This window comes from Nocardia sp. GP40, assembly GCF_050434125.1.
GTDB classification, from domain to species: Bacteria; Actinomycetota; Actinomycetes; order Mycobacteriales; family Mycobacteriaceae; genus Nocardia; species Nocardia albiluteola.
This window is the reverse complement of the sequence record NZ_JBNPVW010000014.1, coordinates 57,672-278,654: the sequence shown is the minus strand read 5'-3', so window position 1 is coordinate 278,654 and position 220,983 is coordinate 57,672. Positions and strand designations below refer to the sequence as shown.

General features: G+C 68.2%; 210 protein-coding genes, 5 tRNA genes, 1 rRNA gene, 6 pseudogenes and 1 riboswitch (1 of these 223 cut by a window edge). Of the genes and pseudogenes, 121 read left to right on the top strand and 101 right to left on the bottom strand.

All coding sequences use genetic code 11. From position 1 onward, the window contains the following. A 5S ribosomal RNA gene (gene rrf, locus ABH933_RS35215) occupies positions 1 to 85 on the top strand; the annotation flags it as partial. A gap of 64 nt (positions 86 to 149) precedes the next feature. Here rrf and ABH933_RS35210 read toward each other — a convergent pair. Beyond that, positions 150 to 860, bottom strand: a complete 711-nt coding sequence (locus tag ABH933_RS35210) for a DUF4253 domain-containing protein (protein ID WP_429424041.1) — start codon at positions 858 to 860, stop codon at positions 150 to 152. 305 nt (positions 861 to 1,165) lie between these two features. Here ABH933_RS35210 and ABH933_RS35205 point away from each other — a divergent pair. After that, positions 1,166 to 1,504, top strand: a pseudogene (locus tag ABH933_RS35205) (SRPBCC family protein); the annotation flags it as partial. Beyond that, the gene (locus tag ABH933_RS35200) at positions 1,497 to 1,973 is read left to right on the top strand and encodes a MarR family winged helix-turn-helix transcriptional regulator (protein ID WP_429424039.1); all 477 of its coding nucleotides are present in this window, start codon (positions 1,497 to 1,499) and stop codon (positions 1,971 to 1,973) included. The pseudogene ABH933_RS35205 and the gene ABH933_RS35200, both read left to right, overlap by 8 nt. A 262-nt stretch (positions 1,974 to 2,235) precedes the next feature. Here ABH933_RS35200 and hsaB read toward each other — a convergent pair whose 3' ends face one another. The 4 genes from hsaB to hsaA are packed head-to-tail and all read right to left on the bottom strand — an operon-like array spanning position 2,236 to position 5,780. Continuing rightward, a complete protein-coding gene (gene hsaB, locus ABH933_RS35195; RefSeq protein ID WP_215915998.1) occupies positions 2,236 to 2,811 on the bottom strand; it encodes a 3-hydroxy-9,10-secoandrosta-1,3,5(10)-triene-9,17-dione monooxygenase reductase subunit in 576 nt (191 codons plus the stop codon). Between the two features lie 17 nt (positions 2,812 to 2,828). Continuing rightward, positions 2,829 to 3,728: an iron-dependent extradiol dioxygenase HsaC gene (gene hsaC / locus ABH933_RS35190; RefSeq protein WP_429424037.1), complete on the bottom strand. Its 900-nt coding sequence runs from the start codon at positions 3,726 to 3,728 to the stop codon at positions 2,829 to 2,831. A gap of 1 nt (position 3,729) precedes the next feature. Then, the gene (hsaD, locus tag ABH933_RS35185; protein WP_429424035.1) at positions 3,730 to 4,611 is read right to left on the bottom strand and encodes a 4,5:9,10-diseco-3-hydroxy-5,9,17-trioxoandrosta-1(10),2-diene-4-oate hydrolase; all 882 of its coding nucleotides are present in this window, start codon (positions 4,609 to 4,611) and stop codon (positions 3,730 to 3,732) included. Continuing rightward, positions 4,611 to 5,780: a 3-hydroxy-9,10-secoandrosta-1,3,5(10)-triene-9,17-dione monooxygenase oxygenase subunit gene (gene hsaA, locus ABH933_RS35180; protein WP_429424033.1), complete on the bottom strand. Its 1,170-nt coding sequence runs from the start codon at positions 5,778 to 5,780 to the stop codon at positions 4,611 to 4,613. The genes hsaD and hsaA overlap by 1 nt, the downstream gene beginning before the upstream one ends. 209 nt (positions 5,781 to 5,989) lie before the next feature. Here hsaA and ABH933_RS35175 point away from each other — a divergent pair, with 209 nt between their 5' ends. Beyond that, positions 5,990 to 7,198, top strand: coding sequence for a Rieske 2Fe-2S domain-containing protein (locus tag ABH933_RS35175; RefSeq protein WP_429424031.1), 1,209 nt, complete (start codon positions 5,990 to 5,992; stop codon positions 7,196 to 7,198). After that, on the top strand, positions 7,198 to 7,518 hold the full coding sequence (locus tag ABH933_RS35170; RefSeq protein WP_429424029.1) for a hypothetical protein: 321 nt from the start codon (positions 7,198 to 7,200) through the stop codon (positions 7,516 to 7,518). The genes ABH933_RS35175 and ABH933_RS35170 overlap by 1 nt, the downstream gene beginning before the upstream one ends. Before the next feature lie 338 nt (positions 7,519 to 7,856). Here the strand turns inward: ABH933_RS35170 and ABH933_RS35165 are convergent, their stop codons facing one another. The 4 genes from ABH933_RS35165 to ABH933_RS35150 all read right to left on the bottom strand — a co-directional run bounded on the left by ABH933_RS35165 (position 7,857) and on the right by ABH933_RS35150 (position 10,739). Further along, positions 7,857 to 8,138 carry a hypothetical protein gene (locus tag ABH933_RS35165; protein ID WP_429424027.1) on the bottom strand — a complete coding sequence of 94 codons (282 nt, stop codon included), beginning with the start codon at positions 8,136 to 8,138 and terminating at the stop codon, positions 7,857 to 7,859. Positions 8,139 to 8,608: 470 nt separating this feature from the next. Further along, positions 8,609 to 9,016, bottom strand: coding sequence for a cupin domain-containing protein (locus tag ABH933_RS35160; protein WP_215916007.1), 408 nt, complete (start codon positions 9,014 to 9,016; stop codon positions 8,609 to 8,611). 102 nt (positions 9,017 to 9,118) lie between these two features. Then, the gene (locus ABH933_RS35155; protein ID WP_429424025.1) at positions 9,119 to 9,757 is read right to left on the bottom strand and encodes a TetR/AcrR family transcriptional regulator; all 639 of its coding nucleotides are present in this window, start codon (positions 9,755 to 9,757) and stop codon (positions 9,119 to 9,121) included. Positions 9,758 to 9,986: 229 nt separating this feature from the next. After that, positions 9,987 to 10,739, bottom strand: a complete 753-nt coding sequence (locus ABH933_RS35150; RefSeq protein ID WP_429424023.1) for a DUF427 domain-containing protein — start codon at positions 10,737 to 10,739, stop codon at positions 9,987 to 9,989. Between the two features lie 163 nt (positions 10,740 to 10,902). On the opposite strand from ABH933_RS35150, the gene ABH933_RS35145 reads away from it, so the two are divergent. Further along, the gene (locus ABH933_RS35145; RefSeq protein ID WP_429424021.1) at positions 10,903 to 12,318 is read left to right on the top strand and encodes an amino acid permease; all 1,416 of its coding nucleotides are present in this window, start codon (positions 10,903 to 10,905) and stop codon (positions 12,316 to 12,318) included. 111 nt (positions 12,319 to 12,429) lie between these two features. On the opposite strand, the gene ABH933_RS35140 is transcribed toward ABH933_RS35145, so the two are convergent. The 3 genes and pseudogenes from ABH933_RS35140 to ABH933_RS35130 all read right to left on the bottom strand — a co-directional run bounded on the left by ABH933_RS35140 (position 12,430) and on the right by ABH933_RS35130 (position 14,845). Beyond that, positions 12,430 to 12,963: a hypothetical protein gene (locus tag ABH933_RS35140; protein ID WP_429424019.1), complete on the bottom strand. Its 534-nt coding sequence runs from the start codon at positions 12,961 to 12,963 to the stop codon at positions 12,430 to 12,432. A 153-nt stretch (positions 12,964 to 13,116) separates the two neighbouring features. Further along, positions 13,117 to 14,371, bottom strand: a pseudogene (locus tag ABH933_RS35135) (MFS transporter). Between the two features lie 21 nt (positions 14,372 to 14,392). After that, positions 14,393 to 14,845, bottom strand: coding sequence for a MarR family winged helix-turn-helix transcriptional regulator (locus ABH933_RS35130; RefSeq protein WP_429424017.1), 453 nt, complete (start codon positions 14,843 to 14,845; stop codon positions 14,393 to 14,395). A gap of 364 nt (positions 14,846 to 15,209) precedes the next feature. On the opposite strand from ABH933_RS35130, the gene ABH933_RS35125 reads away from it, so the two are divergent. Genes ABH933_RS35125 through ABH933_RS35115 form a run of 3 tightly spaced genes read left to right on the top strand, consistent with a single transcriptional unit; the run spans position 15,210 to position 17,463 of the window. Then, positions 15,210 to 15,782: a hypothetical protein gene (locus ABH933_RS35125; RefSeq protein WP_429424015.1), complete on the top strand. Its 573-nt coding sequence runs from the start codon at positions 15,210 to 15,212 to the stop codon at positions 15,780 to 15,782. Continuing rightward, positions 15,779 to 17,032 (top strand): hypothetical protein, encoded by a 1,254-nt coding sequence (locus ABH933_RS35120; RefSeq protein ID WP_429424013.1) that lies wholly within the window; start codon positions 15,779 to 15,781, stop codon positions 17,030 to 17,032. Before ABH933_RS35125 ends, ABH933_RS35120 begins: the two co-directional genes overlap by 4 nt. Continuing rightward, the gene (locus tag ABH933_RS35115) at positions 17,032 to 17,463 is read left to right on the top strand and encodes a hypothetical protein (RefSeq protein ID WP_429424011.1); all 432 of its coding nucleotides are present in this window, start codon (positions 17,032 to 17,034) and stop codon (positions 17,461 to 17,463) included. Before ABH933_RS35120 ends, ABH933_RS35115 begins: the two co-directional genes overlap by 1 nt. A 159-nt stretch (positions 17,464 to 17,622) precedes the next feature. On the opposite strand, the gene ABH933_RS35110 is transcribed toward ABH933_RS35115, so the two are convergent. The 5 genes from ABH933_RS35110 to ABH933_RS35090 all read right to left on the bottom strand — a co-directional run bounded on the left by ABH933_RS35110 (position 17,623) and on the right by ABH933_RS35090 (position 23,493). Next, complete coding sequence (locus ABH933_RS35110) at positions 17,623 to 18,672, bottom strand: acyl-CoA dehydrogenase family protein (RefSeq protein WP_429424009.1); 1,050 nt, start codon at positions 18,670 to 18,672, stop codon at positions 17,623 to 17,625. Positions 18,673 to 18,850: 178 nt separating this feature from the next. Continuing rightward, complete coding sequence (locus ABH933_RS35105; protein ID WP_429424007.1) at positions 18,851 to 19,894, bottom strand: acyl-CoA dehydrogenase family protein; 1,044 nt, start codon at positions 19,892 to 19,894, stop codon at positions 18,851 to 18,853. Between the two features lie 18 nt (positions 19,895 to 19,912). Further along, a complete protein-coding gene (locus ABH933_RS35100; RefSeq protein ID WP_429424005.1) occupies positions 19,913 to 21,040 on the bottom strand; it encodes an acyl-CoA dehydrogenase family protein in 1,128 nt (375 codons plus the stop codon). Next, positions 21,041 to 21,931 (bottom strand): enoyl-CoA hydratase, encoded by an 891-nt coding sequence (locus ABH933_RS35095; protein ID WP_429424073.1) that lies wholly within the window; start codon positions 21,929 to 21,931, stop codon positions 21,041 to 21,043. It lies immediately after the preceding gene. A gap of 2 nt (positions 21,932 to 21,933) precedes the next feature. Beyond that, positions 21,934 to 23,493, bottom strand: a complete 1,560-nt coding sequence (locus tag ABH933_RS35090) for a FadD3 family acyl-CoA ligase (RefSeq protein ID WP_429424003.1) — start codon at positions 23,491 to 23,493, stop codon at positions 21,934 to 21,936. Positions 23,494 to 23,614: 121 nt separating this feature from the next. Here ABH933_RS35090 and ABH933_RS35085 point away from each other — a divergent pair, with 121 nt between their 5' ends. The 5 genes from ABH933_RS35085 to ABH933_RS35065 all read left to right on the top strand — a co-directional run bounded on the left by ABH933_RS35085 (position 23,615) and on the right by ABH933_RS35065 (position 28,354). Further along, positions 23,615 to 24,820: an acyl-CoA dehydrogenase family protein gene (locus ABH933_RS35085; protein ID WP_215916629.1), complete on the top strand. Its 1,206-nt coding sequence runs from the start codon at positions 23,615 to 23,617 to the stop codon at positions 24,818 to 24,820. Between the two features lie 20 nt (positions 24,821 to 24,840). After that, on the top strand, positions 24,841 to 25,635 hold the full coding sequence (locus ABH933_RS35080) for an SDR family oxidoreductase (protein ID WP_429424001.1): 795 nt from the start codon (positions 24,841 to 24,843) through the stop codon (positions 25,633 to 25,635). Between the two features lie 144 nt (positions 25,636 to 25,779). Further along, positions 25,780 to 26,499 (top strand): hypothetical protein, encoded by a 720-nt coding sequence (locus tag ABH933_RS35075; protein WP_429424000.1) that lies wholly within the window; start codon positions 25,780 to 25,782, stop codon positions 26,497 to 26,499. Between the two features lie 47 nt (positions 26,500 to 26,546). Further along, a complete protein-coding gene (locus ABH933_RS35070; protein WP_215916019.1) occupies positions 26,547 to 27,161 on the top strand; it encodes a TetR/AcrR family transcriptional regulator in 615 nt (204 codons plus the stop codon). 41 nt (positions 27,162 to 27,202) lie between these two features. Beyond that, the gene (locus ABH933_RS35065) at positions 27,203 to 28,354 is read left to right on the top strand and encodes an acetyl-CoA C-acetyltransferase (protein ID WP_429424070.1); all 1,152 of its coding nucleotides are present in this window, start codon (positions 27,203 to 27,205) and stop codon (positions 28,352 to 28,354) included. Between the two features lie 105 nt (positions 28,355 to 28,459). Here the strand turns inward: ABH933_RS35065 and ABH933_RS35060 are convergent, their stop codons facing one another. Beyond that, a complete protein-coding gene (locus tag ABH933_RS35060; RefSeq protein ID WP_429423998.1) occupies positions 28,460 to 28,846 on the bottom strand; it encodes an ester cyclase in 387 nt (128 codons plus the stop codon). A gap of 113 nt (positions 28,847 to 28,959) precedes the next feature. Here ABH933_RS35060 and ABH933_RS35055 point away from each other — a divergent pair, with 113 nt between their 5' ends. Next, a complete protein-coding gene (locus ABH933_RS35055; RefSeq protein ID WP_429423996.1) occupies positions 28,960 to 29,580 on the top strand; it encodes a TetR family transcriptional regulator in 621 nt (206 codons plus the stop codon). A gap of 52 nt (positions 29,581 to 29,632) precedes the next feature. On the opposite strand, the gene ABH933_RS35050 is transcribed toward ABH933_RS35055, so the two are convergent. Further along, positions 29,633 to 30,562, bottom strand: coding sequence for a MerR family transcriptional regulator (locus ABH933_RS35050; protein ID WP_429423994.1), 930 nt, complete (start codon positions 30,560 to 30,562; stop codon positions 29,633 to 29,635). A 102-nt stretch (positions 30,563 to 30,664) separates the two neighbouring features. Between ABH933_RS35050 and acpM the strand changes: the two genes are divergently transcribed. The 4 genes from acpM (at position 30,665) to ABH933_RS35030 (ending at position 34,561) form a co-directional block, all read left to right on the top strand. Further along, complete coding sequence (gene acpM / locus ABH933_RS35045) at positions 30,665 to 30,970, top strand: meromycolate extension acyl carrier protein AcpM (RefSeq protein ID WP_429423992.1); 306 nt, start codon at positions 30,665 to 30,667, stop codon at positions 30,968 to 30,970. 45 nt (positions 30,971 to 31,015) lie between these two features. Then, complete coding sequence (locus tag ABH933_RS35040) at positions 31,016 to 31,885, top strand: SRPBCC domain-containing protein (RefSeq protein ID WP_429423990.1); 870 nt, start codon at positions 31,016 to 31,018, stop codon at positions 31,883 to 31,885. Continuing rightward, positions 31,885 to 32,466 (top strand): carboxymuconolactone decarboxylase family protein, encoded by a 582-nt coding sequence (locus ABH933_RS35035; protein ID WP_429423988.1) that lies wholly within the window; start codon positions 31,885 to 31,887, stop codon positions 32,464 to 32,466. The genes ABH933_RS35040 and ABH933_RS35035 overlap by 1 nt, the downstream gene beginning before the upstream one ends. Before the next feature lie 106 nt (positions 32,467 to 32,572). After that, positions 32,573 to 34,561 (top strand): molybdopterin-containing oxidoreductase family protein, encoded by a 1,989-nt coding sequence (locus ABH933_RS35030; protein ID WP_429423986.1) that lies wholly within the window; start codon positions 32,573 to 32,575, stop codon positions 34,559 to 34,561. A 121-nt stretch (positions 34,562 to 34,682) separates the two neighbouring features. Here ABH933_RS35030 and ABH933_RS35025 read toward each other — a convergent pair whose 3' ends face one another. Continuing rightward, positions 34,683 to 35,264, bottom strand: coding sequence for a Uma2 family endonuclease (locus ABH933_RS35025; RefSeq protein WP_429423984.1), 582 nt, complete (start codon positions 35,262 to 35,264; stop codon positions 34,683 to 34,685). Between the two features lie 86 nt (positions 35,265 to 35,350). Further along, positions 35,351 to 36,190, bottom strand: a complete 840-nt coding sequence (locus ABH933_RS35020) for a helix-turn-helix transcriptional regulator (RefSeq protein ID WP_429423982.1) — start codon at positions 36,188 to 36,190, stop codon at positions 35,351 to 35,353. Between the two features lie 85 nt (positions 36,191 to 36,275). On the opposite strand from ABH933_RS35020, the gene ABH933_RS35015 reads away from it, so the two are divergent. The 3 genes from ABH933_RS35015 to ABH933_RS35005 all read left to right on the top strand — a co-directional run bounded on the left by ABH933_RS35015 (position 36,276) and on the right by ABH933_RS35005 (position 37,644). Continuing rightward, positions 36,276 to 37,031: an SDR family NAD(P)-dependent oxidoreductase gene (locus tag ABH933_RS35015; protein ID WP_429423980.1), complete on the top strand. Its 756-nt coding sequence runs from the start codon at positions 36,276 to 36,278 to the stop codon at positions 37,029 to 37,031. A gap of 66 nt (positions 37,032 to 37,097) precedes the next feature. After that, complete coding sequence (locus ABH933_RS35010) at positions 37,098 to 37,346, top strand: type II toxin-antitoxin system Phd/YefM family antitoxin (RefSeq protein ID WP_429423978.1); 249 nt, start codon at positions 37,098 to 37,100, stop codon at positions 37,344 to 37,346. Next, the gene (locus ABH933_RS35005) at positions 37,339 to 37,644 is read left to right on the top strand and encodes a Txe/YoeB family addiction module toxin (protein ID WP_429423976.1); all 306 of its coding nucleotides are present in this window, start codon (positions 37,339 to 37,341) and stop codon (positions 37,642 to 37,644) included. Before ABH933_RS35010 ends, ABH933_RS35005 begins: the two co-directional genes overlap by 8 nt. 74 nt (positions 37,645 to 37,718) lie before the next feature. Here the strand turns inward: ABH933_RS35005 and ABH933_RS35000 are convergent, their stop codons facing one another. The 4 genes from ABH933_RS35000 to ABH933_RS34985 are packed head-to-tail and all read right to left on the bottom strand — an operon-like array spanning position 37,719 to position 41,208. Continuing rightward, the gene (locus ABH933_RS35000) at positions 37,719 to 38,810 is read right to left on the bottom strand and encodes an NAD(P)H-dependent flavin oxidoreductase (protein WP_429423974.1); all 1,092 of its coding nucleotides are present in this window, start codon (positions 38,808 to 38,810) and stop codon (positions 37,719 to 37,721) included. Beyond that, positions 38,807 to 39,565: a CoA-transferase subunit beta gene (locus ABH933_RS34995; RefSeq protein WP_429423972.1), complete on the bottom strand. Its 759-nt coding sequence runs from the start codon at positions 39,563 to 39,565 to the stop codon at positions 38,807 to 38,809. Before ABH933_RS34995 ends, ABH933_RS35000 begins: the two co-directional genes overlap by 4 nt. Beyond that, positions 39,562 to 40,437 carry a CoA transferase subunit A gene (locus ABH933_RS34990; protein ID WP_429423970.1) on the bottom strand — a complete coding sequence of 292 codons (876 nt, stop codon included), beginning with the start codon at positions 40,435 to 40,437 and terminating at the stop codon, positions 39,562 to 39,564. Before ABH933_RS34990 ends, ABH933_RS34995 begins: the two co-directional genes overlap by 4 nt. Positions 40,438 to 40,443: 6 nt before the next feature. After that, positions 40,444 to 41,208 (bottom strand): enoyl-CoA hydratase family protein, encoded by a 765-nt coding sequence (locus tag ABH933_RS34985; RefSeq protein ID WP_429423968.1) that lies wholly within the window; start codon positions 41,206 to 41,208, stop codon positions 40,444 to 40,446. Between the two features lie 50 nt (positions 41,209 to 41,258). Between ABH933_RS34985 and ABH933_RS34980 the strand changes: the two genes are divergently transcribed. From ABH933_RS34980 to ABH933_RS34960, 5 genes are all read left to right on the top strand, one after another. Then, entirely contained in the window at positions 41,259 to 42,050 is a 792-nt protein-coding gene (locus tag ABH933_RS34980; RefSeq protein ID WP_429423966.1) for an SDR family oxidoreductase, read from the top strand. Positions 42,051 to 42,101: 51 nt separating this feature from the next. Further along, complete coding sequence (locus ABH933_RS34975; RefSeq protein WP_429423964.1) at positions 42,102 to 43,016, top strand: SDR family oxidoreductase; 915 nt, start codon at positions 42,102 to 42,104, stop codon at positions 43,014 to 43,016. A 207-nt stretch (positions 43,017 to 43,223) separates the two neighbouring features. Further along, positions 43,224 to 44,372, top strand: a complete 1,149-nt coding sequence (locus tag ABH933_RS34970; protein ID WP_429423962.1) for a hypothetical protein — start codon at positions 43,224 to 43,226, stop codon at positions 44,370 to 44,372. A 13-nt stretch (positions 44,373 to 44,385) separates the two neighbouring features. Continuing rightward, positions 44,386 to 44,901 (top strand): ImmA/IrrE family metallo-endopeptidase, encoded by a 516-nt coding sequence (locus ABH933_RS34965; RefSeq protein ID WP_429423960.1) that lies wholly within the window; start codon positions 44,386 to 44,388, stop codon positions 44,899 to 44,901. 85 nt (positions 44,902 to 44,986) lie between these two features. Next, on the top strand, positions 44,987 to 46,003 hold the full coding sequence (locus ABH933_RS34960; RefSeq protein ID WP_429423958.1) for a hypothetical protein: 1,017 nt from the start codon (positions 44,987 to 44,989) through the stop codon (positions 46,001 to 46,003). A 427-nt stretch (positions 46,004 to 46,430) separates the two neighbouring features. Here ABH933_RS34960 and ABH933_RS34955 read toward each other — a convergent pair whose 3' ends face one another. Then, on the bottom strand, positions 46,431 to 46,847 hold the full coding sequence (locus tag ABH933_RS34955; protein ID WP_011207048.1) for a helix-turn-helix domain-containing protein: 417 nt from the start codon (positions 46,845 to 46,847) through the stop codon (positions 46,431 to 46,433). Positions 46,848 to 47,373: 526 nt separating this feature from the next. Further along, positions 47,374 to 48,540 carry a steroid 3-ketoacyl-CoA thiolase gene (locus tag ABH933_RS34950; protein WP_215916040.1) on the bottom strand — a complete coding sequence of 389 codons (1,167 nt, stop codon included), beginning with the start codon at positions 48,538 to 48,540 and terminating at the stop codon, positions 47,374 to 47,376. A 92-nt stretch (positions 48,541 to 48,632) separates the two neighbouring features. On the opposite strand from ABH933_RS34950, the gene ABH933_RS34945 reads away from it, so the two are divergent. Next, positions 48,633 to 49,934, top strand: a complete 1,302-nt coding sequence (locus tag ABH933_RS34945; RefSeq protein ID WP_215916041.1) for a cytochrome P450 — start codon at positions 48,633 to 48,635, stop codon at positions 49,932 to 49,934. A 65-nt stretch (positions 49,935 to 49,999) separates the two neighbouring features. Here ABH933_RS34945 and ABH933_RS34940 read toward each other — a convergent pair whose 3' ends face one another. The 5 genes from ABH933_RS34940 to ABH933_RS34920 are packed head-to-tail and all read right to left on the bottom strand — an operon-like array spanning position 50,000 to position 54,596. Beyond that, positions 50,000 to 50,431, bottom strand: a complete 432-nt coding sequence (locus ABH933_RS34940) for a nuclear transport factor 2 family protein (protein ID WP_429423957.1) — start codon at positions 50,429 to 50,431, stop codon at positions 50,000 to 50,002. A 1-nt stretch (position 50,432) separates the two neighbouring features. After that, entirely contained in the window at positions 50,433 to 51,311 is an 879-nt protein-coding gene (locus ABH933_RS34935) for a TIGR03619 family F420-dependent LLM class oxidoreductase (RefSeq protein ID WP_429424068.1), read from the bottom strand. Between the two features lie 28 nt (positions 51,312 to 51,339). Next, the gene (locus tag ABH933_RS34930; RefSeq protein ID WP_429423956.1) at positions 51,340 to 52,506 is read right to left on the bottom strand and encodes a thiolase domain-containing protein; all 1,167 of its coding nucleotides are present in this window, start codon (positions 52,504 to 52,506) and stop codon (positions 51,340 to 51,342) included. After that, positions 52,503 to 53,558 (bottom strand): thiolase domain-containing protein, encoded by a 1,056-nt coding sequence (locus tag ABH933_RS34925; RefSeq protein ID WP_429423955.1) that lies wholly within the window; start codon positions 53,556 to 53,558, stop codon positions 52,503 to 52,505. Before ABH933_RS34925 ends, ABH933_RS34930 begins: the two co-directional genes overlap by 4 nt. A 39-nt stretch (positions 53,559 to 53,597) precedes the next feature. After that, positions 53,598 to 54,596, bottom strand: a complete 999-nt coding sequence (locus tag ABH933_RS34920) for a Zn-ribbon domain-containing OB-fold protein (protein ID WP_429423954.1) — start codon at positions 54,594 to 54,596, stop codon at positions 53,598 to 53,600. Between the two features lie 175 nt (positions 54,597 to 54,771). On the opposite strand from ABH933_RS34920, the gene ABH933_RS34915 reads away from it, so the two are divergent. From ABH933_RS34915 to ABH933_RS34905, 3 genes are all read left to right on the top strand, one after another. Next, positions 54,772 to 55,809, top strand: coding sequence for an LLM class F420-dependent oxidoreductase (locus ABH933_RS34915; protein WP_429423953.1), 1,038 nt, complete (start codon positions 54,772 to 54,774; stop codon positions 55,807 to 55,809). Positions 55,810 to 56,012: 203 nt separating this feature from the next. Next, the gene (locus ABH933_RS34910) at positions 56,013 to 57,659 is read left to right on the top strand and encodes an acyl-CoA synthetase (protein ID WP_429423952.1); all 1,647 of its coding nucleotides are present in this window, start codon (positions 56,013 to 56,015) and stop codon (positions 57,657 to 57,659) included. Positions 57,660 to 57,860: 201 nt separating this feature from the next. Continuing rightward, complete coding sequence (locus ABH933_RS34905) at positions 57,861 to 58,844, top strand: aldo/keto reductase (RefSeq protein WP_429423951.1); 984 nt, start codon at positions 57,861 to 57,863, stop codon at positions 58,842 to 58,844. A gap of 95 nt (positions 58,845 to 58,939) precedes the next feature. Here ABH933_RS34905 and ABH933_RS34900 read toward each other — a convergent pair whose 3' ends face one another. Then, positions 58,940 to 59,353 carry a type II toxin-antitoxin system VapC family toxin gene (locus tag ABH933_RS34900; protein ID WP_429423950.1) on the bottom strand — a complete coding sequence of 138 codons (414 nt, stop codon included), beginning with the start codon at positions 59,351 to 59,353 and terminating at the stop codon, positions 58,940 to 58,942. Beyond that, positions 59,346 to 59,597: a type II toxin-antitoxin system Phd/YefM family antitoxin gene (locus ABH933_RS34895; RefSeq protein WP_429423949.1), complete on the bottom strand. Its 252-nt coding sequence runs from the start codon at positions 59,595 to 59,597 to the stop codon at positions 59,346 to 59,348. Before ABH933_RS34895 ends, ABH933_RS34900 begins: the two co-directional genes overlap by 8 nt. 226 nt (positions 59,598 to 59,823) lie before the next feature. Between ABH933_RS34895 and ABH933_RS34890 the strand changes: the two genes are divergently transcribed. Continuing rightward, a complete protein-coding gene (locus ABH933_RS34890; RefSeq protein ID WP_429423948.1) occupies positions 59,824 to 60,810 on the top strand; it encodes a sigma-70 family RNA polymerase sigma factor in 987 nt (328 codons plus the stop codon). Positions 60,811 to 60,994: 184 nt separating this feature from the next. Then, positions 60,995 to 61,408 carry a DUF4189 domain-containing protein gene (locus ABH933_RS34885; protein WP_429424067.1) on the top strand — a complete coding sequence of 138 codons (414 nt, stop codon included), beginning with the start codon at positions 60,995 to 60,997 and terminating at the stop codon, positions 61,406 to 61,408. A 9-nt stretch (positions 61,409 to 61,417) separates the two neighbouring features. Here ABH933_RS34885 and ABH933_RS34880 read toward each other — a convergent pair whose 3' ends face one another. Together ABH933_RS34880 and ABH933_RS34875 are read right to left on the bottom strand one after the other, a co-directional pair. Then, positions 61,418 to 62,764, bottom strand: coding sequence for a serine/threonine-protein kinase (locus ABH933_RS34880; RefSeq protein WP_429423947.1), 1,347 nt, complete (start codon positions 62,762 to 62,764; stop codon positions 61,418 to 61,420). 166 nt (positions 62,765 to 62,930) lie between these two features. Further along, entirely contained in the window at positions 62,931 to 63,407 is a 477-nt protein-coding gene (locus ABH933_RS34875; RefSeq protein WP_429423946.1) for a hypothetical protein, read from the bottom strand. Positions 63,408 to 63,446: 39 nt separating this feature from the next. On the opposite strand from ABH933_RS34875, the gene ABH933_RS34870 reads away from it, so the two are divergent. Then, positions 63,447 to 64,886: a pyridoxal phosphate-dependent decarboxylase family protein gene (locus ABH933_RS34870; RefSeq protein ID WP_429423945.1), complete on the top strand. Its 1,440-nt coding sequence runs from the start codon at positions 63,447 to 63,449 to the stop codon at positions 64,884 to 64,886. A gap of 6 nt (positions 64,887 to 64,892) precedes the next feature. Here ABH933_RS34870 and ABH933_RS34865 read toward each other — a convergent pair whose 3' ends face one another. The 3 genes and pseudogenes from ABH933_RS34865 to ABH933_RS34855 form a co-directional block, all read right to left on the bottom strand. Beyond that, complete coding sequence (locus tag ABH933_RS34865; protein ID WP_429423944.1) at positions 64,893 to 65,306, bottom strand: VOC family protein; 414 nt, start codon at positions 65,304 to 65,306, stop codon at positions 64,893 to 64,895. Between the two features lie 123 nt (positions 65,307 to 65,429). Continuing rightward, positions 65,430 to 65,891, bottom strand: a complete 462-nt coding sequence (locus ABH933_RS34860; RefSeq protein ID WP_429423943.1) for a hypothetical protein — start codon at positions 65,889 to 65,891, stop codon at positions 65,430 to 65,432. Between the two features lie 149 nt (positions 65,892 to 66,040). Continuing rightward, positions 66,041 to 66,589, bottom strand: a pseudogene (locus tag ABH933_RS34855) (TetR/AcrR family transcriptional regulator); the annotation flags it as partial. Between the two features lie 339 nt (positions 66,590 to 66,928). On the opposite strand from ABH933_RS34855, the gene ABH933_RS34850 reads away from it, so the two are divergent. Next, positions 66,929 to 67,825: an aldo/keto reductase gene (locus ABH933_RS34850; protein ID WP_429423942.1), complete on the top strand. Its 897-nt coding sequence runs from the start codon at positions 66,929 to 66,931 to the stop codon at positions 67,823 to 67,825. A gap of 243 nt (positions 67,826 to 68,068) precedes the next feature. Here ABH933_RS34850 and ABH933_RS34845 read toward each other — a convergent pair whose 3' ends face one another. Both ABH933_RS34845 and ABH933_RS34840 read right to left on the bottom strand, forming a co-directional pair. Continuing rightward, positions 68,069 to 69,193: an acyl-CoA dehydrogenase family protein gene (locus tag ABH933_RS34845; RefSeq protein ID WP_429423941.1), complete on the bottom strand. Its 1,125-nt coding sequence runs from the start codon at positions 69,191 to 69,193 to the stop codon at positions 68,069 to 68,071. A 17-nt stretch (positions 69,194 to 69,210) separates the two neighbouring features. Continuing rightward, positions 69,211 to 70,404 carry an acyl-CoA dehydrogenase family protein gene (locus ABH933_RS34840; RefSeq protein ID WP_429423940.1) on the bottom strand — a complete coding sequence of 398 codons (1,194 nt, stop codon included), beginning with the start codon at positions 70,402 to 70,404 and terminating at the stop codon, positions 69,211 to 69,213. A 174-nt stretch (positions 70,405 to 70,578) separates the two neighbouring features. On the opposite strand from ABH933_RS34840, the gene ABH933_RS34835 reads away from it, so the two are divergent. The 12 genes from ABH933_RS34835 to ABH933_RS34780 all read left to right on the top strand — a co-directional run bounded on the left by ABH933_RS34835 (position 70,579) and on the right by ABH933_RS34780 (position 82,330). Further along, the gene (locus ABH933_RS34835; RefSeq protein WP_215916059.1) at positions 70,579 to 70,767 is read left to right on the top strand and encodes a ferredoxin; all 189 of its coding nucleotides are present in this window, start codon (positions 70,579 to 70,581) and stop codon (positions 70,765 to 70,767) included. A 136-nt stretch (positions 70,768 to 70,903) separates the two neighbouring features. Beyond that, entirely contained in the window at positions 70,904 to 71,794 is an 891-nt protein-coding gene (locus ABH933_RS34830; protein ID WP_429424065.1) for a 3-oxoacyl-ACP reductase, read from the top strand. A gap of 271 nt (positions 71,795 to 72,065) precedes the next feature. Beyond that, positions 72,066 to 72,830 carry an MlaE family ABC transporter permease gene (locus tag ABH933_RS34825; RefSeq protein ID WP_215916061.1) on the top strand — a complete coding sequence of 255 codons (765 nt, stop codon included), beginning with the start codon at positions 72,066 to 72,068 and terminating at the stop codon, positions 72,828 to 72,830. A 4-nt stretch (positions 72,831 to 72,834) separates the two neighbouring features. Continuing rightward, on the top strand, positions 72,835 to 73,686 hold the full coding sequence (locus ABH933_RS34820; protein WP_429423939.1) for an MlaE family ABC transporter permease: 852 nt from the start codon (positions 72,835 to 72,837) through the stop codon (positions 73,684 to 73,686). 5 nt (positions 73,687 to 73,691) lie between these two features. Further along, positions 73,692 to 74,897, top strand: coding sequence for an MCE family protein (locus tag ABH933_RS34815; protein ID WP_429423938.1), 1,206 nt, complete (start codon positions 73,692 to 73,694; stop codon positions 74,895 to 74,897). Then, the gene (locus ABH933_RS34810; RefSeq protein ID WP_429423937.1) at positions 74,894 to 75,925 is read left to right on the top strand and encodes an MCE family protein; all 1,032 of its coding nucleotides are present in this window, start codon (positions 74,894 to 74,896) and stop codon (positions 75,923 to 75,925) included. Before ABH933_RS34815 ends, ABH933_RS34810 begins: the two co-directional genes overlap by 4 nt. Next, entirely contained in the window at positions 75,922 to 76,980 is a 1,059-nt protein-coding gene (locus ABH933_RS34805) for an MCE family protein (protein ID WP_429423936.1), read from the top strand. Before ABH933_RS34810 ends, ABH933_RS34805 begins: the two co-directional genes overlap by 4 nt. Next, a complete protein-coding gene (locus ABH933_RS34800; RefSeq protein ID WP_429423935.1) occupies positions 76,977 to 78,236 on the top strand; it encodes an MCE family protein in 1,260 nt (419 codons plus the stop codon). The genes ABH933_RS34805 and ABH933_RS34800 overlap by 4 nt, the downstream gene beginning before the upstream one ends. 2 nt (positions 78,237 to 78,238) lie before the next feature. Further along, complete coding sequence (locus ABH933_RS34795; RefSeq protein WP_429423934.1) at positions 78,239 to 79,468, top strand: MCE family protein; 1,230 nt, start codon at positions 78,239 to 78,241, stop codon at positions 79,466 to 79,468. Then, positions 79,465 to 80,883 carry an MCE family protein gene (locus ABH933_RS34790; protein WP_429423933.1) on the top strand — a complete coding sequence of 473 codons (1,419 nt, stop codon included), beginning with the start codon at positions 79,465 to 79,467 and terminating at the stop codon, positions 80,881 to 80,883. The genes ABH933_RS34795 and ABH933_RS34790 overlap by 4 nt, the downstream gene beginning before the upstream one ends. Further along, entirely contained in the window at positions 80,880 to 81,836 is a 957-nt protein-coding gene (locus ABH933_RS34785; protein WP_429423932.1) for a hypothetical protein, read from the top strand. The genes ABH933_RS34790 and ABH933_RS34785 overlap by 4 nt, the downstream gene beginning before the upstream one ends. Further along, positions 81,833 to 82,330: a h domain protein gene (locus tag ABH933_RS34780; RefSeq protein ID WP_429423931.1), complete on the top strand. Its 498-nt coding sequence runs from the start codon at positions 81,833 to 81,835 to the stop codon at positions 82,328 to 82,330. Before ABH933_RS34785 ends, ABH933_RS34780 begins: the two co-directional genes overlap by 4 nt. A 20-nt stretch (positions 82,331 to 82,350) precedes the next feature. On the opposite strand, the gene ABH933_RS34775 is transcribed toward ABH933_RS34780, so the two are convergent. The 3 genes from ABH933_RS34775 to ABH933_RS34765 all read right to left on the bottom strand — a co-directional run bounded on the left by ABH933_RS34775 (position 82,351) and on the right by ABH933_RS34765 (position 85,302). Further along, a complete protein-coding gene (locus ABH933_RS34775) occupies positions 82,351 to 83,283 on the bottom strand; it encodes a hypothetical protein (protein ID WP_429423930.1) in 933 nt (310 codons plus the stop codon). A gap of 222 nt (positions 83,284 to 83,505) precedes the next feature. Further along, positions 83,506 to 85,056 (bottom strand): alpha,alpha-trehalose-phosphate synthase (UDP-forming), encoded by a 1,551-nt coding sequence (locus tag ABH933_RS34770; protein ID WP_429424063.1) that lies wholly within the window; start codon positions 85,054 to 85,056, stop codon positions 83,506 to 83,508. A gap of 78 nt (positions 85,057 to 85,134) precedes the next feature. Beyond that, on the bottom strand, positions 85,135 to 85,302 hold the full coding sequence (locus tag ABH933_RS34765) for a hypothetical protein (protein WP_169813300.1): 168 nt from the start codon (positions 85,300 to 85,302) through the stop codon (positions 85,135 to 85,137). Between the two features lie 204 nt (positions 85,303 to 85,506). On the opposite strand from ABH933_RS34765, the gene ABH933_RS34760 reads away from it, so the two are divergent. The 3 genes from ABH933_RS34760 to ABH933_RS34750 all read left to right on the top strand — a co-directional run bounded on the left by ABH933_RS34760 (position 85,507) and on the right by ABH933_RS34750 (position 87,023). Beyond that, a complete protein-coding gene (locus ABH933_RS34760) occupies positions 85,507 to 86,340 on the top strand; it encodes an alpha/beta fold hydrolase (RefSeq protein WP_429423929.1) in 834 nt (277 codons plus the stop codon). Between the two features lie 224 nt (positions 86,341 to 86,564). Next, positions 86,565 to 86,807 (top strand): MbtH family protein, encoded by a 243-nt coding sequence (locus ABH933_RS34755; RefSeq protein ID WP_215916073.1) that lies wholly within the window; start codon positions 86,565 to 86,567, stop codon positions 86,805 to 86,807. A gap of 141 nt (positions 86,808 to 86,948) precedes the next feature. Next, positions 86,949 to 87,023 (top strand) — tRNA-Thr (locus ABH933_RS34750). A gap of 49 nt (positions 87,024 to 87,072) precedes the next feature. On the opposite strand, the gene ABH933_RS34745 is transcribed toward ABH933_RS34750, so the two are convergent. After that, a complete protein-coding gene (locus ABH933_RS34745) occupies positions 87,073 to 88,131 on the bottom strand; it encodes an AraC family transcriptional regulator ligand-binding domain-containing protein (protein ID WP_429423928.1) in 1,059 nt (352 codons plus the stop codon). Between the two features lie 301 nt (positions 88,132 to 88,432). Here ABH933_RS34745 and ABH933_RS34740 point away from each other — a divergent pair, with 301 nt between their 5' ends. The 3 genes from ABH933_RS34740 to ABH933_RS34730 all read left to right on the top strand — a co-directional run bounded on the left by ABH933_RS34740 (position 88,433) and on the right by ABH933_RS34730 (position 91,224). Then, the gene (locus ABH933_RS34740; RefSeq protein WP_429423927.1) at positions 88,433 to 88,756 is read left to right on the top strand and encodes a helix-turn-helix domain-containing protein; all 324 of its coding nucleotides are present in this window, start codon (positions 88,433 to 88,435) and stop codon (positions 88,754 to 88,756) included. Positions 88,757 to 88,963: 207 nt separating this feature from the next. Next, positions 88,964 to 89,701, top strand: coding sequence for a response regulator transcription factor (locus ABH933_RS34735; protein ID WP_429423926.1), 738 nt, complete (start codon positions 88,964 to 88,966; stop codon positions 89,699 to 89,701). Next, complete coding sequence (locus ABH933_RS34730) at positions 89,698 to 91,224, top strand: sensor histidine kinase (protein ID WP_429423925.1); 1,527 nt, start codon at positions 89,698 to 89,700, stop codon at positions 91,222 to 91,224. Before ABH933_RS34735 ends, ABH933_RS34730 begins: the two co-directional genes overlap by 4 nt. Positions 91,225 to 91,239: 15 nt before the next feature. On the opposite strand, the gene ABH933_RS34725 is transcribed toward ABH933_RS34730, so the two are convergent. Continuing rightward, entirely contained in the window at positions 91,240 to 91,665 is a 426-nt protein-coding gene (locus ABH933_RS34725) for an HIT family protein (RefSeq protein ID WP_429423924.1), read from the bottom strand. 102 nt (positions 91,666 to 91,767) lie between these two features. On the opposite strand from ABH933_RS34725, the gene purD reads away from it, so the two are divergent. Continuing rightward, entirely contained in the window at positions 91,768 to 93,045 is a 1,278-nt protein-coding gene (gene purD, locus ABH933_RS34720; RefSeq protein ID WP_429423923.1) for a phosphoribosylamine--glycine ligase, read from the top strand. Positions 93,046 to 93,272: 227 nt separating this feature from the next. On the opposite strand, the gene ABH933_RS34715 is transcribed toward purD, so the two are convergent. Beyond that, positions 93,273 to 94,226 (bottom strand): M23 family metallopeptidase, encoded by a 954-nt coding sequence (locus ABH933_RS34715; protein ID WP_429455208.1) that lies wholly within the window; start codon positions 94,224 to 94,226, stop codon positions 93,273 to 93,275. Positions 94,227 to 94,640: 414 nt separating this feature from the next. Here ABH933_RS34715 and ABH933_RS34710 point away from each other — a divergent pair, with 414 nt between their 5' ends. The 4 genes from ABH933_RS34710 to ABH933_RS34695 all read left to right on the top strand — a co-directional run bounded on the left by ABH933_RS34710 (position 94,641) and on the right by ABH933_RS34695 (position 98,798). Further along, positions 94,641 to 95,801, top strand: a complete 1,161-nt coding sequence (locus ABH933_RS34710) for a pyridoxal phosphate-dependent aminotransferase (protein WP_429423921.1) — start codon at positions 94,641 to 94,643, stop codon at positions 95,799 to 95,801. A 187-nt stretch (positions 95,802 to 95,988) separates the two neighbouring features. Further along, complete coding sequence (locus ABH933_RS34705) at positions 95,989 to 96,711, top strand: TetR/AcrR family transcriptional regulator (protein ID WP_215916080.1); 723 nt, start codon at positions 95,989 to 95,991, stop codon at positions 96,709 to 96,711. 181 nt (positions 96,712 to 96,892) lie between these two features. Next, positions 96,893 to 98,314, top strand: coding sequence for an adenylosuccinate lyase (purB, locus tag ABH933_RS34700; RefSeq protein WP_429423920.1), 1,422 nt, complete (start codon positions 96,893 to 96,895; stop codon positions 98,312 to 98,314). A gap of 46 nt (positions 98,315 to 98,360) precedes the next feature. After that, positions 98,361 to 98,798: an HIT family protein gene (locus ABH933_RS34695; protein WP_429423919.1), complete on the top strand. Its 438-nt coding sequence runs from the start codon at positions 98,361 to 98,363 to the stop codon at positions 98,796 to 98,798. 82 nt (positions 98,799 to 98,880) lie between these two features. Here ABH933_RS34695 and ABH933_RS34690 read toward each other — a convergent pair whose 3' ends face one another. Beyond that, positions 98,881 to 99,093 carry a DUF397 domain-containing protein gene (locus tag ABH933_RS34690; protein ID WP_215916083.1) on the bottom strand — a complete coding sequence of 71 codons (213 nt, stop codon included), beginning with the start codon at positions 99,091 to 99,093 and terminating at the stop codon, positions 98,881 to 98,883. 344 nt (positions 99,094 to 99,437) lie between these two features. On the opposite strand from ABH933_RS34690, the gene ABH933_RS34685 reads away from it, so the two are divergent. Together ABH933_RS34685 and ABH933_RS34680 are read left to right on the top strand one after the other, a co-directional pair. Continuing rightward, positions 99,438 to 99,650 carry a hypothetical protein gene (locus ABH933_RS34685; RefSeq protein WP_215916084.1) on the top strand — a complete coding sequence of 71 codons (213 nt, stop codon included), beginning with the start codon at positions 99,438 to 99,440 and terminating at the stop codon, positions 99,648 to 99,650. Between the two features lie 147 nt (positions 99,651 to 99,797). After that, entirely contained in the window at positions 99,798 to 101,972 is a 2,175-nt protein-coding gene (locus ABH933_RS34680; RefSeq protein ID WP_429423918.1) for a S9 family peptidase, read from the top strand. Positions 101,973 to 102,032: 60 nt separating this feature from the next. Here ABH933_RS34680 and ABH933_RS34675 read toward each other — a convergent pair whose 3' ends face one another. Continuing rightward, entirely contained in the window at positions 102,033 to 102,326 is a 294-nt protein-coding gene (locus tag ABH933_RS34675) for a hypothetical protein (protein WP_215916086.1), read from the bottom strand. Between the two features lie 83 nt (positions 102,327 to 102,409). After that, positions 102,410 to 102,718, bottom strand: a complete 309-nt coding sequence (locus ABH933_RS34670) for a hypothetical protein (RefSeq protein WP_429423917.1) — start codon at positions 102,716 to 102,718, stop codon at positions 102,410 to 102,412. A 177-nt stretch (positions 102,719 to 102,895) separates the two neighbouring features. Between ABH933_RS34670 and ABH933_RS34665 the strand changes: the two genes are divergently transcribed. Then, positions 102,896 to 103,597: a DUF2334 domain-containing protein gene (locus ABH933_RS34665; RefSeq protein ID WP_429423916.1), complete on the top strand. Its 702-nt coding sequence runs from the start codon at positions 102,896 to 102,898 to the stop codon at positions 103,595 to 103,597. A 152-nt stretch (positions 103,598 to 103,749) separates the two neighbouring features. Here ABH933_RS34665 and ABH933_RS34660 read toward each other — a convergent pair whose 3' ends face one another. Next, the gene (locus ABH933_RS34660; RefSeq protein ID WP_429423915.1) at positions 103,750 to 105,165 is read right to left on the bottom strand and encodes a glutamate decarboxylase; all 1,416 of its coding nucleotides are present in this window, start codon (positions 105,163 to 105,165) and stop codon (positions 103,750 to 103,752) included. Positions 105,166 to 105,214: 49 nt separating this feature from the next. On the opposite strand from ABH933_RS34660, the gene ABH933_RS34655 reads away from it, so the two are divergent. Both ABH933_RS34655 and ABH933_RS34650 read left to right on the top strand, forming a co-directional pair. Next, the gene (locus tag ABH933_RS34655; protein WP_429423914.1) at positions 105,215 to 106,213 is read left to right on the top strand and encodes a glutaminase; all 999 of its coding nucleotides are present in this window, start codon (positions 105,215 to 105,217) and stop codon (positions 106,211 to 106,213) included. Between the two features lie 91 nt (positions 106,214 to 106,304). Beyond that, positions 106,305 to 107,675, top strand: a complete 1,371-nt coding sequence (locus tag ABH933_RS34650) for a dipeptidase (RefSeq protein ID WP_429423913.1) — start codon at positions 106,305 to 106,307, stop codon at positions 107,673 to 107,675. A gap of 64 nt (positions 107,676 to 107,739) precedes the next feature. Here the strand turns inward: ABH933_RS34650 and ABH933_RS34645 are convergent, their stop codons facing one another. Further along, entirely contained in the window at positions 107,740 to 108,384 is a 645-nt protein-coding gene (locus ABH933_RS34645; RefSeq protein WP_429423912.1) for an MBL fold metallo-hydrolase, read from the bottom strand. Positions 108,385 to 108,525: 141 nt separating this feature from the next. Between ABH933_RS34645 and purS the strand changes: the two genes are divergently transcribed. Together purS and purQ are read left to right on the top strand one after the other, a co-directional pair. Beyond that, on the top strand, positions 108,526 to 108,759 hold the full coding sequence (gene purS, locus ABH933_RS34640; protein WP_215916092.1) for a phosphoribosylformylglycinamidine synthase subunit PurS: 234 nt from the start codon (positions 108,526 to 108,528) through the stop codon (positions 108,757 to 108,759). Beyond that, positions 108,759 to 109,436, top strand: a complete 678-nt coding sequence (purQ, locus tag ABH933_RS34635) for a phosphoribosylformylglycinamidine synthase subunit PurQ (RefSeq protein ID WP_429423911.1) — start codon at positions 108,759 to 108,761, stop codon at positions 109,434 to 109,436. Before purS ends, purQ begins: the two co-directional genes overlap by 1 nt. Before the next feature lie 12 nt (positions 109,437 to 109,448). Here purQ and ABH933_RS34630 read toward each other — a convergent pair whose 3' ends face one another. After that, positions 109,449 to 110,534, bottom strand: a complete 1,086-nt coding sequence (locus tag ABH933_RS34630) for a substrate-binding domain-containing protein (protein ID WP_429423910.1) — start codon at positions 110,532 to 110,534, stop codon at positions 109,449 to 109,451. A 48-nt stretch (positions 110,535 to 110,582) separates the two neighbouring features. Here ABH933_RS34630 and ABH933_RS34625 point away from each other — a divergent pair, with 48 nt between their 5' ends. Both ABH933_RS34625 and ABH933_RS34620 read left to right on the top strand, forming a co-directional pair. Beyond that, a complete protein-coding gene (locus tag ABH933_RS34625; protein WP_429423909.1) occupies positions 110,583 to 111,023 on the top strand; it encodes a MarR family winged helix-turn-helix transcriptional regulator in 441 nt (146 codons plus the stop codon). Between the two features lie 14 nt (positions 111,024 to 111,037). Further along, on the top strand, positions 111,038 to 112,327 hold the full coding sequence (locus ABH933_RS34620; RefSeq protein WP_429423908.1) for a M18 family aminopeptidase: 1,290 nt from the start codon (positions 111,038 to 111,040) through the stop codon (positions 112,325 to 112,327). On the opposite strand, the gene ABH933_RS34615 is transcribed toward ABH933_RS34620, so the two are convergent. Continuing rightward, positions 112,273 to 113,622 (bottom strand): glycosyltransferase 87 family protein, encoded by a 1,350-nt coding sequence (locus ABH933_RS34615; RefSeq protein WP_429423907.1) that lies wholly within the window; start codon positions 113,620 to 113,622, stop codon positions 112,273 to 112,275. The two genes, ABH933_RS34620 and ABH933_RS34615, sit on opposite strands and share 55 nt — an antisense overlap. A gap of 288 nt (positions 113,623 to 113,910) precedes the next feature. Here ABH933_RS34615 and purL point away from each other — a divergent pair, with 288 nt between their 5' ends. Then, positions 113,911 to 116,205 (top strand): phosphoribosylformylglycinamidine synthase subunit PurL, encoded by a 2,295-nt coding sequence (purL, locus tag ABH933_RS34610; protein ID WP_429424061.1) that lies wholly within the window; start codon positions 113,911 to 113,913, stop codon positions 116,203 to 116,205. Positions 116,206 to 116,512: 307 nt separating this feature from the next. Here the strand turns inward: purL and ABH933_RS34605 are convergent, their stop codons facing one another. Continuing rightward, positions 116,513 to 116,899 (bottom strand): sterol carrier family protein, encoded by a 387-nt coding sequence (locus ABH933_RS34605; RefSeq protein ID WP_429423906.1) that lies wholly within the window; start codon positions 116,897 to 116,899, stop codon positions 116,513 to 116,515. 273 nt (positions 116,900 to 117,172) lie between these two features. Between ABH933_RS34605 and ABH933_RS34600 the strand changes: the two genes are divergently transcribed. Beyond that, complete coding sequence (locus ABH933_RS34600) at positions 117,173 to 118,468, top strand: MFS transporter (RefSeq protein ID WP_429423905.1); 1,296 nt, start codon at positions 117,173 to 117,175, stop codon at positions 118,466 to 118,468. Positions 118,469 to 118,485: 17 nt separating this feature from the next. Here ABH933_RS34600 and ABH933_RS34595 read toward each other — a convergent pair whose 3' ends face one another. The 4 genes from ABH933_RS34595 to ABH933_RS34580 form a co-directional block, all read right to left on the bottom strand. Continuing rightward, a complete protein-coding gene (locus ABH933_RS34595; protein WP_429423904.1) occupies positions 118,486 to 119,028 on the bottom strand; it encodes a carbonic anhydrase in 543 nt (180 codons plus the stop codon). 56 nt (positions 119,029 to 119,084) lie between these two features. Continuing rightward, a complete protein-coding gene (locus tag ABH933_RS34590) occupies positions 119,085 to 120,053 on the bottom strand; it encodes a GlxA family transcriptional regulator (protein ID WP_429423903.1) in 969 nt (322 codons plus the stop codon). 125 nt (positions 120,054 to 120,178) lie between these two features. Beyond that, positions 120,179 to 120,622 carry a CPBP family intramembrane glutamic endopeptidase gene (locus ABH933_RS34585; protein WP_429423902.1) on the bottom strand — a complete coding sequence of 148 codons (444 nt, stop codon included), beginning with the start codon at positions 120,620 to 120,622 and terminating at the stop codon, positions 120,179 to 120,181. Between the two features lie 206 nt (positions 120,623 to 120,828). After that, positions 120,829 to 122,586 carry an alpha/beta hydrolase gene (locus ABH933_RS34580; protein WP_429423901.1) on the bottom strand — a complete coding sequence of 586 codons (1,758 nt, stop codon included), beginning with the start codon at positions 122,584 to 122,586 and terminating at the stop codon, positions 120,829 to 120,831. Between the two features lie 135 nt (positions 122,587 to 122,721). Between ABH933_RS34580 and ABH933_RS34575 the strand changes: the two genes are divergently transcribed. Continuing rightward, a complete protein-coding gene (locus tag ABH933_RS34575; RefSeq protein ID WP_429423900.1) occupies positions 122,722 to 123,006 on the top strand; it encodes a YiaA/YiaB family inner membrane protein in 285 nt (94 codons plus the stop codon). Positions 123,007 to 123,052: 46 nt separating this feature from the next. Here ABH933_RS34575 and ABH933_RS34570 read toward each other — a convergent pair whose 3' ends face one another. Further along, entirely contained in the window at positions 123,053 to 124,366 is a 1,314-nt protein-coding gene (locus ABH933_RS34570; RefSeq protein ID WP_429423899.1) for a YhgE/Pip domain-containing protein, read from the bottom strand. 112 nt (positions 124,367 to 124,478) lie between these two features. On the opposite strand from ABH933_RS34570, the gene purF reads away from it, so the two are divergent. The 5 genes from purF to ABH933_RS34545 all read left to right on the top strand — a co-directional run bounded on the left by purF (position 124,479) and on the right by ABH933_RS34545 (position 131,846). Continuing rightward, the gene (gene purF / locus ABH933_RS34565) at positions 124,479 to 126,056 is read left to right on the top strand and encodes an amidophosphoribosyltransferase (RefSeq protein WP_215916105.1); all 1,578 of its coding nucleotides are present in this window, start codon (positions 124,479 to 124,481) and stop codon (positions 126,054 to 126,056) included. Positions 126,057 to 126,375: 319 nt separating this feature from the next. Next, on the top strand, positions 126,376 to 127,932 hold the full coding sequence (locus ABH933_RS34560; protein ID WP_429423898.1) for an ABC transporter substrate-binding protein: 1,557 nt from the start codon (positions 126,376 to 126,378) through the stop codon (positions 127,930 to 127,932). A gap of 89 nt (positions 127,933 to 128,021) precedes the next feature. Next, the gene (locus ABH933_RS34555; RefSeq protein WP_429424059.1) at positions 128,022 to 129,029 is read left to right on the top strand and encodes an ABC transporter permease; all 1,008 of its coding nucleotides are present in this window, start codon (positions 128,022 to 128,024) and stop codon (positions 129,027 to 129,029) included. A 17-nt stretch (positions 129,030 to 129,046) separates the two neighbouring features. Beyond that, entirely contained in the window at positions 129,047 to 130,027 is a 981-nt protein-coding gene (locus ABH933_RS34550; protein WP_429424058.1) for an ABC transporter permease, read from the top strand. Beyond that, a complete protein-coding gene (locus tag ABH933_RS34545; RefSeq protein WP_429455206.1) occupies positions 130,020 to 131,846 on the top strand; it encodes an ABC transporter ATP-binding protein in 1,827 nt (608 codons plus the stop codon). Before ABH933_RS34550 ends, ABH933_RS34545 begins: the two co-directional genes overlap by 8 nt. Positions 131,847 to 132,072: 226 nt before the next feature. Here the strand turns inward: ABH933_RS34545 and ABH933_RS34540 are convergent, their stop codons facing one another. Next, positions 132,073 to 132,516, bottom strand: a complete 444-nt coding sequence (locus ABH933_RS34540; protein WP_429423896.1) for an Hsp20/alpha crystallin family protein — start codon at positions 132,514 to 132,516, stop codon at positions 132,073 to 132,075. Positions 132,517 to 132,817: 301 nt separating this feature from the next. On the opposite strand from ABH933_RS34540, the gene ABH933_RS34535 reads away from it, so the two are divergent. The 3 genes and pseudogenes from ABH933_RS34535 to ABH933_RS34525 all read left to right on the top strand — a co-directional run. Then, positions 132,818 to 133,024, top strand: a complete 207-nt coding sequence (locus ABH933_RS34535; RefSeq protein WP_429423895.1) for a hypothetical protein — start codon at positions 132,818 to 132,820, stop codon at positions 133,022 to 133,024. Between the two features lie 406 nt (positions 133,025 to 133,430). After that, complete coding sequence (gene lnt / locus ABH933_RS34530; RefSeq protein ID WP_429423894.1) at positions 133,431 to 134,996, top strand: apolipoprotein N-acyltransferase; 1,566 nt, start codon at positions 133,431 to 133,433, stop codon at positions 134,994 to 134,996. 95 nt (positions 134,997 to 135,091) lie between these two features. Beyond that, positions 135,092 to 135,193 (top strand): annotated as a pseudogene (locus ABH933_RS34525) (HPF/RaiA family ribosome-associated protein); the annotation flags it as partial. Between the two features lie 45 nt (positions 135,194 to 135,238). On the opposite strand, the gene ABH933_RS34520 reads toward ABH933_RS34525, so the two are convergent. Beyond that, positions 135,239 to 135,790, bottom strand: coding sequence for a winged helix-turn-helix transcriptional regulator (locus ABH933_RS34520; RefSeq protein ID WP_429423893.1), 552 nt, complete (start codon positions 135,788 to 135,790; stop codon positions 135,239 to 135,241). A 45-nt stretch (positions 135,791 to 135,835) separates the two neighbouring features. Between ABH933_RS34520 and ABH933_RS34515 the strand changes: the two genes are divergently transcribed. Then, positions 135,836 to 136,261: a nuclear transport factor 2 family protein gene (locus ABH933_RS34515; RefSeq protein ID WP_429423892.1), complete on the top strand. Its 426-nt coding sequence runs from the start codon at positions 135,836 to 135,838 to the stop codon at positions 136,259 to 136,261. 13 nt (positions 136,262 to 136,274) lie between these two features. Here ABH933_RS34515 and ABH933_RS34510 read toward each other — a convergent pair. Next, a pseudogene (locus ABH933_RS34510) lies at positions 136,275 to 136,460 on the bottom strand (winged helix-turn-helix transcriptional regulator); the annotation flags it as partial. 31 nt (positions 136,461 to 136,491) lie between these two features. On the opposite strand from ABH933_RS34510, the gene ABH933_RS34505 reads away from it, so the two are divergent. Both ABH933_RS34505 and ABH933_RS34500 read left to right on the top strand, forming a co-directional pair. Beyond that, the gene (locus tag ABH933_RS34505; RefSeq protein ID WP_429424056.1) at positions 136,492 to 137,166 is read left to right on the top strand and encodes an NAD(P)-binding domain-containing protein; all 675 of its coding nucleotides are present in this window, start codon (positions 136,492 to 136,494) and stop codon (positions 137,164 to 137,166) included. Between the two features lie 449 nt (positions 137,167 to 137,615). Next, a complete protein-coding gene (locus ABH933_RS34500) occupies positions 137,616 to 138,632 on the top strand; it encodes an alpha/beta hydrolase (RefSeq protein ID WP_429423891.1) in 1,017 nt (338 codons plus the stop codon). Between the two features lie 25 nt (positions 138,633 to 138,657). Here ABH933_RS34500 and ABH933_RS34495 read toward each other — a convergent pair whose 3' ends face one another. The 4 genes from ABH933_RS34495 to ABH933_RS34480 all read right to left on the bottom strand — a co-directional run bounded on the left by ABH933_RS34495 (position 138,658) and on the right by ABH933_RS34480 (position 141,927). Beyond that, positions 138,658 to 139,389 carry a hypothetical protein gene (locus tag ABH933_RS34495; protein ID WP_429423890.1) on the bottom strand — a complete coding sequence of 244 codons (732 nt, stop codon included), beginning with the start codon at positions 139,387 to 139,389 and terminating at the stop codon, positions 138,658 to 138,660. Positions 139,390 to 139,597: 208 nt separating this feature from the next. After that, positions 139,598 to 140,293, bottom strand: a complete 696-nt coding sequence (locus tag ABH933_RS34490; protein ID WP_429423889.1) for a cupin domain-containing protein — start codon at positions 140,291 to 140,293, stop codon at positions 139,598 to 139,600. 169 nt (positions 140,294 to 140,462) lie between these two features. Beyond that, positions 140,463 to 141,074 carry a TetR/AcrR family transcriptional regulator gene (locus tag ABH933_RS34485; RefSeq protein WP_429423888.1) on the bottom strand — a complete coding sequence of 204 codons (612 nt, stop codon included), beginning with the start codon at positions 141,072 to 141,074 and terminating at the stop codon, positions 140,463 to 140,465. After that, positions 141,061 to 141,927, bottom strand: coding sequence for an alpha/beta fold hydrolase (locus ABH933_RS34480; RefSeq protein WP_429423887.1), 867 nt, complete (start codon positions 141,925 to 141,927; stop codon positions 141,061 to 141,063). The genes ABH933_RS34485 and ABH933_RS34480 overlap by 14 nt, the downstream gene beginning before the upstream one ends. A 440-nt stretch (positions 141,928 to 142,367) precedes the next feature. Here ABH933_RS34480 and purM point away from each other — a divergent pair, with 440 nt between their 5' ends. After that, positions 142,368 to 143,465: a phosphoribosylformylglycinamidine cyclo-ligase gene (purM, locus tag ABH933_RS34475; RefSeq protein ID WP_429423886.1), complete on the top strand. Its 1,098-nt coding sequence runs from the start codon at positions 142,368 to 142,370 to the stop codon at positions 143,463 to 143,465. A gap of 261 nt (positions 143,466 to 143,726) precedes the next feature. On the opposite strand, the gene ABH933_RS34470 is transcribed toward purM, so the two are convergent. From ABH933_RS34470 to ABH933_RS34455, 4 genes are all read right to left on the bottom strand, one after another. After that, on the bottom strand, positions 143,727 to 143,963 hold the full coding sequence (locus ABH933_RS34470; protein WP_429423885.1) for a DUF3073 domain-containing protein: 237 nt from the start codon (positions 143,961 to 143,963) through the stop codon (positions 143,727 to 143,729). Between the two features lie 173 nt (positions 143,964 to 144,136). Beyond that, the gene (locus ABH933_RS34465) at positions 144,137 to 145,102 is read right to left on the bottom strand and encodes an asparaginase (protein ID WP_429423884.1); all 966 of its coding nucleotides are present in this window, start codon (positions 145,100 to 145,102) and stop codon (positions 144,137 to 144,139) included. 145 nt (positions 145,103 to 145,247) lie between these two features. Beyond that, positions 145,248 to 145,916 carry an MOSC domain-containing protein gene (locus ABH933_RS34460; RefSeq protein ID WP_429423883.1) on the bottom strand — a complete coding sequence of 223 codons (669 nt, stop codon included), beginning with the start codon at positions 145,914 to 145,916 and terminating at the stop codon, positions 145,248 to 145,250. Beyond that, positions 145,913 to 147,031, bottom strand: coding sequence for a YgfZ/GcvT domain-containing protein (locus ABH933_RS34455; RefSeq protein ID WP_429423882.1), 1,119 nt, complete (start codon positions 147,029 to 147,031; stop codon positions 145,913 to 145,915). The genes ABH933_RS34460 and ABH933_RS34455 overlap by 4 nt, the downstream gene beginning before the upstream one ends. 176 nt (positions 147,032 to 147,207) lie before the next feature. Here ABH933_RS34455 and ABH933_RS34450 point away from each other — a divergent pair, with 176 nt between their 5' ends. From ABH933_RS34450 to ABH933_RS34425, 6 genes are all read left to right on the top strand, one after another. Next, positions 147,208 to 148,116: an aminodeoxychorismate lyase gene (locus tag ABH933_RS34450; protein ID WP_429423881.1), complete on the top strand. Its 909-nt coding sequence runs from the start codon at positions 147,208 to 147,210 to the stop codon at positions 148,114 to 148,116. Positions 148,117 to 148,229: 113 nt separating this feature from the next. After that, positions 148,230 to 149,675, top strand: coding sequence for a cytochrome ubiquinol oxidase subunit I (locus ABH933_RS34445; RefSeq protein WP_429455204.1), 1,446 nt, complete (start codon positions 148,230 to 148,232; stop codon positions 149,673 to 149,675). 11 nt (positions 149,676 to 149,686) lie between these two features. Beyond that, positions 149,687 to 150,748, top strand: coding sequence for a cytochrome d ubiquinol oxidase subunit II (cydB, locus tag ABH933_RS34440; protein ID WP_429423879.1), 1,062 nt, complete (start codon positions 149,687 to 149,689; stop codon positions 150,746 to 150,748). Between the two features lie 3 nt (positions 150,749 to 150,751). After that, positions 150,752 to 153,055, top strand: coding sequence for an ABC transporter ATP-binding protein/permease (locus tag ABH933_RS34435; RefSeq protein ID WP_429423878.1), 2,304 nt, complete (start codon positions 150,752 to 150,754; stop codon positions 153,053 to 153,055). Continuing rightward, positions 153,052 to 154,845, top strand: a complete 1,794-nt coding sequence (gene cydC, locus ABH933_RS34430; RefSeq protein ID WP_429423877.1) for a thiol reductant ABC exporter subunit CydC — start codon at positions 153,052 to 153,054, stop codon at positions 154,843 to 154,845. Before ABH933_RS34435 ends, cydC begins: the two co-directional genes overlap by 4 nt. 444 nt (positions 154,846 to 155,289) lie before the next feature. Next, on the top strand, positions 155,290 to 155,892 hold the full coding sequence (locus ABH933_RS34425) for a Uma2 family endonuclease (RefSeq protein WP_429423876.1): 603 nt from the start codon (positions 155,290 to 155,292) through the stop codon (positions 155,890 to 155,892). A gap of 169 nt (positions 155,893 to 156,061) precedes the next feature. Here ABH933_RS34425 and ABH933_RS34420 read toward each other — a convergent pair whose 3' ends face one another. The 6 genes from ABH933_RS34420 to ABH933_RS34395 all read right to left on the bottom strand — a co-directional run bounded on the left by ABH933_RS34420 (position 156,062) and on the right by ABH933_RS34395 (position 160,212). Next, entirely contained in the window at positions 156,062 to 156,781 is a 720-nt protein-coding gene (locus ABH933_RS34420; protein WP_429424054.1) for an FABP family protein, read from the bottom strand. Positions 156,782 to 157,002: 221 nt separating this feature from the next. Then, positions 157,003 to 157,308 (bottom strand): DUF1416 domain-containing protein, encoded by a 306-nt coding sequence (locus tag ABH933_RS34415; protein ID WP_429423875.1) that lies wholly within the window; start codon positions 157,306 to 157,308, stop codon positions 157,003 to 157,005. A gap of 5 nt (positions 157,309 to 157,313) precedes the next feature. Continuing rightward, on the bottom strand, positions 157,314 to 158,147 hold the full coding sequence (locus ABH933_RS34410; RefSeq protein WP_429423874.1) for a sulfurtransferase: 834 nt from the start codon (positions 158,145 to 158,147) through the stop codon (positions 157,314 to 157,316). A gap of 46 nt (positions 158,148 to 158,193) precedes the next feature. Next, positions 158,194 to 158,676, bottom strand: coding sequence for a DUF4395 domain-containing protein (locus tag ABH933_RS34405; protein WP_429423873.1), 483 nt, complete (start codon positions 158,674 to 158,676; stop codon positions 158,194 to 158,196). Positions 158,677 to 158,944: 268 nt separating this feature from the next. Then, a complete protein-coding gene (locus ABH933_RS34400; protein ID WP_429423872.1) occupies positions 158,945 to 159,403 on the bottom strand; it encodes a thioredoxin family protein in 459 nt (152 codons plus the stop codon). After that, the gene (locus tag ABH933_RS34395; protein WP_429423871.1) at positions 159,400 to 160,212 is read right to left on the bottom strand and encodes an LmeA family phospholipid-binding protein; all 813 of its coding nucleotides are present in this window, start codon (positions 160,210 to 160,212) and stop codon (positions 159,400 to 159,402) included. The genes ABH933_RS34400 and ABH933_RS34395 overlap by 4 nt, the downstream gene beginning before the upstream one ends. 213 nt (positions 160,213 to 160,425) lie before the next feature. Here ABH933_RS34395 and ABH933_RS34390 point away from each other — a divergent pair, with 213 nt between their 5' ends. The 6 genes from ABH933_RS34390 (at position 160,426) to pstB (ending at position 166,479) form a co-directional block, all read left to right on the top strand. Next, positions 160,426 to 161,202: a winged helix-turn-helix transcriptional regulator gene (locus ABH933_RS34390; protein ID WP_429423870.1), complete on the top strand. Its 777-nt coding sequence runs from the start codon at positions 160,426 to 160,428 to the stop codon at positions 161,200 to 161,202. After that, positions 161,199 to 162,113, top strand: coding sequence for a mycothiol synthase (gene mshD / locus ABH933_RS34385; RefSeq protein ID WP_429423869.1), 915 nt, complete (start codon positions 161,199 to 161,201; stop codon positions 162,111 to 162,113). The genes ABH933_RS34390 and mshD overlap by 4 nt, the downstream gene beginning before the upstream one ends. Positions 162,114 to 162,569: 456 nt before the next feature. After that, positions 162,570 to 163,697 (top strand): phosphate ABC transporter substrate-binding protein PstS, encoded by a 1,128-nt coding sequence (gene pstS / locus ABH933_RS34380; protein ID WP_429423868.1) that lies wholly within the window; start codon positions 162,570 to 162,572, stop codon positions 163,695 to 163,697. 91 nt (positions 163,698 to 163,788) lie between these two features. Further along, positions 163,789 to 164,781: a phosphate ABC transporter permease subunit PstC gene (gene pstC / locus ABH933_RS34375; protein WP_429423867.1), complete on the top strand. Its 993-nt coding sequence runs from the start codon at positions 163,789 to 163,791 to the stop codon at positions 164,779 to 164,781. After that, the gene (pstA, locus tag ABH933_RS34370) at positions 164,781 to 165,683 is read left to right on the top strand and encodes a phosphate ABC transporter permease PstA (RefSeq protein ID WP_429423866.1); all 903 of its coding nucleotides are present in this window, start codon (positions 164,781 to 164,783) and stop codon (positions 165,681 to 165,683) included. Before pstC ends, pstA begins: the two co-directional genes overlap by 1 nt. A 19-nt stretch (positions 165,684 to 165,702) precedes the next feature. Continuing rightward, entirely contained in the window at positions 165,703 to 166,479 is a 777-nt protein-coding gene (pstB, locus tag ABH933_RS34365) for a phosphate ABC transporter ATP-binding protein PstB (protein WP_429423865.1), read from the top strand. A 252-nt stretch (positions 166,480 to 166,731) separates the two neighbouring features. On the opposite strand, the gene phoU is transcribed toward pstB, so the two are convergent. From phoU to ABH933_RS34350, 3 genes are all read right to left on the bottom strand, one after another. Continuing rightward, positions 166,732 to 167,400: a phosphate signaling complex protein PhoU gene (gene phoU / locus ABH933_RS34360; protein WP_429423864.1), complete on the bottom strand. Its 669-nt coding sequence runs from the start codon at positions 167,398 to 167,400 to the stop codon at positions 166,732 to 166,734. A 215-nt stretch (positions 167,401 to 167,615) separates the two neighbouring features. Next, positions 167,616 to 168,764, bottom strand: coding sequence for a tRNA dihydrouridine synthase DusB (dusB, locus tag ABH933_RS34355; RefSeq protein ID WP_429423863.1), 1,149 nt, complete (start codon positions 168,762 to 168,764; stop codon positions 167,616 to 167,618). Between the two features lie 37 nt (positions 168,765 to 168,801). Continuing rightward, positions 168,802 to 169,602 carry a helix-turn-helix domain-containing protein gene (locus ABH933_RS34350; protein ID WP_429423862.1) on the bottom strand — a complete coding sequence of 267 codons (801 nt, stop codon included), beginning with the start codon at positions 169,600 to 169,602 and terminating at the stop codon, positions 168,802 to 168,804. 124 nt (positions 169,603 to 169,726) lie between these two features. On the opposite strand from ABH933_RS34350, the gene ABH933_RS34345 reads away from it, so the two are divergent. Further along, positions 169,727 to 170,572, top strand: a complete 846-nt coding sequence (locus ABH933_RS34345; protein ID WP_429423861.1) for an alpha/beta fold hydrolase — start codon at positions 169,727 to 169,729, stop codon at positions 170,570 to 170,572. A 76-nt stretch (positions 170,573 to 170,648) separates the two neighbouring features. Here ABH933_RS34345 and ABH933_RS34340 read toward each other — a convergent pair whose 3' ends face one another. Both ABH933_RS34340 and ABH933_RS34335 read right to left on the bottom strand, forming a co-directional pair. Further along, positions 170,649 to 171,629, bottom strand: coding sequence for an acyl-ACP desaturase (locus tag ABH933_RS34340; RefSeq protein WP_429423860.1), 981 nt, complete (start codon positions 171,627 to 171,629; stop codon positions 170,649 to 170,651). 472 nt (positions 171,630 to 172,101) lie between these two features. Beyond that, positions 172,102 to 172,174: transfer RNA gene (locus ABH933_RS34335), tRNA-Lys, on the bottom strand. A gap of 983 nt (positions 172,175 to 173,157) precedes the next feature. Here ABH933_RS34335 and ABH933_RS34330 point away from each other — a divergent pair. The 6 genes from ABH933_RS34330 to ABH933_RS34305 all read left to right on the top strand — a co-directional run bounded on the left by ABH933_RS34330 (position 173,158) and on the right by ABH933_RS34305 (position 176,123). Continuing rightward, positions 173,158 to 173,814 carry a TetR family transcriptional regulator gene (locus ABH933_RS34330; protein ID WP_429423859.1) on the top strand — a complete coding sequence of 219 codons (657 nt, stop codon included), beginning with the start codon at positions 173,158 to 173,160 and terminating at the stop codon, positions 173,812 to 173,814. 130 nt (positions 173,815 to 173,944) lie between these two features. Then, a tRNA-Glu gene (locus ABH933_RS34325) sits at positions 173,945 to 174,017 on the top strand. Positions 174,018 to 174,047: 30 nt separating this feature from the next. Next, positions 174,048 to 174,121: transfer RNA gene (locus ABH933_RS34320), tRNA-Asp, on the top strand. A gap of 35 nt (positions 174,122 to 174,156) precedes the next feature. Continuing rightward, positions 174,157 to 174,230 (top strand) — tRNA-Phe (locus ABH933_RS34315). Between the two features lie 847 nt (positions 174,231 to 175,077). Then, the gene (locus tag ABH933_RS34310) at positions 175,078 to 175,254 is read left to right on the top strand and encodes a hypothetical protein (RefSeq protein WP_215916146.1); all 177 of its coding nucleotides are present in this window, start codon (positions 175,078 to 175,080) and stop codon (positions 175,252 to 175,254) included. Between the two features lie 167 nt (positions 175,255 to 175,421). After that, positions 175,422 to 176,123, top strand: a complete 702-nt coding sequence (locus ABH933_RS34305; RefSeq protein ID WP_429424053.1) for a polyprenol monophosphomannose synthase — start codon at positions 175,422 to 175,424, stop codon at positions 176,121 to 176,123. 48 nt (positions 176,124 to 176,171) lie between these two features. On the opposite strand, the gene ABH933_RS34300 is transcribed toward ABH933_RS34305, so the two are convergent. From ABH933_RS34300 to ABH933_RS34285, 4 genes are all read right to left on the bottom strand, one after another. Further along, a complete protein-coding gene (locus ABH933_RS34300) occupies positions 176,172 to 177,692 on the bottom strand; it encodes an HAD-IB family hydrolase (RefSeq protein ID WP_429423858.1) in 1,521 nt (506 codons plus the stop codon). Positions 177,693 to 177,818: 126 nt separating this feature from the next. Then, positions 177,819 to 180,194, bottom strand: coding sequence for a glycerol-3-phosphate 1-O-acyltransferase (locus tag ABH933_RS34295; RefSeq protein WP_429423857.1), 2,376 nt, complete (start codon positions 180,192 to 180,194; stop codon positions 177,819 to 177,821). 149 nt (positions 180,195 to 180,343) lie between these two features. After that, positions 180,344 to 180,979 (bottom strand): disulfide bond formation protein B, encoded by a 636-nt coding sequence (locus tag ABH933_RS34290; RefSeq protein ID WP_429423856.1) that lies wholly within the window; start codon positions 180,977 to 180,979, stop codon positions 180,344 to 180,346. Beyond that, positions 180,976 to 181,140, bottom strand: a complete 165-nt coding sequence (locus tag ABH933_RS34285; protein ID WP_429423855.1) for a DUF5993 family protein — start codon at positions 181,138 to 181,140, stop codon at positions 180,976 to 180,978. Before ABH933_RS34285 ends, ABH933_RS34290 begins: the two co-directional genes overlap by 4 nt. A 157-nt stretch (positions 181,141 to 181,297) precedes the next feature. Between ABH933_RS34285 and ABH933_RS34280 the strand changes: the two genes are divergently transcribed. From ABH933_RS34280 to ABH933_RS34265, 4 genes are all read left to right on the top strand, one after another. After that, positions 181,298 to 182,173 (top strand): oxidoreductase, encoded by an 876-nt coding sequence (locus ABH933_RS34280; RefSeq protein ID WP_429423854.1) that lies wholly within the window; start codon positions 181,298 to 181,300, stop codon positions 182,171 to 182,173. Between the two features lie 164 nt (positions 182,174 to 182,337). Beyond that, the gene (locus ABH933_RS34275) at positions 182,338 to 182,808 is read left to right on the top strand and encodes a carboxymuconolactone decarboxylase family protein (protein WP_215916150.1); all 471 of its coding nucleotides are present in this window, start codon (positions 182,338 to 182,340) and stop codon (positions 182,806 to 182,808) included. Positions 182,809 to 182,975: 167 nt separating this feature from the next. After that, on the top strand, positions 182,976 to 184,061 hold the full coding sequence (locus ABH933_RS34270) for a 3-deoxy-7-phosphoheptulonate synthase (protein WP_429423853.1): 1,086 nt from the start codon (positions 182,976 to 182,978) through the stop codon (positions 184,059 to 184,061). Positions 184,062 to 184,401: 340 nt separating this feature from the next. Then, positions 184,402 to 185,046, top strand: a complete 645-nt coding sequence (locus tag ABH933_RS34265) for a LysE family translocator (RefSeq protein ID WP_429423852.1) — start codon at positions 184,402 to 184,404, stop codon at positions 185,044 to 185,046. 159 nt (positions 185,047 to 185,205) lie between these two features. Here ABH933_RS34265 and ABH933_RS34260 read toward each other — a convergent pair whose 3' ends face one another. Further along, on the bottom strand, positions 185,206 to 186,873 hold the full coding sequence (locus tag ABH933_RS34260; RefSeq protein WP_429423851.1) for an MFS transporter: 1,668 nt from the start codon (positions 186,871 to 186,873) through the stop codon (positions 185,206 to 185,208). A gap of 77 nt (positions 186,874 to 186,950) precedes the next feature. Here ABH933_RS34260 and ABH933_RS34255 point away from each other — a divergent pair, with 77 nt between their 5' ends. Both ABH933_RS34255 and ABH933_RS34250 read left to right on the top strand, forming a co-directional pair. After that, complete coding sequence (locus tag ABH933_RS34255; RefSeq protein ID WP_429423850.1) at positions 186,951 to 187,589, top strand: winged helix-turn-helix transcriptional regulator; 639 nt, start codon at positions 186,951 to 186,953, stop codon at positions 187,587 to 187,589. Positions 187,590 to 187,743: 154 nt separating this feature from the next. Beyond that, the gene (locus ABH933_RS34250) at positions 187,744 to 188,451 is read left to right on the top strand and encodes a class I SAM-dependent methyltransferase (protein ID WP_429423849.1); all 708 of its coding nucleotides are present in this window, start codon (positions 187,744 to 187,746) and stop codon (positions 188,449 to 188,451) included. A gap of 589 nt (positions 188,452 to 189,040) precedes the next feature. Here the strand turns inward: ABH933_RS34250 and ABH933_RS34245 are convergent. Together ABH933_RS34245 and ABH933_RS34240 are read right to left on the bottom strand one after the other, a co-directional pair. Beyond that, on the bottom strand, positions 189,041 to 190,222 hold the full coding sequence (locus tag ABH933_RS34245; protein WP_429424051.1) for a pyridoxal phosphate-dependent aminotransferase: 1,182 nt from the start codon (positions 190,220 to 190,222) through the stop codon (positions 189,041 to 189,043). 115 nt (positions 190,223 to 190,337) lie between these two features. Next, positions 190,338 to 191,345: a LacI family DNA-binding transcriptional regulator gene (locus tag ABH933_RS34240; protein WP_429423848.1), complete on the bottom strand. Its 1,008-nt coding sequence runs from the start codon at positions 191,343 to 191,345 to the stop codon at positions 190,338 to 190,340. Positions 191,346 to 191,530: 185 nt separating this feature from the next. Here ABH933_RS34240 and ABH933_RS34235 point away from each other — a divergent pair, with 185 nt between their 5' ends. From ABH933_RS34235 to ABH933_RS34200, 8 genes are all read left to right on the top strand, one after another. Further along, positions 191,531 to 192,946, top strand: a complete 1,416-nt coding sequence (locus ABH933_RS34235) for an L-fucose/L-arabinose isomerase family protein (protein WP_429423847.1) — start codon at positions 191,531 to 191,533, stop codon at positions 192,944 to 192,946. A gap of 38 nt (positions 192,947 to 192,984) precedes the next feature. Next, positions 192,985 to 194,622, top strand: coding sequence for a sugar ABC transporter ATP-binding protein (locus ABH933_RS34230; protein ID WP_429423846.1), 1,638 nt, complete (start codon positions 192,985 to 192,987; stop codon positions 194,620 to 194,622). A 108-nt stretch (positions 194,623 to 194,730) separates the two neighbouring features. Continuing rightward, positions 194,731 to 195,963, top strand: a complete 1,233-nt coding sequence (locus tag ABH933_RS34225; protein WP_429423845.1) for an ABC transporter permease — start codon at positions 194,731 to 194,733, stop codon at positions 195,961 to 195,963. 62 nt (positions 195,964 to 196,025) lie between these two features. After that, on the top strand, positions 196,026 to 197,003 hold the full coding sequence (locus tag ABH933_RS34220; RefSeq protein ID WP_429423844.1) for a substrate-binding domain-containing protein: 978 nt from the start codon (positions 196,026 to 196,028) through the stop codon (positions 197,001 to 197,003). Between the two features lie 209 nt (positions 197,004 to 197,212). Continuing rightward, entirely contained in the window at positions 197,213 to 198,871 is a 1,659-nt protein-coding gene (locus ABH933_RS34215; RefSeq protein WP_429423843.1) for a DNA repair helicase XPB, read from the top strand. Between the two features lie 177 nt (positions 198,872 to 199,048). Further along, the gene (locus tag ABH933_RS34210; RefSeq protein ID WP_429423842.1) at positions 199,049 to 199,714 is read left to right on the top strand and encodes a DUF3239 domain-containing protein; all 666 of its coding nucleotides are present in this window, start codon (positions 199,049 to 199,051) and stop codon (positions 199,712 to 199,714) included. A gap of 89 nt (positions 199,715 to 199,803) precedes the next feature. After that, positions 199,804 to 200,448, top strand: a complete 645-nt coding sequence (locus ABH933_RS34205; RefSeq protein ID WP_429423841.1) for a LysE family translocator — start codon at positions 199,804 to 199,806, stop codon at positions 200,446 to 200,448. Between the two features lie 107 nt (positions 200,449 to 200,555). Next, positions 200,556 to 202,037 (top strand): M1 family metallopeptidase, encoded by a 1,482-nt coding sequence (locus tag ABH933_RS34200; RefSeq protein WP_429423840.1) that lies wholly within the window; start codon positions 200,556 to 200,558, stop codon positions 202,035 to 202,037. 93 nt (positions 202,038 to 202,130) lie between these two features. Here the strand turns inward: ABH933_RS34200 and ABH933_RS34195 are convergent, their stop codons facing one another. Both ABH933_RS34195 and ABH933_RS34190 read right to left on the bottom strand, forming a co-directional pair. Then, positions 202,131 to 202,940: a hypothetical protein gene (locus tag ABH933_RS34195; RefSeq protein WP_429423839.1), complete on the bottom strand. Its 810-nt coding sequence runs from the start codon at positions 202,938 to 202,940 to the stop codon at positions 202,131 to 202,133. 534 nt (positions 202,941 to 203,474) lie between these two features. Beyond that, on the bottom strand, positions 203,475 to 205,874 hold the full coding sequence (locus ABH933_RS34190; RefSeq protein ID WP_429423838.1) for a helicase-associated domain-containing protein: 2,400 nt from the start codon (positions 205,872 to 205,874) through the stop codon (positions 203,475 to 203,477). A gap of 203 nt (positions 205,875 to 206,077) precedes the next feature. Between ABH933_RS34190 and ABH933_RS34185 the strand changes: the two genes are divergently transcribed. Beyond that, positions 206,078 to 206,266 (top strand): hypothetical protein, encoded by a 189-nt coding sequence (locus tag ABH933_RS34185; RefSeq protein ID WP_215916166.1) that lies wholly within the window; start codon positions 206,078 to 206,080, stop codon positions 206,264 to 206,266. A gap of 67 nt (positions 206,267 to 206,333) precedes the next feature. Here the strand turns inward: ABH933_RS34185 and ABH933_RS34180 are convergent, their stop codons facing one another. Continuing rightward, positions 206,334 to 207,029, bottom strand: coding sequence for a transglycosylase family protein (locus ABH933_RS34180; RefSeq protein WP_429423837.1), 696 nt, complete (start codon positions 207,027 to 207,029; stop codon positions 206,334 to 206,336). Positions 207,030 to 207,037: 8 nt separating this feature from the next. Then, a riboswitch (cyclic di-AMP (ydaO/yuaA leader) is annotated at positions 207,038 to 207,225 on the bottom strand. 278 nt (positions 207,226 to 207,503) lie between these two features. After that, positions 207,504 to 207,737, bottom strand: a complete 234-nt coding sequence (locus tag ABH933_RS34175; RefSeq protein ID WP_215916168.1) for a hypothetical protein — start codon at positions 207,735 to 207,737, stop codon at positions 207,504 to 207,506. Positions 207,738 to 207,918: 181 nt separating this feature from the next. Between ABH933_RS34175 and ABH933_RS34170 the strand changes: the two genes are divergently transcribed. Together ABH933_RS34170 and ABH933_RS34165 are read left to right on the top strand one after the other, a co-directional pair. Next, positions 207,919 to 208,338 (top strand): cold-shock protein, encoded by a 420-nt coding sequence (locus ABH933_RS34170; protein ID WP_215916652.1) that lies wholly within the window; start codon positions 207,919 to 207,921, stop codon positions 208,336 to 208,338. A gap of 193 nt (positions 208,339 to 208,531) precedes the next feature. Next, on the top strand, positions 208,532 to 208,903 hold the full coding sequence (locus ABH933_RS34165; protein ID WP_215916169.1) for a nuclear transport factor 2 family protein: 372 nt from the start codon (positions 208,532 to 208,534) through the stop codon (positions 208,901 to 208,903). A 51-nt stretch (positions 208,904 to 208,954) separates the two neighbouring features. Here ABH933_RS34165 and ABH933_RS34160 read toward each other — a convergent pair whose 3' ends face one another. From ABH933_RS34160 to ABH933_RS34150, 3 genes are all read right to left on the bottom strand, one after another. Next, positions 208,955 to 209,485, bottom strand: a complete 531-nt coding sequence (locus ABH933_RS34160) for a DUF2771 domain-containing protein (protein WP_429423836.1) — start codon at positions 209,483 to 209,485, stop codon at positions 208,955 to 208,957. Continuing rightward, complete coding sequence (locus ABH933_RS34155) at positions 209,482 to 211,287, bottom strand: MFS transporter (protein ID WP_429423835.1); 1,806 nt, start codon at positions 211,285 to 211,287, stop codon at positions 209,482 to 209,484. Before ABH933_RS34155 ends, ABH933_RS34160 begins: the two co-directional genes overlap by 4 nt. Positions 211,288 to 211,364: 77 nt before the next feature. Then, entirely contained in the window at positions 211,365 to 212,156 is a 792-nt protein-coding gene (locus ABH933_RS34150; protein WP_429423834.1) for a glutaminyl-peptide cyclotransferase, read from the bottom strand. A gap of 47 nt (positions 212,157 to 212,203) precedes the next feature. Between ABH933_RS34150 and ABH933_RS34145 the strand changes: the two are divergent. After that, positions 212,204 to 212,959 (top strand): annotated as a pseudogene (locus ABH933_RS34145) (DUF3027 domain-containing protein); the annotation flags it as partial. A gap of 1,145 nt (positions 212,960 to 214,104) precedes the next feature. Then, positions 214,105 to 217,428, top strand: a complete 3,324-nt coding sequence (locus tag ABH933_RS34140; protein WP_429423833.1) for a sacsin N-terminal ATP-binding-like domain-containing protein — start codon at positions 214,105 to 214,107, stop codon at positions 217,426 to 217,428. Here the strand turns inward: ABH933_RS34140 and ABH933_RS34135 are convergent. Next, positions 217,409 to 218,023, bottom strand: a complete 615-nt coding sequence (locus tag ABH933_RS34135) for a TetR/AcrR family transcriptional regulator (protein ID WP_429423832.1) — start codon at positions 218,021 to 218,023, stop codon at positions 217,409 to 217,411. The genes ABH933_RS34140 and ABH933_RS34135 overlap by 20 nt on opposite strands. Positions 218,024 to 218,152: 129 nt before the next feature. Next, positions 218,153 to 218,389 carry a DUF2530 domain-containing protein gene (locus ABH933_RS34130; RefSeq protein ID WP_429423831.1) on the bottom strand — a complete coding sequence of 79 codons (237 nt, stop codon included), beginning with the start codon at positions 218,387 to 218,389 and terminating at the stop codon, positions 218,153 to 218,155. Positions 218,390 to 218,453: 64 nt separating this feature from the next. Between ABH933_RS34130 and ABH933_RS34125 the strand changes: the two genes are divergently transcribed. Beyond that, positions 218,454 to 218,891 (top strand): MarR family winged helix-turn-helix transcriptional regulator, encoded by a 438-nt coding sequence (locus tag ABH933_RS34125; protein WP_215916174.1) that lies wholly within the window; start codon positions 218,454 to 218,456, stop codon positions 218,889 to 218,891. A gap of 38 nt (positions 218,892 to 218,929) precedes the next feature. Here the strand turns inward: ABH933_RS34125 and ABH933_RS34120 are convergent, their stop codons facing one another. The 3 genes from ABH933_RS34120 to ABH933_RS34110 form a co-directional block, all read right to left on the bottom strand. Next, positions 218,930 to 219,331, bottom strand: coding sequence for a YccF domain-containing protein (locus ABH933_RS34120; protein WP_215916175.1), 402 nt, complete (start codon positions 219,329 to 219,331; stop codon positions 218,930 to 218,932). 66 nt (positions 219,332 to 219,397) lie between these two features. Next, the gene (locus ABH933_RS34115; protein ID WP_429423830.1) at positions 219,398 to 220,603 is read right to left on the bottom strand and encodes a GNAT family N-acetyltransferase; all 1,206 of its coding nucleotides are present in this window, start codon (positions 220,601 to 220,603) and stop codon (positions 219,398 to 219,400) included. Positions 220,604 to 220,833: 230 nt separating this feature from the next. Continuing rightward, on the bottom strand, positions 220,834 to 220,983 hold the end of the coding sequence (locus ABH933_RS34110; protein WP_429423829.1) for an AI-2E family transporter. It continues 1,026 nt past the right edge of the window; 150 of the gene's 1,176 nt are visible here — the last part of the coding sequence; its start codon lies beyond the right edge, outside the window — the gene reads right to left on this strand; the stop codon is at positions 220,834 to 220,836.

Genomic DNA, 220,983 nt, shown 5'->3' with positions numbered 1-220,983 from the left:
TCCCATTCCGAACCCGGAAGCTAAGGCCACCTGCGCCGATGGTACTGCACTCGCCAGGGTGTGGGAGAGTAGGACACCGCCGGAACATCCTTTGCCGAAGGCCCCCAGCATCAGCTGGGGGCCTTCGTGCGTTCACCGTTGCCCCGCAATCATTCCCAGCGGAATCGCCACGCCGGTTGCCGTAGCAGCCTGCTCGCATAGCTCTCGAGCGTGACGTGGTCCCTCCAGATGCTCGGACAGAAACCCGAATGCTCCAACGTGATTCGGCGGGCTTCGCTGATGGTCCGCGGCGGCGCGGCGACGGACAGCTCCAATGTCGAACATCCGAGCTTCACCACGCGGACGCCGAACCGGTCCTCCCAGGTTCGCAGCACGGCGGATATCTTCTCGACGTTCACCGTGTAGTTGGCGGCGCCCGACCAGCCGATGAGGCCCGGGGCATCGGCGCCGCGCGTACAGGGCACCAGTGCCAGGCGGTAATCGGACGTCCCCTCAACGGCCAGGCGCCCGGCCGCGTAACCCGGGGGTGCCCCCAGCCGTCTCGCCGGCACGAAGCCGGGCCACTCGTCTCCGAAGTATTCGAAGTACTCCCGGATGAGCCGTTCGCCCGGAGTCTCGTCGATGTCCTCGATGGTGACGGGTGTACTCAGCATGAGGTCGACGTCCAGGCACTCGTCGAGCAGCAGCGGATACAGCCCGGTCCGCGGATGCTCCTCGTAGTACCGCTCCCAGCATTTCTGGGCCGCCGGCCCGCTGTCGTTCGAGAGCCACATGATCGGCCGCCCGGCCTCCCGGGAGGCTGTGACGCTTCCGGACAGTAACCCGGCGGGCACCGTACCGAACGGATTCGTGCCACACATATCCGATGAACCCCCTTGTATACCTTGGCAACTCGGCTGGACCTACCCCGTGAAGCTAACGGCGCCCGCCGACAGGCGACCGTCCCGCGAAACAGATCCAAGGTGAGAGGTATGCCCGCCCCTCAGGTCCCCGGTGAGGAACTCACTCTGCGGCCAGCGGGAAACAGCCAGGGCATTGATTGTTGTCGCAGCAACAGATAATGTAGTCGCAACAACAATAGCGGAGGTTGTCATGATGTACTCGTTCACCGAAGAGGCCGTTATCGAGGGAGAGGTCGACCGGATCTGGGCGAGCGCACTGGGCGGACTGGGATCCGCACGAGGAGCGGTCGCGAATCGAGGGCCCATTCGAGGCCGGTACCGTCGGATGGGTGAAGCCGAAGGGCGCCCCGGCCGGGCCGTTCACCATCGTGGAGGTGGAGCCGAAGCGGTCGTGGACCAGCGAGGCGGGTATTCCGTTCGGGAAGCTGCGGGGCCGGCGCACATACGAGCCGCAGGGCGACGGGACGGTGAAGGTGTCCGAAGAGGTGGAGGTGCACGGACCGATGGGGCCGCTGTTCAAGCTGATCTGGGAAAAGGGGATGCGCGCCGACATGCCGCGGACGTTCGCGGCCTTGGCCGAGGAGGCGGCCAGGCGTGGCTGAAAATCCGGAGCCACCACACGCCACGCCCCGCGGGCCGCTGATGTCCCCGGGGTTCTGGCTGCATCACGCGGCCCTGGAATGGCGAGCGACACTGGAGCGCAACCTGCGCCCGCTCGGACTCACCCCGACCCAGTTCAATCTGCTCGCCTCGACCGGATGGCTGTCGGGGCACGGCGATCTGCCGACTCAGCAGCAGGCTGCGGACATGGCCGGCGCCGACCGCATGATGGCCTCGCGGGTGATCCGCGCCCTCGAGGAACGAGAGCTGTTGCGGCGCACGCCCGATCCCGCCGATGCCCGCGCGGTCCGCCTCGAACTCACCTCCGCCGGAAGGGATCTGGTGAGCAAGGGCGTGCAGATCGCGGTCGACACCGACGCGCAGCTCTTCGGTCCGCACGGAGACCTACTGCGAGATCACCTGCGCCCCATCGCCACCCACCGCGTCCCTGTGAATGGGCCTGCGGACTGATCCGAGCCCACTGGCTATCGGCTGGGAGTTCGCCGGACTGAATCATCGCACCATGATGGCGAATGCGGCGTTCCTACGGGCGCGCCGTGCTGGACAGTACACCTGTTCGACCACTTCCTGCGCGGTCGGCCCGAACCGCTGCTCGACGGGCCCAGCGCCGCATTTCCCGAGATCACCTTCGACTCGCACGCGTAGCACCGTGCAGAACACGAGGGCGGTACCCGGCAGGTGAGCCGGATACCGCCCTCGATGTCTTCGCGATCTACAGCCAGGTGTCGAGCGTGGTGGTGGTGAGGAAGTGCTCGAGATCCGCGCGCCAGGGCGCGGGAGTGGTCTTCTCCGGCTCGATGGCCGTGTACTGGCCGCGGTAGAACAGCAGCGGACGGCCGGATTCGGTCGACTCCGACAGGGACTGCACCCGGCCCATGACGATGTAGTGGTCGCCGCCGTCGAGCACCTGTTCCACGGTGCACTGGATGGTGGCCAGCGCGCCGTCCAGTGCGGGGAGTTGCAGATCGGTGGTGTGCCAGTCGATTCCGGCGAACTTGTCGGGTTCGCGGGAGCCGAAGCGGGCGCAGACCGGCTGCTGCTCCTCGGCCAGCATGTTCACGCAGAAGCTGCCGTTGGCCTCGATCGCCGCCCAGGAGCGGGACTCCTTGGTGGGGCAGAACAGCACCAGCGGTGGATCGAGGGACAGGGCGGCGAACGACTGGCAGGCGAAGCCGATCGGTGCCTCGTCGGCACCGAATGTGGTGATGACGGTGATGCCGGTACAGAACTGCCCCAGCACATTCCGGAACTGACGCGGATCGATCGCGGGTTGTTCACTCGTGGTCATATCGTCGCCCTGTCTCGCTACTTGAATCCCACCGAGAAGTCGTGACCCCACAGGCTCACCGCGGTGGACTCCCGCGCGATCCAGGAGTGGTCGTCGACTTCCAGCCCCTCGCAACCGTATTCGATATCGAATCCGCCCGGGGTCTTCATATAGAAGGACAGCATCTTGTCGTTGATGTGCCGCCCGAGGGTGGCCGACATCTTGACCTTCTTGCGCATCGCGCGGTCCAGGCACAGGCCGACGTCGTCGGAGTTCTCCACCTCGACCATCAGGTGCACGATGCCCGTCGGGTTCGGCAGCGGCAGGAAGGCCAGCGCGTGATGGCGCGGGTTGCAGCCGTAGAAGCGCAGCCAGGCCGGGTCCCCGTCGGCGGGGCGGCCGACCATCTGCGGGGGCAGCCGCATCGAGTCGCGCAGCCGGAAGCCGAGCACATCCTGGTAGAACCGTTGTGCGGCAGCGTCGTCGGTGCAGGTCAGCACGACGTGGCCGAGGCCCTGTTCGGCGGTGACGAACTTGTGCCCGTAGGGGCTGACGAACCGCCGGGCGACGTACTGCGAGCCGTGGAAGGCCTCGAGCACGTTGCCGTCCGGATCCTCGAAGCGGATCATCGCCTCGACGCGCCGGTCGGCGAGTTCCTCCTTGGTGCCCTCCTTGAAGGGCACGCCGGCGCCGCTCAGCTTCTCCCGGAGCTGCTGCAGCGCAGGGGCGTCCACGACCTCCCAGCCCGAGACCTGCAGCCGGTCCTTCTCGCCGGGCACGATCACCAGGCGTGCGGGGAACTCGTCCATGCGCAGGTAGAGGGCGTCCTTGTCGGGCCCGTCGCCCTCCATCATGCCGAGCACCTTGAGCCCGTATTCGCGCCACGCCGCCATATCGGTGGCCTCGATGCGCATATATCCGAGCGCGCGCAGACTCATCTCACGCCTCCTTCAGGCCGAGCAGGAAATCGGTTGTCAGGCGGTTGAATTCGTTGAACTTCTCCGCCTGAGCCCAGTGGCCGCAGCCGCCGAACACATGCAGTTGTACCCTCGGGATCGACTTGACCGCCACCAGTGCACCGTCGAGCGGGTTGACCCGGTCCTCGCGGCCCCAGATCAGCAGCACCGGCTGACGCAGCTTGTAGGCGTCGCGCCAGAGCATGCCCTTCTCGTAGTCGGCCGATGCGAACGACTTGCCCATCGCGCGCATGGCCGCGAGCGATTCGGGGGTGTTCGCCAGGGCGAACCGCTCGTCGATCAGCTCGTCGGTCACGATCTTCTGGTCGAAAACCATGATCCGGATGAACTTTTCGATGTTCTCCCGGGTCGGCTCCGCCACGAACGAGCTCAGCGCCCGGACGCCCTCGGTCGGATCGGGCGCGAACAGGTTGGTGCTCACCCCACCCGGGCCCATCAGCACGAGCTTGCCCGCGCGATCCGGGAAGTCGAGTGCGAAGCGCACCGCGGTGCCGCCGCCGAGCGAATTGCCCAGCAGGTGGACCCGGTCGGTGATCTCGAGCGTGTCGAGCAGATCCTTCAGTGCCGTGGAGCTGTGCACGAAGTACTGCGGGTGCTCGGTCGGCTTGTCGGACAGTCCGAATCCGGGCTGATCCACGGCCAGCACGTGGAAATCCTTGGCCAGCACCGGAATGTTCCGGGCGAAGTTCGCCCAGGACGAGGCGCCGGGCCCGCCGCCGTGCAGCAGCACGATCGTCGGGCCGTTACCGACACCGGCCTCGTGGTAGTGCAGCTTCAGATCCGGGCGGACCTGCGCGTAGCGCGAGGTCGACTCGAAGGTGATTTCGCTTGCCACCGAGGTCATTACACCATCCCGTCGGTGACCGGCAGCCCGAACTCGTGGGTGCCGTACATGACGTAGGCGCGCTCGGGATCGTTGGAGGCGTGCACCCGGCCGGCATGCGCGTCACGCCAGAACCGCTGCAGCGGAGTGCCGTTGGCCAGCGCGGTGGCGCCGGAGCTCTCGAAGAGCTTGTCGATCGAGGAGATCGCCCGGCCGGTGGCGCGGACCTGGTCGCGGCGCGCGCGCACGCGGAGGTCGAACGGAATCTCCTTGCCCGCCAGCAGCAGTGCGTACTCGTCGGCGACATTGCCCGAGAGCTGACGCCAGGCGGCGTCGATATCGCTGGAGGCCTCGGCGATGCGCACCTTGGCGAACGGATCGTCCTTGGCCTTCTCGCCGGCGTAGGCCGCGCGGACTCGCTTGCCCTGGTGCTCGACGTGCGATTCGTAGGCGCCGTAGGCCATTCCGACGATCGGCGCGGAGATGGTGGTGGGATGGATGGTGCCCCACGGCATCTTGTACACCGGATCGGTGTTCTGCTCCAGGCCGGGCGATTTCAGCTCGCTCATCACCCGGAACGACAGGAACCGGTGCCGCGGCACGTAGACGTTCTCCACCACGACGGTGTTGGAGCCGGTGCCCCGCAGGCCGACTACATTCCACACGTCGTCGATGTGGTATTCGCTGCGCGGGATCAGGAAGCTGCCGAAGTCGACCGGCTTGCCGTTCTTGATCACCGGGCCGCCCACGACCACCCAGTCGGCGTGATCGCAGCCCGAGGACCAGGCCCACGAGCCGTTCACGGTATAGCCCGAGCCGTCGTCGGTCACCACGCCCGCGCCCATCGGGGCGTAGGAGGAGGAGATGCGGACCTGGTTGTCCTCGCCCCAGACCTCTTCCTGCGCGCGCTGATCGAACAGCGCCAGGTGCCAGTTGTGCACACCGATGATGCCGGCGACCCAGCCGGTGGAGCCGCAGGCGCTGGCGATCTTGCGCACCGTGTCGTAGAACACGACGGGATCGGCGGCGTGGCCGCCCCACTGGTGCGGCTGCAGCAGCCGGAAGAACCCGGCCTCCTGCAGCGCCTTGATGCTCTCGTCGGGGATGCGGCGCAGATCCTCTGCCTCTTGCGCGCGTTCGCGCAGCATAGGCAGCAGCGCTTCGACCCGCTCTACTACTTCTTGCGTCATCTCGGGGGCTGCTCCTGGCTCGATCGGTGCGGGGACCCGATGTCCCCGGGACTGATACTTACTCTGAGACTAGAACACGTTCTCATTGCTGTCGAGAACGGGTGTTCGCTGGGGGGTGTCGGCGCCCCTTGCCTGGTAGTCGACGGAATAACTGGCGCAAGCCCGCACAATTTTGTAACGTGTTCTAGTAATCGTAGAGGAGGATCGCAATGGCAGTAACCCCACCGCGGGGCGGGAAGGTCCGTGAGATCGATGTCGGTACCGCGCCCACCCGGTATGCGCGGGGATGGCATTGCCTCGGCCTGGCCGCTCCATTCAAGGACGGCAAGCCGCACGCCATCTCGGTGTTCGGCACCAAACTGGTGATATTCGCCGACAGCAAGGGCGAGCTGCAGGTACTGGACGCGTACTGCCGGCACATGGGCGGCGACCTGAGCATGGGCGAGGTCAAGGGCGATTCGGTCGCCTGCCCGTTCCATGACTGGCGCTGGGGCGGCAACGGCCGCTGCACCGGCATTCCGTACGGCCGCCGGGTGCCCCCGCTCGCCAAGACCCGCTCGTGGACCACCCTCGAGCGCAACGGTCAGCTGTTCGTGTGGCACGACCACGAGGGCAATCCGCCACCGGCGGATATCACCATCCCGCACATCGAGGGCCCCTACACCGATGCCGAGGGCAACCCGAGCGAGACGCTGGACGACGGCTGGACCGAGTGGACCTGGAACTCGATGCTGATCGAGGGCGCCAACTGCCGCGAGATCATCGACAACGTGGTCGACATGGCGCACTTCTTCTACATCCACTTCGCCTACCCGACGTACTTCAAGAACGTCTTCGAGGGCCACGTCGCCACGCAGTTCCTGGAGACCAAGTCCCGGCCCGACGTCGGCATGGGCACACAGTACGGCGATTCGCTGCTCAAGTCGGTGGCCGCTTACTACGGCCCCTCGTACATGATCAATCCGCTGCACAATTTCTACGGCGGGTTCGAGGTCAAGAGCGTCCTGATCAACTGCCACTACCCGGTGACGCAGGATTCGTTCGTGCTGCAGTACGGCGTGTCGGTGCAGAAGCCGACGGGGCTGGACGACAAGTCCTCGAAGAAGCTGGCCGAGAAGATGACCGAGGGCATCGCGGTCGGCTTCCTGCAGGACGTCGAGATCTGGAAGCACAAGTCCAAGATCGACAATCCGCTGCTGTGCGAGGAGGACGGCCCGGTCTACCAGCTGCGCCGCTGGTACGACCAGTTCTACGTGGACCTGGCCGATGTCGACTCCAAGAGCACCGATCGGTTCGAATTCGAGGTCGACACCACTAAGGCTAATGAGGTCTGGGAAGCCGAGGTCGCCGAGAACCTGCGCCGCAAGCGGGAAGCCGACGAGGCGAAGGCCGCGGAATCCGCGGAGGCGGCGGTCTGATGACCACGTGGGCGAAGGCACCGGATTTCGCGGACCGTCCGGAGCGTCGGGCGCAGGTGCGCGCCCAGACGGTGGTGGACAAGCGGCGCTACCTGGAGGAGGGGATGGCGTCGCTGGCCTGCCAGACGTGCGGGACGAAAGTCCTTGTGCGCAAGTCGAGCTCGCATCAGACCTCGGTGCAGTGGACGGCGAATCCGGCCGATCACTGCCCCGTCTTCCGTGAGCTGACCGGTGGTCCGGGACGCCCCGAGGGGTGCCCGAATCTGGAGCGCACCATCGCCCACGCGGTCGACGAGGGCATCATCTCCGTCGACGAATAGCCGCAATCCCCTGTGTGTGAATGCACCCCGGCCCGTAATGCCCGGGGTGCATTCACATGTGTGGATACGGCGTCATGCCGCGGTCGTTTGCCTAGCAGGTAACAACGGTAAGGACGCCGCAGTCGGTGTGACTCCCTGAGGACAGAAACTCTTGCAACTGTGCAGATCCTGTTGGAGCCGGGGAGGATTGCTCGGCATCAGCGTAGAGACTGGGGGTCGTCGAGATACCGCATATTGGCGGATCTTTTCCGGGTAGCGGATCTTGGACATCCCATGACAAAACGCACCCCGTCCAGGCAATCCTGGCGGGGTGCGTTCGTGTGAGTTGGCGAGTTAGTTCAGCAAGCGCCCTTGTAGCCGTCGACGCCGCACATGAGCTTGGGCAGCAAATTCGCCGAACCGGTGCTGGGCACGCTGGCGACCTGCTGAGCCTTCGAGTGGTCGGCCGGGACGGGCGCGGGCTGCAGCGTGATTTTCGCCGCCGCGGTTCCGGTGCCGAGCATGCCGATCGTTACCGCGGCCGCCGAATAGAGCGCAAAACGCTTGATAGTCAAGACTTTCCTCCCGTATGAACTGGCGGCATCACGATAGCGAATCTCGGACGGGACCGGGTAGTCCATTTTCCATGGGTGGTGTCCGGTCGCCCCGGCCGCTGGACGGCCCGGGCGCTGCAGATCTGGGCACGACCAGGTGCCTGTCCTACCCGCAACCATGAAGAGGGCTGGCTTCGGGGTTGCAAGGGCCGCCACCCATCGCAGCGGACAAACTGTCGACGCTCCCGGTCGGGGAGGGGAGGTAAATCGGCCCGCCCGAAGGCGGGCCCGAAGGTGTGTCGAGGGTCGAGGCGACCGGAGCCGGTGCGGCGGGTTGCAGCGGAATCTTCGCGATCGCTGGGGACGCCCCGAGCCCCAGCGCGAGCACGCCGATAATTGTCGAACCCAGTGCAATACGTCTGATAGACAATGTATTTCCTTCCTAACCGAAGTGACTGGCTTAAGGTTAGGAGCGCTCGGTGCGGGGTGAAACGACCGCATTTTCATTGCCCCCGGAACTGAGGGCGAAGGGCCGCAACCGTTTCCGGGGGTGTGGCTCAGTCCAACCGGAAGTCGGCGAAGTCGAAGCCGGGGGCGACGATACAGCTGACGAGTACGTAGTCGTCGCCGGCCGGGCGGGCGGACTGGCTGACGCCGCCGGGGACGACGGCCTGTGGCAGGTGGCCGTGCTCCACGTCGGGGCCGAGGGTGATCTCCTCGCCGCCGATGTTCAGCAGCAGCGGGCCGCCGCGATGCCACAGCCAGATCTCGTCCGAGCGGACCGTGTGCGGGGCCGAGCGCTCGCCGGGCAGCAGCAGGAAGTGGATCGAGGTCGCGGCCGCGCGCGGGCCGTCGTAACCCTCGGGCGTGAATTCCACGGGGCTGCGCCAGATTTCGCGGTACCAGCCGCCCTCCGGGTGGGGTTGGAGATCCAGGGTGCGGGCGAGGTCCGGTCGGTCGGTCATGTACGCCTCCTGAGCGGTCGTGCGATGGTGCGTCGGGCGATTGTTCCGCCGGTCGTGGCGGGCGTTACGGCGTCGCGCAAATCCCTACCGGCACAACGGCTGTCAGTGGTCGCCGTGCGGTGTGCTGTAGGCCAGGCAGACGTGGGTGAACAGGTCGGTCCGCTGCGCGCGGGCCACCGGATTCTCCGGTTCGATCAGGCACTGGGTGGCGGTGCCGTCGTGCACGGCGACCAGTGCGCGGCCCAGTGCCGCCGGGTCGGTGACCGTGCGCCCGGCCCGCTCGAGCAGTGCCCGCACCACCGGCAGCAGCGCGGTGGTGATCGCCTCCTCGCGCGCGGCCATCACCCGCCGCAGCGCCGGGGTGCGCAACGCGTGCGCGGTGAATTCGTAGGTGATGCGAAACCACTTGTCGTCCAGGGGAACCGCGTGCAATACCCGATCGACCCCGGTGCGCAGATCGTCCACTCCGGCGGTGTCGTCGAGCATCGCGGCCACGTCGTGCAGCATTTGCGCCGAACGCTGCTCCCACATCTGCAGGAACAGTTCCTCGAGCGAGGTGAAATTGGAATAGAACGCGCCCCGGGTATATCCCGCGCGTTCGCAGATCTGCTCCACGGTGCAGCGCCCGAAACCCTCGTCCGCGAAGGCCTCGAACGCCGCGTCCAGGAGCCGCTGCCGGGTCTGCGCGCGCCGCTTGGTGACGCGGCGGGCCGGGCCGGACGAATCGGTCTGCACGGACATGTCACCTCCTGCGTCGGAATCGAGGGCGGCATCCGGGCCGTGTGAATACCGCTGACCGATACACGAGCGTATCAAAACCCGGATGGCCGGTCGTTCGGCTGCGGGGGGCGACCTCGGGGCCCGGGATGCCGCGCGGGCGCGGGCAATCGGGATCCTCGAGCATGCTCGCGGCCGGTCGGCCCCCTTGCGATAACCGGGGCTCGCGCACGGTCGGCCGCGCCGGGGCGGGTCAGGCGAGCGGGGACTTCGGGCGTTCCTGCAGCACGCCGTCGAGGTAGATGTCGACCTTCTCGTTGTAGAAGCAGACCAGGCCCGCGATCTTCTGGCTTTCGGGCAGTGGGGTGCGGTAGTACCAGACCAGATCGTTGTATTCGGTGCCGTTGACCTGCAGGTTGTAGTAGCCCGCGGTACCCTTGTAGGGGCAGTGGGTCTGGGTGTCCGACGCGGTGAACAGGTCCTGGCGGGCGTCGGGGAGGGGCAGGTAGTAGCGGGGGATGAGACCGGTCTCGAACAGGATCCGCGGCGAGTGCGATTCGGCGACCGTGACGCCGTCGACCTCCACGCGCACGTGCCGCGAACTGGCCAGGATGTCGACGCGGGTGTAGGGGCTGCGCGGATGGACGTAGACCGGCTCGTCCTCCTCCAGCCACTCGTCCATCGCCGACCACTCCAGCCGGACCAGATCATGCAGCTCGGAGATCGGGGAATCCGGATAACGCAGGGCCGCACCGGCTTTCGTCACACCGTCGGCGACGACGTCGTAGATCGTGCCCTCGCCGCGGCTCGGCGAGTGCTTGGTGGCGCCGGTCGGCTCCAGCTTGGCGACCAGATCGGTAACCGGCAGGTAGTAGGCGGGGTAGTACGGGCTCTCCCAGACCAGCACGGGGTGCGTCGTGTCGACGATCAGTTTCCCGGCGGCGTAAGCCCGAATACGCTTGTGGCCCGGCTCGGTGCGGACGCGGCCGCGATTCGTCTCGCTCATACCCGCCTACGGTACGCGCCCGGCGTGAATGCCGGGGAGCGCGCGGGATCGTCCGAAGCCTTCGGAAAATGCCGAGAGCACCCTTGTCTACCTGCGTTTTCTCGAGGCCCGGGCGGCTCGCTATGGTGTTTTGGCAACACTGCAGCGAACAAGAAGGTAATACATGACGAACACGACCGACGCCGTGCGTGCGGGCTTGCGCAGCGGCCTGCGCCGTCGGCATATGACGATGATCGCGATCGGTGGTGCGGTCGGCGCGGGGTTGTTCGTGGGGAGTGGGTCGGTGATCAGGACCGCCGGGCCCGCGGCGGTGCTGTCGTACGCGGTGGCCGGGGTGCTGGTGCTGTGTGTGCTGCGGGCGCTGGGGGAGATGGTGGTCGCGGGCTCGGTCGGCGCCGAGCGCCCGGCGGCCGGATCCATCGCCGAATACGCCCGAATATCGTTGGGGCCTTTCGCCGGGTTCACCGTCGGGTGGCTGTACTGGTATCTGTACGTGGTGCTGGTCGGTGCCGAGGCGGTGGCCGGTGCGGCGATCCTGAAATCCTGGATCGATCTGCCGTCGTGGCTGCTGGCCGCCGCGTTACTGGTGACGATGACCGCGGTGAATCTGATCTCGGTGCGCTCGTTCGGCGAATTCGAATTCTGGTTCGCCTCCATCAAGGTCGCGGCGATCGTGGTCTTCCTGATTCTCGGTGTGTCGTACGTGCTGGGGCTGTGGCCCCACGGACACGGCGGATTCGGAAATCTGACCGCGCACGGCGGGCCGATGCCGCACGGGATCAGCGGCGTCTTCTCGGCGATCGTGGTCGTCATGTTCGCCTTCGGCGGCACCGAGATCGTCACGCTCGCCGCGGCCGAGAGCGACGAGCCCGCTCGGGCGGTGGCCCGTGCCACCAGCAATGTGCTGTGGCGGGTCGGGGTGTTCTACGTGGCGTCGATCTTCCTGGTCGTGACGATCCTGCCCTGGGACGACGCCAAGGTGCTGACCAGTCCGTTCGTCAGTGCGCTGGGCCAGATCGGGGTCCCGGCGGCGGGCACGATCATGGAGGTGGTGATCCTGACCGCGGTGCTGTCGGTGCTGAACTCGGCGATCTACGTCTCCTCGCGCATGCTGTACGTGCTGACCCGCGACGGCGACGCCCCGACCGGGCTGGTCAAGCTCACCCGGCGCGGGGTGCCGGCGCGGGCCGTGCTGCTGGGCACGGTGGCCGCGTGGTGCGCGGTGCTGGCCTCCGCGGTGTCGCCGGACCGGGTGTTCAGCTTCCTGGTGAACTCGATCGGCGTGATCCTGGCCTTCTGCTATCTCGCGATCATGTTCTCGCACTGGCGTTTCCGCGCCCGGATGCAGCGCGAGAATCCCGCCGCCCTCACCTACCGGCTGTGGGGCTACCCCTACGTGAATTGGCTGGTGATCGCGGTACTGCTGGTGGTGATGGGCTCGATGCTGACGAAACCGGATCTGCGCCCGCAACTCCTGGCCTCCATCGTGAGCCTGGCGGTCGTTGCGGCGATCTATCCGCTGCGGGTGCGGTTCGGCAGGACGCCGCCGGTGCGTGCGGCATCCGGCATCGAATCGTGAACTCGACGAGAGATTCCGCGGCCGTCGCATAAAACGTGACGTGTAAATAGCGCAGGAAGCCCCGGGCGTGCGCCCGGGGCTTCCTTTTCAGCTCGGCTTTCGCCGATCAGTTCAGTTTCCGGAGATCAGCCGGAAGAAGGTGCCGTTGATCTGGGCGCTGTTCGGGCTGCCGATCGCACCGCCGACCGCGGCGCCGATGACGCAGCCCGGGATGACGAAGAACCAGAAGCCCAGGATGCAGCCGAGGATGGCGCCGACCGCGCCGCCGTGCTGCACGCCCCAGACCCACTGGTTGATGAGCTGGTTGCCGGTATCGGTGAACGCGATCTGCTTCAGGGTCAGGGCCTTGCCGTCGCTGCTGACGGTGGCCGCGACCGGGGCGGCGGTGAGCGGAATCGACTCGACGGTCTTGCCCGCGGCGTCGGTGACGTCGATCGACTTGGTCGCGGCGTCCGTGACGAAGCGGCCGGAGACCAGCTTCGCGGTGACCGTGCGCGCGTGCATATCGGTGGTGGCGCTGACATTGGACGACGTCTGGATCGGCGCCGGAGCCGCGCCCGCGGTGCTGGAGCCGATCAGGACGGCGCCCGCGGTGATTGCGGCGATGGCGATGCTGCGGCCGAGCGTTTGAATCGAAACGGACACGTGAAGCCCTTCGTCAGGTAAAAGTCTGTGCGATGTAAATGATCGATCACGGAGAAAGTACGCCTAATGCGAGGCATTGCGCCAACCGAATGCGGTAATGGGTGGGAATACCGACGTTACCCGCAAAAGATTGGCGTAATTACGCCATGGAACTCAGTCGTCGCCCGCGCTGATCGCCATCGCCTCGTCCACGCTGTGCGCGGCCGGGTCGTGGTCGTCGATGTGGGCCAGGGCCGAGCGGCCGCCGAGCAGGACGAGCACGCCGATCGCGGTGCAGGCCGCGCCGACCCAGAACGGCAGGGCCATGTGCTGCTCGCCGAGCTTGCCGGCCAGGTAGGGGGGCCGCGGCGCCGCCGACGAAGCGCACGAAGCTGTAGGCGGCCGAGGCGGTCGAGCGCTCCACCGGTGCGGAGATCATCACGGCCTCGGTGATGAGGGTGTTGTTCACGCCGAGGAACAGTCCGGCCAGGACCGTGCCGACGATCAGCACCGGCCGGTGCCCGGCGAACAGCGCCATGACGGCGAGGTCGGCCGCGAACAGGGCCAAGGCCAGGGCAATCATCGGGACGGTGCCGAAGCGGCGCTGCAGCCGCGGCGCGAAGAACACCGATGCCAGAGCGAGCATCAGGCCCCAGCCGAAGAAGATGAAACCGATTGCGTAGGTGCCCATGTCGAGCGGGAACGGGGTGTAGGCCAGCAGGGTGAAGAAGCCGAAGTTGTACAGCAGCGCGGTGATGCTCACCAGCAGCAGTCCGCGGTGCCGTAATGCCTTGAAGGGCGCGGTGATCGAGGTGTGCTGCGCGGGCTTGGGCAGCTCGGGAAGCAGCGTCACGATGGCGATGAAGGCGATCGCCATGAGCACCGATACGCCGAAGAACGGTGCGCGCCAGCTGATTCCGCCCAGCACGCCGCCGACCAACGGTCCCGCCGCGATGCCGACGCCCAGCGCGGCCTCGTACAGGATGATCGAGCGCGCGACGCCGCCGGTGGCCGCGCCCACGATGGTGGCCAGCGCGGTGGCGATGAACAGCGCGTTGCCCAGTCCCCATCCGGCGCGGAAGCCCACGATCTGCCCGACCGTGCCCGAGCTGCCGGCCAGCGCGGCGAACACCACGATGATCGCCAGGCCCGCGAGCAGCGTCTTCTTGGCGCCGAAGCGGCTCGACACCACGCCCGTGATCAGCATGGCCACGCCCGTCACCATCATGTAGCTGGTGAACAGCAGCGTCACCTGCGAGGTCGAGGCGTGCAGCTGCGCACCGATCGGCTCGAGAATGGGATCGACCAGGCCGATACCCATGAAGGCGATCACGGAGGCGAAGGCGACCGCCCACACGGATTTGGGCTGTTTCGCGCGTGCGGGGGCCGGCGCGCTGGTGACGACGCGCGCGGACAGGGTGGTGGTCATGGATGCTCCTGGTTCTGCTTGTCAGGCAACAGATTTCAGGGCCGCGAGAAGGTCGGTCAGCTCGCCGCTGAGGTGGGCGAGCCGGTCGGCGTCGAAGCCGGGCAATCGTTCGGTGAGGGTGGCACCGATCGCTCGGCGGGACGCGGCCAACCGCTCGCGTCCCGCCGGCGTCAGCTCGACGACTACGGCTCTGGAGTCGCCGGGATCCGTGGTGCGGCTGACCAGGCCCGCGGTGGCCATCCGGCCGAGCAGCGTCGTCGCTGTGGGCTGGGAGCAGCCATCGATGCGGGCGAACTCGCTGACCCGCAGCGCTCCGCGCTCGTCGAGCACCGACATCGCGCGCAGCATGGCGTGGGGCAGGTCGTCATCGCGCAGGGTCCGGGTGACCCGGGTGATCTGCGCCATGGTGACCATGATGTCGACCACGTGGTCCTCGCCGGTCGCGGGAGTCGGGGCTGCTTGGTTCAACTGCACGATATTAATTTACATAGGGTAACTATCTATGTGCATAGCTTGGCTATGCAAACGAGTGTGAGATCGCCCACGGGGTGGTGGCCCGCCGCGCATTCACACCGCCGGCGTCAGCGGGTGGGCGATGGATTACCCAGGGCGGCATCGTAATACGAAAGAAGCCTTTAGAGCTGAGGAAACTCCGCGTCCGCCGGCCGATGTCGGTGGGCCCGGCAGTGGCGCGTGTGGGGGCGCGGGTGCCGAGCGGCTTGGAACCCGCGAAGGTTCCACGGACCATACCCAGCGGTGGTGAGTCCAGTGTGCGGCGGTACGGCGATAGCCTGTGATCTCTTGACCTGCCTGTGCTGAGAGAAACGAAGGGGGCGCCGTGCGGGAAGGGCCCGAGGGTGCGCAACTACTGACGGCGATCTCGTCCACCAACTCACCCGGTGGTCCGGGCGCGAGTGGCACCGGCAGTGGAACGTCGAGCTCCGGCGGGGTGAACGGTGGCTCCGGTCCGGGCGCAACCGGTAGCGCCGCATCCGGTACGAGCGGGAATTCCGGCCCGAACGCGGGGTTGGGCATCGACCCGGGCGCACTGCTCAGTCCGGTGGCGGTCGTCTCCGCCGCCGCGTCCACGTACGACAAGGCGTATGGGTCTCTGGTCGAGATGGTCGTTCCCGGCGCGCTCGACCTCGGGGATCCTCAGGTCGAGTCCGCTTGGAGTGCGTTTCAGTCGGCATGGATATCGGAGGTCATCGCCGCCGAATCCGCGTTGTCGGCGTTGCTGAAGCTGGTACCGGGGTCCGTGGGGGAGTATCAGAACACCGACCAGCAGGGTGGCGCTGTTGTCAGCAAGGATTTCGGTGGCGCGGTCGGACCGGTCGGAGGCAGCCCGACCAGCGGGCCGGTCGGCCCTCGGCCTCCGGGTAACGGGGGACGCGGGGTGCGGACCGAGTGAGCGCTGTGCAGGCGTTGCAGCAGGCGCGGGATCTTATCGACCAAGCCCGCTGGCTCCCAAAGTTCCTGCCCCATGCGATCGATGTGGCGCTGGCGCCACCGGCGCTGGCCGGAGCGCCCGCGCAGATCGCCGGTTCGCCGCTCGGCGAGGGGGGCATGGCGGACATCTACCGCACGGTCTCGCGCAACGCTGTCGGCGCCGGTGCCAACCTCCAGGCGGTTGCCGACACTCAGTTGCCGGCGGCGTGGCGGGGTCAGGCGGCCGAGACCATGTCGGAGGCCGTCCGAGCGGTGGCCGTGCAGTCCGCGGCGGCGGGGGCGGCGTTCGATTCCGGTTACCAAGCCCTGACGGCCTGGGCCCGCGCACTGGCTGAGGCGCAGCGCCGCGATACCCAAGGGCGAGAGTTGCTGGGGCAGGCCATGACACAGGCGGCGGGACCGGGGGGATCGCCGGAGTCGAACGCGCGGTTCCCGAATCCGGCCACGCAAGCTCTGGGCGAGAATATGTGGGGCCTGGCCGACGAGGGATGTAAGGAACGGCTCGCCGCGGCAACGATCGTGCAGGGCGCGGCGTCGGATGCGGTCGACATGCTGAATCGGGTCGCCGCGACGGCACGAGCGCGGCAGATCAAATCGCCGGGTATTGATCCGCTGACGTCGGTGGCGTTGGCATACTCCCCTGAACCCGGTTGGAGCAAGGACCCGCTGACCGCAATTCCCGGTTTTGCCGCGTTGGCGCGCTTATCTCAAACCTTGACGACCGAACTCGACCAGCTCACGACTGGTGGATGGAGCATCGCCTACGGTCCCACGGGAAAGGGTAGTTATACAGATCGGCAGAGCAAGAAGATCGTCATCGATGGCGGCCTCTTCGACAATCCGGTCGCAACGGTGGAGGCGCTGGCTCACGAGGCTGGGCATGCTTCGTATCACGGTCCGATCGGAGGCGCGAACCCGACCGACTGCGTGAACAATTCTCTCACGGACGAGGGCGCCGCCACCCTGAACAATATGGTCGTGGCACGTGAGATCGACGATAAGCATGGGCTCGACATCGGGGTTGCGGGTCAGAGTCCTGATGTGCAAACGGCGTGGAATTCAACGTACGACGCCTATCGAAAAGCCGGATCGACGCCGGAAGCCTATCAGCACGCAATCCAGCAGATCGGTGCGTACTACGGCGAGCATCTCCATCCTTCGACCGCCCCCAACGAGACGTATGATCAGTATTATCAGGCCGGGTGCCAGTAATGATGTCGAACCACCCCACCGACGTATGGAATCTGATCGCCGCTGTAGTGGCCCAGGTCCCGCTGACGTCCGGAAAACTGAGCGATCTCTTCCACGTCGATATCTCCTCGGGTTCCGGCCGTCGGACGGCGGGACCCGTGCGGCTCGGATCCGCGCTCCTTATCGACGAGATCGGTACCGCGAGCCGCCCCGATGGTGACTGGATCTTTTCGTACTTCGATATCGGCGCACCGTCGAGTATCGGTCTCGACGAACTGAAGAGCCATTATCCCGACGTGACGCGGACGACGGTACCGTCAGGGCATTCGCCCGAAGAGAAGTTCGTCTGGACTTCGAAAGAGCCCTGGGGTGTTCTCAATTTCGGATTCCGAGAGCGTGACTATCGTCTGACCACTGTAAGCCTGCACAGTCCAGGGGATTGGAATTACTGACGAGTCCCCCGGGGCGATCCGGTTCGGCGGCGAGCACATCCGACGGGGAGAAACCCCCGGAGCCGAGGGAAGCTCCGGGGGTTCCTCACTGCTGCCGGTCGGCCCCGCAGCGGCGCATGCAGGGTACGCCGAGCCGACCGGCGGAATCGAGCTCTGGGCTCAGGCCGGGCGGGCCAGCGGGCGCGGGGGTGTGCCGAACAGCTGGGCGTCGCCGTGGGCGCGCTTGAAGAACAGGTGTGCGTCGTGCTCCCAGGTGATCGCGATGCCGCCGTGCAGCTGCACGGTCTCGCCGACGATCGCGGAGAACGCCTGCGAGCAGTGGATGCGGGCCGCGGCCAGGTCCAGCGGGTCCGGATCGCCCGCGGCCAGGCCCGCGATGGCGGCGTAGGCGGCCGATCGGGCCGATTCCACCAGCACGTACATGTCGGCCATTCGGTGCTTGAGTGCCTGGAAGCTGCCGATCGGGCGGCCGAACTGCACGCGGGACTTGCTGTATTCGACGGTCATCCATAGGCAGTGGTCCGCCGCGCCGACCTGTTCGGCGGCGATTGCCGCCCAGGCGATCTCGCGCAGCCGGGCGACCACCGCCGCGTCGCCGCCCAGGGCGCGGGCCGGGGCGGCGGTGAACGTGATCTCCGACAGGCGCCGGGAGGGATCCATGGTCGGGGAGACCGTCCGGGCGACTTCCGGTGCTGCGGCGTCGATCTCGTACAGGCCCTCGGCGGTCACCACGATCAGGGTGTCCGCGTTCGCGCCGTCGAGCACGTAATGGGCCGTGCCGGTGAGCGTTCCGTCTTCGGCGCGCACGCCCGGCGAATCCCAGCCGCGCGCATCGGCCCAGCAGACCGCGAGCGTCCGGGTGCCCTCGGCGACCTCGGGAAGGAGCCGCTCACAGGCTTCGGTGTTGCCGGACAACAGGATCGCCTGCGCGCCCAGCACCGCCGAGCCGAGCATCGGCGGGGTGTGCAGGGTGCGGCCCAGCTCCTCGACGACCAGCAGCGCCTCGACCAGCCCGGCCCCGATACCGCCGTACTCCTCCGGAATCGCCAGCGCCGCAACGCCGACCTGCTCGCACAGCAGCGACCACAGCTGCGCGTCGTAGCCGAGCTCGCTGTCGATGGCGCGCCGCAGCACGTCGCGGTCGCCATGCTTGGTGAGCACGGCGCGCACGGTCGTCGCGAGTTCCTGTAACTCCGCAGCGCTGCTCATTGCTTGCCTCCTGATGCTGTGTCGACGGGAACCATGCCGTAACGGCGAAATGCAGTGGAAGTGGATTCACTTCCGGAGTAGCCGCCGGGTTTGCTCACTGCGGCAACCGAAGTGGCCCGCATGGCGCTGGATCGTACCTGCGCCGCCTGCACCCATTCGGACAGCTCGCCGCAGATCCTCATGCGACGGCTCCGGCGCGCAATGCCGTCGCGACCCGTGCCCGATGGAAATCGGCGGTGCCCCAGGCCGATCGCAGCGCGGTGGCCTTGGTCAGCCACAGCGACAGATCGCATTCGGCGGTGTAGCCGATGGCGCCGTGCACCTGCAGGGCGATGCGGGCGGTCCGGTAGGCGGCCTCGCCGCAGGCCAGCTTGGCCGCGGAGATGTCGCGGGCCCGGACCTGCGCGTCCGGGCCGGACGCCAGGGTGAGGGCGGCGCGGTAGAGCAGCGGCTGGGCCATCTCCAGGCCGATGTGCGCGTTGGCGAGATGGTGCTTGATGGCCTGGTAGCGGCCGATCGGGGTGCCGAACTGCTGGCGCTGCTTGACGTACTCGACGCTGGTGTCGAGCATGGCGCGGCCCGCGCCGAGCAGCTGCGCGGCGGCGGCCAGGGCGGCGGTGTCGAAGGCCAGAGCGATGGCGTCCGAGACGCCCTCGCCCTCGGCGACGATCTCGCCCGCGGTGACGGTGTAGAGGCGGCGCGCGGCGTCCACCGACTTCACCAGGTCGCCGGGGGTGGCCAGCGCGAGGCGGTCGCTCTCGGCGACGAGCACCAGATCGGCGATATCGGCATCCAGGGCGACGGCCTTGCCCTCGGCCCTGCCGGCATTGGCTCCGGTCGCGGTGGTCAGGGCCAGCGTGCCCAGCTTGGCGCCCTCGGCCAGCTCCGGAAGCCGCTCGGCCGCGAGCACCGAGCCCGGAAGTGCCTGCAGCAGTGCGGGAATCGCGGCGGCGGTCTCCACCAGCGGACCTGGCACCGCGGCGCGGCCGATCTCGGTGAAGGCCACGATCATCTCGACCGGGCCCGCGCCGAAGCCGCCGTTCTCCTCGGTGACGGTCAGCCCCAGGGCACCCGCCTCGGCCAGCTGGCCGATCAGCGCGCGCCCGGCGGCGTGATCGCCTTCGCCCCAGGCGCGTACGACGCCCGGGGTCTTGGCGGCCTCGGCCATCTTGCGCAGGCTGGCGGCGAAATCGTGCTGTTCTGCGGTCAATGCGAATCGCATGTCGTCGTCCTCCTGTGGCTATCGCGGCAGGCCGAGCAGGCGTTCGGCGATGATGTTGCGCTGAATCTCGTTGGTGCCCGCATAGATCGGGCCCGCCAGCGAGAACAGGAAGCCGTCGGTCCAGGCCGACTCCTGCTCCGCGGCCGCGCCGTGCAGGTCCAGGGCGGTCTCGTGCATGGCGATGTCCAGTTCGGACCAGAACACCTTGTTCACCGAGGATTCCGCGCCCAGCTGGCCGCCCTCGGCCAGGCGGGTCACCGTCGCCCAGGTGTTGAGGCGGTACGCCTCCGCGCCCACCCAGGCGTCGACCACCCGGTCGGCCAGGGCGGTGCCCTCGGAATCCGTTGTGCGCCACAGCTCGATGAGCTTGCCGGCGGTGGCGTTGAACCGGCCCGGTGAGCGCAACGACAGGCCGCGCTCATTGCTGGAGGTCGCCATGGCGACCTTCCAGCCGTTGTTCGGTTCGCCGATGACGTCGGCATCGGGGACGAACACGTTGTCCAGGAAGATCTCCGCGAATCCCGGCTCGCCGTCCAGCTGCGGAATCGGCCGCACCGTAATGCCCTCCGCGGTGAGCGGGAACATCAGGTAGGTGAGGCCGCGGTGGCGCTCGGCGTCGGGGTCGCTGCGGAACAGCCCGAAACCCCAGTCCGCAAACGAGGCCCGCGAGCTCCAGGTCTTCTGGCCGTTGAGCAGCCAGCCGCCCTCGGTGTGCTTGGCGGTGGAGCGTATGCCCGCCAGGTCCGAACCGGCCTCCGGCTCGGACCAGGCCTGCGCCCAGATGTCCTCGGCGCGCGCCATTCTCGGCAGGATGCGCGCGAGCTGCTCGGGGGAGCCGTGCTCGAACAGGGTCGGCGCGAGCAGGAAGATGCCGTTCTGCGAGACGCGTCCGGGGGCGCCCGCGGCGTAGTACTCCTCCTCGAAGACGACCCATTCGGTCAGCGAGGCATCGCGGCCGCCGTACTCGGCGGGCCAGGCCACGCAGGACAGGCGGGCCTGCGCGAGTGTGTGCTCCCAGGCGCGGTGGGCCTCGAAGCCCTCCCGGGTGTCCATGGAGGGCAGGGGCGTGGCGGGCACGTTGGCCGCCAGGAACGCGCGCACCTCGGCGCGGAATTCCTCGGTCTTGGTGTCGAATTCGAGATCCACTTACTTGGCCCCGTCGTTGGTGGTAGTGGCAGCTCCGGTGGCGCTGGCCTTCATGGACTTGGCGTTCATGCCGCCCAGGGAGTCGGCGCCGACCTCGGCGTTGTGCGCGTGCGCGAAATGGTGCAGCCCGAACACCGAGTCCATGCCCGCGCGCATGCCCATCAGGTCCTCGCACTGGTTCACGGCCTTCTTGGTCAGCGCCAGGCCGAATTGCGGCATGGCCGAGATCTTCTCGGCCAGCGCGAGGGTCTCGGACTCCAGCTCCTCGCGCGGGACCACCCGGTTCAGCATGCCCCACTCGTAGGCTTGCGCCGCGGTGAAGCGATCGCCGGTGAACAGGATCTCCTTGGCCCGGCGCGGGCCCAGCATCCACGGATGCGCGAAGTACTCCACGCCCGGAATGCCCATGCGGACAACGGGATCGGAGAAGAAGGCGTCCTCGGAGGCCACGATGAGATCGCAGGACCAGGCCAGCATCAGCGCGCCGGCGATGCAGGCGCCCTGGACCATGGCGATGGTCGGCTTGGGGATCTCCCGCCAGCGGCGGCACATGCCCAGGTACACCTCGGACTCGCGGGCGAAACGCTGATCGCCGCCCGGCCGGTCGAGATGATCCCACCACAGCACGGCCTTGTTGTCGTAATGCACATGATGGTCCCGGCCCGGGGTGCCGATGTCGTGCCCGGCGCTGAAGTGTTTCCCGTTGCCCGCCAGCACGATCACCTTGACCTCGGCGTCCTGGACCGCGCGTTCGAAGGCGGCGTCCAGGGCGTAGGTCATCACCGAGTTCTGGGCGTTGCGGTAGTCCGGGCGGTTCATCGTGACGACCGCGACCGGCCCGCGCCGGGAGTAGGTGACGACCTCACCCTCGTCGGGGATGGGTGTCTCGATGCTCACGAATTCTCCTCACGTAATTGCCGCTTGAGTACCTTTCCGGCGGCGCTGTAGGGCAGCTGGTCGAGAAATTCCACCGCACGCGGGACCTTGAAATTGGCCAATGTCGTTTTGGCGTAGGCGATCACGTCCTGCTCGGTCAGGCTCGATCCGGCGCGGCGCACGATGTAGGCCTTGCCGACCTCGCCCATGCGCTCGTCCGGAATGCCGATGACCGCGGATTCCGCGACGCCGTCCAGGCGCGCGAGGGCCTGCTCGATCTCGGCGGGATAGACGTTGAATCCGCCGCTGATGTAGAGGTCCTTGAGCCGGTCGGTGATCTTCAGATAGCCACGCTCGTCGAGGATTCCGACGTCCCCGGTGTGCAGCCAGCCCTCGGGGTCGATGGTCTTGGCGGTGTTCTCGGGATCGTCCAGGTAGCCGAGCATCACGTTCGGGCCGCGCAGCAGCACCTCGCCGTGGTCGCCGATGCGGACCTCGAAGCCGGCGATGGGGCCGCCGCAGGTGTTGGCGATGGTCTCCGCGTCGTCGTCCGGTTGGCACATGGTGCCGAAGCCGGAGGATTCCGAGAGGCCGTAGGCGGTCACGACGACGTCGAATTTCAGTTCGCTGCGCATTCTTTCGATGAGCACGACCGGCACGGTCGCCGCGCCGGTGACGGCTACCCGCAGGCTGCTCAAGTCGGTCTCGATGCGGGCGGGGTGGTCCAGGATGGTCTGGTAGATCGTCGGCGGACCGGTCAGCACGGTGATGCCCAGGTCGTGCACCATCCGCATCGCCTGCGGCACATCGAAACTGGCCTGCGGCACGATGGTCGCGCCGGTCACCAGGCAGGCCAGCATCGCGGCCTTGTAGCCGAAGTTGTGGAAGAACGGCGGTATCACCAGGTAGCGGTCTGTGCTGGTGAGCGTCGAGCACTCCACCCAGGCCCGCACCACGCTCAGCGCCTGCCGGTGCGCGACGAGCGTACCCTTGCTGCGGCCGGTGGTGCCGGAGGTGAAAAGGATGTCGGCGATGTCCTCGGGATCCACCGATTCCCCGTGGGCGACCACCTTCTCGCGGGGGATTCGCGCGGAGATCGCGGGCAGGTCGGTCCAGGGGATGACGGTGTCGGTCGCCGCGGGCAGCGCGCCGGAGTCGTCGGCGGGCATCACGATGATGCTGTCGATCGCGAGTTCCGGTGCGGCGGTGTGCAATTCGGCCAGCCGGTCGCGGCCCAGGAAGGTTCCGGCGATGAACAGGGCCTTGGCGTGCACCCGCTCGAGCACGTCGACCGCCTCGTCGGCGACGTATCGGGTGTTCAGCGGTACCAGGGCCGCGCCGCAGTAGTGCGAGGCCAGCGCCGCGATCACCCAGTGGTAGGTGTTCGGCGCCCAGATGGCGATCCGGTCGCCGCGCTCGACGCCCCGGGCGAGCAGCGCGCCGGCGACCTGCTGAACCCGGTCCAGCAGCTGAGCCCAGCTCAGCTCGACCTCGCCGTCCAGGACGGCCAGGGCGTCGCGGTAGGCGAGTGCCGCATCATGCAGGGCCCGGGGGGTGGTCTGCGAAGGGGTTGTCACGGGCATCCTCCCGCGGCGAGCCGCGAATCGAAGCTGTCGGTCGACCGGCGCGCTGGGGGCAGCGGGCCGAACCACCGGTCTACAAAGCAAGTGCTTGGTAGGTTACTCTACCGGAGTGAGCATGATCCAGACCCCCGATTCGGCGGCCGGGAACGACACGTCCGCTGACGTGAAATTCCGCGCCGACGTGCGCGAATGGCTGGCCGAGAACCTCGAGGGCGAGTTTCGCGAGCTGCGCGGGCTGGGCGGGCCCGGCCGCGAGCACGAGGCGTTCGACGAGCGCCTCGAGTGGGACCGCCACCTGGCCGCGGCCGGATGGACCTGCCTGGGCTGGCCCGAACAGTACGGCGGCCGCAACGCGTCGCTGCGCCAGCAAGTGATCTTCCACGAGGAGTACGCCAAGGCCGACGCGCCGAGCCGCGTGTCGCATCTGGGCGAGGAACTGCTCGGGCCGACGGTGCTGGCCTTCGGCACCGAGGAGCAGAAGCGGCGCTTCCTGCCCGGCATCCGCAACGTCACCGAGCTGTGGTGCCAGGGGTACTCCGAGCCCGGCGCCGGCTCGGACCTCGCGGCCGTGGCCACCTCGGCGCGCCTGGACGGCGACGAGTGGGTGATCAACGGCCAGAAGATCTGGACCTCGCTGGCGCACCTGGCCGACTGGTGCTTCGTCATCGCCCGCACCGAGCCCGGATCGACCCGCCACCACGGCCTGTCGTACCTGCTGGTCCCGATGAAGCAGCCCGGGGTCGAGGTGCGCCCGATCATCCAGCTCACCGGCACCGCCGAATTCAACGAGGTGTTCTTCGACAACGCCCGCACCGAGGCCGGTCTGGTCGTCGGCGAGCCGGGCGAGGGCTGGCGAGTCGCCATGGGCACCTTGACCTTCGAGCGCGGCATCTCCACCTTCGGCCAGCAGATCCGGTTCGCAGGCGAGCTGGCGAGCCTGGAGGCCGTCGCGAAGACCACTGGCGCGCTGGAGAATCCGGTGCTCGCGGACCGCTTCGATCAGGCCTGGGTGGGTCTGCGCGTGCTGCGCGCGCAGGCGCTGCGCACCCTGGGGTCCGCGCACGAGCACGTCGATGCCCGCGAGGCGGCAGGACAGGCGTCGGTATCGAAGCTGTTGTGGGCCAACTGGCATCGCGGCCTCGGCGAGCTCGCCATGGACGTGCTCGGCGCCCCGGGACTCGTTTCGCCCCCCGGTGACCTGAACGAATGGCAGCGCCTGTTCCTGTTCAGCCGCGCCGACACCCTCTACGGCGGCTCGAACGAGGTGCAGCGCAACGTCATCTCCGAGCGCGTGCTGGGCCTGCCCCGCGAAGCCCGGTGACCTCCCCGAAAGGACTTACCATGACCGATCTTTCTGTTGCGCCGGAACCGATTTCGGGACACGGCCTGCTCACCGGCCGGGTCGCGGTGATCACCGCCGCCGCCGGGACCGGCATCGGCTCGTCGACCGCGCGGCGCATGCTCGACGAGGGTGCCGACGTCGTCGTCTCCGATTGGCACGAGCGGCGTCTGAAGCAGACCGAGCAGGAGCTGGCCGCGGCCTTCCCGCAGCGTCGCGTGGCCTCGGTGGTCTGCGATGTGACCAGCACCGAACAGGTCGACGAGCTCATCGCCGCCTCGGTGAATGCCTTGGGCCGCATCGACATCATGGTCAACAACGCCGGATTGGGCGGTGAGACACCGGTTGTCGACATGACCGACGAGCAGTGGGACCGCGTGCTGGACATCACCCTGAACGGCACCTTCCGCTGCACCCGCGCCGCGCTCGGGTATTTCCGCAGCGCCGGGCACGGCGGTGTGATCGTCAACAACGCCAGCGTGCTCGGCTGGCGCGCCCAGTACGGGCAGGCCCATTACGCCGCGGCCAAGGCCGGCGTCATGGCGCTGACCCGCTGCAGCGCGGTCGAGGCCGCGGAGCTGGGCGTGCGGATCAACGCCGTCGCGCCGAGCATCGCGCGACACCCCTTCCTGGACAAGGTTTCCTCGACCGAGCTGCTGGACCGGCTCGCCGGTCAGGAGGCATTCGGGCGCGCCGCCGAGCCGTGGGAGGTCGCCGCGACCATCGCCATGCTCGCCAGCGATTACACCTCGTATATGACGGGCGAGATTGTCTCGGTAAGTAGTCAGCGGGCCTAGGTCCCGGGTCACCGCTGGACGACGGTTCCGGTCGAAACGACGTATTCGGCCGCCCGCCCCGGAAATTTGGTGGCGCCGACCACCCCCAGGTGTGCAATCCTGGAAAAGGCCGATGCTGCGAACATTTCGAAGGGACCACGACCTATGGGTCTGGACCGTCGTCAGGCAGACAATGAAGAACTCGAGCTGGTACGTGAGATTGTGCTGGCCCGTCGGCGGCTGGACGGAATTGTGCTCGCCGCCCTGACACTCGGCGCCGAACTGCTCGATCACGCCTCCGAACGCGCGACCGCGGCGCGGGCGGCCCAGATTCTCGAGGCGCACGCCGTCGACGAAGCCGAGGTCGCCCGCGATCCGCGCTGTGCGTTGCGCCTGGATCTGGCGCGCGATCACGAGCGCGCCGTCCGGATCGGGATGGCGGGCCCCGAGTCCGAGGAGGCGCGACGGCGGCGCGAACAGACCATGCTGCTGTGCGAGGTGCGTGCCGATCTGCTCGAGGTGGTGCGGCGTTGCCGCAAGTTCCGGTTCGATCGCGTCGCCTTCGCCGACGGCATCGCGGAGGGGCTGTGCGCCGCGACCGACAAACTGGTGGACGGCGCGGATATGGACACCTACCGGGCCTGGCAGCGCGGCATGCTGCTCAAGCTGATCGAGGAACCCGTGTCGTTCGGGCCGCCGCGGGTGATGGCGACGGTCGACGCGGGGCCGGGCCGCGGGCAGCTGACCGTCGAGTGGGACAGCTGCGAGCGGCGGCTGGCCCTGGTGGCGCGCATGGCGCGGGCGGGGGTCTCGCCCGTGGCGATCTGCGACCGCCTGCTCGCGGACCTGTCGGTATCGTCGCCATTGCGCTACTCGCTGCGCTGAACGGGAGGCGGATGGACCAAGCAAACGCTTGGTTGTACGATGGGCGGGTGACCGTAGCCGACGCATCCAAATCCGCACGTCGCAACGAGCTGCTGGCCATCGCGGCCGGGCTGTTCGCCGAGCGCGGGCTGCGTGCTACCACGGTCCGGGACATCGCGGACGCCGCGGGAATCCTGTCCGGCAGTCTCTACCATCATTTCGATTCCAAGGAATCCATGGTGGACGAGATCCTGCGCGGCTTCCTCGAGGACCTGTTCGGCCGCTACCGCGAGATCGACGCCGCGGGCCTGCCGGCGCGGGATACGTTGGAGGCCTTCGTCACCGCATCCCTCGAGTCGTTCGACCGCTCACACGCCGCGGTATCGATCTATCAGGCCGAGGCCAAAAGACTCAGCGGCACACCGCGTTTCGAGTACATCGACGAATACAACCGGGAGTTCCGCGAGCTGTGGCGCAAGGTGCTCGTCGCGGGCGTCGCGGACGGCAGCTTCCGGCCGGAACTCGATACCGAACTCGCCCTTCGCTTCCTGCGCGACACCGTCTGGGTGTCGGTGCACTGGTACCGGCCCGGCGGCCGTATCACCGTGGACAACCTGGCCAAGCAGTATCTGACCATCGTGCTGGACGGACTCACGAATCCCGAAGCCCAGCACCAGAAGTAGGAGTTTCCATGTCGGCACCCGCCCGTCGCCAGTATTCGCCCGTGCGCGAGGCCTATGTCATCGACGCCGTGCGTACCCCCGTCGGCAAGCGCGGCGGCTCGCTGTCGGGCGTGCACCCCGCCGACCTCGGGGCGGCGGCGCTGCAGGGTCTGCTGGGGCGCAACAGCATCGATCCCGCGGACGTCGACGACGTGATCGTCGGATGCGTGGACAACATCGGCCCGCAGGCGGGAAATATCGGGCGCACCATGTGGCTGGCCGCCGGCTACCCCGAGCACGTCCCGGGCGTGACCGTCGACCGGCAGTGTGGATCCAGCCAGCAGGCAATCAATTTCGGCGCGCAGGCCATCATGAGCGGCACCGCCGAGGTGATCGTCGCGGGCGGCGTGCAGAACATGAGCGCCATCCCGATCTCGGCCGCGATGCTCGCCGGTAAGGAATACGGATTCGACTCGCCGTTCGTCGGCGCGAAGGGCTGGGACCACCGCTACGGCACCGGCGAGGTGTCGCAGTTCAACGGTGCGCAGCTGATCGCCGAGAAGTGGGACATCAGCCGCGAGGACATGGAGCGCTGGGCGCTGCGCAGCCACGACCGGGCGCGAAAGGCCATCGCGGAGGGCACCTTCGATCGCGAGATCGTGCCCGTCGGCGACTTCTGGATCGACGAGAGCCCGCGCGAGACCAGCCTCGAGAAGATGGCCGCGCTCAAGCCGCTGAGCGAGGGCAGCCGCCTGACCGCCGCGGTCGCCAGCCAGATCTCCGACGGCGCGAGCGCCACCCTGCTTGTCTCGGACTGGGCCGTCGCCGAATACGGACTGAAGCCCCGCGCGCGCATCCACCACGTCAGCGCCCGCGGCGCCGACCCCATCTACATGCTCACCGCCCCGATCCCGGCCACCAAGTGGGCCCTCGAGAAGACCGGCCTGAGCATCGACGACATCGACGTCATCGAGATCAACGAGGCCTTCGCCTCGGTGGTCCTGGCCTGGCTGAAGGAGACCGGCGCCAACCCGGACAAGGTCAACGTCAACGGCGGCGCCATCGCCCTGGGCCACCCCCTCGGCGCCACCGGCGCGAAGCTCTTCGCCACCCTGCTCAACGAACTCGAACGCGTCAACGGCCGCTACGGCCTGCTGACCATCTGCGAGGGCGGCGGCACGGCGAACGTCACCATCATCGAACGCCTGAGCTGAGTTACGACGAACGCCGCCGGACACGCCGTCCGGGAGCGCTCGTCGTTCACCGCCCGCGTCCACGGGAACAACCGCACCGAACTGCCGGAACCGTGACGAGCGTGCTCAGGTGTGATCAGGACTGCCGATCAGGGATTCCGGGGTGGGCATTCCCTGACCGGCTGCCCAGGCCTCGGTGATCAGGCCGTTGCCGATGCGGAAGATCTCGATCAGCATCGGTTGCGGGGTGCCGGGCGGGATCGGGACTCCCCCGACGGACGAGCGGACGGTCACCTTGTCGCCGTCAACCAGGACATCCTCCGCGGTGACGCGGATGTCGGGGAACAGGCCGACCAGCGTCTGCCACGCGCGCTTGCCAACCTCGAATCCGGTGGCATTCAGGGTGTGGTTGAGGCAGTCCGGGGCGTGTAGTTCGTCGGCGCGGTCGAATTGCCGGGTGTTGAAGCATTCCTGCATCCGCAGTACCGGGGCTGCGATGTCGTGCGTGGTCATGGGGGTCTCCTCTGGGGATCAAGAAGCTGGGTGGCGATCGCCGATAAGCGGTGCGCCGCCCCGTTTATGTTCGTGAGCATACGGGGCGGCGACCCGGTTAAGCTAGGGGTGAGATGGAACGTCAACCGACCGAATCCGCACCGGGGGCATCGGCAGCGTCCGCTGGCGCCCGGGAGCTGCGGGCCGACGCGCGCCGCAATCGCCAGCGCGTCCTGCGGACCGCCCAGCAACTGTTCGCTCAGGAGGGCCTCGGTGTCTCGCTCGACGAGATCGCTCGGCAGGCCGGTGTGGGCCCGGGCACGGTCCATCGCCACTTCCCCAGCAAAGAGGCCCTGTACCTCGCTGTTTCGATCGAGCAGATCGAGCGCCTGGTGGACGAGGCGGCGGTCCTTGCCGAAACCGGCGATCCGGCGGCGATATTCACCCTGCTGTCGCGCATGATGGCCGACGGCGCCGAGAACGCACTGGTCAAGAGCGCGCTCGCGGCCGCCGAATTCGACCTGCGCACGGCCGCCCCGGAGGTGGCCGCTGCCCTCACCGGTCACCTCGCCGGTCTGCTCGATCAGGCGCGCGCGGCGGGCGTCGTGCGCACCGATGTCACCGTCGAGGAGGCGATGGCCCTGGTCGCCGGGGCATTCGCCGCGATCCATCACGTCGATGCACAGTCCGATCCGGCCCGGGCGGCACATATCGGCGGGATCATCCTCGACGGGCTCCGTCCGCAACCAAGGTGACCGGCATCGACCCGTCGCAGGTGGTGATCGAGAAGTGAACCCGAGGCCGCGCCTAGTGCGGGCGGCCGGCGGACTGGGCCAGTGCGGCATATATCCAGTGGTGGGCCTGGCCGATGGTGACGCGATTTCCGAAGAACCGGGCAGTCAGGGTCCAGTACCGATGAATCCGGTGATCGGTATCGGTTGCGCCGGTGAGCAATAGCTCACGAAAGCGGACCGAATCGCGTTCGCCTCGTGCGGCGGCGTGGGCGTCGACGAATCGGTCGAGTTCGCCGCCGCTGTATGGCCGCACGCCTGCGGTCACCAGTGGCACTACGTCCACCATGACCTCGCCCAGGTCGCTGTACAGTCCGCGATGGTTACGGATCAGCTCCGAGTGATTTCGCCAGAATTGCTGTCGCACCACACTGTTCATGCCGGGGTCGGCGACGAGGGCCGCCAGTTCGGCGTACGCGACGATCTCCTCGACGGATGGATCAGCGGGCGGTTCCGGGACGTTCCAGCATATCCAGCCCGCGGTGTCGCCCCCGCGGATCGGCGCGAGAATGCGCCGCCAGAATCGCACGAGGCTGTCGTGGACCGCGCCGGCGTCGTGTGCGGCGGCCAGCAGCGCGAGTAGCTCGGCCCGTCGTGGCGGGGTGGCCGTCTCGATCGCGCGCAGTGACGCGCGGCGCCACGCCAACGCCCTGAATTCGATCTCCAGGCGCGCACTTTCGCCGGCGATGGCCTCGGCGATCGACCGATCCCCGCGCAGCACCGCGGTGATCGGGCCCAGCCCGAGACCGAGCTCGCGCAACCGCCGGACCAGCAGCAGTCGTTCGGTGGCGGCCTCGGCGTCGAACATCCGATGCCCGCCCGGGCTGCGGCGGGATTCCAGAATGCCCTCGTCGCAGTAGAACCGGATTGTGCGCACCCCGAGACCGGTGCGGCGGGCCAGCTCACCGATGCTCACCGGTGCACCCGACCGTGTGTCGTCCGTCACAACCTCTTGAACCTCCACCCCGGTGGAGCTTTTAGCGTACTGGCACCGCCGCTCGCGCACGAGCGGCGGACGCCGAGATGTGCACCGGGAAAGGGTGGATTCGTGGCCGCTACGCAGGAAGAAATCGTCGCCGGTATCGCGGAGATCGTCGAGGAGGTGACCGGCATCGACCCGTCGGAGGTGCTGATCGAGAAGTCCTTCGTCGAGGATCTGGACATCGACTCGCTGTCGCTGGTGGAGATCGCCGTGCAGTTGGAGGACAAGTACGGGGTGCAGATTCCCGACGAGGACATGGCGAGCCTGAAAACCGTCGGCGATGCGGTCGCATACGTTCAGAAGATGGAGGCCGAGAAACCGGAGCTGGCTGCGGAGCTGGAGGAAAAATTCAAGGAAGGCCAGTCGAAGTGAATCCGAGGCCGCACCGAGGCCCCGCCCTAATCCGATGTGATGCAGATGATCGCTGATCCACAGTTGAATCCCGCCGCGGTCGAGCTCGACAGCTTTCTGCCGCAGCCGCCGGACGCCGTGTGGCGGGCGTTGACGGACCCGGATCTGCTGGAGCGATGGCTGCTGCGCCCGACCGGATTCGCCGCTTCGGTCGGAACCCGCTTCCGCTTCACCGTCCCCGATTCGTCGGCCGAGGAGATCGACTGTGAGGTGCTGACGGCCCGTCCGCACGAACAGTTGACCTACAGCTGGACATATCTGCGGGCCGAACATCCCGTCCGATGGATCGTTGACTGGACGTTGCGCCGGCAGGGTCGCGGCACACGACTGCTATTGACCCAGACGGGTTTCGACGTCGAAGACCGTCGGCAGAAGATGGCGCGCAAACGCCATGGAGCGAGGGTGGAAGCGAACGGTCCTGCCGCGGCTGGGCGAGGTGCTCCACTCCTAGCTCACCCGCGCTGCCCGGCCCGAACAGCCCGAATTCATTCCCCGCAGCGCCTACCGTTGGGCTCGGGAGGTAGCCGAACGAGACGGAGGCGAGTCGCCATGCCGGACGAGGACGAGAAGCGGGCCATGCATCGGGCGCTGGTGGACGGTGTTGTGAGCGGGGAGGGGAAGGCGTCGGTAGAGGAGCGGGGGCGTGCCTTTCGGGGTGCGGACCTTCCGGAGGCGCTGCGGGGGCTGGTCGACAAGGTTGTCGGGCGTCCGGGGGAGATCGCCGATGCGGATTTCGAGGCGGGCAGGGCGGCAGGGTTCAGCGAGGATCAGCTGTTCGAGCTGGTGATCTGCGCTGCCGTGGGACGGTCGGCGCGGCTGTACGACGCGGGGCTCGCGGCGTTGGCCGCGGCGTCCGGCGGCGGGGAGGCCGGTTAATGCGCCTCGAGATCCTGAACACGGGCTACCGGCCCGGGACCAAGGCCCTGTTCGCGCTCATCCGGATGTTCTCCGGGCAAGCGCTGCCCGACGCCGCGAAGCTGACCTTCTATCGCCCCGGCTTCTACGGCACCCGGGCGAAGAAGTTCACCCACGCGGCGATGCGGGGGCCGTCGGGCTGGTCGGTGGCAGACCGGGAACTGATGGCTGCCTACATTTCGACGGTCAACACGTGTGCGTTCTGCGTCGGCGCGCACACCGCCACCGCGGGGCAGGCCTACCACGACGAGGCCAAGGTGCGGGCCGTGCTGACCGACCTCGAATCGGCGCCCATCGAGGACGGACTCCGGGCGACGCTGCGGATGCTCGGCACGCTGACCAGAGCGGGAGCAGTCAGCGCCGACGATATGCGCGCCGTGCTGTCCGCGGGCGTCTCACCCCAGCAGATTCGGGACGCCCTGGCCGTCTGCGCCGCATTCGACACCACCAACCGGCTCGCCGACGCGTTCGGTTTCGAAATGCTCAGCCCCGAGGGCTTCGAGTCGGGAGCGAGGTTCCTGCTGAAGCGAGGCTACCAATAGCGTCGGATTCACCTGGAACCGAACTCTCACGGACCGCCGCGCGGGGCCCCTACCAGCCGGATCGCGCACCTGCTCGGGCGGTTCGGGCTGACGTGCGGGTCGGCCGGTGCGGCGGGTCGCCTACCATCGGAGTGTGAAGGTGCTCGGTGCGTGTCCGCTCGATTGTCCCGACGGGTGTTCGTGGGAAGTGACCGTCGAGGACGGCGTGGCCGTGAGCATGCGGGGGAACAAGAATCATCCGGTCACCCGGGGTGCGCTGTGCGTGAAGGTGAATCGGTACCTCGAGCAGGTCAATTCGCCGGATCGGATCACGTATCCGATGCGGCGGGTCGGGCGTAAGGGGGAGGGGAAGTTCGAGCGGATCACCTGGGATCAGGCGCTCGACGAGATCACCGCGCGGCTGATGGGGATCGTCGACGAGTACGGGGGCGAGGCGATCTGGCCGTTCCTGGGGACCGGGAGTCTCGGGTACATCCAGGGGCTGGAGGGGTTCGCGGGGCGGCGGTTCTTCAATGTGCTGGGGGCCTCGCTGCACGATCCGACGATCTGCTCGGTGTCGGGGTCGACCGGCCTGAAGTACACGCTGGGCACGGCCGGCGGCATGGATCCGGAGGATTTCGCCAAGTCCCAGCTGATCCTGCTGTGGGGGACCAATCCGCTGACCTCCGGGCATCACATCTGGAAGTTCATTCAGGACAGCGGGGCGTACACCATCGCGATCGATCCGGTGCGCAGCCGCACCGCCGAGCGCTGCGACGAGCATCTGGCCCCGCTCCCGGGCACCGATGCCGCGCTGGCGCTCGGGCTCATGAACGTCATCGTGTCGTTGGGCGCGCACGACGAGAAATACCTCGCCGAGCACACCGAGGGCTGGGACGAATTCCGGGGCCGCATAGCGGAATTCACGCCCGATCGGGTCGCGGAGATCACCGGGCTGCCGGTGGATAAGATCGTGGAACTCGGCGAGCGGATCGCCCGTACCCGCCCGACCGCGATCCGTGCCTCGCAGGGCATCCAGCGCCATGCCGGCGGCGGGATGGCGCTGCGCACCCTGGCCTGCCTGCCCGCCGTGACCGGTGATTGGGCGATTCCCGGTGGGGGACTGCACTATTCGACGAGCGGGCATTTCCAGCTGAACATGATGGACATGGTCCGCTTCGATCTGCTGCCGAATCCGGTGCGGATGCTGTCGCAGACCCGGATCGGCCGGGATCTGCTCGAACGCACCGATCCTCCGGTCAAGGCGCTGTTCGTGGTCGCGGCCAACCCGGTGGGCTCGAATCCCGACCAACGCAAGGTGATCGAGGGGCTCTCGCGCGAGGATCTGTTCACCGTTGTGCTGGAACACTTTCCGACCGACACCGTCGACTACGCCGATATCGTGCTGCCCGCGACGATGCAGCCCGAACACCTCGACGTGATCGCCGCCTACGGGAATCTGTACCTGGCGTGGAACGAGAAGGCGGTCGAGCCGCCCGGCGAATGCCTGTCCACCACCGAGACGTTCCGCCGCCTGGCCCGGCGCATGGGGTTCGAGGAGCCGGCGCTGTACGACTCCGACGAGGAGCTGGCCCGCACGCTGCTGAAGGACTACGACATCGACCGCCTGCGGGCCGACGGTTTCCTCAAGGTCCCGGCGCGGCCCGTGCCGACGGAGAAGGTGATGTTCACCTCGCTGCGCGCCGAGCGGGCCGGGCACGATCCGCTGCCGGGTTACACGCCCCCGTCGGATAGTGGCTCAGGCCTGGTGCTGATTTCCGCTGCCCCACACCACTTCCTGAACACCACGTTCGGCTCCAACCCCGAATTGCGCCGCCGCGAGGGCGATTCCCGCGTCACCATCCACCCCGACGACGCGGCCGCCCGCGGCATCACCGACGGCGCACCGGTGCTGGTCGCCAACGCCCGCGGCTCGTTCGAGGCGGTCGCCGAGGTGTCCGACCGCGTGCGCCCCGGCGTCGCGGCGACCACCAAGGGTCGCTGGGCGAAGTTCACCAACGGAGCCACGGTGAATGCGACCATCGCCGAACGCGATTCGGACTTCAACGGCGGCGCGGTGTTCCACGACAACCGGGTCGAGATCACTCCGCGCTGATCGAACCTTTCTCGGAGAGCGCGGCTCGCCCGATTCTCGATATCGACGAATCCAACTCGGCTACAACGTGATCGAACATCACGTATTGCGTCTGCTCAGTCGGGTGCCGTCGCAGTACTGATCAGCGAACGAGACGAGGCAGGTCGATATCGATGTCGAAAGGGACCGCTGTCTTCATGCGATCACGGATGATTCCGGTGGCGACATAGGCGCGGGTGGTGTCATCGAGCTCGTACGTGTGGATGACCGGAAGGCCGTTTTCCTCCTCGATACGCCAGTAGTGCGGGATTCCCGCGTGCGCGTACTTGAACGGCTTCAGTGACCGGTCGCGGTCGGCAGACTCATCCGAGACGACTTCGATGGCGAGGGCGACCTCGTCGGGAAGGTATCGTGTGCGGTCCGGGTCGTACGGGACTGTGACAGCAAGGACGTCGGGCTCGGGCCGATTTTTCCGGTTCAGTGTGATCGTCATTTCCCGGTCGATCACGAATCTTTCGGGAGCCTGATCGTCCAGTGCGGTCGTCAGCCGGGTGATGACGCGGGCGTGCCAGGACCGCTGCGGAGACATCATGAAAATCAGCGCTCCATCGATCAGCTCGGTGTGTCGGGGGAGGTCGGATGCGTTGTCGAGGTCATCGGCCTCCCATCCGCTCGGCCGAGGCGGCAGCATCCAGGACGGGAGTGCTTCCCAGGCGGTTGTCATCGGGTCCTCCCTTCGGGCTTCCCGGCCAGCTTATCCCGGTGCCAGCGGTAACGGGCATGAAGCAGGCCGCCACCGCGACGCTTGTGCTACCCCTGACTCGCTTCCGTGCGGGCCGTGAGGCTACGGAATACTTGCGCGGTATGCGTGCCGGGCTCGGCGCAATAGAGGATCACACTCTGGTCGGTATCGGAGATGCGCATGAGCTGGCATTCGAATTCCAGCGGACCGAATTCGGGATGGTTCACCCGCTTGCGGTGTCCGCGCCGGACCTCCACGTCGTGATCCGCCCACATCCGCGCGAAAAGCGGTGAGGTGCCCAGCAATTCGGTGACAAGCCGGGCGATCGCCGGATTGCCCGGATAGCGGGCGTACGCGGCGCGCAGGTCGGCGACCGTGCTGTAGGCGAAGGCCACGGCGGACTCGTCGTCCCAGTGCGGGTGGTCGGCGGGCTGCCGGAAGACCCAGCGGATCATGTTGCGGTCGGACTCGGGATGGCTGGACAGGTCGCCGATGAACGGCACGGCCGCCGCATTCCAGTCCAGGATGTCGTAGGTCGCGTCCACGACGTAGGCGGGTGTGTCGACGAGGTTGTCCAGCATGATGCGCACCGATCGCGGCACGGTGCGATTCGGCCCGGCGAGTTGCGGAGGATTCTCGCCCGCCGTCCGGAACAGGTATTCGCGCTCGTCCGCGGTGAGCATCAGGGCCCGGGCCAGCGCGGAGAGCACCTGGCGAGAGGGATTGGAGCCGCGGGCCTGCTCGAGCCGGATGTAGTAGTCCACCGACAGGCCGGCCAGCTGGGCAACCTCCTGGCGGCGCAGACCGGGTGTGCGCCGGTTCATACCGTCGGGGAGTCCTACGTCGCTCGGGCGCAGCTTGGCGCGCCGGGTGCGCAGGAAGTCGGCGAGTTGTCTGCGATCGGCCATGCCTCCAGTGTGGCGCTCAGGGGTGAGCCATGGGTGGTACAACTTGGTCCTCCCCGGAGCGCTCGCGCGCCGTCACGCTGAGTTCATGACGACAACAGCACTGATCACCGGCGCCAACAAGGGCATCGGATACGAGACCGCCCGCCTGCTCGCCGCGCGCGGCATGACGGTTCTGCTGGGCGCGCGCAGCGCCGAACTCGGCGAGGCCGCCGCCGAGAAGCTGGCCGCCGAGGGCGCCGACGTCCACTTCGTACAGCTCGATGTCACCGACGAGGAATCCATCGCCCGCGCGGCCGCGCGGATCGAGGCCGAATACGGCAAGCTCGACGTCCTGGTCAACAACGCGGGCATCACCGGCGTGTTCGACGGCGACGGCAAACCGTCCACGACCGGTCTGGCGAATCTGCGAAATGTCTTCGAGACCAACATCTTCGGTGTCGTCGCGGTCACCAATGCGATGCTCCCGCTGCTGCGCCGGGCCGAGGCAGCCCGCATCGTGAACGTCTCCAGCGAGGTCGGATCCATCGGCGCGCAGATGAACCCCGACGGCCCGATGTGGGGCATGGCCTCGATCCCCTATGCCGCCTCCAAGACCGCGCTGAACATGGTGACCGCGCAGTACGCCAAGGAGTTGTGGGACACCCCGATCAAGGTCAACGCCGCGAACCCGGGCTACTGCGCCACGGATCTCAACGGGCACACCGGATTCCGTACGGCGGAGCAGGGCGCCGAGCCCACGGTGCACCTGGCGACCCTCTCTGCCGACGGCCCGTCGGGGCAGCTGTGGGGCCACATCTGGGGCGGCGAGCACGACGGGGAGTACGGGCAACTGCCCTGGTAACGCGGAAGTGGTACCATTAGTTGTACAACTATCCGTGACGCTGAGAGGCGCACCATGCCTGCCAGCATGCCGATATCCAACGTCCGCAAGAACCTGTTCAGCCTGGTCGACCAGGTCAACGACGACCGCGACACCGTGACCGTGGTTACCAAGTCCGGACGTAACGCCGTGCTTGTGTCCGAGGACGACTGGAATTCGATCCAGGAAACCCTCTACGTACTCGCTACTCATGGCGGTGTCGAGTTGATCGAATCGGCCGATGCCGCCCGTCGCGGCGAGTACACGATGGTGGCCCTCGGCGACGACGATGAGTGACAAGATCGGTTTCACCGTCAAGGGCCTGGAGGATTACGACTCCTGGGATCGTGACCCGCAGCTGAAGAAGCGCATCAGGCAATTGTTGCGCGCTGCGGCGGCGGACCCGTTTCGCGGCATCGGCAAACCGGAACCCCTGCGGGGTCGGCTGGCGGGTCATTGGTCGCGACGGATAACCCAGGAGCATCGGCTGCTGTACTTCGTGGCCGAGAACGGGCAGGTGATCGTGATCGGTTTGTCGGGGTCACTACGACGACTGAACGGCAGCGTTCTCGGTAGCCGCGGCAACGGCGACTGAAACCAACAGCCCGCCCCCGCGACGAGAGGAGAGCGCGGGGGCGGGCCGGGGTGCGATCGGCCGGCAGGTGCCGATCAGGCGGTGGGGGCCGCGCCTGCTCCCTGGCGCAGTGCGGCGACGGCGTCGATGCGCGCGATGGCCTCCTCGACGATGCGGTCGATGAGTTCCTGGCAGGTGGGCAGATCCTCGATGATGCCCGCGACCTGACCGGAGGCGAGCACGCCCGCGTGCGTATTGCCCTCCACCAGACCGGCTTTCAGCAGCATCGGGGTGTTGGCGGCCATGATGACCTGGGACCAGGTGAGGTCCTTATGCTTGCGCATGGCCAGGCCGTCCTTGACGATGGTCGACCACTTCATGCCGGTCATGGCCTTGAACTTGAAGGCATTGGAGACCGCGGCGGTGAGGCCGCGGACGCCGCTGGAGTGCTCCAGCTTGTCGACTAGTTCGGTGTTGAGCACCCGGTGCGGCATGCCGTCGACCTTCTTGGAGACGACGGTGTCCATCAGTCCGCGCTTGAGGTACTCCTGCTTCACCGAATCCGGCACGCTCGAGTCCTGGGTGAGCAGGAAGCGGGTGCCCATCGCGACACCGGCGGCACCGTAGGACAGCGCGGCGGCCAGCCCCCGGCCGTCGAAGAAGCCGCCACCGGCCACCACAGGAATGTCGACGGCGTCGAGCACCGACGGGAGCAGCAGGGTCGTGGCGACGGAGCCGGTGTGGCCGCCGCCCTCACCACCCTGCACGATCACCGCGTCCGCACCCCACGAGGCGACCTTGACCGCGTGCTTGGCCGCGCCGATGGACGGCACGACCACCACGCCGTTGTCCTTCAGCCGCGCGATGAGCTCCTTTTTGGGGGCCAGCGCGAACGAGGCGACCTTCACGCCCTCGCGGATCATCAGTTCGCAGCGCTCGGTGGCGTCCGAGCCGTCGGCGCGGATATTGACGCCGAAGGGCTTGTCGGTCTTGGCCTTCGTCTTGGCGATGGCCTGCTCGAGTTCCTCGAAGGTCATGGTGGCCGAGGCCAGAATGCCGAGACCGCCCGCATTGGCGGTGGCCGCGACCAGACCGGGACCGGCGACCCAGCCCATGCCGGTCTGCACGATCGGGTGCTCGATGCCGACCAGCTCGGTCAGCGGCGTCCTCAAACGCTGAGCGGTCATGCCGTCACTTCCTTCTCGCGGAAGCCCTTGGGGTCCAGCACGGTCCGGATGATGGTGAGCTCTTCCTCGGTGGGCCGCCGGGTCTGCCCCGCCTCGCCGAGCCCAGCGATCTCGAACGAGGTGTTCTCGGCGACTTCGTCGGCGCCGACGCCCGGGTGCAGCGACAGCGCGCGCAGTGTGTGGTCCGGGCCGCCGAAATCGAAGACACCCAGGTTCGAGACCACTCGGTGCAGGTGGTGGAACCGGTAGGCGGGATTCTCGGGATCGACCTTGTCGTAACCGATTCCGGACACGATGTCGACGCTCTCGCAGAACACGCGCCTGTTGTGCTTGGGCACGAAGTAGCTGGTGGCGTGGTTGATGGTGTTGCCGGGCGCGCCGCGCACGCCGAACATCTGCCGGGTGGGCTGCTGCAGCGGCCCGAACGCCGAGAGGTTCTGGTTGCCGTACCGGTCGATCTGGTTGGCGCCCATGACGACGTGCCGGCGGCCCGAGGCCACCACGTCGAACACCCTCGAGAACGGGATCCAGCCCTCGATGGGCGCCTTGCCGCCGATCGGGGGGACCTCGGCGAAGAACAGCGCCTCGCCGTCGGACAGCAGCAGGTCCGGCTCGAAGGTCAGCCGGGCCAGCCGCGCGCCGATGGTGGTGACGGTGGACATCGGGCTGGCCATGATCTCGCCCGCGCCCCGGAAGATCTCGGCGGCCGCGACCACGCAGATCTCGGCGCGAGTAATGGTGCTGGTGTCGTTCACTTCTGCTCCTCCGCGAAAGCCTTGACGGCGGCCTGGTATTCGCCCTCGGAGACGTCCAGGTAGCGGGCCTTGAACTCGGCCCACGACTCGGGCGTCTTGGCGGCCTCGACGTAGTGGCGCTGGAACTTCTCGTCGCGGCCGTAGCTGCCGGAGAAGGTGAAGTGCGCGCCGCCGGGCGCCTCGACCACGCCGTCGACCATCATGCGATTGAGGATGAGGGCCTGGTGCGGAACGGCTTTGACCAGTTCGTCGGTCTCGACGAGACGGTCCACCGACAGGTACCGCTTCTCCGCGGACAGCGCGTACAGGTCGTCCATGTACGGGTCGACGCCCGTGTACGCGGCGTTGCCGTGCTTGTCGCCCAGATCCAGGTGCACGAACGCGGCGTCGAGGTTCAGAGCCGGCATCGCCACCAGGGTTTCGGTCTTGCCGTCGGTCGGATACGGCGAGGCAACGGTTTTCAGCTCGCCCTCCCAGAAATCGACCACGGCCGAACCCAATCCGGCGCGCGTGGGCAGGAACGGCAGCCGGGCGGCGGCGGCCTGCAGGCCGGACTTGACCATGCCCTCGTCCATCTCGCGCACGGTGATCGCGCCCTCGGTACGCGCCTTGGCGAACCAGGGATCGTAGAACGGCGCGGAGTCCAGGGAGACGAAGCCGTAGTACGCCTTGCGCACCTTGCCCGCCGAGCACAGCAGCCCCAGGTCGGGACCGCCGTAGGTGACGACGGTCAGATCCGTGACGTCCGAACGCAACAGCGCCCGCACCAGGGCCATCGGCTTGCGCCGCGAACCCCAGCCGCCCAGGCCGATGGTCATTCCGCTGCGCAGCTCGCCGACGACCTCGTCGAGCGTCATTCGCTTGTCGCGCATGGCTTTCTACTTCCCCTTCTTCTGGGCGGCCAGATCGTCGTCGAAGCGCGCCCGGATCTCGTCGGCCACGCCCGCCAGGTTCAGCTCCATGGTGAAGCCCTGCTCGTAGCGGTAGGAGCGGTGCACGTCCTGCACGTCGATGCCGTTCAGCGCCTTCTTGGCGGCGCGGATGACGCGGCCGTCCTTGTTCGCAATGTTCTTCGCTACTTCCATTGCGGCGGAGTCGAGTTCGGCCCGCGGCACGACCTTGTACACCGAGCCGTAGTGGTGCAGCTGCTGCGCGGTGAGCTTGCCCGCGGTGTAGAACATGGTCCGCATCAGGTGCTGGGGGACCAGGCGCGCGAGATGGGTGGCCGCGCCCAGTGCGCCGCGATCCACCTCGGGCAGGCCGAAGGTGGCGTCGTCGGAGGCGACGATGACATCGGAGTTGCCGACCAGGCCGATGCCGCCGCCGAGGCAGAAGCCGTTGACCGCGGTGACGACCGGGACCTGGCAGTCGTAGACCGCCGCGAACGCCTCGAAGCAGCCGTGGTTGGCGCGGATCAGCGCGGTGTGCCCGCTGTCCGCGTTCATCTCCTTGATGTCCACGCCCGCGTTGAAGCCGCGCCCCTCCGCGCGCAGCACGACCACGCGCGTGTCCTGGTTGCGCCCGGCCTCGCGGATCGCGTCGGCCAGGGCGAACCACCCGTCGGACGGCAGGGCATTGACCGGCGGGTAGTCGACGGTGACGACCTCGACGCCCTCGGTTTCGGTGTGACGGTTGATCCCCATCCCAAGTCCCATCGTTGGCAAAACAAGCATTTGCTTGGTAGGTTAGCACGGTGGCAATCGAAGTGGACCTTTCCGGATCCGTAGTCCTGATCACGGGCGGCGTGCGGGGCGTGGGAGCCGGGATCACCCGGGTATTCCTGGACGCCGGCGCGACCGTGGTGACCTGCGCGCGCCGTCCCGCGGACGCTCCGATCACCAGCTCCGGCCGCACGGCCGAATTCCTGCCCTGCGACGTGCGCGACGGCGACGCGGTCGCCGCGATGATCGAGGAGATCGTGGCGCGGCACGGCCGCCTCGATCACGTGGTCAACAACGCCGGGGGCGCGCCGTTCGCGCTGGCCGCTGATGCCAGCCGCAACTTCCACGCCAAGATCGTCGAGCTGAATCTGCTTGCGCCGCTGCTGGTCTCGCAGGCCGCGAACGCCGTTATGCAGACCCAGGACCAGGGCGGCTCGATCGTGATGATCTCGAGCGTCAGCGGCCATCGGCCCTCGCCGGGCAGCGCGGCCTACGGCGCGGCCAAGGCGGGCATCGACAGCCTGGTCTCCTCGCTGGCCGTGGAATGGGCGCCCAAGGTGCGGATCAATTCGGTGATCGTCGGCATGGTGCACACCGAGAGCAGCCACCTGCACTTCGGCGATCAGGCGGGCATCGACGCGGTCTCGGCGACGGTGCCGCTGGGGCGCCTGGCGGTGCCGGAGGACATCGGTCGTTGCGCGGCCTTCCTGGCCTCCCCGCTGGCCTCCTACGTCAGCGGCGGCACGATGCTGATGCACGGCGGCGGCGAGCGCCCCGCCTTCCTGGACGCGGCCACGGTCAACTCTGCGACCGCCACGCCGTGATCCCGCAGCTCTGTTGAATCATCCTGCACGACAACCGAAATGAGCACACATATGGCTGACAACGAGAAGATCTGCGCCGGGCGCACCGTCATCGTGACCGGCGCGGGCGGCGGCCTCGGGCGTGCGCACGCCCTGGCCTTCGCCGCCGCCGGGGCCAATGTGGTGGTCAATGACATCGGCGCCGAACTCGACGGCACCCCGCGCGCCGACACCCCGGCCGCGCAGGTCGTCGAGGAGATCCTCGAGCTGGGCGGCAAGGCCGTGGTCAACGGCAGCGACATCGCGGACTGGGCGGGCGCGCAGCGCCTGATCACGCAGGCGGTCGAGACCTTCGGCGGCCTGGACGTGCTGGTCAACAACGCCGGCATCGTCCGGGACCGGATGCTGGTGAACCTGTCCGAGCAGGAGTGGGACGCGGTGGTGCGGGTGCACCTCAAGGGCCACTTCGCCACCATGCGGCACGCCATCGAGTACTGGCGCGGGCAGTCCAAGGCCGGCAACGCCGTCGATGCGCGCATCATCAACACCAGTTCCGGCGCGGGCCTGCAGGGCAGCGTCGGACAGGGCAACTACGCCGCCGCCAAGGCCGGCATCGCCGCGCTGACCATCACGGCCGCAGCCGAATTCGCGCGCTACGGCGTGACCGTCAACGCCATCGCCCCCTCGGCCCGCACGCGCATGACCGAGACCGTCTTCGCGGACATGATGGCCAAGCCGGAGGACGGCTTCGACGCGATGGCCCCGGAGAACGTCTCGCCGCTGGTGGTGTGGCTGGGCAGCGCCGACTCGGCCGGGGTAACGGGCCGGATGTTCGAGGTCGAGGGCGGCAAGGTGGCCCTGGCCGACGGCTGGCGGCACGGCGTGCCGGTCGATCGCGGCGCCCGCTGGGAGCCCGCCGAGCTGGGCTCGGCGGTACGCGAGCTGATTGCCAAGGCGGCCGCGCCGGAGGCGGTCTACGGCGCCTGACCTGGCGACCCGTCCCGGGCCCGAAGGGCTCGGGACGACACGCCCCCGCCGGATCGCACGACGCTCCGCAACCCTTCCCCGCGGCAACGATCCGGCCACAGTTCGGCACCGAATACCGCAGTTATGATGATCGGCATCCGCTTAAGTCCGTGTGAGCTAGCGACCGGGCATTGATCTGCGCTCGAAGATGAGGGGAAGGGCAAGCGCATGGCCATAGGTCGCATTCTGCGCGTCCTGACAGTGACCGGACTTGCCGCCGGTTATGGGCTGTTAGGGCCCGCCCTGGCCCCCCTGCTCGCCGATGCCCAGCCCACCCCCTGCCCGAAGTGCACGCCGGGAATCCCGGCCGCCCCGGGCAATTCGGATAATTCGAGCCAGGGTATTCCGCTGCGCATTCCCGGCCGTTCCAGCGTCGCTCCCGAGCCCACGCAGCAGGCTCCCGACCTGGTCACGCGGGGTTCTGTGACACCCGGCACTGCGGCGCGCGGCCGATCCGGGCCCGGTGGCCCCGGCGTGCCCGTGCGGCCCACCCCGGCCGCGGGCATCGAGGGGCTCGCGGGCCTGCTGGGTATTGGCCCCCTGCTCGGCACCGGGTCGGCCGCGGTGGGTTCCGCGGCGGTGGGCTCGGCCGGGCTGGGCGCCGGCGCACTCGCGGGCACCGGCTCCGCGGCCGTCGGCTCCGCCGGCGCGACCATCGGCTCGGCGGCACTCGGCACGGGCTCCGCGGCTCTGGGCACCGCGGCCGGGCTCGGCGTAACCGGTTCCGCCGCAGTCGGTTCCGCGGGCGCCACCACGGGCTCCGCGCTGGCGGGCACGGGTTCGGCGCTGGCCGGAACCGGCGCGGCCGCCGGCGCCCTGCTCGCCACTCTGCTCGGAACTGGTTCCGCCGCAGTGGGTTCGGCCCTGGCCGGGCTGGCCGGAACGGGTTCGGCCCTCACCGGCTCGGCTGCCCTGGGTTCGGCCGCGGCGGCGTCCCCCCTGCTGCTCCTGCTGCTGTTGCAGCCGCCCCCGGTGCCGCCCGTACCGGCGGCGCCCCTGGCCATCCCGCCCGTCCCGGTGCCCGCGGTGCCGGTTCCGGCGGTCGCACTGCCCGCAGTGCCGGTCCCGGCGGCGGCACCTCCGCCGCCACCCCCGCCCGTCGTGGCGGCGCCGGCCCCGCCCGCCAAGCCGAATCCGGCCGTGCGGCCCACCGCGGCCAGCACCGGCCTGCCCAAGGCGAACGTGCTGGGCGTGATCGGCGGCGTCATCGCGATGGCCCTGGCCGCCGCCGGTTCCGGCGCGGTCAGCTTCCAGAGCGCCTCGGCCGCGCAGGCGCGGATCGATGCCGCGCGCGCCGAATTCTTCCCGAGGGCATGAGGGTGGTGAAGTGATGACGGAGAGTCGCGTCCAAAGCAGCAGCCGTTCGTATCGCCGCGTCGCGGCCGCCGTCGACGCGGTCTGCGCGGTCGCCGCCGATTTCGACGCCACCGATCTCGACGAGGTCGTGCTCGCCATCTCGGCCGAGCGCCGCCGCACCATCGAGATCGCCAGTGCCACACTGGGTCCCGGTGTGTGCGGTCAGCGGCGCAGCTACCCGGAGAAGGACGTGATCGTGCTGGCCTCGGGCCTGCCGAGCCGCGAGCACACCCTCGCCCACGAGCTCGGGCACATCATCTTCGACCACCCCGGCGAGCCGGCGACCGAGGTGACGCTGGAGGCCAGCGACGATCTCATCGCCTACATGCTCAGCCAGCGCGCCCATCAGCAGGTCGTGGACGATGGCGAGGACGAGCAGGCCGAATGGGAGGCAGAGACCTTCGCCAGCATGCTCCTGACCCGCCTGCGGGTGTTCCGCAACCGGGGCGCGGGCGTCTCGGTGCTCCGGTTCGACGAGGCACTCGGATGACCGAGTCGGGGCCTGGAGGAGGCAGCTTGCGTAACCACGGAGGGCCCCTCGGTCATCCGCGACAGGCACCGATAGGGGGAAACACATGACATTCTGGCTGACAGCCCTGCTGGTGTGGATGGCCGCGGGTGCGCGCGTCGGGCGCGTGCTGGTGAAACCGGCGACCACCGCCCGCGTCGCGATCGTCGTCGCCGTCGCTTCGGTGGCGGCCGCCGCGACGGTCTCGATTCCCGAAGTCGGTCTGGCCCTGGACAATCTGCTGCCGCACGGCCTGTCCGGCGCCATGCTCGCCGATCGCCTGACCACGGCCGCCTGGCTGCTGTTCACCGTGGCCACCTCGGTGGTGGCCGCGGCGGCGTGGCCCGTGGTGTCGCGGCGCAATCTGCGTCAGATCGCGCTGGTGATCTATGCCCTCGGGCTGGCCGCGATGGCGGCCACGATCCTCTGGTCGGTGCTCTTCGGCTGGGTGGTGACGCTGGTGGGCTGCGTGTTCATCGCGGTGACCGGCCTGCGCAACCTGGACTGGACGGCGCTGGGCCGCGGCATCGCCCTCTACACCGTCGGCACCATCGTCGTCGGCGTGCTCTCGGCGCTCTCGATCCGCCGCCTGGCCATCGGGGAACCGGAGGCCCTGCCCAAGAATCCGGGCTGGTACTGGCCGGTCTGGCAGGTGTCGAGCCTGATGATCGCGATCGGCGCGGTGTGGATCGTCATCGAACTGTGGGTGCGGGCGCGGGTGCTGCTGCGGCAGATCCGGCCCCTGCACGTCACCATGACCAAGCGCTTCCCGGAGGTCGTGGCGCACGATCAGACCGGCTCGACCACCCAGCTCAAGGCCTCGGACCAGGTCGCCCAGATCATGGACGCGCTGTATCTGCAGTCCGGCGGCGGGGTGGAGCTGATGGCCGCGGGCACCCCGTCCGGATCCACCACCGAGCGGGCCGAGCGGGTCGCCGAATGGGCACGCAATCCCCTCGGCGAGGTGGTGATCGACGCGCGGTGGATCGCGCCGCCGCAGGGCTCGAGCCCGCGCGGCTGGGTGCAGGCGATCGCCCGGGCATTCGACGAGACCGAGGCCACCGCGGCCGCGACGCGCCGATAGCGGTGGCCGCCGCGGGTATTCGGGTCGAGGCGACCGGATTCGGTTGTGCCGCATATGCGCGCGAACCGCTGCAAATGAACGTTCATCTGTAAGCTCATCGTTCGCCGGACCGACCAGTTTGGCGGTGTAAATCACATCACCCGTCCCGGGGCGGCATGGGCGGGCGGGATGTGTGGTCGGTATTTCGACCGTGAGAAACGATTACCGCGGCGGCAGAGCGCACGACAAACGCCGCGAGCACCGCACCGGGGCTCGCGACCCCGGGATGCGGTGGCGCACTGCGCGCGTGAGCGGCTGAACCCCTACCTACCGGGCCCGTGACCTACTGTGCTCACGACTCAGGCCGAAGCGTCCCCCGCTTCGGTTGTCCACTCAAAGCAACACAGTGCGGTCCGAGGTGCCGCACTGTGTTGCCTTGTGGGTCTTGCTATTCCGTGCCGTCCGGCGGGATCTCGGGCAAACCCTCGCTCGCCCGCAGCTTCTCGGCCATCGAGGTCAGGAGATTCTGAGATTCTTCAGACAGGTCGAACGCCCTACTCGACAGACGACGGAGTCCATAGCCTTGCAGCTGGGACAGCAGCTCCAGATCGTGGTCGATCTTGGCCGCGTAGATGTCGTTGAAGAAGTAGTCCGGTTTGACCTTGAAGAACTTCGCCAGCGCGGCCACCGTCTCGTCAGAGGGGTTGGTGCGCTGTCCCGACCGCAACTGCGAGAGATACGGTTTCGAGATCGGATGGCCGGAGGCCGTCAGCGCAGCCGCCACCTCGGCGTTGGTGTGCGGCTTACGCCCCGGGGGATGCACGGTTTCGAACAGCTTGTTCAGCCGCGCCGCGAAATCAGCCATTGTGAGCCGCCCAATTCCCTTCGCTGTACTAACAGTCGTTATCTCGGATACGTATCATTGATATTAGCGGCTGAGTAACTGAAAACCTACGCCTGATTCGTGATTTCCTTGAAGCTTCCAGACGTCCGGTTCGCGAACTGACGATGGCCGCCGCGTTTGCGGGCTACCGCAACGGTTGTCGGGAACCGCAGGCAGAGACCGATTCTGGCCCGTCGCGAGGGTCCCGTCCGACCGCTGGTTGATAACCTTAGAATAGCTGACATCTCATCATGTGGTCTGTACTGCAGTTTGTGTGGCGTACGCCACGTTCAGGTAATCCGGGGATGAACATTCAACTTCGCCGAAAGGTCCCTGCTCAGTCCAGAACCGCCGCGATCTGGAGCGTTCCATGGGTTGATCTTGGTGTGTCTCATATGCGCCAACGGCGCACATGAGGACCTTAGCCATGTCGGCGTTTCGGCGCGCGGATTCGCGGAAAGCCGATGTGCGGGACCAGGATCCGCACTTGACCGATTTGCCGGGTTTGCTAGATTCGCTCGATGATGGTGCCGGTGGCCAGTGCGCCGCCGCAGCACATGAGGATCATCGCGGTGCTCTTGCCGGACCGCTCGAGCTCGTGCAGCGCCGTGGTGATGAGCCGGGCGCCGGTGCTGCCCACCGGATGTCCGAGCGCGATCGCGCCGCCGTTGACGTTCACCCGATCGAAATCGGGCTTGTGCACCGACGCCCACGACAGCACCACCGAGGCGAAGGCCTCGTTGATCTCGAACAGGTCGATGTCGCTGATGCTCATGCCGGACTTCTCGAGCAGCCGGGTGCACGCGTCGACCGGGCCGTCCAGGTGGTAATACGGGTCGCTGCCGACCAGGCACTGCGCGACGATGCGGGCGCGCGGGCGCAATCCCTGTCGCTGCGCGGCCTTTTCGTCCATCAGCAGCACCGCGGCCGCGCCGTCGGAGATCTGCGAGGAGGTGCCCGCAGTGTGTACGCCGCCCTCGATGACCGGCTTGAGCTTGGCCAAGCCCTCGCGGGTGGTCTCACGCAGGCCCTGATCGCGGCTCACGTCCATCGTCTCGCCGGTGAGCTTGCCCTCCTTGTCGACCTGCGGGGCCGCGGCGATGGTCAAAACCTCACGGTCGAAACGGCCTTCGCGCCACGCCTGCGCGGCCAGGCGCTGCGAGCGCTCGCCCAGTTCCTCCACGTCGTCGCGAGTGATGCCGCGCCGCTTGGCGATTCGCTCGGCCGCCTCGAACTGGTTGGGCATGTCGATGTTCCACGAGGCGGGGCGGCGGGGGCCCGCGTTCTCACCGACGTTGGCGCCCAGTGGCACGTGGCTCATCGACTCGATGCCACACGACATGCCGATCTCGATCGCGTCGGTGGCGATGAGGCCCGCGACCAGGCCGGTGGCCTGCTGCGCCGAACCGCACTGGTTGTCGATCGTGACCGCGCCGGTCTGGTATGGCAGCCCGGCGTGCAGCCACGCGGTACGGGTGACGTTGTTGCCCTGCTCGCCGACCTGCATCACGCAGCCGCCCACGACCTGCTCGACCAGGCTCGGGTCGAGCTCGGCCTTGTCCAGGAGTCCCTTCTGTGCGGCGCCGAGCAGTTCGGCCGCGTGCAGGCCGGCCAGCCACCCGTTGCGCTTGCCGATCGGCGTGCGTGCGGCCTCGACGATGACCGGTGTTCCCATGGTGTCCCTCCGGGTTGAAACTGAAACAGGTTCGTTGAAATGGTGGGGGAGCCTCAGATGGCTTCTTTACTACTGATACCACCTATGCTGCAATGAAGGTAGAACGTGTTTCAGTTAGTCGAAGGAGACAGCTGGTGGTAGACGCCCTCACTGCACCGAACCTGCCCGAGGGGTTCGACGTGACCGACCCGGCGCTGTGGGCCCGACGGGTCCCGGTCGAGGAGCTTGCCGAACTCCGGCGCAGCGCGCCGATCTGGTGGAACCCGCAGTCCCCGGATGTCAGCGGCTTCCACGACGAGGGCTTCTGGGTGGTCAGCAAGCACGCCGACGTGAAGGAGGTGTCCCGCCGCAGCGACGTGTTCTCCAACTACGAGAACACCGCCATCCCGCGCTTCAACGACGACATCACCCGCGACGCGATCGAGCTGCAGCGGTTCGTGCTGTTGAATCAGGATGCGCCGCAGCACACCCGGATGCGCAAGCTGATCTCCAAGGGCTTCACCCCGCGGGCGGTCAACGGCCTGCGCGCCGAGCTGTCCGCGCGCGCGAAGTCGATCGTGGAGGCCGCTGCGGCCTCGGGTGCCGGTGACTTCGTCACCCAGGTCGCCTGTGAGCTGCCGCTGCAGGCCATCGCCGAGCTGATCGGCGTGCCGCAGGAGGACCGGATGAAGGTCTTCCAGTGGTCCAACGACATGACCGGTTACGACGATCCCGAGTCGACCGCCGATCCGGTGACCGCGTCGATGGAGATCCTGGGCTACGCCTACCAGATGGCCGAGGCCCGCAAGGGCTGCCCCGCCACCGACATCGTGACCGAGCTGGTCAACGCCGATATCGACGGCGAGTCCCTGACCTCGGAGGAGTTCGGCTTCTTCGTGATCCTGCTCGCGGTGGCCGGCAACGAGACCACCCGCAACGCGATCACCCACGGCATGATCGCGTTCCTGGAGAATCCGGAGCAGTGGGAGCTCTACAAGAAGGAGCGTCCCAAGACCGCCGCCGACGAGATCATCCGCTGGGCCACCCCGGTCACCTCCTTCCAGCGCACCGCGCTCGAGGACACCGAACTGGGCGGCGTGACGATCAAGAAGGGCGACCGCGTGGTGATGATGTACCGCTCGGCGAACTTCGACGAGGACGTCTTCGAGGACCCCTACACCTTCGACATCACCCGTAACCCCAACGACCACTTGGCCTTCGGTGGCACCGGCGCGCACTTCTGCATCGGCGCCAACCTGGCCCGCCTGGAGATCGACCTGATCTTCAACGCCATCGCCGACCACCTGCCCGACATCACCAAGCTCGGCGATCCCAAGCGCCTGCAGTCCGGCTGGCTGAACGGGATCAAGGAGTTCCAGGTCGGCTACCAGGGCGGTTGCCCGGTCGCGCACTAGACGACCACCTCCGACGCGACGAAGGGCGGGTACCGAATCCGGTACCCGCCCTTCGTCATCCGCGCTTACTCCTGCGGCCGCAGGGTCTTCATCGCCCGGTCGGTCTCCCAGTACGCGCGCAGGGCCGCGATCTTTCCCTCGGCGTCGACACGGTAGGTGAACACGCCCTCGGCATCGACGATCTGGCCGCCGATCCGGGTACGGATCAGGCCGGTGAAGGCGACCTCGTTGCCGCAGGCGAAGGAATCCCCGAAGACGAATTCGATCGACTCGGTCGGCGCGATCGCCTTGTCCCAGAAGGCCGCGATGGCGGCGCGGCCCCGATGGCCGGTGCCGTCGGGGGAGAAGGCCGAGGGGCCGATCGGATCCTCGACGATGCCGTCGGCGGCGAACAGCGCCAGCCAGGCTTCCTTGTCGCGGGTGCGCACCGCAGCCTGCGAGGCGGCGCCGGCGACCCGGGCGGGATGGGTCTTCTCGCCGGTCATGGGTGTCGTCATGTCAGGCTCCGATCGGCTTGTCGATGTACTGCTCGGCGAACTTGCGCAGCGAATCCTGTTTGGCGGCAAGGTCCGCGTCGAAGCCCAGGCCGTCGAAGACCCACGGCACCACGATGGAGTCGGTAACCCCGGCCTGCGCCAGTTCCTCGTAGCCCGAGCGGCCGAATTTGTCGATGCAGACCACCTGGATCTCGAACGGATCCTCCGCCCGCCCGTATTCGGTACGCAGCCTGGCGAGTTCGGCGATCGTGGAGACGATGTCGTCGTACTTCATCATCGCCGAGCACCAGCCGTCGCCCACCTTCGCCGCGCGCCGCAGCGCGGGGCCGGTGTGCCCGCCGATGTAGAACGGCACCGGCGCCGAGGGGGCGGGGCTCATCTGCAGCTTGTCGAAATCGTAGAACTCGCCGTGGAATTCGACCATGCCACCGCCCAGGACCAGCTTGATGACCTCGATCATCTCGTCGACCCGCGCACCGCGGCGCGCATAGGGCACCCCGCACCATTCGAATTCCTCGGGCGCCCAGCCGATGCCGACGCCGAAGCCGAATCGGTTGCCGCTCATCGCCGCCACCGAGCCCACCTGCCGGGCCAGCAGCAGCGGATTGCGAGAGCCGAGCTTCAACACGTTGGTGTAGAAGCGGATCCGCTCGGTCACCGCGGCCATTGCCGTGGCGCCGATCAGCGGATCCACCCACGGGGTATCCGGGGTCCAGAACCGGCTGCCGTCCGGGGTGTACGGGTACTTCTCGGACTGGGATTCCATGTAGAACAGCGAATCCGGCAGCGCGATGTTGGAAAACCCGCACTCCTCCGCCGTTTTCGCCAGCTTGGGCAGCTGATCGAGCGGGCTCAGCGCGATCCCGAGGGTGAACTGCATCGTCATAGCTGCGCCTCGCTTCGCTCGGTCACGGGCGCTCCGACCCGACAACCCACATGGAGAAGTACTGGGACCCACCGCCGTACGCGTGCCCGAACGCCTTGCGTGCGTTGTCCACCTGGTATGCCCCGGCTCGGCCCATCACCTGCTTGGCCGATTCGGCGAAGCGGATCAGGCCCGAGGCGCCGATCGGGTTCGAGCTGAGCACGCCGCCGGAGGGGTTGACCGGCAGCTTGCCGCCGATGCGGGTGTCCCCGGCGTCGGTCAGCTTCCAGCCCTCGCCCTCGGGCATGAAGCCCAGGTTCTCCAGCCACATCGGCTCGAACCACGAGAAGGGCACGTAGATTTCGGCCGCGTCGATCTCCTCGAGCGGATTGGTGATGCCCGCCTGCTTCCACAGCGCGGCCGCGGCGTCGCGTCCGGCCTGCGGGCTCACCTGGTCGCGCCCGGTGTAGGCCAGCGGTTCGGTGCGCATCGCGGTGCCGTGCACCCACGCCACCTTCCTGCCGGACGCCTCGACCGTGCGGGCGGAGGACTCGTCGCCCAGCACGATCGCGCACGCGCCGTCCGAGGACGGGCAGGTCTCGTCGAAACGGATAGGGTCCCACAGCATCTGGGAGGCCAGCACCGATTCCATGGTGATATCGGGCTGCTGCAGGTGGGCCAGCGGATTGCGGGATCCGTTGAGGCGGTCCTTCACCGCGACCATCGCGCCGATGTGCAGCGGGGCGTTCGCGCGCCGGATGTAGGAGCGCACGTGCGGGGCGAAGTAGCCGCCCGCGCCCGCGCCGACCGGCTTGGTGAACGGCACCGGATTCGACAGCGCCCACATCGCATTGGATTCGGACTGCTTCTCCCACGCGACCGCGAGCACCTTGCCGTGCACGCCGCCCTGCACGTGGCTGGTCGCCACGATGCCGGTCGAGCCGCCGACCGAACCCGCGGTATGCACGCGCAGCAGCGGTTTTCCGGTGGCGCCCAGCGCATCGGCCATGAACAGCTCGGGCATCATCGAACCCTCGAACAGGTCCGGGGCCTTGCCGATGACCACCGCGTCGATATCGGCCATGGTGAGTTCGGCGTCGTCGAGGGCGCGATCGATTGCCTCGCGGCACATTCCGGCCATCGAGACATCGGTTCGTTTCGTCACATGATGGGTTTGTCCGGTGCCGAGCACCGCGGCGAGGTTTGTCATCGTCCCTCCAGGACAGCCACAAGGTTCTGCTGCAGCGCGGGTCCGGAACTGGCGTGCGCCAGCGCCCGATTCGCGGTGCCGTTCATGATCTCGGTCGCGGCGTAGCCGATGCGCTCGAGACCCGCGGCGAACATCGGATTTCCGGCCAGCGCCCCGCCGGACGGGTTGATGCGGGTGCCCTCGCCCAGGCCGATGGCCTGTTTCAGGATCAGCTGCTCGTGGCTGTACTGGGCGTGCAGCTCGGCGACGTCGAATCCGCCTGCATCGCCACCGGTTACCGCGCGGGCCGCCGCGGCGGCCGAGGGAGAGGTGGTCAGATCTCGGGCGCCGAGCATCGGGGTATCGATGCGGTGCGCGATATCGGTCAGCCAGGCCGGGCGCTCGCACAGCTCGCGCGCGCGATTACCGGCGGCCAGCACGATGGCGGCCGCGCCGTCGGTGATCGGGGCGATGTCGTGCTCGCGGAAGGGATTCGCGACGTAGGGGGCGGCCAGCCGCTTCTCGATTTCCGCATCGTCGGCGGCGTTGACCGCCGCCATATCCCGCTCGGTCCAGCGCCCGGCATCGAGCCCGGCGCGAGCCTGCAACCCGGCCATCGAGACGGCGTCCGGCCATAGCGGCGCGACCAGATACGGATCGGTCTGCAGGGTGAGTACCTGCCGCAGGGTGCCGGCCGAGGACTTGCCGAAGCCGTACACCAGCGCCGTCTTCGCCTGTCCGGTACGCAGTTTCACCCACGCCTCGTACAGCGCCCAGGCCGCGTCCATCTCCACGTGCGATTCGTTGATCGGCGGCACCGCGCCGATCGAGTCGATCGCCGAGATGAACGAGAAGGCCCGCCCGGCAAGGTAGTCCGAGGATCCCGAGCACCAGAAGTCGATGTCGGAGACGCCGATGCCGAGCTTGTCCTTCAGATGGTGGAAGCAGGGCGCCAGCATTTCGACACCGTTGGTGGTGCCGTAGGTCTCGCGGACGTGCGGTGCGTGGGCGAACCCCACCACCGCGATGTCAATGTTGTCGCGCCCGCCCGTCGCCCGGCCGCCGCCCCTCATGGAATCGCTTCGCGATACGGTATTCAATGACTCAGCCTCTCACAGATGCTGCTGGAAGGTTTCGTACGCAGCGTCGGGTTCGCCGCTGGGTTCGAAGTGGGAGATGTTGTCCAGCCCGTCGTGCGTCCACTCCTCGCGGGGCTTCCAGGCGGCCTTGACGCGCATGCCCATGCGCACCTCGCCGGCCTCGCAGCCGAGCACCAGGTGCAGGAATGGGATGTCGGTGCCGTCCAGCAGCACGTACGCGGCCACATACGGCGGCTTGATGCGCTGGCCCTGGAAGGGCACGTTCACGATGCAGAACGTGGTGACAACGCCGGTGTCGGCGAGTTCGACGTAGTCGTCGGTGGGGTCGCCGGTGCGCGGGTCGGCGCCGCGCGGCGGGAAGTAGACCTTGCCGTCCGCGGCGCGGGCGCCCAGCAGGCGGCCCTCGGCGATGGCCTTCAGGAAGACCGTCTCCTGCGGCGAGGCGGTGTGCTTGTAGCGCAGGTCGATCGGGGTCACGATGCCCGTGACCGGCTCGGCCGCGTCACCGGACGCGGCGGCGGGCACGGAGGTGTCGCCCGGTTCGAACGTGGCGACGTCGTGGATGCTGCCGGTCCGTTCGCCGGCCCAGCGCGCCCGCACCCGCAGGCCGGTGCGGATCTCGTCCGGGGAGGCGACATCGACCGCGTGCAGCAGTGCGGTGTCGGCCCCGTCGAGCGTGATCAGCGCCCAGGCGAACGGGCGGTCGAAGGGCTGGCCGGGCAGCGGCTCGGCGACCCACGTCCAGCTCTGTACCGTGCCGACATCGGACACGTCGACGAACTCCGTCAGCGCCTCGGCGGTGACGGGATCGTATTCGGCCGGCGGCACGATCACCCGGCCGTCGGAGCCGCGCACGCCGACGATGCGGCCCTCGCGTAACCCGGTCAGGAATCGGCCGATGGTCGGTCCGACCGATCGGGTGTAATCGAACTTCATCCGCAGCTCTGCGGCTAGCACCTCGGGAGCGGGTTCCGTTTCCGAACCGCTTCCCTTCGCAATTGTGCCGGTCATGGTGTTCCCCTGAGTCACGATATCGAGTAGAACAGGTTCTTATTCTGGTGGCAAGAGTAGCGCTGTACGGGTGTCTGTCCAGTGGTCCCGTGTTCGGCGGGTTACCCGGGAGTGATGGCGCATCCGTAAGGCTGCGGGAAAATGCGGCTCGAGGGTCGCGAACGAAAGGAATGCGATGCGGTTCGGTTTGCAGCTCGGCTATTGGGGCGCGCAGCCGCCCACCAACGCCGAGGAACTCGTGCTCGAGGCCGAGGAGACCGGGTTCGATGCGGTGTTCACCGCCGAGTCCTGGGGATCGGACGCGTTCACGCCGCTGGCCTGGTACGGGTCGCGGACCGAGCGGGTACGGCTGGGCACCTCGGTGGTGCAGCTGTCCGCCCGCACCCCCACGGCCACCGCGATGGCGGCGCTGACGCTGGATCACCTCAGCGGCGGGCGGCACATCCTCGGGCTCGGCGTGTCGGGGCCGCAGGTGGTGGAGGGCTGGTACGGGCAGTCGTTCGGCAAGCCGCTGGCCCGCACCCGCGAGTACGTCGGGGTGATCCGGCAGGTGCTGGCGCGGGAGGGGAAGGTCGTCAATCCGGGCCCGCACTATCCGCTGCCCTATCAGGGGGCGGGTGCGACCGGCCTGGGCAAGCCGCTCAAGCCGATCACCCATCCGCTGCGCGCGGACCTGCCGATCTGGCTGGGTGCCGAGGGGCCCAAGAATGTTGCGCTGACCGCGGAGATCGCCGACGGCTGGCTGGCCATCTACTACACGCCGCGGCTGGCGGACATGTACAACGCCTGGCTGGACGAGGGCTTCGCCCGGCCGGGCGCGCGGCGCTCGCGCGCGGACTTCGAGATCGCCGCCACCGCGCAGGTCATCCTCACCGACGACGTGCGGGCCGAACTGGATCGGCTGCGGCCCTTCATGGCGCTGTACATCGGCGGGATGGGTGCGGAGGAGCTGAACTTCCACGCCGAGGTCTATCGCCGCATGGGCTACGGCGAGGAGGTCGAGGAGATCACCCGGCTGTTCCGGGCCGGCCGCAAGGACGAGGCGGCCGCGGCGGTGCCGGACCGGATGATCCTGGACACCACCATCATCGGCGACGAGGCGCACGTGCGCGAACAGCTGGCGGTGTGGGAAAAGGCCGGAGTGACAATGCTGCTGGTGGGCGTGCAGAGCGTGGATCAGATGCGTCGGCTGGCGCCGATCGTCCGGAGCTGATGCGGCGATTCTGCAATTGCGGTGCGGGGCACACAGATACGCTGGTGGGCACCGCGTCCGGCATGGCTGAACTCTGAGCGCCCGCCCGCAGTCGCGGGCGGGCCGACACTGCTGGGTGGTGGCCCGCCGCCGTGCTGCCGGGAATTAGTGAACCCTGTAAACCGAGGGTTGCCAGGCGCGAGAACGCGTTCTATTTTTGTCGTGTGAGCCACAACATAGCGGACCTTGTCGAACATGCCATCGACCTCGTGCCCGAGCGCGTCGCACTGGCCGACGACACCCGCTCGGTGACCTACGCCGAGCTGGAGGATCGAGCGAATCGTCTCGCGCACTACCTGCAGTCCCAGGGCGTGCGGCCCGGCGACAAGGTCGGCATCTACTCGCGCAACACCATCGAGGCCGTGGAGGCCATGGTCGCGGTGTTCAAGGCGCGGGCGGTGATGATCAACGTCAACTACCGGTACGTCGAGAACGAACTGCAGTACATCTTCGACAACTCCGACGTGGTCGCGCTGATCCACGAGCGCCGCTACACCGACAGGGTGGCCGCGGTCCGGCCGACCTCGCCGAAGCTGAAGACGGTCATCGTCGTGGACGACGGCACCGACATTCCCACCGCCGAGGGCTCGGTGGAATACGAAGCGGCACTGGCCTCCTCGTCCGGGGAGCGCGACTTCGGCGACCGCTCGACCGACGACGTCTTCATGATCTACACCGGCGGCACCACCGGCATGCCCAAGGGCGTGATGTGGCGCCAGGAGGACTGGTGGCGGGTGCTCGGGGGCGGCATCAACTTTGTCACCGGCGAGTACGTCGACGACGAATGGGAGCAGGCGAAGATCGGCGCGGAGAACGCGCAGATGGTGCGCTTCCCGATTCCGCCGATGATCCACGGCGGCGCGCAGGCGGCGGTGTTCCACAGCCTCTTCGGCGGCGGCAAGGCGATCATGCTGCCGGAGTTCAACGCGCACAAGGTGTGGCAGGCCATCGACCGGCACGAGATCAACCTGATCTTCATCACCGGCGACGCGATGGCCCGGCCGATGGTCGACGCCCTGGATGCGGGCAACCCGGAAACCGGTGAGCCGTACCAGCATTCGAAGCTGTGGGCGCTGGCCAGCAGCGCCGCGCTGTTCTCCCCGGCCCTGAAGGACCGGCTGATGGAGCACCTGCCCACCACGATGATCACCGACTCGATCGGCTCCTCGGAGACCGGATTCGGTGGTCTGTCGGTGGCGGCCAAGGGCGCCACCCACACCGGCGGCCCGCGGGTGAAGATCGATGCGGCCACCGAGGTTCTGGACGAGAGCGGCAGCCCGGTCACGCCCGGTTCGGGTCAGGTCGGCCTGCTGGCTCGCAAGGGGCACATCCCGCTGGGGTACTACAACGACCCGGTCAAGACCGCGGCGACGTTCAAGGAGTTCAACGGGATTCGATACTCGATCCCCGGCGACTTCGCCCGGGTGGAGGAGGACGGCACGGTCACAATGCTGGGCCGCGGCTCGGTCAGCATCAACAGCGGCGGCGAGAAGATCTACCCGGAGGAGGTCGAGGGCGCGCTCAAGTGTCATCCGCAGGTATTCGACGCGCTGGTGATCGGCGTCGCGGACGAGCGCTGGGGCCAGCGGGTGGTCGCGGTGGTGCAGTGCCGCGACGGTGCGCGCCCGACCCTCGAGGAGCTGCGTCCGGTGCTGTCGCAGGAGATTTCGGCCTACAAGCTGCCCCGCAGCCTGTGGTTCGTCGATGAGATCAAGCGCTCGCCCGCGGGCAAGCCCGATTACAAGTGGGCGCACGCGGAGGCGGAGTCTCGTCCGGCGGACGAGGATGCTCCGGCGCCGTTGAGTAAGTAGGGTTCACCGCACATTCCGGTCGGGGGTCGTTGTGCGGCACCGGCTTCCGACCGGATAGCAACTGTAAGCGTCCCACCGGTGGCGGGACCGCGTGGGATCGAGCCGATGTCGTGGCCGGCGCGCTCGGATCCATTGGTGTGCCGATGAATCGTATCGGCCTGCCTATTGGCGCGGCCGGAGTTTTCCGGCCAGGATTGTGGCATGCAGCAACGCGAACTAGGCGGCAACGGACTCGGCGTCTCGGCCGTCGGCCTGGGATGTATGGGCTTCTCGCAGGGGTACGGCGCCACCGACGACGATGAGTCGGTCGCGGCGATTCACACCGCAATCGACTCGGACATCACCCTCTTCGATACCGCGCAGAGCTACGGCGCCGGGCACAACGAGCGGCTGCTCGCGCGCGCACTGCGTGACGTGGGTGACAGTGTCCGGGTCGCAACGAAATTCGGCATCGTGCGCGGCGAGAACGGCGTGTACCTGGACGCGAAACCCGAACGGGTGCGCGAGTATTGCGATGCCTCGCTGGCCCGGCTCGACCGCGAGGTCATCGACCTGTACTACCTGCACCGCATCGACCCGGAGGTGCCGGTCGCCGAAACCATCGGCGCCATGGCCGAATTGGTCGCCGCGGGCAAGGTTCGGCACCTGGGCATCTCCGAGGCCACCCCGGAACAGCTCGCGCAGGCCGCCGCGGTGCATCCGATCGCCGCGGTGCAGTTCGAATGGTCGATGCTGTGGCGCGAACCCGAGAGTGACGTCGTCCCCGCCGCGCGCGAGCTGGGCATCGCGCTGGTGCCCTACAGCCCGCTGGGCCGCGGCCTGCTCACCGCGACACTCGACACCACGACGGTCACCGCCAGCGATTTCCGCCGCAACGACCCCCGCTTCTCCGGCGACAACCTGGCCAGCAACATGGCGCAGGTGGGCGCGCTGCGCGACCTGGCCGCCCGCCTCGGTCTCACCGCGGGCCAGCTGGCCCTGGCCTGGCTGCTGGCCCAGGGGCCCGATGTGGTGCCCATCCCCGGCAGCCGTCGCGCCCAGCGCATCGTCGAGAATGCCGCCGCGGCCGCGGCCGACCTGACCGCCGACGACCTCGCCGAGCTGGAGAAGATCGTCCCCGCCGACGGCTGGGCGGGGGACCGGCAGTCCTTCGCCGCGCACGTGACATCGCGCTCGGGTTCGTAATCGCCCGCGTCCTCGCACTGCCCGCCTATCCGGTGTCTCAGCGCCCGGGACAGCGGTGCCGGAGAGGCCGGGCTCCGGCACGATGGCCCGACCGCTTACACCGCGACGATATTCAGTAGCGGTCCGAGCCCTTTGAAGTCATCCGGGTTGCGGGTGTACAGCGGCAAGCTGTACCGGACTGCTGTGGCTGCGATCTGGATGTCGGCCACTCGTCCTCGCGGCTTCCGCCCGATCTGCTCGAGGAGAAACGCCAACGACCCGTAGATATTGGCTGTCTCGGCGTCGAATGCGAGCGGGTTGAACGACTTCGCAACCCACTGGAACTGGAGCTGGCGTTGGGCCTGTTTCATCGGATCTTTAGTGGAGTGAAGTCCAGCGGCGAGTTCGGCAAGACTTACCGCGCTGATGGCAGCTTCTGCTTCCTCGGGCAGCGATGATTGCACCGTGGCGTAATCGATGAGGACCGAGGTATCAAGCAGCACGTGCCGCGGTGTGACCGGTTCACTCACGGTGGGGGATCTCCTGGTCGATCATCGCATCCATATCGGCCCGCCACTCGCTGTAATCGATGTGCGGCAGGTGTGCGCTGGTGCGGGCGAGTTCGGTGATGGGCACGAAGGTCCGCCGTGTCAGGGGCTTGAGTTCGGCGACCGGTTTGCCGTTACGGGTGATGGTGAAGCTCTCGCCGGCCTCGACCGCGGCAAGGACTTTGCCGCTGTCGTTGCGGAGGTCGCGTTGCTGGATGGTCTTCATGCCCCCAGGTTACTCGAATGCTACGCGGTGTACACAATGCTACAAGTGCCCGGGCTGGCCAGCTGGCGCACCGGCAGGTTGGCGCGATTCGTAGGTAGTAGTGTCCCACGTCACGTTTGAAGTTCCGTAGCTCCGAAATCGAGGGTGTCTACTTGTCGGTGCCCTGTGCCACAGTGTGGGAATGACCGATCAACGTAGCTGCCCGGCCGGGCGATAGCGAGGGATCATGACCGAGTCGCCTTCTGTCGCCATCGAAGAGGTGCTGCAGCAGTTCGAGGGGTATCGGCGGGAGCTGTGTGCTTACGCCTACCGGATGTTGGGTTCGTCGTTCGAGGCCGAGGACGCCGTGCAGGAGGCGTTCACCCGGGCGTGGAAGGCGTACGACTCGTTCGAGGGCCGGGCCAGCGTGCGATCGTGGCTGTACAAGATCACCACCAATGTCTGCCTGGACATGCTGGACGGCCCGCAGCGGCGGGCCCGGCCGATGGATCTGTCCGGTCCCTCGCGTCCGGACAGTCCGATGCCGCCGCCGCAGCCGGACTACGTCTGGATCGAGCCGATTCCGAACGGCCTGGCCTTCGGCGCCGATCCGGCCGAGCACGCCACCGCGAAGGATTCGCTGCGCCTGGCCTTCGTGGCCGCGGTGCAGCATCTGCCCGCCACTCAGCGCGCGATCCTGATCATGCGCGAGGTGCTGCGCTTCTCCGCCAACGAGACCGCCGACCTGCTCACCATGTCGCCCGCCTCGGTCAACAGCGCCCTGCAGCGGGCCCGCGCCACCATGTCCAAGGTGCAGCCCGCCGAGGGCAGTTCCTACGACGAATCCGATTCCGAGCAGCGCAAACTCGTCGACGGCTTCGTCCAGGCCTTCGAGGCCTACGATATGGACGCCCTCACCGCCCTGCTCAAACAGGATGTGGCGCTGTCGATGCCGCCGCTGCCACTCTGGGTGTCCGGTCCGGCCGATGTCGCCGCGTTCATGACCAGCCCCGGCCCCGACGGCTGCCGCGGCTCCCGGCTCATCCCGCTCGAGGGCGCCAACGGCCTGCCCGCCTTCGGCCAGTACAAGCCGAGCGAGGTGCCCGGCGTGCTGGAACCATGGGCCGTCATCGTCCTGGAACTCGACGGCGACAGCATCACCGGCCTGAACTTCTTCCTCGACCACGCCCGCCTGTTCCCGCTGTTCGGCCTGCCGCCGGAGCTGCGGGTGTAGGCGCGTCGCGCCGGGGTGCTGCCGGTCGGTGGATCCCCGCACGGGCGTGCGGTTCGTACGGGCGATACGTTCGGACGGGCGGAGAACGAGGGTGGACAGCCGGTGCGATTGCCGCAATGATCGCTCGGGACAGTTCTTCGACCGTGGGGGTTGCATGTCGTTGTTGGGAAAGTCCTTGCTGGCCATGGTGATAGCCGCCGCAGGAGCCATCACCGTCGGCGCGCCCGGCGTCGCGCATGCCGTACGGGGCAACCTGTATGCCGCCATCGCGGTGGGAGACCGCCGCGTCGGTGAGGCAAAGGACTATCCGGACCAGTTCGCTGCGGATCAGGCCGCGCTGGACTCCTGCGAGAAGGGGGTCATTCTCAGCTGCAGGATCAAGGCCCGGATCCACAACGCGTGTGGCTCGGTTGTCGAACGCGACGAGCAGGAACTGCTCGGCACGGGGCCGGATTACTTTGTCGGAGTGGGTTATACGGCGGCCGGTGCGGAACAGGATGCCCAGCGGCGCGAAAGCTCGAGTCTCAACATGTCGCTCACCAAGGTGACAAAGCCCGCGTTCGTCCTGGACACCATCTGTACCTCGAACGTCCGCTAGGACCCGGCGTCACCCGGACCACTGAAACGACCGCGTCTGCGGAACCACCGGCGGCGGTTGGGAGGACGTGAGGCCCTGCGGTGGCGCGGGGAGCGCCGGCTGCGGTTGTTCGGCGGTCTGCTGTTCGCCGGGCTGCGCGGCGATGGACAGCGGGATGTCGGTCGGCTGTGTGCCGGTGGGTGGCGGCGATGCTGGTTTGGTGATGCTCCGGATCGGGGCGGCTGATGATGTAGTCCGTTGCGGCACAACGGCTACCGCCGTCGGAGTGTGGACCGATCCTGACCCGCCGCGCGAGGCGAACGCGACGCCGACAGCCAGTCCGATGGCGGCCAGCAACAGACCCGCCCCGATCGCAATCCTCCGTCGACGGCCCTGACCGCGTGCGGTGCTGCGCGGCGCGGGCCCGATGGTCAACGGCCACACCGTATCCCCGATGGAGCTGGCGGTGACCGTCTCGAACTGTGCTGAGCCACCCCGCACGACGGTCCGCCGGCGCGGGCGGGGACGCACCGCCGGAGCGGGTGCGGTGAGGGCGTACGCCGCCGCCTCGGCGAGGGCGAGGCAGCTGGGGTACCGCTCCCGCGGCGCCTTCGCCAGCGCGGTGGCGATCACGGCGTCGAGCTCGGCGGGCAATTCGGGTCGCAGCTCGCTAGGTGCGGGCGGTGGCTCGGTCAGGTGTGCGCCGACCACGGCGGCCTGATCCTTACGCGGGAACGGCGGCTGGCCGGTCAGCAGCTGAAACAGCGTGCAGCCCAGCGAGTAGATGTCGGCGCTGTGGTCCGAGGGCGCGTTGGTGAACCGCTCCGGCGCGGCATAGGCGAAGCTGGCGGCGATGCCGGACAGGGTGACCGTGTCGTCGAGTGTTCGGGCGATGCCGAAATCGGTGAGCATGGCGCGCTCGCCGTGGCGCTGGTCGTTCTCGATGAGCAGGTTCGCCGGCTTCACGTCCCGGTGCAGTACGCCCCGTGCATGTGCGTGATCCAGCGCTCCCGCGGCATCAGTGATCAGCCGCACCGCGCGGTCGGGGGCCAGCCCGTCCGGATGGGCGTCCAGCAGTGCGGCCGCGTCGCCGCCGTCGATGTAGCGCATCGTCAGCCACAGCGTGGCATCGTCGACGGCGCTGCGGTCGTACACCGGGACGATATTCGGGTGATCCAGCCCCGCGGCAAGCGCTGCCTCGCGGTCGAACGCCGCGCGCGTCTTCGGTGCGGCGCTGAAGGATTCGGCAAGCACCTTCAGCGCGACTCGCCGCTGCAATCGCGGCTGTCGGGCCAGATACACCGTGCCCATGCCGCCCGAACCGACCACTCGCTCGACCGTGAACCCGGCAAACTCGGCACCCGGCTGCAACCCCACTACGCCCTCCCCGGCATACGCATAAGTCCGTGCACCCTAACAGGAGTGCGGCTTCAACGAAGGAGGAAGGCAATCGTCGATACCCGGCACTGCCTACGCTTCAACGGGTTCGCCCCGCCGCATCCGATTGTGGCGCATTGGGGAGTGAACTCGGTGCCAGGTGCGGTCAGCCCAGATTTCGGCGGCTGGCGCGGGCCGCAAAGGCGTCGAGGGCATCGAGGATTTCGCGAGCCTGCCACATCCGGTTGCGGCGCATTCCGGTGAACTCGGTGAGGACGCCGGCCTCGGTAAGCGGGGTGAGTGCGCGGAGAGTGTTGGAAGGGGAGATTTCGAGCTCGCGTGCGGCGGTTTCCGTGTCGAATACGGGCAGTCGCACCGCGAGATCGGCGATGCGCCAGGCGGCGGCCTGCGGCCGGGCATCGATCGCGGCGGTCCAGCGTTGCCGGATGTCGGTGATCTCCGAAACCAATTGACGGGCATTGGCAATCGCGGCGAACGATGCTTCGGCTACTCGCTCGACGATCGGGACCGGATCGCCGGCGCGGTATGCGGTCAGTGCCGAGAAGTAAGCGTTGACGTCGGTGAGCAGTCCCGCCGCGATCGGCACCGTCACATTTCGGGTGAGTTCCTTCGCGTGCAGCATCGAATGCATCAGTGCCCGGCCGGTGCGTCCATTTCCGTCGTGGCAAGGGCGATGGCCTTCGCGCCCGAGGTGAGGTTTTCGATACGGGAGGAGGAGGTCGATTCGGATCGCAGCAGCAGGGCGCCGAATGGTGCCAGTCGTGCTCCGGTTGCCGAACTGCCCGCGCTGCTGGAGGAGACCCGCACCTATACGGCGCGGATTCTCGCCGGACTCGACGAGCGGCCCGTCACCGCGGCCGCGGTCGAACACGTGGCGGCCGCGCTGCCCGAGGACGGCGGCGGTCTGCGGGCCGCGCTGCGGGCGTTCGAATCTCGTTGGGAGCCGGGGTTTTCCGCCAGTGCCGGACCCCGCTACCTGGGGTTCGTCACCGGCGGCACGACCCCGGCCGCGCTGTCCGGCGACTGGCTGACCGCGGCGCTGGATCAGAACGCGCACGGCGCGGTCGGTTCCGCCGCGGCGGCGCTGGAACGGGAGACGGTGGCCCGGCTCGGCGAGTTGTTCGGGCTGGATATGCCCGGGGCCTTCGTGACCGGGGCAACCATGTCGAACCTGGTCGGGCTGGCGATCGGGCGGGAGTGGCTCGGGTCGCTGCGCGGGGCGTCCACCGCCGAGGAGGGGGTGACCGCACCGGTGCGGGTGTTGTCCGGCACGCCTCACTCCAGCATCGGCAAGTCGCTGTCGGTGCTGGGTATCGGCCGCAGGCGGCTCGTGTCGGTGGCGACGCTGCCCGGGCGCGAGGCCGTCGACATCGTCGCACTGGAACGGGAGCTCGCGGCCGGACCGGCGATCGTCGTGGCCAATGCCGGGACCGTCAATACCGTTGACTTCGACGATATCCGGGCCATTGCGACGCTGAAGTCCCGCCACGACTTCTGGCTGCACGTAGATGCGGCCTTCGGCGGGTTCGCGGCCGCATCACCCGCGCACGCGCCGCTGCTGGACGGCTGGGCCGAGGCCGACTCGGTCTGCGTCGACCTGCACAAGTGGCTGAACGTGCCGTACGGCTCGGCCGTGCAGTTCACCCGGCGGCAGGATCTGCAGCTGCGGGTATTCGAGAACGTGTCTCCCTATCTCGGAACGCCCGGCGCCACACCGGATTTCATGCACCTGACGCCCGAGACCTCCCGCCGGCTGCGCGCCCTGCCGGCCTGGTTCACGCTGGAGGCCTACGGACGGTCGGGGTACCGGGAGATCGTCGAGCGCGCCATCGAGTGTGCCCGGGAGATGGGCGCGCGGCTCGAGCGCAGCCCCCGGTGGCGGCTGCTGGCTCCGGTCCGGCTGAACGTCGTGTGCTTCACCCTCTCCGGTGCCGTCACCACCGAGCGTGTCGCGGCGGTTCTGGAGGAGCTGACCCGCAGCGGCGAGGCATTCCTGACGCCCACCGTGTATCAGGGCGCGCCGGCGATCCGCGCCGCCTTCAGCAACTGGCGCACCACCCTCGCCGACGTCGACCGCGTCTGCGTGGCCCTGGGCGCCTGAGGCGTCTCAGCGCGGATAGTTCATCCAGAACGACTCCCACTGATGCCCGTCCGGGTCGATGAAGGTGCGGCTGTACATGCCGGCTTGCTGTTCCAGGGCGCGCTTGTCCGGATTGACCTCCTCGGTGCCGCCGGCCCGGATCGCGGCCTCGGTGAGCTCGTCGACCTCGTGCGCGCTCCCCAGCGCGAGCCCGTAGATGGATCCGATCGTGATGGTGGTGTCCGACAGCGGGCGCTGGGTGAAGTTCTCGAAGAACGGCTCGATCAGCAGCATCACGCAGATGTTGTCGTCGATGACGACGCAGGCCGCATTGTCGTCGGTGAACTCCTGATTCACCTTCCAGCCCAGCATCTCGTAGAAGGTCTTGGACCGGTCCAGATCAGCGACGGGCAGGTTGATGAAGATCATCTTGCTGGCCATGTCGGTCCTCTCCCCGGACGCCCGGACAGTCGGAAGGTTGTCACCAATACCGACGATCCAGGCCGCGAAAACTCATCGGATGACCGCGCCGCCGGGCATCACTTCCGATGTGGCGCAGGCGGGTCAGTTGTCGTCGTAGGAGGGAGGGTTCCATTCGTTCGAGCACTCCAGGGCCGGTTTCACCTGGTAGCACTGGTCCTTCAGGTGTTGCTCCTGTGCCAGCAGCGCGGGGTTGCTACCGGCCGCGATGGCGCCGATCGCCGCGCCCGTGGCCGCGCCGACACCGCACCCGACGACGGCCCCGCCGATTCCGAGCGGTATCGAGGCGACGCCCAACCCGACGCCAACACCCGCGGCCCCGCCGACTCCGCCGCCGACCAGGCAGCCGATCCCGGCCCCGGTGGCCGCGCCCTGCCCCGCGGCGGCCTGGCTCTGCGCGTGCCACGCGCTGTCGGCACTGTTGTAGTCGGACCAGGCGTCCACGGGACGAACGGTCGGCTGTGCGTTCGCCGCGGCCATCGCCGGTACACAGAGCCAGCTTGCCGTTGCCGCGACGGCGAAGGCTCGGGTGAATATTCTGTTCATAGAATTGTCCCTGCTCTGAGTGGTCTATGTGCCACGGGTAAGTAGAAGCGGTGTACCCCAACAACTTAGGGGGACGGCGCTGTGAACTTGCTGAGAGCGCGCGACCGCCGCGCGGCCCGGCCGGTCGCGGAACATGTTCGGCGGCACCGTCATCGGCGCAGCCCGGCGATCAGCAGATCCATCATGCGCCCGGCCTGCTCGCGCTGCTCCGGTCGTCCGCAGGCCAGGAAGATTCCCACCAGGCTGGCCACCACGTCCTGGGCTTGGACGTCGTCTCGCAGTGTGCCCGAGGCGATTCCGGCGTCGAGCAGGCTCCCGATGGCGCTGGACAGCTCGGCGCGCGCCTCCTCGGCGGTGATTGCCCCGGAGGCGATGATCTCCCGGAGAGCCTCGGCCATATCGCGTTTGGCCGCGAGATAGTCCCCGAAGCGGTCCATCCAGCTGCGCAGGGCGGTCGCGGCGTCGTCCTCGGGGGTGAGCGCGGCGGCGAATTCGATGGCGGTATCGCACAGGCGGCGGCGCTCGGCGCGATAGACGGCCTCGACGAGTGCCTCGCGGGTGGGGAAGTGGCGGTAGAGGGTGCCGATGCCGACGCCGGCCTCCCGGGCGATGGATTCCAGCGCCACCTTGTCGCCGGAGGTGAAGGCCGCGCGCGCGACCTCGAGTAGGCGCCGGCGGTTGCGTTCGGCGTCGGCGCGCGTGGGTTTGCCGCCGGTGCTCGGCGGTGCAGAGACGGCCCGCCGGGCAGCCGTCGGCGAAGGGGCGGCGGATCGGGCGTCCGTCTGCGAAGGGGCTGCGGACCGGGCAGATGCCGGCGAGGGGGCGGCGGACCGTGCGTCCGGCGGGGCGGCGGCGGACCGGGGAGCCGTCGGGGTGGCGGCGTCCGCGGGGGCTTCGACGGGTAGGCGGCTCGCTCGGGCGTCGCGATTACCGGAAGACAAGCGGAGGGCCCTCCGTTTCTGCTAGGCTCGTGTCTATGCGGAGGCTCCTCCGCATAGCTTCGATTCCACTATCCCATCCGGAACAGGAATGCGCAGATGGCAGCTCATCAGGAGATTTCCGGACCCGGCGGCACCGGTCAGCTGGGGGATGTGCGCGTCGCGCGCATCGGATACGGCGCCATGCAGCTCGCCGACCATCACGGCCGCACCTACGACAGGCAGGCCGCCACCGCCGTCCTGCGCCGCGCCGTCGAGCGGGGCGTCAACCACATCGACACCGCCCAGTTCTACGGGGCTGGCGTGGTCAACGACCTGATTCACGGGGCGCTCGCGCCGTATCCGGAGGATCTGGTGCTGGCCACGAAGGTCGGCGCGGTGTACGACGAGGCCGCGCGGCTGCTGGCCGCGCAGCGGCCGCGGGAGCTACGCGAACAGGTGGAGGCCAACCTGAAGGCGCTGGATGTGGACACCCTCGGCGTGGTCAACCTGCGCCGGACGGACATGCCGCCGGGCATCATCGCCGAGGGCGACCAGATCGTCGACCTCGACGACCAGCTGGCCGAGCTGATCGCGCTGCGGGACGAGGGGAAGATCGCCGGAATCGGCCTGAGTCACGTCGACACCGATCAGCTGCGCCGGGCGCTCCCCGCGGGCGTCGTGTGCGTCCAGAACATGTACAACATGCTCGCGCGCTCCGCAGAGCCGGTGCTGGACCTGTGCCGCGCGCATTCCATCGCGTGGGTTCCCTATTTCCCCCTCGGCTCCGCCTTCGAGGGGCTGGCCAAGGTTACCGACCATCCGGCCGTGCGGGAGGCCGCGGCGGCCCTCGATGTCACCCCGGCTCAGATCGGGCTGGCCTGGCAGCTGGCCCACTATGGCAACACGCTGCTCATTCCGGGCACCTCCAACCCGGCCCATCTCGACGAAAACCTGGCGGCGGGCGACATCGTCCTGCCGCCGGACCTGATCGCGACGCTCGACAGCATCGCGTAGGCGGGATAGTCCGCAGCGGTTCCGCTCTGCTCTGACAATGCAGCCGACCGCGGGTCAGGAAACAGTCGCCCAGCCGGTTCAGGCCTGCGCGAAAAAGCGTCTTCCATTCGTCGTCGCCCTGGCCCGCGAACGTCATATCGCGGTGGAACTGGTGAGGCGTCGTCGCGCGCCGGAAATCGATAAGCCGAACGCCCGCACCGGATCCCGACAGGGTCCGGTGCGGGCGTCGCGTGAAGGCCCGAGTCAGTGGCTCTCGGCCAGCTGCGCACCCAGGGCGCGCAGGTGGTCCGTCGCCCCGCCGAGGGCGAATTCGTTGTGCTTGGCGGCGGTGAAGAACTGGTTCACGATGTGGTCGCGGTCGATGCCGACGCCGCCGTGCACGTGGACCACGGTGTGTGCCACGCGATGACCGGCCTCGGCCGCCCAGAACTTCGCAGTGTGGATCTCCGAGGTCGCGGGCAGGCCCTCGGCCAGCCGCCAGGCGGCCTGCTGCACGGCCAGTCGCACGCCCTGCACATCGATGTACCCGTCGGCCAGGCGCTGGGCCACGGCCTGGAAGCTGCCGATCTTCTTGTTGAACTGCTCGCGCTCGCGGGCGTAGTCGGCGACCAGCTCGAGGCCCTTCTCCACCACGCCCAGCTGGTGCGCGGCCAGGCCCAGCCAGGCCCGGTTCAGCAGCCACTCCAGGATTTCCGCGCCCTGCTCGACGGTGCCGACCAATTCCGCCGGGGTGCCGGAGAATTCGAGCTCGGCCTCGGGGGAGCGGTCGGTGACGATCTGATCGGCGATGCGCACACTCGCATCGGACGGATCGACCAGGAAGACGGCCGCCGCACCGGACACCGTGGCGGGCACCAGGATTCGCGAGGCCTGCCGGGCGAACGGCACGGTGGTCTTGAGGCCGATGATGCGCCAGCCGCCGTCCTCGGCGGCGGTGGTCACGGGCTTGGCGGGCTCCCAGTTGCGCTCCTCGCTCAGCGCGACCGTGAGAATCGTTGCGCCCGAGGCGGCCTCGGCGGCCAGCGCGCGCTGCGCCTCGGAACCGAACTGCGCCAGCGCGGCCGCGCCGAGCGCGATCGACCACAGGTACGGCACCGGCGCGACGGCCCTGCCGAGCTCGCGCAGGATCGCGGTCTGCTCCAGCACGCCGAGATCGCTGCCGCCCACCGACCCGGGCAGGGCCGCGGCCAGCACGCCGGTCTCGGCGAGCGAGCTCCACAGCGTTTCGTCGAAGCGCAGCGTCGGGTTGCCTGCGGCGTCGGTGTTCCTGTCCAATTCGCGCAGCCGGTCGGCGGTGACGAGCTTGCCGGTCACCTCGGCGGTGAGCCGGGCCAGGTCCTGCTGCGCCTCTGTCTGAGTGAAATCCATTGTGATTACCTGGCTTTCTAGCGTGCCGAGGCCGGCTGCTTCAGGGCGGTCATGGCGATGATGTCGCGCTGCACCTCGTTGGTGCCGCCGCCGAAGGTGAGGATCAGGCAGGCGCGGTGCATGCGCTCGAGTCGCCCGCGCAGCTGCGCACCCGCCGAGTCCTGTCGCAGGTAGGCCTGCGGGCCCAGGATCTCCATCAGCGAGCGGTAGGCCTCGGTGGCCAGCTCGGTGCCGAGCACCTTGCACGTGGACGCGTTCCACGGCTTGGGCGCGGAGTCGCCGCCCGCGTCCGCTCCGGACGCAATTTCCCAGTTCAGCAGCTTCAGGAATTCGACCTTGGCGTGCACGCGGGCCAGGTTCAGCCGCACCCACTCGCTGTCGATCACGCGGCCGCCGTTGGAGTCCTTGTTGTTCTTGGCCCAGTCCACCGTCTGGGCGAGCGCGAGCTGCAGCGGCGCGGCCGAGGTCAGCGCGACGCGCTCGTGGTTGAGCTGGTTCGTGACCAGCGACCAGCCGCCGTTCTCGGGCCCGACCATGTCCTTGTGCGGGATCCGCACGTCCTGGTAGTAGGTCGCGCTGGTGTCCGGACCGGCCATGGTGTGCACCGGCGTCCAGGAGAAGCCCTCGGCGGTGGTCGGCATGATGAACATGCTGATGCCCTTGTGCTTCTTGGCCGTCGGATCGGTGCGCGCGGCCAGCCAGATGTAGTCGGCGTACTGGATCAGGCTGGTCCACATCTTCTGGCCGTTGATGATCCAGTCGTCGCCGTCACGCACCGCGGAGGTGCGCAGCGAGGCCAGGTCGGTGCCCGCGCCCGGCTCGGAGTAGCCGATGGAGAAGTGCAGCTCACCGGCGGCGATCTTGGGCAGGAAGAACTTCTTCTGCTCCTCGGTGCCGTAGTGCATGATCGTCGGCGCGACCGAGTTGATGGTCAGGAACGGCACCGGCGCGCCCGCGATGGCGGCCTCGTCGGTGAAGATCAGCTGATCCATCGTCGAGCGGTCCTGCCCGCCGTACTCCTTCGGCCAGCCCAGCGCGAGCCAGCCGTCGGCGCCCATCTGCGCGACGACCTCGCGGTAGACATTGCCCTCGCCGTACTCGCCGGTCTGCGAGGACAGCGCCGCGCGGCGCTCGGGGGTGATGAGCTTGGCGAAGTATTCACGCAGCTCCGCGCGTAGCTCTTCTTGTTGCGGGGTATACGCAATCCGCATAGCGGTTAACCTCGTTGTTCGTTCGATAGCTAGCCGACATGGGCTAGGCGGTTGTCCCGATCATTGCACAACTACTGAAACATGTTCCAGTATGGACCTGGAATCGGGCCGGAGTCTTCGCCTCATCGCGGGCGGCTTGTAGGCTCGGTGTCACCTGCGGTGAAGGAGATATCAATGAAGGTCAGCGTCGATTTCGACCAGTGCGAGGCCAACGGAATCTGCGTCGGATACGCCCCCGACGTGTTCGAACTCGATGACGAGGACAACCTGCACGTCGCCTCGGGTGACGTGGCCGCCGATCAGCTCGAGGCTGTGAAGACCGCGGTCGCCCAGTGCCCCAAGGCGGCGCTGAAGCTCGTCTGAGCCGATGCTTGCCGTTAACTGGAACACGTTCTAGAGTCGGGGCGTGAGTGAGCGAAGCGAGCGAACCGATAGCACAGCGTGCGGCACGCTCGACGGCACCGAGCGCCAGCGAGGGGCCGACGGGCGTGAATCTGATCTGACCCTGGCCGGCAAAGCAGCGATTGTGACGGGCGCGGGCGCCGGGCTGGGGCGGGCGGAGGCGCTTGCCCTGGCCGCGGCCGGCGCCTCGGTCGTCGTCAATGATCTTGTCGAAAACGACGCGGTGTCTGCGACGCTCGCGGATATTCGCGCACTGGGCGCCAAGGCCGAATTCGTCGCGGGGAGTATTGCGGAACGAACCACTGCCGATGCATTGATTCGCACGGCCGACGAGACCTTCGGCGGCGTCGACATCGTGGTGAACAATGCCGGAATTGTCCGCGACCGAATGCTTTTCAATCTCTCCGACGAGGACTGGGACGCGGTCATCGCGGTGCACCTGCGCGGCCATTTCCTGTTGTCGCGCAACGCCGCCGCGTACTGGCGCGGCAAATCCAAGGAATCCGGCGCGCCGGTCTACGGCCGATTGATCAACACCTCGTCCGAGGCCGGTCTGCTCGGCCCGGAGGGGCAGCCGAACTATGCCGCCGCCAAGGCGGGCATCACGGCGCTGACCTTGTCCGCATCGCGCGCGCTGTCGCGATATGGCGTGCGCGCCAACGCAATCTGCCCGCGGGCGCGCACCGCGATGACCGAAAAGGTGTTTTCCGACGCGCCCGAGCAGGACGTGGATCCGCTCTCTCCCGATCATGTGGCGCGCCTGGTCACGTACCTGGCCTCGCCCGCCGCGGATGCGGTGAGCGGTCAGGTATTCGTCGTCTACGGGCCGATGGTGGCGCTGATGGCCGCCCCGGTCGTCGAGGCGCGCTTCGATGCCGCCGGTGCGGAATGGGCGCCCGGGGATTTGGCGGACACGCTCGGCGCATATTTCGCCGAACGTCCCGCGGGGCGTACGTTTTCCGCATCATCCCTGCACGATCTCGGCTGAGTAGGCGACGCCACCGCCGCGTTGGTTGATCGGCGGTCCACCAGTTGGTAGACATGGTCATCGACGGTGTGCGGCGACTCGCATAGGTGCTCCTTACGCTGTATGAACAAGTTCTAACTTTAAATCTACGGCGAGGCGAGAAAGAGCAGTTCAATATCATCAAATGGTGCTCGACAACAGAGTGAACGTGTTCTAATCTTTCAGGCGGATGGCAAGGTGAGACGGCCATCACAGGCTCGACGTGCAAGGCATGGCAAGGAGGAAGTCGGGAATGAACGAGGTTCTTGCCGTGCCGTTGCGAGCGGTCGGCGGGTTCTTCGAACTCACTGCCCAGGTGGCCCGGGCGATCGTCCGGCCGCCCTTTCAGCGCCGTGAATTCGTCGACCAGGCATGGTTCATCGCCCGGGTTTCGATCATTCCGACCCTGCTGGTTGCCATTCCGTTCACCGTCCTGGTGAGCTTCACCCTGAACATTCTGCTGCGCGAGATCGGCGCGGCCGACCTGTCCGGCGCCGGTGCGGCATTCGGCACCGTGACCCAGATCGGGCCGATGGTCACCGTGCTGATCGTGGCCGGCGCGGGCGCCACCGCGATCTGCGCGGATCTGGGCGCCCGCACCATCCGCGAAGAGATCGACGCGATGAAGGTGCTCGGCATCGACCCCATCCAGCGCCTCGTGGTGCCGCGGGTGCTGGCCTCGATGTTCGTCGCGGCCCTACTGAACGGCCTGGTCTGCGTCATCGGCATCGGCGGCGGTTTCCTGTTCTCGGTCTTCCTGCAGGGCGTCAATCCCGGCGCCTTCGTCAACGGCATCACGCTGCTGACGCACCTGCCCGAACTGGTCATCGCCGAAATCAAGGCCACGCTGTTCGGCCTCGCGGCCGGGCTGACGGCCTGCTACCTGGGCCTGAATGTCAAGGGCGGGCCCAAGAGCGTCGGCGACGCAGTCAATCAGACGGTGGTGTTCTCCTTCATGGTTCTGTTCGTGCTGAATGTGGTGGTCACCGCGGCCGGCATCAAGTTCACGGTGCGGTGACGACATGGCCTCCGTGATACATGCTCGCTTCCCGCGTACGGTACGACGCGTGCGCCGGATGTCCGAATCACTCGACAATGTTGGGCGCCACGCCCTCTTCTACGCCGAATCGCTGCGTTCGGTGCCCAAGGCGTTCTACAGCTATCGCACCGAGACCATCCGGCTGATCGCCGAAATCAGCATGGGCACGGGCGCTCTGGCCGTGATCGGCGGCACCGTGGTGATCGTGGGCTTCCTGACCCTGTTCGCCGGCGGCACGATCGCGGTGCAGGGCTACAGCTCGCTGGGCAACATCGGCGTCGAGGCGCTGACCGGTTTCTTCGCGGCATTCATCAACGTGCGCATTGCGGCGCCGGTGATTTCGGGCATCGGCCTGGCCGCGACCATCGGCGCGGGCGCCACCGCACAGCTCGGCGCGATGCGGGTGTCCGAGGAGATCGATGCGCTCGAGGTCATGGCGATCCGCCCGGTGCCGTTCCTGATCGGGACCCGGGTGCTGGCCGGAATGATCGCCATCGTTCCGCTGTACTCGCTGGCCGTGATCGCCTCGTTCGTCGCCAGTCGCTTTGCGACAGTGGTGATCTACGGCCAGTCGGCCGGCGTGTACGACCACTACTTCTCGACGTTCCTGATTCCCGGCGACATCCTCTGGTCGTTCGTGCAGGCGATCTTCATGGCCCTGGCGGTCATGATGATTCACACGTACTACGGCTACCACGCGTCGGGTGGTCCGGTCGGTGTCGGCGTCGCGGTCGGTAATGCGGTGCGTGCCTCGCTGGTCGCGGTGGTGATGGTGACCCTGCTGGTCTCGCTGGCCATCTACGGCACCTCCGGCAATTTCCATCTCTCCGGGTAGGCGGTATGGCGAGAAACAGACTTGTCGAAAAGTCGGGCGGCGGAAGGAGTTTCGGCATCAAGCTGGCGGGCGTGGCCTTCGTGCTGAGCCTGGCCGCGGTGGTCGCGATCGCGCTGACCATGTTCGTGGGCGGATTCACCAACACCGAGGCGATCTACGTCGACGCACCGCGCGCGGGCTTGGTCATGGACAAGGACGCCAAGGTGAAGATGCGCGGTGTCGAGATCGGCACCGTCCAGTCGATCACCTACACCGGCGACGGCGCCCGGCTGCAGCTGGCGATCACGCCGGACCAGCTGAAGCTGGTGCCCTCCAACGCGGGCGTGGACATCGCCTCCACCACCGTGTTCGGCGCCAAGTACGTGAATTTCACACCGCCGCAACAGCCTTCGGGTGAGTCGCTGCGGCCCGGGCAGACCGTGGACGCGCAGCACGTCACCGTCGAATTCAACACCCTGTTCCAGCAGCTCACGCAGGTGCTGGCAAAGGTGAACCCGGAGAAGCTGAATGCGACGCTGACCGCGCTGGGCACCGCGCTGCAGGGGCGCGGGGACAAGCTGGGGCAGCTGCTGTCCGACAGCGATACCTATTTGAAGGACATCAACCCGAGTCTGCCCGCGCTGCAACGCGATCTGCGCTCGACCGCGGGAGTGGGGAACATCTACGGCGACACGGCCCCGGATCTGTTGCGTACCACCAACAACGCCACGGTCACCAGCAAGAGCATCGTCGATGAGGAGCACAACTTCGACCTGATGCTGGCGAATCTGATCGGCCTGGCCAACACCACGCAGCCGATCCTGACCGACAACCAGAAGCCCTTGGTGACGGCGCTGGATCTGTTGCGGCCCACCACGGACCTGCTCTATCAGGACCGCGCCTCGCTGCCGTGCGTCATCAACGCGTTCGGCGACAACTGGGCGCTGTACCAGCGGATCTTCGGCGGCACCGGACAGGGCCTGCTTCTGGACGCGGGCTTCATGCCGGGCGGCGAGCCGTACCACTATCCGCAGGACCTGCCGAAGGTGAACGCCAGCGGCCCCGTGATCTGCGAGAACCTGCAGAACCGAGTGCCGGGCAGCCACTCCAACTTCCGGGTGTTCGACACCGCCCAGGGGGAGGTGTGGACTCCCGAGCTGCATTGGCACACGAACGGCCCGTCGGTGTTCCAGTTGCTGTTCGCCGGACTGCCGGGGGTGCCGAAGCCATGAGATTCAGACCGCACGCCTCGACCGTCAAGGTCGGGATCTTCACCCTCGTCATGATCGTGGTCCTGGGCTTCCTCGTCGTGATCTTCGATCAGATGCGGTTCTCCAGCGAGACCGGCTTCCACGCGGTGTTCACCAATTCCTCCGGCATGCTGCCGGGCGCGAAGGTGCGCATCGCGGGTGTGCCGGTCGGGACGGTGACGCGGGTGTCCGTCGGCAAGGACGATCTCGCGCACGTGGATTTCGACGTCGACAGCCAGTACCAGCTGCTGCGCAGCACCCACGCGACCATCCGGTACGAAAACCTCGTGGGTGACCGCTACCTGGAACTGCTGGACAGTCCCGGCAGCAATCAGCCGCTGTCCAAGGGCGGCACCATCGGGCTCGACCAGACCAAGCCCGCCCTGGATCTGGACATGCTGCTGGGCGGATTCAAGCCGCTGCTGCGCGGCCTGGACCCCAACCAGGTGAACTCGCTGACGAACGCACTGCTGCAGGTCTTTCAGGGCCAGGGCGGCGCGCTCGTGGCCCTGCTGAACAGCGGCGGTTCGTTCGCCAAGACGATCGCCGACCGGGATGCGCTGATCGGCAACGTGATAACCGACCTGAACACCGTCCTGGGCACGATCGACGCGCACAGCAAGGAATTCGACGGCACGCTGACCGAGCTGCAGCGGCTGATCAGCGGCCTGGCCGCGGACCGGGATCCGATCGGCGCCGCGCTGCCGAAACTGGCCGATGCGACCACCGACCTGACGGGTCTGCTGCGCGAGGCCCGGCCCGATCTGAACCAGAGCTTCAACCAGCTGGGCCGGGTCGCGACCAACCTCGACGATCACTCCGACGAGGTGCAGGCGATTCTCCAGAAGCTGCCGGCGGCATACAAGCAGCTGGTCCGGGTCGGCTCCTACGGATCGTTCATGAACATGTACTTCTGCGGCGGGCAGGCGCTCGCGACCGGTCCGGACGGCAAGCCGTGGGAGATCGATCTGCCGGGCAACCAGACGACCGGAAGGTGCGCGGCCAAGTGAACGAGAATCGATCACTGATCAACATCGGCATCGTCGGCCTGGTCATGGCAACGGCAATAGCGTTGTCCGCGTTGCAGTTCGACAAGCTCCCCTTCGTGCGATCGGGCGCCGATTTCACCGCCTACTTCGCCGATGCCGGTGGGCTGCAGCCCGGCGACGAGGTCCAGGTGGCCGGCGTGCGCTCGGGGAAGATCGAGTCGCTCGAGCTGGACGGCGCCAAGGTGCTGGTGAAGTTCTCGCTCGACGAGCAGATCCGGCTGGGGAAGGCAACGAGTGCCGCGATCAAGTCGAATACGGTGCTGGGCCGCAAGTCGCTGGCGGTGACGCCGTCGGGCGACGGGGCGATCCGGGTCGACGACACGATTCCGTTGAGCCGCACCACCTCTCCGTACTCGCTCACCGACGCGCTCGGCGACCTGTCCACCACGGTCCAGGGGCTGGACCTGGGCCAGGTGAACAAGACCCTCGACACGCTGTCGCAGACCTTCGCCGACACCCCGGCGCCGCTGCGGTCCGCCCTGGACGGCGTCACGGACCTCTCGCGCAGCCTGAACAAGCGCGACCAGGCCCTGTCCGATCTGCTCAGCCACGCGCAGAACGTCACCAAGGTCCTCGCCGATCGCAAGACTCAGCTCGACGGCCTGCTGGTGGACGGCAACGACCTGCTCGGCGAGCTGAACAACCGGCGCCAGGCGATCAGCCAGCTGATCGTGTACGTCAACGGGGTGGCGCAGCAGCTCACGGGTTTCGTCAACGACAACGAGGCTCTGCTGAAACCCGCACTGGACAAGCTGAACTCGGTGCTGCAACTGCTGCAGAACAACAAGGACAACCTCGACAAGGCCCTGGACGAGGTCGGTCCGTACGCGGCCGCGCTCGGTGAGCAGGTCGGCAGCGGCCCGTATTTCCAGGCGTACGTGTCCAACTGGACGAGTAAGACGCTGCGCATGCTGGTCGACGGACTGGTGTGGCCGCAGCGGCTGCCGCAGACGTTCGGGGAGTACTCGGCCGGCGGGGTCCAGGTCAAGCCTGCACAGGAGGCGCCGCCGCGATGAACGCGATACGCAGCAATATGTCCCGAGTGCCGCGCTGGGTGCGGATCATTGCCGGGGTCCTGGTGGTCGCCCTGGCCGGCTGGGTCGTCTACGGCGCGGTCACCAATATCGGCAAGACGCACATCACCGCGTACTTCCCGTCGACCAACGGCATCTACTCCGGCGACAACGTGGAGATCCTCGGTGTCAAGGTCGGCAGGATCGATTCGATCGAGCCGGGCAAGGACAACGTGAAGGTGACGATGACGGTCGATCGCGGGGTCGACATCCCGGCCGACGCGCGCGGTGTCATCATCTCGCCCTCGCTGGTGTCGGCCCGGTTCGTGCAGCTCGCCCCCGCCTACACCGGCGGCCCGAAGATGCACGACAACGCCGTGATCCCGATCGAGCGCACCGCGGTTCCGGTGGAGTGGGACGACATCAAGGCGGAACTGACCAAGCTGTCCAAGGCCCTCGGGCCCGAGGGCAACGACAAGCAGGGCTCGCTCGGCCGGTTCCTGAACACCGCCGACGCCAATCTCGGCAACGGCAATGCCCAGTCCCTGCGCGACACCCTGCACGAGCTGTCCACCACGCTCGGCACCCTGTCCGACAGCCGCAGCGACCTGTTCGGCACGATTCGCAATCTGCAGCAGCTGGTCGACGTGCTGTCCAAGAGCAACGACCAGATCGTCCAGTTCGGTGGCCGGCTGGCCTCGGTCTCCTCGGTGCTGTCCGGGGTATCGACGGATCTCGGCACGGGACTGGACAATCTGGCCTCGGCCATCGCCGACGTCAAGCAGTTCCTGGACGAGCGCGGTCCGGCCCTGACCGAGAGCGTGCAGCGGCTGGGTAACGTCACCCAGATCCTGGTCGACAAGAAGTCCGACCTGGAGAACCTGCTGCACGATGCCCCCAACGGGCTGGCGAACTTCTACCAGATCTACAAGCCCGCCCAGGGCAGCCTCGCGGGCGACGTCGTCTTCGACAACCTGGCCAATCCGCTTGCCTTCCTGTGTGGTTCGGTGGAGGCCATCGGCGCGGATGATTCCGCGAAGTCCGCGGCGCTGTGCCGGCAGTTCCTGGCGCCCATCGTCAGCTCGCTGACGGTGAATTACCCACCGCTGCTGCTGAATCCGGTCTCCACCCAGGTGGCGTTCCCGAGTCAGCTCGAATTCAGTACCTCTGCGCTCGCGCAGCAGGCGGCCCGTCAAGGCATTCCGGTCAATGTGCCGAACGGCATCAACGGCCTGGCAGTTCCGGAGGCAAGGCGATGAGGATGCGGACGCGAAAGCGCGTTGCCGGCGCGGCGGTCGGGCTCGCGGTGCTGTTGGGCGCCACGGGATGTCAGTGGGACGGCCTGAACACGCTGCCCATGCCCGGCGCGGCCGGAACGGGGGCGGGCTCGTGGCAGGTGCGCATTCAGATGCCGAATGTCACCACCCTCACCCGCAATTCGCCGGTGATGGTCGACGACGTCACGGTCGGCACGGTGACCTCGATCGAGGTCCAGGACTGGCACGCGCTGGTCACCGTCAGCCTCGACAAGGGCGTGCAGCTGCCGGAGAACACCGTGGCCAGCGTGGGCCAGACCAGTCTGCTGGGCAGCAATCACGTCGAACTGGCCGCGCCGACCGATACCCCGCCGCAGGGACAGCTGAAGAACGGCGATCTCATTCCGCTGGCCCATGCCGGGGTGTACCCGACCACCGAGCAGACGCTCTCGTCGCTGTCGGTGGTGCTCAACGGCGGCGGCATCTCGCAGCTGCAGACCATCACGCACGAGCTGAACGCGACTTTTTCCGGGCGCGAGAACAACATTCGCGACCTGATCCCGCAGCTGCAGCAGCTGACGGCGTCGCTGAATCAGCAGACCGGCGACATCATCAACGCGATGAACGGGCTCGATCATTTCGGCGGAGTGCTTGCCAGGCAGAAGGATGACGTGGCCAATGCCATCCAGAACATTCATCCGGCGCTGACGGTGCTGGCGGATCGTCGTCCGACCATTACCAAGACGATCACCTCGCTGGGCGATCTCAGCGCCGTCGTCGATCAGATCATCAACCAGGGCGGGGACAACCTGAAGGCGGAGCTCGCGGATCTGTGGCCGGTGCTGAAGGGCCTCGCCGACACCGGCAACAACCTGACGACCGCGCTGCAGGCGCTGTTCACCTTCCCCTTCCCGGTCTTCCAGATCGACAAGGCGATCAAGGGCGACTTCTTCAACCTCTACGTCACCTACGACGTCACCGCGCCGCGCCTGGACTCGAACTTCCTGACCGGCACGTCGCTCGGCGGCCACTTCGGCGGCGTGCAGGCGAAGTACGGCGTCGAGGCCGCGTTGGGCACCTTCGCCGGAACCGGCGGCGTGAAGGGTGATCCCGTGCAGGGACCGCTGCAGGGGCCGCCCAAGCCGGGCATTCCCGGACTGCCGCCGATCCCCGGCCTCCCGTCCATCCCCGGATTGACGGCTCCGACTGCGCCGCAAGGAGGCTCGGGTCGATGAAGCTCACCAGATTCGTCCGGACGCAGCTGGTCATCTTCGCGGTGCTGACGCTGGTCGGCATCGTCGTGATGGCCGGGGTGTACGTGCACCTGCCGGCGATGGTGTTCGGCATCGGGCGCCACACCGTGACGGTCGATCTGCCGGCCACCGGTGGGTTGTATCCCACGGCCAATGTGGCCTACCGCGGCACGAATATCGGCAAGGTCGAGAAGGTCCTGCTCACGCCCGACGGCGTCCAGGCGAAGCTGTCGATCAACAGCGACGCCAAGGTGCCCGACAACGTGAACGCCGATATCAAGAGCGTGTCCGCCATCGGCGAGCAGTATGTGGACCTGGTGCCGCCGGCGTCGGCGAGCAGCCACAATCTCGCCGACGGCGCGGTCATTCCCGCCGAGCGCACCCGTCTGCCGCAGGATGTCGGCGCCATGCTCGACCAGGCGAACCGGCTGCTGGTGAGCATCAGCGACACCAAGCTGCAGCAGGTGATCGACGAGGCGTTCATCGCGTTCGACGGCGCCGGCCCGGATCTGGGCAGGTTCATCGACTCCGCCTCGCTGCTGGTGCAGGAGGCGAAGGCGAACACCGCCGAGACCAAGGACCTGCTGGACAAGGTCGGTCCGTTGCTCGACACCCAGAACCAGTCGGCCGCGGCCATTCACGAATGGACCCGCGATCTGGCGACCGTCACCGATCAACTGCGCCAACACGATCCGTCGCTGCGCAAGTTGATCGAGCAGACCCCGTCCTCGGCCGAGAAGATCTCCTCGACCTTCCAGGACCTGAAGCCGACACTGCCGATCCTGCTGTCGAACCTCGTGAGCCTCGGCCAGGTGGGCGTCACGTATCACGCTGGGCTGCAACAGGTCCTGGTCGTGTTCCCGCCGTTGATGTCGGCGCTGATGACCGCCGCGAAGAGCGGTACCAACCCCGAAAAATATGGTGTGCGTGTGGATTTCGCGCTCGGGCTGAACGACCCGGCGGGCTGCCTGACGGGTTTCCTGCCGCCGAGCCAGTGGCGCTCGCCGGCCGACCTCACTACCCCCGACACGCCTCCGAACCTGTACTGCAAGGTCGCGCAGAACGCCCCGGAGGCGGTGCGCGGCATCCGCAACTTCCCGTGTGCCGATCATCCCGGCAAGCGGGCGCCCTCGGTCGAGCTGTGCGACGATCCGCGCGGTTACGTGCCGCAGGGACCCAACCTGCCGCCGATCGGAGGCGGGGTGCCGGCCGCGGACAATTCCCCCGCTCCGGCGGCCATCCATCCGGCCTCGTTCGAGAATCGGCAATACGATCCGGGCACCGGCACCTTCCTGGGGCCGGACGGCCGCACCTACCGTGAGGGCGATATCGCCTCGAACGGTTCGGGTACAGTGCCGTCCAGTCTGCAGGCGATGTTAGAGGAGCAGCAGCAGTGACTGAACCGGAAAAGCGAGGTGGGCGGCAGCGGCGCCGCGTCGTGCGGCCCGCCGGACCGGCGGGCGAGGGTGTCGAGCAGTCCGCGGCACCGGTGGTCGAGAGCGTTGAGCCCACCGTCCGGTCGACCGCCGCCGCGGTGCAGCCGGACGCGTCCGAGGCGGTCGGCGGCGCGGCCGCGGTCCCGGTGGACGAGCCCATCGCAGAGTCGGACGTCACGGTGAAATCGGAAGCTGCAGAGCCGGTTTCGGCCGAGGCTGCGAACGCCACGGTGAGACTCGACGCCGCCGAGCCGGTTCCGGCCGAGGCTGCGAACGCCACGGTGAAAATCGACGCCGCCGAGCCGGTTCCGGCGAAATCCGCGACCGATTCGGGCGCCGAGCTGTGGACGCCGCAGGCCGTTCCCTCCGACTCCGCCGCTCCGGCAGCGGATTCCGCGGAATCGGACGGGGAACCGTCTCGCAGGCTCGGCTGGATCGGCTGGATCGCCGCGGCGGTCGCGGCGGTATCGGCACTGGTCATGCTCGGCTCCGGCGGTTTCCTGATCTACCACCAGCACCAGGTGAACGCGCTGCAGGAGCGGCGCGCGGCATACGTGCAGACCGCCAAGCAGGTCGTGCTGAATCTGACCGATATCTCCGGTGATACCGCGCCGCAGGATATCGACCGGGTACTGGCGGTGGCCTCGGGTGACCTGAAGGTCGAATACACCCAGCGCAAGGATGCCTACGCGCAGGTCATTCAGCAGGCCAAGGTCAAGGCCACCGGTGAGGTCATCGAGGCGGCGATCGAGAGCGAGGACGCGCACAACGCCGTGGTGCTGGTCGCGGCCAAGCAGACGTTGACCAACGCCGGTTCGCCCGACCCTCAGCAGCGCTACTACCGCTTCCGGATCACCGTCGCCCGCGACGATTCCGGGCAGATGACCGGCTCGAAGGTGGAGTTCGTGGCATGACAAGCATCAAGAACAATCTGCGCGCCGTTCTGATCGTCTGCGCAGCAATCCTTTTCGTGGCCGCGGGCGTCGTCGGCGGGTTCTCCGGATTCAAGGTGTGGTCCGACCGTCAGACCGAGCAGGCGCGCACCCAGTCCGTCGCCGCCGCCCGGCAAAGCGTCGAATCCATGTTCAGCTACGACTATCACAGCGTCGACACCGAACTTCCCAAGATCGGGCCGAGCCTCACGCCCAGCTTCCGCGCCGACTACATGAAGCTGGTGACCGACGTGATCGCCAAGGGCGCCAAGGAAAAACAGCTCACGGTTCACGCCACCACGCAGGCCGCGGGCATCGTCTCCGCGGACCGTTCGCACGCTGTCGTGCTGCTGTACCTGAACCAGGTGACCACCGGTAAGGATTCGCCGCAGGGGACCGTGACCCCCAGCCGCGTCCGGGTGAACCTGGAGCGGGACAACGGGCGCTGGCTGGTCGGGAACGTCACCCCGATCTAGGGCCCTGGCCGCCGGCACGGTCAGAAGACCTGCTTGACCACGAAACGGACGGCCGTCGTGATCGCTCGCCGCCCGTCGTTCAACGACCGGATCATGGCGATCAACGACAATCCGAAGACGACCGCCGGCGAAATGAACGCCCAATCGGTCAGGTTGGCGGTGTCCAGCGTGACCTTCTTCCCCGGCCAGGGGTAGCTGCCTGTGCCTCGCAGCGTGCTGACCACCAGTCCCAGCTGCATGCCCAGATCCTTGTCGGACGAGACCGTCGCCTGCACCTCGCCGATCTTGGTGTAGAGGTAGAACATGTCGATCAGGGCCAGCACCGTAACCCCCAGCGCCGCACCGGCAACGATGGTGGCGGCCATCGGATTGCCGCTGCGTATCGTCTCCATCGCCGCCAGCACCGCGACGAAGACCAGGACGCTGGCGATAAGCGCGTACACGCCGTTGACGTGAGCGCCGGGCGGGTTGTACGGCGACCAGAGCGAGAGGTGGCTGGTGCTGGTCGTGATGGTGCCGAAGGCGTTGCAGGTGACCGAGCCGCTCCAGTTCGCGGCCGTCAGCCAGGGTTTGAACATCAGGCAGAAGTACACGATGCATCCCACCGCGGCCAGGGCATAGGGCCAGGTCCGCGCGAGCCGCGGGCTGCCGGGCAGCGTTCCGGCGAGCGACGCCGTCGAGGAGGGCGGTGCGGGGGTAGCGGCGCCGGGCGGCAGCGCCGCGACGGCCTCGGAGGCGGCGGTCCCGGGCATCTCCGCGGCGGCGGACTCATGCGCGGTGCCTGCCGGTGCGGGTTCGACGAGCACCTGCGTCGCGGTGCCGACCGCCTCCCCGGCGGCGATAGTCTGCGTGGCAGTGATGATGGGGCGTGAGGTGGCGCCGGACGTCTGCGGGGGAGTGGTGACCGGACGCGACGTAGCACCGGACGCCCCCCAGGGAGTTGGTTTCGTCATCACGACCCGCCTCTACGCATCGTCGGCCGGACACCGGGTGAGCAGCGTGCCGCGGAGCCTCGACATGCCGCGAGTCTCGCCACAAGTGTTGGTAGCCAACAACTTCCGTGGCGTAAAAATCATCGAGATTATTTTTCCACGTCCGGGCGGCGGGTTACTTCCCAACGGTAGGAAGCCTCGGGCGAGCTAGGAATCGCTCCCGGTGTCCGACTGCGACGCCCCTCAGCGCCCCTGATTCACATCGCTGTCCGGATCGGTGTCCATGTCGCTGAGCAACGCGCTGCCGGCCACCCCGTCCTGGGCCAGCGCATCGAGAAACGCCCGCGCCCAGCGGTCGACGTCGTGCGCCAGCACCTGGCGCCGCATCGCCCGCATGCGACGCCGGCGGGTGTCGGCGTCGTCGGTGAGCGCGGAGATGATGGCGTCCTTGACGCTGTCCAGGTCGTGCGGATTGCACAGGTAGGCCTGCCGCAGTTCGGCGGCGGCGCCGGTGAATTCGCTCAGCACCAACGCGCCGTTGAGGCCGCTGTGGCTGGCGACGTACTCCTTGGCGACCAGATTCATCCCGTCGCGCAGCGGGGTCACCAGCATGGCGTCCGCGGCGACGAAGAAGGCCAGCAACTCGTCCCGGGGGATCGGCCGGTGCAGGTAGTGCACCACCGGATATCCGACGCGCCCGTACTCGCCGTTGATGCGGCCCACCTGACGCTCGATGTCCCCGCGCATCTGGATGTAGCTCTCCACCCGTTCGCGGCTGGGCGTGGCCAGCTGCACCATCGCCGTCTCGGACGGATCGATGCGGCCCTCGCGCAGCAGCTCCTCGAGTGCGGCCAGGCGGATATCGATGCCCTTGGTGTAATCGAGTCGATCCACGCCCAGCAGAATGTATTTGGGATTGCCCAACTCCGCGCGGATCTGCATGGCCCGCTCGCGCACGCTGCGCCGCCGGGACTGCTCGTCCAGCTCGGCCGAGGCGATGGAGATCGGGAACGCGCCCACCCGCACCGTCCGGAAACCTACCTGTACCACACCGAGTTTCGAGCGCACGCCGACCGTGCCGCGCGAAGTCGGCTGTCCGGCAAGACGTCTGGCCAGGTACAGGAAGTTCTGTGCGCCGCCGGGCAGATGGAAGCCGATCAGATCGGCGCCCAGCAGCCCCTCCACGATCTCCCGCCGCCACGGCATCTGCATGAACAGCTCCACCGGCGGGAACGGGATGTGCAGGAAGAAGCCGATGGTCAGATCCGGGCGCAGCATGCGCAGCATCTTCGGCACCAGCTGGAGCTGATAGTCCTGCACCCAGACCGTCGCGCCCTCGGCGGCCACCTTCGCGGTGAATTCGGCGAATCGGCGGTTGACCTCGACATAGGCGGTCCACCAGTGCCGCCGGTACTCCGGGCGCACGATCACGTCGTGATAGAGCGGCCACAGGGTGGCGTTGGAGAAACCCTCGTAGTAGTCGGAGACCTCGTCGGCCGTGAGCGGGACCGGATACAGCTCCAGGCCGTCCTCGATGATGGGGTCGATATCGACGTCTGGGACCCCGGCCCAGCCGACCCAGGCGCCGTTGTTGTTGCGCAATACCGGTTCCAGCGCGGTGACCAGGCCGCCGGGGCTGCGCTTCCATCGTGTCGTGCCGTCCGGCAGACGCTCGAGGTCGACCGGCAACCGGTTGGCGACGACGACGAAACCCGATCCCGCGCCCTGCGCGGCGCCGGGGTGCGTGGCAGCCTCGGCGCCCGGTCTGTACGGATCGGTCGGGGTGGCGCTCATCTGGTCCATTGCTGGATACTCCGGTCTGCCGGGGGCAGGATAAGCCCTTGTGTAGTTGTGGCGAAAGGAACGTGCCGGTTATTCGCCGCGTCCGCTGGGCCCGATGCCCAGCATCGACAGCAGCATCCGGCACTCGTCCGCGTCCTCAGCGTAGGCGGCGACGACGCGCTGAGCCTGTCGAGCGGTCTCGTCGGCGAGCGGTTCCAGATCGTCGTCCGCGATGTCGTTGGCGCCCTTCGCGGCCATCATCATCGTCCTCTCAGGTCGAATTCGGAGGTTTCTCACAGGTGTGGAACGCCCATCGTATCCGGCCCCGGTATCGGTGCAGTTCGGTCGGTCCATACCGGGGCCCAACCGCAATCCGGGGAGATGGGCCGGTGAAACATCAGCACACCGCCGACCTATACCGTGAGAAATCAGGCAAGCGTCGAGGAAAGGGGCTCCAGCATCATGCCGTTGGCCACGGTGAACGGAATCGCACTGAACTATTCGGTGAAGGGGGACAAAGCCAAGGGCACCGATATCAAGGGCGCCGCGCCGCTGGTCGTGCTGATCATGGGCACCGGGAGCGGGGGCCGGGTCTGGGAACTGCACCAGGTTCCCGCGCTGGTCGCGGCCGGATACCGGGTGTGCACCTTCGACAATCGCGGCATCGCGCCGTCCTTCGAGGCCGCCTCCGGGATGCACATCGACGATCTGGTGCGCGACACCGCCGCGCTGATCGAATTCCTGGACGAGGGCCCGGCGCTGGTCGCGGGCACCTCGATGGGTGCGCGGGTGGCGCAGGAACTCGCGCTGGCCCGCCCCGACCTGGTGCGCAAGGCGGTCTTCATGGCCGGGCACGGGCGGCTGGACCAGTTCCAGAAGACGCTGTCGCTGGGGGAGCACGAACTCGACGCCAGCGGGGTGCAGCTGCCCGCCAAGTACGAGGCCGCGCTGACCGCGGTGATGAACCTGTCCCCGGCCACCCTCGCGAACGCCGATTCCGCGCGCGACTGGCTGGACCTGTTCGAATTCACCGGCGGGCCGGTCAGCCCCGGGATCCGGGCGCAGCGGGCCATGGATCACGACTTCGACCGGCTGCAGGCCTATCGCGGCATCAAGGTGCCGTGCCTGTCGATCGGATTCGCCGACGACCGGATGATTCCGCCGTACCTGTCGCGCGAGCTGGCTCAGGTCATCCCCGCCGCCCGTTATCAGGAGATTCCCGATGCCGGGCATTTCGGATACCTGGAACGTCCCGAGGCCGTGAACAAGGTGCTGCTGGAGTTCTTCGTGGGCTGAACCCGCCCGCCCCGCGGCCGCCAAGTCCGCATTGTGCGGGGCTTTCCATGCATTTCCGGCCCGATGTCTGCCAGGTTGCTGTTACCGGGGCGGTAGCCCCCGACACGTAACGCTCTCCTTGCTAGGGTCGACATTACGGATGGGCCAGTTCCGCACGGACATCCCGCGTTGTTCGTACCCAAAGCGCGTTCCCATACACACGACGCCAGTATCAGTGAGGTGAAATGAGCACCAACCCCTTCGACGACGAGGACGGCCGCTTCTTCGTTCTGGTCAACGACGAGGAACAGCATTCCCTGTGGCCGTCCTTTGCGGAGGTTCCGGCCGGTTGGCGGGTCGTGTTCGGTGAGGACAGCCGGGCCGCCTGCGTCGAATACGTCGAGAAGAACTGGACGGACATGCGTCCCAAGAGCCTGCGCGACGCCATGGCCGCGGACGACGCGGCCCGCCAGGGCACCCAGTCCTGATCGCGGTTCGATACCGCCAGGGACCGGCAGACCGGTGACCGCAGGCCCCCTCCTGCGGTCACCGCGCCCGCTCCCGCCCCGCTGAACGCGGGTTTTTCCGCCCAGCCGGTCTCCCGGTTATGATGGGCAACGCTTTTCTATGCCTCCTTAGCTCAGTGGTAGAGCACCGCTCTTGTAAAGCGAAGGTCGTCAGTTCAATCCTGACAGGGGGCTCCACCCGAACGTCCGAAATCGCTTGCGCACAGCGCTGGCGGACCTCGGCCGATCAGGCCGGGGCGCCGTCGTCCTCCGGACGGATCCGGGGCGGAGAGGTGCGATTCGAGCGCGCGAACTGGCCGGGGGTCTGGCCGCTCCGGTCGCGGAATGCCGCCGCGAAGGCCGACACGCTGGAGTAGCCGAGGCGGCTTGCGACCGTGCCGACGGTGCAGCCCGTGGCCAGCAGTTCCTCGGCCAGGATTCCCGTTGTCTCGCAAGCCAGTTCGCGGAACGTGGTGCCCTCGTCGGCGAGCCGGCGGCGCAGCGTGCGCACGCTCATGTGCAGGTCCGCCGCGATTGCCGATTGATCGACAACCCGGCCGTTCCGGATGAGCAGCGCGCGTACCTGCCCGGACAGGCCCGTGCGGGTACGGCGGCTTTCGACGATCTGCTCGCACATCTGCTCGTACTGCCGCCGCATGATCGAATTCGCCTGTGGCATAGGACGGTGCAGGTCCGCGGCATCCAGTGCCACGATGTTCGCGGGCTGGTCGAACGCGATCTCGCGGATGCCGAGCAGCTTTCCGACCGCCTCGTAGACCGGGGCGTACGACAGCGTCGTCTCGAGCCGATTGACGACGATGTCCCAGCTCAACAGGTCGCGCTGGACAATGCGCATCACTGCCAGGTCGCGCTCGATCGCGAACCGGCGCACCCGGGCGGGCGCGACCTCGGCGTCGAGGGCCACCAGCACCTCGGTATCGACGTCGGCGAGGGAGAGCCGGGTGTAGGCGAAGGACAGATCGGCATAGTGAACCCAGAGCTCGATCATCTCGCCCACGGTCGAGCAACTGCTCAGCGCGATCCCGAGGCTGCCCAGCATCGGCAGGCGCACCGAGAAACCGGCCAGCAGGCCCAGCCCCGGCTCGTCGCCGGACGTGGAGAGGATGTTGCCGATGATCCCGAATTCCTGCGCTATGTCGATCTCGACGCCCGGGTCCTCCAGATCGCGCTCGCGCAGGTCGGTACCGGCCAGCGCCGCGGCATGAGTCATGCCTCGGCTAACGGCGAAGTCGACCAGCGTCGCCGCGCTGTGAATCGAACGCACACACCAGGGATCGTCGAGCATGACGCAGATGATCCCCCAATCTCCAGCACCCTCAATATGTATAGGCAATCATGCAGCTACTTCAACTGACTTGGGGCGTGTCGCTCCGGGTCAATGCCGGAGTGCATGGTTGGCCGCTATCCGCAGAAATGTGACCGACAACCAGCACTCGAAGGGTACGCCATTTGGGCACGCTCGGAACCGATTTCCGGGCCGGAACTCGGCGCCGGCGGTGGACCGCCGGGTGCCTCGGGGAGTGTCGCTGACAAGTTGCGAAGATCCCGATCGGTATGGTTTTTGTCGACAAAAGGACAATCGGGGTGTGGAGTCAGAGCGCATGGCCGCCACCGGCTGCCGGCTGTCCGTGCCGTACCTGTCCCAGCTGCGCACCGGGCGTCGCGCGAACCCGTCGGTCACCGTGATCGATGCGCTGGCACGGGAATTCGACGTCGACCCGTACTTTCTGCACGGGCTCGATGGCGGCCTCGACGACTTCGGTCTGGTCGCGGAGCTGTCCGATCCCAGCCTGCGCCGCTTGGCCTGCCTCGTCGCGGGGCTCTCGGACACCTCGCAGACGATGCTGATCGCCATGGCCGACAAGTTCCGGCAGGCCGAGGACCTCACGAACGCGACCGTCGACGTGTAGCCGCGCCCAGCGGCTACACGGTGCCCGGCGTCCGGTCTTCCGGATTCGACACGCCTTCCGAACACGCCGGTGCGATGGGGGTTACCCCTCGATAAGGGTCCGAAGCGGCTGCTCACCGGGCCTTCTCATCGAAGTTTCAGATCGCTCGCAGGAAACTCCCAGTCAACGTTCAGCGAGTTCGAGCCTGCATGGAGGACGATGGCCTGCATGAACGGTGTGCCAGCGGATCGGACCCCTGAGGCCAGGATTCTGGTCGTCGACGATGAGCCCATGATCGTCGAGCTGCTGTCGGTGAGCCTGCGATATCAGGGCTTCGAGGTGGCGGCCGCCAACAACGGGGCAGAGGGCCTGGACAAGGCCAAGACCTTCCGTCCCGACGCGCTCATCGTCGATGTGATGATGCCGGGCATGGACGGGTTCGGGCTGCTGCGGCGGCTGCGGGCGGACGGCATCGAGTCGCCCGTGCTGTTCCTCACCGCCCGCGACGAGGTGGAGGACAAGGTCACCGGCCTCACCCTCGGCGCCGACGACTACGTCACCAAGCCCTTCAGCCTCGAGGAGGTGGTGGCGCGGTTGCGGGTGATTCTGCGCCGCTCCGGTCACGCGGTCGAGGAGCGCAAATCCTCGCGGATCCGGTTCGAGGACATCGAGCTCGACGACGACACGCACGAGGTGTGGAAGGCGGGGGAGTCGGTGTCGCTGTCTCCGACGGAGTTCACGCTGCTGCGGTATTTCATGGTGAACGCCGGCACGGTGCTGAGCAAGCCGCGCATCCTGGACCACGTGTGGCGCTACGACTTCGGCGGCGAGGTCGGCGTGGTCGAGACGTACGTCTCCTACCTGCGCAAGAAGGTGGACACCGGACCGGACCGGCTGATTCACACGCTCCGCGGGGTCGGCTACGTGATGCGAGCTCCCAGTCGCAGCAAGTCCGCGGCTAAATGAGCATTCGGCAGCTCGGTGACGAGACTGCCGGCGCCGACCCCGTGGCCGATATGCCCCCCGCACCCCGCATCAGACCCTTGCGGGCGGCGCGACGGACTCTGTCGCGGTCGTTCGCGTCGGTGCCGCTGCGGGTGACGCTGGTCGTCGCGCTGGTGGTGCTGGCCGGACTCGGTCTGCTGGTGTCGGGGGTCGCGGTGACCTCGGTGATGAACCGGATCCTGATCGACCGGGTCGACACCCAGATCAGGGACGCGCTCGGCGGATTCGCCAATCCCAGTGCACAGCCGCCCGAGAGACTGCCCAACCGGCACGGGATGGAGCGGCCGCCGTCGCTGTTCTACGTGCGCGTGCAGGATCCCTCGGGCGTGGTGCGGTTCCAGTTCGGCGCCAACGTCAGCGCCCCCGATATTCCGTCCGATCTAGGGCGTCACCCGAGAACGGTGGGCTCGGTGGGGAATCCGGGTGAGCACTGGCGCGCGGCGCGGCTGACGAACGCCGACGGGACCAGCGTCGTGGCGCTGCGGCTGCAGGAGACCCAGAACATCGTCGACCGGATGGTCGGCCTCGAGGTCATCGTCGGCGCGCTGGTGCTGCTGGCGCTGGCGGTCGTCGCGCAATTCGTGATCCGGCGCAGCCTGCGTCCGCTGCTCGAGGTGGAGAAGACCGCGTCCGCGATCGCGGGCGGCGATCTGCATCGGCGAGTTCCCGTGCACGGCACCAACACCGAGGTGGATCTGCTGTCGCAGTCGCTGAACGGGATGCTCTCGCAGATTCAGCAGGCCTTCGCCGCTACCGAGGCCTCGGAGGAGGCCGCGCGGCGTTCGGAGGCCAAGATGCGGCGCTTCGTCGCCGATGCCAGCCACGAGCTGCGCACCCCGCTGACCACGATCAAGGGCTTCGCGGAGCTGTATCGGCAAGGGGCACTTGCGGATCCGGAGATGTTCATGAACCGGATCGAGCGCGAGGCGAACCGGATGAGCCTGCTGGTGGAGGATCTGCTGATGCTCGCGCGCCTGGACGCGCAGCGGCCGCTGGAGCGCCGGCCGGTCGATCTGCTGGCGCTGGCCAGCGATGCGGTGCACAATGCGCGCGCGGTCGACGCCGCGCAGCGACCGGAGGGGCCACCGCGGCCCATCGATATCGAAATCCGTTCGGGTGACGGCACTCTGGAGATATCCGGCGACGAGGCGCGGCTGCGCCAGGTGCTGGGAAATCTGCTCAACAATGCGCTCATCCACACCCCGCACGACGCCGCGGTGACCGTCCGGCTGACCCCCGCGTCCGAGGAGGTGCTGCTCGAGGTCGCCGACGCCGGTCCCGGGCTGCCGCCCGGCGAAGCCGAGCGACTGTTCGAGCGCTTCTACCGTGCCGACGCCTCCCGCACCCGCGATACGGGCGGCACCGGGCTGGGCCTGTCCATCGTCCAGGCGCTGGTCACCGCGCACGGCGGCCGCGTCGGATGCGCGAGCGCGCCGGGCGAGGGCACCGTGTTCTCGGTGCACCTGCCCCGCGAGGCGCCCTGAGGCGTCTACTTTCGTTTACTCCGGGACGTTGGCGCCGTAGCCGAGGTTGCGCAGGGCCTGCTTGATCTTGGCCTGAGCCTCGTCGAGGGATTCCTTGCTCGGGTCCGGATCCGCGCCGGAGATGTTGAAGTCCCCGAGCGAGAAGGCGGGGAACACGTGCAGATGCAGGTGCGGCACCTCGAGCCCGGCGATCAGCAGGCCCGCGCGCGGCGCGTCCCAGGCCGCGCGTACTGCCTGACCGATCTTCTGGGCGACGGCGTTGATCCGCGCGAACGCCTCCGGATCCAGGTCCTGCCACTGGTCGACCTCCCGGCGCGGGACCACGAGCGTATGGCCCTGGGTGATCGGATTGATGGTCAGAAAGGCGACGAATTCGTCGTCCTCCCACACGAATCGCCCTGGCAGCTGGCCGGCAATGATCGCGCTGAAAACGGAAGCCATGCCGGGGACATTACGCCCCGGGGCCCCGGGGTCATCCGATCGTGCGCTCGTCCGCGCCGATGCCTGCGTCACGGGAATCGCGCGTCCCCTAAGCTGTGCTGCGTGCGCGTACTCGTCATCGGTTCAGGAGCCCGTGAACACGCCCTGGTCGTCGCCCTGCGCCGGGATCCGGGGGTCACGGCGATCTGCGCCGCGCCCGGCAATCCGGGTATCGCCCAGCAGGCGCAGGTGCTGCCGGTCGATCCGACCAGTGCCGAATCGGTCGTGGGCCTGGCCACCGACTACGAGGCGGATCTGGTGGTGATCGGCCCCGAGGTGCCGCTGGTGCTCGGCATCGCCGACGCGGTGCGGGCGGCCGGTATCGCCTGTTTCGGCCCGTCGGCCGCGGCCGCCCGGATCGAGGGCTCCAAGGCCTTCGCCAAGGACGTGATGGTCGCGGCGGGGGTGCGCACCGCACACAGCGAGATCGTCGACCATCCCGGTGAACTGGACGCTGCGCTGGATCGCTTCGGCCCGACCTGGGTGGTCAAGGACGACGGCCTGGCCGCCGGCAAGGGCGTGGTGGTGACCGCCGATCGCTCCGCCGCCCGGGACCACGGCGCCGAGCTCCTCGAACAGGGACATCCGGTGCTGTTGGAGTCGTTCCTCGACGGTCCCGAGGTATCGCTGTTCTGCCTGGTCGACGGCGAGACCGTGATACCGCTGCTGCCCGCGCAGGATCACAAGCGGGTCGGTGACGGCGATACCGGGCCCAACACCGGCGGCATGGGCGCCTACACCCCGCTGCCGTGGCTGCCCGCCGACTCGCTGCGCGAGATCGTCGAGGACGTGGTGAAACCCGTTGCGACCGAGATGGTCCGGCGCGGGGTTCCGTTCTCGGGCCTGCTGTACGCCGGACTCGCGATGGGCCAGGCGGGGCCCGCGGTGATCGAATTCAATTGCCGCTTCGGCGATCCCGAGACCCAGGCGGTGCTGGCGCTGCTGGACAGCCCGCTGGGCGAGCTCCTGAATGCCACCGCCACGGGCACCCTCGCGCGGGTGCAGGCCCCGCGCTGGCGGGACGGTTCGGCGATCACGGTGGTGCTGGCGGCGGAGAACTATCCGGGCCGCCCGCGCACCGGCGATCTGATCGCCGGGGTGGAGGCCGTGGAGCCGAATACCGAAGTACTGCATGCTGGTACGGCCCAGCGCGCGGACGGCGGCCTGATCTCCGCGGGCGGCCGCGTGCTGAACGTGGTGGCCACCGGCGCCGATCTCACCGAGGCCCGCGCCCGCGCCTACGAGCGCATTGCCAAGATCAAACTGCCGGGCGGCCACTACCGCACGGATATCGCCCTGCCCGCCGTCGAGGATCGGATCGCGCTGCCGACGCGGGTCTGAACGTCGCGCTGCCGACGCGGGTCTGAATGCGGCGCGCTGCCCGCTCGGGTCTGAATGCGCTGCCTGCGTGCGTCCGAACGCGCTGCGCTACTTGGCCGGTTCTGAATGCGGCGCGTTGCCCAACCTGGGTGTGGGTGCATCGTGTTTCCCGCCGGGGTGTGAATGCCCTGCTTGTCCGGGTCTGAATGCGAGGCGCTGCCTGCCCGGGTCCTGAGGGTCACGCTGCGTCAGGTGATCTTGATCCCGTGAAAGGCCAACCAGGGCAGGGGATCTACGTGCTGGCCGTTGACGAGGATCTCGAAGTGCAGGTGCGGGCCCGTGGAATCGCCGCGGTTGCCGATGCGCGCGATCTGCTGACCGGCGCGCACGCGCTCGCCGACCGAGACCGAGAAGTCGTACATGTGGCCGTATACCGAGATGGTGCCGTCGTCGTGGCGGATGCGCACCCACAGTCCGAAACCCTGTGCGGGGCCCGCGTCGATCACGGTGCCGGCGGCGACGGCGTAGATGGGTGACCCGATCGGGGCGGCGATATCGATGCCGTAATGGAAACCGCCCCAGCGCATTCCGTAGCCCGAGCTGAACACCCCGCGGGCGGGCAGCGCGTAACCGCCGAGGGTGGATTCGATGCCGCCGGGCAGCGAGGCGGCGGCGCCGTCGCCGAGCCACGGCGCGGCCTGGCCCGCCACCGCCGCGGCCGCCTCGGCCTTGGCGCGGTCCAGGGTGGCCTGCGAGGCCGCGGCCACCACCTCCTGCTCGCGCAGCCGCTCGCCGTTCTCGATGGCCGCCAGATCCCGTTCGCTGGTCTCCGGATCGGCCTGGACCTGCAGCGGGTATGCGACCGGAATCCGTTGTGCCGCACCAAGTGTCGGTGTGCTGTCCATCTGTCGCGGCGGGACGGCGTCCGCGGTCGCGAACAGCGCCACGACCGCGATGCCGCCGACCAGTACCCGGTGCCCGAGCACCCAGGCGCGCCCGTCGGACCAGCGGGCCTGTACGTCCTCGCGCCAATCTCGGCGCAGCAATGCCCGCGCGCCCGCCACGCGACCCGGCAGCCCGTGTAGCGAGGCGACTGCCCGGGTTTGAAATCCGCGTGCCGGGGCGAGGGTGCGGGCTCGGAATCCGCGCAACGAGGCGGCGATCCGGGCCCGGACGCCGCGTCGCTCGGGCTCCTGTCGCATCTGGCCCCCGGTGGCTCCGCGAAATCGCTCTCGCTCCAGCTTTACGCGCCAGTCGGGCCGGACGATGGTCCGACTCCCCTCTGGGATCTTGGTGCGCGCCCGGGAAGGCATTGGCCGACGATAACAGGGCGGTTGTCCGGATCGCCGTTGGCGCGGCCATCGGATGGGCGGATCTGTGGCGGTGCTCTCACGCCGCGCGGGAGCCCGTTTGCCCAGGTAGGCTCGCCCGGCAATAGGTATTACATCCTCGTGTAGGGAATTCTCGTGGGCACCATCGTCACCTCGTTCGGCAGCATTTTCTCCCTCCTGGGCCACTTTCTCGAGCAGCAGGGAATCCTGCATCACCGCTGATACTCAGCCCGGCTAGCGGCCGCTGCGCGCATGCGGTATCGGCGCGTGCTTTACCGTCATCGAGTGCGCAGTGAATCTCGTCGGTCGACCGTTCCGTCCTTCTACGTCATGGATGTGTGGAAGGCGGCCGCCGAGCGTGCCCGCACCCACGGCGATGTGATTGTGCTGGCCGCCGGGCAGCCCTCGACCCCGGCGCCGGCCCCGGTGCTGCGCGCCACGAAGGCCGCCCTCGATGCCGAATTGCTCGGATACACCGAGACTTTCGGCACTCTCGAGCTGCGCGAGGCGATCGCCGTGCACCACCGCGACGGGTACGACATCGAGGTGGATGCCGACGATGTGGTGGTCACCACCGGATCATCGGGCGCCTTCACCCTGATCTTCCTTGCCTCCTTCGATGCCGGCGACACCGTGGTGGTGGCCCGGCCGGGCTATCCGGCATACCGGAATACGCTGTCCGCCTTGGGGTGTCGCGTCATCGAGCTCGACTGCGGCGCGCAGACCCGCTTCCAGCCGACGGTGGCGATGCTCGAGGCGCTGCCGGAACCGCCCGCGGGCCTGATTGTGGCGAGCCCGGCGAATCCGACCGGGACGATGATCGCCCCCGACGAGCTGGCCGCGCTGGCCCGCTGGTGCGACGCGCACGGCACGCTGCTGATCTCCGACGAGATCTACCACGGGATTTCCTACGACGGCTCGACGCCGACCGCGTGCGCCTGGGAGACCTCGCGGGAATCGGTGGTCATCGGTTCGGTGTCGAAGTACTTCTCCATGACGGGCTGGCGGCTGGGCTGGATGCTGGTGCCGCCGGGATTGCGCCCAGCCTTACAGCGGCTGGCCTCGAATATGACGGTATGCCCGCCCGCAGTCTCCCAATATGCCGCGGTTCACGCCTTCGATCCCGAATCGCGGCGCGAACTCGACGGCCACGTGCGCCGCTACGCACGGAACCGTGCGCTGCTGCTCGAGGGCCTGCCCAAGCTGGGCATCACCGAGTTGGCGCCCGCCGACGGCGCCTTCTACGCCTACGCCGACATCGCGCACCTCACCGACGACTCGACCCGCTGGTGCGCGGACGTGCTGGCGCACACGGGCGTCGCGCTGGCGCCGGGAATCGACTTCGACACCGTCAACGGAACCCACACGGTGCGCATGTCCTTCGCCGGCGCGACGGCCGATATCGAGGAGGCGCTGGTGCGGCTGGGCCGCTACCTGGACGCTTGATAGGGTGCCTGAACCGGATTGTCCCGCAAAGACTTTCCGTACTCTCCCACCTGAAGGCCGCGGATGCGGTAGAAAAACGGTGGTTGTGTATTCAACACCGCTTGCACATTCGCCCCACTCAACTGGATTGTCACAGATCGCACCGATTTGGTACGGATGAACCGATGATGACTGGCACGATGACACGGTGATCACCGCGACGACACCGAAAGGTGAAAGGCGTCGCCAAGCGTTGGTCGCGGCAGCCGCCGAGCTGTTACTCGAGGGAGGGTTCGACGCCGTCCGTCACCGCTCGGTGGCCACGCGCGCCGATCTCCCCCTGGCCTCGACGACGTACTACTTCGACTCGCTCGAGGATCTGATCGCGCGCGCGGTCGAATTCAGCGGCAATGCGGAACTCGACGCGATGCGCCGGCGCATCGGCGAGGTGCCGCACCGCCGGCGCGGCGCCGACGCGACCGTCGATCTGATCCTGGACCTGCTGGTCGGCGCCGACGGCCCCGACGAGTACACGCGCGGGCGGCTGATCGCCCGGTACGAGCGTTCGGTTGCCTCGGCGCGGCATCCGGAGCTGCGCGAGGTGCAGCTGCGGCTACGGGGTCAGCTCGAGGAACTGCTGGCCGATGTGCTGCGACGGTCCGATCGGGTGGTGCGCCCCGAACAGCTCCGCAGGCTGGTGGCGATGGTCGACGGCGCGGTGGTCGCGGCCCTCACCGAACTCGATCCGCAGCCGCGGCGGATGGCCCGCGGCGCGCTGCTCGAGCTGATCGACGTGATCGCCCCGCCCGCACCGCAGCACCCGATGCCCCCGCATGCCGCGCAACACGCGATCACGCAGCATCCGGCCGCGCCGCCGCACCGAACGGAATCTGTCCAGCATTGCGGCGAGTCCGTCCAGCATCGCGAATAGATCGTCGGCAGTGCGGTTTGTCGCCCGGCGTCGCATCGGACCGAGGGCCGCGGGCTCGGGCGGCGCGGCATCGGGGGTGTCGAGGGTGCATCGAACGGTCTCGGCTGTGGCGGCCCGACTGTCGCCCGACAGGGTGGAGCCCCGGCAATGCCAGCTGCGCCGATCCGTAGACTAACCGGATGTGAGCCTTGTTCCTAACGTCCTCGCCACCCGCTATGCCAGCCCCGAATTGGTGCGGCTGTGGTCGCCCGAGCACAAGATCGTGCTCGAGCGCCGGCTGTGGCTGGAGGTGCTGCGGGCGCAGGCCGAGCTCGGGATCGACGTGCCCGCGGGCGTCGTCCAGGACTACGAGCGGGTGCTCGAGCAGGTCGATCTAGCCTCGATCGCCGAGCGCGAGCGGGTCACCCGGCACGACGTGAAGGCCCGCATCGAGGAGTTCAACGCCCTCGCCGGTCATGAGCACATCCATAAGGGCATGACCAGCCGCGACCTCACCGAGAACGTCGAGCAGCTGCAGATCAGGCTCTCCCTCGAGCACGTCTACGCCCACGGTGTCGCGGTCGCCGCGCGATTGACCGAGCGGGCCGCGGAATACCAGGCGCTGGTGATGGCCGGCCGCTCGCACAACGTGGCCGCCCAGGCCACCACGCTCGGCAAGCGATTCGCCTCCGCCGCAGACGAAGTGCTGATCGCGCTGACCCGGGTGCGCGAGCTGATCGACCGATATCCCTTGCGCGGCATCAAGGGTCCGATGGGCACCGCTCAGGACATGCTCGATCTGCTCGGCGGGGACGTGGCGAAGCTGGCGCAGCTGGAGCAGAAGGTGGCGCGCCACTTGGGATTTGCCTCCGTGCTCACCAGTGTGGGGCAGGTCTACCCCCGGTCGCTGGATCACGACGTGCTCTCCGCACTGGTCCAGATCGGTGCGGGCCCATCGTCTTTCGCGCACACCGTGCGCCTGATGGCGGGCCACGAACTGGTCACCGAGGGCTTCGCCCCCGGGCAGGTGGGCTCCTCGGCGATGCCGCACAAGATGAACACCCGCTCCTGCGAGCGGGTCAACGGCCTGCAGGTGGTGCTGCGCGGCTACGCCTCGATGGCCGCGGAACTGGCTGGGGCGCAATGGAACGAGGGCGACGTGTTCTGTTCGGTGGTACGCCGCGTCGCGCTGCCGGACGCGTTCTTCGCCATCGACGGCATGCTGGAGACCTTCCTGACGGTGCTCGCCGAATTCGGCGCGTACCCGGCGGTGATAGAGCGCGAGCTCAACCGCTACCTGCCGTTCCTGGCCACCACCCGCATCCTGATGGCCGCGGTGCGGGCGGGGGTGGGCCGCGAAACCGCGCACGAGGTCATCAAGGAGCATGCCGTCGCCGTCGCCCTGGCGATGCGTGAGCAGGGCCGCGAGCCCGATCTGCTGGACCGCCTGGCCGCCGACGACCGCATGCCCCTGGACCGCGCCGCCCTGGATGCGGCCCTCGCCGATCGCTCGGCGTTCATCGGGGCCGCGCAGGCGCAGGTGGCCGACGTGATCGCCCAGGTCCAGAAGCTGGTGGACGCCCACCCCGAGGCGGCTCGCTACACCCCCTCGCCCATCCTCTGACGCTGCGTCGCGACGAGGCGCGCGGCCGGACGTAGGCTGGGCGACCATGGATCCCTACACCGTCTTCGCCGATATCGTGGCCGGGCGGGCGCCCGCCTCCAAGGTGTACGAGGACTCGGATGTGCTGGCGTTCATGGACATTCGCCCGCTAACGCCCGGGCACGTGCTGGTGGTGCCGAAGGTGCGGGCGCGCAGCCTGTCCGAGCTGGATCCCGAGATCGGCGCCGCGCTGTTCCGGGTGGGGCAGCGGCTCGCGGCGGCGCTGCGGGCCAGCGAGGTGAATTGTGACGGCGTGAATTTCTTTCTCGCCGACGGCGTTACGGCCGGGCAGGAGGTCTTTCACGTACACCTGCACGTGATTCCGCGCACGCCGGGCGACGGTTTCGGGATCCGCGCGCGCCCGACCACCCCGCCGCGCGCGGATCTGGACTACCTGGCGGCGTCGATCCGCGGCGTCCTGCGGCGGGCCGTTCCGCCGAGCTGAGGATTGCTCGCGAAACGCCAGCTGGCAGGACGCCCTGCACGCCTCCTGGCCCACCGTGGGTTCCGCCCTGGGAGCCTGAGCCTCAGGCCCCGGGACGGTTGAATTCCCCGTCCTTGGCCCCGGCGACGAAGGCGGTCCACTCGCCGGGTGTGAAGATCAGCACCGGGCCGTCGGGGTTTTTCGCATCGCGCAGGCCGATGTTGCCAGTGGCCAGGAACGCCACCTCGACGCCGCCGGTCTCGCTGCTGCGGTGCCAGACGGCGTCCGGGTTGATCTCGCGGTTCTTCGCTTCCACAAATCCTCCTGTGCGATCGATCGGGTCCGACGGCGAAAGCCGGTAGGCGGGAGTCGCTTTCGCCGGAATGATCCAGTTGCTCCCCCGGGACTTCGATCTAGACAGTAGTCGGTGCGCGGGCCCCGCGGCGGGATCCGGCACCGTCGTGCGGCCCGGCTACCCGATCATGAATTTCCGCCCCGGACGTCGGTATTTGCCGTCATACTGGGGCATTTCTCATGGTTTATCCCGCGCGGTAACGGAAACCCCGATGACTGTGGCGGATTTACGGCGTCGGCCGGACTTCCGAGCCGGGGCGCGAACGTCACCGCATGGCACGGCACGACCAAAGGATGGAGCACCGCATGGCACCCGTCTTCGACAGTTGCGCGGTAGTGCCCCGGCACCTAACCGTCGAGCAGGCCCACAACATTCTGCACATCCACCGCGGCTGTCCCGCCGATCAATGCATGCGCCGCAAGGCCGCCCTGTACTTTTTGGTCGATTCCCGCCGGGTCGGCCGCGGCGCGGCGAATGCGCCGGGGCGATCGGTCCCGCGGGCCGGGGGACTCGCCTGAGCGCCCATTGGGCGTACCTCCGCATCCGCTCCGGCCGTGCGCGGTCTGGGGACGGCTTCGCCGACAGCGCCCATGGGGTGGGATCGGGCGCGACCGGATAGGCTACCTGCTCCGGGTTCCGGCCGCACGCCCACTACGGTGGAGCGTATGGCTCTCGACAGTGGTACCGGTCCGACCCCGACCGCCGCCGACCTCGCGTCCGTGGTGACGCCGCCGATCGCGAAGCGGGTCCCGGCACAGCGCGTGCACCACGGCGACGTTTTCGTCGACGAATACGAGTGGTTGCGCGAGAAGGAAGACCCCGAGGTGGTCGCCTACCTCGAGGCGGAGAACGCTTACACCGAGGCGGAAACCGGGCATCAGCAGCCGCTGCGGGAGAAGATCTTCGACGAGATCAAGTCCCGCACCCAGGAGACCGACCTCTCGGTGCCCACCCGCATGGGCGACTACTGGTATTACTCGCGCAGCTTCGAGGGCAAGCAGTACGGCGTGCACTGCCGCTGCGCGGTCGACAAGCCGGATGACTGGACGCCGCCGGTGCTCGACGCCGTCGAGACGATTCCCGGCGAGCAGGTGCTGCTGGACAGCAATGTGCTGGCCCGCGACCACGACTTCTTCGCGCTGGGCGCGTTCTCGATCAGCCACGACGGCATGCTGCTGGCCTACTCGGTGGACACCGCCGGCGACGAGCGCTACGTCCTGCGCTTCAAGGATCTGCGGACCGGCGAGGACCTGGCCGACGAGATCGCGGGCACCGCCCCAGGCGCGACCTGGTCGCTGGACGGCACCCACGTCTTCTATCAGACCGTGGACGAGTCCTGGCGGCCCGACACCGTGTGGCGGCACCGCCTTGGCACGCCGAAGGACCAGGACGTCCGGGTCTTCCACGAGCCCGACGAGCGGTACTGGGTGAGCATCGGCGCCACCCGCTCGGAGAGGTATCTGATGATCTGGGTGGGTTCGAAGATCACCACCGAGGGCTGGGTGCTCGAATCCGATGATCCCGAGGGCGAGTTCCGCGTGCTGCTGCCGCGGCGCGAGGGCGTGGAGTACTCCGCCGAACACGCGGTGATCGGCGGCCGGGACCGCTTCCTCATCCTGCACAACGACGTGGTCGACGGCGTCAAGGCGGAGAACTTCGTGCTCGCCGAGGCTCCGGTCGACGACGTCGCGGCCATGACGACCCTCATCGGGCACCGCGACGACGTGCGGCTCGAGGACATCGACTGCTTCGCCGACCATCTGGTGCTGTCCTATCGCCGCGGGGCGCTGCCCCGGGTCGCGGTGTGGCCGTTGACCGCCCAGGGCTACGGCGAGCTCCACGAACTCGAGTTCGGGCTCGAGCTGTTCTCCGCGGGCGTCGGCGCCAACCCCGAGTGGGAGCAGCCGACGCTGCGAATCGTGCTGACCTCCTTCATCACTCCGACGCAGGTGTTCGACCACGTGCCCGCGACCGGCGAGCTGCTGCTGCGCAAGGAGCAGGCGGTCCTGGGTGGCTACGACCCGAACGACTATGAGCAGCACCGGGATTGGGCGGTGGCTGCGGACGGCACCCGGATCCCGATCTCGCTGGTGCGCCGCAAGGACATTCCGGCGGATGCGCCGAATCCGTTGCTGCTGTACGGATACGGCTCCTACGAGGCCAGCATCGACCCCGGCTTCTCGGTCTCGCGGCTGTCGCTGCTGGATCGGGGCGTGGTGTTCGCGATCGCGCACGTGCGCGGCGGCGGCGAGATGGGGCGGCTGTGGTACGAGCACGGCAAGACGCTGACGAAGAAGAACACCTTCACCGATTTCGTCTCCTGCGCACGGCATCTCATCGACTCCGGCGTCACCGCGCCCGACCGCATGATCGCCGACGGCGGCAGTGCGGGCGGGCTGCTCATGGGTGCGGTGGCGAACCTGGCGCCCGAGCTGTTCGCGGGAATCCTGGCCAATGTGCCGTTCGTGGACCCGCTGACCTCGATTCTGGATCCCTCGCTGCCGCTGACCGTCATCGAATGGGACGAGTGGGGAAATCCGCTGGAGGATCCCGAGGTCTATGAGTACATGAAGTCGTACTCGCCGTATGAGAACGTCCGTGCCACGGACTATCCGGCGATTCTGGCGATCACCAGCATCAACGACACCCGCGTGCTGTACGTCGAGCCGGCCAAGTGGGTCGCCAAGCTGCGCGCCACCGCGACCGGTGACGCGCAGCTGCTGCTGAAGACGGAGATGAGCGCCGGCCACGGCGGTGTGAGCGGGCGCTACGAGAAGTGGAAGGAAGTGGCGTTCGAATACGCCTGGGTGCTGGACACGCTCGGGGTCGGCGACCGCTGAGCCCGTCCGGGCGCGCCCCGGGCCGCATTCCGGCCGGGGCGCGCCCCAGTGACCGACGGGTTACTTGATGCCGCAGGCGTGGATCAGCTCGAGCAGCTGCTGGTGCTGCTGGCCCTGAAATGCCTGGTAGACGATCGGGAGCTTGGCGCCCATCATCTGGTCGTAGGTGGTGGCGATCTGTTCGGGAGTGGCGTTGGGCTGCTTCGCGCGGACGGTGTCCACGATCTGCTGCGTGCTGGTGCACATCTGATCGGGGGTGGGGTGGATATTGGGGATCGGCCCCTGCGCCTGCGCGAGGGCGGGCGCGAGCAGCGTGAGCGGAATGGCAAGGGCTGTGACGAGAGCAGTCTTCACGCGGCGTGAGCGTATTGCCGCGACGCTCCACGGGGGGGAACGTTGTTATCAACGAATGTGCTCTCTATCACAGGCGCGAGCTGCTAGTGAATGTTGCAGCTCTTCATGTGGTCCCTGGTGAACTGCCGGAGCCGATTGTTGTTGGGATCCCGTGGGTCGGTGACGGGATTGAGGCCGTCCAGCTTCTGGAGCTTGATGTAGGCGTCGACGATCTGGTCGGGCGTCTTCAGGTTCGGATTGAACTTGTGCACGTTGTTGACCAACGTCCTGGTGGAGTCACACTCCTGCTGCGGGCTGAAAATCGACGGCGGCCCACTCGGATCGGCATGCGCCACAACGGGTATCGCGAACATGAACGGCACGGCAAGCGCGGTGAACAAGGTCGTCTTCACCCGGCCGATCCTAAGCGAGCATTCGGGGCGGCAATACCGATCGGCCCAGGTACCGTCCGCACCGGACGGTCCGATTCGGTAGCGCGAATTCGCCGTGGCGTCACCCGTGCAGCACGATGCCGACACCTCGTGCGGTCACCGTGGAGCTATTGCTGGTGCAGGACAGGGGAGTCGGACATGCGTGGTCAGCTGATCGTGTCGGTGTCGGGTATTCGGGACAACACCATGGCACAGGCGCAGGAATTCGCCGCCGAGATGGATAGGCGAGAGGTCCCCCTCTCGTTGCTGGTGGCCCCGCGGCTCAAGGGCCGGTACCGCCTCGTGGACGACGCGCACACGCAGGAGTGGCTGCGCGAGCGCCGCGAGGGCGGCGACGCCATCGTGCTGCACGGCTACGACCAGGCCGCCACCAAGCGCCGCCGCGCCGAATTCGCCGCCCTGCCGCGGCACGAGGCGCGGCTGCGGCTGATGGCCGCGGACCGGGTGCTGGAGCAGGTGGGCCTGCGCACCCGGCTGTTCGCGGCGCCGCGCTGGAACGCCTCCGAGGGCGCGATGGCCGCGCTGCCGGAGGTCGGCTTCCGCCAGGCGCTGAGCCTGACCGCGATCCACGATCTCGAGCGCGATGTGGCGCAGCGGGTGTGGGTGCACGGCATCGGCGAGGGCTTCCGCGCCGAACCCTGGTGGTGCCACGCGCTGGTGATGAGCGCCGCGCGCACGGCTCGTCGCGGCGGCCTGCTGCGCCTGGCCGTCTCGGCCGCCCAGCTCGACCGCTCCGGCCCGCGCCAGGCCATGATCGACGCGATCGACCTGGCCCTGTTCCATAACGCGGCCCCCGAGGTCTACCACTGGGAGCCCTTCCAGGCGGTCCGCGCCGCCTGATCCCTACGGATCGGCGCTGGGCCCCAGGGCCGCGGCCTTTACAGCGGATCGGCCTGCCGTATTTGTTTGCGCCGCACCGTCTCCGGGCGACCCGGCCCGCGCCGAGCTTGTGCTCGACGCGGGCGTGCGCGCATCGGCCGATCCGGCCGCCGTCACGCGGACCGCTTGGCTCGGCGTTTGCGTATCTCGGCCGTGGACACCTTCGGGGTGGCGCTGTGGGTGAAGCTGCCGGACTCCTCGCGGGTGAGCGAGGTGCTCGGCGGGTGCTTGTCCAGCTGCTCGAGCGCGCGGACCATGTCGGCCAGCAGCAGGTCGGCCATGTCGTAGCTGAATCCGTGCCGGACCAGCACCCGCATGATCGTCTCGTCCTGGCGGTCGGCGGGCAGCGGATACGCCGCGACCAGCCAGCCGCGGGTGCGCAGCCGGTCGGACAGGTCGTACAGGTTGAAGGTCTGCTCGCCGGTCATCCGCCACGACACCGCCGCGATGCCCTTGAGCGGATCGCCGGCGTGGATCAGCTCGAACGGCCCGAGCTTCTCGATGCCCCGGGCCAGCTGCTCGGCCACCGCGTACACCGCCTTCTGCACCCGGGTGTACCCGAACCGGCCGAGCCGGATGAACTCGTAGTACGAGGTGACGACCTGCCCGCCGGGCCGGGAGAAGTTCAGGTTGAAGGTGGCCATGTTGCCGCCCAGGTAGTCGACGTTGAAGACCAGCTCGTCGGGCAGATCGGTGGCCTCGCGCCAGATCGCCCAGCCCACGCCCAGCGGCGCCAGGCCCGTCTTGTGGCCCGAGGCGTTGATCGACTTCACCCGCGGCAGCCGGAAATCCCAGACCAGCTCCGGCGCGGTGAACGGCGCGAGAAATCCGCCGCTGGCCGCGTCGACGTGGATCGGAATGTCCAGCCCGGTCTTGGCCTGCAACTCGTCCAGGGCGTTGCTGATGCCCGCGACGTCCTCGAACAGGCCGGTGAAGGTCTGGCCGAAGGTCGGCACGACCATGATGGTGTTCTCGTCGCAGTAGGTGGCCAGATCGTCCGGATGCATCGTCAGCCGATCGCCGCGCAGCGGCACCTGGCGGATTTCGACGTCGAAATAGCGCGCGAATTTCTCCCAGCACACCTGCACTGGGCCGCAGACGAAATTCGGGATGCCCTTGCCGCCCTTGGCGCGCCAGCGGAATTTCGCGGCCAGCCCGCCGAGCATCGCGGCCTCGCTGGAACCGGTCGTCGAGGTGCCGCGCGTCCCGGCCGGATCGGGGGAGTGCCACAGGTCCGCGAGCATCCGCACGCAGCGGGTCTCGAGCTCGGCGGTCTGCGGGTATTCGTCCTTGTCGACGATGTTCTTGTCGAGCGATTCGCTCATCAGCCGGCGGGCCTGATCATCGACCCAGGTGGTGCAGAACGTGGCGAGGTTCATCCGGGACACGCCGTCGAGCAGCAATTCGTCGTGCACGAGCTGATAGGCGACAGTCGGGAGCATCTCGGGGTGGGGGAATCCGGACTTCGGGGCGCCGCCTTCGATCTGGGGCAGCGCGAAAAGGTCGTCGGCATCGGATGTGTGGGGCATCATTCTCTCCTGGTGAGCGTACTTGCAGCAAATGTTTGCCACATAATTGATGCCAGTTTCGCAGATATCGAAACTGGTTGCAGTACTTACGTATTCGACCAGGTCCTGTGTTTGCCAAGTGATTGAAGTTTACGTCATGGACTATCAGCATCTCATAGAGCAAGTGATGTCCACCACAAAACCACACGTGGGCGAGGGCAAGGTCGCCAGCTACATTCCGGACCTGGCGCGCGTGGATCCCCATCAGTTCGGCATCGCCGTGGCCACCGTCGACGGCGAGGTGTACAGCTCCGGAGACGCCGACGTCCCTTTCGCTATCCAGAGCATTTCCAAGGTTTTCGCCCTGGCGCTGGTGCTGGAGCGGCCGGGGTGCGGCATCTGGGACCGGGTGCACCGCGAACCCTCGGGCACTCCGTTCAATTCGCTCATCCAGCTGGAACTGGAGAACGGGATCCCCCGCAATCCCTACATCAATCCCGGGGCCATCGTCGTCACCGATCAGCTGCAGGCCAATTCCGGAGACGCGCTGCTGGCGTTGCGCACCCTGCTGCGGGAGGAAACCGGGGATCCGGACCTGTATGTGGACAGTGTGACGGCCGAGTCGGAACTTCGCACGGGAGATCGCAATCGCGCCCTGGCCTACCTGATGGCGAGCTTCGGGAACATGATCAACCCGGTCGAGCTGGCCCTGGATCACTACTTCCGGCAGTGCTCGATCAGCATCACCTGCACCCAGCTGGCCAAGGCCGGGCTGCTGGTGGCGCGGCACGGCCTGCGCGCGGATGGCACCCGCCTGCTGGCGCGTTCGGATGCCCGTCACATCATCGCGCTGATGACGACGTGCGGAACCTACGACGCCGCGGGCGAATTCGCGTACCGGATCGGGCTGCCCTGCAAGAGCGGGGTGGGCGGCGGGATCCTGGCCGTCGTCCCGGATCGCCTGGCAGTGGCCGTGTGGGGGCCGGGGCTGGACGAGACGGGGAATTCGGTATCCGGCGCTATCGCATTGGAGGCGTTCTCCAGGGAGGGGCGACTTTCTGTGTTCTGATCGCGACCTACTGTCCGGACCATCTGCCCGCCTATCTTCGGCAGATGGATACGTTGAAGCTGGGCGACACCATACGAAAGTAGAGGGCGATATGACCGACGATTCCCGGACCGCCGCGCTGCGCGCGCAGGTGCGAGCGCTGATGCCCAGGGCGAAAGCCGATCTGACCGAACTGGTTTCGTACAGGTCCGTGCACGATCCCCGGCAGTTCCCGCCCGAGGAGTGCCGGCGGGCCGCGCAGTGGGTGGCCGATGCCTTCGCCGCGGAGGGCCTCACCGACGTCGGACTGCACGAAACCCCGGACGGCAGCGCGGCCGTCGTCGCCCGCCATCCGGCGCCGCCCGGTGCACCGACGGTAATGCTCTACTGCCACTACGACGTTCAGCCTCCCCTCGACGATGCCGCCTGGCACAGTCCGGTGTGGCAGCTCACCGAGCGGGACGGCCGCTGGTACGGACGCGGCGCCGCCGACTGCAAGGGCAACATCGTCATGCACCTGACCGCGCTGCGCGCGCTGCGGGAAATGCTGGGCGGCAAGGACTATCCGGTCGGGATCACGCTGGTGGCCGAGGGGTCGGAGGAGCAGGGCACCGGCGGCCTGGAGGAGTTCGTGCCCGGCAATGTCGAGCTGCTGCGCGCCGACGCGCTGGTGATCGCCGACTGCGGCAACTTCGCCGTCGGCGTGCCGACCTTCACCCAGACCCTGCGCGGCGCTGTGAATGTGCTGGTCTCCGTGGAAACCCTGGCCGGGCCGATGCATTCGGGCATGTTCGGCGGTCCCGCGCCCGACGCGCTGGCCGCGATGATCCACCTGCTGGCCACGCTGCGCGACGAGAAGGGCAACACCACCGTGGCCGGGCTGGCCAACGATCAGGTGTGGGACGGCACGCAGTACCCGATCGAGCAGTTCCGGGCGGACGCGGGCGTACTCGACGGCGTCGACCTGCTGGGCGACGGGACGGTCTCCGACATGGTCTGGGCGCGACCGGCGCTGACTGTGCTGGGCATCGACGCGCCGAAGGTCGTCGGCTCCTCGGCGGCCGTCCAGGCCTCCGCGCGGGCGCGGCTGAATCTGCGCATCCCGCCGGGCGTGGATCCCGCGCAGGCACTCGAAGCCCTGACCGCACACCTGGAATCGCACGCGCCCTGGCATGCGCGGGTGAGCGTGGAGACCGAGGCGACCGGCTCGCCGTTCCGCTCCGGCACCGGCGGCCCGGCCCGCGCGGCGATGGAGGCGGCCTTCGCCGCGTCCTACGGCCGCGCCGCCACCACGCAGGGGCAGGGCGGTTCCATCCCGCTGTGCAACGTCTTCGCCAACACCTACCCCGACGCGGAGATCATGCTGATCGGTGTCGAGGAGCCCACATGCCTCATCCACGCTCCCAACGAGAGCGTGGACCCCACCGAGATCGAACACATGGCCCTGACCGAGGCGCTGTTCCTGGCCTCGTACGGCACATAGCCTCGCCGCCGCGGCGAAAATCCCGGCCGAAGGCGTTCCGGGAGTGCGGGTTCGGCGGCGCCGCTCAGAGCTCGGCGCTGTCCTCGGGCTCGATGAGCTTGAATTCCGTATCGGCGGGCCGCATTTCGTTGAGGCGGCCGAAGTAGATCCCCTGGGCGGCGGGCTCGATGATGCCGTAGTGGATCGGCAGCGCGGTGCGCGGCGCGACCGCCCGCAGATAGTCCACGGCCTCGCTGATCCGCATCCACGGCGCGGCCGCGGGCAGCGCCAGCACGCCGACCGGGGCGGACGGGACCCACAGCGAATCGCCCGGATGCACGAACCGCGCCGGGTCGTCGGGGGTGCCCAGCTGGAAGACGGTGTTGTCGATGACGGGAATCTCGGGATGGATCACCGCGTGCCGTCCGCCGCCGCCGGTGATCTGCACCCCGCCGATCGTCAGAATCTGCCCGGCGCGCACGCCCTCCCAGGGCTCGTCGCGCAGCCGGGCGGTCTGCGGATCGCTGAGCAGCCGCGCCTGCGGATTCTTCTCGATCAGCTGCTCGATCCGGTTCGGATCGATGTGATCGGGATGCTGATGCGTGACCGCGATCGCATCCAGGCCGGTGATGCCCTCGAACCCGTGCGAGAAATTGCCCGGATCGAACAGGATCTTCACCCCGTCGATCTCGACCAGAACGCAGGAATGACCGAAATGGGCTATGCGCATGTGCTCACGGTATCCCCTGCCGTGCACGCCCGCGCGCGAGACGGCCGATGCCCCGAAATCGCCCCGGCCCCGGCGGCACGCGCTCGACCGGGGCCAACTACGCTGACCAGGTAACCCCCCACCAGCGTGAGGAGCAAACGCGTGGCACGAGTCGTGGTCGAGGTGATGCCGAAGGCCGAGATCCTGGATCCGCAGGGTCAGGCCATCGTCGGTGCACTCGGGCGTCTTGGTTTCCCCGGCGTCTCGGATGTGCGGCAGGGCAAGCGATTCGAACTCGATATCGACGACAGTGTCAGCGATGTGGAGCTCGAGAAGATCGCCGAGGCGCTGCTGGCCAACACCGTGATCGAGGACTGGAAAGTGGTGCGGCTCTGATGTCTGTGCGCATCGGTGTCATCACCTTCCCCGGCACCCTCGACGATGTGGATGCCGCCCGCGCGGTGCGCCTGGCCGGCGCCGAGGCGGTCAGCCTGTGGCACGCCGACGCCGACCTCAAGGGCGTCGACGCGGTGATCGTGCCCGGCGGCTTCTCGTACGGCGACTACCTGCGCGCCGGGGCCATCGCCCGGTTCGCGCCGGTGATGGGCAAGGTCGTGGAGGCCGCCGGTAAGGGCATGCCGACCCTCGGCATCTGCAACGGCTTCCAGGTGCTGTGCGAGGCGGGCCTGTTGCCCGGCGCCCTGACCCGCAACGAGGGCCTGCACTTCGTCTGCCGCGATCAGTGGCTGAGCGTGGAGGCGGCGAACACCGCCTGGACCGCCCGCTACGAGCCGGGCGCGCAGATCCTGATTCCGGTCAAGAACGCCGAGGGCCGCTACCAGGCCTCGCAGCCGGTGCTGGACGAACTCGAGGGCGAGGGCCGCGTGGTGTTCCGCTACACGGGCGACAACCCGAACGGTTCGCAGCGCAACATCGCGGGAATCGCCTCGGCGAACGGCCGCATCGTCGGCCTGATGCCGCATCCCGAGCACGCCACCGAACCCCTGACCGGTCCCAGCGACGACGGCCTGGGCATGTTCCTGTCGGTCGTGGACACGCTCGTCTCGGCCTAGGTCCGCCCCGGCCTAGAGGTGCTGGGCCGCGTGATTCAGCGTATCGATGATGCGCAGATTCACACCCTCGGCGCGGGCGATGAACCCGCTGTCCAGCACCGCGTGGTTGTCGCGGAAGGTTCGTGCGCCCGACGGGGCCTCCAGGGTCAGTCCGTCGATGAGGGCGGCTTGCATTCGGGGCACATCGAGGGAGCCCAGGGCCTGCGACATCGAGCGCAGCATGTGCATCGCCTGATAGCTGGTGTTGCCGAAATAGGTGAGCTGAGGCGCGAATTGGCCGTGCAGCCGGTGATAGCGCGCCATCAGGTCCGGATCGCCGGGCCCGTCCGGGAAGAAGGCCGAGGCCACATACAGGTTCTCGCTGGCCGCGGGGCCCGCCGCGAGCAGGCAGGTCTCGTCGATCGCGGGGCTCACCCGGACCTGTTGGGCGGCGCGGCCGGTCCGGGCGAACTGCTGGTTGAAGCGCACCACGTCGGTGCCGACCAGCAGCAGCACGATGCCGTCGGCCGCGGCGAACCGCGGATCGTTCAGGAAATCGCTGAAATCCGTTGTCCCCAAGGGCACGTACTGCTCGAGGCTGATCGCGCCGGGATGCGCGGCCTTCACCGCGCGCGCCGTCGCCAGCGGCCAGATGTAGTCGTTGCCGATGATCGCCCAGCGCCGCGTGCCGTACTGCCGGTGCAGCCAGTCCATCGCGGGCAGGATGTGCCCGGCGGGGCTCTCGCCGATCATCAGCACGCCGGGCGGCTCGTTGGGCAGGTCCTCGTGCGTGGTCGCGAACAGGTAGGGGACGCGGCCGTCGGCGGCGCGGGCGACCGCCCGCCGGACCGCGGAGATGTGCCACCCGGTGATCGCGTCGATCATGCCGGTGGCCAGCAGGGCCGAGACCTCCGCGGCCACCTCGTGCGGGGCGCGCCCGCCGTCGATGGTGGTAACCCGGACCTCGCGGCCGAGGATGCCGGCGCTGCCGTTGATCTCCGCCACGGCCAGGGCCACGGCCGCCTCGCACGACGGAGCCACAATCCCGCCCGACCCCTGGAGAGGGACGATATTGAGGACTTCTATCACATCGTCCGGACGTTCATGGAACGGCAACATTCGGTACCCTTCTTCTCGTCCTAGTTTTAAATGATGGGCGGAAGAAATATGCCGACGACCATTGTAAGCGGACTCGCAACGCTGCATGGGGCACTGCGAGCGGCCGAGCGCAGTTGGCTACGGCACCTGGATGCGGCCCTGTGCGCCCGGCAGCTCTCGCCCGATCACTGGGCCATGCTGTCCCATCTGTCCGATCGGGTCGGCATCACGATGACCGAGCTGGCCGCCCGCTCCCAGCTGCCGCCGTCCTCGGCCACCAGGCACGCCGACGCCCTGGCCGAGCGCGGCCTGATCTTCCGCACCGCGGCCGAGGACGACCGCCGCCGGATCCTGATCGGGCTCAGCAAGCGCGGCGTCGAACTGGTCGAATCGGTGCGCGCGGAGGAGCTGCGCGTGGAGGAACAGCTGCGCAAGCGCATCGGGGCCCGCAATCATGCCGATCTGCTGCGCCTGCTCGAGCTGGTCGCCGAGGTGCCGGCCAACGGCTGATTAAGATCGCCGGTATGCCCGTCACGACCGCGACGGCGTCCGGACTGTGTGCCTTCGTCGACGCCTCCCCGTCCCCCTTCCACGTCGTGGAAACCGTCGCGACCGAATTGCGGTCGCAGGGCTTCCAGGAGCTGCCCGAGGCGCGACCCTGGACCACCGGCGCGGTCGGGCGGTTCTTCGTGGTGCGCGGCGGGTCCCTGGTGGCCTGGGCGGGCAGTGCGGAGTCGAGTCCGTTCCGGGTGGTGGGCGCGCATACCGACAGCCCCAATCTGCGGGTCAAGCAGCATCCGGATCTGACCTCGGCCGGCTGGCAGCTGGTGGGCCTCGAGCCCTACGGCGGCGCGTGGCTCAATTCCTGGCTCGACCGCGAGCTCGGCGTCTCCGGGCGGATCACGGTGCGCGAGGGAAATACCGTGTCCGAGAAGCTGATCCGGATCGATGAGCCGCTGCTGCGGGTACCGCAGCTGGCGATTCACCTCTCCGAGGACCGGCGCGGGGTGAGCCTGGACCCGCAGCGCCACGTCAACGCGGTCTGGGGCGTGGGCTCCGAGCCCGCATCGTTCCTGCACTATCTGGCCGAGCGCGCGGATTTCGACCCGCGCGACGCGCTGGGCTGGGAGCTGATGACCCACGACCTGACCCCGAGTCGCCTGGTCGGCCGGGATCGGGACCTGGTCAGCGCGCCGCGCCTGGACAATCAGGGCACCTGCTACGCCGGGCTGCACGCGTTCCTGGCCGCCGCGGCGGAGCCGGGCGCCGCCACCCCGGTGCTGGTGATGTTCGACCACGAGGAGGTCGGCAGCCAGTCCGACCGCGGCGCGCAGTCCGATCTGCTGCCCGCGATCCTGGAGCGGATCGTGCTGGCCCGCGGCGGCGGTCGTTCGGAATACCTTGCGGCACTGGCGGGTTCGGTCGTGGCCTCGGGCGACATGGCGCACGCCACGCATCCGAACTACGCCGAGCGGCACGAGCCCTCGCACCGGATCGAGATCAACGGCGGCCCGGTGCTGAAGGTGAACCAGAATCTGCGCTACGCCACCGATGCGGTCGGCACGGGTGCGTTCGCGCTGGCCTGCGCGCAGGCGGGGGTGCCGATGCAGCGATACGTGCACCGCGCGGATCTGTCGTGCGGCTCCACCATCGGCCCCATGACCGCGGCCCGCACCGGAATGCCGACCGTCGACGTCGGGGCGCCGCAGCTGGCCATGCACTCCGCGCGCGAACTGATGGGCGCGGCCGATGTGCTCGCCTATTCGGCCGCGCTGGCGGCCTTCCTCGCGCCGGTGGAGATCGCCGTGCGGTAGATCGGCCGGTAGGCCACCGTCGCGGCCACCAGCACCGCGAACGTCACCAGCACATAGCTGGAGCCGATCACCTGCTCCCACAGCGACCAGCGGCGCTCGCTGCCGTTGAGATGGGGCAGCAGCCAGTGCGGGCCGACCATGAACATCACCGCGATCGCCGCGGCGGCCAGCAGGTAGGTCCGGCTGCGGTGCCCGCGCTCGACGGCGTCGGCGGCCACGACCGCGGCCAGCGCAACCCACACCCAATGATGGGACCAGGAGATCGGCGATACCAGCAGCACCGCGGCGGCGTTGACGGTCAGCGCGGCGAGCTCGGCGGCGGGCGCCGTGGGCGCGTCGGAACCGGCGTCCGTTTCGGCGGCCCGCGCGGCGTCCGCATCGGCGAACAACCGCCGCATCAGCACCACCGCGAGCGCGATCGTGACGAGCGAGAGCACGATCCACATGATCGTCGCGCTGGATGCGGACAGACCCAGCCGGAAGGCGAAGCCCTTCAGGGACTGATTGCCCGGGAACGACGGCGGCCCGATCCGCCCGGTGTCGAACAGCGTGTGGAACCAGTACTGCGCCGAATCGTGCGGGAACAGCGCCAAACCCACCCCGATCGCGCCCAGCGCCGACAGCACCACGGTGGCCGCGGCCCGCCAGTCCCGGCGCATCAGGAAATACAGCAGGAAGCCGCCGGGAATCAGCTTGATCGACACCGCGATCCCGATCAGCAGGCCGCGCGGCCAGACGGGCTTGCGTACCAGCACATCCAGCACGATGGCCGTCATCAGGAACAGGTTGATCTGCCCGAAGTTGTAGGTCTGGCGAATCGGCTCGGACAGCCCCAACAGCGCGACCGTCCCGATCACCAGGGCCACCCTGGTCGGGGAGTCCATGTGCGGTCGCAGCCGCTTCAGCACCAGCCACAGCGTCAGCGCCAGGCTGGCGATCGCGAGGGCCAGCACCACCCATTCCGCGCAGTACAGCGGCATCAGCACCAGCGGCGCGAAGAGCAGCGCGGCCAGCGGGGGATAGGTGAACGGCAGGCTCAGGCCCATCACCTTGGGCATCGGGCCGTAGAGGTTGCCGCCGTCGAGCCAGACGCGGGCGCCGGTGCGGTAGACCTGCAGATCGATGTAGCCCCGCCAGATCCCGGCGACGGCGCAGACTATTCCGGACACCGCGAACAGGGCGATCGCCAGCGTCAGTAGGCGTAGCTGCCGACGGGTCGGACCTGCTTCGGACGGCCCTGCTGGAGTGGCCGGGGGCAATTCGTCCGGATCCACCACCCTGGATCGCTCAGTCACGCGCCAAGGGTATCCGGTAAACCCGAATGCCCTGGCAGCGGCGTTGTGCATGTCCGGGGGCGGCCGCAAAACAAGGCCCACTGAACGAAGGCTGGGCGAACGTTTCGCCGGCGCGCGTTGTCCGCGGCGGGTACCCCACCGGTGGGCGTACGCGGCTCGTGATGACCGTGGCTCGGCCCGTGGTCAGCCGCTTCGGGCCAACACATTAGACTTCGAGCTTGTATCCGCTCTCCAGCATTTGGGCTCATTGGCATTCGCATGCCCGCCGAAAGGACCCTGGTACTCACCGTGACTGTCCACGTCGACACCGTCAGCGCCGCCGCGGCCACCCCGGATACCGCACAGCCCTATAAGGAGCTGGGGCTCAAGGACGACGAGTACGCCCGCATCCGGGAGATCCTGGGCCGGCGTCCCACCGATGCCGAGCTGGCGATGTATTCGGTGATGTGGAGCGAGCACTGCTCGTACAAGTCCTCGAAGGTGCACCTGCGGTACTTCGGGCAGACCACCACCGACGAGATGCGCAAGTCCATGCTCGCCGGGATCGGCGAGAACGCGGGCGTGGTCGACATCGGCGACGGCTGGGCAGTCACCTTCAAGGTGGAGTCGCACAACCACCCCTCGTACGTGGAGCCGTATCAGGGCGCGGCCACCGGCGTCGGCGGCATCGTGCGCGACATCATGGCCATGGGTGCGCGGCCGATCGCGGTGATGGACCAGCTGCGCTTCGGCGCGGCCGATCACCCCGACACCCGGCGCGTCGTAGACGGCGTGGTGCGCGGTGTCGGCGGCTACGGCAATTCGCTGGGCCTGCCCAACGTCGGCGGCGAGACCGTGTTCGATGCCTCGTATCAGGGCAATCCGCTGGTGAACGCGCTGTGCGCGGGCGTGATGCGGGTCGAGGACCTGCACCTGGCGTTCGCCTCGGGCACCGGCAACAAGATCATCCTGTTCGGCGCGCGCACCGGCCTCGACGGCATCGGCGGCGTGTCGGTGCTGGCCTCGGACACCTTCTCCGGCGACGAGTCCGGCACCGGCCGCAAGAAGCTGCCGAGCGTGCAGGTGGGCGACCCGTTCACCGAGAAGGTGCTCATCGAGTGCTGCCTCGAGCTGTACGCGGCCGGCCTGGTGGTCGGCATTCAGGATCTCGGCGGCGCCGGATTGTCCTGTGCCACATCCGAACTCGCGGCCGCGGGCGACGGTGGAATGCATATCAACCTGGACAAGGTGCCGCTGCGCGCGGCGAACATGACACCCTCGGAGATCCTGTCCAGCGAGTCGCAGGAGCGCATGTGCGCGGTCGTGACCCCGGAGAACGTGGACGCGTTCATGGCGGTCTGCCACAGGTGGGACACCCTGGCCACCGTGATCGGTGAGGTCACCGACGGCGAGCGCCTGGTCATCACCTGGCACGGCGAGACCGTGGTGGACGTGCCGCCGCGCACCGTCGCGCACGAGGGCCCGGTCTACGAGCGCCCCGTTCAGCGCCCGGACGAGCAGGACGCGCTGATCGCCGATACCACCGCGGCGCTGGCCCGCCCGGCCTCGGGCCAGGAGCTGCGCGCGACCCTGCTGAAGCTGGTCTCCAGCGTGCAGCTGTGCAGCCGCCGCTGGATCACCGAGCAGTACGACCGCTACGTGCGCGGCAACACCGTGCTCGCCGAGCACGCCGACGCGGGTGTAATCCGCATCGACGAGACCTCGGGCCGCGGCATCGCGCTGGCCACCGACGCCTCGGGCCGCTACACCAAGCTCGACCCGTACACCGGCGCGCAGCTGGCGCTGGCCGAGGCGTTCCGCAACGTCGCCACCACCGGCGCCACCCCGAAGGCCGTCACCAACTGCCTCAACTTCGGCTCGCCGGAGGATCCGGGCGTGATGTGGCAGTTCCAGCAGGCCGTGCGCGGCCTGGCGGACGGCTGTGCGGCCCTGGGCATTCCGGTTACCGGCGGCAACGTCAGCTTCTACAACCAGACCGGCCAGACCGCGATCCTGCCCACGCCCGTCGTCGGCGTGCTCGGCGTCATCGACGACGTGCACCGTCGCATCCCGACGGGCCTGGGCCTCGAGCCCGGCGAGACACTGATCCTGCTCGGCGACACCCGCGACGAGTTCGACGGCTCCATCTGGGCGCAGGTCGAGCACGACCACCTGGGCGGCGTCCCGCCGAAGGTCGACCTGGCCCGCGAGCAGCTGCTCGCCGAGGTGCTCACCGCCGGTTCCCGCGACGGAATGATCAGCGCCGCACACGATCTCAGCGAGGGCGGCCTGGCCCAGACCGTGGTCGAGGCCGCGCTGGCGGGCGAAACCGGCTGCCGCATCCTGCTTCCCGAGGGCGCCGACCCGTTCGTCTGGCTGTTCTCCGAATCCGCGGGCCGCGTCCTGGTGGCCGTCCCGCGCTCGGAGGAGACCCGCTTCACCAAGATGTGCTCCGCGCGCGAGCTGCCGTGGGTCCGCATCGGCGTGGTCGACCAGGGCTCGGATTCGGTCGAGGTGCAGGGGCAGTTCTCGGTCACCCTGAACGAGCTGCGCGAGAGTTTCGAGAGCACGCTGCCCGAGCTGTTCGGCGCGCACGAAAACTGATTCGCGACAACGATTTTCCGGATTCGATATCCGTATCGTGTGAGTTCCGGGCCGGAATATGTCAGTCTGCTGTGAAAGCTGTTGGAGACGAACATATTCCGGCCGGCTCGCGCATTACGGATGACAGTGTTTTCGTATCCGGGGGATGTCGCGGAATTCGCTGACAACCCGCGTCCGGGACGGCGGCTGCCTACCGGATCGGCCGGCTGATCGATCTCGGCCACCCGGCCACTTCACTCGCACGCCAGGGACCGGATCGGCTGGTGGTCCGGTCGCTCGGATGCCAGGAACGGCTCAGAAGGGCGCATTACAGCGGGACCAGCGGCAGCCAGTGCGCGAGTTCGCCTGCGCGCGTGCCGGATACGCTCAACCCCCCGGACTTCACCGCTGCCTCGTACGAAAGCAGCCCGGTGGCCAGCAGCAGCCAGGTGCGCGCATCGGTCTCCACCACATTCGGTGGCGTACCCCGGGTATGCCGCGGCCCCTCGATGCACTGCACCGCCACGAACGGCGGCACTCGCACCTCCACCGAGCCACCGGGTGCACCGGCCGCCAGCGTGCGCGCCGTGCCGCGCACCGCCGCCGCCAGCTCGGCGCGTGGGGGTGCGGGGCGGGTCTCGTCCCGCAGCCATTCCTGCACCGCCAGCACCGCGGCCCGCACCTCCGCCGGATTCACCGCTCCTCGTCGCACCACGCCTGCGAGGGTAACCGGCGTCGCCGACGGCGCTGAGCGCCCGAGGTGCGTGAGCGTTCGAGACATGGAAATGAGCAGAACAACCATTCTCCGGCTCACAAGATCTCCATAGCGTCGTAGCCATGGCAACAACGAACACAACCTCCCCACGCCTCGCGCTCGCCGTGCTCTCGGCATCGATGCTCATGACCATCCTCGACGGCAGCATCGTGACCGTCGCGCTGCCCGGCGATTCAGCGCGATCTGGGCTTCAGTCCGGCCGGATCGAGCTGGATGGTCAATGCCTACCTCATCGCGTTCGGCGGCCTGTTGCTGCTGTCCGGGCGACTCGGCGATCTGATCGGCCGCAGGACCGTGTTCCTGGCCGGGAACGCCGTCTTCACCGCCGCCTCCGTCTTCGCGGGCGCGGCGACGGGCCCCGGCCAGCTGATCATGGCCCGTTTCCTGCAGGGCGTAGGCAGCGCGCTCGCCGCGTCGGTGGTGCTGGGCATTCTGATCACTCTGTTCCCCGGTGAGGCTGAACGCGCCAGGGCCATCGGCGTTTTCAGCTTTACCGGCGCCGCGGGCGCGGCCGTCGGGCAGGTGCTCGGTGGAGTGCTCACCGATGTGCTGAGCTGGCACTGGATCTTCTTCATCAACGCGCCGATCGGGTTGGCCACGGTTGTCCTGGCGGCACGGGCGCTGCCGGCCGATCGCGGGCTCGGAATGGCCGCGGGCGCTGACGTTCTCGGCGCGCTGCTGGTCACCGCCGGGTTGATGCTCGGCATCTATACCGTCGTCGGAATCGGCGAATACGGCTGGCTGGCGGCTCGCACTCTCCGCCTCGGTGCGGTCTCGTCGATACTGCTCGCCGCATTCGTGGTCCGTCAGGCCACCGCCCGAACCCCGTTGCTGTCGCTTCGAATCTTCCGCTCCCGCAACGTTTCCAGCGCGAACCTCATTCAGATGCTGACGCTTTCGGCGATGTTCGCCTTCCAGGTCATCGTCGCGCTCTACATGCAGAAGGTGCTCGGATACAGCACGCTCGAGACCGGGCTGGCGATGCTGCCCGCGGCGGTGGCTCTCGGCACGGTCTCACTCTTCGTGTCCGCGCCGCTGAGCACGCGTATCGGCGCCCGTAATTCGCTGATTGCCGGATTGATACTGCTACTGCTGGGCATGGGCTGGCTGACCCGGCTCCCCGTGCACGGCTCGTACGTGATCGACCTGCTGCCCATGATGGTGCTGATCGCCGGTGGTGGCCTGGTGCTTCCGGGCCTGACGGCCCTGGGCATGTCCGGCGCGAAGCCCGACGACGCGGGCCTGGCGTCCGGCCTGTTCAACACCACCCAGCAGATCGGCATGGCGCTCGGCGTCGCCGTCCTGTCCACCCTTGCCGCGTCCCGCACCGGAAACCGGCTCGCCACAGGCATTTCCGAGGCCGCGGCATTGACCAGCGGCTACCGCCTCGCCTTCACCGTCGGCACCGGACTGCTGGCGCTGGCGCTCGCAGTGACCATCACGGTGCTGCGCTCCGCCGCCGCGGCCGAAGCCGATCCGGAGGCCGAACCCGCCGCGCTGACCCTCTGATTCCACGGCAGGATCGGTCACCGGTCTCGCGAGCTCGGTGGCGTGACCAGGGCGAGGTGGCCGGTGGCGGTGTTGTAGCTGTAGCCCGAGACTCGGATGCGGCCCGAGGCGGTGGGTGAGTTCAGGATCTTGGCTACGTCGACGGGGACCGTGGTGGCCGGGTCGGTGACCGCGGTGGCTCGGAGAGCGGCGTCGTCGAAGCCACGGGGGAGGAAGCCGTGGCGCAGCTTGTCGTCGGCCATGAGGGCCGAGCCGCAGTCGATGTGGTGGATGACGGCGAGATCGAACCAGTCGGCGTCGGGCGTCACGGTCTCGTGCAGGTAGCTGATCCAGGCCAGGTCGTCGAGGAACGACTGATTGACGCGGCCGCCCACGGTGCGGGCGACGATCGCGTCGCCGAGCCTCAGGCCGAGCACGTCCGCGGGGTCGACGCGGGGATCGATGCAGGTGAGGATGTAGACCTGCTTGTTGGGTACGAACGGGATCTCCGGCAGTCGATCGCTGAAATCGGTTGCGGCGAAACGCTTGTTGTTCTCGAGTAGTTCGTCGAAGTTGTTCACACATACACGGTCGCAGCGCGGCGGGGTCGCAATCGTGCGGTTCGCGCCACCTGTCGTCAGAGTTGCGCCACCGGCATGCGGCGGTGGGTTCGGCGGTATTCGGTGGGCGTCGCGCCGAGCGAGCGCACCATGTGCAGGCGCAGGTTTCCGGCGGTGCCCAGCCCGCACCGCTCGGCGATGTGGTCCATCGGGAGATCGGTCGTCTCGAGGAGCCGTTGGGCCTCCAGCAGCCGTTGCGAGGACAGCCAGCGCATCGGAGTCATGCGGGTGCGTTCGCGGAAGCGGCGCGAGAAGGTGCGCGTGGTCATGCCCGCGTGGCGGGCCAGGTGGTTGAGCGACAGCGGGCGGTGCAGCTGCTCGACGGCCCATTCGAGCGTTCGGGCGAGGTCGTCGGCGTCCTCGCGCGCCTCGCGGCGGGGATCCTGGGCCTGCTCGCCGGACCGATGACCGGCCACGACCATCCGGCGGGCCACCGCATCGGCGACGCCCGCCCCGTAATCCGAGCGAACCAGATGGATATAAAAGTCGATGCTCGCGGATTGTCCCGCGCCCGTGAGGATTTGCCCGCCGTCGACGAACAAGACATCCGGATCGAGCCACACGCTCGGATACCGCCGCCGGAACTCCTCGGCCTCGCGCCAGTGCGTGGTGGCCCTGCGCCCATCGAGCAGACCCGCGCCCGCCAGTGCGAACGCACCCAAACACACCGAGGCCAGCCGCGCCCCCCGATCGTGCGCCGCCCGCAGCGCCTCGCGCACCGCCACATCCGGCGCATCGGTCGGGTAGTACCCGGGCACCACGACCGTATCGGCGCTCTCCAGAGCCTCCAGCCCCGCCGCCGCATCGATGGAGAACCCCGTCGAGGTCGCGACCGCCCCCGCCCGCACCCCGCAAACGCTGAACGAATACCGCTCGGCCTCATCCCGAAACCCGAAGATCTGCGCGGCAATCGCCAGATCGAACGCCACCACCCCTGGCAACGCCAGCGCGACGACGCGATGCGGACGCTGGTACGCCCAGGTCATCGGGCCACCCGGTCAGACAACATCACAACCCCTTCGGAGATGTTCACCTCCAGCATTACACGGCCGCACCCATACCGGCTCCCCCGGCTGCTCGCGCCGAGCGCGTGGGTCGCCGGCGGAATGGCTCACGCGAGCCGCGGAGGTAGCTGACCGGCCAGGTGGGGAGCGATCGCGCCGCCTGCATTAAGGGCGAAGTGCACTAGCGCTGGTGCGAGTGTGCTGCCGGTGCGGCGGCGTAACGAGCTCAGGATCAGTCCGCCGAGTGCCGTGGCGGCCACGGTGGCGGGCACGCTGTCGCCCGCGGCGCGGGCGGGAGTGATATGCCAGAGGCCGAAGGTTGAGGCGCCCAGCCAGATTCCGGACCGGCCGCAGGCACGGTCCAGGAGTGGTCCGAGGGTGGCCCGGAAGATCAGTTCTTCGGTGTAGACGGTGCCGAGTGGGATGTGGACCAGGATCCATTCGGCGAGACCGACTTCCGGTTCCCGGGACGCGAATTCGGCCAGACGAGCACGTGTGGACGGAATGGTCAGCAGGGCCGCATATCCAGCGAAGATGGATAGGGAAAGCATTGCACCCCATGCTAATCCGTCACATCGCGCCCCATTGCGGCACGAACTGTCCGAAGGGGATTCGTCGGAACTGCCACTTCCGAACGCCGCCGCGTAGCCGGTGGCGAAGGCGGCATTGGCGGCGGTGCGCCCACGCAGCCCCCACTGCAGGCGCGGCAGGATCACGGCGCTCCACAGCACCGGAATCCCCACGGCAGCAACAGTTCTCACTTGACCGCGCGCTCGTACGCTTCGGAGAGCTCGATCTCGGTGCGAATCCGCTGCTCCAGCTGCGGGTTCCAGTCCGGCGGCGGCAGGACCGCGGCCCAGCCGTCCAGTACCAGGGCGCCGTAGTTGTGGCCGTGGCCGTCGCTGACGCCCTGGGCGTTGGTGAGGTCGGCGGCGACCTGCCAGAAGGTGACGAACGGCCACCATCGCATCTGCGTGGACACGTCGGATCCGCGGCGTTCGGACAACCAATCCGGTTGGGAGAAGATCAGATCCGGCGACCACCACACGATCGGATCCGAGGCGTGCTGCAGGTAGGCGATGCGCGGACGGCGCCAATCGGGTGCGGGTTTCGTCAGATCGGCCGCGTCGGCGGCGAACCGGACCACCAGCCCGTCCGCATAGACCGGCTCGACTTCGCGCGAACCGGGGTCGCGGCGCGAGACGAACTGCTTCCACAGGCGGTTGGAATTCGGCGGCCCCACCCACAGCGCGCCGTCCACCCGCGCGCGCAGGTCCGCCAGCCCGCCGAAGGCCGACTCGGAACCCTGCGAACCCAGTGATTCCCCGTACACCAGCAGCCTCGGTCGCGCATCCGCGGGGTGTCGCGACCACGCCCGGTAGATCGCGTCGAACATCTTGCGCCCCGATTCGGCCACCTTCTGCCGGTCCGCCAGGAACGACAGCACGCTGGGCAGGTACGAATACTGCGAGGCCACGATCGCGGTATCGCCGCCGTACATGTACTCGATCGCGTTGGCGGACATGGAATTCACCCAGCCGGTGCCGGTGGTGGTGACGATGACCAGCACCTTGCGATCGAACGCGTGCGTGCGCTCGAGCTCGGCGACCGCCAGATCCTCCTGGCTCTCACCCTTCTTCGTCGAATCCAGTCCGATGTACGTCCGAATCGGTTCCATCGCGGGCTGTCCCGTCACCGCACCGATCCGGAAGGCGTCGGGCCCGTGCGAGACGAACCAGCGCCCCTCCGAGCCCAGGGTGTTCCACTTCGCCAGCGACTGCGGGCTTCCCGAGCGTTCGGGCTGCTGCGGCTGCACCGCGTAGGGGGTCATCTTGTCGTTGCGCACGCTGAACGCCGAGTTGGCCACCGCGAAGAGCGCCTTCGTGGCAATGCCGTTGAACAGCGTCACGATCAGGATCACCAGCAGCGCCGCACCGAGGGTCGGGGCGAACTTCGGTGGCACCCGGACCCACCGGCTCAGCAGCCGGGCCAGCAGCCGCACGATCTGCCGCAGCGTGCGATACACCGACACCACCAGCGCGCCCACCAGCAGGCTCAGCCCGCCGGTGCGCAGATATCCCGAGGTGGTGGTGCCCGCCATGTCCATCAGCGCGAACGTCTGCCGCTGCCAGTCCGCCGAGAGCACGAGCATGTACCCCGCGCTCAGGATGCACACCGCGAGCACGGTGAACTTCACCGCGTACTGCACCCGCAGCGACGGCGGCTGCCACGGCAGCTTCGGCCGCGCCCACCTCCGGAACATCCATTCGAACACGCACCCGACGCCGTATCCGATCACGGCGTTGAGACCGCTGATCAGGCCCTGGAACAACCAGTCGCGCGGCAGCAGCGACGGCGTGACGGACCAGGCGAAGAACACGGTCGCCACCACCAGCCCGACGTAGTTCAGGCCGATGATGTCCCGCTCGATACGGCGCAGCGCCGTCGAACCACGCCGGACGGCGACGACCCCGCGCGAACGCAGCGTCGTCAAGGCCTCGGCGGTGTCGAGCACCCATCAAGTATCCCCGCCCGTCCGCCGAAAATCGGGGATCTCCCGGTCGTGAGCACGTTCGCGCGGAAAATACGCGCCGGGCTCGAGTAGTTGTACGGAGGCCCAGCAGGCCCGCGCCCCGCACACTCGGTACTCATGAGCACTCCCGAAACACCGGGGAAGAGCACCCCGGCATTCCTCGCCCAGGCGGCCATCGCGTTCGGCGTCAGCTTCGTCGCGACCGGCTGCGGCATCTTGTATCTGCCGCTGAACATCTGGCAGCGCGGCTTCCTGCTGATGACCGTGCTGTTCCTGGTGAGCAGCACCTTCACCCTCGCCAAGGTGGTGCGCGACCAGCACGAGTCCGCCCGTGTCCATCACCGCATCGACGAGGCCCGGCTGGAGCGGCTGATGGCCGAGCACGATCCGTTCAAGGCCTGACCGGTGGGCCCGGCGGAGGGGATCGGGCCCACCATCAGGCGAGTGACTAGCCCGCGGGCTGCGGCGTGTTGACCGGTTTGCGCTCGAGTCCCTTGTGGTCGTAGAAGCGCGTGATCACCAGGCCCAGGACCAGGCCGATGGCCAGGCCCAGCGCCGACATCCAGAAGCCGCGCGACAGGCCCGCCGGGCCGCCGGCGTCGAAGTACAGGATGGCGCGGGTGCCGACGAACACCTGGTGCATCGGCTCGAACGAGGCCAGCCAGCCGAAGTATTTCGGGGTCGCCTCGATCGGGACGGATCCGCCGGAGGACGGCAGGCCCAGGATGATGAACACGATCATGTTGACGATCAGCCCGGAGCTACCGATCGCGGCGAGCACCGAGGTGCAGGTGACCCCCACCGCGATGATCACGAACGCGCCGAAGAGGTACAGCGCCAGCGGCCGGTCGATCGGCATGCCGAGCCCGTCGCCGATGCCCATCATGACGATCGAGACGATCGCCCCCATCACCACCACCGCCGCCCATTTGAGCAGCAGGGTGTGGAACCGGGAGATCGGCGTGCGGGGATAGTGCAGATACCACGGCCCCCACTCGGTCGGCAGGAATCCCAGCGCCGAGTCGATCAGCTGGTGCACGACCATCGCCCCGACCATGCCGGCCAGCAGCAGGAGCAGGGCGTAGAAGAAGGCCGTCAGGCCCTGACCGGAACCCTCCGGCAGCGGCCGGAACTGGTCGACGACGATATTGATCGGATTGGCCAGGGTGATCCGGGCGGCGCCCGACAGCGGGGTCGCCGGACCGAGCTGCGCGCTGACCTGCTCGGTCAGCTGCTTGCCGACGGTGGCGTTGACCTGGGGCAGGGCCTGCTGGCCGAACCGCTGCACGACCTGGGTGGCGAAGGCACCTATCCGCGGATTGGTCTGCAGCGTGATGATCGGGCGTTCGATATCGCCCGGGACGACGCTGCCGACGCCCAGGATGCCCAGGCGCTTGGTGAAATCGCCGGGAATGATGATCGTGCCGTATACCTGTGCCGACTGCATCTGCAGCTGAGCCTCGTTGAGGCCCAGGACACGCACGTCGAATTCGTTGGCCGGGATGGCCTTGCGCAGGCCGTCCGCGACCTGGTCGCCGAAGTTGACCCGCTGGGTCTGGCCGGGCAGCGTATCGCCGACATCCTGATTGACCAGCGCGATCGGGAAGTCGTGCAGATTCTTCTCCGGATTCACGACGTAATCCAGGTACATCAGCGTCAGCAGCGCGGCCAGCGCCGTCATCACGATGATCGGAAGGCTCCACCTCAGCGGGCTCAGGCGCCGGGGGCTAGCAGGTACTTCCGCGATGTCGGTCGTCGCCACGACCGAACGGTAGCAGCAAACGGTCTGCCAACCGGGTGATCCCGCCGGAGGTTTCGCGCGGGTGACCCGTAGAATGATCGTTGCCACCAGCCCGCCGAACAGGGAGCAAACGGTGACCAACACCGATTTGTCGGTCGAGAGCCCGAAACAGCCAGATGTGTCCGCCTCGGATCAGCCCGAAAACGAGCCCCGGGAGGAGTGCGGCGTCTTCGGCGTCTGGGCTCCCGGCGAGGATGTGGCCAAACTCACCTACTACGGCCTGTATGCGCTGCAACACCGCGGGCAGGAGGCGGCCGGCATCGCCGTCGCCGACGGCTCGCAGGTGCTGGTGTTCAAGGATCTGGGCCTGGTGAGTCAGGTATTCGACGAGCAGACCCTCGCCGCCATGCCCGGGCACGTCGCGATCGGCCACTGCCGCTACTCCACCACCGGCGCGGTGACCTGGGAGAATGCCCAGCCGATCTTCCGCACGACCGCGGTGGGCACCGGACTTGCGCTGGGCCACAACGGAAATCTCGTCAATACTGCCGAATTGGCCTCGCGTGCACGGGAATTCGGTCTGATCAACCGGATGCCGGGATCGGTTGCGGCCACCTCGGACTCGGACGTGATGACCGCGCTGCTGGCCCACGCGGCGGCAGACAAGAGCATTGAGCAGGCGGCCATGGAGCTGCTGCCCACCCTGCGTGGCGCGTTCTGCCTGACCTTCATGGACGAGCACACCCTCTACGCCGCGCGCGATCCGCACGGGGTGCGCCCGCTGTGCCTGGGCCGCCTGGATCGCGGCTGGGTGGTTGCCAGCGAGACCGCGGCCCTGGACATCGTCGGCGCGGCCTTCGTGCGCGAGATCGAGCCCGGTGAACTGCTGGCGATCGATGCCGACGGGGTGCGCTCCTCGCGGTTCGCGAACCCCGAGCCCAAGGGTTGCGTCTTCGAATACGTCTATCTGGCCCGGCCCGACAGCACCATCTCGGGCCGCTCGGTGCACGCCACCCGCGTGGACATCGGCCGCCGCCTGGCCAAGGAGCACTCGGTCGAGGCCGATCTGGTCATCCCGGTGCCCGAGTCGGGCACCCCGGCCGCCGTCGGCTACGCGCAGGGCTCGGGCATTCCCTACGGTCAGGGCCTGATGAAGAACGCCTACGTCGGGCGCACCTTCATTCAGCCCAGCCAGACCATCCGCCAGCTCGGTATCCGGCTCAAGCTCAACCCGCTGCGCGAGGTGATCCGCGGCAAACGGCTGGTCGTGGTGGACGATTCGATTGTTCGCGGCAACACCCAGCGCGCGCTGATCCGCATGCTGCGCGAGGCCGGCGCGCTCGAGATCCACGTCCGCATCGCTTCGCCCCCGGTGAAGTGGCCGTGCTTCTACGGCATCGACTTCGCCTCGCGCGCGGAGCTGATCGCCAACGGGGCTGATTCCGAGGGCACGCTCGAGGAGATGGTGGAGAACGTGCGGCGCTCCATCGGCGCCGACAGCCTGGGCTACGTCTCCCTCGACGGCATGGTCGCGGCCACCGAGCAGCCGCGCTCGCGGCTGTGCTGCGCCTGTTTCGACGGGAACTACCCGATTCCGCTGCCGACCGAGGCCGCGATCGGGAAAAATGTGCTCGAAGGGATCCTCGGCAACAAGTCGGAATCGGAGCTGCTCGGCGCGAACGCGAACGCGAGCGCGCTGAGCCGCCCCTGAGTTCACCCACCCCGCCCCCGAAGGCAGCATCCGCTCGCACGAGCCACATTCGGCCGGGATCCTGATAGGGATTCCGGCCGTCTGCTTGTCGGAGTGACTACCAGTCGCACCGCTTTGACTACCAATTGTTGCGAAACGCAACATATCGGTAACGCGCTGGCGGTACTGTCCCGCCATATCGAAGTTCACCGCGGCCGCACCGCCCTGTGATCCAGGGTGGCGCGTGCCGCGTTGCGAGGTGAGGACAGTCATGCGACGAGCGGCGACACAGGCGTCGACGACCCGGTCGGGTCGAGTGAAATCAATTACGGCGGTTGGGATGGCGGGTCTTGCGCTGTTCGCGGTCGCCGGATGCGGGTCCGGGCGCACCAACGGCGGGGGCGGCGGCGCCGGCCTGGTCATCGGGACCACCGACAAGATCTACTCCCTGGATCCGGCCGCGGCCTACGATCAGGGCTCGTACGTGCCCGAGACCCAGCTCTACCAGCACCTGCTGAACTTCGCTCCGGGCGCGACGACCGCGACTCCCGACGCCGCGCAGCAGTGCGCTTTCGCCACACCCACCACGTTTTCCTGCACGCTGAAGCCGGGCCTGAAGTTCGCCAACGGCGATCCGCTGACCGCGACCAGCGTGAAGTTCTCCTTCGACCGCATGCTCAAGATCAACGATCCGAACGGTCCGGCCTCGCTGCTGGGCAACCTGGATCACACAGATGTCCTCAACGCCGACACCGTGGTGTTCACTCTCAAGAACGCCAACGATCAGACCTTCGCGCCGGTGCTGGCCACGCAGGCCGGGCCGATCGTCGACGAGAAGGTGTTCCCGGCCGACAAGGTGCTGGAGGACGACGCGGTCGTCAAGGGCAAGGGATACTCCGGCCCGTACACCATCACCAGCTACGACAAGAACAAGCTCGTTCAGTACCAGGCGAATCCGGGCTACAGCGGCATCCTCGGCAAGCCGAAGACCGCGACGGTGTCCGAGAAGTACTACGCCTCCAGCGACAACCTCAAGCTGGACATTCAGAACGGCAACATCGATGTCGCGTATCGCAGCCTGAGCCCGACCGACCTGGATTCTCTGGGTAAGGACGGCAAGGTGGCCGTGCACTCGGGTCCCGGCGGTGAGCTGCGCTACATCGTGTTCAACATGAATACGATGCCGGGCGGTACTCCCGACCAGAAGCTGGCGGTCCGCAAGGCGGTGGCCTCCAGCATCGACCGCGACGCGCTGTCCACCGGCGTGTACAAGGGCACCTATCAGCCCGCGTATTCGCCTGTGCCGTCGGCCTATCCGGGCGCGATCGAGCCGTACAAGGCCATCTACGGCGACAAGCCCAACAAGGACCAGGCGGCCAAGTTCCTGTCCGACGCCGGCGTGCAGACCCCGGTGACGCTGAACCTGCAGTACAACCCGGATCACTACGGCTCCAGCAGTTCCGAGGAGTACGCCGCGATCAAGAATCAGCTCGAGGCCACCGGACTGTTCAAGGTCAACCTGCAGTCCACCGAATGGGTGACCTACAACAAGGAGCGGGTGAAGGACGGCTACCCGGTCTTCCAGATGGGCTGGTTCCCGGACTACCCGGACGCGGACGACTACCTGACCCCGTTCTTCGCGCCGAACAACTTCCTGCAGAACCACTTCGAGGATCCGGGCCTGACCGCGCAGCTGACCGCCGAGGCCACCGAGCCCGACAAGGACAAGCGCGCCGCGATCATCCAGCAGATCCAGACGGACATGGCGCAGAAGTTCCTGTCGATCATTCCGCTGCTCTCGGGTAAGCAGATCGCGGTCGCGACCAAGAGCGTGCAGGGTGTGGACACCACGCTCGACCCGTCGACCAAGTTCCGCTTCAGCGTGCTGAGCAAGTGACGACCGTAACCACCGAGCGGGAGCCGGCCGCCCCGGCTCCTGCTCGCTCGAAGGCGCCGCGCCGCGGTGGATCTCGTTACGGCGCGCTACTGCGCTACCTGGGCGTGCGGCTGCTGCTGATCATCCCGACGGCCTGGATTCTGGTCACGGTGGTGTTCTTCCTGATGCGGGTCGTGGGCGATCCGATCAGTGCCGCGCTGGGCGGGCGGCTGCCACCGGACCAGATCGCCGCGCGCAAGCACGCGGCCGGCTACGACCGGCCCATCCTGACCCAGTACTGGCAGTACATCTCCGGGATCGTGCGCGGGAATTTCGGTCGTACTCAGGACAATCAGGCCATCGGTCACGTCGTCGTCAGCTACGGCGCGGCGACGCTGGAGCTGGTGTTCTGGGCGTTGATCGTGGCGTTCCTGGTCGGCGTGCCGCTGGGTCGGGTGGCCGCCAAGCGGCGGGACAAGGCGGCCGATGTGGGGCTGCGGCTGTTCGCGATCCTGGTCTACGCCGCGCCGGTGTTCTTCGTCGGCCTGCTGCTCAAGCTGGTGTTCGCGGTGAAACTGGGCTGGCTGCCTGTGGCCGGGCGGGCCAGCACCAATGTCGAACTCGCGCTGCAGAACGTCTCGCCGAAGACGAACATCCTGTTCATCGACGCGATCCTGTACGGCGACAACGGATATCTGCTCGACGTGGTGAAACACGCCATCCTGCCCGCGATCACGCTCGGGCTGCTGACCGCGGGCATATTCCTGCGGCTCGTGCGGATCAACCTGATCCAGACGCTGCGCAGCGATTTCGTCGACGCCGCACGTGCCCGCGGGCTCTCGGATCGGGTCGTGACGGGCCGACATGCGTTCCGCAACGCGATGATTCCGATCGTCACGGTGATGGGCATGCAGATCGCGATGATGCTCGGCGGCGCCGTGCTCACCGAGATCACGTTCGAATGGAAGGGCCTGGGGTATCAGCTGGCGCAGTATCTGCAGGCGCGGGACTTCGTCGCGGTGCAGGGCATCGTCGCGTTCCTCGCGCTGATCGTCGCTGTGGTGAGCTTCCTGGTGGATGTTGTTGTGGCTCTTATTGATCCGAGGGTGAGGTTCTAGTGACCGCTCCTGAATTGATGGCCGAGCCGGTTGTGGTTCCGGCCGTGCCCCGGCGCGGGATTCCCGGGCTGAAGCTGTTCTCGCTCACCTCGGGACTGCAGCGGGTGACGCTGATCTGCGGGCTCGCCTTGATCGGGCTGTTCGTAATCGTCGCGCTGTTCGCGCCGCTGATCGCGCCCTACGGATTCGCCCAGATCTCCGATCACGGCGTGGATTTCGTGCGCCAGCAGGCGCCCTCGGCGCAGCACTGGTTCGGCACCTCGGTGCGCGGGGAGGACGTGTTCTCCCGCGTGGTCTACGGTGCGCGCACGGCGCTGATCGTCATCGCGATCTCGCTGGTGCTCTCGCTGATCGTCGGCGTGCCGCTGGGTTTGGTGTCCGGCTATGTCGGGCGCTGGGTGGACCGGGTGCTGGTGCTGTTCATGGACGCGATCTACGCGTTCCCGACGCTGCTGCTGGCGATCGTGGTGTCGATCGTGGTGGCGGGCGGCAACTCGTCGAGCTTCGGCGGCGTGCTGTCCGCGGCCGTGGCGATCACGGTGATCTATGTGCCGCAATACTTCCGGGTGGTGCGCAATGCGACGGTGGCGGTGAAGACCGAACCCTACGTCGATGCCGCCCGGGTCACCGGCGCGCCCATCGGGCGAATCCTGTTCCGGCACATCTTCCCCAACGTCACCCAGTCGCTGCCGGTGATCATCACCCTCAACGGCTCCGAGGCGATCCTGACGCTGGCCGCGCTGGGATTCCTGGGTTACGGCATCGAGCCGACCCAGGCCGCCGAATGGGGCTACGACCTGAACAAGGCGCTGGCCGATGTGTCCGACGGGATCTGGTGGACCGGCATATTTCCCGGTGTCGCGATCGTGCTGATCGTGCTCGGAATGACGATGGTGGGCGAGAGCCTCAACGAGGTACTCAACCCGCTGCTGCGCACCCGGCGGAACGTCGATGCGGCCCCCGCCGACGGAGTGGCTCAGGAGGGCAAGGATGACTGAATCGAACGGCGAACCCGCTGTGGTGGCGCAGGAGGGTACCTCGGGTCGCCCGACGGCCCTGGCGATTCGGTCACTGTCGGTCACCTTCGCGACCGATGCGGGCGCGGTCAACGCGGTCGACGACGTGTCGTACGAGGTCTATCCGGGCGAGGTACTGGCCATCGTCGGCGAGTCCGGATCCGGTAAATCGGTGAGCTCGCGCACCGCGATCGGCCTGCTGCCCAAGACCGCTCGCGTCAAGGGGCTGGTTACGGTCGGAGCCGACACGATCACCGCGATGTCGGAGAAGCAGCTGACCGCGATCCGCGGCGGCGATATCTCGATGGTGTTTCAGGAGCCCGGCGCGGCCCTGGATCCGCTGTTCACCGTCGGATACCAGATCTGCGAGGCCCTGCGCGCGCATACCGGCCTGAAGCGCAAGACCGCGAAAGCCCGTGCGGTGGAACTGCTTCGGATGGTCGGACTGCCGAATCCGGAGCATCGGGTCGACTTCTATCCGCATCAGCTCTCGGGCGGGCAGAAGCAGCGCGTGATGATCGCGATCGCCATCGCCTGCGAGCCCAAGGTGATCATTGCCGACGAGCCGACTACGGCGCTGGACGTCACCGTGCAGGCCGAAATCCTGGAGTTGCTACGCGATCTGCGTGATCGCATCGGCAGCGCCATCGTGCTGATCACCCACAATATGGGTGTGGTCGCCGATCTGGCCGACCGCGTCGTGGTGATGCGCTCGGGCAAGGTCGTGGAGACCGCGCCGGTGGACGAGCTGTTTTCCGCGCCGAAGGCGCAGTACACCCGCGATCTGCATGCCGCCGTACCGCACCTGGGTGCGGGGCTGGCGCCGAGCGAGGAGGCGGTGTCGCCCATTCCGCCGCAGTCGGATTCGGTGCTCGGTGCCGATCGGGCGGCCGAAGATAGTGCGGCAGCGGATATACCAGCTGCTCAGGTGGCGGGGGAAGGTAAGGATCCGGCCGATGCGGCGGTGGAGACCGTCCTCGAGGTTCGCGATCTGACCGTGGAATTCCCCGGGGTGCTGGGCCGTTCGGCCTTCCGCGCGGTCGATGCGGTGAGCCTGACCATTGGCCGGCGCGAAACCCTCGGTTTGGTAGGGGAATCCGGGTCCGGCAAGACCACGATCGGTCGCTGCGTCGCGGCCTTGCAGCGGCCGTCCGCCGGCGTCATCCGGATTCAGGGCAGGGAGCTGACCGGGCTGTCGGAGCGCAAGCTGCGCCCGGTGCGCAAGCGGCTGGGCTTCGTATTCCAGGATCCGGCAACGTCATTGAATCCGCGACTGACCGTCGGGCAGTGCATCGCCGAGCCGCTGGTGGTGCACCGCGCGGCCACTGGCGAGGCGTTGCGCACCCGGGTACGCACCATCCTGGACGCGGTGCAACTGCCCACGGGCACCGAAAAGCGCTATCCGCACGAACTGTCGGGCGGGCAGCGGCAGCGCGCGAGCCTGGCGCGGGCCCTGGTGCTGAATCCGGATCTGCTGATCGCCGACGAGCCGACCAGCGCGCTGGATGTCTCCGTGCAGGCCACCGTGCTCGAGCTGTTCGCCGATCTGCAGCGGGAATTCGGCTGGGCGTGCCTGTTCATCAGTCACGACCTGGCCGTGGTGGATCAGCTCGCTGCCCGGATCATGGTGCTGCGCAACGGCGCCGTGGTCGAGCAAGGTACCCGCGACGAGATCCTGCGCCACCCGGCCCAGGAGTACACCCAGCGCCTGGTCGCGGCCGTCCCCGTGCCCGACCCGGCCGAACAGCGCCGCCGCCGCGCCGCCTCCGCGGCCCTGTTCGCGACCGACCACGGAGGCTGACCCGAATCAGCTGTGGCGCCCACGAATTCCGCCCGGAAGACACCAGGCGGTGCCAGGGTCGGCGGCCGGTGCCGGACGGTCGTCGACCCCCAAGGGGGTTTCACTGTTCCGATAGCTCACTGGGGGTCGCCGCCTCCGGGCTCAATACCGTCACGACCAAGATTGCCCTGAGGGTCGTTGGGAGGTGACCGGCGGCGCTGCCGGTCACCGAACCACCTCAGGTTGGTCAGCGCTTGCCTGCCTCGATGGTCTTCGGTGCTTTGCCTGTTCCGGTGATGCTGATCCGGCGTGGTTTGGCCTTCTCGGAAATCGGCAGGGTGACCGACAGGACGCCGTCGCTGTAGGTCGCGGTGATGTGATCGGCATCGACCGCGTCGCTGAGCGACAGCTGCCGCATGTAGGTGCCGGTGAAGCGTTCGGAAGCCAGCCATTGCACGTGCTCATCGCCGGGCAGGCTGCGGCGCGCCTGCAACGTCAGGGTGCCGTGATCGACGCTGACGTCGATGGACCCGGGGTCCGCCCCGGGCAGATCGGCGTTGAGCACATAGTGGTCGCCGGCGCGGAACAAATCCATCGGCATGAAACGTGGTGCGCGTGCGGAACCGGCGGTGTCGCCGAGGAATTGGCGAGCAACGGTGTCGAGATCGTGGAACGGATCGAATCTGAGCACAGGGACCACCTCCGTATCGAAGACTGACGCCCACCACGGCGGTGGACGCCGTGAGCTGTGCATCGATGAATCTAGCATTCCCGCTGGCGGGGAGCTAGAACTCGGCGCTGGTCCATGCGGCCCGTCCTGAGCGTCGGAAGGTCGCCATCGCTGGTTTGCTACCGGAGTGCACGCCGGGACGAACGACTCCGGCGCCGATGACCACCGGACCTGCCGAGACCGGCGAGTGGCCGCCGACCCTGGACCATATCGAAACGTCATCGACTGCCATCGCGGGGACCGGAAAGGACATCGTCCGAACATGAGCACGCTGCGCATCATCGCCGGCACCGCCAATCTCGGGCTGGCCGACGCCCTCGCCAACACCGACACCATCGAGCACCGCCACCTGCCGCCGGAGATTCGAGTGTGCTCGGTCGCGCCGCTCCTGGCGGAGACCATAGCGGGAATGCACAGCGGGCAATCGTCGCGCGAGCCGGCGAGCGCCGCCCGGAGCGCCCAGGGATGAGCCGGTGCTGCTCCCGAGGATCCGGCTCGAGACGCCGACTGCCCTGCGTGGGACAAGGGGACTCGCACCCGGCGGGTTCCGGTCCCGACGACGGTCGATGCCCGCGGACTCGACACGTTCCACCATCCTGCTGTCGAGCATCGGTCTTGTTCGTATCCGCTGACCTGGGTCGTGACGCGCGTGCGCGAGGAGGTCGTCGGGGCGATGACGGACAGTGCGCGGTGACGGGATCCCACGACCGGGACCGGCTTCGGACCGGACGGCCGGATCCAGCCTCCGCTGCGCGGATATCGCCGCGGACAATCAACGAATCCGTTCGGCCGCAACACCGTTCGTCGACGCGCCCGGGTCGATGAGCATCGGCGGCACGTCCCCGTGGTCTATAGGCGGTGCCCGGGAGCGGCTGATGCGCTTCTCGCGGTCGGCGGCAGTGCATGTGGCACGGCTGCTAGCGGGAGCGCTGCCGATCCTGACATTCCCAGCCCCGAATCTGTCCTGGCTGGCCTGGTTCGCGCTCGTTCCGGGGCTCGTACTGATGATTCGGGCGCGCACGACGCGTTCAGCCGCGGTGTGCGCCTGGTGGTTCGGCGCTGGATACTTGATCGCGGGCCTCTACTGGCTCGTGCCGGAGATCGGGCCCGGATTGCTTCTCATCGGCATCGTCTTCGGAGCTACCTGGATGCCGTTCGGTGCGGCCGCGCGGCACCTGCTCCGCCCGCCGGTTACGGTGCCGCGAACAGCGGCCGCAGCGATCGTACTGCCCAGCTGCTGGATACTCGCCGAATGGGTGCGATCATGGCGGCTGTTCGGTGGGCCGTGGGCGGTACTCGGGGCCGGTCAATGGCAGCATCCAGCCGTACTGGTGCTGGCCGCTTGGGGTGGGATGTGGCTGGTCGGTGCCGCGATCGTACTGACCGATACCGGGATTGTCCTGGCCGCAGTGTCGATCCGGCCGCGCTGGTTCGCTCCGGCCGGCACTGCGGCGAGAATCGGTCGGCCAGTGCCGAAAAGTGGTGTGCTGCCACCGATCCTGGCGGCCTCGGCGGTAATGGTCGGTATCGGGGCGGGGCCGCTGCTGTTCGCGCTCGCCTCCCCACCCGCAGTAGCGGAAACGGAGACCATTGCGCTGGTGCAGCCCGGGGACCAGGACACGAGCCGGGGCGAGGACAGCTTGACAGCCGCACTGGCCGGTTCGGCATCGGGCGATCCGCGGCCGGACCTGATCGTGTGGGGTGAGAGCAGTGTCGCCGGTACCGATCTGGATCGCGATCCGGCCCTGCTGGAACGGATCCGGGCACTGTCCGCGGCGGCCGGCGCCGACATCCTGGTCGATCAGGACGCGGTGGTGTCGGGAATTGGCAAACAGAAGATGGCTGTCCTGGTGAATGCGCAAGGGGTGCAGGGCACGTATGTGAAGAACCGGTTGGTGCCCTTCGGCGAGTACATTCCGTTTCGCCGCTACCTGGGCTGGCTGACCAGCATCAGCCGGGCAGCACCCCGCGACACGGTGCCCGGCATCGGACCACACCTGCTATCGCCGACCGACCGGGCCGGGCGGACCCTACCGATCGGCGTGCTCATTTGCTTCGAATCGACCTTCCCCGACATGTCGAGGATGGCAACGAATCTCGGCGCTCATCTGATCGTGTACCAGACCGCGACCGTGACCTTCCAAGGCACCTGGGGCCCGGACCAGCACGCCGCCCTCGCGGCAGTGCGAGCCGCCGAAACCGGGCGACCCGTCGTGCAGGCGGCTCTGACCGGCGATTCGGCCGCTTTCGACGCCCAGGGCCGCCGACTCGCTTGGCTGAGCCAATCCGAACACGGCGTGATCATCGCGAGCCTCCGCATACCCCCGCAATCCGACCGCACACCCTACGACCGCCTCGGTGACTACATACCCTGGACTGCTGTCGTGGTCACCGCCGCCACCGTGATCCTCGCGGCCCGATCCGCCGGATTTCCTGCGTGACCTGGCCTCTGGGCGATGTGCGAGGCCTCGAGCCGGTGACCTCCGGCTCTTCTGGACGGCACTGTGACACGGGCACACTCCTCTCATGCGAGTACGGGTGGCCGTTCGTGTTCTTCCGCGACCCCGCGTGTCACCGCGGCTGCGTGCTCTACCACCGTTATGACGGCCACTACGGACTGCTCACCCCCAGCGCCTGACCCCGCCATGGCCGCCGACCGGCTCACGATGACCGGCACCACAAGTCATTCCGATGGGTCGCCGTGGTCTGCTGACAGCTCGCCGCGGCTTGCGTCCCCCGTGCGTCGGCTCAATACCGTCGCGACCAACGCCGTGCCATCGGCGGTCCGACCACCCGGACCCGGTTGATATGCAACGGATTCGGCAGTGAGTGCGGTGCCGCAGCGATCGCATGTCACCGCCGCATTGGCCTGCTCGCCGCAGGTATGGTGCCGCAGCAGTAACGGCGGCCCCTGCTGCCCGGACTCCCACCGGTCACCCCATGCCATGAGCGCGAACAGCGCTGGAATCAGATCGCGCCCCTTGTCGGTCAGGTGATACTCGTAGCGGTCGGGCCGCTGCTCGTACAAATGACGTTGCAGCACACCACCATCCACCAGCCGTTGCAGCCGCTGGCTCAGCACATTGGTGGCCACCCCGAGATCCCGCTGCAACTCTTCGAAGCGCCGCAGCCCCAGAGCGGCGTCGCGAAGTATCAACAGCGCCCACGGATCGCCCACGATCGACGCCGACCGCGCGATCGAGCACGCGATCTCGTGAAAGTCTGTCCTCGCCACATCCAGTCCCTTGCTTTTAGCAACCTAGCTGTTTACAGTCCTATTATGTACCACGCCATCGTACGATTCCTGGTCCGCAGAACCTGGCGCCGCACCGGCAGCGGCGACCACGACGCCGCGGTGTCGATGGCCGCCCCGGATGTCCACTTCCGATTCCTCGGTGATACGCCGCTCGGCGCCGACGTCCGCGGCCGGGAGGCCTTCCGAGATTGGTTCACCCGATTCGACCGCCTCCTGCCCGGCGTCCGCCTCGAATTGGTGGACGTGGTAGCCGGCGGCTGGCCGTGGAATACCAAGGTGGCGGTCCACTTACGCGCGAGCGCCACGCTCGCCGACGGCACCCCTTACCGCAACACCGCGATGCAGTGGATCACCCTGCGCTGGGGCCGCCTGGTGGACGACCTCGTCCTGGAAGACACCCTGACACTCCAACGCGCCCTGGACGCACAACAACTCGCCCAGCGCCCATAACGCCACAGCGAGCTCAGGACGTTGTTGACGTCACGGTCTGCGGGGTGTCGGTATCGGTGACCTCGAGACGTGCTCGGCGGAGTCGTTCCCGACCCCACCGGCCGAGCGGGCGGAGGGCCTCGTTGAGGGAGGCACCTGCCTCGGTGAGGGAGTATTCGACCTTTGGTGGCACTTCCGCGTAGACCTCGCGGTGGACGAGACGCCACACCCTCGACCCCGTCGTCGCTCAGCTGCGCGGCAAGACGCTGGTCAACCTCACCACAACCACTCCGAACGAGGCGCGCGAGCTCGCTGCGTGGGCCGCCGAGCACGGGATCGACTATCTCGACGGCGCCATCCTGGCCGTGCCCGCCATGATCGGATCACCCGGCGCGCAGGTCTTCTACAGCGGCTCGCAGGCCGCCTTCGACCAGCACCGCAAAGTCCTCGACACGTGGGCAACCAGCATCTTCGACGGTTCGGATGCGGGCAGGGCGTCGCTGATCGACCTTGCCATGCTGTCCGCGATGTACCAGATGTTCGCCGGCTTCATTCACGGCGCTGCGATGGTCGGCTCGGAAGGCATGACCGCGATGGAGTTCGCCGCTCGCACGACTCCGTTCATCAGTGCCATGACCGGCAGTTTCGCTGGCTTCGCGCGGATTATCGACGGCGGTGACTACGCCGTTGCCGGCCAGCAGAGCCTGGACTTCTCCGATCTGTGGTACATCGTGCGCGCCAGCGACGAGCAGGGGGTGAACCCGGCGACGCTCGCCGCGGTGCAGGCGCTGATCGGCCGGCAGGTCGCCGCCGGACACGGTTCCGAAGGATTCTCACGAATCTACGAGAGCTTCCGCGCGGCCGAGGTGACAGTCGGTGGTGGCCGGGAAACGGGCGGTGGCAGTCTCGATGAACGGTATATGTAACGACTCGGGGCTCCTCGGTGGCCGCGCTACCAGCAAGTACGGGAATGTTGAGCATTGACTGTCACGCCGGAGTCGCATTACAATAACGACTTGATAACAAGTTCGGCTGACGATCACCTTGCGTAGCGCAACGAGTCGAGAGCTTACCTGCCACAGCAATTCGGCAACCCAATAATGCGACGGCCGCACTCGGCAGCATGCCGGGTCCGGCTGCACGCGGACGCGCACGCGCCGCCCTGCGATTACACATCCACACCACAACTTGTCCGGCCGGCGGGGAGAGCTCCGCGCGGCCGCGTGACCAGAACACGGATCCTGCTGATGACTGCACTCTCACCGCTTGCCTGCCGATATGTGCGTTCCGACGACACGCCATTGCCGCCGGGGGCGCTCGGCCCCGCGCTGGGCCGTGGACGGCTCGGCTGTGCTGGTAGTGACGTAGGTGCGCGATGGTGACTGTTCCGGCCGTGGAACCTGTGCCCGAGCCGGGCCGCGAATCCGGCACGGTCGTCAACCCGGGTCGAACCAGCCTGTGTTCACAGGCACTGCGGCTTGCCTGTCGTGGCGTGGTTGCCCCGGTCGTACGGCACTACCCGATCCACCCGGTAACGATGCCGGTCGCTCGCACCGTCCTGGACGGCCTGGCGCGGGTGCGCCCGGCGCCGCGCGGGGTGGAGCGCGAGCAGATACGCCTGAAGGGGTTCCGAATGGAGATCCTGCATCCGGCGGGTCGACGGCGGTCGTTGCGCGAGGGCGCGGTGATGTACATGCACGGCGGTGCCTTCTTCATGTGCGGGCTGGATTCGCACCGGCCGATCGCCGCCAGTTTGGCCCGGCGCACCGGACTGCCCGTGGTGAACGTGGAATACCGGCAGCTACCGGGCACGACCATCACCGGTTCGATCCAGGACTGCCTGACCGCATATCGATGGTTGTTGCGGCACGGTGCCGATCCGGCCCGGACCGTGTTCGCCGGCGATTCGGCCGGTGGGTTCCTGAGTTTCGCGACAGCCCTGCAGGCGAACCTCCACGGATTGCCCGTTCCGGCCGGGCTGATCGGCCTGTCACCGCTGTTGGACCTGGACCACCACGCCAAGCAGGATTACTGCAATGTCGGCCGCGACGCCTACATTCCGATGTCGGCGGTGCGGCGCATGGTGCACTACGGCGCCAAGGTGGACGGGCAGGTCGATCCGGCACTGTCGCCGGTGAACGGGTCGCTGGCGGGCTTGCCGCCGGTGCTGCTGATGGTCGGTGAGGACGAGCTGCTGCGGTATGACTGCGAGCTGATGGCGCAGCGATTGACTGCGGCCGGTGTGCCGAATTCGCTGGAATTGTGGCGTGGGCAGGTGCACGCGTTCATGAGCATCCTGCCCGACCTGCCCGAGAGCCGCGCCGCGCTGGCACGGGCGGCGCGTTTCACCCGCTCCCGGGTGGAGGTCGGAGCGAGCGCCCGCAGGGCGTGAACGCTCCCTAGCACTGGACGGTTTCTCAGCTCTGCGAACCGTTGCCGGTCCCGGTGGCTGCGCCGAGCGCGTAGCCTGTGGCTCCGGTGATGATGGCGGTGGGAACAGCGGCCACTACTGCGCCGACTACGGCGCCTACCGCGGCGCCGGCGCCGGCGCCCGCGAGGGCGCCGCCCATCATTCCCAAGGGTGCGCCCATACCCAGAGTCGGAATGCCCATGGCCACACCGCCCATGGTCCCGCCGGCAATTGCACCGACCGTAGCGCCGATAATCGCTCCCGGTATGGCCCCGAACAGCGCGGCCGGTATAGCTCCCGCGACCGCGCCGATGACGAGACCGGCGGTGCCGCCATCCCTCGTCATCCGGGTGACCCTGTCCGAATAGTTGCCGTCGACCGCCGGGTGCAGCCCGGCGCGGATCGACGCCCTGGTAGCGGCTGTGGCGTTCTCTGCCTGAGAGCCGCGACCGGGCACGCCGCCCGGTGCGAGTACGGGTGCGGGCGCCACCATGCCGTAGTGCACCCGACCAGGTCCCCACACGGCTGAAGTTCCGATCGCACGCTGGGTGACGATGTGCTGCACGGTGCTGCTCCGGAGCTGCTCGAGGGGCGGGGGAGCCGCAACGCTGGGCTGCGCGGCGGCGGCGCCCGTGGCGCTCGAGTAGGTCACCGCGACGGCAAGCGGTATCGCGCCGACGATCGACAGCAGGGCGCGTCGCGACGCGCTGGTCGTGGATTCTCTATACCGACGAGTCATGCGACTACCCTCTCGCTGGATTCGACTGGGAATAGCTCTCCTGGCCCACTGGTTATCGGACACATGCAGCACAGATGATAGCTGCAGAGTAACTCCGGCATGTGATGTACGACGCGATTACTTCGGTGGATGCAGCTGAGCGCAGTCGGCATCGGCTCATGCCCGCCCTCTCGGCCGCCACTCGCTCGATGGGATACGCCTGCGCCTGTCAGCGTCGAGCGGTGATCACGATCGGTTTGACGTCGGTGGGGATGGCGTTCAAGGTCGAGACGGGAACGCCGAGCACGGTGGCGGCGACATCCCGAGGGATCGAGTTCAGCGCGCCGAGCAGGCCGATGTCGTCACTGTTCTCGGGGGCGCTGGAGTTGAAGACGATGAGCAGTTCTAGCGGGGCGTCGGTGCGGGCGTTTTCGAAATAGTGGAAGAACCCTTGCGGGGCGAAGACGAGATCACCGGCGTGTGCCTCGAACACGTCGGTGTGATAGCTGCCGTCCGGATGAGTGCCCAGCAGGGTCCATTTCGCGGTGCCGGAAATGTGGTAGTTGAGTTCCCATGCGGTGGGATGCCAGTGGGGTTCGCGGATTCCGCCGGGCTGTAGCCGGACGAAGTAGGCCGCGCCGTTTTGTCCGGCGAGCACCGGGAAGTTCTGTTCGTGCGCGCCTTGCAGAGTGCCGCCGCTGTACCGGTCCGGATCGGCGGCGGTGAGGTGAAACAGATGCGGTGAGTTGTTGAGATTGGCGTCGACATCGCTCGCGCTCGGCAGTGCGCTCGGGGTGGTCTCGGCGCAGGCTGCGGCCGCGGTCAAACCTGCTCCGAGCGCCGCCCCGCCCAGCGCCGCCGCACCCGTCCCGAGGGCGGTCCGCCGATTCACCGCCGGCGGTTCCTGAGGTTGCACATCGGACATGTCGCTCCGTTCTGCCGCAGAAGGGCTTTCGTCGGTGCATCCGAGCCGGAGTGGATCGGGCAAAGCCTAACGTCGGCATCACGGGTCCGGATCGAGCGACTCGCACGCGCCATGGGGGAGCAATTCCCCGCCGCGGAGCGAACGTCGATGCTGAGTCGGCCTCACACAGCTAGCCGCCGGGTATCCGGATCAGCCCGGCCAGCATCAGCAGCAGGCACTGCTCGGCCTCGGCACGGGTGGTTTCGGGATCCTCGGCGTTGGCGACGAGCATGCCCGCCTCCGTCACCGCCGACAGGATCAGATGTGACAGCACCCGCACCGGGGCCGCCACCGCCACGCCGGCGGCGACGCCCCGTTCGAGCAGGTCGGTGATCAGGCCCAGACCGTGGCGGCTTTCCATCTCGCGCCAGCCCTCCCAGCCCAGCACGGTCGGGCCGTCGGACATGGCGATGCGCACGCTCTCGGCGCGGCTGCTGAGGTTCAGGAAGACGCGCAGGCCCGCGGCCATCGCGGCCATGAGGTCGTTCGGATCGGGCAGTTCCTCGATGGCGCGGGTGATCTCGGCGGTGTTGTCCGCCTCCAGTTGTTCTAGCACGACCAGGAACAGTCCCCGCTTGTCGCCGTAGTGGTGGTGCAGCGCGCCACGGGTGACCCCGGCCTCGGTGACGATCTCCTCGGCCGAGACGCCCGCGTACCCGCGCTCGGCAAACAGCCGGCGACCGGCCTGTTCGAGTGCGGTCCGGGTGGTGCGGGAGCGATCCTCCTGACTACGGCGTGGCATGCAGCCGAGTGAACTCCACGATCAACTCGGTGAGCAACTCGGGACGGTCCTCAGAGATGAAGGTGTACGAATCGTCGATCATCCGCAGCGTCGCATTGGGCAGGTCCTGTGCCAGGCGTCGCGCGAAGGACGGCTTGAAGGCCTTGTCCTCGCTCGCCCAGGCCAGCAGAACCGGCAGATCCAACTCCGGGAAGCGCTCCGCCGCGGCCAGGGTGTAGCGCTTGTGCACCCCGCGCAGGAACCGGCGCAGGTCGGCGCGCACCTCGGCGGACCTGCGGCTGGGCAGCAGATACGAGTCGGTGATCTCGGCGGGCGGCAGCCGCTTGGTCACCAGGCCGAAAGCGATCGGCAGCCGCAGGGCGGGCTTGAAGCGCATCGACGCCAGCATCGCACGCAGTAGCCCCGGGATCGCCACCAGGCGGGGCAGCGGGGTGAACGGCTGCGGGAAGAACTTGTCGTAGGCGTCGCAGTCGGTCAGCACGACGCGGGCGATCCGGGACCGGTTGCGGGTCAACAGGATCTGGGTGATCGCGCCGCCGGTGTCGTTGGCCACCAGGGTGACATCGCGCAGGTCCAGGCGCTCGAGGAAGGCGGCGATCAGGTCCGCCGCGCCGGTGGGCGAAAGGTCCGCGCCGGGCACGGGAATCGTGTGCGCGCCGAAGGGCCAGTCCGGTGCGAGGCAGCGGTGCCCGGCCGCCGCGACGCCCGGCACGACCTTGCGCCATAGATCGGCGTTGACCAGGAGCCCGTGCACGAAGACGACCGGGTCGCCGGAACCGGTGTCGTGATAGGCGATCCGCCCGCCGGGCAGATCTACGTGATCGATAGGGCCGAGTGCGCTGCTGGTTGCCATCTGAGCCTCCGGTAGTCGAGTCGATACCGTCAGATTCACATACATACAGTATGTATGTCAATGGATGGGAGGAGCGCGCCCACGATGGCGTGCTCGAGCCGCCGTGGCGCGCGCTTCCGCCACCCCTGTCCCGAGCTTCGCGTGCTGGGGGATGTCACCGGAAGCGTTCGGCCCGGTCGAGCGGGCAGGGCTCGGCCGAGAACCTGCCGTAACGACGCGAGACGGCCGAGTCGGCGCGGCGGAATCAACTGGCGGGCCGCCGGATTCGACCGAACCCGCGCGGTGCCGGTGCTAGTTCGCAAGGCCCCTGGACGACGGCGTCACCGGATTGCCGAGCTTTTGTCAATACTCCAAGCCAATACCGGTGCGGTCCCGTTACCCGGCTCCGGTAGCGTGATCAGGCATCTATCCGCCGATTCGGTTTGGAGCTTTCCCCGAAAATGACTGAGCAGACCCCGAGTGGTGCCGGTGTGGACGGCCTGGGTGGCGCCTCGTACGCCGCCGCAGGCGTGGATATCGAGGCGGGTGACCGCGCGGTCGAGCTGTTCGCCCCCCTGGCCCGCAAAGCCAGCCGGCCCGAGGTGCAGGGCGGGCTCGGCGGTTTCGCCGGGCTGTTCGCACTCAAGGGTGGTTATCGCGAGCCGCTGCTGGCCTCCTCCACCGACGGCGTCGGCACCAAACTCGCGGTAGCGCAGGCGATGGACAAGCACGACACCGTCGGCCTCGACCTCGTCGCGATGGTCGTGGACGACCTGGTCGTGTGCGGCGCCGAACCACTGTTCCTGCAGGACTACATCGCCGTGGGAAAGGTGGTGCCCGAGCGGGTCGCCCAGATCGTGTCCGGCATCGCGGAGGGCTGCATTCAGGCGGGCTGTGCGTTGCTGGGCGGCGAGACCGCCGAACACCCCGGGCTGATGGGGGACGACCACTACGACATCTCGGCCACCGGGGTCGGCGTCGTGGAGGCCGAGGCCGTGCTGGGCCCCGAGCGGGTGCGTCCCGGTGACGTGGTGATCGCCATGGGCTCCACGGGCCTGCACTCCAACGGCTACAGCCTCGCGCGCAAGGTGCTGCTGGACATCGACCGGATGTCGCTGAGCGGGCACGTCGAGGAGTTCGGCCGCACGCTGGGCGAGGAGCTGCTCGAGCCCACCAAGATCTACGCCAAGGACTGCCTGGCCCTGATCGCTGAGACCGATGTGCGCACGTTCGCGCATGTCACCGGCGGCGGGCTGGCCGGCAACCTGGCCCGGGTCGTGCCCGCCGGACTGGTCGCCGAACTCGACCGCGGCACCTGGAATCCCGCGCCGATCTTCAAGCTGATCGCCCAGCGCGGCCGTGTGGAGCGCATCGAGATGGAGAAGACGTTCAACATGGGCGTCGGCATGGTCGCCGTCGTCGCCCCGGAGGACGCCGAGCGCGCGCTGGCCGTGCTCACCGCCCGCCACATCGCCTGCTGGACGCTCGGCACGGTCAAGAAGGCCAAGGACGCCGACGCCGACCGCGTGGTTCTCCTGGGCGAACACCCGCGCTTCTGAGCGACGCGCCGCATTGACGAAACGGCGCCCGCACCCTGGAAACGGGTGCGGGCGCCGTTCGGCGTATCAGGGTGCTGTGCGTGAATCAGGTATCGAACCTACGGACAGCACAAACACATCGAGGTCCCGTCCGAGGAGAGGCGGGACGTCGATGCGGCAAGCCCTCAGCTGGTGATGCGAACCATCGACCGGTCCTGACTTTCTTCACCGACGTGTGAAGGGGGAGGCCGCGCAGGCCTCCCCCTTCACACGTCGATCGGGTCAGTGGCGCCAGTTGTCGTAGTCGTCGTCCTTGTCGTCCCAGCGCGACAGCGAATCGTCGCCGTCGTGCTCGTCGGACAGCACGTCACCGCGCTGCGAGTTGTGGGACGGTCCCGACAGACTGTGGGACGGTCCTGACAGCTCGCGCTGAAGGCTCGTGAAGTCGGTTGACGGCGAGCTGTACTTCAGCTCGCGTGCAACCTTGGTCTGCTTTGCCTTAGCCCGGCCACGGCCCATGGCTGACCCCCTCACGTCACTGCGGAGCGGCCTGGGGTGGTTTGGCGGCCCCGTTCGAATTAATACTCTTCCTGACAGACACTTTAGCGTGTGTCAGGCGGTCGCGCTTCCAGGAGTGGGCGAAGACTGGCGAAGTAGTGACGTTTGCCGGGTTGTCGCCTTCCGACCGGCGGTTATCCGAGTAAACCGGGGATAGCGCGGATGACGCCGACCCGGGCTCCGCCACCCAGTACCGCGGGGGTACCGAGATCCGCGTGCGCGTCGGTCCACTCGACGCCCATGCGCCGCAGAATTGCCTGCGTCAGGGGCATGCGGGCGCGGTCGTGACCGTCATCGATCTTGTACGCGAAGGCGCGTCCGTCGGGCAGCGCGCCCGCGTGCACGCCGTCCGCGCCGATCTTGCAGACCAGTCCGGGGGTCGCCCGCATGGTCAGCAGGTCGGGACCGTCCGTGCCGGAAATCACTCGCGGATGGGCGCGAATGGCGTCGGCCACGCGCCGCTCCGGGGTGCCCGGGTCGCCGGTCGCCATCGCCGCGTACGCGCGGGCCAGATTCACCAGCGAGACGGGCACGATCGGCAGGCCGCAGCCGTCGATGCCCAGGTCTGTCTCGGGCTCCCCGGTGATGTCGGCGATCGTCGCGGACACCGCGCGCTGCAGCGGGTGCGCCGCATCCAGGTAGCCGACGGTGGGCCAGTCGTTGATCGCGCAGGTGGCGAGCATGGCGGCGTGTTTGCCCGAGCAGTTCATGTAGATGCGGCGGGCGGCCTCGGCGCGGGTCTTCCCGGCCAGCACGTCGGCCCGGGCCCGCTCGTCCGAGGGCAGGTCGGGCGGGCATTCGAGCTGCGTCTCGTCGAATCCCGTGCGGTCCAGCAGCCGCTGGACCAGCGCGATGTGGTCCGGTTCGCCGAAGTGCGAGGCGGTCGCGATGGCCAGCTCGGTGTCGTCGATCGGTTCGAAACCGTTGCGTAGCAGGGTGATCGCCTGCATCGGCTTGTTGGTCGAGCGCGGGAAGATCGGCAGATGCACCTCGCCGAGGGTGACCTCCGGATCGCCGTTGCTATCCAGGATCACCACCGATCCGCGATGCACGCACTCGCGAAATCCCGAGCGCACCACCTCGACCAGATCCACACTCACGCTGCGCCCCTTTCCATTCGGTCTGTGTGCACAATTACCGGATCGTCCGTCGTGTACCCCGTGTCGCGCCCGTCACGCCGGGCCTCTCGACCCTGTGGGTAGCCCACGCCGTCCGTCGACGGCCGCAGACCGCGCATCGGAGCCATCACGACCGGACACTCTTCGTCCGCCGCGCGTGGCGATCGACCTGCATGCGGACGTCGTCGGAGACGGTCGGCTCCTGTGCCAGCAGCAGCGCCAGCCGGTCCGGGGCCGCGCCGGTGAACAGCTCGCGCACCGTCACGCCGTGCGCGGGCACGTGGTCGACGCGCACCTCGTCGCCGGCGCCGATCGTTCCCTCGGACAGCACTCGCAGGTAGGCGCCGGTATCGGACTGCTGGGTGAATCGCTTGACCCAGTGCGGTTCGCCGCTGTGGTGCTGAAATGTCGCGCACGGCACCCGGGGTGCGGACACCTCGAGCACGGTGTCGCCGATCCGCCAGCGCTCGCCGATGACCGCGTTGCTCACGGGCAGTCCCGCGATGCGCAGATTCTCCCCGAACCAGCCCGCATCGAGGGTGCGCCCCAGTTCGTCGCCCCAGCGCGCCGCATCCTCCTGCGCATACGCGTAGACCGCCTGATGGACGCCGCCGTGATTGACGGTGTCGCAGACGTGGTCGCCGTCGAATCCGAGCGCGCCCACCGCGATCCGGCCCGCCACCGGCCGCTTGTCGATGGCCGTGCGGCCGGCCCGGCCGATCTTCAGCGGCAGGTCGATCTCCGCGTGCACGATGCAGACCGCGAGCACCCGTCCGGTCCGGACAGATGTTTTCATCGGCCGCGCAGCCGGTCCACGGCCAGGCGGCCGGCTTGCGGTGCGTCGTCGGCGGGGAAGGTGTCCGGGTCGATGGCCGCGGCCATCGGACCCGCCTCGAGCTGCGTATCGACCGGGATGCTGCGTTTGACCAGCGCGAGTGCGATCGGCCCCAGCTCGTAGTGGTCGACGACGGTGCCGAGGCGTCCGACGGCGCGGCCGCCCGCGGTCACCGGATCGCCGACGGCGGGGCGGGAGTCGGCGGAACCGTCCAGGTGCAGCAGGACCAGGTGTCGCGGGGGCTTGCCGAGGTTGTGCACGCGGGCAACGGTTTCCTGGCCGCGGTAGCACCCCTTGTCCAGGTGGACCGCGCCGTGTTCGGTGATGCCGCCGATCCACCGGGCCTCATGCGGAATGGTGCGATCGTCGGTGTCCATGCCGATGCGCGGCCGCAACGCCGCCACCCGCAGCGCCTCGAACGCCCAGAGCCCGGCCGGACTCGCTCCCGCCGAGGTCAATCGCGACCAATAGGCGGACAGCTCGGCGCGGGGCACGAGCAGGTCGAAACTGTCGGCCGTGGGCCAGGGCATCCGGCGCAGGAATCCGCCGCCGGGCAGCGCCACCGCGGCGTATGTCTCGCGCGGCAGCTCCTCGATGCCCAGTGCCGCGGTCAGCTCGGCGACACGCGGGCCGAGCAGCGTCAGCAGCGCGTGATCCGGCGCGGCCTCGGGCTTGGCGTCGGACCAGAAGACCATCTTCGCCAGATAGTCCAGCAGCGCCTGCCCGCGCTCGCCCTCGGTGTCGATCCACAGCGTGCCCTCCAGATCGGTGAGCACGAAATGGTGCTGGACGCGACCGTTGAGGTCCAGGTCGAGATTCTCCGCGGATTCGCCGTCGCGTAGCTCGGCGATGTGCTGGCTGGAGATGGTATGCAGCCAGGTCAGCCGCTCGGCGCCGGTGATGGACAGCACGAACCGATGGGAGCGATCGATCACAGTCGCACCCTGCATCGCGGCGCGCTGCTCGCCGAACGGATCGCCGTAATGCCAGGCCACGGCCGCATCGGGGGTCCCCGGCGGGCCCGCGACGGCACCCGGGAAGGTCAACAGCGGACTGGGCGGGAGATCCACGGACACGTTATCCAGGATAGGCGAACGAAATCTCCGCCTCCGGCCGCGGCCATCGGGGATTCGACGAGCATATTTGCTGGATTGTTCCGATTGACTATCCATGGGTCGGAATGAGGGGCCGGTACCGGACGGCAGGTTCGGTCTCCCCCCGGAGAACGGTCTGGTCGCTTAGGCTTCTGCGCATGGTGGATCGAGTTCTGGTGACACTCGACGGCACGGTCCGGGACCCGGACGCGCCGTTGCTCTCTGCGGACGACATCGGCGCCTTACGCGGCGACGGCGTCTTCGAAACGATTCTGGTGCGCGAGGGCAAGGCCTGCGCGCTCGAATTGCATCTCGCACGGCTGCGGCGCTCGGCGCAGGCGCTGGATCTACCCGAACCCAATCTGGCGCGGTGGCGCAGCGCGATCGAGATCGCGGCCAAGGAGTGGGGCACCGAGCGCGAGGGTCAGCTGCGCACGGTGCTGACCCGCGGCCGCGAGGGCGCCAGCACCTCCCGCGTCACCTCGGGTCCGCTGTCCGATGCCCCCGAATCCACCGCGTACGTGCTCGTCTCGGCCGTGGCCGAGCGGGTGAACAAGGCTCGCGCCGAGGGCATTTCGGTGATCACTCTGCCGCGCGGGATCTCCGTGGAGCTGGCCCAGAACGCGCCCTGGCTGCTGCTGGGCGCCAAGACCCTGTCCTACGCGACGAACATGTCGGCGCTGCGTTTCGCCGCGCGGCAGAACGCCGACGACGTGATCTTCACCAGCACCGAGCATCGAGTACTGGAGGGGCCGCGCTCGACGGTGGTCATTCAGCGCGACAAGCAGCTTCTCACCCCGCCCGCGCGCAACGGCGTGCTGCCGGGCATCACCCAGCGTGCCCTGTTCGCCGAGGCCGAGCGCGCCGGCTGGGAGTGTCAGTACAAGTCGTTCTTCACCGCGGATCTCATTACCGCGGACAGCGTCTGGCTGCTGTCGAGCATCACGCTCGCGGCGCGGGTGTCCTCCCTGGACGGACTGCGGTGCTCGGCGCCGGACTGCGCGCCGGAGATCGTCGAGCTGGTCAACCGGGGTATCGCGCGGCCGTGGAGTCAGTCGGACTGGTGAGGTAGCTAGCGTCCGGCAATTTGCGCCGGAGTGTCGTGACGTAGGACTCGTTGTCCACGAGGGTATCCGGCGTAGCCTTTACTACGACATGTCGTAGTAGGGCAGGAGGTCGGATGAACGTTGTCGACATATCGCGATGGCAGTTCGGTATCACCACGGTGTACCACTTCATCTTCGTGCCGCTCACGATCGGCCTTGCCCCGCTGGTGGCCATCATGCAGACGACGTGGGTGGTGACGGGGAAGGACCACTGGTATCGGCTGACGAAGTTCTTCGGCAAGCTGTTCATGATCAACTTCGCGCTCGGTGTCGCGACGGGCATTGTGCAGGAATTCCAGTTCGGCATGAACTGGAGCGAATACTCCCGCTTCGTCGGGGACGTCTTCGGCGCACCGCTGGCTATGGAGGGCCTGGTCGCCTTCTTCATGGAGTCGACGTTCCTGGGGCTGTGGATCTTCGGCTGGACTCGGCTGCCCAAGCTGGTGCACCTGGCCACCATCTGGCTGGTCGCGATCGGGGTGAATGCCTCCGCGTTCTTCATCATCGCCGCCAACTCGTTCATGCAGCATCCGACCGGCGCGGTCTACAACCCCGTGACCAAACGCGCCGAGCTGCACAGCATCTGGCAGCTGCTCACCAACAACACCGCGCTGGCGGCATTTCCGCACGTGGTCGCGGGATCGTTCCTGACCGCCGCGACCTTCGTGGCCGGGATCGGCGGCTGGTGGATGGTGCGCGAATCCCACAGGGGCAACATCGATATCGCGCGCGAGATGTGGCGTCCCGTGGCGCGCCTGGGCATGTGGGTGATCATCATCTCGGGCATCGTGCTGGTGATCACCGGCGACACGCAGGGCAAGCTGATGTTCAAGCAGCAGCCGATGAAGATGGCGTCGGCGGAATCGCTGTGCCACACCCAGACCGATCCGGACTTCTCGATCCTGACCACCGGAACGCACAACAACTGCGACAGCGTCACACACGTGCTCGAGGTGCCGTATGTGCTTCCGATCCTGGCCGAGGACAAGATCAGCGGCGTGACGCTGCAGGGTGTCCAGGATCTGCAGGTCAGCGACAACCAGAAGTATGGGCCCGGCGACTACCGGCCGAATCTGTTCGTCACCTACTGGACCTTCCGCGCCATGATCACCTGGGCGGCCGGATCGGCGGCGATCGCACTGATCGGGCTGTGGATGACCCGGCGCGGGCGGGTGCCCGCGCAGAACTGGTTCAAGTGGCTGAGCCTGCTCTGCATTCCGACGCCGTTCCTGGGCAACAGCGCCGGGTGGGTGTTCACCGAGATGGGACGCCAGCCCTGGGTCGTGGCGCCCAACCCGACCGGTGACCCGAACATCCGGATGACGGTGCAGCAGGCGGTATCCGGGAACACCGCGGGCACCGTGCTCACCTCCCTGATCGTCTTCACGCTGCTGTACGGCGCGCTCGCGGTGGTGTGGTTCTACCTGCAGCGGCGTTATGTGATCGCGGGACCGGAGGAGGCCCCGTCGGCCGCCGGTGCGCAAGACGTTGCCGTCGAGAAGCTTTCGTTCGCCTACTAGAGGAGACCGGCATGAGTCTGCCCGAATTCTGGTTCCTGCTCATCGCGGTGTTGTTCATCGGCTATTTCGTGCTGGAGGGCTTCGACTTCGGCGTCGGCATGCTCATGCCGATCATCGGCAAGGGGTCCGAAGTCCGAAAGCGGGTGGTGCTCAACACCATCGGACCCGTCTGGGACGGCAACGAGGTGTGGGTGATCACCGCGGGCGGCGCGCTGTTCGCGGCGTTCCCCGAGTGGTATGCCAGCCTGTTCTCCGGCTTCTATCTGGCATTGCTGCTGATCCTGGTGGCCCTGATCGTGCGGATCGTGGGCATCGAATACCGCAGCAAGATCGACGATCCGCGCTGGCGCCGCGCCTGCGATATCGCGATCGGCTTCGGATCCTGGGTGCCCGCCCTCGCCTGGGGGCTGGCCTTCGCCAACATCGTGCACGGCGTGAAACTCAACGCGCACAAGCAGATCGCCGGCAACCTGCTGGATCTGCTCGGTCCGTACGCGCTGCTCGGGGCGCTGACGACCGCGCTGCTGTTCCTGCTGCACGGTGCGCTGTTCATCGGGCTCAAGGCCGGTGGCGAGGTGCGCGAGGCCGCGCATCGGATCGCGCGGGTGCTGTTCGCGCCGACGGTGATCGTGGTGGCCGCCTTCGGAATCTGGACCCAGCTCGCGCACGGAAAGGGCTGGACCTGGATTCTGCTGGCGCTCGCGGTGCTCGGGCTGGTGCTGGCGGGCGCGTCGGTGTTCGCCGGCCGGGACGGGTGGGCCTTCACCGGAACCGCGCTCACCATCGTGGCGGCCGTGGCGCTGCTGTTCGGGTCGCTGTTCCCGTACGTGCTGCCCTCCTCGATCGACCCGGCCCTCGGGCTGAGTGTGGACGGCCGCATCGTCGACGGCCACGCCACCGTCGCCGCGTCCTCGACGCATTACACGCTCATGGTGATGAGCTGGTGTGCGGTCATCGTGACCCCGGTCGTGCTGCTCTACCAGGGCTGGACCTACTGGGTGTTCCGCAAGCGGCTGACCGTCGAGCAGATCCCGCCGGCCATCGGGCTGCCGCTACAGAGCACAGCGAACTGAGCCATGGCCGGACCCGTCGACCCGCGCCTGTGGCGCCACGCTCGCTCCGCGCGCCGGTATCTCGTTGTCAGCGTGGGACTTTCGCTGGTGACGACGGGATGCATCGTGGTGGCGGCACTGGCGCTGGCGCGGGTGGTGGCGGGGGTGATCACCGATCCGGGCCGCCGCACCGTCGGGTCCTGGACCGCCGAGCTGGTGATCTTCGCGGTGGCGGTGGGATGCCGGGGGGTGGCGACGTGGTGGCAGTCGCGGCTGGCGCATCGGGCGGGTGCGCAGGTCGTGGCCGAGCTCGAGGAGTCGGTGCTGATCGCCGGCGCCGAGCTCGCGCCCCGCGAACTGGATTCGCGCCGCATGGAATTGGCGGTGGTGGTCGGCAATGCCCTGAGCGGGCTGCGGGCGTACCTCACGGGATACCTTCCGGTGCTGCTGCTCGCGGCCCTGACACCGCCGATCGTGCTGGCGGTCATCGCGATTCACGACCTGACATCCGGGGTCATCATACTGGTGACCCTGCCGCTGATCCCGGTGTTCATGATCCTGATCGGACGCATGACCCAGGGCCGTGCGGACGTGGCTCTGGAGGCCACCACCCGCCTGTCGGATCAGCTCCTGGATCTCTTCGCCGGGATGCCCACATTGCGTGCCCTCGGCCGGGAAACCGCCGGTGCCGCATCGGGTTCGGTCCGGCCCCGGGGCGTCCTCGGGGATGCTGACGGCGATTCGACCGTTGGCGAGAGTGAATCGGCCCGGTCTTCCTCTGCCCTCAGCACGGCACGCGCGGGCGTCGCAGAGAACTCGGTCGAGAGCGACTCTGTCGAGCGGGCCGCGGCGTGTGAGGCAGGCGCCGAGGACGAATCGGCCGGGGCCGGTACGGATCCGGACGGGATCGGCAGGTCCGTGGCCGGTCGGGGGAAGCGGGGCAGCGCTGGGCCGACGATGGGGCATCGGGTCAGGGAGTTGGGGGAGGCGCTGCATCGGCGGACGATGGCGACACTGCGGGTGGCCTTCCTGTCGTCGATGGTGCTGGAATTGCTGGCGACGTTGTGTGTGGCGCTGGTCGCTGTATCCATCGGGATGCGACTCGTGTTCGGGCACATGGGCTTGTATGCGGGCCTGCTCGGACTGATCCTGGCGCCGGAGGTATATCTGCCGCTGCGTGCGGTGGGGGAGCGGTTCCATGCGGCACAGGACGGCATGGCGGCCGCCGAAAAGGCCTTTGCGGTACTCGAATCCGATGAGCCGTCCGGTGTTCGCGCCCCGGGTACCCGTGAAATCGCGGATCTACGTGGTGTTGTCGAGATGCGCGGGCTGAGCGTGCGAGCCCGGGACGGTTATGCGCCCTCGGATCTGTCGGCGGTCCTGCGGCCCGGTGCGGTGACCGTGCTGGCAGGTCCGAACGGGTGCGGTAAATCTACTGCTCTGCAGGCGATCCTGGGGCTCATGACCCCCGACGAGGGTGTCGTCACGGTGGACGGGAACCTGGTTCCCGTACTGGATCCCGAACGTTGGTGGGCCCACGTCGCATGGTTGCCCCAGCGGCCCGTGCTGCTGCCCGGAACACTGCGCGAGAACCTCGAACTGTTCGGCGTGCGCGTGGAATCGGCCGTTTCCGGATCGGCCGCTCTGGACGCCGCGTGTGCCGCAACCGGATTCGATATCGTCCTGAACGAGCTCCCCGAACGATGGGACACCGTCGTCGGCACGGGCGGCATCGGCCTGTCCCTCGGCCAGCGCCAGCGCCTGGCCCTGACCCGCCTCCTGGCTGCGGACCGCAAGATCCTCCTGGCGGACGAACCCACCGCCCACCTCGACGACGCCAGCGCCACCACGGTTCTCGAGGCCCTGACCGCCCGAGCGCGAGCGGGAGCCACCGTCGTGGTCGTAGCCCACCGCCCCGACATCCTGGCCATCGCCGACCACATCGTCGAGGTTCGTGCCTCGAAGGAGGAGTCGGTCGACGGACGGCCCGTCGGCGGAACTCCGACTCCGGCTGCCGTATCGGACATCGTCGGGGAAAGCGGTGAAGTCGTTGGTGCCGAGGCGAGTCCCGACGAGTGTGAACTCGCCACCGCCGCTGCGGACTCGAATGAGGCAGAGCCGGTGCGCCGTGGTGTTCTCGACTCCGGCACTGCGGGTGATGGTCGATCGGAACTGAGGCGTACCCCCGAGGAGCGAGGCGCCCCGGCGGCGAGATTCGACCTGAGCCCCAAGGGATTCGGTGACGAAGACGGCGGTGATTCCGTAGGCGAGCGTGCGGTGGATTCCGGGCAACGGGCGGGCATCGAGACAGGTGTGGTGCTGCGATGAGCGTGTGGACCGATTTCCGGCGGATGCGGGAGTTGCTGGGGCTGTCGCGGTGGCGGGTGACGGTGTCGATCGGGTGGGGGACGCTGGCGCTGGGAAGCGGGCTCGCGCTGGCGGGGCTGGCGGCATGGCTGATTGCGCGGGCGTGGCAGATGCCGCCGGTGCTGGATCTCAGCGTGGCCGTGGTTACCGTTCGGGCGCTGGGGATTTCGCGGGGGTTGTGCCGGTATCTGGAGCGGTTGGCCACCCATGATGTGGCGCTGCGGGCTATGACCACCGCGCGCACCGAGGTGTACACGAGGCTGGCGTGGGCCGATATCTGGACCCCACGCCGCGACACCGGGGCCGAATACGGTGCCGCACAGGATGATCCGACGCGGTTGCGGCGCGGCGAGCTGCTGACCCGAATCGGTACCGATATCGACGATCTCGGCGCTGTCGTCGTCCGGGCGCTGGTTCCGATCGCGGTCGCGGTGATCCTGTCCGTCGCGGCGGTCGCGGTGCTGGCGACCATATCCCTCGGCGCCGCAGCGGTTCTCGCCGTCGCCCTGGCCGTCGCCGGAGTTCTCGCGCCCTGGCTGTCCGCGCGTGCGGCGCGCGAGGCCGAGCTGGCGGTGCGCGCCGACCGCGCCGAATTCACCGCCGCCGCGGTGACCGTGCTCGATCATGCCCCCGAACTCCGCGTCGCCGGGCGCCTGGACGACGCGCTCGCGGCCGCGTCGGCTGCGAGCCGCCGCGCGGTCGCCGCCGAGGACCGGGCCGCCTCCCACAGCGCCTGGGCGGCCGCGGCGACCCCTCTCTCCATCGGCGCCAGCGTCCTGGGCGCGCTCCTCATCGGAATCCTGCTGTACGGCGGCCCCGGCCCGGCCGCATTCGCCCCCGCCGGATCGCTCCAGACCGTACCGCCCGGCGCCCTGACGCCCATGGCCCTGGCCGTGCTGGTGCTCCTGCCCCTATCGGCATTCGAGGCGGTGGCGGTGCTTCCCGCCGCCGCCCAGGCCCTCACCAAGGGCCGTGCCGCCCTGCATCGCATCGCTCTCGCCGAGGGCGGCGAGGAGCCGGATCAGCCTACGGCGCGGTCGGCTCGGGCGCGCGTGCCGGCTCGGGCGCTGCCGGAGCATCGGCCGGCGGAGCCGGATCGGCCGAGACGACGCTCGGCCGGGGCGGGCAGGGCAGCGCGTGATTTTTCCGAACAGGTTGTCGCACAGGATAATCGGCGCACACTGCCTGGCCTGCCGTCCGGGCGGCGCATCGCCGTCGTCGGTCCGAGCGGCGCGGGCAAGACCACCCTGCTCATGTCCTGGGCGGGCCTGTTCGACACCCCGCGCCCGGGGATCACCTTCTTCGCCGAGGACGCCCATCTGTTCGGCACCACGGTGCTGGAGAACCTGCGGGTGGCCCGCGGCGATCTGACCGTGGCGGAGGCCGGCGAGGCTCTGCGCGCGGTGGGTGCGGGCGGCTGGCTGGACTCGCTTCCCGAGGGCCTGGATACCGACCTGGTCGGCGGCGCGGCGGCGGTATCGGGCGGCCAGCGCCGCCGCCTCCTGCTCGCCCGCGCCCTGATCTCCCCGGCGCGCGTGCTCCTGCTGGACGAGCCCACCGAGCACATGGAGGCCGCCGCCGGCGCGGACCTCCTGCGTGCCCTCCTCGACGAGCGCAGCGGCCTCGTCGCCCCCGACCGCGCGGTCGTCGTCGTCACCCATCAGCTGCCCCCGGATCATCACGCCGACACCGTCGTTCGCGTCGGCGCGGACGGCCGGGTCCAGATGCAACCTTCGGCCGTCGCCCGATAGCCGTAGGCGCGCGCCGCGCGGCCGGGTGCGGTTCGCACCAGCATGCCCGCACCACCGGGACCTGCCGAGTGCACGAGTCGCCGGCGGCCCGCGCCACGGTCAGCACCGGCCGAGCGCGCGGACCGACCGTGACCTGCAATTTCGCCCCACGCGAAAATACGTTGCCGACCGGCCGTAACCCCCGTTAAGTTGGACGTACACGGGAAGGAGGTGGTTCAAGAATATGAGTATTCAAAGGACACGTGAGGTGGCTGTCAGCTAAGCGCCACCGCTGCGACGGGTAACCCGTCCGCGCGAGCGCGCGGCGAATCCCAGGCAGCCACCCGGCCCCCGAGTCCCCGGCCTGTCCGACCGGGATCGCGAGATTGTTGCAGTCCGCGATACGACTCGGGGGTCGTTCCTTTTGTCGGTGAGCCGTTTTCGCGGAGGGGTTAGGCTGTGGGTATGAGCGCTGAGCCGGTACCCGATCTCGATCCGGTGCCCGACTGGGTGATCCCGCCACCCGGCGGGTTCACCGTCGACGCGTTCCTGCAGCTGCGCAATCTTCCACGCCACACCGAACTGATCGACGGGAGTCTGATCTTCGTGAGCCCGCAGGTCAAGTGGCACAGGAAGGTGATCGATCATCTCCGGCGCGAGCTCGACCTTCAGGCCCCCGAGAACATGCGGGCTGATCGTGAGATGGCGGTCAAACTCGGGGTGCGGCAGATGCCGGAGCCGGACGTTCTTGTCGTCACCGCAGAGGCACTCGATCGAGGAGAGCCCGACAGCTACTACTTTGCCGAGGACGTAATTCTTGCGGTCGAAGTGGTCTCGAAGGACTCGGAGGAGCGAGACCGCGAGACCAAGCCCGCGAAGTACGGGAAGGCTGAGATTCAGCACTACTGGCGGGTCGAACGTAACGGCCACGCACCCGTGGTTTATGCGTATGAACTCGATCCCGCGACGAATTGCTACGGCTTATTGGGGATCTTTCACGATCGGTTGAAGCTCGCAGTCCCATTCCCGGTCGACATCGATCTAAATCTGAGTCCGGAGCGCGGCTGAGTTCCGCTTGGTCGCTCGTACTGGAGGCGGAACTCGAGGGAGTCTTGGGACTGTAGCGGCTTGTTCACACGAACCTGGTCGAGGGTGAGGGTCGGCCTCTCCCTTCGCCGAGCGGTTCATCCATAGTCACGGACTTCCGTCCGGCTAGCCGAGACTCGGCCTGCGCCGCTCAGCCGATGTAGCGCTGGAGGCGGGCAGACAGGCGCGGTTCGAGGCTGCCGTCGGCGACGACGCGCTCCTCGACGTAGCCGAGGTCTCCGCCCTCGACAATCCCGTACAGGCGCTTCGCCCCGCCGACGACCGCGCCGGATTGGCTGCGGATGACCACATCGGTGGCCAGTTCCCAGGAGGACTGGGTCAGCGCCTGGCCGTAGAAGAGTTCCACGATGCCGGAGCTGTGGGTGAGTAGAAGCTCGATGATCTCGTCGTCGCCCTCGATGCCGACGCGCCAGAAGCCGCTCTCGCGTAGGTCCGGGCCGGTGTAGGCGCCCTCGGTGTCGAGCTTCCAGGAGCACGACTCCCAGGCCAGATAGTCGCCGCCGTCGTGGGAGACGATGATCTGCTGGCCGAAGTGATAATCCCCGTGCTCGGGGTCGTTGCCCTCGCCCTCGCCGCGCCACACGCCGACCAGCGGCAGCAGCGCGAGCATCGAGGAACTCAGGTCCGGGCCCTGGCGCAGATTCGCGGTGTCCTGCGGCAGCGGCAGATCGGGGAGCTGGGGAATGTTGCGGATGCCGGTGGACTTCGCCGTCTCAGCGGCCTCGGCGACGGCCGCGTCTCCGCTGCGGCGCACCGCATCGTCGGCCTCGTGACGGACCGCGTCGGCGGCATCCCCGGCGGGGGTGCCGTTATCGGTGGCGGACGCCGTCTCGGGCGCGGAGCCGTTCAGTGTTGAGTTCTCGACGTTCTCGGATCCACTCACGACTCGGTGAAGAGCCGGTAGAGGACGTACAGACCGAACCACGCGATCAGTACGGCGACGAGAACCAGCAATACCTCGAATGCAACGACCACGTCTGCGAGTCTATCCACCCGGGCCCGGGACGCGAAAACGGCCCCGGAGATTCCGGGGCCGTTCGCGGCAAACCACCAATGAGGTTGGCCGTCAGGCTACTTCGCGACGGTGACGTCCACGTTGTGGATGCCCGCGCCCTCCGGGCTGACCTTCGCGGTGCCGTTGCCCGAGGAGGACAGCGCGCGGATGGTCCAGTCGCCGGGGGCGGCGAAGAACCGGAAGTCGCCGGTGCCCGAGGCGACGACCTCGGCGGTGAACTCGTCGCTGGAGTCCAGCAGGCGGACGAACGCACCACCGACGGGGTTGCCATCGGCGTCCAGGACACGGCCGGTCAGGACCGTCTCCTTCTCGGTGTCGACGTTCGCGGGCAGGGTCTGACCCTGGGTAGGTGCTGCGCACATAGGAATTAGGCTCCCAACTCGATCGGTGCTCCCACGAGGGAGCCGTACTCGGTCCAGCTACCGTCGTAGTTCTTGACGTTCTTGTGGCCCAGCAGCTCCTGCAGCACGAACCAGGTGTGCGAGGAACGCTCGCCGATGCGGCAGTAGGCGATGGTCTCCTTCTCCCCGTCCAGGCCCGCATCCTTGTACAGCGCCGCCAGCTCGGCGTCGGTGCGGAAGGTGCCGTCCTCGTTCGCGGCCTTGCTCCACGGCACGTTGATCGCGCCGGGGATGTGGCCGGGACGCTGGCTCTGCTCCTGCGGCAGGTGCGCGGGCGCCAGGATCTTGCCGGAGAACTCGTCGGGCGAACGCACGTCGACCAGGTTCTTCACGCCGATCGCGTTGATCGCATCGTCGCGGAAGGCACGGATGGACAGGTCCTGCTCGCCGGCCTTGTAGCTGGCGGCGGGGCGGCTGACCGCGTCGCGCGAGAGCGGGCGGCCATCGAGCTCCCACTTCTTGCGGCCGCCGTCGAGCAGCTGCACGTCCTGGTGGCCGTACAGCTTGAAGTACCAGTACGCGTACGCGGCGAACCAGTTGTTGTTGCCGCCGTACAGGACGACGGTGTCGTCATTGGAGATACCGCGCGCCGACAGCAGGTCGGAGAACTGCTCACGGTTGACGAAGTCACGTCGAACCGGATCCTGCAGATCCTGCTTCCAGTCGATCTTGACGGCACCCTCGATGTGGCCCGTGTCGTAGGCGGAGGTGTCCTCGTCTACCTCGACGATGACGATGCCGGGGGCGTTGAGGTTCTCTTCGACCCAGTCTGCGGAGACCAGGACATCGGAGCGAGCCATGTTGTTCCTTTCGATGTGACTTGCCGGGCTAGCGGGTAGTAGGTGGCTATCGGGCGGATTGGGTGGCGGCGGGCCGAAGCCGCAGCGCGAGGGGATAGATCTTGCAGCCCAGGCAGATGCCGAAGGCCGCGTTGAGGAACGCTGCGAACAGCGCGAATGCGGCGAAGATCACGCCCGTGACGGTGCTTCCGGCGACGAATCCGAGCAGGCTGAGCACCGCGAAGATCAGGCCGACGAGCTGGGCGAACCGCAGCGGCGCGACGGGTTCGACCTCCGACGCCGGGCCGATGCGCGGGGCGGCGAATCGCGCGTACAGGAATCCGTACGGGCTGCGCCGCGGACCGGCCGCGGCGCCGATGGCGAAGACCACCGCCTGCGCGGCGACGAGCACCGCGGCCAGCGGGACCGAGAGTGCGGAGACGACCAGGACCAGGGCCAGCACACCCGTGGTGATCCAGGCCGCGAAACGCGGACCGCGGACATCGACCTGACCGGGGGCGGGCGTGTGTGTTTCAAGGGATTGGGACATGGGCGGAACTCCTGCGCTGCATGCGTCCAGCTGTCGGATATGTCAGATCACCGGGGATCTACGAGATCAATCACGCGGTAAGACAACCGGTCGGCGACAGAGGTGTGCTAAGGGCCGACCGGCTACATGCACAGGCAGCAACAGCCGCCGAGGCGGCACAGATCAACTGTGCGGCGACGGGTGAGCATCAGCTCTCGGCGGGTTTGCACGTAGAGCAGTTTACCCGGTTCGGAGCGGAAAAAGGACCCGGGGTCCGAAACCGGGTCGGTTAGGCAGCATCCTGCAGGGTCAGCGGGGCTACGGCGCTGCGCAGGTCCGAGCTCTTGGGCACCCCGGAGATCCGGAATCGCTCTCGGCCGCGGGCATCGAAGACGAACGTCGTCGGCAGCGAGAGCACGTTCAGTTCGCGGGCCAGGCTGGGCTCGGCGTCGATGTCGATCTCGATGTCCAGCGGCGGCGTCTGCGCCTGCGCGAGATCGGTGACCACGCCCTGCACGACGCGGCGCACCGCCTCGCACGGACCGCACCATTCGGCGGAGAAGTGCAGTACCGCCGGTGCGTCGGCACCGACGCCGACCGCGGCCAGCAGGGCGGTGCGTGCCGCATCCCCCGACGCGGACGCCGTGTCGGCCCCGGTCGTGCGGACCCGGCCCTCGCGGCGGCGCACAAGCACCCCGACGACGGCGGCCGCGGCCAGTACCGCCACGAGAATCAAGATTTGTGTCATTGCTGCATCACCGGCTGAGCGAACTTGTCCATATCGATCGTCATGTCGTCGCCCTCCCCCTCGACGATGATATTGCCGCCCAGCGCCTTGACGCTGGTCGGGTGTACGCCGAACGGCAGATCCCGGGTGTCGATGGTGCGTGTGAAGCGGACCAGTACCGCGGCCTTGTCCAGGTCCGGGCTCCACGGCGCGGGCACCGAGGCGGGCGAGGTCTCGTCGCCCCGGTACAGATCGGTCGCGACGATGCGGATCTGATCGCCCTCGAGCCGCAGGTCGGCCTTCACGCTGACCCGCTGGGTGCTGCGCGGTTCGGGACCGAGCGGGATCGTCCCGGACAGGATCAGCGCGCCCTGCGTGGTCACGCCCGAGCCGCCGGAGCCGCCGGTGCCGTCGGACTTGTCCGCGGGCGGACCGCGCATGTCCAGGTCGGGAATGCCGAACAACCGGCCCAGCTCGACCGGTTCGATGCTCATCCGTCCGGAGACCCGGTCGACCGACACCGAGCCGGTTTCCCCGTCGATCAGTGCGTGCGCGGGCAGATGGACGCCGTTGAGGGTCGCGGTGACGAGGATCTCGCCCGGGATGTCGGGCCGGTTCGCGCGCGCGGTGATCTCGACGTTGCGGAAGTCGCCGTGCCAGGCCTGCAGCGCGAACGGGAATCCGTGGATGGTCACGCTCGGATCGGCGCTGAGCTCGCCGCCGGCCCGCAGTGACCGCGAGACCCGGTACTCCGAGTACGCCGCGGCCGTGAAGTCGGCAACCACCGCCACCGCCACCAGCAGCAGCAGTCCGACTACGACCTTTCGCATGTAGGCACGATATCTGTTCCGCCGCCCCGGCAATCCCGGGTGTGCGGTCACGGCGGGCATTGCGTCTGACCGCGACGCGAGCGGCGGACGCCCGGAATGCGTGGTCACATCGCCGGACGCGCTAATGTAGGCACGAATTACCAGTGCGAACCAGCATGTACTCGCGAGGGACACCGGGGTTGCCGCGGACATGCCAGATTAGGAGGAGAGCCGGTGGAGCTACTCCTGCTGACCTCCGACTCGAATCCGGAGTCGGTCCTGCCCTCGCTGGCGCTGCTTCCCCATCATGTCCGCCCGGCGCCCACCGAGGTCGCCTCCCTGCTCGAAGCGGGCTCGGCGGATGTGGCGTTGGTGGACGCGCGTACCGATCTGGCCGCCGCGCGCGGACTGTGCCGGCTGCTGGGCAGCACGGGATCCTCGGTGCCGGTCGTCGCGGTGCTGACCGAGGGCGGTCTGGTCGCCGTCAACGCCGATTGGGGCCTGGACGACATCCTGCTGCCCGGAACCGGCCCCGCCGAGCTCGATGCCCGGCTGCGGCTGCTGGTGGCCCGCAGGGGCGGTGCGGCCAGTCCCGAGACCACCGGCAAGATCACCCTCGGTGAGCTGGTGATCGACGAGGGCACCTATACCGCGCGGCTGCGCGGGCGTCCGCTCGACCTCACCTACAAGGAGTTCGAGCTGCTCAAATATCTCGCGCAGCATGCGGGCCGGGTGTTCACCCGCGCCCAGCTGCTGCAGGAGGTCTGGGGGTACGACTTCTTCGGCGGCACCCGCACGGTCGACGTGCACGTGCGGCGGCTGCGCGCCAAGCTCGGCAGCGAGTACGAATCGCTGATCGGCACCGTCCGTAATGTCGGCTACAAGGCGGTGCGCCCGGCGCGGTCCAGCGGTAAGGGCGAGCCCGCCCCGGCCGTCCCGGACGACGGCTCCGATAGCTCCGACGGTTCGGACGACTCGCAGCTGGCACCCGTCAACGGGTCGCAGTCGTGACCGGGGATCGTCCGGAGCTGTCCGGATGGACCGGCGAGCTGCCGGCAGACGCCGCGCGGCAGGTGCGCGAGTTGCTCGAGCGCGCCACCGAAACCGACGGCGTGGCACCGGTTTCCGAGCAGGCCGTGTTGTCCCTGGACGCGCCCGGCGCGGCCCGGCATCGGCTGGCGATGCGCGAGGGCGCCGTGGCCGGGTATGCGAATCTCGTTGCCGCACATGCCGAACACCCGGCCATGGCCGAGGTTGCGGTGGATCCGCGGCATCGCGGCCGCGGCATCGGCGCGGCGCTGGTCGCCGCGGCGCTGGCCGAGGGCGGCCCCGCGGCGCGGGTGTGGGCGCACGGCAATCTGCCCGCCGCCCGCGCGGTCGCCGGGCGTCTGGGCCTGGGCGTCGCGCGCGAGTTGTGGCAGATGAGACGCCCGCTCGCGAATACCGAGTTACCCGAGCTGGGGGTGCCCGAGGGGTTGTCGGTGCGCACCTATGCCGGGCCCGCGGACGACGCGGAGCTGTTGCGGGTCAACAACGCTGCCTTCGACTGGCATCCCGAACAGGGTGGCTGGGGCGAGGCCGAGATCGCGGTGCGGCGGGAGTCCTCCTGGTTCGATCCGAAGGGGCTGTTCATCGCGGTCGACCCGGCCGATCCGGCGCGCGTGCTCGGATTCCACTGGACGAAGGTGCACGACGACGAGGATCCGGTCGTCGGCGAGGTCTACGTGGTCGCCATCGATCCGGCCGCCCAGGGCCGGGGGCTGGGCCGCCTGCTGACCCTTGCGGGCCTGCACTACCTGCGCGATCGCGGCCTGGGCGAGGTACTGCTGTACACCGAGGCGGACAACACCGCCGCCGTGCACACGTACACCCGGCTCGGCTTCGGCACCTCGCACGTCGACGCGGCCTACTCCGCCCGCTGACGCCGTTCCGCCGCATATCCCGGCGGAATCGATCATGAGATACCGGCCGATCACGCGCCGCGGCGACGGCCGGGAACGACGGGCGAGCGACGCCCGCGTTGTGAGACGAATTACATTCGGGGTGACGGGTTTACGCCCGATCCGTGGTGGGAATCAGCTCTGTGGATTCCCGAACGACGCCGGCCCGGGAGCAACGAGGACGGGCACTCGGATCGCCGCCGCGATTCGACACACATGAGCCTGGTTACACTGCGGCAAATGTCACACTTGAATGGCGTGATAGCGCCGGGTTGTTCACCCTGCGTTCACGTCGCAAGGTCCAACTGTCCACCGACCGACCTTACGTTACTTATGGGCGGCATGCGCCGCCTGGTGCGCAGGTTCTGTGAACGGCCACCACAGTGACCCGTCCGGTCGTTGAGGGATCGGGCGTGTACCGACGTTCCGGAGGAATAGGTGAATCTCAAGCGCACCAGCGCTCTCATCGGCGTGCTCGCCGCGGCGGGCGCCCTGACCCTGACGGCCTGTGGCAGTGACAACAACGCTACGCAGACCGGAAACGCCGCCCCGACCAAGGTCAACGTGGACTGCGGCGGCAAGAAGGCGCTGAAGTCCAGCGGTTCCACCGCCCAGCTGAACGCGATGACCCACTTCGTCGCCGCGTACCAGGAGAACTGCCCCGGCTACAAGCTCGACTACACCGGCAGCGGTTCCGGCGCCGGTGTCAACGACTTCCTCGGTGGGCAGACCGATTTCGCGGGTTCGGACTCCCCGCTGGACCCGAAGAAGGGTGAGCCGGACAAGGCCGCCCAGCACTGCGGTTCGCCCGCCTGGGATCTGCCGACCGTCTTCGGCCCGATCGCCATTACCTACAACATCACCGGCGTCGACAAGCTGGTGCTCGACGGCCCGACCGCGGCGAAGCTGTTCAGCGGCCAGATCACCAAGTGGAACGACCCGGCGATCAAGGCGCTCAACACCGGCATCGCCGATAAGCTGCCCGACCTGGCGGTCAACGTGGTCTTCCGTAGCGACCAGTCCGGCACCAGCGACAACTTCCAGCAGTACCTCGCCGCCGCCTCCAAGGGCGCCTGGGGTACCCGCGGCGCCGGCAAGGTCTTCAACGGCGGTGTCGGTGAGGGCGCCCAGGGCAACCAGGGCACATCCGCGGCCATCAACCGCACCCCCGGTTCGATCACCTACAACGAGTGGTCGTTCGCCAAGACCCAGAACCTGCACATGGCGAGCATCCTGACCGATGCCTCGGTGAAGCCGGTCGACCTGACCGTCGACTCGGCCGGCAAGGCCGTCGCGGGCGTCAAGGTCAAGGGCGAGGGCAACGACCTGGTGCTGGACACCACCTCGTTCTACAACCCGACCGATCCCGCCGCGTACCCGATCATGCTGGGCACCTACGAGATCGTGTGCTCGAAGTACAGCGACGCCGACCAGGCCAAGGCCGTCAAGGCGTTCCTGACCTCGGCGATCAACAACGGCCAGACCGGCCTGGACACCACCGGCTACATCCCGCTGCCGGATTCGTTCAAGGCCAAGCTGACCACCGCCGTCAACGCCATCTCCTGATAACGCCGCCCCAATGACCGTGCACGACGATGTCGCCGCCGCCGGACAGTCGGACTCGACTGACCGGCGGCTCGGCGGAGATACTGCTCAGATGCCGAGTGAATCATCCAGCGATTCGGCTGTGTCAGCCGCCGAGTCGGCGAAATCCATCAGCCAGCAGGTGAGCAAGACACCGGAGGTCATCTTCCGGTCGCTGGCCACCGCGGCGGGCGCGACGATCGTCGCTGCCATCGCGCTCATCGCGTTGTTCCTGTTGATCAAGGCCGTGCCCTCGGTCGGCGCGAACCACGCGAACTTCTTCACCAGTCCCGAATTCAGCACCAGCGATGCCAACAACCTACGGTTCGGCATCCGTGACCTGTTCATGGTCACGGTGATGAGTTCGGCGCTCGCGCTGGTGATAGCGGTGCCGGTGGGCGTGGGTATCGCGCTGTTCCTGACGCAGTACGCGCCCAAGACGCTGGCCCGCCCGTTCTCGATGCTGGTGGATCTGCTGGCGGCGGTGCCATCGATCGTGTTCGGTCTCTGGGGTTTTCTGGTGCTGGCCGAGAAGCTGGTGCCCTTCGAACAGTTCCTCAACAACCATCTGAGCTGGCTGTTCCTGTTCAAGTCCGGAAACATCTCGGTCGACGGCGGCGGCACCATCTTCACCGCCGGCGTGGTGCTGGCCGTGATGATCCTGCCGATCATCACCTCGGTCAGCCGCGAGGTCTTCCACCTCACCCCGCGCGCGCACATCGAGGCCGCGCAGGCGCTCGGTGCGACCAAGTGGGAGGTGGTGCGGATGACCGTGCTGCCCTACGGCCGCAGTGGTGTGATCGCCGGGTCGATGCTCGGCCTGGGCCGCGCGCTCGGTGAGACGATCGCGGTGCTGATCGTGCTGCGCACCGCCCAGAAGCCGGGGAACTGGTCGCTGTTCGACGGCGGATACACCTTCGCCTCCAAGATCGCTTCGGCCGCTTCGGAATTCAGTCAGGCGCTGCCCACCGGCGCCTACATCGCGGCCGGTTTCGTGCTGTTCGCGCTGACCTTCGTGGTCAACGCGCTGGCCCGGATCGCCGCCGGCGGGAAGGTGAACGGGTGATGACCGCGACCACTCTCGACCAGCCGATCAAGGCGCCCGCCTTCCGGCAGATCTCGCTGGGCCGCAAGATCCGCAACACCGTCGCCACTCTGGTGATGTGGCTGTGCTTCGCGATCGCCCTGGTGCCGCTGGCCTGGGTGCTGATCGTCGTGGTGAGCAAGGGGTACCGCGCCGTCATCAGCCAGGGCTGGTGGACCAACTCCCAGTTCGGCGTGCTGCCCGAGCAGTTCGCGGGCGGTGTGTACCACGCCATCTTCGGCACCATCGTGCAGGCGGGGGTGGCCGCGATCATCGCCATCCCGCTGGGCGTGATGGCCGCCATCTACCTGGTCGAATACGGTCGCGGACGGCTGGCCCGGGTCACCACCTTCATGGTGGACATCCTCGCCGGTGTGCCCTCGATCGTGGCCGCGCTGTTCGTCTTCGCGCTGTGGATCGCGAGCCTGAAGTTCGAGCAGAGCGCGCTGGCCGTCTCGTTCGCCCTGGTGCTGCTGATGCTTCCGGTGGTCGTGCGCAGCACCGAGGAGATGCTCAAGCTGGTGCCCGACGAACTGCGTGAGGCCTCCTACGCGCTGGGCGTCGCGAAGTGGAAGACGATCGTGCGGATCGTGGTGCCCACGGCGCTGCCCGGCATGATCAGCGGCATGCTGCTGGCCATCGCCCGAGTCATGGGTGAGACCGCGCCCGTGCTGGTCCTGGTCGGCTACTCGGCCTCGATCAACTTCAACATCCTCCAGGGCAACATGGCCTCGCTGCCGCTGCTGATCTACCAGCAGCTGTCCAACCCACAGGCCGCGGGCGTGGAGCGGGTCTGGGGTGCGTCCCTGACCCTGATCCTGATCATCACCCTGCTGTATGTGGGCGCGGCGGTCGTCAACAAGCTGCTCACGCGGAACCGATAAGAAGCGGACGGAACTCTTCATGGCCAAGCGGATCGACGTCAAAGATCTGAACATCTACTACGGCAAATTCCATGCCGTGTCCGATGTGTCGCTGACCGTGCTCCCGCGCAGCGTCACCGCCTTCATCGGTCCCTCGGGTTGCGGCAAGTCCACCGTGCTGCGCTCGCTCAACCGGATGCACGAGGTGACCCCGGGCGCCCGCGTCGAGGGCGGGGTGCTGCTGGACGGCGAGGACATCTACGGCGCGCAGATCGACGCGGTCGGCGTGCGGCGCACCATCGGCATGGTGTTCCAGCGCCCGAACCCGTTCCCCACCATGTCGATTCGCGACAACGTGGTGGCCGGGCTGAAGCTCCAGGGCGTGCGCAACAAGAAGGAGCTGAACGAGGTCGCCGAGCGCTCCCTGCGCGGCGCGAACCTCTGGAACGAGGTCAAGGACCGGCTCGACAAGCCGGGCGGCGGCCTGTCCGGCGGTCAGCAGCAGCGTCTGTGCATCGCCCGCGCGATCGCGGTCTCCCCGGACGTGCTGCTGATGGACGAGCCGTGTTCGGCCCTGGACCCGATCTCCACCCTGGCGATCGAGGACCTGATCTCGGAGCTGAAGAAGCAGTACACGATCGTCATCGTCACCCACAACATGCAGCAGGCCGCGCGCGTGAGCGACCAGACGGCCTTCTTCAACCTCAAGGAGCAGGGCAAGCCCGGCAACCTGGTCGAGATCGACGAGACGGAGAAGATCTTCTCCAACCCGTCCCAGAAGGCCACCGAGGATTACATCTCGGGCCGATTCGGCTAGAGCTCCTCCGCCTCTCCGCGCCTTCAGCGTGCCGTTGCTTGCCGTGAGACTTGCTCGTCGGTCCGGCGGCTGGCGGCTGGCGGCTGGCGGCTGGCCTGCGCCCATACATCGGTCAGCCTACGGCTCTAGATCTTTTCGGCCACGGCCTCTTCCGGGGGTACGGTGCTGTTCGGTGAGGAGCTTGGAATATCGGCAGGGCCCGAGTGTGACTCGGGCCCTGTGCGTGTCTGTCGTGCTGAGTGTCGTTGATCCTCAGATCTTCTCGGACTCGATCTCCTCGACGGGCAGCACGCCGGTGACCAGGAACACCACGCGGCGGCCGATCTCGACCGCGTGGTCGGCGAAGCGCTCGTAGTAGCGGCCCAGCAGGGTGACGTCGACCGCGGCGGCCACGCCGAACTTCCACTCGCGGTCCATCAGCAGCGAGAACAGGTGACGGTGCAGATCGTCCATCGCCTCGTCGTCCTCGTTGAGCTGCGCGGCGCGCTCGGGATCGCGGGTCTCGAGCACCTCCTTGGCCGCGGCGCCCATGTTCACCGCGATCCGGCCCATCTCGGCGAAGTAGCCGTTGACCGCCTCGGGCAGCGCGTGGTTGGGGTGGCGGCGACGCGCGACCTTGGCCACGTGCAGCGCCAGGGCGCCCATCCGGTTCACGTCGGCGACGATCTGGATGGCGCTGACCACCTGGCGCAGATCGCCGGCGACCGGCGCCTGCAGGGCCAGCAGGGCGAAGGCCTTCTCCTCGGCCTGCGTGATCATCTCGGAGATGCGGTCGTACTCCGTGATCACCTGTTCGGCGAGGGCCAGGTCGGCCTGCAGCAGCGACTGGGTCGCCTGTTCCATCGCGGAACCGGCCGTACCGGCCATTTCGCCCAGCATGGTGGCGAGATCTGCCATTTGCTCGTTGTAGATGACACGCATGATTCAGAACACTAGTTCCCGGCGCTGACCGTGTCACGAACGGTGGGTGAACCGCGGGTGTTGCCCGCGACCAGCGGTCTTCCGGTTACCGGGAGACCGTCAGCGGCAGGGTACCAACAGTGTCGTCGGATTGACCACCGCCGCCTGCCGCCGTCGGCTCGATGCGTCCGATCCCTCGACGGCATAGAGGAGGCTGCAGTTATGGCGAGTGCATGCTAACCGCCCGAGTGCATGACGTCGGCGGCGCTGGGGACGGTGGCGTCCTCGGGGTCGTCGAGCCAGCCGTCGGGGAGGGCGACCTTGGTTTGGGGGGAGCCCTGGCGGCCGCGGGGGCCGGTGGCGGCCTCGGTGGGGAAGGGGGCTTCGGGGTTCAGTTGGGCGGTCAGGTCCTCGATCTGGGTGAGGCTGGAGACCGTCGCGAACTTGCGGCGGAGTTCGGAGCCGACCGGGAAGCCCATGAGGTACCAGGCCATGTGTTTGCGGATGTCGCGCATGGCCTTGTCCTCGCCGTCGTGTTCGACCAGGAGCTGGGCGTGGCGCAGCAGGATCTCCCCGACGCGGCCCAGCGTGGGGCCCTCGGGGACGGGCTCGCCCCGCAGCGCGGCCGACAGCTCGGCGAACAGCCACGGGCGGCCCAGGCAGCCGCGGCCGACGACGACTCCGTCGCAGCCGGTTTCGGCGATCATGCGCAACGCGTCGTCGGCGGTGAAGATGTCGCCGTTGCCGAGCACCGGGATGGTGGTGACGGCCTCCTTGAGGCGCGCGATGGCGGACCAGTCGGCCTGCCCGGAGTACAGCTGGGCGGCGGTGCGGGCGTGCAGGGAGACCGCGGCGGCGCCCTCGGCCTCGGCGATGCGGCCGGTGTCGAGGTAGGTGTGGTGCTCGTCGTCGATGCCGATGCGGAATTTGAAGGTGACCGGCACGTCACCGGCGGCGGCGACCATCTCCCGGACGATGTTCGCGAACAGCCGCCGCTTGTAGGGCAGCGCCGATCCGCCGCCCAGGCGGGTCACCTTGCGCACCGGGCAACCGAGGTTCATGTCGATGTGGTCGGCCCAGCCCTCGCCGACGACGATCCGCACGGCCTCGCCGAGGGTCTTGGGGTCCACGCCGTAGAGCTGCATCGAGCGGGGGCTCTCGTCGGGGCCGAACGCCATCATGTGCAGCGTCTTCTCGTTGCGCTCGACCACGGCCCGCGCGGTGATCATCTCGCACACGTAGATGGCGGTGGAGCTGCCGAATTCCCGGCACAGCGTCCGGAACGCGACGTTGGTGATCCCCGCCATCGGGGCCAGCACCACCGGCGGATCGACCGGGTAGGGGCCGATCCGCAGTCCGGGCCTGGCCTCTATTACCGCAGTCATGGCTCCCATTCTCGCAAACCCCCGGCAGTGGCCGGGATCACCCGGCCAGCTGGTGCAGGACACGGTCCGTCGCCGCATCGGCGGGGAAGAACATTTCGATGGTCAGTTCCTGCAGGGTGATGTCCAGGGGCGTGCCGAGGGTCGTCATGATGCTGAACAGCGACAGGTCCTGGCCGTGCACCCGGACGTGCCAGGCCAGCACCGGGGATCGGTCCGCCGTAAGGACCGGACCGGCCCAGTGGTCGCGCGGGGGAATGCGGGGCCAGGTAGCGATCTCCTCGGCGAGCCGGGCGAGATCGGGGTCTGCGGTCCGCCGCAGCACCAGGTCGAGGTTGCGGAGCAGATACGGCGACCACGCGGCGAAATTGTCGCTGCTGCCGGCGAATCCGTCGGGATGCAGTGCGATCCGGAACAGATTCGAGGTCGGGTCCGTGACGTGTGGCGGGAGCCCCTCGCTCAGTCGCGCGGCGGCGCGGTTGGCCATTCGGATGTTCCACCCCGCATCCAGGCCGATGGCCGGAAAGGGGTCCTGGGTGTCGAGCAGCCGCTGCAGCGTGGCCTGCACCTGGCCCAGGCCCGGATCATCCAGCGGCGTGCGGGCATATCGGGGCGCATAGCCGGCGGCCAGCAGCCACTCGTTGCGTTCGTGCAGCGGTACGTCCAGCCGCTCCGCGATCCGCAGCAGCAGTTCCGGGCTGACGCCCGAGCGACCCAACTCGACGAAGCCCAGATGCCGAGTGGACACCCCGACCTCGAGGGCCAGCGCCATCTGGGAATAGCGGGCGCCCTCGCGGCGGCGCCGAATCAGCGCGCCGACCTCGCACTTCGCCATTGCCATGGGCCGAATCGTAGGAGGCGCGACGGCCACAGTCGACTACCTGCCGGGTAGTCGACAGCACTGTCCGGACGGCCGCATGCTCGATCGGTCGCATACTCCACCCTCTGCAAGGGAGACCCCCGCCATGTACGTCGACAGCTCCGACGGAACCCGCATCCACTACATCGAATGGGGCGAAAGTGCCGATCCCGCACTGGTTTTGATTCACTCCTGGGGTGCTTCGGCAAAGATCTGGGAGTATCTGATCCCCGGTTTCGTCGCCGCGGGGTGGCGCTGCATCGCCTTCGATCGCCGCGGCCACGGGCGGTCCGATATCGCCCGCACCGGATACGACCTCGATACCCTGGCCGGTGATCTGGCGGCGCTGCTGGAGCGATTGGACCTGACCGGCGCGGTCCTCGTGGGCCAGTCCCTGGGTGCGGCCGAAGCGATTCGCTACCTCTCGGTGCACGGCGCCGACCGGGTCGCCGGGCTGGTGCTGAGCGCCCCGACCGCACCGAGCCTGCGTAAATCCCCGGACAACCCGGCCGGACTCGACGACGACACCGTGGCCGCGCTGCGGCAGCTCATCGGCTCGGATATGGGCACGGTCGCGGCCATGCCGACCGAACAGTTCCTCGGGCCCGGCCACCGTATTTCGCCGCTGCTCGACGAGAGCGGGCGCCGGCACCTGATGGATCTCCCGGTGCCGGTGCTGCTGGCTACCTTCGACACCAACACCGACGCCGATCTGACCGCCGAACTGCCCGGCATCACGGTCCCCACGCTGATCCTGCAGGGCGACCTCGACGTCAACAATCCGATCGAGGCCACCGGCCGTCGCTGCGCGCAACTGATCCCGCACGCCCGGCTGGTGGAATTCGAGGGGGCCGGGCACGGGGTGTACCTATCCGGCGGAGACCGCTACCGGCAGGAAATCCTCGCCTTCGCGGGCGAGGTGCAAGCAGCGCCCGTGGGCCCCCGACGGTGAGCGGAGTGCGCACGACGAGCAGGCCTGAGCCGGGGGCGGTCGGCAACCGACTCGCGCCCGGGCTCCGGGCGATGAGTTACTGTGCCGTGGCGCCGGCGAATTCGCGCTCGCGCTTGGCGGCCTCGCGGGCGAGCATGCGGTCGCGCTGTTCCTCGAAACGCACCACGTCCTTGGACATCTTCTCGAGGTAGGCGGCCAGGCTGTCGCGGATCTCCTCGCCGCGGGGCGTGAAGTCGGTGCGCTCGAAGATGTTCCACTTCTTCAGCACCGGCTGCACGACCTCTTCGAGGTGCTGGCGCAAGTCGTAGATGCCGTGCTTGGCCATCAGGACGCCGTTGCGGCGGAAGTTGGGCATGCCGGCGCCCGGCATCTGGAAGTTCTGCAGGATCAGGTTGATGGCCTTGAGAGCCTGGTCGGGGGACAGGTCCAGGGCCGCGCCGCACATGTTGCGGTAGAAGATCATGTGTAGGTTCTCGTCGGCGGCGACGCGCTGCAGCATGCGATCGGCGATCGGGTCGTCGCACACCTTGCCGGTGTTGCGGTGCGCCACGCGGGTGGCCAGCTCCTGGAAGGTCACGTACGCCACGGAGTAGAGGAACCCGGCCTCGTTGGCCAACTGATCGGCGGGAGAGGCGAATCCGTTGGTCATGTGGATCATCCGGGCCTGTTCGAGCGCGACCGGATCCACGCCGCGGGTGACCACCAGGTAGTCGCGGATCGCGATGCCGTGGCGGTTTTCCTCGGCGGTCCAGCGGCCGACCCAGGTGCCCCAGGCGCCGTCCTGGGAGAAGTTCTCGGCGATCTCGCGGTGGTACGAGGGCAGATTGTCCTCGGTGAGCAGGTTGGTGATCATCGCCGCCTTGGCGACCTCGCTCAGCCTGGATTGCTCCGGATCCCAGTCCACACCGCCCAGCGCGGCGAAGTTACGGCCCTCGTCCCACGGCACGTAGTCGTGCGGATGCCATTCCTTGGCCATGGAGAGATGCCGATTGACGTTTTCTTCGGCAACCGGCTCCAACTCCGTGAGCAGCTCGAGTTGAGTCAGATCCCTTGCCATACCTACGCCCTTCAGTGTGTCGTCCTGCCAGCTTGCTCGTCGGCTCAGTGTTGCCGCCCCCCACATAACCGTGCTACCCCCTACCACTGCGGCCCATACCTTACGGCACCGTAGGTGTGATGCGAAACGCAGCGGACGAGGATTGTTGTCCGGTTATGCACCTCGTACGCCCTCGACTGGGCTGTCGAACAACGGTGGTTCAGTGCAGCGGTCGGGGGCGATCTGCTCGAGTCTAGGCGTAGGGGCGCCTCCGTGGGGACTATCGTCGGCAGGGCCACAGCGTTAGCCCGCGCGGGCCGATCCCCGGACGGATTATTCACTCCGGTAGTTGCCGGCCTTTGCCTGCGAGCCGCCGAGCAGGGCGGGCAGCGCCTTGTGCACCGCATCGGTCGCGGTCGCCTCGTCGCCGGACGATACTGCCCCAGAACGGCTCCGGCCGGCCGGAGCGAAGGCTCCGACCGGCCGAATGACGTGCCCCCACCAGGGCTCGAACCTGGGACCTGCGGATTAAAAGTCCGTAGCTCTACCAACTGAGCTATAGGGGCGCGGTCCGCAATTCTAATGGGCTGCTCGCCGAAGTGGTAACCGGTATCCGGTCGCTCGGGTCTGCGCAGGTCGATACGACTCCCGAGGGGGCGGGAAGGGCGGCGGGCCATCGTATCCGTGCGCGGGGCGGTCCGGTGGGCCGCAGCCGAGTACTGGGTACGGGTGCCGGCCGGCCCGTCCGTCGGTCGCCGCCGGGACGGGAGCGGAGGGGGCGGCCGGAGGTAGCGGATATCGGTCACCTCCGGGGCCCCGGACCCTCTGGTGACCTCGCGGGGCGCGAGGTTGGGGGTAATCCCATTGACTTCCAATTTGTTTCAGCGGCGAAGTGTGTAAACATCAACCAATCGCGGTGCGTGGCAATGTAATTGGTAGTGGAGGTGAGGGTGTCGAGGGGATCGGCCCGGCGGGCGGCCCGTCGAGCGGGAGTGTGTCCCGGTGCGGGCGGCTCGCCGGGAAGGGCGCGCCCCGGCGATGAACCGCGCTGCGGCCTGGTGGAATTCGCGAAAGGAACTGCGGGACGAGTGGGTAACCGAATATTTGCCCCAAACATCGGAAAGTGGATTTCACCCACCGACTTTCCGGTACTTCCCACGGTGGACAAGGATCGGGAGTACGGTGACCCGTTGGTGAATTCCGGAAGAACCGGCTGTGGCCCGATGGGAGGGGATTCGGCCTATGGTTGATGTGCCCGTATGCGTCGCGACCGGTGTGGCCGTTCGCGAGGCCCTGGAGGTCGCGTCGCGGGAGGCAGATCCGAAGACGAACACAAAACACCCGGGTGCGCACCCCCTGCGGCGCACCCGGGCCTGGAGAACTATACCAGTTGGTGTGTTTCAGGTTTCCCCGCGACTTTTCGTACCTCGAGTTTGAAAAACCGGGCAGTAGCCCGGATCTTGGTATTTAAAAATCTCATAACTCGCATAGAGGACTGTTCCCGACGGGGGGTCCTCCGGCGGTAAGTAGCTTCGGAGGCGTTTCGAGCATGGCACGGCAGCAAGAGCGGGCCCGCCGGACTCGCGCGGCGATCATCAGGTCGGCCGCCGTTGAATTCGGGAAAAGCGGCTACGCCGCCGCATCGTTGAACCGGATATTGGAGGGGTCGCGCGCCACCAAGGGCGCCATGTACTTCCACTTCGACTCCAAGGAGGATCTCGCGCGCGCGGTGCTGGACGCCGCCGTCGAGCGCTACCGGGGGAGCACTGAACGCTGGCTCGCCAGAACGGATCTCGGCCCCCTGGACATCCTGCACGGGATGCTCGACGAGGTCGCGTTGCGCCTGGACAACGACATCATCGTCCAGGCCGAGTTCCGGCTCATCATCGAGCCGGAGTTCTACCGGGACATCCAGGCGGGCGGCGGGCGGATCCTCGGACGGGCCGTGCGGACCCTGGCCGTGCGCGCCATCGACCAGAAGCAGCTGCGCGCCGACGCCGATCCGGACCGGTTCGGCCGCACCCTCACCGCCGCGCTGGCCGGTCAGCGCTACATCGCCGACCATGCCGGCCCGCTCGATCTGCGCACGCGGTTCGCCGAGGCGCTCGAGGTCATCGTCGAATCCATGGCCACCGCCGAGTGGCTCGGGGAGTTCCGTGTCATCGGCTGGCGGGCCAGTGCGCGGCTGGAAGATCTCAACGTCTAGGCCCGAGGTGGCCTCCCGGAACCCGATCCAGTCGTCTGACCAGCCGATTTGGGTTTCGCGCCGAAGCTGTCATAAGCTATCCCAGCTCCCAACGGACGCCGTTGAGAAACGGACCGGAGAAATCCGGCGGGCCCCCTTCGTCTAGCGGCCTAGGACGCCGCCCTTTCAAGGCGGTAGCGCGGGTTCGAATCCCGTAGGGGGTACGGTGGTAACACCGTTGAGAGCAAGAGCAAGGCCCTGTGGCGCAGTTGGTTAGCGCGCCGCCCTGTCACGGCGGAGGTCGCGGGTTCGAGTCCCGTCAGGGTCGCAAGACTGTATGTAGGCATTCGGTTCGGGTGCCCCGGCCAGGTAGCTCAGTTGGTACGAGCGTCCGCCTGAAAAGCGGAAGGTCGCCGGTTCGATCCCGGCCTTGGCCACTTCCTCAGGGTTTCCCCTGTTCGCGCTTCGCGCTTCACCTCATTCGGAAGCGACTTGTGGGGGCCCGGCCCCCACACCCCCACGCCGGAGGGGCTTCGCCCCCCGGACCCCCCTTTCACTGGTTCACTCCGACGGATCTCTCTTCGCTTCGACGGATCTCTCGTGGGTGCACTTCTTTGTCGGTGCAGGCTTCGTGCTTCTGACCTATTTTCGGTGGTTGGGCCGGTGGGCCCCTTCGATCTGTGTGCTCGTGAGTGCATGCCTCGTGAGTCGGTGTGCGGGTGGGCGTCTCTTTCTGGGCGGGTGTCCTTCTCTTGGGGGTGTCGTTCGTCGGGCTGCTAGCTCTGCCCTCTCTATGGGTTGGTCGGCGCATGATCTCGCGGGTGTCGTTCGTCTGGGGCGCTTCGTTGCGGAGGTCACCGCTAATGGGTAATGCACTCTAGTAATAGGGGATTGCTGCGAGATTTCCCGGAGCGGGGCGGGGATTGGTTGTCGATCAACTTCCGAGGGGGCTCGGGGTGGGTGTTGTTCGGCGAAATCGGTTGTCTCGGGTGGGTGCCGGGGGATGTTCTTGTTGTGCCGCCTTTTGTTGTGTTCGCCAACTTTCTCGCGGCGGATAGGGGTGTTCATCGATTGTTTGAGGAGCCGTGGATGGCGCTTTGCGAAAATTCCTGTCGTGTCATGCATTTCGAGTCGAGCGTGGTGGCTATTTCATTCGGAATGACTCTCGGGGTGGGATTGGTCACGATGCGTGGGGTGGGGGCATATTCGGGGCGGGACCGGGGAATGGGTTCAGGGTTGCGAGGGCGGCGGGCCGTTCCCGGTGGCGGGTGGGATGATGATCACATGGGCGACTCCGACTCCGATTGGTATTACTGCCTCAAACATCACCGGGCCGAGCAGAGCAAGCGATGCTGGTTCGCCGATCGGATGGGGCCCTATCCGGACCGGACGACGGCGGAGCGGGCGTTGGAGATTGTCCGGCAGCGCAATGCAATCGGGGACCGGTACGACGGCAAGTAGCCGGACCATCGGATTGTTCGTCGAGTTCCCGGGCAGTAACGGAGCTCACCCGCCGCGGGAAACCCGGAGAGGCGGGGGAGCCTCGCGCGACGAGGTCCGCTACGGTCTGTGGAGAACAACGTGCGCGCAAACGAGCGGGAGGGTGACCCTTGAAGGTGACCGTTGTGGTGCCGACCTACAACGAGCGGGAAAACCTGCCGGTGGCGGTGGAACGGTTGACCGCTCTGCCGGTCGCGGACCTGCACATCCTCGTCGTCGACGACAGCTCCCCGGACGGCACCGGTGAGCTCGCCGACAAGCTCGTCGCCGAGCGTCCGGAATCGCTGGGCGTATTGCATCGTGTCGAAAAGGACGGCCTGGGCCGCGCCTACATCGCGGGCATCACCCGGGCCCTGGACGAGGGCGCCGATGTCGTCATCCAGATGGATGCCGACCTGTCGCATCCCGCCGACGTCATTCCCGCGATGCTGGACAAGCTCGAGACCGCCGGGGCCGGCGTCGTCCTGGGGTCCCGGTACGTTCCGGGCGGATCCACCGCGTCGGAGTGGAAGTGGTACCGCAAGGCCCTCTCGGCCTGGGCCAACTTCTACGTCAACGCGATCCTGCGCCTGGGCGTCAAGGACTCCACCGCCGGATTCAAGGCGTGGAAGGCCGATACGCTGCGCGCGATCGACGTCGCCTCGATCCACAGCAACGGCTATTCCTTCCAGGTCGAGATGAACTACCGGGCCATCAAGAAGGGCATCTCCATCGCCGAGGTGCCGATCCGGTTCGAGGAACGCACCAAGGGCGCCTCGAAGATGAGCCTCGGCGTGCAGCTCGAATCCGCCGCAATGCCGTGGAAGCTGCTGTTCGGCAAGCAGGTCTAGGGGACGGTGAGCCGGCGGAGCTTGCGGAGCCGACGGGGTGGGTAAGCACTAGCCGGGCCAGTCCACTAGGGTCCGCACGAACAACTCGCGGACTCGCTCCACCTCGTCCGTCATATCCGCGGCATTCCAACCGCTCACGTCGATCGGCGGTAGCACCGCCACGTCGACGGTGCCCTTGCGCACGATCGCGGAATTGCGCCAGGCGATCTCCCCGGCATTGCGGATCACCACCGGAACAACGGGCACCCCGGCCTGCTGGGCGATATGAAATGCGCCCTTCTTGAACGGGCCCACCCGCGGCGTGAGCGAACGGGTGCCCTCGGGTGCGATCACGATCGACAATCCGCTGCGCAGGGTCTGCACCACCGGCGCCAGCGCGGCCCGCGCGCCGGCGGAATCGGAACGATCGATGAAGGTCGCCCCCGCGAAGCGCAGCAGCGGTCCGAATACCGGGTTCGCGGTCACCTCCTTCTTCACGATTCCGGTGAACCCGGCACCGAGGACGGCGGCCAGGACCACCATGTCGAACTGGCTCTGGTGATTGAAGACGAAGACCGCCGGTCGCGGCGCCCGCGCGTATTCGGCGCCGGTGACCCGCATCCGCACGCCGGTCGTGCGCAGGGTCGCCGCGGCGGCGTGGGTGATCATCGAATCGGCCATGCCCCGCTGCCGGCCGGTACGCGAGGCTGTGCCCGATGGCGGCGCTTCCGAGTGCCCGCCGGTGCGCGACGCGACCGCGACCCCGGCGGCGGCGCCGCCCAGCAGACCGGCGAATCCGGCTGCGGTGCGGGCGATATCGAGGGCTCCGGCGGACTCCCGGGGCCGGAAGGTCAGCATCGGCCAGCCCCGGTCGCGGGCCTGGATCGCCATCCCGGGATCCGGATTCACCGCCGTCGCATGCCCGGCTGCCTCCAGCAGCGGCACGTCCGTGGCGGCATCGGCGTAGGCGTACCCGCGGGACAGTTCCACGCCGCGGACCGCCGCGAACCGGTGCACCGCCTCGGCCTTGCCGTTGCGCCACAGTGGCTTTCCCTCCACATGCCCGGTGAGCAGGTCGTCGTGCACGGCCATCGGGGTGTAGAGCACGTGCGCGAAGCCCAATTCCGCTGCGGCGGGCTCGACCTGGAACCGTGACAGGCAGGTGGCCAGCACCAGAGTGTGACCGGCCGCCTCATGCGCGCGAATCAACCGCCAGGCCTCCGGATACAGATGCCCGTAGATGGTGTGGCGGAACAGATCCGAGCCCAGTTCGGCCAGCTCGAGCTCCGAATGTCCGGCCCATGTGGACATGATGCGCTGCAGGAATCGCTCGTACTCGCCCTCGGCGCGCGCCCCGCGAATGCCGGTGAGCAGCGTATCGGCCAATGCGGCCCGGCCGTCGGGCCGCCGCAGCAACCGCCGTGCGGCGGACTGCGGGGTGAAGCCGTGCACGACGGTGCCTCCGAAATCGAAGACCGCCAAAATATCCGGCCCCTGCGGTCCCGTGCGAACCGCTTCGATCGCGGCCTCCAACCCGGTGTTCGCCTCGGCCTTGCCTATGCGGTCTCTCCGGGGCATCAGTGCGCTCACGACTGCACCTCGCTGGCGCTCGGCTCCGTCGTGCGCGGGGCGCGCTGTGTCATTGGTTCACTCCGCTGCGCTCCGTTCACGACTGCACCTCGCCGACGCTAGGTGGTTGGCTCCACTGCGCCCCGTTCATGGCCCGTCCGTCCGGTTCGAGGGATCCAGGGCCGCGGCGCGGGAGATCCGGGCGCTGATGATGCGCAGCTCGTCGGCGAAAGCCCTTCTGCGGGTGGGGAGATTGGTGCCGTCAGGGGTGAGCAGGCCGTGGTTGTCGGCGAGTTTCAGTGCGCTGGAGAACAATTCGGAGGACACCGATTCGGGACTGTGCAGCCGCTGCTGCAGCAGCATCTGACGGCCGACCGCCAGGCATTCGTCGATGAACTGCTTGCGATCCAGCGGTGCGCCGTCGTGGGCCGCGAGGCGTTCGGCCACCACCAGTTGCGCGTCGAAGAACGAGCGCAGCACGCGGTGCGCCATGATGAAGCCGGAATCGGCCAGCGTCGCCAGGATGTCGGCGCCCACGGTGCCGTCGGCCGTGCGGGTGCTCCAATCCGGCACCGCCAGCAGCATTTCCGCGGTCATCTCCGCCGCGAATTCGGCGCGTTCGGGGAAGAAGAACTCGAACTTCAGCAGGTCCCGCAGCCGATAGGCGGCCTCCCAGCCGGCCTCGAGCTGCTGCCCCTCCGGCGCCTCCACCGCGGCGAGCACCGACAGCTCGAGGATGGCGCGGTTGACGAACCAGTGCACCGCGCTGTTGCGATAGAACGCCGCCTCCAAGTGCGCGCCGGTCTCGATCGAATACACCGGCTCGAGTCCGCCGCGGTAGACCGTCACCACCTTCGCGGCCGACAGCTGCTCGAGCACCACCGCGAGCCCGTTGTCGTCGTCCAGGGCCTCGAGTTCGCCACCGGGCAGGCCCCGGTTACCGATATAGCCGCGCACCGGCCGCAGGGCCATGCGCACCTCGCCGAGGGTCAGCGCGCGCTCGTCCACGCCGAGCAGAATCAGGGTGACCAGGGCGTTCACCGTGATCGGGGTCACCGCGTTGATGCCGACGGCCACCTCGAAGGCCAGCTGCTGCACGGCCTTTCGCTCCTGATCGTGAACCTGCGCGGGCAGCGGCTCGGCCGGGCCCGGATCGGGCTGGAGCGGATCGCCGTGCGCGCCCAGGCGTTCGCGCGCCGAGAGCGGGGTGCCGAAGCGCACGTACACGTGCCCGGCCGAATGCTGTTGGTTGCGAATGTATCGCGCCAGCCAGGGCAGGTTCTCGGGCTTCTTCACCCCGCCCGCCTGCTCGGTGGCGATCGCGCCGAGCTCGTTGAGCCGCTCGTAGGTGATCGACACCGGAACCAGCATCACGTCCTCGACCCGGCGCGAACGAATCGCGGCCGCAAGGTAATTCAGAAGTCCGTACCGCGGCGGGCGGAGCTTGCCGGTGCGCGTGCGCCCGCCCTCGAAATACCACTCCAGGTTGAACCGCTTGGCCAGCAGGTAGGCGAAGTACTCCTCCACCACCGCCTTGTATACCTCGTCGTCGCCGAAACTGCGCCGGATGAACACCGTTCCGGTGCGCCGGGCGATCGGGCCCATCGGCCAGAACCGCAGGTTCGCGCCGCCGATCACATGGTTCGGCGGAAAGTCGTTGCGCGCCAGGGCATCACCCAGCACGAACGCATCCACGTAGGACCGGTGCGAGGGCAGGAACACCAGGGGGTAGCGCTGATTCAGGCGGCGCAGCGCGGCCAGGCCGGACGTGTCCGTCTCGACCTGCCAGGCCGAGGCGTGCACCGGGCGCATGGCCTGGGTGAACAGATCCGAGACCAGCCGGCTCTGCGCCGCCACCAGTTCCCGCAGTGCCCGCTCCGCGCGCCGGTATACCTCGCTCGGGCGCAGGCTGAGGTGCTCGGCGATGGCGTCGAGGCGGCGCAGGAATTCGGGGGAGTCCAGGATCTCCTCGGCGACCAGCCGCGGCACCTTGTACCGATCGCCGATCACGGCGCGTTCGGCGCGCTCGAGCGCCACGATTCCGGCCCGGACGATGGCCCGGGCGAACGGTTCGGCGGAGCCGGCCACGGCGGGATTGTTGGCCCGCAGCTCGCTGAGCCGGGCGGGCTGACCGGTCAGCACCAGGTGGCGATCGGGCGCCTTGGCCACCAGGCGGCGTTGCAGCAGCCGGTGCGGGCTGCGCGGATTGCTGAGGGTGGCCAGGTCGGTAAAGGTGGTGCGGCGCACCCCGTCTCGCTCCGCGGGCAGCCACAGCACCCGGATCGGCAGCACCAGCGGATCGTCCCGGCGCCCGACCAGCCGCGCCGCCACCGCCTCGGGGTCGAGGTCGAGCTGGGTGACCGGGGTGTCGATGCCGAGCTCCGCGGTGACTCCGCCCTCGGCCAGCCAGCCGCCGATCAGCTCGCGCTCCACCGGCGAGCTCGCATCCACCAGGGCGACCACCGATTGCGGTGTACCGCTCGGGCCGGGCGGCGCCGGAACATCGGCGCGGTGATCGATCATTGCGAAACCTTCCATCTGATGACGCTTTCCCATTCAATCCCGGCCGGTGGGTTTCGCGCAGGAGGTTGGCGACCATCATCTGGAGGCGGCGGCGATGAGCGACGATCAGGCGCCGACCCGGACGTGAATACCCGGGCCCGCACCGTTCCCTACTCCCCGAGCAGGTGCAGATCGTAGAAGAGCCGATAGCGATCGGGATCGTCCGGCAGGAACCAGTGCAGCCCCTCGAGAGCGAAGATCGACACGAGGTTGATCGCGATCACCGCGGTGATGAATCCGAAGCAGATTCGCCCGATCAGCCGGTGCGGCACCGCCGGAACGGTGGGCGCGGCGGTCCGGTACGACAGCGACAGCACCACGCCGATGACCGCGATCGCCGTGACGAACAGCACCAGCGCCCACACGTACAGGTGCAGGCCCAGCACCGGCGCCCCGTATCCCGGGTCCCCGGGCCGAATGTGCAGCATCGTCTGCCGCCAGGATGCGAAACCGCCTGCGGTGCAGCCGATCAGCGCCAGGCCCCAGCCCGTCGCGTAGTCCTGCGGCTCGATGTCGCCGTTCATGGCATTGCGCACGATGTAACCGCCGCCCAGCCCGGCCAGCAGCATGAACATCCGCTGCACCACGCACAGCGGGCACGGGTAATCCCAGGCGATGAACTGCACGCCCAGCCCGCCGCAGACCACCCCCGTCCAGCCCGCCATGAATACGCAGGCCAGCCAGAATTGGGTCCGGCCCAGCGCCGGCCGCACTCGATCGGTGGCATTTTCCGACTGCACGCTCACCAGGTCAGCCCCAGCCCGAGTCCGCCGGTGATGTGGTGCCACAGCAGCAGGCAGGTCAGCACCAGAACGATCCACCATGTGCCCAGGACGACCCGGCGCGATTGTTGCCGATACATCATCGCCACGATCGCAAGCAAACCCGCGAAGAGGAGCGTGTCCATGCCCGCGAAGGCTACCGTTTACAGAGGTAGAAGCGGTGTATGCGCGCCGCCCCGGGCCTTTTTCCTTTTACGATGAGCAAACTACGCGCAAATATCGGCGAATTATTGCGAACCCGGGTATCGGAATCGACCCGGTCGCCGATCTAGACTCGAATCCGTGAACGGCTGGAGCATTTCCGACCTACCCGATCAGAGCGGCCGGACGATCATCGTCACCGGCGCGAACAGCGGCCTCGGCGCGGTGACCGCGCGGGCGCTGGCCGGAGCGGGTGCGCAGGTGATCATGGCGTGCCGCGACGAGGTGAAGGCGCGGGCGGTGGCGAACACGATCGGCGAGCGGGCCCAGGTGCGCCGGCTCGACCTTGCCGATCTGACCTCGATCCGTGAATTCGCCGACTCCGTCGAGCGCGCCGATGTGCTGATCAACAACGCCGGTGTGATGGCGCTGCCGTTCAAGCACACCGCGGACGGCTTCGAAATGCAGGTCGGCACAAACCATCTCGGGCACTTCGCGCTGACGGGGCTGCTGCTGGAGAAGATCTCCGACCGCGTCGTCACCCTCTCCAGCGGCGCGCACCTGATCGGCCGCATCGACCTGACCGACCTGAACTGGGAGCACCGCCGCTACGAACGCTGGCGGGCCTACGGACAATCCAAGCTGGCCAACCTGATGTTCGCCCGTGAACTGCAGCGCCGCCTCACCACGGCGGGCTCGCCGAAGATCTCGGTCGCGGCCCACCCCGGTTATGCCGCAACGGATCTGCAGTCCCACACCGAATCCCTCCTGGATCCGGTGATGACGCTCGGCAACCGGCTGCTGGCCCAGAGCGCCGAGATGGGCGCGCTGCCGACCCTGTACGCGGCCACCACCGACGTCGAGCGGGGCGGTTTCTACGGTCCGACCGGCCTGGGCGGCCTGCGCGGCTACCCGGGCCCGAGTGGCTCCTCGGCCGCCTCGAAGGACGAGGTCACCGCCCGCCGGCTGTGGGATCTGTCCGAGCAGCTGACCAAGGTCTCCTACCGCTTCCACTGAGAGCTGTTCCGGAAGGGATTGCGGGACGGCCGGATTCGGGCACGCTGGTCCGGTCCGTCGGAGTGAGACAGCTCACTTTCGGGGTTGTCACACTCGCGAGAGGCGCGTCGTCGTCTTGGTATAGCGCCGCCACACCGGGCGGCACCGAGAGTGAGGACAGTGTCATGGAACCTCGTATCGACTTCAGCAACGAGACCTTCGTCAAGTTCATCAAGCGCCTGGGCAACGCCGGTCAGGTCGTGCACCAGTCCACCGTGCCCGCGATCACGCAGCACATGGTGATGCTGCGTGCCAGCCAGATCAACGGGTGCGGCTTCTGCACCGATATGCACGCCAAGGACGCCGTCGCGGCCGGCGAGGACTGGGTGCGGCTGAACCTGGTCGCCGCCTGGCGTGAGGCCACCGTGTTCACCGAGGCCGAGCGGGCCGCGCTCGCCCTGGCCGAGGAGGGCACCCGGCTGGCCGACGCCCACGAGGGCGTCAGCGACGAGACCTGGGAGCAGGTGCGCAAGCACTACGACGACGAGCAGATCGGTGCGCTGGTCTCGCTGGTTGCCGTGATCAACGCCTACAACCGGCTCAATGTGATCGCCCGGACCCCCGCGGGCAGCTACGTCGCCGGGTCGCTGGGCTGAGTCTGGTACAGTCGCCGACGTGCAGCGCGCGTATTTCTGGTTTATCTCCCCGGCCCTGGGTGGGCCGGTCGGTGAACCGCGCTGACCTTCCCCCATCCCGAGCCGCACACAGTCGGCTCGCCGGGATTTCCACATCGTGGGCCGACCTGAGAACAAGGAGCCACACGATGACCACAGCAGCCGATGTCGATGCCAAACACAGTGACCTCGACGATCGTCGCACCCTGAGCATCAGCCCCCTCCTCTCGCCCGCCGACGTGCGCCGCGCGCACCCCATCGACGACACCCTCGCCGACATCGTCCGGGCCGGACGCAAGGCCACGGTTGATGTGCTGCGCGGCGTCGACGACCGCCTCATGGTGATCGTCGGCCCGTGCTCGGTGCACGACCCCGAGGCCGCCCTGGAGTACGCGCGGCGCCTGGCCGCCAAGGCCGCCGAGATCTCGGACCGGCTGCACGTGGTGATGCGGGTGTACTTCGAGAAGCCGCGCACCACCCTCGGCTGGAAGGGCCTGATCAACGACCCGCACCTGGACGGGTCGTTCGACGTCAACACGGGCCTGGGGCTGGGCCGGGAGCTGCTGGTCGGCATCACCGCGCTCGGGCTGCCCGTGGCCTGCGAATTCCTCGACCCGATCACCCCGCAGTACATCGCGGACCTGGTCTCCTACGGCGCGATCGGGGCCCGCACCGCCGCCAGCCAGGTGCACCGGCAGCTGTCCAGCGCGCTGTCGATGCCGGTCGGCATCAAGAACGGCACCGACGGCGACGTGCAGGTGGCCGTCGACGGTGTGCGTGCGGCCGGGGCCAGCCACGTCTTCCCCGGTACCGACCTGGAGGGTCGGTCGGCGCTGATCCGCACCGCCGGCAACCCCGACTGCCACGTCATCCTGCGCGGCGGCAGCAACGGCACCAACTACGATGCTGCCTCGGTCGCCGAGGCCTGCCTGCGGCTCGAGAAGGCGCAGCTGCCCCAGCGCGTGGTCGTCGATGCCAGCCACGGCAACAGCAACAAGGACCACAACCGGCAGGTCGACGTCGTGACCGATATCGCCGCGCGCATCGCCGACAGCGACCGCGCCGTCGTCGGCCTGATGATGGAGAGCTTCCTCGTCGCCGGACGCCAGGACCTGACCCTCGGCCGCGCCGCCGACTTGACCTACGGCCAGTCCATCACCGACGCCTGCATCGACTGGGACACCACCGCCGCGCAGCTGGATCGCCTGGCGGACGCGGTCGCTGCCCGTCGCTGAGATCGCTTCCCGCGGTGGGGATTCGCGGTCGTTTCACGGCGCTGGAACGACCGCGAATCCCGGACTCGATGTGGAGTCGCCCTGTGCTCCAGCGCATCTCGACTCGGGTATGCGCCGGCAAGCTGTGATCGACGGACCGGCCCGGGGTGACGGACCGGATGCGGATCGGTGACGGCGTGTGTCGTCGGGGTGAGCGCCGAACCCGTGACGGCGTGCGGCGGTTGGCATGTGGGTAACGCGCCTCGGTATGGCCGGTCGCGCGAAGTGGCCGTTGCGATGCAGACCAGTTGTTCCGGATTGGATCGCGACAGCGGGTCGGGTGAACGTCCACTATGGGCTCATGATCGGAACGACTGCGATTGCGGGTGTGGCACTGGCCTCGCTCGGGCTGGTTTTGACGCCCGGGCCCAACATGATGTACCTGGTGTCCCGAACGGTGTCGCAGGGGCGTCGTGCCGGACTGGTGTCGCTGTGCGGTGTCGCCGTCGGATTCCTGGCATACCTGAGCGCCGCCACCGCGGGAATCACCACGATCTTCGCGGTGGTGCCCGAGCTGTATCTGGCGCTGAAACTCGCGGGCGCGCTGTACATCGGCTGGCTGGCGTGGAAGACGCTGAAGCCCGGTGGGACTTCGCCCTTCGCGCCCACCGACCTGCCCGCCGATCGCACGGGCAAGCTGTTCGGGATGGGTCTGCTGACCAATCTGCTGAACCCGAAGATCGCCATCATGTACATGGCGCTGATCCCGCAGTTCGTGGTTCCCGCGCACGGGCGGATCTGGTTGCAGAGCCTGTGCCTCGGTTCGGTTCAGGTGATCATCGCCGTGACCGTGAACGGCCTGATTGTGGTCGGTGCGGGCACGATCGCGGCCTTCCTCGGCGAACGCCCGCTGTGGTTGCGGATTCAACGCTGGGTCACCGGCACCATGCTCGGGGCGATCGCGGTCCTGCTGGCCTCGGACCGCACGCGTCCCCTGCCCGCCTGACCGGCAACAGACCTCCGGATCGCGAACAACGCGAGAAGGGTTGGTGCACACCGTGATCCGGTGTGCGGATAAATCCAGGGCGAGAGTGTCCCCGGCTTCCGTCCAGCGGCCGGGGGCACCTTGTTCTATCCGGGCGGTCTTCCGCGACCGCTGTCGGTGTCAGGACTGCCCAGCCGATATCCCTGTGCGGCCGGGGAGTTCGCTGCCGAGGGCTGAATCGAGGTCGTCGAAACCAGCGCGCGCCGGGGCCGCGAGTCGCGTGTGACTTCGGGTGCTGCTCGGTTCGGCCGGGGCGCGGGGTGTTTCGGTCCGTTGTGGTGGCTGGGCGGGTAGGTAGAGCGCAGAGAACACCGCTCCAGCCGCGGCGACTGCTCCGGCTACCACGCAGCCGATGGCGAGCCCGTGGTCGAAGGCGTTCGTCGCGGCCGCGTACACCGCCCGCGCGACGGCGCTCTGGCCGCCTGCGGAGAGCTTTGCAGCAACGTTGTATGCCGCGCCGACGGACTGATGGACGACGGCGACGAGCCCGGAAGGAAGTTGTTTCGGCAGGTCGGCGCCGAGCCGGGTGTCGTAGAGGGAGGCGTAGACACTGCCGATGACTGCGACCCCGAGCGTGCCGCCGAGCAGCCGGGTGGAATCGTTGACGGCGGATCCGACGCCCGCTCGGGCGGCGGGGACGGCCCCCATGATCGATTCGGTCGCGGGCGCGGATGTCAGGCCCATGCCCAGGCCGTAGACCACCATCTGGATGGCGATGGTCCCGTAGCCGATGGTGGGTGTGATGTCGGAGGCGACCCAGAAGTAGAAGCCCGCTTGCAGGGCCATGCCGGCCGTGACGATTGCCTTTGTGCCCACCTTGACAGCGAGCCGCGTGCCGACAGCCGATCCGACGGCGACGGAGACGGCCACCGGCAACAGGTGAACTCCGGTGGACAGGGGGCTGTACGACCGGATGAACTGGAAGTACTGCGTCATCAGGAAAATGAACCCCAGCAGCGTGAAGAAGGCGATGGTGACCGCGATGCTGGCCGCGCTGAATCGCATGTTCGCGAACAATCGTACGTCGAGCATGGGCTCGCGGGCCCGCCACTCCGCCGCGACGAATGCGACCAGCAGCACCGTCGCGCCCGCGAAACCGAGCAGCGAGCCCGGCGCGGTCCAGCCCCGCGTCGGAGCCTCGATGATGGTGTAGACGAGCAGCGCCATGAACCCGGCCGACAGCGCCAAGCCCACGAAGTCCAGGCCGTGCGTGATAGGGAGCTTCGCTTTCGGAACGCACAGTGCCACCAGGGCGACGACGGCCAGTGAGACCGGCCCGAGCACGAAGAAGATGCTCGACCAGCTGTGGTGTTCGAGCAGGAAGCCACCCACGATGGGGCCGAGCGCGATAGCCACGCCGGCGGTGGCGCCCCACAGGCCGATGGCAAGCGCGCGCTCGTTGCGGCTGACGAACACGCCGGTCAGCAACGACAGCGTCGCCGGGAACGTCATCGCGGCGCCCACCCCCATCACCGCGCGGGCCGCGATCAGCGCATCGGGTGAGGTCAAGTAGCCGCCGACGAAGCTTGCAGCGCCGAACACCACGAGGCCTGCCAGCAGCATGCCCTTGCGGCCGAAACGGTCAGACAGGCTGCCGCAGGTGAGCAGTAGCGCGGCGAACGCGAGGTTGTAGGCGTCCACGACCCATTGCAACTGTGCGGTCGTGGCGCCGAGTTCCCTGGTCAGCACCGGTAGCGCGACGTTGACCAGGGTGGTGTCGAGGTTGATCACGAAGGCCGCCATCAGCAGGGCGGTGAGAATGAGCGGTTTGGATCGGATGCGAGTCATGGTCGAATGGTAGGCATCGTTGGTTTATTTTTTCAACTTATAAGTTGAGATTCTCAACTATGATGTAAGCTGAGTTCATGCGAAGCTACGGCCAATATTGCTCGATCGCTCGGGCGCTCGACGTCGTCGGAGACCGCTGGACCTTGCTGATCGTTCGCGAACTGCTCATCCAGGGGCCCTGCCGGTTCACGGATCTGAAAAACGGACTTCCCGGCATTGCCACCAACCTGCTGTCGGCCCGGCTGACCGGTCTCGAGGAGAGTGGTCTGATCAGCCGTGAGGACACGCCACCGCCGGTGGCGGCCACGCTGTTCCGGCCGACCGAGGCCGCGCGGGCGCTGGAACCCGCACTCCGGGCGCTGGGTTTGTGGGGGCTGCGATTCATGAACGCCGAACAGTCCGGCGATGAGTTCCGAGCCCAATGGCTCGCCTACGCTCCGGCGTGGTTCACCACCGCTACCGACCGGGACGGACCACCGGCGACCATCCAACTCGTCGCGGGTGGCGAGCATGCCGTCATCGAGATCGTCGACGGCGAGGTCCGTACGCGGGTGGGGGAAGTGAGCGATCCGGACCTGGTCGTCGAGGGGCCGCCCCGCGCTGTTCTCGGATTGCTCACCGGGAAGGTCGAACTCGATGACGCGGCCGAGTACGGGCTGATCATGCAGGGGCGAATCGAGACACTGAGCCGGTTGCGCCCGATCCAGGAACCCTGAGCGCCGATCGGATCGGCACCGCAATACACAAGAACCACACGGAGGAACGGCTATGACCGAATCGCACACACTCGCCCATTACGAGACCGGTTCGTCCCGGCCCGACATCGAGCGGGCTCTGGTCGCGGCGGGAAAAGACCTCGGCCAACTTCGAATGGCCGATCTGGCCATGCTCGAGGACTTCCACACCGGCGGCCGCATCGCCACCGGCCAGCTCGCGGACCTGCTCGACATCGGCCCGGACAGCACTGTGCTCGATGCCGGCTCCGGTATCGGCGGCACCGGGCGATTCATCGCCGAGCGCTTCGGATGCAGGGTTTCAGCGATCGACCTGACCGATAGCTATTGCGATACGGCCCGTTGGCTCAATGGTCTGGTCGGGCTGGACGATCGGATCACCGTCCGGGAGGGCGACGTCACCGAGCTCCCGTTCGCTGATTCGTCGTTCGACTTCGTGTTCAGCCAGCACGTTCAGATGAACGTGGCGGATAAGGGGCTTCTCTATCGGGAGGCGCGCCGTGTGTCGAGGGTCGATGGTCGGCTGGCCATCTGGGACATCTTCTCCGGTCAGGGGGGCGAACCGGACTTTCCGCAGCCGTGGGCCGACCAACCTCGAGACAGCTACCTGGAAACGCCGGCCGCGGTCCGTGCCGCGATCGAGGCCTCGGGCTTTGCCGTTGATCACTGGGTCGACCTGACCGAGCAGGCCGTGGCGACCATGCGCATGGTGCAGGCGCTGCCTCTCAATCCGCTCGGGCTCCACGCATTCGTCCCCGACTTCGGTACCCGCATCGAAAATCTGATCAATGCCCTTGCTGACGGGCGAGTCCGGGCGGTCCGGGCAATTGCCCGAGCGGTGTGATCCGGTCCCCCGAGTTCCGGATCGAATCCTCAGCCCGACGTCGCTGCTCCGGGCGCCGCGAGACGGATTAGCGCACACCGTGATCTGATGTGCGGATAAAATCCGGGATGAGGGTGCCCCCGGCTTCCGTCCAGCGGTCGGGGGCACCCTCGTGCGCTTTCCACGGTTGGGTCGGCGTCAGAGCCGGGAAGGTTCCCATTGTTGGGAATGTCCTAACGTGATTTGTCATTCTCGTCGCTCGACGTCTCGTGAAAGGCAAGTATGCGCAGGATTGTTCGTCTCGGAATCATGGGTTTCGCCCTCGCGGCCGGCGTCGCTATGGGTGGTCAGTCAGCCTGGGCGGCAACTCCGATTACGATCATCGGCCCGCATCCGGGTTGTGATGATCACGGCAACTGCAAACCCGGGGCTCCGCGTCCGCACTTTTCCGAAGACGACCAGGATCAATTGGGTCCGACCCTGAAATTCTTTCAGGACTGTATTGCGACCGGTTCGCACAGTTCCACCGGTGGATGGTGCCCTGGCGGCCCGATTCCGCCTGGCGGCATCTGACCGAGCCGCGCGGCTGTCGGTCTTCGAGGTAGGGAATTCAGTGGCTGGGCGTCGCGTGGGCGGCGTGCAGGCGGCGGATACCTTCGGTGATGGTCTCCTCCTTCTTGCAGAAGGTGAAGCGCACCAGGTGACTCCAGGAGTCCTTGTCGTCGGCGAAGACCGTCAGCGGGACGGCGGCCACGCCCAGGCGCGCGGGTAGTTCCCGGCAGAAGGTGTATGCGTCGGAGGCGGTGAGGGGGGTGATGTCGGCGCAGACGAAATAGGTTCCGTCGCTGCGCTTGACGCCGAAGCCCGCGTCCTCGAGCGCCTGGGACAGCCGGATGCGCTTGTCCGACAACGTATCCCGCAGTGAGGAAACCCAGGCCAGCTCGTGCTCGAGGGCGTGCGCGACGGCGGGCTGGAACGGGCCGCCGCCGACGAAGGTCAGGAACTGCTTGGCCGCCAGCACGCCGTCCAGCAGCGGCTCGGGCGCGCACGCCCAGCCGATCTTCCAGCCGGTGACGCTGAAAGTCTTTGCGGCACTGGATATCACGACGGTCCGCTCGTACATGCCGGGCAGCGTGGAGATGCTGATGTGCTCGTGCCCGTCGAAGGTGAGGTGTTCGTACACCTCGTCGGTCACCACCAGCAGATCGCGCTCGATGACCAGGTCCGCGATGGCCTGCAGATCCGCGCGGCTCAGCACGGTCCCGGTCGGGTTGTGCGGCGAATTCAGCAGCAGCAGACGGGTTTTGGGAGTGATTGCGGCGCGCAGGCTGTCCAGGTCGAGGGCGAAGCCGTCCCCGTCGGGCACGAGCCGGGCGGTCCGCCGGGTCGCCCCGGCCAGGGCGACCGCCGCCGCGTACGAGTCGTAGTACGGCTCGATCAGCACCACCTCGTCGCCCGGTTCGACCAGGCCCAGGATCGCGGCGGCAATGGCCTCGGTGGCCCCGACGGTCACCAGGACCTGGCTGTCCGGGTCGTACCGGGTGCCGTACCGGGTGGCGCGGTCGCGGGCGATGGCCTCGCGCAGCGCGGGCACGCCGCGCCCGGGCGGGTACTGGTTGAAGCCGTCGGCGATGGCGCGCTCGGCCACCTCCAGCATCGACGCGGGTCCGTCGGTGTCCGGGAATCCCTGCCCGAGATTGACCGCGCCGTGCCGCACGGCCAGCTCTGTCATCTCGGCGAAGATGGTCGACGCGAACGGGCGCAGGCGGGCGACGGTCGGGATCTGCTGCATGGTCACACGGTAGCTTGCGGCCTCGCGCGCCCGATTGCCGACAGTTTTGCTCACGCTGATCCGTCTCGGGCAGAGGCGTTCGAGCACGGCGCGGCAGGGCGGGAGCGCCGAAGCATCAGGCGACGGCAGCCCGGCGCGAACTCTCCCGGATCCGCAACTGCGCGGGCAGCACAATATGTTGCGAGGGAAACTCCTCCCCGTTCACCCGCCGCAGCAGCAATTCCGTTGCGTGCCTGCCGATGTCGTAACTCGGCTGCTCTACAAGGGTGATCGGTGGCGCGAACGCGGACCAGCTCATCTCGTCGAATCCGGCCAGCAGCAGATCCTCGGGAAACCGCACGCCGGCCCGGGCGAGCGCGTCCAGCGCGCCGACCATCATCAGGTTGTTGCCGACGAACAGCCCGTCCGGGGGCTGCGGCAGGGCCAGCAGCGCGGCGGCGGCCGCGCGCCCGCCCTCGATGCGGTAGTCGCCGCGGATTTCGAGCGCCGGATCGCGCTCGAGCCCGGCATCGTGCAGGGCCGCACGGTATCCCGAGCGCCGGCTCGTCGCGGTGGACGCGTCGGCGGGGCCGGTGATCATCGCGATCCGCCGGGCGCCCGCGGCGATCAGATGTTCCACGGCCTGTTCGGCGGCCGCGCGATTGTTCACCGTCACGCTGTCGACCTCGGCCCACTGCAGCCGCCGGTCGATGGTGACGACCGGGATGCCCCGATCGGTGAGCGTGTCGATGCGGCTCGCGCCGGTGGAGGACGGCGACAGGATCACCCCGGCCATGCGCTCGGCGGCGGCGACCTCCAGGTAGCGCAGCTCCTTGTCCAGGCTCTCATCGGTGTTGGCGAGCACCACCGAGTAGTCGCGTTCGCTCGCGGCGTCCTCGACCCCGCGGGCCAGCGCGGTGAAGAACGGGTTCTGGATGTCGGAGATGATCAGGCCGAGCACCTTGGTGGCGCGGGTGCGCAGCGATCGGGCCTGGCTGTTCGGGCGGTACCCCAGCTTCGCGACGGCGACCGCAACGCGCTCGCGCAGCTCGGCGGCGACGCGCTCGTCGCCGTTGAGCGCCCGCGACACGGTGGCGGGGGAGACACCCGCGAGCGCCGCTACATCGCGGATCGTGACCGCCATGCCTCACCGCCTTCGGGTCGGGAAACGATTTCCCATACTCCCGTCGAGGTTAACAGTCCGCGCCCGAAACACCCTCTTGACCGGCCACCCATGGAATCCTATGGTTGCGTGAAATCGTTTTCTGAGATCCAGGTCACACTAGGGGTGGACCGTCGGGTTCACCGCATGAGGCAAGGAGAGGCGAGATGGCTCGCATCGGGTTGCTGTCCATGTCCGACGGGCGCGCGTTCGTCCACAACGACGTCAGCGATTTCATCGCCGCGGGCGCCGCCGCGCTGGCCGGGGCGCTGCGCGAGGTCGGGCACGAGGTGCTCACGGCCGAGATCGTCTGGACCAACGAGCTGGCCACCAGCCAGGCGCGGTGGCTGGCCGACCAGCGCGTCGATCTGACGATCTTCCACTACGCGGTATGGGCGTTCCCGCACTTCACCATGCTCGCCGCCGCGGCGACCCCGGGCCCGCTGCTGTTGCTCGGCGGCCTGGATCCGGTGCAGCCCGGCATGGTCGGCATGCTCGCCGGGGGCGGCGCGCTCGATCAGATCGGCCGCCGTCACACCCGGGCCTGGGGCGATATCGCCGATCCCGCCACCCGCGAGCGCATCCTGGTGCGGGTCCGCGCGGCCGCGGCCACCGAATCCCTGCGCGGATCCACCTTCGGCCGGATCGGCGGCCGCCCGATGGGCATGTACACCGCCGTAGCCAACACCGATCAGTGGATGCGCACCTTCGGCATCGATGTCGAGGAGATCGACCAGTGGGAGATCGTGCGCCGCAGCGAGACGGTGGATGCGGGCCGCGTCACTCAGGCCCGGCTGTGGCTGGAAAAGAGTTCCGCCGGAGTGCATTACAACGGCGCCAGCCTGACGCCCGAGCTGCTCGAGCGCCAGATCCGTTCGTACTACGCGATGCGCGAGCTCATCGACGAATGGAATCTGGACTTCTCCGGCATCAAGGGTCAGCCCGAGCTGACCAATCACTTCGCCACGATGGACATCGCCGAGGCGTTCCTGAACGACCCCTACGACTGGGAGGGCCCCAAGCCCACCCACGTCACCTCGACCGAATCGGATATGGATGCGGCGCTGACCATGCAGCTGCTCAAGGGCCTGTCCGGCACCCCGGTGCTGTTCGCCGACGTGCGGCACTATCACGCCGACAAGGACGTCTGGGATCTGTGCAATTCGGGCCAGCACGCCACCTGGTTCGCCGCGCGCTCGGACGATCCGCTGGAGAACCTGGCCAAGACCCACTTCTACCCGGAGGTGTTCTTCTTCCCGGCCGGTGGCGCCGCGGTGCATCACATCGCCGCGCCCGGGTCGTTCACGCTGGCCCGGCTCACGCGCCTGGACGGCCGGTATCGGATGCAGGTGATGCGCGGTGAATTCGAAAGCTACGACGCGGCAACGAATGAGGAGATGGCACGGATGTCCACCTTCGAGTGGCCGCACGCCTTCGCCCGGCTGCACGTCGAGGCCGGTGATTTCCTGAACCGATTCGGCGCCAACCATATTCACGCGATCCCCGGGGAATATGTGGCCGAACTGCGGGCGGTGTGCGACCTGCTGGGCATCGACTACGACGGCTTCGGCGACGCGGCCTAGCCGGGAAGCCCCGCACGGCAGGAACATTGCGAGAACCTATGACCGACCCCGAGGCCGATGCCGGTATCGGCACCGAGCGCGCCGCGATTCTGCTCACCATGAGCGGCATCGTCAAGGAGTTTCCGGGCGTCAAGGCGCTGCGCGGCGTGGAACTCACGCTGCGCAGCGGCGAGGTGCTGGCGCTGCTCGGCGAGAACGGCGCGGGCAAGTCGACGCTGATGAACATCCTGGCCGGCGTCCACACCCCGGACGCGGGCGTCATCGAGATCGACGGCGCCCCGGTGCATCTGCGTTCGCCCAAGGATGCGACCCGGCACGGCATCGCGATGATCCACCAGGAGCTGAACCTGGTGCCCGAGCTGTCCATTACCGACAACATCTTCCTGGGGCAGGAGCGGCGCACCCCGCGCGGCACGCTGGACCGGGCGGCGATGCGCGAGCGCACCACCGAACTGCTCGCCCGGGTCGGGCTGCGACTGCCACCGCGCCGCCTGGTGCGCAACTGCCGGCTCGCCGAACAGCAGCTCATCGAGGTCGCCAAGGCGCTCAATCACGAGCTGCGGGTGCTGGTGATGGACGAGCCCACCTCCGCGCTGGCCGAGGCCGAGACGCAACGGCTGTTCGCCGTCATCCGGACGCTGACCGAGCACGGAGTCGGGGTGATCTACATATCGCACCGCATCGAGGAATTGGAGCAGATCGCCGACTCCGTGGCGGTGCTGCGCGACGGCGCGTACGTCGGGCGCCGCTCCATGCGATCCACCAGCCGCGGCGAGCTGATCGGCCTGATGGTCGGCCGCCCGCTGGGCGAGCTGTTCCCGCGCCGTGCCGAACAGCATGCGGGTGATCGGGTGCGCCTGCGGGTGCGCGACCTGCGGACCGAACCGCCGGTGGGAAGCGATTCCGTTCCGCTGCACGGTGTTTCGTTCGAGGTGAGCGCCGGTGAGATCGTGGGCCTGGCCGGGCTGATGGGCGCCGGGCGCAGCGAGGTGTGCCACGCCCTCTACGGCGCGGGCGCCGGTGTCGGCGGCGATGTCGAGCTCGACGGCATGCCCTACCGGCCGCACAGCCCGAGCCGGGCGATCGCCCGCGGGCTCGCGCTGGTTGCCGAGGATCGCAAGGCGCAGAGCCTGGTGCTGGGAAATACCGTGCGGTTCAACGCATCCCTGGCCGCGCTGGGCCGCTATCTGCGGCCCTGGCGCACCATCGATGCCCGGCGCGAACGCGCGGAGGTCGGTGCCGAGCTGAGCGATCTGCGGGTCAAGACCGCCTCGCAGACGACCGTCGTGGGCACCCTGTCCGGCGGCAATCAGCAGAAGGTGGTGCTGGCCAAGTGCCTGCTCACCCGCCCGTCGGTGCTGCTGGTGGACGAGCCCACCCGCGGCATCGACGTCGGCGCCAAGGCCGAGGTGCATGCCCTGCTGGATCACCTGGCCCGCGGCGGCGCGGCGATCCTGGCGGTGTCCTCGGAGCTGCCGGAGCTGATCGGCATGTGCGATCGGATCCTGGCGCTCTGCGAGGGCCGGATCACCGGGGAGTTCAACCGGGATCCCGCGCGCGGCAACCCCTTCGATCAGGAGGCGATCCTCTCGGCGGCCATGGCGCGCACACCCGCGGTCGTCGTGCCCGCCACAGCCGCGCCCGACGCGCCCGTTCGTCCGAGGGGCATGCAATGATCCACCCGCACAATGCCGTTCGCGCGATAGTCGACTCGATTTCGCAGCGCCGCTCGCCGGTCCGCACGCCATCCCGGCGTGCTTGTGGCCGGGATCTCGCATCCCGGAATGACTGGAATGCCGCTGCGGCATCAATACACCCTGGGGGCGATCATGACGGTGCCGCGTAGCGATTCGACGAGTGGCGGCGGTCAGGATGCCGCGGAGCCCGACATGCGTCCGGCCCCCGCTCCCGAGGAGGAACAACCCGGGCGGATGGACCGAATCCGGCTGAGCCTGAGCAGATTTCTGCCGTTCCTCGGTGCCGCCCAGGGATACATCGGCCTGGTGCTGGTGATAGCCGTCGGCATCATCACCAAGGGCCAGTACTTCTGGAATCAGACCAATCTCACCAACGCGATCGCCGCCTTCGCCTCCCGCGGCATCCTGGCCGTCGGCGTCACGCTGGTGATCCTGACCGCGGGCATCGACCTGTCGGTGGGGTCGGTGCTGGGCATCGGCTCGATGACCGCCGCCATGCTGCTGGTCCACCAGGGCCTGAGCCCCTGGCTGATCGTCCCGGCCTCGGCGCTGGTCGGGGCGTTCTTCGGGCTGTGCAACGGGCTGGGCACCACCGTGCTGCGCATTCAATCCTTCGTGATGACGCTGGCGATGCTGTCGGTGGTGCGCGGGATCGACCGCCAGGTGTCCGGCAATGTCGCCGTCGGCACCGCGCTGCTGGACCAGAACGGGCATCCCACCCCGGCCGCGCAGCAGTTCTCGCTGCTGGGCACGCCGGGCCGCACGCTGTTCCAGGGCACCTGGCTGCCGCTGTTCGGCACCTCCGGCATCGGCTATCCAGTGCTGGCCTTTGTCGTGGTCTGCATCGTGTTCCAGCTGGTGCTGACCAAGACCCGATTCGGCCGCCACATCTATGCGGTCGGCGGAAACCCCACCGCGGCAAGGCTGTCCGGCGTCAACGTGACGCTGGTCGTCGTCGCGGTGTTCACCCTGTCCGGCCTGCTGGCCGGATTCGCCGGGCCCATCGATGCCGCCTACAGCGCGTCGGCGGACCCTCTGGCAGGCACTGGCTACGAGCTGGACGCCATCGCCGCCGCCGTGATCGGCGGTGCGAGCCTGGCGGGCGGGAAGGGCACCATTACCGGCACCTTCGTCGGTGCGCTGATCCTCACGCTGCTGGACAACGTGCTGGGTCTCAACTCGGTCAGCGCGAATCTGCAGCTGATCATCAAGGGCCTGATCGTCGTGGTCGCCGTCGTGCTGCAGCGGCCCGGCTTCTTCCGCAGCATCGCCGACCCGCTGGTCCGGCTGCTGCGCCGCCCACACCCCAGCGGCAGCTGATGCCGCCCAGCCCCGGCCGAGACTGCCCGGCCGGCGTCCCGCAGAACATCCAGGAGTGAGAAATGCGTTCTGTACGTAGATATTTCGTTGCGTCGGTGGCTCTGGCCGCGGTGGCGGCGTTCGGTTCGGGGTGCGCCTCGAACGCGCCGAGCTCGTCGAGTTCGGGACATTTCGTCGTCGGATACTCCCAGTCCAACAACGCCGAACCCTATCGCGCGCAACTCAATCTGCAGCTCCAGTACTACGCCAAACAGCATCCGGACCTGAAGCTGCTGCCCATCACCGACGCCCACCAGGACAGCGCCACCCAGGTGAGCCAGGTGCAGAACTTCATCCAGCAGAAGGTGAACGCGCTGATCGTCTCGCCCAATGAGCCGGCGCCGCTGACCGCGGCGGTTCAACAGGCCTGCGCGGCAAAGATTCCGGTGATCATCCTGGACCGCAGCGTCAACACCGACTGCTACAGTGCGTTCATCGGCGGCGACAACTACGGCATCGGCAAGCTGGCCGGGCAGGCCGCGGTGCAGGCGCTGCCCAACGGCGGCAACGTCGTCGAGCTGCAGGGCATCCTGTCCGATCAGCCGCAGATCGATCGCGACAAGGGCTTCCGGGATGCGATTGCCGGGCACAACATCACGATCATCGACAATCAGGAAGCCAAGTGGCTCAAGGCAAATGCCAACACGATCATGCAGCAGTGGGTTGCCAAGGGTGACAAGATCGATCTGGTCTATTCGCAGAACGACGACATGGCACTGGGGGCACAACTGGCCCTGGCGGGCGCGGGCAAGGCGTCGATCCCGATCATCGGCATCGATGGGCTGGCCATCCCGACCGGCGGCATCCGCGCCGTGCAGCAGGGGCAGATGCTGACCACGTTCGTCTACCCGACCTGCGCGCAGCAGGCCGTGGACGCCGTGGAGAAGCTGATGCACAACCAGCCGGTGGACAAGAAGCAGGTCCTCGGTACGACCCAGGTCACCAAGGACAACGCCGCGCAGCTGTACCAGCAGTACGACATGTCCGGCAAGGTCGGCTGAGCGCGCCCGCGCCCGGGTGCGCCGTGTGGGGTCGGCGCACCCGGGAGTCCCGGACGCACCTGTGAGGTGCGACACGCCGTGCGGGCCGTCGACGACGGCGGTCCGCACGGTCGCGCCCGGGATAAGGTCCCCGTCCGCGGTGCGCCCCCGGGGAGCCTGTCGGTCCCATCGATAAGAATGGACACCGGCCGCAATCCGCAGGAGGTGCCGTGACAGACGGACCGCTCATCGTTCAAAGCGACAAGACGCTCTTATTGGAGGTCGATCACGAGCAGGCGAATGCCGCGCGACAGGCGATCGCGCCGTTCGCCGAGCTCGAGCGCGCGCCCGAGCACGTGCACACCTATCGCGTCACCCCGCTGGCGCTGTGGAACGCGCGCGCGGCCGGGCACGACGCCGAACAGGTCGTCGATGCCCTGGTCACCTACTCGCGCTACGCGGTGCCCCAGCCGCTGCTGGTCGACATCGTCGACACCATGGCCCGCTACGGCCGCCTGCAGCTGACCAAGCATCCCGCGCACGGCCTGATGCTGGTCAGCCTCGACCGCGCGGTGCTGGAGGAGGTGCTGCGGCACAAGAAGATCCAGCCGATGCTGGGCGCGCGCATCGACGAGGACACGGTGGTGGTGCACCCGTCCGAGCGCGGCCGCATCAAGCAGATGCTGCTCAAGATCGGCTGGCCCGCGGAGGATCTGGCCGGGTACGTCGACGGCGAGGCACATCCGATCGAGCTGGACTTCGGCACCCACGAATGGCATCTGCGCGACTATCAGGAGCTGGCCGCGGAGTCGTTCTGGGCGGGCGGCTCGGGCGTGGTGGTGCTGCCCTGCGGCGCGGGTAAGACCATGGTCGGCGCGGCCGCGATGGCCAAGGCCGGTGCCACGACGCTGATTCTTGTCACCAATACCGTCGCGGGCCGGCAGTGGCGGCGCGAGCTGCTCGCGCGCACCTCGCTCACCGAGGACGAGATCGGCGAATACTCCGGCGAGCGCAAGGAGATCCGCCCGGTCACCATCGCCACCTATCAGGTCATCACCCGCAAGACCAAGGGCGAGTACCGGCACCTGGAGCTGTTCGACAGCCGCGACTGGGGCCTGGTCATCTACGACGAGGTGCATCTGCTGCCGGCGCCGGTCTTCCGGATGACCGCGGATCTGCAGTCCCGCCGCCGCCTCGGGCTGACCGCGACCCTGGTCCGCGAGGACGGCCGCGAGGGCGATGTGTTCTCGCTGATCGGGCCCAAGCGCTACGACGCGCCCTGGAAGGACATCGAGGCCCAGGGGTGGATCGCGCCCGCCGACTGCATCGAGGTGCGCGTCACGCTCACCGACGCCGAGCGGATGACGTACGCCACCGCCGAGCCGGAGGAGCGCTACAAGCTCTGCTCCACCGCGCGCACCAAGCTCCCGGTCGTGGAGTCGATCCTGGCCCGGCACAAGGATTCACCCAGCCTGGTTATCGGCGCGTACCTGGACCAGCTGGACGAGCTGGGCGAGCACCTGAACGCCCCGGTGATCCAGGGCTCCACCCGCACCAAGGATCGCGAGGCGCTGTTCGACGCGTTCCGCAACGGCGAGATTCCGGTGCTGGTGGTGAGCAAGGTCGCCAACTTCTCCATCGACCTGCCCGAGGCCTCGGTGGCCGTGCAGGTTTCGGGTACGTTCGGTTCGCGCCAGGAGGAGGCGCAGCGCCTGGGCCGGCTGCTGCGCCCCAAACACGATGGGGGCCAGGCGCACTTCTATTCCGTCGTAGCCCGGGACACGTTGGATGCGGAATATGCCGCGCACAGGCAGCGTTTTCTGGCGGAACAGGGCTACGCGTACCGCATCACCGATGCCGACGATCTGCTGGGCCCGGCGATCGGATAGCTGTGGCCGGAGCGGGTCGCGGATGGTCCACAGACCCGCTCGCGGTACCGCGCTTCCGGGGTGAATGGGGTAAGAGCGGGCAGTATCGACTCACGCGGCGGTGGGTCGTCAGGCGGAGGCGAACAACACAGCAAATAACCGGAGGCAAGATCTCCGTTAACGTGTTAGGAATGATACGTGCGACGCTTCGAATTCGCGGTCGACCGCGAACACGCGCGCGCGGTGAACGAGGTGGTCGCGGACACCAGGCGGCTGCGATTCAGTGCGTTCACCGCGGCGATCGTGCTCGGGCTCGGCACCGCGGCGCTGATCTGGCTCAATCACCCGTACTCCTTCCTGCTGGCCGTCGCCTTCGGGTTGGGCACGGTCACCGCGCTGTTCGTGGCGTTGTGGACGCCGCATCGCGCGCGCATCGAAAAGCTCTATGCCGAGGGCGAACTCGTGCCGGCCGTGGTGGCCGAACGGGGGCCGCGGCGCACGGTCCTGCTGGTGCTGGTCGACGTCTCCAAGACCGGCGGCGAGCCGCGCTACGGGCTGATCACCCGGAATGTCCGGTCCCTGCCCGGATATCGGTCCTGGCCGGGGGAGCAGGTACCCGCGGTGACCATCCGCGCCGATCGCGCCCCGCTGTCGATGGGCAGCCTGCGCCAGGCCGTGAGCGCCATGCCGATCGCCTGGGGCACCCGCGATCCGGCCGTGCTCGAGCGGGCCCGGGAGGTGATCGCCGAGGCGGAATGGCGGCTGCTGGCCGAGAATCTCGACCTGGCCGACAAGGTGCAGCGCGCCGATTCGCGGCGGCTGCTGCTGGATCCACACCAGTTGCCGGAGGAGCTGCGCGGCTAAGGGGGATGGCATGGCGGCGGAGCTTGCGGAGCCGACGGGGTGGGTGAATGCAGGGGTAAAGGGCTTGCGCGCCTTCATAAACTGAGACGATGATCCCCTCTGCCAACCTGCTCGCCTTTCTGGCCGCCGCGACGATCATCATCGTGATTCCCGGCCCAGGCGTGCTGTTCACCATCGGCCGGGCGTTGACGCACGGCAAACGGGCCGCGCTGGTCTCGGTGCTGGCGCATTCGCTGGGCGTGTTCGCGATGGTGGTGTTGGTCGCCGCGGGCCTGGGCACGCTGGTGGCGGCCTCGGCGGTGGCGCTGACCATCATCAAGATCGGCGGCGGGCTGTATCTGATCTACATTGGCGCACAGGCGATCCGGGAGCGGAAGTCGCTGCGCGCGGCGCTGGAGACGAAGGTTCCGGCGCAGCCGGTGTCGTACCGGCGGCTGTTCCGTCAGGGGGTCGTGGTCGGGGTGACGAACCCCAAGGCCATCATCTTCTTCTCCGCGGTGCTGCCGCAGTTCGTCGATCGCGCCAGCGGTTCGGTGCCGCTGCAGATGCTGGAACTGGGCATGCTCTTCCTGGCCGTGGCCCTGGTGTGCGACAGTGCCTGGGGGTTGCTGGCCGGTACCGCGCGCGACTGGTTCGCCCGGTCGCCGAGGCGGCTGGAGGCGGTCGGCGGTGCGGGCGGGGTGATGATCATCGGTCTGGGCACGAGCGTGGTGGTGTCGGGTACCAGCAGTTAGCGGGAGATCGGCGATCGCCCTGGTGCGGCACCCCGGCGTGGGCATTCGCGCGGGTTAGCATCGACCCCTTGGCCGGCATGCTGTACCGGAAGGGGTGGATCGTCCGCATGGCATTGCACAATGCGATGTGCACACTGGTGGCTGGAATATTGCTGGCCGCCGGGCCGTTCGCGCCCGCGCACGCGGAAGCGTTCACATCCGCGGTGGCACAGCGGATTACGCCCGGGGCCTCGCAGCGGATCGGCGCCGGGGAGCCGCAGCCGCGCGTCGATCCGCTGGTCGGCGCGCCGGGGCTCGGCGATCTCTACTATCCCGACGATGGCAACGGCGGCTATCACGTCGGCCACTACGACATCGCCATCGACTACGACCCGCCGAGCCGCCACCTCACCGGCACGGCGCGGCTGGACGCGGAATCCTCGCAGCCGCTGCGCATGTTCGATCTGGACTACAACGGCCCCGGGGTGCAGCAGGTCTCGGTCAACGATCTGCCCGCCGGCTTCGCGCGCCATGGCGCGCACAAGCTGACGGTCACCCCGGCGCTGCCGATCCTGCCCGGGCTGCCGTTCACGGTCACCGTCCGGTATTCCGGTGTCGAGGGCGACCATCCGGATCACGGCTGGACGATCTCGCCCAGCGGCGGCGCATTCGCCGCGGGCGAACCGCATTCGGCCGCGACCTGGTACCCGCTCAACGACACGCCGCTGGACAAGGCGACCTTCAGCCTGAAGGCGACGGTTCCGCGGGAATGGCAGGTGATCTCGAACGGGCTGCGCCTGCGCGAGGAGGAGAACGGCGACACCCGGACGGTGGAGTGGGCGACCCGGCAGCCGATGCTGGGTTACCTGACCACCGTGGCCATCGACCATTTCGATTTCCTGAATCAGCGCCGCGCCAACGGAACCCCGCTGATCAGCGCGTTCGCCCCGAAGGCCGGGCCGCGCAAACCGCTCGAACGGCGGCTGCCGGAGGTCCTGGACTTTCTCGAATCCCTATACGGCCCCTACCCTTTCGAGAGCGGCGGCGGCATCTACGTCGACACGAAGCTGAACTTCTCGCTGGAGACCCAGACCCGCCCGATCTATGCCCCGTGGACGGATCTGAACACCGTCGTGCACGAGAACACCCACCAGTGGTGGGGTGATTCGATGTCGGTGCGGAACTGGTCGGACATCTGCCTCAACGAATGCTTCGCCAGCTACACCGCCGACTATCTCTGGCCCGAACGCAAGGAGGGCAAGAACGTCGACAACCAGTACCGCCGGACGGTCACCAAATATCGGAACACGCCGAAGTTCTGGGCGATTCCGCTGCAAAATCCGGGCGCTGGAAAGGAATTCACCGCCGTCTACTATCGCGGCCCGCTGTTCCTGCACGCCCTGCGCCGCACCATCGGCGATGACGCCTTCTTTTCCGCCACGGCCGAATTCGTCCAGTCGCATGCCTACGGCCGCGCCTCGATGCCGGAGTTCCGCCGGTTCGTCCAGTCGAAGACCCCCACCGACCTGTCCGGCTTCTTCGCCGCCTGGCTGGACACCACCGTCCCCCCACCCGGGGGGTACCTGTACCCCGGCTCGCTGCACGCGTAGAACCGCGCGCGTCGTTTCGGTATCCGTCAGACGGGATCTCATCGAGATCACACGGGGGTGCCGACCGACGGAATTCAGGGATGATCCCGCGCCCTAGGTCTGCTCGGCCGGGCGCGCTCTCTCGACCCGGTGCTGGGCGTGGGTGAGGTGGAGTTCGGCCTTGCGCAGGGCCTCGCGGGCGGCCCGTTCGGCCGATGCGGCGAATCGGCGCTGCTGTTCGGTGTCGTCGAGCTCGCGGCGCAGGGTCGCGAGCCGGTCGTCCAGGCGGGCCAGCTCCGCGGCGCGCAGGTCGAGTTCGGCGCGGGCGGAATCGGTTGCCCGGGTGGCCGATTCGAGGACGGCGACGGCTTCCTCCAGCTCCTTGCGGGCGGCGGTGCCGGGATCGGGTGGGGGAGTGGGGGGTTCGGGCACCGTGGTCAGGGCCGGGCCGGACGGGCCGAAGCCCTCATATTTGGCCGTGGTGATCAGCGTTCCGGTCCGGACGCGTTCGGCCACAGCGGGATCCGCGAGCGCCGCGTTCAGGGTCTCGCCGATTTCGCGCAGCACCGTGGTGCTCGGCGGGCGGCCGTGCTCGGCGGCGACCCGACCGGCCTTGTCCGCCAGCGCATTCACCGCGCGGCGGCGCTGCGTGGTGAGGCTGCGCAGCTGATCTCCGGACAGCCGCCGCTGCGCATCGTTTAGGGCCGCACCGAGATCCAGGAGCGCGCCTACCTCGGCGGGAGCGTCGCGGACCAGCAGATTGATCGCCCAGGCCGCGACCGCGGGCCGGCGCAGTCCGCCGATCTCCGTGGCCAGCGCCCGATCTCCGGCGTCCCGGGCCGCGCGTGCGCGAGCGTCCCGCGCCTCGATGAACTCCCCGGGATCGAGCCCGTAGAGCTCGGCGGTGACGTCCTCGAGCGTCATGGTTGAAGCGTAACGGTGGCGTGGCCTACGGCGATGTGCTTACGCGCTTGCAGTTGGCGAATGTCGCGACCGAACAGTTTGCCGAGAGCGCTGCAGGGTACGACCGTTAACAATTCTGCTTACAATCTTGTTTGTAAGTGGTCGAGGGAAGGTACGGACAAATGAATATCTTGGGGCTCATGCTGTTGACCGACTCGCTGGGCCGTTCCCTCGGTTACCTGATGCTGGGTATCGAGGGCTTCACCCATCAAAACCCTTACGACTACTGACCTTTCGGTCCGGTGACGCCGTATACGGCGGATCGGACCGGACCTCATCACCGCATCGGTCGGCGCAACCGGCCGGCGGAACCCGGAGTTCGGGCAGGACTCATCGTTCCGCGGTCGGTCACCGATCGAGCGCATGCGTACCCGGACAAGACCTTTGGCCACACCGCTCGACCCGCCCCTGATTCGTGGTCCGGCCTGCCGATACCGGTCCGCCGCACGACGATTCGCGCCGCCCGCGTAACCGCAGTCGGTTGGGCCTCGGGGATCAGTCCCCCGGCTGTTCGTCCACCAGCGCGACCGATGCGATCCGGTGCAGCGTGAAATGCCGTACCGCGCCCGTCACCGGATCCAGCGCGTCCAGCTGTCCGCCCGAGACCTGCAGCGGTTCGACGATGCGCTGGGTGGCGACGCCCTGCGCGTCGACATAGCCGATGTGGACCGGCCTGCGCACCCGCGCGGCCAGCTGCAGCAGCGCCATCGTGGCCGCGGTGCTGGTCCGGCTGCCGTCGGCGCGCACCGCCTGCCCCGAGCGAGCCCGCGCGGCCTTCTCCCCGGCCCGCAGCTCGGAGACCAGCAGCCGGAGCTGTTCGGTACTGGGCGGATTGGGTTTCCAGGCATTGCGGCCGTTCGGGCGGGCCGGAATGCGCGCGCCGTGCGGGCGCAGGTCGACGATCGCGCCCGACGAATCCTCGCCCGCCGGACTGAATCCCGCCGCGCGCAGCTGATCGAGCACCTCGCCCAGCGGGGCCTGGGAGATCGCCACGGTCGGCGCGACCGCGCGCAGCGCCAGCCGCTCCGCCACCGGCGCGGCCAGCACCTCGGCCAGCAGCGCGGGATCCTCACTGCGGACGAACGATTGCGCCACCCCGGCCCGCAGCCGTCCGTGCCGGCGGGCCACATCATCGATCAGATAGGTCAGCGACTGCGGTACCGGCGTCCGCGAGTGCGCGGTGAACAGCTGATGCAGTTCTGCCGCCGTCATTCCGGCGTCCAGCGCGCGCCGCACCGAGGCCTCGCCGATCCGGTACACCGTTGCCGCGCCCGCGGATTCGATATCGGCGACCAGCGCGATCCGCCCCTGTAGATCCGGCGCCAGCGGGCCCGGCGCGATCACCGTCAGATCGGCCTGTACCAGTACGTGGTCGACCGGCTCGGGCAGCGCGGATTCCATCTCGGCCTCGGCATTGCGCAGGCCCGCGTCGGGTGTGGATCCCTCGTGCGCGCCGTGCAGCAGCGCCCGCCCGGCGGAGGTCATCGCGCCGCGGCCCACCAGGCCCAGCACGGCCGCCTCGGCGAGGGTGCGCTCGATCGCCTCGGTGCGAAAGTGCCTGCGCCAGCGCGGCTGCCGCCAGCTCAGGACGCGCGCCAGATCGCCCGGGGTCACCGCGCAGCCGGCGGGCGATTCGGCCAGCAGCGCGAGCATGGCTGACCGGTCCCGGACCGCGTGCATGTTGCGCAGTTCGAGCGAGAGCGCGGCGAGCGGTTTGTCGTTGGCGTCGCGCAGGCCGATCATCCACGGGAAGCGGTCCAGCTCCAGCCAGGCGTGCGCGAGTACCGCCCAGCGCCGTGCGGGCGGATTGTCCCGCCAGCCGTCCGCGGCCGTCGTCGGGGCCCAGCAGTCCTCGAGGGAGTCGTCCTCGGGCGGGGGCTCCGGAATTCCCTTGTCCAGCAGCCGCGCCGCCGCGAGCACCTCGGCGAGCAGGCCCACCCGGGTCTCGTCGATGCCGGTCTGCTTGGCGACGCGACGCAGCTCCCGCACACCCAGCCCGCCCGAGCGCAGCGCGGGGGCGGGCGCCTGCCCGAGCACCTCGAGAATGTCGCCGCAGTGCCGCAGCAGCTCGCCCACCTCGCCCGCGGCCGCGGCATTGACATCGGCTGCGGTGTATTTGATCGGCTCCGGCCGGGGCGGCACGAGCGCGTGCGGATCGGTCACCGGTTCGCGGCGCAGCACCTGCCCGACCGCGGACGGCAGTTCGACGGTCTCCTCGTCCACCCAGTTCAGCAGGCGGTGGGCCAGCAGCCGCTGGATGGGCCGCTCCGGCGGGGTGCCCTGGGCGGCGTCGCGGGTGCGTCCGCGCGGGCCGGTGGTGGCGAGCTTGTCCAACAGGGCCCGTTCGGCCGGGCCGATCTTGGTCAGCGCCACCACGATTTCCGGCTCGGTCAGCGCGTCCGGGAGTTCGGTGGTGCTGCCCAGCGGCCACGGCAGCGCATCCTTGGCGGCCGCGGCCAGCGACATCTCCTTCTCGCCCCAGACCAGCGCGCGCGCCGTGAGCCGGGCCAGGGCCGCGTCGACGGTCTTGGCGGGCACCCGGTCGGAGAGCAGGGCGTGCAGGCGCTTGCGGGGCAGCGGGGCCGCGGTGCGGCCGGGAAATCCGGCGCCCTGGACGCTCAGGGTCTCGATGATCGCGAATTCGAGCGTGTCCAGTTCCTCGCAGGCCCGCAGTACCGAGGCGCGCTGTTCGGCGCGCGCCGCCAGGACCGTCATCGAGGCGGGCAGGGGGACAGCGAGATCGGGACGCAGCTCCAGGAGGGTCACCAGGTCGTCGTCGCCGCGGCCGTCCAGCCAGTCGGCCAGGTCCTTGCCATCGGCCGAGCCGCGGGTAGCGGTGCGTTTTCCCGCGGGGCGATCGCCCCCGGCCCGGGGCGCTTGGTCGGTCGTGGTCATCCCATCCAGCCTACGGCGATGTGTCCGGGGCCGCTGTGGGGATCGGTCGCCCGGCGCCACATCGGGTACAGCGGTGGGCCGGCCGGCGCCACATCGGGAGCAGCGGTGGGCCGGTCGGCGCCACATCGGGAGCAGCGGTGGGCCGGCCGGCGCTGCGGGGACAGGGGCGTGCCTGATATTCACGGGCGTGCCAGAATGATGCCGTGGTGAACAAATCGAAGAAACCCTACGTCGACAACGGCTGGCCGTCGCTCGCCAATGGCGACCACGCGGTCACAGAGCTGTCGTCAGCCCGTTCCGGTGGGCTCTCGCCGTTCGGCGAGGACACCGAATTCCCGTTGCCGGCGGACGAGGTTCCGTATGTGCACCCGCACACGGTGATCAACCGCTGACCGACATATAGAAAAAAGGCCCCACATCCGAGAGGATGTGGGGCCTTTCTTCTATGCCCGAAGGAATTCAGTTGGGCAGAACGTTCTTGTTGGCCTCGAAGAAGTTGATCACGTTGGGATCGAGCTTCACGCCGCTGGCCTTGGCTGCGTTGTACGCGTCGAGCGCGGGCTGCGGCATCTGGATGCCGTGCTGCTGCGCCAGGGTGATGCCCTTGTCGACGGTTTGGAAGACCTGCTGGTTGGGGCTGGCCGGCGCGGGGTGCTGAACCGGGGCCTGAACCTGGGGGGCCGCCTCGGCCTGCGGCTGGGTCCAGTGCTGGCTGGCCGTCTGCGCGGGGGCGGTGTCGTTGGTGGTGGAGGGGGTGTACGTCGCGGGCTCCACACGCGGGGTCGAGCCGCTGTGCAGGCCCAGATGCGAAGAGCAGGAGGGCCATGCGCCCCAGCCCTGCGCGGCGAGAACCTTCTCGGCCACCGAGATCTGCTGCTCGCGGCTGGCGTGCTCGGGGGCAGCGGCATACTCACCGCCGCCGTAGGACCGCCACGTGCCCTGCGAGAACTGCAGCCCGCCGTGGAATCCGTTGCCGGTGTTGGTGCCCCAGTTGCCACCGGACTCACACTGAGCGAGCCTGTCCCAGTCGGAGTCTGGAGCCGCGGCTGCATGACCGGCGAGGGCCACACCGGCACCGCCCATGATCGCGCTGGTGACAGCGACCTTGGCGACGGTGCGACCGGTACTGGTCGGCTTGCGATGGCGTCCACTCATATCTGGTGTCTCCCTCTCGTACGCGCCTGCGAGGTGAGCTGTCGGGTTCGGACTGAGAGGCCGTCCGGCCCTGGTGCACCGGGTGGTGCGCCGGGGCTTCACCCCAAGGGATCGGTCGTTGCCGCCCGATCCCGCTTCCCTGCGTGGTGGGAACGTGGGTTCCCCGCCCTCGCCCCTGATTCCGTTGGGGTCCGGTACCCGCGGGGCGAGGTTCGGTGCGGCGGGCCGGGTGGTGTCGGAAGTGATCCCGACTGCGTTAGACCGTACGACGATCGCCGCGAAAAATCACCATTTGGTAACCGGCGTGTACGACCGGGTCGCGGTCCGGCGCAACGCCTTCCGGTATGGCGTCTGTGCTGGTGGATGCACTGTATTCCGTCCGAGCACGGTCCGTGACCACCCTGTGACCCTTCTGTGATGTGACGAAGATCACATGTGTAATAGGAAACTCAACAGGGCAAACAAGGAGGTCGCTCACCGCGCCCGGCGGCCGGACCACAGCGCGAAGACGATCGCGAGCAACAACCCCAGGGGTGTTGCGCCCATCGCGACGAGATACAGCCATAGCCCCGGTTTCGCGTCCGAGACGAGAGGGGTCACGAAGATGGCGACGATCGCCAGCAGGCCGATCGCGAAAAGGCCCAGAGCGAAGGGCAGCAGCCGATCCGAGGCGCGGCGCGGCGAGCGGTCTGAGGAGGAATCCGGCATTGCTGCACCGTAAAACTGATGTGCTTGGGCAATCGCCACCGGGGTAGACTCCATAGCAATCGCGTCCTGCATGCCTGTGTGGGGCGCGTTCTTTTCGCAAACAGAAAGGCGCCGGACCACATCCGGTTGCCCATGGCTGTGCCCGGGCCGTCCGGGCATCGAAGATGAACGGGTGAGCGCAGTGCCGACCGGCAAGGTGAAGTGGTACGACGTCGAGAAGGGCTTTGGATTCCTTTCCCAGGATGAGGGGGAGGACGTCTATGTTCGGTCGTCTGCGTTGCCCAAGGGTGTCGAGGGATTGAAGCCCGGGCAACGGGTCGAATTCGGAATGGCGGCCGGCCGCCGCGGTCCGCAGGCCCTGAGCCTCAAGCTGCTCGAGCCGCCACCGTCGGTGCGCGGAGAGCGGCAGGGGCACAAGGAGCTTCCGGCGCAGCATCCCCGCAAGGAGCCCGACGATCTGCACGGGATGATCGAGGACATGATCACCCTGCTAGAGGCGAAGGTGCAGCCGGACCTGCGCAAAGGTAAGTACCCGGACCGCAAGATGGCCCAGCGGATCGCCGAGGTCGTGCGCGGCGTGGCCCGCGAGCTGGACCACTGAGCGTGCTCGCCTGACTTGTGTTGTGCCGCAGCCCCCGACGCCGTTCGTGCGCCGGGGGCTGTCGCGTGTCACGGGCCGGATCGGCGCCGGCGTCACGACCGGTCGTCATTACCTAACGACGACAGATTCGGCACCGTCGCCCGCTGAATAACTTTGTGGTCAGCACGAACGAACTACCACGAAGGAGAACATCATGAGCGACATCAACGAGCTGGTCGAGCGCTACCTGGCCGCCTGGAACGAGACCGATCCCGCGGCCCGCGCCGCCCTGGTCGCCGAGGTCTTCGCCGAGGGCGCCTCCTACACCGATCCGCTGGTGGCCGTGCGCGGACACGACGGCCTCGAGGCCACCATCGCCGCGGTGCAGGGACAGTTCGCCGGACTGGTGTTCAGCTCCGGCGGGCCGGTCGACGCCCACCACGACATCGCCCGATTCACTTGGCATCTCGGCCCCGAGGGCGCCGAGCCGCTGGTCATCGGATTCGATGTCGCGCAGATCGGCGAGGACGGCCGGATCACGCAGGTGCTGGGGTTCCTGGACAAGGTCCCCGCGGGTGCCCTGTAAACCGGTGTGGCGCAGCCGCATCGGCGAGCCGGGACCGGATCCCGGTGCGGCTCAAGCGGTCTTGATCGACCAGGCCTGATACGGCTCGAAGAACTCGCGGCCGGTCTCGTCCCGCGCCGGGACGACCAGCTGCATTTCGACGCCGATCAGGCGCAGGTCGGGACGCGACGGGACGGTCACCGCGAGGGTGCCGGCCGGGTAGTCCCGGTAGGTCCTGGTCGCACGGACCACGGTGCGGCGATCGGGAAGGAGGTACTCGGCCAACATGATCCACGGCGCGTTGGCGATCTTGGGCGGCAGCGACAGCTGCAGCGGGTACCCACCCGGCACATCCAGCGGCACGGTGACGTCGTTCTGGCGGCACTGCAGGCTCAGCTGCCCGCTCTGGGCGACCCCGGCCACGGTGCAGTAGCGGTACGGGGCGACGGTCACCGTCTTGCCGTGCGCATAGGCGGTGAGCGCCGGATCCGGCGTCTTCGCATTCCGCACGGCCACGGTGACGACGGCGGCAACTGCGACGATCACCACGAGCACCGCCGCCACGGCCAGCGCGACGATCGTGCGGGTGTTGGGCTTGGTCACGGGTGTCCTGTCGCTGGTCGGGGAGCGGTGCCGGGCGGGATGCCGCTGTCGGACGCGAGATCCGTCGGGATCTCCTGTCCGGCGTGCTGGGGTCGGTTGCCGCCCAGTCCGGGCAGCAGCGAATGACCACGGTAGCTCACGAAGGTTTGCACCAATCCGACCGCCAGCACCCCGGCCACCACGGTGAAGCCGATCCACCACGCCGTCGGCAGCAGTACCCCGCCCGCGCCGCCGATCACCCAGGACAGCTGCAGCACCGTTTCCGAACGCCCGAAGCCCGACGCGATGGACTCCGGCGGCAGATCGTCCTGGATCGAGGCGTCCAGCGACACCTTCGCCAGCGCGCTGGCGCACGCGGCGACCAGGGTGGCCACGGCCGCGCCCAGCAGCCCGTCCAGCAGCGCGGCGAAGACGGCCACGGCCGTGCACGCCGCCGTGCACTCCAGCACGATCAGCGAGGGCCTGCCGAGTTTCATGCGCGCGCCGGTCGCATTGCCGAGGAAGTTGCCGATGGCCGCCGCCGCGCCGACCATGCCCAGCATCGCGGCCTGCTGCACCGGCCGGTGCTCGGTCGACTTCGCCACGAATGCGACATAGAACGTCAGGAACCCGGTCAGCACCCGGATCGCGCTGTTGCCCCAGAGTCCGGTCACCACCGACCTGCCGAGGGGCTGGCGGCGCTTGCTCGGAACGACCGTGGTGTCCTCGCCGTCGCGCAGCACCTCGGTATGGCCGTGCTCGCCGTGATATCCGAGGGTGGCGGGTACCTCGCCCTCGGTGAGCTCGACCCACGACGGGATACGCAGGCTCAGATAGGTTCCGGCGCAGGCGATCACGGCCGCGAAGACCAGCGCACCGGGTGATCCGGCGGCCGCGGCGATCGCGCCCGCGACGCCGCCCGCGCCGAGCGTGCCGCCGACCAGGCCGAAGACCGTGAGCCGGGAATTGGTGCGCACCAGATCTATCCCAGGCGGCAGCACGCGCGGCGTGACCGCGCTTTTGAGCACCGCGAACGACTTGCTCAGGATCATCATCAGCAGCGCCAGCGGATACAGCGCCCAGCCGTGGAAGTTGAAGATCAGCAGGATCGCGATCACCACGCGGGCGGCGAACGAACCCGCCAGCGCGAGGCGGCGGCCGCGCTGCAGCCGATCCAGCAGCGGGCCGATGAGCGGGGCGATCACGGCGAAGGGGGCGATCGTGATCAGCAGGTACAGCGCGACCTTGCCCTTGGATTCCGCGGTCGCCGCGGAGAAGAACAGGGTGTTGGCCAGCGCCACGGCGATGGCCGCGTCGAGGGCGAAATTGGCCATCGTCGCGTAAACCAGTGCGGTGAGCCCGGATTCGTCGGCGCCGTCGGCCTTGGCCGCCCGCTGGAACGTCCGGAAACCCCGTTCGGTGAGCTCGACGCTGCGCATCGCCACCACCCGGGCGACCGTCAGCTTGCGTGGAACCCGCTGGTGGGCACCGGAGTCGGTGGTGTCGTCGGCCGGATCGGGTGGCGGCTGGGGAGTTTCGCGCAGCGGCCGGGTGGGCGGGGGCTGGTTGCCACGGTTCCGGCCCGCGGCCAGCCGCCGGGTCACGAATTCGGGGACGTCGGGTTCGGCGCCCCGCCGGGGGAGCGGGGGGAGCCGCTCGCGCTCGTGGCCGAATTCGTCGCGGTCGGAGCCGGGGAGATCGCGCGCCGGAGTATGCGGCGGCGGGGGATACCGGTCATAGCCCGGGTGCCGCGGGGTGAGCGGGGATTCCTCGCCGTCCCAGCGGCCTGGATCGGCGCCGGAGGGGTCACGGGAGGCAGGCACACCATCGATTCTCGCGCACCACGGGCGAACGCGGGGCCAGGGCCGGGTGTGATTCTGCTGCCAGCGTGATCAGGGGATCACCGCGGGACGAATCGCACCTCGAACATGACCGGCCAGTATTTGCCGGTGATCAGGAAGTGATCGGTGCCGGGCAGGTCGGTGATGCCGTTGAGGACGTCCGCGTTCGCCTGCTGGGTGGGGGTGAGCAGCCCGGAGCCGTCGATGTCGCCCAGGACGCGCCCGGAGTCCGGGTCGATGTGCAGGATGTGATCGGTCGGCCACACGTTGGCGTAGACCGAGCCGTCGGGTGCGCATTCGAGCTCGTTCAGCCTGGCGCTGTGGTGGCTGGTCAGGCGCACCGATCCGGTGGGGGCGAAGCTGACCGGATCGCGGAAGGTCAGGGCGTCGGTGCCGTTGCTCATGACGAGCTTCCCCCGGCGCGTGCACAGGCCCCAGCCCTCACCCTCGTAGCGCGCGGTCCCGCGTTCGGCGAGGGTGTTCGGGTCGCGGGCGAAGGCCACGCCGCTCTTCCAGGTGAGCTCCCACAGGGTGTTGCCGGCCAGGGTGATGCCCTCGCCGAAGTACCGGGAGGGCAGGTCGATGCGGGCCAGCTCGGCGCCGGTGGTCGGATCGGTGGCGCGCACGCCGGAGTGGCCGTCGAGGCCGGTGGCCTCGTACAGGACGTTCCCGTCGATTTCCAGCCCCTCGGTGAAGGCTGTGGTGTCGTGCGGCCGAGTCGACAGGACCTGAACCCGCAGTCGCGGCGTGTTGTCGGAGTCCTCGGAGCTGTCGCAGCCGGTGGTCGCGGGCAGCATCGTTGCCAGCAGGATCAGCCCTATCGCGGCCAACGCACGGGGGTTGCGCTTCATGGGGCAAAATGTAGGACGTGAGCGCAGTTTCTGTTTCGGAGCCCGGCGTGCGACCGATCCTGGCGGAGGCGGTCGACTTGGCCCGTCGTGCGCTCCTGGAGCTGCAGCCGGACGGTGTCGGCGAGCATCTGGGGGTGACCGCCGAGGACGAATGTGCGGCTACCCATCATTTCGCCGCGACCCTGGCCGGGTATCGCGGCTGGCAGTGGGCGGTCGTGGTGGCCGCGCCGCCGGAGGCCGACCGGGCGACTGTCAGCGAGTCGGCGCTGCTGCCGGGGCCCGACGCCCTGGTCGCGCCCGAGTTCGTGCCGTGGGATCAGCGGGTGCGGCCCGGCGATCTGGCGCCCGGCGATCTGCTGGCGCCCCCACCGAACGATCCGCGCCTGGCGCCCGGATACCAGGTCACCGGAGATCCGGCCGTCGACGACATCTGCGAGGAACTCGGCCAGGGCCGCCCGCAGGTGCTCAGCCGCGAGGGCCGCGAGGAGGCCGCCGAGCGCTGGTTCACCGAATACGGCCCCGACACCGACATGGCCCGCGCCGCCCCCTCGACCTGTCGCCTGTGCGGCTTCTACGTCCCACTGGCCGGATCGCTGCGCGCGGCCTATGGCGTCTGCGCCAACGCGATGGGCGCGGACGGCCATGTCGTGCATGCCGAATACGGTTGCGGCGCGCACTCGGACACCGAACTCCCGACCGGCGGCGGCTCGCCGCTGTACGAGGCGTACGACGACGCCGCGGTTGAAATGATCGCTGCCGAGGAACTGCGCGCGCCCCGAGCGGAGGCTGAGCCTGCCGAATCGGTCGCCACGGGTGCCGAGGTTGTCGCGGGTGCCGAGGTTGTCGCGGGTGCCGACACGGTGGTAGCGGACTCCAGCCCGGAGGCGCCGGAATCGGTTGTCGTCGAGCCCCGATCCGGAGATGCCGCCTCGCAGTCCGCCGCCGTCGCGCATTCGGGCGTCGAAGCTGCTGCCGGGCACGTGACCGCCGAGCCGGAATCGGTTCTGGCTGGGCAGGAGTCCGGCATGGCCGATACCGAGGCCGCTGCGGGCGCAATCGTTGCCGGGCATGTCGTGACGGAACCGGTTGTGGCTGAGCCGGAGTCCGGTGCTGTTGGTGCGACCGGTGCTGCGGAGGCGGTCACCGAGGCATCGACCGGCTCTGCCGATGCCAGGGTTGCCGGAACGGGATCGGTTGCGGCGGAGCCTCAGGTCGGTTCGGACGAGACCGGCGTCGGTGCGCAGGACGCTGCCCGGCGTGTGGGGGCCGAAACAGCTGCTGCGACTACCAGCGGTGCGTCGGCCGAGGCGTCCACGCAGGAGGAAGCCGCGGAGCGGGCGATTCGGTCGGTCGAGTCGGCTGCGGCATCCCTGCGGCAGGCGGCCGAGGTCGGCCGGCAGAGCTCCGAATTTTCCGCCGCATTCGCCGAGACGGTGATCGACCCGGCCGAGTCCGCCGGGGGCGCGGTCGAGTCGGCGGCTGCGGAATCCGTGGTGACCGAGGAAGATCCGGCCCCGTCGGCGACAACGAGCGAAGCGTCCGGCACGGCCGCGGCCCACGACATCGCGGCACCGGGCGGAGCGGATTCCGAGATCGCCGCGGAGAGCGATGCTACGGCCGCCGAGTCGTCGAGCGCGGTCGGCGAGTCGTCCAGCCCGGCCGCGGAGTCGTCTAGCACGGTCGGCGCGGCATCGGGTCACGAACCCTCCGAGACGGCAGCCGATCCGGCCGCCTCCACCGAGCCCGGCTCGGCCGAGGCTGCGGCGCCGGGCGATTCGGCGGCGGAACAGGTTGGCGCGGATCGGTATCGGGACGCCTGGTCGGTGTCCGCGGTGCGGGTGCGGCAGGAGCAGCAGATGCCCGAGGGGGCATCCGGGACATCGGAGCAGAGCTGAACGACGGCGGAACGATAGGGGATCCGTTCGGCACGGCGGCGCTGCGGGCGGGTGTGCTCGATGCGTGGCGCGGCTCGCCGACGCGGTTGCGGGAGGACGGCGCCACCGAGGCAGATCTGGTGCGCGCCGGGTATCGCGACCGGCTGCTGACCGAGCTGGCGCAGAACGCGGCCGATGCCGCGGCCAAGGCATCGGTGCCGGGACGGCTCGCGGTGTGGTTCGACGGACCGGACCTGCATGTGGCCAACACCGGTGTGCCGCTGGATGTTTCGGGTGTGCACGCGCTGACGGCGCTGCGGGCCTCGGCGAAGTCCGGCGCCGATGCCGCGGTCGGTCAGTTCGGCGTCGGATTCACCGCGGTGCTCGCCGTCGGCGACGAGATCGAATTCCGTTCCGCCGCGGGCTCGGTGCGATTCTCCCGGTCGCAGACCTGGGAGGAGTTGCGGCGCAACGATATCGCCGTCCCGGATGAACCGGGCTTCACCGCGCCCGCGCTGCGGCTGGTCTGGGCGATCGATACGGCTCCGGTCGCCGGTTTCGACAGTGAGATCGTGGTGCGCCTGCGTGCGGATGTGGACGCCACGGCGCTGGCGGCCGCGCTGCGCGCCGAGGCCACCGATCTGCTGCTGGAGCTTCCCGCGCTGCGGTCGATTCGCGTCGACGAGATGGAAACCTGGAGCGAGAGCAGGGATCTGGGCAACGGCCTGGAGGAACTGCGCCTGTGCGGCACCGGAATCGGCGACCGCATCTGGTGGCAGTTCACCGCTTCCCGCGCCCGCTGGCTCCTGCCCGTCTCCGACGGCCGTCCGGTGCCCGCCGGGCACGACGTGCTGCGCGCCCCGACCCGCTCCGACGAGGAACTCTCCCTCCCAGCGCTGCTCATTGCCGACATCCCGATGCAGCCCGACCGCCGTCGCCTGCTGCCCGGCTCCCGCGTGGCCGAATTGGCGGCAGGTTACGCCGATTTCGCCCGTGCCCTCCCGCCCCGCGACCGCCTGGTCCTGGTACCCCCGCCCGGCTTCGCTCGCAGCGAGACCGACACCCTGCTGCGTGAGGCCCTGATAGCCGAACTCCGCACCGAATCCTGGCTTCCGGTCGTCGTCGTGGACCGTGCCGGTGTACCCGCGCCCGGTACCGCTGCTGTCGCACGTGACGCCGAATCCGCCCGCGATGCCCTGGCATACCCGGCCGACACCGACCCGGACCTGCTCGGCGCGCCATCGGATCGTGTTGTCGGTCTGGTGGCTACGGGTGGAGCCGACAGCTCGGCCGTCAACGCGGGCGCCGTGCCATCGGCAGGATTCGACGCCGAATCGTCCTCGGATTCGCTTGGTGCGCAATCGGATCGGCCCGCCAGTCCGGCTGAAGCGGTGCGAGCTGACAGCCCAGCTGTTCGCCCCGATGCCGCAGCGTATTCGGCGCCCGCCGCGTCGGATCTTCCCGGTGCACAATCGAGTCTTTCCGGTGCACAATCGGGCCGAGTGGGCGGTTCGTCGGAATCGCCCGGTAATGAAGCGAATCACTCCGATGCGGTGCAGGACTCGGACGACATACTGGGGCCCTGGGGGGATTCCGTCGCCGATCCGCTCGATGCGCGGGCCAATGGGAGCAATGGCTCCCGCGGTCCGCTGGGCGTCGAAGGCGTCGGGGATGCGGCCGTGTCGTCGTCCGTCGAAGTGGCATTCCCGACTGTTGTGAGGGACATCGCCTCTCCCCGGCAGGCGAGCGTATTCCCCGGTGTGACAGCGGAGTTGGCCGAGTTGCTCGCGGATCTGGTCGGCCCCCTGGTGATTCCGGAGCTGTCGGGTCGCGCGGTTCCCGATCCGCTCGCGGTGCTGGATGTGCATCGCATCGGCCTGGCGCGGATCGCCGAGCTGTCCTCGAGCCTGGAACGGCCGCTGCAGTGGTGGTATTCGCTGTACGACGCGCTCGAACCGTTCGTCGTAGACCCGCTGGCCGCGGAGGAGCTGGGTGCGCTGGCGGTGCCGCTGGCCGATGGTCGCCTCGTGACCGGACCCCGGACGGTGGTGCTCGGCGACGAGCTGGAGCTGGCGGAATGGGAGACGGGCGAGGCGCTTCCGGTGCACTGGGCCCGCCTGGTGCACCCCGAGGCCGCGCATTCGCTCCTGACGCGGCTGGGGGCACGCCAGGCCACGGTCGAGGATCTGCTGAGCGATCCGGCGCTGGAGGCGATGCTGGAGGACGATCCGGCCGATCCGGACACCGTCGACGCCGTGCTGCGTCTGGCCGGCAAGCTGCCCGAATCCGCCGTGTTGCCAACCTGGCTCGGGTCGCTCGAATTGTCCGATGAGACAGGCGAACCGGCCCCCGCGGACGAGCTGCTGCTGCCCGGCGCCCCGCTGGCCGAGGTGCTGGTGCCCGACTCTCCGTTCGGCACCCTCGCTGCCGCGGTCGTGGATCGTTACGGCGAGGGTGCGGTGCGCGCGGTGGGTGTGGGCTGGGGCTTTTCCGTTGTCGCGGAAAGCGATCCGACCGGGCCCGACCACGACCTCGACGACGAGGAAGCCTGGTGGGACACCCTGGCGGAGGATCCGCCGGAACTGATCGCCGTGCGCGATCTGGACCTGGTCGACGACGACGCCTGGCCGCGGGCGCTGCGACTGCTGTTGTCCGAGCCCAGAATTCGCCGTCAGCTCGCCGACCGCGACGGGTACACCGCCTGGTGGCTGCGGCGGCACGCGCGCCTGGGCGGCACCCCGCTCGGCCTGTTCCGCGCGCCCGGCGATCCGGCGTTCGCCGGTCTGCTCCCCGAACCGGACGGCATCGCCGCGGCGGACCTGGACGCGCTGCGCGCCGTGCTGGCCGATCCGGAGACGATCACGCTCGACCTGGCCGAGGCCCTGCTGGCCGCGCTGGGCGATCCAGCGCGGACGCCGTCGCCGGACACGATCGCGCAGGCCCATCGCCGGCTCGCCGCGGCGCTGGACCGCCTCGACCTGGACGAGCTGGTCCCGCCCGAGCGGGTGCGAGCCCTGTCGGGGGCCGTGATCGAGCCCGTCGACGCCCTGATCCTGGACGAACCCTGCTACGGCCTGGCGGTGCCGCCGGCCCGCCTGGTCGTCGGCGATCCGGCCACGGCGCGCGCCCTGGGCACCCTGCTGGATCTGCCGCTGGTTTCCGAGGCCGTCACCGCCGAGGTGATCGGTGCGGGCCGCGCGAGCACCTGGTCGGCCGAGCCCCTCGGGGTCCTGCTGCGCCTGCAGTTCGGGCTGCCCGCATTCGACGGCGAGCTGGTGCTGCACGAGCGGCTACAGGTGCACCTGCGCGGTGCTTACGAGGCCACCGTGGAGGTGCCGTGGTGGCGCGATGGTGCCACCACTCACGTTCAGGCGCAACCTATTTCGCGTACGTCGTAATCATCGCGGCGAGTACGTCCAGCTGCGCGCGCACGGCCTCGCTGTCGTTGTCGACCAGCCAGCGCAGCACGATGCCGTCGATGACCGACAGGGTGAATCGGCTCAGCGTCGCGACCGGTACGGCCCACTGGGTGCCGGTGGCATCACGGGCGTGCTCGAGGACGTCTGCGACGGTCGAGTCGTTGAATGTGTACTGTTCGCGCGCAATGGCGAGTTTCGCCGGGGTTTGTTCGCTTTCTCGCAGCGCATAGGTTGTCGTTTCGTAGGTGAGCAACTGCCGTTCCGGAGTGGCCTCGATGTTGAGCCACAGCAGTTCCAGACTGGTGCGCACCAGTTTTTGAAGTGATTCTTTTCCACTTCCGACGTCCTGCCAGACCGTTTCGTTGGTCTCGACAGAATCGCGTAATTCCATCGATAACGCCTTGACTAGTTCGGTCATCAGCGCATCCTTGTTTTCGAAACAGTAATGCACCACACCGAGCGAAACACCGGCGGCTTGCGCTACATCGCGCGTGGTTACCCCGGCCACGCCCTTCTTTTCGGCCAGACCGATAGCTGCCTCGATGAGGTGGGCTCGGCGTTCTTCGACGCTCAATCGGGAGGACACCCACGCAGTTAAGCGGTAATAGCCCGAACAGTCAATTCGCGGCCTCGTTAAAGTCCGCACGGGCGACCGACCAGTACCGCGTCTTCGGCCCTGCTCAGCCCCGGCGGTAGCTCTGGGCTACAGCCCTTTCTGAGCTCCCTTGTGCCCGCGCCGCGCGCCGCGGCGTTGAATCACGAAGATGGTGTAGCCGAGCAATCCGACGGCCAGCCCCATAAGGCAGATCGGCCGGGCGTCGGCCCAGTCGCGATTCACCCAGACCGCGATAGTCGCGATCGCCCACAGCACGCTGCCGACTGCCAGCACGGGGCGCGGATCGGTCAGACGGGGCGGAATCTCGGGGACGGTCGGCGGCACGCTGCCAACGATACCGCCGCGAACGAACATCCCGCGCCGAGCGGGTCCCGTATCGTTTGGCTCTGTGACAACGGCTTCCGACATACGAGCCCTCGCCGCTGACCTGTCCCTGGCGGTGGTTCGGCTGACGCGTCATCTGCGTGGGCGTCGCAGCGATGCCCAGATTTCGCTGACGCAGCTGTCGGCATTAGCGACCCTCAGCCGCGACGGCTCGATGACGCCGGGCGCGCTGGCGGCAAAGGAGCGGGTGCAGCCGCCCTCGATGACGCGCGTGATCTCCTCGCTGTCCGACCTGCGGCTGGTCAAACGCGATCCGCACCCCACCGACGGCCGCCAGGTCATCGTCTCGCTGTCCGAATCCGGCCAGGCGCTGATGGAAGACGAGGCCAGCGCACGCGAGGCGTGGATGACCGAGCAGCTGTCCGGCCTGACCGGCGATCAGCTCGGCGTGCTGCGCGAGGCGGTCGCGATTATGAAGCAGATTGTCGACGAATCCGAATAATGCGCGGGGGAATGCGGAGCCCCGAAAGGGGCTCTCGCTCAATACCGCCCGAAGTACCTGTCGGTGTCTACGATCTCTCGCCCCAAGGGCATCAGTGACACGGGTACCAGTTTGAGATTTGCCCACCCGAACGGGATTCCGACTATGGACACGAAGAGCGGAATACTGGTGAGCAGGTGGCCCAGCGCCAGCCACCACCCGGCCACGATGAACCAGATGACGTTGCCGATCGCCGATGGCGCTCCCGCCCCGGGCCGGACCACGACCTCGCGCCCGAACGGCCACAGCACATAGGCCGCTATCCGGAACGAGGCGATGCCGAACGGGATGGTCACGATAAGCACGCAACAGATGATTCCGGCAAGCAGATAGCCCAGGGCCATCCAGAAGCCGGCCAGCACCAGCCACACCACGTTGAGAACGAACCGGATCTCAGTCACGCTTCCAGTTTGCCACCCGGCCGCTCCCGGCACATCAGGGCAAACCCCGAGGTACTGGGACCGCCTTCAGAAGAACCAGCCGAGCACGGGGTCGCGCTCGGTCTCGAAGGCGGCGTCCAGGGCGCGCAGGTGGGCGGCGTCCTTCGCCTGGATGCGGCCGGCCGCGGCGAGGACCCGGGCGCGGTGGGCGCCGAGGTAGAGCGCGCCGAGCACGTCGAGCCCGAGGTCGATATCGGCGGGACGGGACGTCGGTGCGCATTCGGCGATGCCGTCGCGTATCCGCAGCGCGAAGGTTCCGCCCGCATCACGGAACGGATCACGCACCGCGACAACGACATCCAGATCGCCCCGGTACGTGCGCGCGGTCAGTGCCGCGGGAACGTCCATCGGGCGCAGCCAGAGCCCGTCGAAGCGGCCGGTGGTGCGGACCAGCCGGGCGTCGGTGAACAGATGGGGGAGTGGATCGTCGGGCGCGACGACCGCCTCGATCCGTTCGTTCAGCTCCAGCGCGGCCAGCGCCCGCCACAACGCCGCGTGCGCCTCGGCGGTCACCGCGCGCAGCTCCACCACCTCGATCGAGTTGCCGGATTCGCGCCGGTGGTAGCGGTACAGCGCGTACCCGTCGTCGTGGACGAACGCCGCCAGCGCGCTGCCACCGTCGCGCAGCCGGGGATGGTCCTCGAATCGCCAGTTCCACGAGGGTTCGGGCCGCGCCTGGGCGCCCGGGACCAGCCGCCGCCAGCGGTCGTATAGCGCCGGAACGACCTGCCGCGCAACGGAAATCGGTGCGATCGTGACGCCGCCCGGATCGGGGGCCTCGGGGTGGAATTGCGCGAACCGCCGATCGAAGCGGATGTGCTGCGCGACGACCGCCGGTCCATACCCGAATCGCCCGTAGATTCCGCCCTGGCTGGCGGTGAAGATCGTCAACGGCAGTCCGTCCGCCTCGGTGCGCCGGTGCTGTTCGATGTACATGGTGCGCAGGATGCCCCGGCGCCGATGAGTCGGCGCCACAACGACATTCGCCAGCGAGGCCACTTCGATCGCGCGCCCGCCCGGTACGGTCAGCAGCTGGCTGCGGGCGGCGGCGGCGCCGACGAGCCGATTGTCGTCGTGTACCAGGATCCAATCCTCGAGCGGGAACAGTTCGAATTCCCGGTCGATCTCCTCGGGATCGCTGAACGCCCCGAAACAGATGCCGGTCAGCAGCCGCACCTCGTCCGCATCGGCTGCGGTACCGGATCGCAGAGTCATGCCCGACGTCGATGTCATACGTGCACCATTGCACGCATCGGCACAACTCCGCACCCCGTTATCGGCGCGCCCCGGACGTCGATTCCCGCACCTGTCTCGTGGAGCGGCCGACCTGTCATCCCCTCCGAGACAGGTCGGCCGGTTCCGCGATCGTGAGCCTCACCGGGCCTCACACCACATACGATGCCGCTCCGCGCTCGGCGCGCGCTTAACAAGACCTTGCAGCCGTAGGGCCCGCGAGGAACCGGCTACCGCTTGCGTCCCTTCCACAGCCGGTAGCGGGAATTCGTCCGATCGATCCGGGGGTCCTCGGCCACCTCGTACCGCTTGACGTACTCGCTCAGGAACCCCTGCACGGTCGCGGTCGCCGGAATCGCGAGCAATGCACCGACCGCCCC

Coding starts and splice junctions, on each gene's coding strand:
- ABH933_RS35210 (WP_429424041.1), bottom strand. CDS start 860: ATGTGTGGCACGAATCCGTTCGGTACGGTGCCCGCCGGGTTACTGTCC.
- hsaB (WP_215915998.1), bottom strand. CDS start 2,811: ATGACCACGAGTGAACAACCCGCGATCGATCCGCGTCAGTTCCGGAAT.
- hsaC (WP_429424037.1), bottom strand. CDS start 3,728: ATGAGTCTGCGCGCGCTCGGATATATGCGCATCGAGGCCACCGATATG.
- hsaD (WP_429424035.1), bottom strand. CDS start 4,611: ATGACCTCGGTGGCAAGCGAAATCACCTTCGAGTCGACCTCGCGCTAC.
- hsaA (WP_429424033.1), bottom strand. CDS start 5,780: ATGACGCAAGAAGTAGTAGAGCGGGTCGAAGCGCTGCTGCCTATGCTG.
- ABH933_RS35175 (WP_429424031.1), top strand. CDS start 5,990: ATGGCAGTAACCCCACCGCGGGGCGGGAAGGTCCGTGAGATCGATGTC.
- ABH933_RS35170 (WP_429424029.1), top strand. CDS start 7,198: ATGACCACGTGGGCGAAGGCACCGGATTTCGCGGACCGTCCGGAGCGT.
- ABH933_RS35165 (WP_429424027.1), bottom strand. CDS start 8,138: ATGGACTACCCGGTCCCGTCCGAGATTCGCTATCGTGATGCCGCCAGT.
- ABH933_RS35160 (WP_215916007.1), bottom strand. CDS start 9,016: ATGACCGACCGACCGGACCTCGCCCGCACCCTGGATCTCCAACCCCAC.
- ABH933_RS35155 (WP_429424025.1), bottom strand. CDS start 9,757: ATGTCCGTGCAGACCGATTCGTCCGGCCCGGCCCGCCGCGTCACCAAG.
- ABH933_RS35150 (WP_429424023.1), bottom strand. CDS start 10,739: ATGAGCGAGACGAATCGCGGCCGCGTCCGCACCGAGCCGGGCCACAAG.
- ABH933_RS35145 (WP_429424021.1), top strand. CDS start 10,903: ATGACGAACACGACCGACGCCGTGCGTGCGGGCTTGCGCAGCGGCCTG.
- ABH933_RS35115 (WP_429424011.1), top strand. CDS start 17,032: ATGATGTCGAACCACCCCACCGACGTATGGAATCTGATCGCCGCTGTA.
- ABH933_RS35110 (WP_429424009.1), bottom strand. CDS start 18,672: ATGAGCAGCGCTGCGGAGTTACAGGAACTCGCGACGACCGTGCGCGCC.
- ABH933_RS35105 (WP_429424007.1), bottom strand. CDS start 19,894: ATGCGATTCGCATTGACCGCAGAACAGCACGATTTCGCCGCCAGCCTG.
- ABH933_RS35085 (WP_215916629.1), top strand. CDS start 23,615: ATGATCCAGACCCCCGATTCGGCGGCCGGGAACGACACGTCCGCTGAC.
- ABH933_RS35080 (WP_429424001.1), top strand. CDS start 24,841: ATGACCGATCTTTCTGTTGCGCCGGAACCGATTTCGGGACACGGCCTG.
- ABH933_RS35075 (WP_429424000.1), top strand. CDS start 25,780: ATGGGTCTGGACCGTCGTCAGGCAGACAATGAAGAACTCGAGCTGGTA.
- ABH933_RS35060 (WP_429423998.1), bottom strand. CDS start 28,846: ATGACCACGCACGACATCGCAGCCCCGGTACTGCGGATGCAGGAATGC.
- ABH933_RS35055 (WP_429423996.1), top strand. CDS start 28,960: ATGGAACGTCAACCGACCGAATCCGCACCGGGGGCATCGGCAGCGTCC.
- ABH933_RS35040 (WP_429423990.1), top strand. CDS start 31,016: ATGATCGCTGATCCACAGTTGAATCCCGCCGCGGTCGAGCTCGACAGC.
- ABH933_RS35035 (WP_429423988.1), top strand. CDS start 31,885: ATGCGCCTCGAGATCCTGAACACGGGCTACCGGCCCGGGACCAAGGCC.
- ABH933_RS35025 (WP_429423984.1), bottom strand. CDS start 35,264: ATGACAACCGCCTGGGAAGCACTCCCGTCCTGGATGCTGCCGCCTCGG.
- ABH933_RS35020 (WP_429423982.1), bottom strand. CDS start 36,190: ATGGCCGATCGCAGACAACTCGCCGACTTCCTGCGCACCCGGCGCGCC.
- ABH933_RS35015 (WP_429423980.1), top strand. CDS start 36,276: ATGACGACAACAGCACTGATCACCGGCGCCAACAAGGGCATCGGATAC.
- ABH933_RS35010 (WP_429423978.1), top strand. CDS start 37,098: ATGCCGATATCCAACGTCCGCAAGAACCTGTTCAGCCTGGTCGACCAG.
- ABH933_RS35005 (WP_429423976.1), top strand. CDS start 37,339: ATGAGTGACAAGATCGGTTTCACCGTCAAGGGCCTGGAGGATTACGAC.
- ABH933_RS35000 (WP_429423974.1), bottom strand. CDS start 38,810: ATGACCGCTCAGCGTTTGAGGACGCCGCTGACCGAGCTGGTCGGCATC.
- ABH933_RS34990 (WP_429423970.1), bottom strand. CDS start 40,437: ATGCGCGACAAGCGAATGACGCTCGACGAGGTCGTCGGCGAGCTGCGC.
- ABH933_RS34985 (WP_429423968.1), bottom strand. CDS start 41,208: ATGGGGATCAACCGTCACACCGAAACCGAGGGCGTCGAGGTCGTCACC.
- ABH933_RS34975 (WP_429423964.1), top strand. CDS start 42,102: ATGGCTGACAACGAGAAGATCTGCGCCGGGCGCACCGTCATCGTGACC.
- ABH933_RS34970 (WP_429423962.1), top strand. CDS start 43,224: ATGGCCATAGGTCGCATTCTGCGCGTCCTGACAGTGACCGGACTTGCC.
- ABH933_RS34965 (WP_429423960.1), top strand. CDS start 44,386: ATGACGGAGAGTCGCGTCCAAAGCAGCAGCCGTTCGTATCGCCGCGTC.
- ABH933_RS34960 (WP_429423958.1), top strand. CDS start 44,987: ATGACATTCTGGCTGACAGCCCTGCTGGTGTGGATGGCCGCGGGTGCG.
- ABH933_RS34955 (WP_011207048.1), bottom strand. CDS start 46,847: ATGGCTGATTTCGCGGCGCGGCTGAACAAGCTGTTCGAAACCGTGCAT.
- ABH933_RS34950 (WP_215916040.1), bottom strand. CDS start 48,540: ATGGGAACACCGGTCATCGTCGAGGCCGCACGCACGCCGATCGGCAAG.
- ABH933_RS34945 (WP_215916041.1), top strand. CDS start 48,633: ATGAAGGTAGAACGTGTTTCAGTTAGTCGAAGGAGACAGCTGGTGGTA.
- ABH933_RS34940 (WP_429423957.1), bottom strand. CDS start 50,431: ATGACGACACCCATGACCGGCGAGAAGACCCATCCCGCCCGGGTCGCC.
- ABH933_RS34935 (WP_429424068.1), bottom strand. CDS start 51,311: ATGCAGTTCACCCTCGGGATCGCGCTGAGCCCGCTCGATCAGCTGCCC.
- ABH933_RS34930 (WP_429423956.1), bottom strand. CDS start 52,506: ATGACAAACCTCGCCGCGGTGCTCGGCACCGGACAAACCCATCATGTG.
- ABH933_RS34925 (WP_429423955.1), bottom strand. CDS start 53,558: ATGAGGGGCGGCGGCCGGGCGACGGGCGGGCGCGACAACATTGACATC.
- ABH933_RS34920 (WP_429423954.1), bottom strand. CDS start 54,596: ATGACCGGCACAATTGCGAAGGGAAGCGGTTCGGAAACGGAACCCGCT.
- ABH933_RS34915 (WP_429423953.1), top strand. CDS start 54,772: ATGCGGTTCGGTTTGCAGCTCGGCTATTGGGGCGCGCAGCCGCCCACC.
- ABH933_RS34905 (WP_429423951.1), top strand. CDS start 57,861: ATGCAGCAACGCGAACTAGGCGGCAACGGACTCGGCGTCTCGGCCGTC.
- ABH933_RS34895 (WP_429423949.1), bottom strand. CDS start 59,597: ATGAAGACCATCCAGCAACGCGACCTCCGCAACGACAGCGGCAAAGTC.
- ABH933_RS34890 (WP_429423948.1), top strand. CDS start 59,824: ATGACCGAGTCGCCTTCTGTCGCCATCGAAGAGGTGCTGCAGCAGTTC.
- ABH933_RS34885 (WP_429424067.1), top strand. CDS start 60,995: ATGGTGATAGCCGCCGCAGGAGCCATCACCGTCGGCGCGCCCGGCGTC.
- ABH933_RS34875 (WP_429423946.1), bottom strand. CDS start 63,407: ATGCTGCACGCGAAGGAACTCACCCGAAATGTGACGGTGCCGATCGCG.
- ABH933_RS34865 (WP_429423944.1), bottom strand. CDS start 65,306: ATGGCCAGCAAGATGATCTTCATCAACCTGCCCGTCGCTGATCTGGAC.
- ABH933_RS34860 (WP_429423943.1), bottom strand. CDS start 65,891: ATGAACAGAATATTCACCCGAGCCTTCGCCGTCGCGGCAACGGCAAGC.
- ABH933_RS34850 (WP_429423942.1), top strand. CDS start 66,929: ATGGCAGCTCATCAGGAGATTTCCGGACCCGGCGGCACCGGTCAGCTG.
- ABH933_RS34845 (WP_429423941.1), bottom strand. CDS start 69,193: ATGGATTTCACTCAGACAGAGGCGCAGCAGGACCTGGCCCGGCTCACC.
- ABH933_RS34840 (WP_429423940.1), bottom strand. CDS start 70,404: ATGCGGATTGCGTATACCCCGCAACAAGAAGAGCTACGCGCGGAGCTG.
- ABH933_RS34835 (WP_215916059.1), top strand. CDS start 70,579: ATGAAGGTCAGCGTCGATTTCGACCAGTGCGAGGCCAACGGAATCTGC.
- ABH933_RS34825 (WP_215916061.1), top strand. CDS start 72,066: ATGAACGAGGTTCTTGCCGTGCCGTTGCGAGCGGTCGGCGGGTTCTTC.
- ABH933_RS34820 (WP_429423939.1), top strand. CDS start 72,835: ATGGCCTCCGTGATACATGCTCGCTTCCCGCGTACGGTACGACGCGTG.
- ABH933_RS34815 (WP_429423938.1), top strand. CDS start 73,692: ATGGCGAGAAACAGACTTGTCGAAAAGTCGGGCGGCGGAAGGAGTTTC.
- ABH933_RS34810 (WP_429423937.1), top strand. CDS start 74,894: ATGAGATTCAGACCGCACGCCTCGACCGTCAAGGTCGGGATCTTCACC.
- ABH933_RS34800 (WP_429423935.1), top strand. CDS start 76,977: ATGAACGCGATACGCAGCAATATGTCCCGAGTGCCGCGCTGGGTGCGG.
- ABH933_RS34795 (WP_429423934.1), top strand. CDS start 78,239: ATGCGGACGCGAAAGCGCGTTGCCGGCGCGGCGGTCGGGCTCGCGGTG.
- ABH933_RS34790 (WP_429423933.1), top strand. CDS start 79,465: ATGAAGCTCACCAGATTCGTCCGGACGCAGCTGGTCATCTTCGCGGTG.
- ABH933_RS34780 (WP_429423931.1), top strand. CDS start 81,833: ATGACAAGCATCAAGAACAATCTGCGCGCCGTTCTGATCGTCTGCGCA.
- ABH933_RS34775 (WP_429423930.1), bottom strand. CDS start 83,283: ATGACGAAACCAACTCCCTGGGGGGCGTCCGGTGCTACGTCGCGTCCG.
- ABH933_RS34770 (WP_429424063.1), bottom strand. CDS start 85,056: ATGAGCGCCACCCCGACCGATCCGTACAGACCGGGCGCCGAGGCTGCC.
- ABH933_RS34765 (WP_169813300.1), bottom strand. CDS start 85,302: ATGGCCGCGAAGGGCGCCAACGACATCGCGGACGACGATCTGGAACCG.
- ABH933_RS34760 (WP_429423929.1), top strand. CDS start 85,507: ATGCCGTTGGCCACGGTGAACGGAATCGCACTGAACTATTCGGTGAAG.
- ABH933_RS34755 (WP_215916073.1), top strand. CDS start 86,565: ATGAGCACCAACCCCTTCGACGACGAGGACGGCCGCTTCTTCGTTCTG.
- ABH933_RS34745 (WP_429423928.1), bottom strand. CDS start 88,131: ATGCTCGACGATCCCTGGTGTGTGCGTTCGATTCACAGCGCGGCGACG.
- ABH933_RS34735 (WP_429423926.1), top strand. CDS start 88,964: ATGAACGGTGTGCCAGCGGATCGGACCCCTGAGGCCAGGATTCTGGTC.
- ABH933_RS34730 (WP_429423925.1), top strand. CDS start 89,698: ATGAGCATTCGGCAGCTCGGTGACGAGACTGCCGGCGCCGACCCCGTG.
- ABH933_RS34725 (WP_429423924.1), bottom strand. CDS start 91,665: ATGGCTTCCGTTTTCAGCGCGATCATTGCCGGCCAGCTGCCAGGGCGA.
- ABH933_RS34715 (WP_429455208.1), bottom strand. CDS start 94,226: ATGCGACAGGAGCCCGAGCGACGCGGCGTCCGGGCCCGGATCGCCGCC.
- ABH933_RS34695 (WP_429423919.1), top strand. CDS start 98,361: ATGGATCCCTACACCGTCTTCGCCGATATCGTGGCCGGGCGGGCGCCC.
- ABH933_RS34685 (WP_215916084.1), top strand. CDS start 99,438: ATGGCACCCGTCTTCGACAGTTGCGCGGTAGTGCCCCGGCACCTAACC.
- ABH933_RS34680 (WP_429423918.1), top strand. CDS start 99,798: ATGGCTCTCGACAGTGGTACCGGTCCGACCCCGACCGCCGCCGACCTC.
- ABH933_RS34665 (WP_429423916.1), top strand. CDS start 102,896: ATGCGTGGTCAGCTGATCGTGTCGGTGTCGGGTATTCGGGACAACACC.
- ABH933_RS34660 (WP_429423915.1), bottom strand. CDS start 105,165: ATGCCCCACACATCCGATGCCGACGACCTTTTCGCGCTGCCCCAGATC.
- ABH933_RS34655 (WP_429423914.1), top strand. CDS start 105,215: ATGCCAGTTTCGCAGATATCGAAACTGGTTGCAGTACTTACGTATTCG.
- ABH933_RS34650 (WP_429423913.1), top strand. CDS start 106,305: ATGACCGACGATTCCCGGACCGCCGCGCTGCGCGCGCAGGTGCGAGCG.
- ABH933_RS34645 (WP_429423912.1), bottom strand. CDS start 108,384: ATGCGCATAGCCCATTTCGGTCATTCCTGCGTTCTGGTCGAGATCGAC.
- purQ (WP_429423911.1), top strand. CDS start 108,759: ATGTCTGTGCGCATCGGTGTCATCACCTTCCCCGGCACCCTCGACGAT.
- ABH933_RS34630 (WP_429423910.1), bottom strand. CDS start 110,534: ATGTTGCCGTTCCATGAACGTCCGGACGATGTGATAGAAGTCCTCAAT.
- ABH933_RS34625 (WP_429423909.1), top strand. CDS start 110,583: ATGCCGACGACCATTGTAAGCGGACTCGCAACGCTGCATGGGGCACTG.
- ABH933_RS34620 (WP_429423908.1), top strand. CDS start 111,038: ATGCCCGTCACGACCGCGACGGCGTCCGGACTGTGTGCCTTCGTCGAC.
- ABH933_RS34600 (WP_429423905.1), top strand. CDS start 117,173: ATGGTCAATGCCTACCTCATCGCGTTCGGCGGCCTGTTGCTGCTGTCC.
- ABH933_RS34590 (WP_429423903.1), bottom strand. CDS start 120,053: ATGACCTGGGCGTACCAGCGTCCGCATCGCGTCGTCGCGCTGGCGTTG.
- ABH933_RS34585 (WP_429423902.1), bottom strand. CDS start 120,622: ATGCTTTCCCTATCCATCTTCGCTGGATATGCGGCCCTGCTGACCATT.
- ABH933_RS34575 (WP_429423900.1), top strand. CDS start 122,722: ATGAGCACTCCCGAAACACCGGGGAAGAGCACCCCGGCATTCCTCGCC.
- ABH933_RS34560 (WP_429423898.1), top strand. CDS start 126,376: ATGGCGGGTCTTGCGCTGTTCGCGGTCGCCGGATGCGGGTCCGGGCGC.
- ABH933_RS34550 (WP_429424058.1), top strand. CDS start 129,047: ATGGCCGAGCCGGTTGTGGTTCCGGCCGTGCCCCGGCGCGGGATTCCC.
- ABH933_RS34545 (WP_429455206.1), top strand. CDS start 130,020: ATGACTGAATCGAACGGCGAACCCGCTGTGGTGGCGCAGGAGGGTACC.
- ABH933_RS34535 (WP_429423895.1), top strand. CDS start 132,818: ATGAGCACGCTGCGCATCATCGCCGGCACCGCCAATCTCGGGCTGGCC.
- lnt (WP_429423894.1), top strand. CDS start 133,431: ATGCGCTTCTCGCGGTCGGCGGCAGTGCATGTGGCACGGCTGCTAGCG.
- ABH933_RS34515 (WP_429423892.1), top strand. CDS start 135,836: ATGTACCACGCCATCGTACGATTCCTGGTCCGCAGAACCTGGCGCCGC.
- ABH933_RS34500 (WP_429423891.1), top strand. CDS start 137,616: ATGGTGACTGTTCCGGCCGTGGAACCTGTGCCCGAGCCGGGCCGCGAA.
- ABH933_RS34495 (WP_429423890.1), bottom strand. CDS start 139,389: ATGACTCGTCGGTATAGAGAATCCACGACCAGCGCGTCGCGACGCGCC.
- ABH933_RS34490 (WP_429423889.1), bottom strand. CDS start 140,293: ATGTCCGATGTGCAACCTCAGGAACCGCCGGCGGTGAATCGGCGGACC.
- ABH933_RS34485 (WP_429423888.1), bottom strand. CDS start 141,074: ATGCCACGCCGTAGTCAGGAGGATCGCTCCCGCACCACCCGGACCGCA.
- ABH933_RS34480 (WP_429423887.1), bottom strand. CDS start 141,927: ATGGCAACCAGCAGCGCACTCGGCCCTATCGATCACGTAGATCTGCCC.
- purM (WP_429423886.1), top strand. CDS start 142,368: ATGACTGAGCAGACCCCGAGTGGTGCCGGTGTGGACGGCCTGGGTGGC.
- ABH933_RS34470 (WP_429423885.1), bottom strand. CDS start 143,963: ATGGGCCGTGGCCGGGCTAAGGCAAAGCAGACCAAGGTTGCACGCGAG.
- ABH933_RS34460 (WP_429423883.1), bottom strand. CDS start 145,916: ATGAAAACATCTGTCCGGACCGGACGGGTGCTCGCGGTCTGCATCGTG.
- ABH933_RS34450 (WP_429423881.1), top strand. CDS start 147,208: ATGGTGGATCGAGTTCTGGTGACACTCGACGGCACGGTCCGGGACCCG.
- ABH933_RS34445 (WP_429455204.1), top strand. CDS start 148,230: ATGAACGTTGTCGACATATCGCGATGGCAGTTCGGTATCACCACGGTG.
- cydB (WP_429423879.1), top strand. CDS start 149,687: ATGAGTCTGCCCGAATTCTGGTTCCTGCTCATCGCGGTGTTGTTCATC.
- ABH933_RS34435 (WP_429423878.1), top strand. CDS start 150,752: ATGGCCGGACCCGTCGACCCGCGCCTGTGGCGCCACGCTCGCTCCGCG.
- cydC (WP_429423877.1), top strand. CDS start 153,052: ATGAGCGTGTGGACCGATTTCCGGCGGATGCGGGAGTTGCTGGGGCTG.
- ABH933_RS34425 (WP_429423876.1), top strand. CDS start 155,290: ATGAGCGCTGAGCCGGTACCCGATCTCGATCCGGTGCCCGACTGGGTG.
- ABH933_RS34415 (WP_429423875.1), bottom strand. CDS start 157,308: ATGTGCGCAGCACCTACCCAGGGTCAGACCCTGCCCGCGAACGTCGAC.
- ABH933_RS34410 (WP_429423874.1), bottom strand. CDS start 158,147: ATGGCTCGCTCCGATGTCCTGGTCTCCGCAGACTGGGTCGAAGAGAAC.
- ABH933_RS34405 (WP_429423873.1), bottom strand. CDS start 158,676: ATGTCCCAATCCCTTGAAACACACACGCCCGCCCCCGGTCAGGTCGAT.
- ABH933_RS34400 (WP_429423872.1), bottom strand. CDS start 159,403: ATGACACAAATCTTGATTCTCGTGGCGGTACTGGCCGCGGCCGCCGTC.
- ABH933_RS34395 (WP_429423871.1), bottom strand. CDS start 160,212: ATGCGAAAGGTCGTAGTCGGACTGCTGCTGCTGGTGGCGGTGGCGGTG.
- pstC (WP_429423867.1), top strand. CDS start 163,789: ATGCCGAGTGAATCATCCAGCGATTCGGCTGTGTCAGCCGCCGAGTCG.
- pstA (WP_429423866.1), top strand. CDS start 164,781: ATGACCGCGACCACTCTCGACCAGCCGATCAAGGCGCCCGCCTTCCGG.
- pstB (WP_429423865.1), top strand. CDS start 165,703: ATGGCCAAGCGGATCGACGTCAAAGATCTGAACATCTACTACGGCAAA.
- phoU (WP_429423864.1), bottom strand. CDS start 167,400: ATGCGTGTCATCTACAACGAGCAAATGGCAGATCTCGCCACCATGCTG.
- dusB (WP_429423863.1), bottom strand. CDS start 168,764: ATGACTGCGGTAATAGAGGCCAGGCCCGGACTGCGGATCGGCCCCTAC.
- ABH933_RS34350 (WP_429423862.1), bottom strand. CDS start 169,602: ATGGCAATGGCGAAGTGCGAGGTCGGCGCGCTGATTCGGCGCCGCCGC.
- ABH933_RS34345 (WP_429423861.1), top strand. CDS start 169,727: ATGTACGTCGACAGCTCCGACGGAACCCGCATCCACTACATCGAATGG.
- ABH933_RS34340 (WP_429423860.1), bottom strand. CDS start 171,629: ATGGCAAGGGATCTGACTCAACTCGAGCTGCTCACGGAGTTGGAGCCG.
- ABH933_RS34330 (WP_429423859.1), top strand. CDS start 173,158: ATGGCACGGCAGCAAGAGCGGGCCCGCCGGACTCGCGCGGCGATCATC.
- ABH933_RS34310 (WP_215916146.1), top strand. CDS start 175,078: ATGGGCGACTCCGACTCCGATTGGTATTACTGCCTCAAACATCACCGG.
- ABH933_RS34295 (WP_429423857.1), bottom strand. CDS start 180,194: ATGATCGATCACCGCGCCGATGTTCCGGCGCCGCCCGGCCCGAGCGGT.
- ABH933_RS34285 (WP_429423855.1), bottom strand. CDS start 181,140: ATGGACACGCTCCTCTTCGCGGGTTTGCTTGCGATCGTGGCGATGATG.
- ABH933_RS34275 (WP_215916150.1), top strand. CDS start 182,338: ATGGAACCTCGTATCGACTTCAGCAACGAGACCTTCGTCAAGTTCATC.
- ABH933_RS34270 (WP_429423853.1), top strand. CDS start 182,976: ATGACCACAGCAGCCGATGTCGATGCCAAACACAGTGACCTCGACGAT.
- ABH933_RS34265 (WP_429423852.1), top strand. CDS start 184,402: ATGATCGGAACGACTGCGATTGCGGGTGTGGCACTGGCCTCGCTCGGG.
- ABH933_RS34260 (WP_429423851.1), bottom strand. CDS start 186,873: ATGACTCGCATCCGATCCAAACCGCTCATTCTCACCGCCCTGCTGATG.
- ABH933_RS34255 (WP_429423850.1), top strand. CDS start 186,951: ATGCGAAGCTACGGCCAATATTGCTCGATCGCTCGGGCGCTCGACGTC.
- ABH933_RS34250 (WP_429423849.1), top strand. CDS start 187,744: ATGGCCGATCTGGCCATGCTCGAGGACTTCCACACCGGCGGCCGCATC.
- ABH933_RS34245 (WP_429424051.1), bottom strand. CDS start 190,222: ATGCAGCAGATCCCGACCGTCGCCCGCCTGCGCCCGTTCGCGTCGACC.
- ABH933_RS34240 (WP_429423848.1), bottom strand. CDS start 191,345: ATGGCGGTCACGATCCGCGATGTAGCGGCGCTCGCGGGTGTCTCCCCC.
- ABH933_RS34235 (WP_429423847.1), top strand. CDS start 191,531: ATGGCTCGCATCGGGTTGCTGTCCATGTCCGACGGGCGCGCGTTCGTC.
- ABH933_RS34230 (WP_429423846.1), top strand. CDS start 192,985: ATGACCGACCCCGAGGCCGATGCCGGTATCGGCACCGAGCGCGCCGCG.
- ABH933_RS34225 (WP_429423845.1), top strand. CDS start 194,731: ATGACTGGAATGCCGCTGCGGCATCAATACACCCTGGGGGCGATCATG.
- ABH933_RS34220 (WP_429423844.1), top strand. CDS start 196,026: ATGCGTTCTGTACGTAGATATTTCGTTGCGTCGGTGGCTCTGGCCGCG.
- ABH933_RS34205 (WP_429423841.1), top strand. CDS start 199,804: ATGATCCCCTCTGCCAACCTGCTCGCCTTTCTGGCCGCCGCGACGATC.
- ABH933_RS34200 (WP_429423840.1), top strand. CDS start 200,556: ATGGCATTGCACAATGCGATGTGCACACTGGTGGCTGGAATATTGCTG.
- ABH933_RS34195 (WP_429423839.1), bottom strand. CDS start 202,940: ATGACGCTCGAGGACGTCACCGCCGAGCTCTACGGGCTCGATCCCGGG.
- ABH933_RS34190 (WP_429423838.1), bottom strand. CDS start 205,874: ATGACCACGACCGACCAAGCGCCCCGGGCCGGGGGCGATCGCCCCGCG.
- ABH933_RS34180 (WP_429423837.1), bottom strand. CDS start 207,029: ATGAGTGGACGCCATCGCAAGCCGACCAGTACCGGTCGCACCGTCGCC.
- ABH933_RS34175 (WP_215916168.1), bottom strand. CDS start 207,737: ATGCCGGATTCCTCCTCAGACCGCTCGCCGCGCCGCGCCTCGGATCGG.
- ABH933_RS34165 (WP_215916169.1), top strand. CDS start 208,532: ATGAGCGACATCAACGAGCTGGTCGAGCGCTACCTGGCCGCCTGGAAC.
- ABH933_RS34150 (WP_429423834.1), bottom strand. CDS start 212,156: ATGAAGCGCAACCCCCGTGCGTTGGCCGCGATAGGGCTGATCCTGCTG.
- ABH933_RS34115 (WP_429423830.1), bottom strand. CDS start 220,603: ATGACATCGACGTCGGGCATGACTCTGCGATCCGGTACCGCAGCCGAT.